171 protein-coding genes, 4 pseudogenes and 1 riboswitch are annotated in these 201326 nt (G+C 73.8%); of the genes and pseudogenes, 115 read left to right on the forward strand and 60 right to left on the reverse strand.

Annotated elements, in window-relative coordinates; genetic code table 11:
• Positions 1-6 precede the first annotated feature (6 nt).
• The 14 genes from nusA to R2737_08740 all read left to right on the forward strand — a co-directional run bounded on the left by nusA (position 7) and on the right by R2737_08740 (position 15028).
• Entirely contained in the window at positions 7-1062 is a 1056-nt protein-coding gene (gene nusA, locus R2737_08675) for a transcription termination factor NusA (protein ID MEZ5116329.1), read from the forward strand.
• The gene (locus R2737_08680; GenBank protein MEZ5116330.1) at positions 1059-1478 is read left to right on the forward strand and encodes a YlxR family protein; all 420 of its coding nucleotides are present in this window, start codon (positions 1059-1061) and stop codon (positions 1476-1478) included. Before nusA ends, R2737_08680 begins: the two co-directional genes overlap by 4 nt.
• Positions 1479-1561: 83 nt before the next feature.
• On the forward strand, positions 1562-4405 hold the full coding sequence (gene infB / locus R2737_08685) for a translation initiation factor IF-2 (protein ID MEZ5116331.1): 2844 nt from the start codon (positions 1562-1564) through the stop codon (positions 4403-4405).
• A 76-nt stretch (positions 4406-4481) separates the two neighbouring features.
• Positions 4482-4850: a DUF503 domain-containing protein gene (locus tag R2737_08690; GenBank protein ID MEZ5116332.1), complete on the forward strand. Its 369-nt coding sequence runs from the start codon at positions 4482-4484 to the stop codon at positions 4848-4850.
• 4 nt (positions 4851-4854) lie between these two features.
• Positions 4855-5352 carry a 30S ribosome-binding factor RbfA gene (gene rbfA, locus R2737_08695; GenBank protein ID MEZ5116333.1) on the forward strand — a complete coding sequence of 166 codons (498 nt, stop codon included), beginning with the start codon at positions 4855-4857 and terminating at the stop codon, positions 5350-5352.
• Positions 5349-6425, forward strand: coding sequence for a bifunctional oligoribonuclease/PAP phosphatase NrnA (locus tag R2737_08700; GenBank protein MEZ5116334.1), 1077 nt, complete (start codon positions 5349-5351; stop codon positions 6423-6425). The genes rbfA and R2737_08700 overlap by 4 nt, the downstream gene beginning before the upstream one ends.
• A complete protein-coding gene (gene truB / locus R2737_08705; protein MEZ5116335.1) occupies positions 6422-7327 on the forward strand; it encodes a tRNA pseudouridine(55) synthase TruB in 906 nt (301 codons plus the stop codon). Before R2737_08700 ends, truB begins: the two co-directional genes overlap by 4 nt.
• 25 nt (positions 7328-7352) lie before the next feature.
• Positions 7353-8321 (forward strand): bifunctional riboflavin kinase/FAD synthetase, encoded by a 969-nt coding sequence (locus tag R2737_08710; GenBank protein ID MEZ5116336.1) that lies wholly within the window; start codon positions 7353-7355, stop codon positions 8319-8321.
• Positions 8318-9502, forward strand: a complete 1185-nt coding sequence (locus tag R2737_08715) for a hypothetical protein (GenBank protein MEZ5116337.1) — start codon at positions 8318-8320, stop codon at positions 9500-9502. Before R2737_08710 ends, R2737_08715 begins: the two co-directional genes overlap by 4 nt.
• A gap of 99 nt (positions 9503-9601) precedes the next feature.
• Positions 9602-9871 carry a 30S ribosomal protein S15 gene (gene rpsO, locus R2737_08720; protein MEZ5116338.1) on the forward strand — a complete coding sequence of 90 codons (270 nt, stop codon included), beginning with the start codon at positions 9602-9604 and terminating at the stop codon, positions 9869-9871.
• Between the two features lie 225 nt (positions 9872-10096).
• Positions 10097-12319: a polyribonucleotide nucleotidyltransferase gene (locus R2737_08725; GenBank protein MEZ5116339.1), complete on the forward strand. Its 2223-nt coding sequence runs from the start codon at positions 10097-10099 to the stop codon at positions 12317-12319.
• Positions 12320-12352: 33 nt separating this feature from the next.
• Positions 12353-13717 carry a pitrilysin family protein gene (locus R2737_08730; GenBank protein ID MEZ5116340.1) on the forward strand — a complete coding sequence of 455 codons (1365 nt, stop codon included), beginning with the start codon at positions 12353-12355 and terminating at the stop codon, positions 13715-13717.
• 53 nt (positions 13718-13770) lie between these two features.
• Positions 13771-14562 (forward strand): 4-hydroxy-tetrahydrodipicolinate reductase, encoded by a 792-nt coding sequence (gene dapB, locus R2737_08735; GenBank protein ID MEZ5116341.1) that lies wholly within the window; start codon positions 13771-13773, stop codon positions 14560-14562.
• Positions 14563-14575: 13 nt separating this feature from the next.
• The gene (locus tag R2737_08740) at positions 14576-15028 is read left to right on the forward strand and encodes a hypothetical protein (protein ID MEZ5116342.1); all 453 of its coding nucleotides are present in this window, start codon (positions 14576-14578) and stop codon (positions 15026-15028) included.
• On the opposite strand, the gene R2737_08745 is transcribed toward R2737_08740, so the two are convergent.
• The 5 genes from R2737_08745 to R2737_08765 are packed head-to-tail and all read right to left on the reverse strand — an operon-like array spanning position 15025 to position 18982.
• Complete coding sequence (locus R2737_08745; GenBank protein MEZ5116343.1) at positions 15025-15615, reverse strand: hypothetical protein; 591 nt, start codon at positions 15613-15615, stop codon at positions 15025-15027. The two genes, R2737_08740 and R2737_08745, sit on opposite strands and share 4 nt — an antisense overlap.
• Positions 15612-15923, reverse strand: a complete 312-nt coding sequence (locus tag R2737_08750) for an AzlD domain-containing protein (GenBank protein MEZ5116344.1) — start codon at positions 15921-15923, stop codon at positions 15612-15614. The genes R2737_08745 and R2737_08750 overlap by 4 nt, the downstream gene beginning before the upstream one ends.
• The gene (locus R2737_08755; GenBank protein MEZ5116345.1) at positions 15920-16696 is read right to left on the reverse strand and encodes an AzlC family ABC transporter permease; all 777 of its coding nucleotides are present in this window, start codon (positions 16694-16696) and stop codon (positions 15920-15922) included. The genes R2737_08750 and R2737_08755 overlap by 4 nt, the downstream gene beginning before the upstream one ends.
• 28 nt (positions 16697-16724) lie before the next feature.
• On the reverse strand, positions 16725-18314 hold the full coding sequence (locus tag R2737_08760) for a glycerol-3-phosphate dehydrogenase/oxidase (GenBank protein ID MEZ5116346.1): 1590 nt from the start codon (positions 18312-18314) through the stop codon (positions 16725-16727).
• On the reverse strand, positions 18311-18982 hold the full coding sequence (locus R2737_08765; GenBank protein MEZ5116347.1) for a TetR/AcrR family transcriptional regulator: 672 nt from the start codon (positions 18980-18982) through the stop codon (positions 18311-18313). The genes R2737_08760 and R2737_08765 overlap by 4 nt, the downstream gene beginning before the upstream one ends.
• Positions 18983-18998: 16 nt before the next feature.
• On the opposite strand from R2737_08765, the gene R2737_08770 reads away from it, so the two are divergent.
• Complete coding sequence (locus R2737_08770) at positions 18999-20696, forward strand: FAD-binding oxidoreductase (protein ID MEZ5116348.1); 1698 nt, start codon at positions 18999-19001, stop codon at positions 20694-20696.
• Between the two features lie 72 nt (positions 20697-20768).
• A complete protein-coding gene (locus R2737_08775) occupies positions 20769-24176 on the forward strand; it encodes a fibronectin type III domain-containing protein (protein MEZ5116349.1) in 3408 nt (1135 codons plus the stop codon).
• Positions 24177-24267: 91 nt separating this feature from the next.
• On the opposite strand, the gene R2737_08780 is transcribed toward R2737_08775, so the two are convergent.
• Together R2737_08780 and R2737_08785 are read right to left on the reverse strand one after the other, a co-directional pair.
• Entirely contained in the window at positions 24268-25605 is a 1338-nt protein-coding gene (locus R2737_08780; GenBank protein MEZ5116350.1) for an MFS transporter, read from the reverse strand.
• Positions 25602-26141 carry a TetR/AcrR family transcriptional regulator gene (locus R2737_08785; GenBank protein ID MEZ5116351.1) on the reverse strand — a complete coding sequence of 180 codons (540 nt, stop codon included), beginning with the start codon at positions 26139-26141 and terminating at the stop codon, positions 25602-25604. The genes R2737_08780 and R2737_08785 overlap by 4 nt, the downstream gene beginning before the upstream one ends.
• Positions 26142-26262: 121 nt before the next feature.
• Here R2737_08785 and R2737_08790 point away from each other — a divergent pair, with 121 nt between their 5' ends.
• From R2737_08790 to R2737_08805, 4 genes are read left to right on the forward strand one after another with little or no spacing between them, the layout of a single operon-like run.
• Positions 26263-27072 carry a cupin domain-containing protein gene (locus R2737_08790; protein MEZ5116352.1) on the forward strand — a complete coding sequence of 270 codons (810 nt, stop codon included), beginning with the start codon at positions 26263-26265 and terminating at the stop codon, positions 27070-27072.
• The gene (locus R2737_08795; GenBank protein ID MEZ5116353.1) at positions 27072-27959 is read left to right on the forward strand and encodes an NAD(P)-dependent oxidoreductase; all 888 of its coding nucleotides are present in this window, start codon (positions 27072-27074) and stop codon (positions 27957-27959) included. The genes R2737_08790 and R2737_08795 overlap by 1 nt, the downstream gene beginning before the upstream one ends.
• Positions 27956-28432, forward strand: a complete 477-nt coding sequence (locus R2737_08800; GenBank protein MEZ5116354.1) for a cupin domain-containing protein — start codon at positions 27956-27958, stop codon at positions 28430-28432. The genes R2737_08795 and R2737_08800 overlap by 4 nt, the downstream gene beginning before the upstream one ends.
• Entirely contained in the window at positions 28425-29135 is a 711-nt protein-coding gene (locus R2737_08805) for a fumarylacetoacetate hydrolase family protein (GenBank protein MEZ5116355.1), read from the forward strand. Before R2737_08800 ends, R2737_08805 begins: the two co-directional genes overlap by 8 nt.
• Before the next feature lie 24 nt (positions 29136-29159).
• Here the strand turns inward: R2737_08805 and R2737_08810 are convergent, their stop codons facing one another.
• Positions 29160-29816 (reverse strand): hemerythrin domain-containing protein, encoded by a 657-nt coding sequence (locus tag R2737_08810; protein ID MEZ5116356.1) that lies wholly within the window; start codon positions 29814-29816, stop codon positions 29160-29162.
• The gene (locus R2737_08815; protein ID MEZ5116357.1) at positions 29813-30475 is read right to left on the reverse strand and encodes a DUF2461 domain-containing protein; all 663 of its coding nucleotides are present in this window, start codon (positions 30473-30475) and stop codon (positions 29813-29815) included. Before R2737_08815 ends, R2737_08810 begins: the two co-directional genes overlap by 4 nt.
• Before the next feature lie 85 nt (positions 30476-30560).
• Between R2737_08815 and R2737_08820 the strand changes: the two genes are divergently transcribed.
• Positions 30561-31472, forward strand: coding sequence for a DMT family transporter (locus R2737_08820; protein ID MEZ5116358.1), 912 nt, complete (start codon positions 30561-30563; stop codon positions 31470-31472).
• A 22-nt stretch (positions 31473-31494) separates the two neighbouring features.
• Here R2737_08820 and R2737_08825 read toward each other — a convergent pair whose 3' ends face one another.
• The 3 genes from R2737_08825 to R2737_08835 all read right to left on the reverse strand — a co-directional run bounded on the left by R2737_08825 (position 31495) and on the right by R2737_08835 (position 34131).
• Positions 31495-33021: a hypothetical protein gene (locus tag R2737_08825; GenBank protein MEZ5116359.1), complete on the reverse strand. Its 1527-nt coding sequence runs from the start codon at positions 33019-33021 to the stop codon at positions 31495-31497.
• The gene (locus tag R2737_08830) at positions 33018-33446 is read right to left on the reverse strand and encodes a hypothetical protein (GenBank protein ID MEZ5116360.1); all 429 of its coding nucleotides are present in this window, start codon (positions 33444-33446) and stop codon (positions 33018-33020) included. Before R2737_08830 ends, R2737_08825 begins: the two co-directional genes overlap by 4 nt.
• Positions 33447-33594: 148 nt before the next feature.
• Positions 33595-34131, reverse strand: coding sequence for a GNAT family N-acetyltransferase (locus R2737_08835; protein ID MEZ5116361.1), 537 nt, complete (start codon positions 34129-34131; stop codon positions 33595-33597).
• Between the two features lie 70 nt (positions 34132-34201).
• Here R2737_08835 and R2737_08840 point away from each other — a divergent pair, with 70 nt between their 5' ends.
• The 11 genes from R2737_08840 (at position 34202) to R2737_08890 (ending at position 46353) form a co-directional block, all read left to right on the forward strand.
• On the forward strand, positions 34202-35353 hold the full coding sequence (locus R2737_08840) for an FAD-dependent oxidoreductase (GenBank protein MEZ5116362.1): 1152 nt from the start codon (positions 34202-34204) through the stop codon (positions 35351-35353).
• 23 nt (positions 35354-35376) lie between these two features.
• Positions 35377-36099, forward strand: a complete 723-nt coding sequence (thyX, locus tag R2737_08845) for an FAD-dependent thymidylate synthase (protein MEZ5116363.1) — start codon at positions 35377-35379, stop codon at positions 36097-36099.
• Between the two features lie 130 nt (positions 36100-36229).
• Complete coding sequence (gene dapA / locus R2737_08850) at positions 36230-37135, forward strand: 4-hydroxy-tetrahydrodipicolinate synthase (protein MEZ5116364.1); 906 nt, start codon at positions 36230-36232, stop codon at positions 37133-37135.
• Positions 37132-38817 carry a ribonuclease J gene (locus R2737_08855; protein ID MEZ5116365.1) on the forward strand — a complete coding sequence of 562 codons (1686 nt, stop codon included), beginning with the start codon at positions 37132-37134 and terminating at the stop codon, positions 38815-38817. Before dapA ends, R2737_08855 begins: the two co-directional genes overlap by 4 nt.
• A 585-nt stretch (positions 38818-39402) precedes the next feature.
• Positions 39403-41928 carry a DNA translocase FtsK 4TM domain-containing protein gene (locus R2737_08860; protein MEZ5116366.1) on the forward strand — a complete coding sequence of 842 codons (2526 nt, stop codon included), beginning with the start codon at positions 39403-39405 and terminating at the stop codon, positions 41926-41928.
• 143 nt (positions 41929-42071) lie between these two features.
• Complete coding sequence (locus tag R2737_08865) at positions 42072-42938, forward strand: helix-turn-helix domain-containing protein (GenBank protein ID MEZ5116367.1); 867 nt, start codon at positions 42072-42074, stop codon at positions 42936-42938.
• A 51-nt stretch (positions 42939-42989) separates the two neighbouring features.
• A complete protein-coding gene (rimO, locus tag R2737_08870) occupies positions 42990-44420 on the forward strand; it encodes a 30S ribosomal protein S12 methylthiotransferase RimO (GenBank protein MEZ5116368.1) in 1431 nt (476 codons plus the stop codon).
• Entirely contained in the window at positions 44417-45025 is a 609-nt protein-coding gene (gene pgsA, locus R2737_08875) for a CDP-diacylglycerol--glycerol-3-phosphate 3-phosphatidyltransferase (GenBank protein MEZ5116369.1), read from the forward strand. The genes rimO and pgsA overlap by 4 nt, the downstream gene beginning before the upstream one ends.
• Positions 45022-45540, forward strand: coding sequence for a nicotinamide-nucleotide amidohydrolase family protein (locus R2737_08880; GenBank protein ID MEZ5116370.1), 519 nt, complete (start codon positions 45022-45024; stop codon positions 45538-45540). Before pgsA ends, R2737_08880 begins: the two co-directional genes overlap by 4 nt.
• Before the next feature lie 114 nt (positions 45541-45654).
• A complete protein-coding gene (locus R2737_08885) occupies positions 45655-45951 on the forward strand; it encodes a helix-turn-helix transcriptional regulator (GenBank protein ID MEZ5116371.1) in 297 nt (98 codons plus the stop codon).
• A 99-nt stretch (positions 45952-46050) separates the two neighbouring features.
• Positions 46051-46353 carry a helix-turn-helix domain-containing protein gene (locus tag R2737_08890; protein ID MEZ5116372.1) on the forward strand — a complete coding sequence of 101 codons (303 nt, stop codon included), beginning with the start codon at positions 46051-46053 and terminating at the stop codon, positions 46351-46353.
• 28 nt (positions 46354-46381) lie between these two features.
• On the opposite strand, the gene R2737_08895 is transcribed toward R2737_08890, so the two are convergent.
• The gene (locus R2737_08895; protein ID MEZ5116373.1) at positions 46382-47185 is read right to left on the reverse strand and encodes a DNA-formamidopyrimidine glycosylase family protein; all 804 of its coding nucleotides are present in this window, start codon (positions 47183-47185) and stop codon (positions 46382-46384) included.
• Positions 47186-47294: 109 nt separating this feature from the next.
• Between R2737_08895 and R2737_08900 the strand changes: the two genes are divergently transcribed.
• Complete coding sequence (locus R2737_08900) at positions 47295-47945, forward strand: NAD(P)-binding domain-containing protein (GenBank protein MEZ5116374.1); 651 nt, start codon at positions 47295-47297, stop codon at positions 47943-47945.
• Between the two features lie 95 nt (positions 47946-48040).
• Here the strand turns inward: R2737_08900 and R2737_08905 are convergent, their stop codons facing one another.
• Together R2737_08905 and R2737_08910 are read right to left on the reverse strand one after the other, a co-directional pair.
• Positions 48041-48958 carry a sulfite exporter TauE/SafE family protein gene (locus R2737_08905; protein MEZ5116375.1) on the reverse strand — a complete coding sequence of 306 codons (918 nt, stop codon included), beginning with the start codon at positions 48956-48958 and terminating at the stop codon, positions 48041-48043.
• A gap of 126 nt (positions 48959-49084) precedes the next feature.
• Complete coding sequence (locus R2737_08910; GenBank protein MEZ5116376.1) at positions 49085-53719, reverse strand: ATP-dependent helicase; 4635 nt, start codon at positions 53717-53719, stop codon at positions 49085-49087.
• A 123-nt stretch (positions 53720-53842) separates the two neighbouring features.
• On the opposite strand from R2737_08910, the gene R2737_08915 reads away from it, so the two are divergent.
• The 8 genes and pseudogenes from R2737_08915 (at position 53843) to R2737_08950 (ending at position 60465) form a co-directional block, all read left to right on the forward strand.
• Positions 53843-55006 carry a hypothetical protein gene (locus R2737_08915; GenBank protein MEZ5116377.1) on the forward strand — a complete coding sequence of 388 codons (1164 nt, stop codon included), beginning with the start codon at positions 53843-53845 and terminating at the stop codon, positions 55004-55006.
• A 67-nt stretch (positions 55007-55073) separates the two neighbouring features.
• Positions 55074-55268, forward strand: coding sequence for a DUF3046 domain-containing protein (locus R2737_08920; protein MEZ5116378.1), 195 nt, complete (start codon positions 55074-55076; stop codon positions 55266-55268).
• Between the two features lie 9 nt (positions 55269-55277).
• A complete protein-coding gene (locus R2737_08925; protein ID MEZ5116379.1) occupies positions 55278-56267 on the forward strand; it encodes a DUF4436 family protein in 990 nt (329 codons plus the stop codon).
• 43 nt (positions 56268-56310) lie between these two features.
• Entirely contained in the window at positions 56311-57606 is a 1296-nt protein-coding gene (locus R2737_08930; protein MEZ5116380.1) for an MFS transporter, read from the forward strand.
• 110 nt (positions 57607-57716) lie between these two features.
• Positions 57717-58331 (forward strand): annotated as a pseudogene (gene recA, locus R2737_08935) (recombinase RecA).
• Positions 58323-59417 (forward strand): annotated as a pseudogene (locus R2737_08940) (recombinase RecA). The pseudogenes recA and R2737_08940 overlap by 9 nt, the downstream one beginning before the upstream one ends.
• A gap of 3 nt (positions 59418-59420) precedes the next feature.
• A pseudogene (locus tag R2737_08945) lies at positions 59421-59855 on the forward strand (DNA recombination/repair protein RecA).
• A 4-nt stretch (positions 59856-59859) separates the two neighbouring features.
• Positions 59860-60465, forward strand: a complete 606-nt coding sequence (locus tag R2737_08950; GenBank protein ID MEZ5116381.1) for a regulatory protein RecX — start codon at positions 59860-59862, stop codon at positions 60463-60465.
• A 46-nt stretch (positions 60466-60511) separates the two neighbouring features.
• Here R2737_08950 and R2737_08955 read toward each other — a convergent pair whose 3' ends face one another.
• On the reverse strand, positions 60512-61021 hold the full coding sequence (locus R2737_08955) for a MarR family transcriptional regulator (protein ID MEZ5116382.1): 510 nt from the start codon (positions 61019-61021) through the stop codon (positions 60512-60514).
• A gap of 120 nt (positions 61022-61141) precedes the next feature.
• Between R2737_08955 and R2737_08960 the strand changes: the two genes are divergently transcribed.
• From R2737_08960 to R2737_08970, 3 genes are all read left to right on the forward strand, one after another.
• Positions 61142-63487 carry an MMPL family transporter gene (locus R2737_08960; GenBank protein ID MEZ5116383.1) on the forward strand — a complete coding sequence of 782 codons (2346 nt, stop codon included), beginning with the start codon at positions 61142-61144 and terminating at the stop codon, positions 63485-63487.
• Positions 63488-63560: 73 nt separating this feature from the next.
• Positions 63561-64313, forward strand: coding sequence for a phosphatase PAP2 family protein (locus tag R2737_08965; GenBank protein MEZ5116384.1), 753 nt, complete (start codon positions 63561-63563; stop codon positions 64311-64313).
• 24 nt (positions 64314-64337) lie between these two features.
• Complete coding sequence (locus R2737_08970; GenBank protein MEZ5116385.1) at positions 64338-66416, forward strand: FAD-dependent oxidoreductase; 2079 nt, start codon at positions 64338-64340, stop codon at positions 66414-66416.
• 108 nt (positions 66417-66524) lie between these two features.
• Here the strand turns inward: R2737_08970 and R2737_08975 are convergent, their stop codons facing one another.
• Together R2737_08975 and R2737_08980 are read right to left on the reverse strand one after the other, a co-directional pair.
• On the reverse strand, positions 66525-67355 hold the full coding sequence (locus R2737_08975) for a polysaccharide deacetylase family protein (GenBank protein MEZ5116386.1): 831 nt from the start codon (positions 67353-67355) through the stop codon (positions 66525-66527).
• 7 nt (positions 67356-67362) lie between these two features.
• Positions 67363-68247, reverse strand: a complete 885-nt coding sequence (locus R2737_08980; protein MEZ5116387.1) for a phosphotransferase — start codon at positions 68245-68247, stop codon at positions 67363-67365.
• A gap of 47 nt (positions 68248-68294) precedes the next feature.
• Between R2737_08980 and miaB the strand changes: the two genes are divergently transcribed.
• Positions 68295-69752: a tRNA (N6-isopentenyl adenosine(37)-C2)-methylthiotransferase MiaB gene (miaB, locus tag R2737_08985; protein MEZ5116388.1), complete on the forward strand. Its 1458-nt coding sequence runs from the start codon at positions 68295-68297 to the stop codon at positions 69750-69752.
• Positions 69753-69969: 217 nt separating this feature from the next.
• Here the strand turns inward: miaB and R2737_08990 are convergent, their stop codons facing one another.
• The gene (locus R2737_08990; protein ID MEZ5116389.1) at positions 69970-70881 is read right to left on the reverse strand and encodes a hypothetical protein; all 912 of its coding nucleotides are present in this window, start codon (positions 70879-70881) and stop codon (positions 69970-69972) included.
• Positions 70882-71012: 131 nt separating this feature from the next.
• On the opposite strand from R2737_08990, the gene R2737_08995 reads away from it, so the two are divergent.
• Both R2737_08995 and miaA read left to right on the forward strand, forming a co-directional pair.
• Positions 71013-71756 (forward strand): hypothetical protein, encoded by a 744-nt coding sequence (locus tag R2737_08995; GenBank protein ID MEZ5116390.1) that lies wholly within the window; start codon positions 71013-71015, stop codon positions 71754-71756.
• 26 nt (positions 71757-71782) lie between these two features.
• On the forward strand, positions 71783-72694 hold the full coding sequence (gene miaA, locus R2737_09000) for a tRNA (adenosine(37)-N6)-dimethylallyltransferase MiaA (protein MEZ5116391.1): 912 nt from the start codon (positions 71783-71785) through the stop codon (positions 72692-72694).
• Here miaA and R2737_09005 read toward each other — a convergent pair.
• Positions 72684-73454 carry a PIG-L family deacetylase gene (locus tag R2737_09005; GenBank protein MEZ5116392.1) on the reverse strand — a complete coding sequence of 257 codons (771 nt, stop codon included), beginning with the start codon at positions 73452-73454 and terminating at the stop codon, positions 72684-72686. The genes miaA and R2737_09005 overlap by 11 nt on opposite strands.
• 379 nt (positions 73455-73833) lie before the next feature.
• On the opposite strand from R2737_09005, the gene R2737_09010 reads away from it, so the two are divergent.
• From R2737_09010 to R2737_09035, 6 genes are read left to right on the forward strand one after another with little or no spacing between them, the layout of a single operon-like run.
• The gene (locus R2737_09010) at positions 73834-74973 is read left to right on the forward strand and encodes a glycosyltransferase family 4 protein (protein MEZ5116393.1); all 1140 of its coding nucleotides are present in this window, start codon (positions 73834-73836) and stop codon (positions 74971-74973) included.
• Between the two features lie 34 nt (positions 74974-75007).
• Positions 75008-75913, forward strand: a complete 906-nt coding sequence (locus R2737_09015) for a hypothetical protein (protein ID MEZ5116394.1) — start codon at positions 75008-75010, stop codon at positions 75911-75913.
• A 13-nt stretch (positions 75914-75926) separates the two neighbouring features.
• Positions 75927-76796, forward strand: coding sequence for a diaminopimelate epimerase (dapF, locus tag R2737_09020; protein ID MEZ5116395.1), 870 nt, complete (start codon positions 75927-75929; stop codon positions 76794-76796).
• Positions 76793-78379, forward strand: a complete 1587-nt coding sequence (locus R2737_09025) for a GMC family oxidoreductase N-terminal domain-containing protein (protein ID MEZ5116396.1) — start codon at positions 76793-76795, stop codon at positions 78377-78379. Before dapF ends, R2737_09025 begins: the two co-directional genes overlap by 4 nt.
• On the forward strand, positions 78346-79707 hold the full coding sequence (locus tag R2737_09030; protein ID MEZ5116397.1) for an alpha/beta fold hydrolase: 1362 nt from the start codon (positions 78346-78348) through the stop codon (positions 79705-79707). Before R2737_09025 ends, R2737_09030 begins: the two co-directional genes overlap by 34 nt.
• Before the next feature lie 37 nt (positions 79708-79744).
• Positions 79745-81370 carry an MFS transporter gene (locus R2737_09035; GenBank protein ID MEZ5116398.1) on the forward strand — a complete coding sequence of 542 codons (1626 nt, stop codon included), beginning with the start codon at positions 79745-79747 and terminating at the stop codon, positions 81368-81370.
• An 8-nt stretch (positions 81371-81378) separates the two neighbouring features.
• On the opposite strand, the gene R2737_09040 is transcribed toward R2737_09035, so the two are convergent.
• Entirely contained in the window at positions 81379-82344 is a 966-nt protein-coding gene (locus tag R2737_09040; protein ID MEZ5116399.1) for an enoyl-CoA hydratase/isomerase family protein, read from the reverse strand.
• Between the two features lie 77 nt (positions 82345-82421).
• Here R2737_09040 and hflX point away from each other — a divergent pair, with 77 nt between their 5' ends.
• From hflX to R2737_09070, 6 genes are all read left to right on the forward strand, one after another.
• Positions 82422-83879 carry a GTPase HflX gene (gene hflX, locus R2737_09045; GenBank protein ID MEZ5116400.1) on the forward strand — a complete coding sequence of 486 codons (1458 nt, stop codon included), beginning with the start codon at positions 82422-82424 and terminating at the stop codon, positions 83877-83879.
• 181 nt (positions 83880-84060) lie between these two features.
• Positions 84061-85986: a sensor domain-containing diguanylate cyclase gene (locus R2737_09050; GenBank protein ID MEZ5116401.1), complete on the forward strand. Its 1926-nt coding sequence runs from the start codon at positions 84061-84063 to the stop codon at positions 85984-85986.
• Positions 85929-86762: an EAL domain-containing protein gene (locus R2737_09055; protein MEZ5116402.1), complete on the forward strand. Its 834-nt coding sequence runs from the start codon at positions 85929-85931 to the stop codon at positions 86760-86762. The genes R2737_09050 and R2737_09055 overlap by 58 nt, the downstream gene beginning before the upstream one ends.
• 35 nt (positions 86763-86797) lie before the next feature.
• Entirely contained in the window at positions 86798-88765 is a 1968-nt protein-coding gene (locus R2737_09060; protein MEZ5116403.1) for a heparinase II/III family protein, read from the forward strand.
• Between the two features lie 10 nt (positions 88766-88775).
• Positions 88776-90857: an ATP-dependent DNA helicase gene (locus tag R2737_09065; protein ID MEZ5116404.1), complete on the forward strand. Its 2082-nt coding sequence runs from the start codon at positions 88776-88778 to the stop codon at positions 90855-90857.
• Between the two features lie 144 nt (positions 90858-91001).
• A complete protein-coding gene (locus R2737_09070; GenBank protein ID MEZ5116405.1) occupies positions 91002-91442 on the forward strand; it encodes a hypothetical protein in 441 nt (146 codons plus the stop codon).
• Positions 91443-91481: 39 nt separating this feature from the next.
• Here the strand turns inward: R2737_09070 and lexA are convergent, their stop codons facing one another.
• A complete protein-coding gene (lexA, locus tag R2737_09075; protein ID MEZ5116406.1) occupies positions 91482-92249 on the reverse strand; it encodes a transcriptional repressor LexA in 768 nt (255 codons plus the stop codon).
• A gap of 258 nt (positions 92250-92507) precedes the next feature.
• Here lexA and R2737_09080 point away from each other — a divergent pair, with 258 nt between their 5' ends.
• From R2737_09080 to R2737_09100, 5 genes are all read left to right on the forward strand, one after another.
• Complete coding sequence (locus tag R2737_09080) at positions 92508-92900, forward strand: LysM peptidoglycan-binding domain-containing protein (GenBank protein ID MEZ5116407.1); 393 nt, start codon at positions 92508-92510, stop codon at positions 92898-92900.
• 337 nt (positions 92901-93237) lie between these two features.
• Positions 93238-93741 (forward strand): transcriptional regulator NrdR, encoded by a 504-nt coding sequence (gene nrdR / locus R2737_09085; GenBank protein ID MEZ5116408.1) that lies wholly within the window; start codon positions 93238-93240, stop codon positions 93739-93741.
• 95 nt (positions 93742-93836) lie between these two features.
• Positions 93837-96737: a vitamin B12-dependent ribonucleotide reductase gene (locus tag R2737_09090; protein MEZ5116409.1), complete on the forward strand. Its 2901-nt coding sequence runs from the start codon at positions 93837-93839 to the stop codon at positions 96735-96737.
• Positions 96738-96905: 168 nt separating this feature from the next.
• Positions 96906-97319 carry a hypothetical protein gene (locus R2737_09095; protein ID MEZ5116410.1) on the forward strand — a complete coding sequence of 138 codons (414 nt, stop codon included), beginning with the start codon at positions 96906-96908 and terminating at the stop codon, positions 97317-97319.
• A 161-nt stretch (positions 97320-97480) separates the two neighbouring features.
• Positions 97481-99055, forward strand: coding sequence for an HIT domain-containing protein (locus R2737_09100; GenBank protein ID MEZ5116411.1), 1575 nt, complete (start codon positions 97481-97483; stop codon positions 99053-99055).
• 201 nt (positions 99056-99256) lie between these two features.
• On the opposite strand, the gene R2737_09105 is transcribed toward R2737_09100, so the two are convergent.
• The 3 genes from R2737_09105 to R2737_09115 all read right to left on the reverse strand — a co-directional run bounded on the left by R2737_09105 (position 99257) and on the right by R2737_09115 (position 102724).
• Positions 99257-99697, reverse strand: coding sequence for a YdeI/OmpD-associated family protein (locus R2737_09105; protein ID MEZ5116412.1), 441 nt, complete (start codon positions 99695-99697; stop codon positions 99257-99259).
• An 81-nt stretch (positions 99698-99778) separates the two neighbouring features.
• Positions 99779-101395: a DUF222 domain-containing protein gene (locus tag R2737_09110; GenBank protein ID MEZ5116413.1), complete on the reverse strand. Its 1617-nt coding sequence runs from the start codon at positions 101393-101395 to the stop codon at positions 99779-99781.
• A gap of 138 nt (positions 101396-101533) precedes the next feature.
• Entirely contained in the window at positions 101534-102724 is a 1191-nt protein-coding gene (locus tag R2737_09115) for a Bcr/CflA family efflux MFS transporter (GenBank protein ID MEZ5116414.1), read from the reverse strand.
• A gap of 64 nt (positions 102725-102788) precedes the next feature.
• Here R2737_09115 and R2737_09120 point away from each other — a divergent pair, with 64 nt between their 5' ends.
• Positions 102789-103235, forward strand: coding sequence for an extradiol dioxygenase (locus R2737_09120; GenBank protein MEZ5116415.1), 447 nt, complete (start codon positions 102789-102791; stop codon positions 103233-103235).
• Between the two features lie 34 nt (positions 103236-103269).
• Here the strand turns inward: R2737_09120 and R2737_09125 are convergent, their stop codons facing one another.
• Positions 103270-103674, reverse strand: coding sequence for an SHOCT domain-containing protein (locus tag R2737_09125; protein ID MEZ5116416.1), 405 nt, complete (start codon positions 103672-103674; stop codon positions 103270-103272).
• Positions 103675-103951: 277 nt separating this feature from the next.
• On the opposite strand from R2737_09125, the gene R2737_09130 reads away from it, so the two are divergent.
• A complete protein-coding gene (locus tag R2737_09130) occupies positions 103952-104611 on the forward strand; it encodes a hypothetical protein (protein ID MEZ5116417.1) in 660 nt (219 codons plus the stop codon).
• Positions 104612-104626: 15 nt separating this feature from the next.
• On the opposite strand, the gene R2737_09135 is transcribed toward R2737_09130, so the two are convergent.
• Both R2737_09135 and R2737_09140 read right to left on the reverse strand, forming a co-directional pair.
• A complete protein-coding gene (locus R2737_09135; GenBank protein MEZ5116418.1) occupies positions 104627-106651 on the reverse strand; it encodes an alpha/beta-hydrolase family protein in 2025 nt (674 codons plus the stop codon).
• Between the two features lie 15 nt (positions 106652-106666).
• Positions 106667-108355 (reverse strand): SulP family inorganic anion transporter, encoded by a 1689-nt coding sequence (locus R2737_09140; protein MEZ5116419.1) that lies wholly within the window; start codon positions 108353-108355, stop codon positions 106667-106669.
• 185 nt (positions 108356-108540) lie between these two features.
• On the opposite strand from R2737_09140, the gene R2737_09145 reads away from it, so the two are divergent.
• The 3 genes from R2737_09145 (at position 108541) to R2737_09155 (ending at position 111890) form a co-directional block, all read left to right on the forward strand.
• A complete protein-coding gene (locus R2737_09145; GenBank protein ID MEZ5116420.1) occupies positions 108541-109008 on the forward strand; it encodes a DUF6325 family protein in 468 nt (155 codons plus the stop codon).
• A 31-nt stretch (positions 109009-109039) separates the two neighbouring features.
• Positions 109040-109402, forward strand: a complete 363-nt coding sequence (locus R2737_09150; GenBank protein ID MEZ5116421.1) for an SHOCT domain-containing protein — start codon at positions 109040-109042, stop codon at positions 109400-109402.
• An 82-nt stretch (positions 109403-109484) separates the two neighbouring features.
• Positions 109485-111890, forward strand: coding sequence for a lysylphosphatidylglycerol synthase transmembrane domain-containing protein (locus R2737_09155; GenBank protein MEZ5116422.1), 2406 nt, complete (start codon positions 109485-109487; stop codon positions 111888-111890).
• A 17-nt stretch (positions 111891-111907) separates the two neighbouring features.
• Here the strand turns inward: R2737_09155 and R2737_09160 are convergent, their stop codons facing one another.
• Positions 111908-114157: a LuxR C-terminal-related transcriptional regulator gene (locus R2737_09160; GenBank protein MEZ5116423.1), complete on the reverse strand. Its 2250-nt coding sequence runs from the start codon at positions 114155-114157 to the stop codon at positions 111908-111910.
• 107 nt (positions 114158-114264) lie between these two features.
• Here R2737_09160 and R2737_09165 point away from each other — a divergent pair, with 107 nt between their 5' ends.
• The 4 genes from R2737_09165 to R2737_09180 all read left to right on the forward strand — a co-directional run bounded on the left by R2737_09165 (position 114265) and on the right by R2737_09180 (position 119090).
• Entirely contained in the window at positions 114265-115476 is a 1212-nt protein-coding gene (locus R2737_09165) for an anaerobic sulfatase maturase (protein MEZ5116424.1), read from the forward strand.
• Positions 115473-118373, forward strand: coding sequence for an arylsulfatase (locus tag R2737_09170; GenBank protein ID MEZ5116425.1), 2901 nt, complete (start codon positions 115473-115475; stop codon positions 118371-118373). The genes R2737_09165 and R2737_09170 overlap by 4 nt, the downstream gene beginning before the upstream one ends.
• A gap of 89 nt (positions 118374-118462) precedes the next feature.
• Positions 118463-118927, forward strand: coding sequence for a DUF6325 family protein (locus tag R2737_09175; GenBank protein MEZ5116426.1), 465 nt, complete (start codon positions 118463-118465; stop codon positions 118925-118927).
• Between the two features lies 1 nt (position 118928).
• On the forward strand, positions 118929-119090 hold the full coding sequence (locus R2737_09180) for a hypothetical protein (GenBank protein MEZ5116427.1): 162 nt from the start codon (positions 118929-118931) through the stop codon (positions 119088-119090).
• A 33-nt stretch (positions 119091-119123) separates the two neighbouring features.
• Here R2737_09180 and R2737_09185 read toward each other — a convergent pair whose 3' ends face one another.
• From R2737_09185 to R2737_09195, 3 genes are all read right to left on the reverse strand, one after another.
• On the reverse strand, positions 119124-121889 hold the full coding sequence (locus R2737_09185; protein ID MEZ5116428.1) for a PAS domain S-box protein: 2766 nt from the start codon (positions 121887-121889) through the stop codon (positions 119124-119126).
• Between the two features lie 90 nt (positions 121890-121979).
• Complete coding sequence (locus R2737_09190; GenBank protein MEZ5116429.1) at positions 121980-124361, reverse strand: excinuclease ABC subunit UvrA; 2382 nt, start codon at positions 124359-124361, stop codon at positions 121980-121982.
• 59 nt (positions 124362-124420) lie between these two features.
• Positions 124421-124648 carry a hypothetical protein gene (locus tag R2737_09195; protein ID MEZ5116430.1) on the reverse strand — a complete coding sequence of 76 codons (228 nt, stop codon included), beginning with the start codon at positions 124646-124648 and terminating at the stop codon, positions 124421-124423.
• Positions 124649-124760: 112 nt separating this feature from the next.
• Here R2737_09195 and R2737_09200 point away from each other — a divergent pair, with 112 nt between their 5' ends.
• On the forward strand, positions 124761-125321 hold the full coding sequence (locus R2737_09200) for a dihydrofolate reductase family protein (protein MEZ5116431.1): 561 nt from the start codon (positions 124761-124763) through the stop codon (positions 125319-125321).
• A 138-nt stretch (positions 125322-125459) separates the two neighbouring features.
• Here the strand turns inward: R2737_09200 and R2737_09205 are convergent, their stop codons facing one another.
• Complete coding sequence (locus R2737_09205) at positions 125460-127370, reverse strand: DUF222 domain-containing protein (protein ID MEZ5116432.1); 1911 nt, start codon at positions 127368-127370, stop codon at positions 125460-125462.
• A gap of 322 nt (positions 127371-127692) precedes the next feature.
• On the opposite strand from R2737_09205, the gene R2737_09210 reads away from it, so the two are divergent.
• From R2737_09210 to R2737_09230, 5 genes are all read left to right on the forward strand, one after another.
• Positions 127693-127884, forward strand: coding sequence for a hypothetical protein (locus R2737_09210; protein ID MEZ5116433.1), 192 nt, complete (start codon positions 127693-127695; stop codon positions 127882-127884).
• A 132-nt stretch (positions 127885-128016) separates the two neighbouring features.
• The gene (locus R2737_09215) at positions 128017-129435 is read left to right on the forward strand and encodes an aspartate aminotransferase family protein (GenBank protein ID MEZ5116434.1); all 1419 of its coding nucleotides are present in this window, start codon (positions 128017-128019) and stop codon (positions 129433-129435) included.
• Positions 129436-129477: 42 nt separating this feature from the next.
• Positions 129478-130005, forward strand: coding sequence for a hypothetical protein (locus R2737_09220; GenBank protein ID MEZ5116435.1), 528 nt, complete (start codon positions 129478-129480; stop codon positions 130003-130005).
• A 25-nt stretch (positions 130006-130030) separates the two neighbouring features.
• Positions 130031-130642: a class I SAM-dependent methyltransferase gene (locus R2737_09225; GenBank protein MEZ5116436.1), complete on the forward strand. Its 612-nt coding sequence runs from the start codon at positions 130031-130033 to the stop codon at positions 130640-130642.
• A 122-nt stretch (positions 130643-130764) separates the two neighbouring features.
• The gene (locus R2737_09230) at positions 130765-131925 is read left to right on the forward strand and encodes a radical SAM protein (protein MEZ5116437.1); all 1161 of its coding nucleotides are present in this window, start codon (positions 130765-130767) and stop codon (positions 131923-131925) included.
• Here R2737_09230 and R2737_09235 read toward each other — a convergent pair.
• Both R2737_09235 and R2737_09240 read right to left on the reverse strand, forming a co-directional pair.
• A complete protein-coding gene (locus tag R2737_09235; protein ID MEZ5116438.1) occupies positions 131914-133389 on the reverse strand; it encodes a cryptochrome/photolyase family protein in 1476 nt (491 codons plus the stop codon). The genes R2737_09230 and R2737_09235 overlap by 12 nt on opposite strands.
• A gap of 153 nt (positions 133390-133542) precedes the next feature.
• On the reverse strand, positions 133543-133911 hold the full coding sequence (locus R2737_09240; protein MEZ5116439.1) for a metalloregulator ArsR/SmtB family transcription factor: 369 nt from the start codon (positions 133909-133911) through the stop codon (positions 133543-133545).
• Positions 133912-133997: 86 nt separating this feature from the next.
• Between R2737_09240 and R2737_09245 the strand changes: the two genes are divergently transcribed.
• The 6 genes from R2737_09245 (at position 133998) to R2737_09270 (ending at position 144278) form a co-directional block, all read left to right on the forward strand.
• The gene (locus tag R2737_09245) at positions 133998-134447 is read left to right on the forward strand and encodes an arsenate reductase ArsC (GenBank protein ID MEZ5116440.1); all 450 of its coding nucleotides are present in this window, start codon (positions 133998-134000) and stop codon (positions 134445-134447) included.
• Positions 134444-135556: an ACR3 family arsenite efflux transporter gene (gene arsB / locus R2737_09250; GenBank protein ID MEZ5116441.1), complete on the forward strand. Its 1113-nt coding sequence runs from the start codon at positions 134444-134446 to the stop codon at positions 135554-135556. The genes R2737_09245 and arsB overlap by 4 nt, the downstream gene beginning before the upstream one ends.
• Before the next feature lie 46 nt (positions 135557-135602).
• Positions 135603-140039: a putative inorganic carbon transporter subunit DabA gene (locus R2737_09255; protein MEZ5116442.1), complete on the forward strand. Its 4437-nt coding sequence runs from the start codon at positions 135603-135605 to the stop codon at positions 140037-140039.
• A 67-nt stretch (positions 140040-140106) separates the two neighbouring features.
• Positions 140107-141450, forward strand: a complete 1344-nt coding sequence (locus tag R2737_09260; GenBank protein MEZ5116443.1) for a hypothetical protein — start codon at positions 140107-140109, stop codon at positions 141448-141450.
• A 3-nt stretch (positions 141451-141453) separates the two neighbouring features.
• Entirely contained in the window at positions 141454-142803 is a 1350-nt protein-coding gene (locus tag R2737_09265; protein ID MEZ5116444.1) for a phosphoribosyltransferase, read from the forward strand.
• A gap of 371 nt (positions 142804-143174) precedes the next feature.
• Positions 143175-144278, forward strand: a complete 1104-nt coding sequence (locus tag R2737_09270; protein ID MEZ5116445.1) for an endonuclease/exonuclease/phosphatase family protein — start codon at positions 143175-143177, stop codon at positions 144276-144278.
• A gap of 73 nt (positions 144279-144351) precedes the next feature.
• Here R2737_09270 and R2737_09275 read toward each other — a convergent pair whose 3' ends face one another.
• The gene (locus R2737_09275; protein ID MEZ5116446.1) at positions 144352-144930 is read right to left on the reverse strand and encodes a fibronectin type III domain-containing protein; all 579 of its coding nucleotides are present in this window, start codon (positions 144928-144930) and stop codon (positions 144352-144354) included.
• A 372-nt stretch (positions 144931-145302) separates the two neighbouring features.
• Positions 145303-145875, reverse strand: a complete 573-nt coding sequence (locus R2737_09280) for a TMEM165/GDT1 family protein (protein ID MEZ5116447.1) — start codon at positions 145873-145875, stop codon at positions 145303-145305.
• Positions 145876-145951: 76 nt separating this feature from the next.
• Here R2737_09280 and R2737_09285 point away from each other — a divergent pair, with 76 nt between their 5' ends.
• The gene (locus tag R2737_09285; protein ID MEZ5116448.1) at positions 145952-146716 is read left to right on the forward strand and encodes a sugar phosphate nucleotidyltransferase; all 765 of its coding nucleotides are present in this window, start codon (positions 145952-145954) and stop codon (positions 146714-146716) included.
• A 220-nt stretch (positions 146717-146936) separates the two neighbouring features.
• Positions 146937-149660 (forward strand): HAD-IC family P-type ATPase, encoded by a 2724-nt coding sequence (locus tag R2737_09290; protein MEZ5116449.1) that lies wholly within the window; start codon positions 146937-146939, stop codon positions 149658-149660.
• Here the strand turns inward: R2737_09290 and R2737_09295 are convergent.
• Together R2737_09295 and R2737_09300 are read right to left on the reverse strand one after the other, a co-directional pair.
• Complete coding sequence (locus R2737_09295) at positions 149643-149864, reverse strand: DUF2277 domain-containing protein (protein MEZ5116450.1); 222 nt, start codon at positions 149862-149864, stop codon at positions 149643-149645. The two genes, R2737_09290 and R2737_09295, sit on opposite strands and share 18 nt — an antisense overlap.
• Before the next feature lie 41 nt (positions 149865-149905).
• Positions 149906-151255 (reverse strand): aminotransferase class V-fold PLP-dependent enzyme, encoded by a 1350-nt coding sequence (locus R2737_09300; GenBank protein ID MEZ5116451.1) that lies wholly within the window; start codon positions 151253-151255, stop codon positions 149906-149908.
• A 75-nt stretch (positions 151256-151330) separates the two neighbouring features.
• Between R2737_09300 and R2737_09305 the strand changes: the two genes are divergently transcribed.
• Positions 151331-152083, forward strand: coding sequence for a DNA alkylation repair protein (locus tag R2737_09305; protein ID MEZ5116452.1), 753 nt, complete (start codon positions 151331-151333; stop codon positions 152081-152083).
• Here the strand turns inward: R2737_09305 and R2737_09310 are convergent.
• Positions 152080-153384, reverse strand: coding sequence for an AI-2E family transporter (locus R2737_09310; protein MEZ5116453.1), 1305 nt, complete (start codon positions 153382-153384; stop codon positions 152080-152082). The genes R2737_09305 and R2737_09310 overlap by 4 nt on opposite strands.
• A gap of 93 nt (positions 153385-153477) precedes the next feature.
• On the opposite strand from R2737_09310, the gene R2737_09315 reads away from it, so the two are divergent.
• Entirely contained in the window at positions 153478-153756 is a 279-nt protein-coding gene (locus R2737_09315; protein MEZ5116454.1) for a hypothetical protein, read from the forward strand.
• Positions 153757-153961: 205 nt separating this feature from the next.
• Here R2737_09315 and R2737_09320 read toward each other — a convergent pair whose 3' ends face one another.
• Complete coding sequence (locus R2737_09320) at positions 153962-154600, reverse strand: VOC family protein (GenBank protein MEZ5116455.1); 639 nt, start codon at positions 154598-154600, stop codon at positions 153962-153964.
• A 146-nt stretch (positions 154601-154746) separates the two neighbouring features.
• On the opposite strand from R2737_09320, the gene R2737_09325 reads away from it, so the two are divergent.
• Positions 154747-155931 carry a lysylphosphatidylglycerol synthase transmembrane domain-containing protein gene (locus R2737_09325; GenBank protein MEZ5116456.1) on the forward strand — a complete coding sequence of 395 codons (1185 nt, stop codon included), beginning with the start codon at positions 154747-154749 and terminating at the stop codon, positions 155929-155931.
• Positions 155932-155974: 43 nt separating this feature from the next.
• On the opposite strand, the gene R2737_09330 is transcribed toward R2737_09325, so the two are convergent.
• Positions 155975-156754 (reverse strand): lysophospholipid acyltransferase family protein, encoded by a 780-nt coding sequence (locus R2737_09330; GenBank protein MEZ5116457.1) that lies wholly within the window; start codon positions 156752-156754, stop codon positions 155975-155977.
• A gap of 192 nt (positions 156755-156946) precedes the next feature.
• On the opposite strand from R2737_09330, the gene rocD reads away from it, so the two are divergent.
• The 12 genes and pseudogenes from rocD to R2737_09390 all read left to right on the forward strand — a co-directional run bounded on the left by rocD (position 156947) and on the right by R2737_09390 (position 170018).
• Positions 156947-158146, forward strand: a complete 1200-nt coding sequence (gene rocD / locus R2737_09335) for an ornithine--oxo-acid transaminase (protein ID MEZ5116458.1) — start codon at positions 156947-156949, stop codon at positions 158144-158146.
• Positions 158143-158934, forward strand: a complete 792-nt coding sequence (locus R2737_09340) for an SGNH/GDSL hydrolase family protein (protein ID MEZ5116459.1) — start codon at positions 158143-158145, stop codon at positions 158932-158934. The genes rocD and R2737_09340 overlap by 4 nt, the downstream gene beginning before the upstream one ends.
• Before the next feature lie 176 nt (positions 158935-159110).
• Positions 159111-160100, forward strand: coding sequence for a TerC family protein (locus tag R2737_09345; GenBank protein ID MEZ5116460.1), 990 nt, complete (start codon positions 159111-159113; stop codon positions 160098-160100).
• 35 nt (positions 160101-160135) lie between these two features.
• A complete protein-coding gene (locus R2737_09350) occupies positions 160136-160720 on the forward strand; it encodes a GreA/GreB family elongation factor (protein MEZ5116461.1) in 585 nt (194 codons plus the stop codon).
• A gap of 63 nt (positions 160721-160783) precedes the next feature.
• Positions 160784-161077, forward strand: a complete 294-nt coding sequence (locus tag R2737_09355; protein MEZ5116462.1) for a MarR family transcriptional regulator — start codon at positions 160784-160786, stop codon at positions 161075-161077.
• 113 nt (positions 161078-161190) lie between these two features.
• Positions 161191-162483: a DUF4192 domain-containing protein gene (locus R2737_09360; GenBank protein ID MEZ5116463.1), complete on the forward strand. Its 1293-nt coding sequence runs from the start codon at positions 161191-161193 to the stop codon at positions 162481-162483.
• A gap of 399 nt (positions 162484-162882) precedes the next feature.
• Positions 162883-162999, forward strand: a riboswitch (SAM riboswitch).
• Between the two features lie 289 nt (positions 163000-163288).
• Positions 163289-164611: pseudogene (locus R2737_09365) on the forward strand (bifunctional o-acetylhomoserine/o-acetylserine sulfhydrylase).
• Between the two features lie 12 nt (positions 164612-164623).
• Complete coding sequence (locus R2737_09370; GenBank protein ID MEZ5116464.1) at positions 164624-165811, forward strand: homoserine O-acetyltransferase; 1188 nt, start codon at positions 164624-164626, stop codon at positions 165809-165811.
• 88 nt (positions 165812-165899) lie between these two features.
• Positions 165900-166901, forward strand: coding sequence for a PKD domain-containing protein (locus R2737_09375; protein ID MEZ5116465.1), 1002 nt, complete (start codon positions 165900-165902; stop codon positions 166899-166901).
• A gap of 148 nt (positions 166902-167049) precedes the next feature.
• Entirely contained in the window at positions 167050-167460 is a 411-nt protein-coding gene (locus tag R2737_09380; protein MEZ5116466.1) for a universal stress protein, read from the forward strand.
• A 201-nt stretch (positions 167461-167661) separates the two neighbouring features.
• Positions 167662-169335, forward strand: a complete 1674-nt coding sequence (locus R2737_09385) for an RNA polymerase sigma factor (GenBank protein ID MEZ5116467.1) — start codon at positions 167662-167664, stop codon at positions 169333-169335.
• 293 nt (positions 169336-169628) lie between these two features.
• Entirely contained in the window at positions 169629-170018 is a 390-nt protein-coding gene (locus tag R2737_09390; protein ID MEZ5116468.1) for a VOC family protein, read from the forward strand.
• An 84-nt stretch (positions 170019-170102) separates the two neighbouring features.
• On the opposite strand, the gene R2737_09395 is transcribed toward R2737_09390, so the two are convergent.
• A complete protein-coding gene (locus tag R2737_09395; protein MEZ5116469.1) occupies positions 170103-172736 on the reverse strand; it encodes a carboxypeptidase-like regulatory domain-containing protein in 2634 nt (877 codons plus the stop codon).
• Positions 172737-173102: 366 nt separating this feature from the next.
• Here R2737_09395 and R2737_09400 point away from each other — a divergent pair, with 366 nt between their 5' ends.
• From R2737_09400 to R2737_09410, 3 genes are all read left to right on the forward strand, one after another.
• Positions 173103-173360 (forward strand): PLD nuclease N-terminal domain-containing protein, encoded by a 258-nt coding sequence (locus R2737_09400; GenBank protein MEZ5116470.1) that lies wholly within the window; start codon positions 173103-173105, stop codon positions 173358-173360.
• Between the two features lie 117 nt (positions 173361-173477).
• Positions 173478-175235, forward strand: a complete 1758-nt coding sequence (locus tag R2737_09405) for a SulP family inorganic anion transporter (GenBank protein MEZ5116471.1) — start codon at positions 173478-173480, stop codon at positions 175233-175235.
• Positions 175236-175365: 130 nt separating this feature from the next.
• Positions 175366-176649, forward strand: coding sequence for a serine protease (locus R2737_09410; protein MEZ5116472.1), 1284 nt, complete (start codon positions 175366-175368; stop codon positions 176647-176649).
• Between the two features lie 18 nt (positions 176650-176667).
• Here R2737_09410 and R2737_09415 read toward each other — a convergent pair whose 3' ends face one another.
• A complete protein-coding gene (locus R2737_09415; GenBank protein ID MEZ5116473.1) occupies positions 176668-176925 on the reverse strand; it encodes a hypothetical protein in 258 nt (85 codons plus the stop codon).
• 320 nt (positions 176926-177245) lie between these two features.
• Between R2737_09415 and R2737_09420 the strand changes: the two genes are divergently transcribed.
• Both R2737_09420 and R2737_09425 read left to right on the forward strand, forming a co-directional pair.
• Positions 177246-178670, forward strand: a complete 1425-nt coding sequence (locus R2737_09420; protein ID MEZ5116474.1) for a pyridoxal-dependent decarboxylase — start codon at positions 177246-177248, stop codon at positions 178668-178670.
• A 64-nt stretch (positions 178671-178734) separates the two neighbouring features.
• Positions 178735-179379 (forward strand): hypothetical protein, encoded by a 645-nt coding sequence (locus tag R2737_09425; GenBank protein MEZ5116475.1) that lies wholly within the window; start codon positions 178735-178737, stop codon positions 179377-179379.
• Positions 179380-179606: 227 nt separating this feature from the next.
• Here the strand turns inward: R2737_09425 and R2737_09430 are convergent, their stop codons facing one another.
• From R2737_09430 to R2737_09445, 4 genes are read right to left on the reverse strand one after another with little or no spacing between them, the layout of a single operon-like run.
• Positions 179607-181202 carry a GNAT family N-acetyltransferase gene (locus R2737_09430; protein ID MEZ5116476.1) on the reverse strand — a complete coding sequence of 532 codons (1596 nt, stop codon included), beginning with the start codon at positions 181200-181202 and terminating at the stop codon, positions 179607-179609.
• Positions 181199-182089 (reverse strand): HAMP domain-containing protein, encoded by an 891-nt coding sequence (locus tag R2737_09435; protein MEZ5116477.1) that lies wholly within the window; start codon positions 182087-182089, stop codon positions 181199-181201. The genes R2737_09430 and R2737_09435 overlap by 4 nt, the downstream gene beginning before the upstream one ends.
• Positions 182086-182850, reverse strand: a complete 765-nt coding sequence (locus R2737_09440; protein ID MEZ5116478.1) for a MinD/ParA family protein — start codon at positions 182848-182850, stop codon at positions 182086-182088. Before R2737_09440 ends, R2737_09435 begins: the two co-directional genes overlap by 4 nt.
• Positions 182847-184247 (reverse strand): ATP-binding protein, encoded by a 1401-nt coding sequence (locus tag R2737_09445; GenBank protein MEZ5116479.1) that lies wholly within the window; start codon positions 184245-184247, stop codon positions 182847-182849. The genes R2737_09440 and R2737_09445 overlap by 4 nt, the downstream gene beginning before the upstream one ends.
• 137 nt (positions 184248-184384) lie before the next feature.
• Here R2737_09445 and R2737_09450 point away from each other — a divergent pair, with 137 nt between their 5' ends.
• On the forward strand, positions 184385-184927 hold the full coding sequence (locus R2737_09450) for a heme NO-binding domain-containing protein (GenBank protein MEZ5116480.1): 543 nt from the start codon (positions 184385-184387) through the stop codon (positions 184925-184927).
• 50 nt (positions 184928-184977) lie between these two features.
• Here the strand turns inward: R2737_09450 and R2737_09455 are convergent, their stop codons facing one another.
• A complete protein-coding gene (locus R2737_09455) occupies positions 184978-185871 on the reverse strand; it encodes a hypothetical protein (protein ID MEZ5116481.1) in 894 nt (297 codons plus the stop codon).
• Positions 185872-185929: 58 nt separating this feature from the next.
• Here R2737_09455 and R2737_09460 point away from each other — a divergent pair, with 58 nt between their 5' ends.
• From R2737_09460 to scpB, 4 genes are all read left to right on the forward strand, one after another.
• Positions 185930-187306, forward strand: a complete 1377-nt coding sequence (locus tag R2737_09460) for an AMP-binding protein (protein ID MEZ5116482.1) — start codon at positions 185930-185932, stop codon at positions 187304-187306.
• Positions 187303-188061 carry an enoyl-CoA hydratase/isomerase family protein gene (locus tag R2737_09465; protein ID MEZ5116483.1) on the forward strand — a complete coding sequence of 253 codons (759 nt, stop codon included), beginning with the start codon at positions 187303-187305 and terminating at the stop codon, positions 188059-188061. Before R2737_09460 ends, R2737_09465 begins: the two co-directional genes overlap by 4 nt.
• Before the next feature lie 92 nt (positions 188062-188153).
• Positions 188154-189353 (forward strand): chloride channel protein, encoded by a 1200-nt coding sequence (locus R2737_09470; protein MEZ5116484.1) that lies wholly within the window; start codon positions 188154-188156, stop codon positions 189351-189353.
• Positions 189350-190132, forward strand: coding sequence for a methylmalonyl-CoA decarboxylase (scpB, locus tag R2737_09475; protein ID MEZ5116485.1), 783 nt, complete (start codon positions 189350-189352; stop codon positions 190130-190132). The genes R2737_09470 and scpB overlap by 4 nt, the downstream gene beginning before the upstream one ends.
• A gap of 328 nt (positions 190133-190460) precedes the next feature.
• Here the strand turns inward: scpB and R2737_09480 are convergent, their stop codons facing one another.
• Together R2737_09480 and R2737_09485 are read right to left on the reverse strand one after the other, a co-directional pair.
• Positions 190461-190718, reverse strand: coding sequence for a hypothetical protein (locus tag R2737_09480; GenBank protein ID MEZ5116486.1), 258 nt, complete (start codon positions 190716-190718; stop codon positions 190461-190463).
• Positions 190719-190841: 123 nt separating this feature from the next.
• On the reverse strand, positions 190842-191072 hold the full coding sequence (locus R2737_09485; GenBank protein MEZ5116487.1) for a hypothetical protein: 231 nt from the start codon (positions 191070-191072) through the stop codon (positions 190842-190844).
• Between the two features lie 341 nt (positions 191073-191413).
• Here R2737_09485 and R2737_09490 point away from each other — a divergent pair, with 341 nt between their 5' ends.
• The gene (locus R2737_09490) at positions 191414-193561 is read left to right on the forward strand and encodes a DNA topoisomerase IV subunit B (GenBank protein ID MEZ5116488.1); all 2148 of its coding nucleotides are present in this window, start codon (positions 191414-191416) and stop codon (positions 193559-193561) included.
• A gap of 112 nt (positions 193562-193673) precedes the next feature.
• Here R2737_09490 and R2737_09495 read toward each other — a convergent pair whose 3' ends face one another.
• The 3 genes from R2737_09495 to R2737_09505 are packed head-to-tail and all read right to left on the reverse strand — an operon-like array spanning position 193674 to position 195228.
• Positions 193674-194057: a DCC1-like thiol-disulfide oxidoreductase family protein gene (locus R2737_09495; GenBank protein MEZ5116489.1), complete on the reverse strand. Its 384-nt coding sequence runs from the start codon at positions 194055-194057 to the stop codon at positions 193674-193676.
• Positions 194054-194773, reverse strand: a complete 720-nt coding sequence (locus tag R2737_09500) for a peroxiredoxin (GenBank protein MEZ5116490.1) — start codon at positions 194771-194773, stop codon at positions 194054-194056. Before R2737_09500 ends, R2737_09495 begins: the two co-directional genes overlap by 4 nt.
• Before the next feature lie 32 nt (positions 194774-194805).
• A complete protein-coding gene (locus tag R2737_09505; protein MEZ5116491.1) occupies positions 194806-195228 on the reverse strand; it encodes a Fur family transcriptional regulator in 423 nt (140 codons plus the stop codon).
• Positions 195229-195406: 178 nt separating this feature from the next.
• Between R2737_09505 and R2737_09510 the strand changes: the two genes are divergently transcribed.
• Positions 195407-197029 carry a TIGR03768 family metallophosphoesterase gene (locus R2737_09510; GenBank protein ID MEZ5116492.1) on the forward strand — a complete coding sequence of 541 codons (1623 nt, stop codon included), beginning with the start codon at positions 195407-195409 and terminating at the stop codon, positions 197027-197029.
• Positions 197026-197700 carry a YkgJ family cysteine cluster protein gene (locus R2737_09515; protein ID MEZ5116493.1) on the forward strand — a complete coding sequence of 225 codons (675 nt, stop codon included), beginning with the start codon at positions 197026-197028 and terminating at the stop codon, positions 197698-197700. The genes R2737_09510 and R2737_09515 overlap by 4 nt, the downstream gene beginning before the upstream one ends.
• Here the strand turns inward: R2737_09515 and R2737_09520 are convergent.
• The 6 genes from R2737_09520 to R2737_09545 all read right to left on the reverse strand — a co-directional run.
• Positions 197681-198217, reverse strand: a complete 537-nt coding sequence (locus R2737_09520) for a carbonic anhydrase (protein MEZ5116494.1) — start codon at positions 198215-198217, stop codon at positions 197681-197683. The genes R2737_09515 and R2737_09520 overlap by 20 nt on opposite strands.
• 20 nt (positions 198218-198237) lie before the next feature.
• Positions 198238-198651, reverse strand: coding sequence for a Rieske (2Fe-2S) protein (locus tag R2737_09525; GenBank protein MEZ5116495.1), 414 nt, complete (start codon positions 198649-198651; stop codon positions 198238-198240).
• The gene (locus R2737_09530) at positions 198648-198908 is read right to left on the reverse strand and encodes a 2-hydroxymuconate tautomerase family protein (protein ID MEZ5116496.1); all 261 of its coding nucleotides are present in this window, start codon (positions 198906-198908) and stop codon (positions 198648-198650) included. The genes R2737_09525 and R2737_09530 overlap by 4 nt, the downstream gene beginning before the upstream one ends.
• Positions 198909-198912: 4 nt before the next feature.
• Entirely contained in the window at positions 198913-199719 is an 807-nt protein-coding gene (locus tag R2737_09535; GenBank protein MEZ5116497.1) for a fumarylacetoacetate hydrolase family protein, read from the reverse strand.
• A gap of 1 nt (position 199720) precedes the next feature.
• Positions 199721-200821, reverse strand: coding sequence for a 4-hydroxy-2-oxovalerate aldolase (gene dmpG, locus R2737_09540; protein ID MEZ5116498.1), 1101 nt, complete (start codon positions 200819-200821; stop codon positions 199721-199723).
• Positions 200818-201326 (reverse strand): acetaldehyde dehydrogenase (acetylating) (locus R2737_09545; GenBank protein MEZ5116499.1); only part of this gene is annotated, 509 nt, incomplete at its 5' end. The genes dmpG and R2737_09545, both read right to left, overlap by 4 nt.

Raw genomic sequence — 201326 nt, forward strand, 5'->3', positions numbered from 1 at the left:
GGACCCGTGGACATCGACGTCAGCGCCCTCAAGGGACTGGTCCGCGAGAAGAACCTGTCCCTCGACCTGGTCGTGGAGAGCATCGAGCAGGCCCTGCTCATCGCCTACCACCGCACGCCCGGCGCCGCACCGCTGGCGCGGGTGGAGCTGGACCGCAAGTCCGGTCACGTCACGGTGTGGGCCACCGAGACCGACGACGACGGCACGCCGATGCGCGAGTACGACGACACCCCGGAGGGATTCGGCAGGATCGCCGCGACCACGGCCCGGCAGGTGCTGCTGCAGCGGCTGCGGGACGCGGAGGGCGACGTCACGTTCGGCGAGTTCGCCGGCCGCGAGGGCGACCTGGTGTCCGGCGTCGTGCAGCAGGGTTCCGACCCCCGGGTCGTGCTCGTCGACCTCGGCAAGGTCGAGGGCGTGCTGCCGGCCAGCGAGCAGGTGCCGGGGGAGTCCTACCAGCACGGCACCCGGCTGAAGTGCTACGTGGTGTCCGTGCGCAAGGGCCCGCGCGGCCCGCAGGTCACGCTCTCGCGCAGCCACCCGGGCCTGGTGAAGGCGCTGTTCGCCCTCGAGGTGCCGGAGATCGCTGACGGGACCGTCGAGATCGCGGCGATGGCGCGGGAGGCCGGCCACCGCACCAAGATCGCGGTGAAGTCCACCGTCCCCGGGGTCAACGCCAAGGGGGCCTGCATCGGCCCCATGGGCCAGCGGGTGCGCCAGGTGATGACCGAGCTGCACGGCGAGAAGATCGACATCGTTGACCACAGCGACGACCCGGCGGAGATGGTCGCGCACGCGCTGTCGCCGGCCCGGGTCACCCGCGTGACCGTCGTGGACCCCACGGCTCGGGCGGCGCGCGTGATCGTCCCCGACTACCAGCTGTCGCTGGCCATCGGCCGCGAGGGCCAGAACGCCCGCCTGGCCGCCCGGCTCACCGGCTGGCGCATCGACATCCGGCCCGACACCGCTCCCGGCGACGGCCCCGCCCCCGGCGACGGCCCCGCCCCCGGTGACGGCCCCGCCCCCGGCGACGGCCCCGCCCCCGGCGACGCCCCGGCGTGACCCCGGGAGACCAGCCCCCGACCGGGTCCCCGTCGGCGGGACGGCCCGCCCGTCCGGACGGGGTAGACTTTCCGGCGGCCGGTCGTCCGAGGGACCCGGCAGTTCCGACGCGCACCTGCGTCGGCTGCCGCCAGCGGGCGCCGAAGTCCGACCTCCTGCGGGTCGTGGCGGCCGAGGGCGCGTGCGTCCCCGACCTCCGCGGCCGGCTCCCGGGACGCGGGGCATACCTGCACCGTCGACCCGGGTGCCTCGACCTCGCCGAGCGACGTCGCGCGCTGCCCCGGGCCCTGCGGGTCCCCGGCACGCTCGACACCGGTGCCCTGCGCCGGCTGCTGGCGCCGGACGAGGAGGGGGCCGGCCCCGGTGAGGACCGCGCCGCACCGTCCGCCCACGTCAACGGGAGCGATCAGGAATGAGCGCCCGATGAACACGCACCGATGAGCGTGTCCACCCAGCACTGACGGTCCGCGCGGCACCGCCCGGACCAGACAGGAGAAACGTGTCCAAGGTTCGGGTCTACGAGCTCGCCAAGGAGCTCGGGGTCGAGAGCAAGGTCGTCCTGGCCAAGCTCCACGAGCTCGGTGAGTTCGTCCGCTCCGCCTCGTCCACCATCGAGGCCCCGGTCGTACGCAAGCTGCGCGAGGCCATGCCGGCCGCACCCGCGGCCGACAAGCCCCCGGCCGACAAGCCCGCGGCGGCCAAGCCCGCTGCGGCCAAGCCTGCGGCTGCGAAGCCCGCCGCGCCTGCGGCGGCCGAGCCCGCCACCCCGGCGGTGGCCGCGCCCACGCCGGCCACTCCGCCCGCGGCCGCGCCCACGGCCCCGGCGACGCCCGCGGCCCCGGTGACGCCCGCGGCCCCGGCGACGCCTGAGGCCCCGGTCGCCCCCGAGCAGCCGGTCGCCCCGGCCGCGTCGGCGGCCCCCGCCGCCCCGGCGGCAACCCAGCCGGCGACGCCCGGCAGCGCCCCGCGGCCCGCAGGCCCGCGCCCCGGCAACAACCCGTTCACCGGCAACACCGGGATGGGTCGCCCGTCCGGTCCGCGCCCGGGCAACAACCCCTACAGCGGGACCACCGGCATGGGCCGCTCCGGGACCGCGCCGGCGGGTCCGCGGCCGAGCCCCGGCTCGATGCCGCCCCGTCCGGGCGGTGGCGTGCCCGGCGCCCCCCGGCCCAACCCCGGCATGATGCCGCCGCGCCCGGCCCAGGGCCGTGGCGCACCGGGCCGGCCCGGTGCCCCCGGTCGTCCCGGCGGCGCGCCCGGTCGTCCCGGCGGTGCCCCCGGTCGTCCCGGCGGCGGTGGCGGCGGCTTCGGCGGTCGTCCCGGTGGCGGCGGCGGCGGTGGCGGCGGCGGCTTCGGCGGTCGTCCCGGTGGTGGCGGCGGCTTCGGCGGTCGTCCCGGTGGCGGCGGTCGCGGCGGGACCGCGGGCGCCTTCGGCCGTCCCGGCGGCAAGCCGACCCGGGGCCGCAAGTCGAAGCGGGCGAAGCGCCAGGAGTTCGACAACATGGAGGCGCCGACGATCGGCGGCGTCCGCGTCACCCGCGGCGGCGGCGAGGTCGTCCGGCTGCCTCGTGGCGCGTCGCTCACTGACTTCGCCGACAAGATCAACGCCAGCGCGGCCGACCTCGTGACCGTGCTGTTCAAGCTCGGCGAGATGGTCACCGCGACCCAGTCGGTCGACGACGACACGCTGCGCCTGCTCGGCTCCGAGCTGAACTACGACGTGCAGGTCGTCTCGCCGGAGGACGAGGACCGCGAGCTGCTGGAGTCGTTCGACCTCGAGTTCGGCGAGGACGAGGGCGCCGAGGGCGACCTGATCGCCCGACCGCCGGTCGTCACGGTCATGGGTCACGTCGACCACGGCAAGACCAAGCTGCTCGACGCGATCCGCCACACCAACGTGGTGGACGCGGAGGCCGGCGGCATCACCCAGCACATCGGTGCCTACCAGATCTCGGCCAAGACCGACGACGGCGAGCGACGGGTCACCTTCATCGACACCCCGGGCCACGAGGCGTTCACCGCCATGCGTGCCCGTGGTGCCCAGGTGACCGACATCGCGGTCCTCGTGGTCGCCGCCGACGACGGCGTGAAGCCGCAGACGATCGAGGCGCTCAACCACGCCCAGGCCGCCGACGTGCCGATCGTGGTGGCCGTCAACAAGGTGGACAAGGAGGGCGCGGACCCCACGAAGGTGCGCACCCAGCTCACCGAGTACGGCCTGGTCGCCGAGGAGTTCGGCGGCGAGACGATGTTCGTCGACGTGTCCGCCAAGCAGCGGCTCGGCATCGACGACCTGCTCGAGGCGATCCTGCTCACCGCCGACGCGGCGCTGGACCTGCGGGCCAACCCGACGCAGGACGCGCAGGGCATCGCGATCGAGGCGCACCTGGACCGCGGTCGCGGCCCGGTCGCGACGGTCCTGGTGCAGCGCGGCACGCTGCGGGCCGGCGACTCCATCGTCTGCGGCGACGCCTTCGGGCGGGTCCGGGCGATGATCGACGAGCACGGCGACGCGATCGAGGAGGCCGGCCCGGCCCGTCCGGTGCAGGTCCTCGGCCTCACCTCGGTCCCCGGCGCCGGCGACTCGTTCCTGGTCGTGTCCGAGGACCGGGTCGCGCGGCAGATCGCGCAGACCCGGCAGGCCCGCGAGCGCAACGCGCTGCTGGCCCGCTCCCGCAACCGGCGCACGCTGGAGGACTTCCTCAAGTCGCTGGAGCAGGGCGAGGTCCAGGAGCTCAAGCTCATCCTCAAGGGCGACGTGTCCGGCTCGGTCGAGGCCCTCGAGGACGCTCTGCTGAAGATCGACGTCGGCGAGGAGGTCTCGCTGCGGATCATCGACCGAGGGGTCGGCGCGATCACCGAGACCAACGTCATGCTGGCCGCCGCGTCCGACGCCGTGATCATCGGCTTCAACGTGCGGCCGCAGGGCAAGGCCAGCGAGGTCGCCGACCGCGAGGGCGTCGACATCCGCTACTACTCGGTCATCTACCAGGCGATCGAGGAGGTCGAGGCGGCCCTCAAGGGCATGCTCAAGCCGGAGTACGAGGAGGCCCAGCTCGGCACGGCGGAGGTCCGCGAGATCTTCAAGTCGTCCAAGTTCGGGACCATCGCCGGCTGCCTGGTCCGCAGCGGGGAGATCCGCCGCAACTCCAAGGCCCGGCTGGTCCGCGACGGCGTGGTCGTGGCGGAGAACCTGTCGGTGGAGTCGCTGCGCCGCTTCAAGGACGACGTGACCGAGGTCCGCGACGGCTACGAGTGCGGCATCGGCCTGGGGTCCTACAACGACCTCAAGGTCGACGACGTGATCGAGACGTACGAGATGCGGGAGAAGCCCCGCGCCTGACGACGCCGGTGTCCCCCGGCCCCGCAGCAGGGGCCGGGGGACACCCGCAAGACGGCCGTTCGGGGTGGAGGCGACGATGCACGTCGGGGTCCTGGAGCTCGACCTGCTGCTCGGCGACGTGCACTCGCTGAAGGGCAAGCGCGGCGTCGTCCGGCCGATCGTGTCCGAGCTGCGCCGCAGGTTCGAGGTCGCGGCCGCGGAGGCGGGGCACCGGGACCTGCACCGCCGGGCCCTGGTCGGGGTCGCGGTCGTGTCTGCCGACGCGGCGCACTGCCGGGATGTGCTGGACGCGTGCGAGCGGTGGGTGGCCGAGCTGCCGGAGGTCGAGCTGCTGTCGGCCCGGCGCCGTTGGCTGGGCGACGGCGACGACGGGGACGGGGACGACGGGGACGGCGATGAGGTGCTGGCGCCGACGGGCGCCGGCACGAGCGAGAAAGCAGGATGACGCTGTGAGCAACGACGGGCGGGCGCGCCGGCTGGGCGACCGGATCAAGGTCATCGTCGCCGAGATGCTGGAGCGGCGGGTGAAGGACCCGCGGCTGGGGTTCGTCACGGTCACCGACGCCAGGGTCACCGCGGACCTGAGGGACGCGACGGTGTTCTACACCGTGCTCGGCGACGAGGACGCGCAGCGGGACACCGCCGCGGCGCTGGAGTCGGCCAAGGGCGTCATCCGCTCCGAGGTGGGCCGCCAGACCGGGGTCCGCTTCACTCCCACCCTGACGTTCGTGCCGGACGCGGTTCCCGAGAACGCCCGGCACATCGAGGAGCTGCTGGCCGCCGCGGCCCGCTCCGACGCCGAGGTCACCGAGCGCGCGGTGGGAGCGTCGTACGCCGGCGGCGAGAACCCGTACCGCACCGCCGACGAGACCGACGAGGCCGACGAGACCGACGACACCGGCGAGGCCCAGTCCGCTGACACCGCCGAGACCGGCCCGCTCGGATGACCGAGCCCACCGGCGCACCCGCGACCACGGTGCTGCGCGACGACTCCGACGGCATCGTCGACGCGGTGCGTGGCGCCCGGGACGTGGTGCTGCTCGCCCACGTCGGCCCGGACGCGGACGCGCTCGGCTCGGCCCTGGCACTGGGCCTGGCCCTGCCGGCACGGGCCGTGCGGGTCCAGGTCTCGTTCGGGGACGACCCGTTCGCGTTGCCCGAGTCGCTGGGGTTCCTGCCCGGCCTGGACCTGCTGGTCCCTCCCGCCGAGCTGCTCGAGGCCGTCGACGCCGGCTGGCGGCCGGACCTGCTGGTGGTCCTGGACTCCTCGAGCACCGACCGGGCCGGCGTGCTCACCCCGCTGCTGGACGCGGCTCCCGTCACCGCGGTGCTGGACCACCACGTCTCCTACACCGGCTTCGGCGACCTCGCCTGGGTCGACGTCGCTTCGCCGTCGACGACCGCGCTCGTCCTGGCCTTGCTGGACCGGCTCGGTCTGGCGCTGGACGCCGACGTCGCGACCTGCCTGTACGCCGGGCTGGTCACCGACACCGGCGGCTTCCGCTTCCCGAACACCTCCCCGGACACCCACCGGATGGCCGCGCGGCTGCTGGAGCAGGGCATCCAGCACGAGGAGATCAGCCGGCGGCTGTACGACGACGTGCCGATCGCGGCGCTGCGGCTGATGGCCGAGGCGGTGCTGCGGGCCGAGGTGCACGACCACGTCGCGCCGTGCGGGACGCCGGGTCCGCGCCTGGTCACCACCACGGTGTCGGCCGAGGACCGGGCCCGCCACGGCCTGCCCCTCGACGTCGCCGAGCGGATCGTCGAGGCGCTGCGGGCCGCCCGGGAGGCCGAGGTCACGGCGGTCCTGAAGCAGGAGGACGGCGGCGCGTGGCGGGTCTCGCTGCGCAGCTCCGGCGGCATCGACGTGGGGGCGCTGGCCTCCCGGCACGACGGCGGCGGCCATCGCTTCGCCGCGGGCTGGACGTCCTGGGCTCCCCCGGAGGAGATCGTCGCGCTGTTGCGGACGGCGCTGCACGCCCACGTCGACTCGCCCCCGCCGGGCGCCCCCGCGTGACCCGGTCCGGCCCCCCGGGACCGGACGGGCTGGTGGTCGTCGACAAGCCCGCCGGCATGACGTCGCACGACGTCGTGGCCCGGATGCGTCGGATCGCCGGCACCCGCAAGGTCGGCCACGCCGGGACCCTGGACCCGATGGCTACCGGGGTCCTGCTGCTCGGCCTGGGCCGCGCCACCCGGCTGCTGGGCCACCTGGCGCTGACGGTCAAGGAGTACGACGCCACGATCCGGCTGGGCGTCGCCACCGTCACCGACGACGCCGAGGGGGAGCCGACCGCGGTCCGCTCGGCCAGCGAGGTCGACGAGGAGGCGGTGCGGGCCGGCGTCGCGGCCCTGACCGGCGACCTCCTGCAGCGCCCGAGCGCGGTGTCCGCGGTCAAGGTCGACGGGCGGCGGTCCTACGCCCGGGTCCGGGCCGGGGAGGACGTCGAGCTCCCTGCCCGCCCGGTCACGGTCGAGGCGTTCGACGTCCTCGCGTTGCGCCCCGCCGGCCACGACGGCTCGCCGGTCCTGGACGTGGACGTCCGCGTGCGCTGCTCGTCGGGCACCTACGTACGCGCCCTCGCCCGCGACCTCGGCGCCGCCCTGGGCGTCGGCGGCCACCTCACCGCGTTGCGCCGCACCCGGGTCGGGCCGTTCACGCTGGCCGACGCGCAGGGGCTGGAGGAGCTCGCCGAGCGACTGCGGCCGCTGACCCTCGAGCAGGTGGCGCGCCGCGCCCTCGCGTGCCTCGACGTCGACGCGACGACGGCCGACGCCGTCCGGCACGGCGGCCGGCTGCCGTGGCCGGCGGGGGCACCCGACCGCGGCCCGGTCGCCCTGCTCGGCCCCGACGGGATGCTGCTGGCCCTGGCCGAGCCGCGCGACGGGGCCGTCGGCTACCTGGCCGTGCTCGCGTGACCGCGCTCTGGCAGGCTCGCCCGCTGTGACCGGCTCGCCCCGACCCGCGCCCGCGCTGTGGCGCGCCCCCGCCGAGGTCCCCGCGGACCTCGCCGGCGCCGTGGTGAGCATCGGCGTCTTCGACGGGGTGCACCGCGGCCACCGGGCCCTGCTGGCCCTGGCCCGGGACCGGGCCGACGCCCGACGGCTCCCCCTGGTGGTCGTCACGTTCGACCCGCACCCGCTGGAGGTCGTCCGCCCCGGCACCCACCCGACCCTGCTGACCACCCCCAGCCACCGGGTCCAGCTGCTCGGGGAGGCAGGAGCCGACGCGGTGTTCCTGCAGGAGTTCACCCTGCCGCTGTCCCGGGAGACGCCGGCCGAGTTCGTCGACGGGCTGCTGGCCGGGGTGCTCCGCGCCCGGGAGGTCGTGGTGGGGGAGAACTTCCGCTTCGGCCACCGCGCCGCCGGCGACGTCGAGACGCTGGCCGAGCTCGGCGGGGCGGCCGGCTTCGACGTGGAGGCCGTGCGGCTGGCCGGCGACGGGGACGAGGCCTGGTCGTCGACGTACATCCGCGGGCTGGTCGCGGCCGGCGACGTCGCCGACGCGGCCCTCGCGCTGGGCCGCCCGCACCGGGTCGAGGGCGAGGTGGTCCACGGCGACCACCGCGGCCGAGCCCTGGGCTACCCCACCGCGAACCTGGCCCTGACCGGGCACGCCGCCGTCCCCGCGGACGGCGTCTACGCCGGCCGGCTGGTCCGGGACCCGTACGGCCCCGCCGCGCAGCCGCTGCCCGCGGCGGTGTCGATCGGCACCAACCCGCAGTTCGACGGCCAGGAGCGCCGCGTCGAGGCCTACGTCCTGGACCGCGACGACCTCGACCTGTACGGCGAGCACGTGGCCGTCGACCTGGTCGAGCGCATCCGCGGCCAGCTGCGGTTCCCCCGGGTCGTGGACCTGGTGGCCCGGATGGCGGTGGATGTGGGCGAGGCGCGACGTCTGCTGGGGCCGTGACCCGGGCGCCCCGGCCGGTCGACCCGCTGGTCGGCACCGAGGCCTGGTTCATCCGGCGCGGCCTGCCGTCGTTCGTGCGCGCCTACGACTCCGACCGGGACGTGTGGACCCGCACCCTGCCCTTCCTGTGGGCCACCTTCGGGCTGTACCTGCTGCTCCCGGTCCTGGCCGCCTCCGACGTGCTCGGCGCCGTGCTGGCCGCCGGCCTCGTCGTCGCCCTGGCGCTGGGCTACGTCGCGGTGAACCTGCGCCGCGGCCGTCGGCCGCTGGCGAGACCGGACCGCGTCGGCCCGCTCGTCCTGACCGCGTACGTCGCACTCCCCGCGCTGGTGCTGGTGCCTGCGTCGCGGGACTGGGCCGACGTCGTCGTCGCCCTGGTGTGGTCCGGGCTGACGCTCGCGCTGGCCTGGGTCGTCACTCGCCTCGGGGTGCTGCCTCTGCTCGGGTGGGCGGTGCGCTGGACGTTCCGGCAGGCCGGAGACCTGTACCGGCTGGCCACCCGCGCGCTGCCGCTGCTGCTCCTGGTCGTCACGTTCCTGTTCGTCAACACCGAGGTGTGGCAGGTCGCCGGCTCGATGTCGGCCGCCGTGCTGTGGGCGTCGCTGGCGGTGTTCGCCGCACTCGGGGTGCTGTTCATCGCCGGCCGGGTGCCGGAGGAGGTCCGCGGCATCGAGGCCTCCACGGACGAGGCGGCGGTGGTCCGCGCCTGCGACGGCACTCCGTTGGAGGGCCACACCGCCGGCCTGCCCGGGCTGGACCTGCCGGTCCCGCTGCAGCGGACCCAGGAGGCGAACCTGCGGATCGTCGTGGTGGTCTCCCAGCTGGTCCAGGTCGCGCTGTTCGCGGTCGTGGTGTGGGCGTTCTTCGTCGGCTTCGGCGCGCTGGCCGTCTCGGTCCCGGTGCAGCAGGCCTGGCTGGGGGACCTGGCACCGGTGGACGTGCTGTGGTCCTGGGGCCCCGACCACGGCGTCACCCGCGAGCTGTTGCGCGTGGCCACCTTCCTCGGCGGGTTCGCCGGCTTCTACGTCACCGTGTACGCCGCCACCGACCCGACCTATCGCGACCACTTCTTCCGCGGCATCGGCGACTCGCTGGCGCGGTCGCTGGCGGTCCGCCGGGTCTACCTGGCACTGGCCGGCGGGGCCGACCGTCGCGATTCGGTCCCGCCCGGCCCGCACTGATACCCTCGCTGCCGACGGCCGTGGGGCGGGCGCCCCGCGGTTCGCGACTGTTCACGCCCCTGCGACCCCGCGGGGCCCTGATGCGCCCGAGAGGAACACATGTCGCTCGACACTGCCACCAAGCAGCAGATCATCGCCGAGTACGCCACCGCCGAGGGTGACACCGGCAGCCCGGAGGTCCAGATCGCGCTGCTGACGCGCCGGATCTCCGACCTGACCGAGCACCTGAAGGAGCACAAGCACGACCACCACTCGCGTCGTGGTCTGCTGATCCTGGTCGGCCAGCGGCGCCGCCTGCTGCAGTACCTCGCCAAGACCGACATCACCCGCTACCGGTCGCTCATCGAGCGCCTCGGCCTGCGGCGGTAGTCGGCACCCGGTCAGCACCACCCAGCACGACCCGGGGCGAGGCCCTCGCCCCGGCCGAGGCACCGGGCGAACGCCCGCACCGGCGACCGCCATGGGGTCGGTCCTCGGTAGTGGCCCCCGGGTCCGCCGCGCGGCGGAGCCCGAGGACCTCGATCGAAGACCGGCACCCAGCACCACCGCCGCCCGCGGACGCGCTCGCCCCCTGCACCGAACAGGAGGGCACCCGTGGAGGGGTCCGAGATCACCACGTCCGAGGCCGTCATCGACAACGGCTCGTACGGCACCCGCACCATCCGCTTCGAGACCGGCGGCCTGGCCCGCCAGGCGGCCGGCTCCGTCGTCGCGTACCTCGACGACGACACCATGCTGCTGTCGGCCACGACCGCGTCGAAGCATCCCAAGGACCAGCTCGACTTCTTCCCGCTGACGGTGGACGTCGAGGAGCGGATGTACGCCATCGGCCGGATCCCCGGCTCGTTCTTCCGCCGAGAGGGCCGGCCCAGCGAGGACGCGATCCTCACCTGCCGGCTGATCGACCGCCCGCTGCGCCCGTCCTTCGTCAAGGGCCTGCGCAACGAGATTCAGGTCGTCGTCACGGTCATGTCGCTCAACCCCGACGACCTGTACGACGTCGTCGCCATCAACGCCGCGTCCGCATCGACCCAGCTCGCCGGGCTGCCCTTCAGCGGCCCCATCGGCGGCGTTCGGGTCGCGCTCATCGGCAGCCAGTGGGTGGCGTTCCCCACCCACACCCAGCTCGAGGAGGCCGTGTTCGACATGGTCGTCGCGGGCCGGATCGTCGGTGACGACGTCGCGATCATGATGGTCGAGGCCGAGGCCACCACCGCCACCGTGGAGCTCGTCCGCGGCGGGGCGACCGCCCCCACCGAGGAGGTCGTCGCCCAGGGCCTGGAGGCCGCCAAGCCGTTCATCCGCGCGTTGTGCGAGGCCCAGCAGCGGCTCGCCGACGTCGCGGCCAAGGAGACCCGGGAGTACCCGCTCTACCTCGACTACGACCAGGACGTCTACGACGCGGTCGCGGGCGCCGTCTCCGACGAGCTCGCCGCCGCGCTCACCATCGCCGGCAAGCAGGAGCGCGAGGCCGAGCTGGACCGGGTCAAGGACCTGGCCGCGGAGCGGCTCGCCGGGCAGTTCGAGGGCCGGGAGAAGATGGTCGGCGCCGCGCTGCGCGCCCTGACCAAGAAGCTGGTCCGCCAGCGCGTCCTGCGCGACAAGGTGCGCATCGACGGCCGCGGCCTGACCGACATCCGCACGCTCACCGCCGAGGTCGACGTGGTCCCGCGGGCGCACGGGTCGGCCCTGTTCGAGCGCGGGGAGACGCAGATCCTCGGCGTCACCACGCTGAACATGCTGCGCATGGAGCAGATGCTCGACACGCTCTCGCCGGAGACGCGCAAGCGCTACATGCACAACTACAACTTCCCGCCGTACTCCACCGGCGAGACCGGCCGCGTGGGCTCGCCCAAGCGGCGTGAGATCGGCCACGGCGCGCTCGCCGAGCGCGCCCTGCTGCCGGTGCTGCCCACTAAGGACGAGTTCCCGTACGCCATCCGGCAGGTGTCGGAGGCGCTGGGCTCCAACGGGTCCACCTCGATGGGCTCGGTGTGCGCGTCGACCATGTCGCTGCTCAACGCGGGTGTTCCGCTGAAGTCCCCGGTCGCGGGCATCGCGATGGGCCTGATCTCCGACGACGTCGACGGGCAGATGGAGTACGTCGCGCTCACCGACATCCTCGGCGCCGAGGACGCGTACGGCGACATGGACTTCAAGGTCGCCGGCACCCGTGACTTCGTCACCGCGCTGCAGCTGGACACCAAGCTCGACGGCATCCCCGCGTCGGTCCTGGCCGGGGCCCTGACCCAGGCCAAGGACGCGCGGCTGACCATCCTGGACGTCATGCAGGAGGCGATCGACGCCCCCGACGAGATGTCGCAGTTCGCGCCGCGGATCATCACGGTGCACATCCCGGTGGACAAGATCGGCGAGGTGATCGGGCCCAAGGGCAAGATCATCAACCAGATCCAGGAGGACACCGGCGCCGAGATCACCATCCAGGACGACGGCACGATCTACATCGGCGCCACCAACGGCGCGGCGGCCGAGGCGGCCCGGGACACGATCAACCAGATCGCCAACCCGACGATGCCGGCGGTCGGCGAGCGCTACCTCGGCACGGTCGTGAAGATCGCCTCGTTCGGTGCGTTCGTGTCGCTGGTGCCCGGCAAGGACGGCCTGCTGCACATCTCCGAGGTCAAGAAGCTGGTGCCCGGCAAGAAGCGCATCGACTCCGTCGAGGACGTGCTCAAGGTGGGCCAGAAGCTGCAGGTGGAGATCAAGGAGGTCGACTCCCGCGGCAAGCTGTCGCTCATCCCGGTGCTCGAGGAGACCGAGGCCGAGCCGGTGCCCGCCGGCGACGCAGCCGAGTGACGCGCCGCCGAGTGACGCGCGGCTGAGGTGCCGATGGCTCGTTCCTCCGCCGGGGGCCTGCTCCCGGCACGCGAGCAGACGCCCGGGACCACCCGCACGCTGCTGAAGGGGACCGACGGCGGGATCGTCCGCCGCACGGTCCTCCCCGGCGGCCTGCGGGTGGTCACCGAGCAGATCCCGGGCGTGCGCTCCGCGGCGTTCGGGATCTGGGTGGGCGTCGGCTCCCGCGACGAGACCCCGGCTCAGACGGGCTCCGCGCACTACCTGGAGCACCTGCTGTTCAAGGGGACCCAGCGTCGTACGGCGATGGACATCTCCGCGTCGCTGGAAGCGGTCGGCGGGGAGATGAACGCCTTCACCACGAAGGAGTACACCTGCTTCTACGCGCGGGTGCTGGGCGAGGACCTGCCGCTGGCGGTCGACGTGGTGTCCGACATGGTCACCGACTCGCTGATCCTGCCCTCCGACGTGGAGAGCGAGCGTGGCGTGATCCTGGAGGAGATCGCCATGCACGACGACGACCCCACCGACCTCGTCCACGACGAGTTCACCCAGGTGCTGTTCGGGGACACCCCGCTGGGACGGTCGATCCTCGGCACCGAGGACTCCATCCGCGGCATCGGGCGCGGGGCCATCGACCGGTTCTACCGCCGGCGTTACCGCCCCGAGTCGGTGGTCGTGTCGGCGGCCGGCCGGGTCGAGCACACCGCCGTGGTCCGGGAGGTGCGGGCGGCGTTCGGCACCGTCGGCTGGCTGGACGGCGACGGCGTCCCGGACCTGCCCCGGCGCGGCCGGGTCCGGCGGCCGTCCGCGGGGGGCACGGTGCGCGTGGTGTCGCGCCCGACCGAGCAGGCCAACGTCGTCCTCGGCGTCCCGGGGATCGTGCGCACCGACGAGCGGCGCTACGTGCTCGGCGTGCTCAACTCCGCCCTCGGTGGCGGGATGTCCAGCCGGCTGTTCCAGGAGGTCCGGGAGAAGCGCGGGCTGGCCTACTCGGTCTACTCCTTCGCGACCCAGTACGCCGACGCCGGCGTGGTCGGCGTCTACGCCGGCTGCCAGCCGCAGAAGGTGGACGAGGTCCTCTCGCTGTGCCGGGAGGAGCTGGTCAAGCTGGTCGACCACGGCATCACCGACGACGAGCTGCGCCGGGGCAAGGGGCAGCTGCGCGGGTCGCTGGTCCTCGGGCAGGAGGACACCGGGGCGCGGATGAGCCGGATCGCCAAGGCCGAGCTGATGTACGACGAGCTGCCGTCCGTCGACGAGGTGCTGCGTCGCATCGACGCGGTCACCCCGGAGGAGGTCCGGATCCTGGCGGCCGAGCTGCTGGACCGCCCGCCGGCGCTGGCGGTGATCGGGCCGTTCGACCCCGACCGCGACTTCGCGGCGTCGGTCGCCTGAGCGGCCGCGCCGGACGACAACGGAACCCCGTACGACACAGGAGGGTGGCCGGTATGGCGGAGACGCACGGCGGAGGCATCCGGGTCGGGGTGGTCGGCTCGCTGGGCCGCATGGGCGCCGAGGTGTGCCGGGCGGTCGAGGCCGTCGACGGCATGCACCTGGTGGCCACGTTGGACGCCGGTGATCCGCTGGAGGAGCTCACCCGCGCCCGCGCCGAGGTGGTCGTCGACTTCACCACCCCCGACGCCGTCATGGGCACCCTGCGGTTCCTGGTCGAGCACGGCATCCACGCCGTCGTGGGGACCACGGGGTTCGACGACGACCGGCTGGCGCAGGTGCGCGGCTGGCTGGCGGACCACCCGGACGTGGGGGTGCTCGTCGCCCCGAACTTCGGCATCGGCGCGGTGCTGATGATGCGCTTCGCGCGCGAGGCCGCCCCGTACTTCGACTCCGTCGAGATCGTCGAGCTGCACCACCCCGGCAAGGTCGACGCCCCGAGTGGCACCGCGCGGCGCACCGCCGAGCTGGTGGCCGAGGCCCGTCGCGCCGCGGGCGTCCCCGAGTCCCCGGACGCGACCGCGCAGGCGCTGGACGGGGCCCGGGGGGCCGACGTGGACGGCATCCGGGTGCATGCGGTACGGCTGCGCGGGCTGGTCGCCCACCAGGAGGTGCTGCTCGGCGGGCTGGGCGAGACGCTCACGCTGCGGCACGACTCGTTCGACCGGGTGTCGTTCATGCCCGGGGTGCTGCTGGGCGTGCGCTCGGTGGCGTCGCGCCCCGGGCTGACCGTGGGCATCGACGCGCTGCTGGACCTGGACGGCTCGTCCGCCGACCCGTCGTCGTGAGCCCGCGCCGCCGATGACCGCGCGCCGTGTCGCGTACCTGCTGGTCGGGCTGGTCACCGTCTACCTGGTGTTCGCCGGGGTGCGCGGGTGGGAGCTGATCCGCAGCGGCGAGCCGGTGGCGGTCGGGATGGGCCTTGCGGTGCTGGTGCTGCCGGTCATCGGCGCCTGGCTGGTCTGGCGGGAGGTCGCGTTCGGCCTGGGCATGCAGCAGATGGGCCGGCGGCTGGAGGAGGAGGGCGGCCTGCCCGAGGACGACCTGCCGCGGATGCCGTCGGGGCGGGTGGAGCGGGACGCGGCCGACGCGCGCTTCGCCGAGCGGCGGGCCGAGGTCGACGCGACGCCGGAGGACTGGCGGGCGTGGTACCGGTTGTCGATCGCGTACGACGACGCCCGCGACCGGCGCCGGGCCCGGGGGGCGATGCGGCACGCGCTCGCGCTGTTCCGGGCGGAGGGGTCGACCTCCTAGCGCGGCCCGCCGGTGTCGCCCTGGATCTCCTGGCGCCACCGCCGCAAGCGCGAGGACGCCATGTCGAACGCCTCCGGCCGGCCCCACAGGTCCGGCGACACGCTGGTCAGGTCGGTGCGCACCACCGCCCCGTCGTCGAGGACGAGGTCCACCCGCACCGCCTGGACGTGGAACGGCAACCCGAGGAACCGGGCCCGGCCCGGCCCGCGGTAGATCTCCAGGACGTGCTCCCACGGCACGAGCACCGCCGTGAACGTCCGGGTGATGCGGACGCCGGCGTCGTTGACGTACGTCCCCACGACCCAGGCGCGCATCACCAGCCAGATGACGGCGACGGCGATGCTGGCGGTGAGCAGCGCGGCGAACACCCGTGATCCGGTGTCGGGCTGGAACGCCGACGCGAACACCCCGAGCAGCGCCGTGACGACGACGAGCAGGGTGAAGGGGATCAGGAACGCCAGTCGCCACGGGCCCTGCCGGGTCACGCGGACCCAGCGGGTCTGCACCACGTCCCCGTCCAGCGGGCGGTGGGGGTCGGGGCGCGGCCACAGGAACCAGAAGATCGGCCGCCGCGGCTCCTGCGTCATGCCGCCCATCCCAGCGCACGCAGCACCGCCGCGGCCACCGCGGCCACCAGGACCACCGCGAGGAACGGCGCGCGCAGCAGCAGCGCCACGGCCGCGGCGGCCAGGCCCGCCAGCCGCGCGTCGATCACCAGTGCCTGGCCGGAGGCGAACGTCTGCACGGCCACCAGCGCGCCGAGCAGCGCCAGCGGGAGCAGCCCGGCGATGCGGCGCACGGCCGGGCGGTCCAGGACGCGGTCGGGGACGGACAGGCCGAGCAGCTTGAGCAGGTAGCAGCCGACCGACCCGGCCAGGACGGCGAACCAGGTCATGGCGCCTCCCGCGAGGCCCGGCCGGTGGGCGCCTCGTCGGGGCGGAGGTCGCGGAGCGTCCGGCCGCCGCGCAGCCCGGCGAGCACGGCGACGGCGGCCGCCGCGAGCACCGGCAGGCCCGGGCGCAGCACCGGGGTCAGCGCGAGGGCGACGGCCGCGCCTGCGAGGGCGACCGCCCACGCCTGCCGGCTGCGCAGCTGCGGCCAGAGCAGGGCCAGGAACCCGGCCGGGATCGCCGCGTCGAGGCCGAGGGTCCGTGGGTCGCCGAGGGCCGCCGCCCCCAGGGCCCCGACCAGGGTGGCGAGGTTCCACAGCAGGTAGATGCTCAGCCCGGTCGACCAGAAGGCCAGCCGGGCGGCCCGGCCGTCGTACGCCCGCTCGTCCTGGCCCAGCGCCATCGCGGTGGACTCGTCGATCGTCATGTGCGCGGCGACCGGCCGGCGCCAGCCGCGGGCCTGCAGCAGCGGCGACAGCCGCAGGCCGTAGAGGGTGTTGCGGGCGCCCAGCATCCAGGCGGTGAGGACCGCCGGGATGGCGCCGCCCCCGGAGCCGAGCACCCCGATCAGGGCGAACTGCGAGGCCCCGGTGAACATCACCGCCGACAGGGTCTGGGTCTGCAGGGGTGACAGGCCGCTGGCGACGGACAAGGCGCCGAACGAGACGCCGTAGGCACCGGTGGCCAGCCCGATGCCCACGGCCGTCCGCACGATCGGGCCGCGGACCCCGACCCAGGGGCGCGCGCCCTCGGGCGCCGCCGTCGGGTCCGTGGTCACGACGGGCGACGCTACCCAACCCCCCGGTTCAGGGGTGCCGGCCGGTCACGGCGGCGGCGATCTCCTCGGCCCGGGGGGTGGCGGCCGCGAGGTCGGCCGGGACGAGCGACACTCGGGTCCGCCGCTCCAGCAGGTCGGCGACGTCGAGCGCCCCCTCGCGCAGCAGTCCGTGCACCAGCTCCACGCCGAGGACGGGCACGCCCGGAGCCAGCGGCGCCAGCAGCGCCGGGTCGGCGTCGGCGTACGAGGAGACCAGGGCGGCCTCGGACCCGTACCGGCGCACCAGTCGCGCGGGCAGCCGGTCGGCGTCCGCCACCGGACCGGCTCCGACCAGCGGCTGGCCGGTGGTGCGGCACGGGACGTCGGTGATCAGGTCCACCACGTCCTGGGCCATCCGCCGGTACGTCGTCAGCTTGCCGCCGGTGACGGTGACCAGCCCGGGCGACTCGCGCCGCACCAGGTGCCGGCGGGAGATGTCGGCGGTGCCCTCGTGCTCCTGCCCGTGCTCGGGCTCGACCAGCGGCCGCAGCCCGGCGAAGGCGCCGACCACGTGGTCCGGGGTCAGCGGGCGCGCCAGCGCGGTGGACAGCACGTCCAGGATCCAGCCGACCTCCTCCGCCGAGGGCTCGGGCACGTCGGGCAGGGGGCCCTCCTGCGGCACGTCGGTCAGCCCGACCAGCACCGGGCCGTCCGGCTGCGGCAGGGTGAAGACGTACCGGCCGAACTCGCCCGGCACGGGGACGGTGAGCGACGCGGTGGGGTTGCCCAGGACCTCAGGGCGCAGGACGACGTGGGTGCCGCGGGAGGGGCGGATCCGCACCGCAGGGTCCAGGCCGCCGGCCCACACGCCGGTCGCGTTGACCACGACCCGGGACCGGATCTGGTACGGGGCGCCCGGCTCGGCGCTGTCCTCCACCAGCGCGCCGCCGTCGCCGACCGACAGCGCGCGGGTGCGCGTCAGCACCCGCGCGCCGAACGCGGCCGCGGTGCGGGCCACCGCGACCACCAGCCGGGCGTCGTCCTCGAGCTGCCCGTCGTAGTTCAGCGCGGCCCCGGTCAGCCGTCCCGTGTCGACGGTGGGGGACAGGGCGATCGCCTCGTCGGCCCCGATCCGCCGGGCGTGGGGGAGCGCACCGTGCACCGTGCGGGCGCCCACCTTCAGCGCGTCCCCGGCGAGGAAGCCGACCCGGGTGAGCAGTGCCTGCGAGCGCGGGGTGTCCGCGAACACCGGGACCACCTGCGGCAGCGCGCGGATCAGGTGCGGTGCGATGGTCCCGATCAGGTGCGCGCGTTCCTCCGCGCTCTCCCAGGCCACGCCGACGTCGCCCTTGGCCAGGTAGCGCAGGCCGCCGTGCACCAGCTTGCTGGACCATCGGGAGGTGCCGAAGGCCAGGTCGTGCGCCTCGACCAGGGCTACGGACAGCCCCCGGGTGGCCGCGTCCAGCGCCACCCCGGCCCCGGTGATGCCGCCGCCGACCACGAGCACGTCGACCGGATCACGTCGCACCGCGTCCCGGTCGAGCCTCCGTCGTTCGGGGGACAGGTCGGCGAGGGGGTCGCCGGGCGGCACGTACGGGGCGCGACCGGACGGCGAGGTCCACGCGGTCTCGGCGTTCATCGGGACTCCTCGGCGGAGGTGGGGGCGGGGGCGAGGTAGCGGTCGACCAGCACCCGCAGCTGGTCGGTGGCGCGGGGGTCGGCGGCGTTGACCACACGGCCGGAGAACACGAACGACTGGGCGGCGACGACCAGGGTGAGCGCCATCAGGTCGGCGTCGCCTCCCCGGACCGACCTGTCCCCACCGTGGCGGGACATGCCCTGGCGCAGCAGCGCGGCCAGGTGATCCCGGGCGAGTCGTTGCGACGACCCGAACCGGTCCACCACCAGCGGCAGCAGGGTCTCGGGGTCCACGTCGAGCACGCGGGTCAGTAGCGGGTGCGCCTGCAGCGCGGCCACGACCGAGACGACGGCGGTGGCCGCACGGTCCCGGGCGGTCCGGCGGCGGGCCACCCGGCGCTCGACCTCCGCGACGATGGCCCCGAGCTGCTCGGTCAGCAATGCGGACAGCAGCCGATCCAGGTCGTCGTACCGCCGGTAGACGGTCATCCGGGACACCGAGGCGCGCCGGGCCACCTCGGCCAGGGTCGTGCGCCGCATGCCCAGGTCGAGGACGGCGTCGTACGCCGCCCGCAGGACCGGGTCGTCCGGCGGGGCCACGGCGACCGCGGCCGGCCGGCCGCGGTCGGCGCCCGAGTGCGTCGAAGGCCTGTGACGTTGAGACGTCATATGTCACACTGTAACGGTGACTGACAGCGCCGTGCACCCCCCGACGTCCCCCACGCCCGAGCCGCCGAGCGCAGACCTGGAGGCGACGTTCGCCCGGTGGGGGCGACCGCCGGAGCCGGTGGACCTCACGCCCGCGGCCCGGGAGTTCCTCGCGTCCGAGGTGGGCGTCGCGGCGCCCACCCCGCCGACACCGGTGACGCAGGTCGAGCCGCCGCCCTCCCGGCTGCCCGAGGACGTGCGGAGCGACCTGGTGGCGGTGCTGGGATCGGACCACGTCCGCACGGACCGGGTGGCCCGGCTCGCCCACACGGGCGGGCTGTCGTACGTGGACCTGGTCCGGCGGCGGCGCGGCGACGTCTCCGACGCGCCCGACGCGGTCCTGCTGCCCGCCTCGCACGACGAGGTCGAGGCGCTGCTCGCGGTGTGCGTGCGGCACGGCGTCGCGGTGGTGCCCTTCGGCGGGGGGACGTCGGTGGTGGGTGGGGTGCGGCCGGTGGCGGACGGCTTCGGCGCCGTGGTGTCGGTGGCCTTCGACCGGATGGCCGCGCTGCTCGAGGTGGACGAGGAGTCGCTGCTGGCCACCGTCGGCCCGGGCATCACCGGGCCGACGCTGGAGCGGCTGCTCGCCGCGCGCGGACTGACGCTGGGGCACCTCCCGCAGTCATGGGAGCGGGCGACGATCGGCGGCTACGTCGCGACCCGGTCCGCCGGGCAGGCGTCCAGCGGCTACGGCCGCAGTGACGAGATGGTGGAGTCGCTGCGCGTGGCCACGCCCGCCGGGTCGCTGCACCTCGGCCGGGCTCCGTCCAGCGCGGCCGGTCCGGACCTGCGCCAGCTGTTCGTCGGCGGCGAGGGCGTGCTCGGGATCATCACCGAGGTCACCCTGCGGGTCCGGCACCTCCCCGCCTACAGCCGCTACGAGGGCGTGATGTTCCCCTCGTACGCCGCGGGCATCGCCGCGTTCCGGGCGCTGCTGCAGGCCGGGCTGCGCGCCGACGTGATGCGTCTGTCCGACGAGGAGGAGACCGCGGCGACACTGATGATGTCGGGGCCCAGCGGGCGGACCGGGCAGGCCTTCGGGGCGTACCTCAAGGCCCGCAAGGTCGAGCACGGAAGCCTGGTCATCCTCGGCTGGGAGGGTCTGTCGGCGCGGGCCGTCGGTGCACGGCGCACGCCGGCGTGGGCCCTCCTGCGGCAGCACGGCGCGGTGCCGCTCGGCCGGCGGGTGGGGGAGTCGTGGCGGCACGGCCGGTTCTCCGGGCCGTTCCTCCGGGACCGGCTGATGGATGACGGCTACCTGGTGGAGACATTGGAGACGGCCACCACCTGGAACCGGCTGCTGCCGCTGCACGAGACCGTGCTGACGACCCTGAAGGGGGCCCTGCGTTCCGCGGACGGCGGTCCGGGTCCGTACGTCATGTCGCACGTGTCGCACGTGTATGAGACCGGCGCCTCTCTGTACGTCACGGTCCTGGCGCGGGCGGACGCCGCGGACCCCGCGGAGCAGTGGCGGGCGGCGAAGCGGGCCGTGGGGGACGCCATCGCCGGCTCCGGCGCCACGATCACCCACCACCACGCGGTCGGCCTCGACCACGAGCCGTGGATGCGCGCCGAGGTCGGGGACCTCGGCCTGGACGTGCTGCGGGCGGTGAAGGCCACCGTGGACCCGACCGGCATCCTCAACCCGGGCAAGCTCATCCCACCTCGGGACTGAGCCCCGACACCCGTCCGTACCCCCGCCCCCCGGCTTTGTGGTGCCGGGAGACGCTGGCGGAAGGGGTGCGCGATGCGGCGGGTACGTGGGGACCGGGCCGATCGGCGACACCGGGCACTCGCGCTCGGGGTGGTGATGGCGCTGCTGGTGGCGGTCGTCCCGGCGCTGGCCGGCCTCGGCGCGGCCCAGGCGTACCCCGCGCCCGTGATGCCGGGCGACCAGGGCTGGGCGGTCAGCCTGGGGGACTCGTACATCTCCGGGGAGGGCGGTCGCTGGGCGGGCGACATCGACACCTGGGCGCCGACCTCGCTGGTCGACCGGCTCGGCCCGACCGCGTACTACGACAACCCCACGGACACCGCCGAGCTGATCCCCGGCTGCCACCGCTCGAAGTCCGCGGAGATCCACTTCGGCAACCTGCTGTCCAAGAACCTGGCGTGCTCCGGCGCCGAGCTGACGTCCCAGATCTGGAAGGGCGAGTACAAGCCCGGCATCGATTTCGTGAACCTCGGCAACGGCGTGGTCGGCCAGGCGCAGATGCTGCAGGACTTCGCCGCCGCGCACCCTTCCACCAGCGCGACGCCGATCCGGCTGGTGGCGCTGAGCATCGGGGGCAACGACTTCGGCTTCGGTGACCTCGTGGCCACCTGCGTCGAGGACTTCCTGGAGTCCACGATCTTCAAGCGCTTCTACTGCAAGGACGACTTCTCCACGACCGACCTGAACCAGCGGGCGACGACGGTGGCGACCAACGTCCCGATCGCGATCGCCAACATCCGGACCGCGATGTCCAACGCGGGCTACCTGCCGTCGCAGTGGACGCTCGTCGTCCAGAACTACCCGTCCCCGCTGCCCGAGGGTGGCACCGGCGACCACCAGTTCCGCTACGGACAGTCCGGCTACACCCGGTTCACGACCGGCGGCTGCCCGTTCTGGGACGTCGACGCGACCTGGGCCAACCAGGAGGTCCTCACCCGCGTCAACGGCGCCGTCGCCACCGGCATCCAGACGGCGCGCGACAGCGGGGTGAGCAACATGCTGACGCTGGACCTGTCCGGTGCCCTGTACGGCAACCGGCTGTGCGAGCGCAACGACGCGACCAACGTGCAGCAGGTGCAGAACCTGCCCAAGCCGTCCAGCGCCCCGTACCCCACCAACGACGTGCTGTTCTCCCGCGCCGAGTACGTGCAGGCGGTCTACACCGGTGTCAACCCGCTGCGCCCGTTCATGAAGCAGGAGTCGATGCACCCGTCGTACCTGGCGCAGATGGGCCTGCGCAGCTGCCTGCGGCAGGTGTGGGAGAACGACAGCAGCGGCCGCTGCGTCCCAGGCGCCCGGACCGGGCTGCCGGTCAGCGGCGCGGAGCCCCCGATGCTGCTGCTCGACACCAGGCCCCGCCCGGTCACATCGGTGCGGACCACTGCGCGCGACCGGTCCGTCCGGGTCGCCTGGACCCCGGATCCCGAGGGTGCGGCCGCGTCGTCGTACGGCATGTCGGTGTGTCCCCAGCCCGGAGGGGACTGCGTGACCCAGGACGTGGCCGCCCCGAGCACGCAGACCGTGGTGAGCGGACTCACCAACGGCACCACGTACGCGGTGACGGTGGCCGCGACGAACCAGGACGGAACCAGCAAGCCGACGTCCGGCCCCGACGTGACCCCGCGGATCGACCCTCCCGGCACCCCACGACAGGTGTCGGCTGCCGGCGGCGTCACCGACCTGCGGGTGTCGTGGCTGCGACCCACGGACGGCGGCCCCGTGACCACGTACACGGTGGCGCTGTACGCGTCGTCCGGTGCTACCACGCCGATCCGGACCCCGACGGTGGTGCCGGAGACGACGACCGAGTACGACGTGGTCGAGGGGTCGCTCACCGCGGGCACCGAGTACTGGGTCGAGGTGACGGCGGTCAACGCGACCGGGTCCGCGGTCGCTCCTCGCGTGCAGGCGAGCACGCTGCCAGTCGGCGCTCGCGCGCCGCGCTACGTGTCCGCCGCCCCTCGCGACCAGGCAGCGACGGTCAGCTGGGTGCAGCCGAGCTCGGATACGGACTTGATCCGCTTCGACGTTGTCCGCTCCGGTGGTGCCGGTCCAGACGTGACGACCCCGGTCGCTCCTCAAGCCGGTTCAGAGTATGAGTACGAACTGTCCTACGGACCGCCGGATGATCCGCTGTTCAACGGGACGGAGTACACGATCACGGTGCACGCGGTGTACTCGAGCGACCCACCTGACGTGTGGGCGGAGACCACGGTGACGCCCCGGGTCGACCCGCCGGGGACGCCGGACCTTGTCGCGGCACATCCCGGCGACGGCGCGCTCAGCGTCTCCTGGCGCAAGCCCGACGACGGGGGCGCGGTGGCGTCCTACCGGGTCGACGTGTTCGAGCCGCCAGCCGCGGCCACGGTGCTGCGCTCCGAGGCCGTGACCGTCAGTGATCCGGCCCAGGCCGACTACCTGATCGGCGTCCCCGGCCTGGCGAACGGCACGGCGTACGGGATCGAGGTCACGGCGGTCAACGCCACCGACGAGCAGTCCGCACCGCGCGTCACCGGGACGCCGGACGTGGACGCGCCCGCCGATCCGGTCGACGTCGTGGTGGTGTCCGGGAACCAGCAGGCGTGGGTCGGCTGGGACGCCGCGCCCACCGGGGGAGCGGTGCGGGAGTTCCGGGTCGTCGGCTACGACGAGGCGGTCGGGACGATGACCGAGTTCGCGTCCGTCCCGGGCCCGCTGCAGCGCGCGCGCAGCCCGCGCGTCGGGGGCGCGTACGGCGTCACCGTCACCGGCCTGGCCAACGGCCACGTGTACGACGTCGTTGTGGTGGCGGAGAACGACGCCGGCGCGGCGGTGTCGGAGTGGCACGAGATGACACCGCGCGAGCCTGCCCCCGGTCCGGTCCCGGTGCCGACCCCCACCGCCAGCCCGAGTCCGACCGAGACGCCGACTCCGCCGCCCCCGGGTCCGTCGGTGACCGTGGTGAGCCCCACCGACGGCTCCGCCATCTCCTCCGGCGCGTGGTTCGGCGTGTCGGCCCGGACCGGCGGCGTCCCGCCGGGCGCGACGGCGTACGTGACGATCGACGGGATCGCGGTGGCCGCGACCACCGTGACGGCCGAGGGCTCCGCCCGGTTCGAGAAGGTGCCGGCACGCACTGGCGGCTACGCGGTGCGGATCGGTCCGGCGCCGGCGACCGTGGTGTCCGCGGGCTGGGCGATGGATGTCCGGCCGTTCGCAATCACGGGTCATCGGGACCTCGGGTCGACGGTGCGCTTCACGGTGGCGACCGGGAACTTCAGCCCCGGCACCGCCGTACGGCTGACCCGCGACGGCCGCACCACCGCGATCGGCCGGGTGCCGACCTCCGGATCCAGCCTCGGCATCACGGTGCCGGACGCCCGCGGGACCTACCAGGTGAAGGTGGACTCCCGCCAGGGCTGGGTGTACGGCCTCCCTGCCGGCGTGACCCGCCTCCCCTGACCGCGCGCCCCTTCGTGTGGTGCCGGTTGCGTGCGCTGTGGCGCACGCAACCGGCACCACAACGCGGGGGCGCCCCTGATCAGTCGTCGCGTCAGCCGTCGTCGCGGAGGGAGCGCGCGACGCCCTGGGCCTCGACGATGCGGATGTCCGGGTCGAGGGCCGCGGCCACCGACGGCTCGCCGCCCACCGCCCCCGGCCGCGGCGGGTCGTCCAGGCCCCGCAGGGCCGGCAGCGCCGCGCCCACCAGGCACACGGCGAGCAGCCCCACGGACAGCACCAGGAACGCCGTCCGCGCGCCCATCGCCTCGACCATCGGCCCCGCGAGCAGGTAGCCGACCGGTCCGGCGGCGTACCCGGCGCTGCTCATCGCCCCCACGACCCGGCCGCGCAGCGGGTTCGGGGTGCGCTCCTGCATCGCGATGTTCGTGATCGGGTTGACCGGGCCGAAGAACAATCCGGTGGCGAAGCCGAGGGCGACCATCGCCGGGTACGGCGGCAGCAGGGCCAGCGCCACCAGCGGCAGCGACGTCCCGATCAGGGCCACCGAGAACGCGGTGCGCCGCTTGAGGCGACGCGCCACGGCGCCGTAGCCCAGCGCACCGACCACACCGCCGGCGCTCATCGCGGTGATGAGCAGGCCGAGCCGTCCCGGCGCCTCCTGCTCGGTGAAGTACACCGGCAGCAGTACGCCCTCCACCGGCAGCCACAGCCCGATGAGTAGCGCCGACAGGATCGCCACGGTACGCAGCACCCGGTCCCGCCACAGGAAGGCGAACCCCTCCCGGGTCGAGCGCCAGAACCCCCGTGGCCGCTCGTGCGCCGCCGGCCGCCCGCCCCCGGGGATCCGCACCACCGCGATCAGCAGTGCCGACACGGCGAAGGCAGCCGCCGTGGCCCAGAACGTCGCGATCACTCCGATCGACGCGATGAGGACTCCGCCGATGCCGGGACCGAGCAGGTACGCCAGCCCGTACGCGCCCTCGTGGATCGCGTTGGCGCGCTCGAGCGGCACCCGGCCGTGCGCGGCGGCCTCGGGCAGCATCGACTCGCGGGCGGTGAAGCCCGGGGCGTCGAACAGTGCGCCGAGGAGGGCCACGACCAGCAGCAGCCCGAAGTCCAGCCCCGTGGTGGCTGCCAGCACCGGCACCAGGATCACGCTCAGCATGGACAGCAGGTCCGCGAGCACGCTCATCGGCCGCCGGCCGACGATGTCGACCAGCGTGCCGGACACCAGCAGCGACAGCAGCAGCGGCAGCGCGGCCACCGCCGCGATCGTTGCCGCCGCGGTCGCATCCCCGGTCTCCTGCAGCACCAACCAGGGGAACGCCACCATCGTGATCCCGTTGGCCGTGCCCGAGAGCACCGTCGACGCCTCGACGGCGGTGTACGGGACCAGCCGCCGCAGTCGGCCGCCGCCGGTGCCCGTCATCGCGCGACCCCGCGCAGCAGCAGGTCGGTGAGGTGGCGCGCGGCCCGCGCCGGGGCGACGCGGCCCTCGTGGATCCCGTCGGCCACGCCCCACAGGGCGCCGACGAACGCGTCCACCACCACCTCGGTGGGCACGTCCGGGCGCAGGTCGCCGTCACGCTTGCCGCGGTCCACCAGCTCGGACAGGGACTCGGCGACCGTCCACCAGGCGTCCCGCATCTCCGGCAGGTCCCAGACCTCGGGCCCGGCGTCGAGGAAGCGCATCTCGTCCGCGATCGGCAGCACCGCCTCGGCGACCGCCTGCAGGGCCTGCGGCGCCGGCCGGTCCGGGGGAGCCGCGGCGTCGATCGCGCTGCGGACCCGGCCCAGGGCGTCCAGGGCCAGCGTCCGCAGCAGGTCCTCCCGGGTGGGGAAGGCCCGGTGCAGGGTCGTGCGACCCACACCCGCCGCGGCCGCGATCTCGCCCAGCGTCGCGGCCGGGTCCTTCGCCAGCACCCGCGCGGCGGTCTCGAGCAGCACGGCCCTGCGGTCAGTCATGTACGGATCGGAACATGGATGTTCCACGCTGGTCAAGCGGGATACCGACCCAATGCAATCGATTGCGGCGCAGGCTGCCGCTGGCCTAGGGTCGGGAGCAGTCGCCGCTGTGGGAGGTGCCATGTCCTTCGTCGTGCGCTCCGCCGACCTCGTCCCCCGGACCGTGGCCGAGGGTGTGATCGGCCGCTGGGTGATCGCCCCGGACGGCCTGCCCGACGGCCGCCTTTCGGTGGACCTGCTCACGCTCGATACCAGTGCGACGCTCGACCTCGCGGCCGGACCGGACGAGCTGCTGTGGTTCCAGGTCCTGGCCGGCGGGCTGGTGCGGGACGACGGGACAACAGTCGGCCCGGACCACATGAGCATGCTGGCCCGCGGCGCCTCCGCCACGCTGACCGCGGCCGAGCCGACCGAGCTCTTCGTCGCCCGCGTCCCGCCGGCGGCCGCGTACGACCCGTCCATCCCCGCCGGGGCGGCGTCGTTCCGGGACTGGACCACCGAGCCGGTGATGGCCTCCGAGCACGATGCCCGCAGCCGGATCTACCTGGCCAGCAAGGGGTTGTGGGGGACCGACGCGGTGGCGGGGGAGCTCATCGTCTACCCGCCGGACTGCGCCGGCGCAGCACACCACCACGAGGGCGCGGAGCACTTCCAATACGTGCTGTCCGGCTCCGGCACCGCGGTGCTCGAGGGCGAAGAAGCGCCGCTCGCCGCCGGAGACCTGCTCTACAACCTGGAGAACGAGATCCACTGGTTCCGCACCGGCGACGAGGAGATGCGCTTCGTGGAGTTCTTCGTTCCCGGTCGCAACCGCACCGTCTGGGTGCCCGGCGTCAACGCCTGTGGCTGGAAGCCGACCGGGCTGGACAGCCGGGGTCGGGAGCCCGCGCGCGAGCTGGCCTACCACCTGCACGGCCAGGGCGACGTCTGATGGCGCGGGTCGGCTTCGTCGGCCTGGGGGACATGGGCCGGGTGATCGTGCCCCGGCTGCTGGCCGCCGGGCACGACGTCGTCGGCTGGAACCGCACCCCCGGCCGCGAGGGTCCGCTGGTCGAGCAGGGCATGACGGTCGCCGCGTCGGCCGCGGAGGCGGCGGACGGCGCGAGCGCCGTGTTCTCGATCGTGACCGACGCGGCCGCCGTGCGATCGGTCGCGCTCGGTCCGGACGGGATCCTCGCCGGCCTCGGCCCGGACGGGGTCTACCTGGACATGTCCACGATCTCCCCGGCGGCGAGCCGTGCCGTGGCGGGCGAGTTCACCGCGGCCGGTCGGGCCATGCTCGACGCCCCGCTGTCGGGCAGCCCGGTCACGGTCGTGCAGGGCAAGGCCTCGGTCATGGTCGGCGGCGACCGGGCCGCGTACGACCGGGTCCGCGACATCCTGCTGGCGATCGGCCCGAAGGTCTCGTACGTGGGCGGGCAGGGCCTTGCGGTGCAGACGAAGCTGTCCATCAACCTCCTGCTGATGGTGGAGGTCATCGCGTTCGGCGAGGCGGTCGCGCTGGCGGAGAAGGGCGGCGTCGACCGGGAGGTTGCGGTCTCCGCGATCCTCGACAGCGTGGCGGCGTCCCCGGTGCTCGGCTACCGCGGGCCGTTCGTGCTCGAGGGCAACATGCCCGAGAAGCCGCTGGCCGATGTCACGTTGCAGCAGAAGGACATGACGCTGGTGCTGGAGCAGGGCCGGACGCTGGGCATGCCCCTGCCGCTGGCCTCGTCGGCCAACGAGATGATGAACGCCTGCCGCGGGTTCGGCATCGACCACAACGACTTCGTCGTCGCCCACGAGGCCTACCGGCGGATGGGCGGTCTGAGCCGGTGAGGCCGGAGCCGGGGTCCTCGCTGGACCGGTTCGTCACCAACCTCGCCGACGTCCCGAAGGTGGCCGGGCTCAAGCGCGAGGAGGGCTGGGTCGACATGCAGGTCCAGTTCCTCATCGACAAGGCGACGGCGGGTACGTCGGACCTGCTGGTCGGCTGGACCGTGCTCCCGCCCGGCGCGATGCACGACCGTCACCGGCACGTCCACGCCGACGAGTTCTGGGTCGTCATCGAGGGCTCGGGTGTCATGTACACCGACGACGGCGAGGCACCCGCGCGGCAGGGTGACGTGGTGTTCACGCCGCGCGGTCGGTGGCACGGGTTCCGCAACACCGGTGACGTCGACGCCGTGCTGGTCTGGGGCTGGAGCGGGGCCGGGTCGCTGGAGGACGCGGGGTACGAGGCCGACGTCACCGGCGGATCCGGCGGATCGGGCGGATCCGGCGCGGCGGCGGGCGGGTCGCCGGATGGCTGAGGTCCCCGCCGACCCGCGCCGGGAGCGCGGGATGCGGGCCCAGTCCGAGTTCCTGCGAACACGCCTTGCCGACGGCGCCCGGCAGGTCGGGTGGAAGGCGGGGTTCGGCTCGCCGCAGGGGCTCGCGGCCCTCGGCCTGACCGCCCCGCTGGTCGGGTTCCTCCTCGACACCGGCGCCCGGTCGTCCGGCGCCACGATCGACACCTCGAGGTGGACGAAGCCGGTCATCGAGGCAGAGGTCGCCGCGGTCCTGGCGGTCGACGTGCCGGGGGACGTGGCGCCGTCCGGCGTCGGCGCGTACGTCGCCGGGCTGGTGCCCGCCCTCGAGGTGGCCGACGTGGACCTGCCGCCGGAGGACCCCGAGGCGATCCTGGCCGGCGACATCTTCCAGCGCGCGTTCGTCGTGGGGGAGCAGCCAGGCTCAGGTCCGGTCTCCGGTGGGCTGGACTGCACCGGCTGGGTCGGCCGGGTGACCGTGGGCGACGAGCCCGAGGTCGAGGTCGTCGACCTCGCCGCGCTGACCGGTCGGTTCGAGGACGTGCTGGCGCAGGTGGCCCGGGACGCGGCGGCGTACGGCCGTGGCCTGCTGGCCGGCGACGTGGTGCTGCTCGGCTCGATCGTGCCGCCGGTGCCGGTCCGGCCCGGGGACGCCGTGCGCTATCGCCTCGCCGACCACCCGGAGTTGGCCCTCGCGTTCGCCTGACGGCCCCGTGAGATCGTGCCGAGATCAGCCCAGCAGACGTTCCCGGTAGGCGTCGTACGCCGGCTTGCCCATGGTGTTCCACGCCTCGACGGCGGGCGGGGGCATCGCGGACAGCATCCCGTCGACGACCTCCTGCGGGGCGCCGTCCAGCATCGAGCCGAGCACGATCATGATCCGGTCGGGGGAGATCTGAGCGCGGCTGTGGTCTCCCATCGCCGCCCACTCCGAGACGTTCATCGTCTCCTGCGCGAGGGGGAGGACGTCGCGCTCCTCTTCCGCCAGGTGCGCGTTCAGGACGTCCAACAGGTCGCCCAGCGCGGCGGTGAGCGCGGACGCGGTCTCGGCGTCAGCGCCGGCCCGCCAGGCGGTGGCGGCCTCCCGCGCGGCCTCGAGCCGGGCTTCCAGGTCGTGGTGCTGCCCCTGCATCCGCTCCACCAGGTCACCCGCCTGGGGTGCCCGCTCGGCCAGGACCGGCCACAGCAGCAGGTCCTCGCCCTGGTGGTGTACCTGCAGCAGGTCGTGCATCAGGTCGAAGTGGTCCGCGACCACGGCCACCCGGTCCGCCGCGCCGCCTGGGACCCCGGCCACCAGTCCGGGCAGCTCGGCGAAGTTGCGCCGGATGGTCTCGTGCACCACCAGCATGTCGTCGGTGTTGGGTCGTTCGTGAACCGCGCTCGTCATGACCCCTCCTCGATCGGTCCCACGTAGGCGGCGAGCCAGTCGACCATCGGCCGGGCCGCCCGCCACATGTCCCGGACCCTCGTCGCTGCCGCCTTGGTTCCCATCCACGCCGCCGGCTCCCAGGTGTGGCTGGCCACCAGCGAGCGGTGCCGCAGCAGTTCGATTCGCGGGTGGTCCGGGTCCACGCCGCGCGGCCGGGTCTTCATCACGTCCCCCGACACCTCGAACCCCTTGCGCCGCAACGTCTCCACGGCGGCCTCAAGCTCACCGCCCTGCGACCCGTCCACCGCCTCCCGGTAGCGGTGCACCTGCGCTCCGCCGGGGGCGTACCACCCGGCCGCGGCCATCAGCCCGTGCCCGGACAGTTGGACGTAGTAGCCGACGGCGTCCTGGACGGCGACGAAAGCGCCCTGGTGGTCCTTGTACGGGCTCTTGTCCTTGCTGAACCGGACGTCCCGGTAGGGGCGGAACAGCTTCGCGGGGCCGAACTCGTCGGCGAGCGTCGCTGTCAGCGCCTCCAGGGGCTCCCGCACGTGCTGGACGTAGTCGTCCTTGTGCGCCTCCCAGAACGACTTCGTCGGGTCCGCCGTCAGGGCGTCGTAGAAATCGAACGCCTCCGCGGGGATGCCGGTGAACCGCGGTGTCCCTCTGTCCGCCACGCGCCGATCCTGCCGCTGTGCCGCCGCCGGCACCAGCCCCTTGCGCCGTCCCGGTCGGTCTGCTCCCGCCGACTAGGGTTCCCGCGTGCCGACCGACCCGCGCGTGCGTCGCGGGCTGGTGCTGGCGTTCCTCGGCGTCCTGGCGTTCTCGTTCACGCTGCCGATGACCAAGATCGCGCTGCAGGGCTTCGACGCGGTGGTCATCGCGTTCGGCCGGGCGGCGATCGCCGGGGTGGTCGCCGCGGTGGTGCTGCTGGCGCTGCGCGTGCGACCGCCTTCCCGGTCGATGTTGCGACCGTTGCTGCTGTCCGCGCTCGGCGTCGTCGTCGGATTCCCCCTGCTGACCACCCTCGCCCTGCGGTCCACGACCTCCGCGCACGCCGCCGTCGTCATCGCCGGCCTGCCGATCGCCACCGCGGTCTTCGCGGTGCTGCGGGCCGGCGAACGCGTCAGCCGGTCCTTCTGGTGGGCGTCCACGACCGGCACCGCGGCCGTGATCGTGTTCGCGCTGACCCGAGGGGGCGCGACCGGCGCGGGGCTCGTGCCCGACCTGCTCCTGCTCGGCGCGGTCGCGGCGGCGGCGTTCGGCTACGTCGAGGGCGCGCTGCTGTCCCGCGCCATGCCCGGCTGGCAGGTGGTCTCGTGGATGCTCGTCGTCAGCCTGCCGGTGACGGTCCCGGTGACCGTGGCCCTGCAGTGGCGCAGCGCACCGGACCACAGCATCGACGCGTCGGCGCTGCTTGCGCTGCTCTACCTGGCGCTGTTCTCCATGTACGTCGGCTTCTTCTGGTGGTACGCCGGCCTCGCCGCCGCCGGCGTCGCCCGAGCCGGGCAGATGCAGCTGCTGCAGCCGCTGCTCACCCTGCTGTGGTCGGTCCTGCTGCTCGGGGAGACCGTCGGCTGGCCGACCCTGCTCGCAGCCGCCGTCGTCCTCGTCTGCGTCGGCTGGACCCAGCGGGCCAGACCCGCGCCCGCTGTCCCTCGGACGGCGACCTAGCCCCGTGACGTGGTCGCACGGGTCAGGCCACGACCTGGATCGTGCGCAGGCGCTCGTCCGCGCAACCGTGGACGTGGCCGCCGCTGGCCAGCAGGGACGCCACCACGTCGACGGTCGAGGCCTCGATGCGCTCGCCGGGGACGATCACCGGCACTCCCGGCGGGTAGGGGACGACCGGTTCGGCCGCGACGCGTCCCACGGCCCGCTCGCGGCTCACCGTCACGACGGCGCGCCGACGGGCTTCGGCGGGGGTCAGGACCTGCGCGCCCGGGGACAGCGCGGCGGCCCAGGACGGGTCGGCACCGGCGGGCCTGCTGCGCAGCCGCCCCCGGCCGTCCTGGCCCGTCGCGCGCGCCAGGGCACCGACCAGGGCGTCCTCGGAGTCGGCCGACGCCTCGGCGGGCACGGCAGGCACGACCAGGTACACCCGGTCTCGGTCCGCGCCCTCGGCGGGAGCCCCGTACCGGCGTAGGCGACGGTCGACCTGCCAGCCGGTCAGTCCGGTGCCGCGGACGTCGACGACCACCTTCAGCGGGTCGACCCGGTGGGCGGGCAGACCGAGGGCGTCGGCGTCGAGCGCGCGTACCCCGGGGATCCGCCGTAGGCGGTGGCGCAGCCGCGCCGCCTGCTCCACGGCACGGGCCACGGCGTCGGCCCCGCCGGTGGCCAGGTCACGCCGGGCGGCGTCGACCGAGGCCATCAGTGGCATCAGCGGGCTGGTGGTCTGGGTCAGGCGCACGGCCACCTCCAGCCGGGCCGCCACCTCGTCCCCGGCTCGCGCCGCCGCCAGCAGGATGGCACCCGAGGACAGCGCGGTCGCCGTCTTGTGCACGCTGACGACACAGCCGTCCGCCCCGGCGTCCAGCGCGGCCGGGGGGAGCCCCGGGTGGAACGCCAGGTGGGGGCCCCACGCCTGGTCGACGTACACGCGGTCCGCACCTGCGGCGCGGGCGGCGGCGATGACCGGGACCAGGTCCGGGCCGGTCGACGCGTATCCGGGAGAGGTCAGGACGACGTGCCGGGCCCGGGGGTTCCCCCGCAGCGCGGCGGTGACCGCGGGGGCGGTGACGCCGAGGGGCAGCCCCAGACGCGGATGGATCTCCGGCACGACCCACACCGGCCGGGCCCCGCAGAAGGCGAGCCCGGCGAGCACGCTGATGTGGGCGTCGCGGGCCACCACCACCTCGTCGCCAGGACCGAGCAGGCCGAGCAGCCAGGCGAGGTTGCCGGCGCTGGACCCGTTGCCGAGCAGCCACGCCCGCTGGGCGCGCCACGCCTCGGCGGCCAGTCCCTCGGCGGAGCGGCGGCTCCGGTCGTACGTGGTCGTGTCCAGCCACACGTCGGCGGCGAGCGCACCGCCCCCGGGTGCATCGCCGCCGAGCAGGTCGGCCATCGCGGCCGAGCTGCGGGAGCCGCCCTGGTGACCCGGGCAGTGCCAGCGGTGGCGCGCGGCGCGTGCCTCGCGGGTGACGGCATCGAGCAGCGGGGCGCGGGTCTGGTCCGCTGGGCGCGGTCCGGGCCGGGGGGCGGTCTCGGGCGAGGCGCTCATCGCGGCGCTCCCATGCCCGAGCCCGACGCCGTGGCCACGGGGCCCCCGTCGGCGACGTCCTCGACGTCCGTGGCGGGGTGCAGCACCAGGTAGGCCTGGGCCGCGATGAGGATGACCACGGCCACCCATGCGCCGGCGCCGATGTGTCGGTCGTAGTGCAGCCGGTCCAGCAGCAGCACCCCGACCTGGAGGATCACGATCCAGCCAAGCGTCACCGGGGCGAGATCCACGTACTGCAGGCTGCAGGCGTACACGTAGAAGAGAGCCAGGAACAGGCCCGCCCCGACCAGGCCCAGCAGCAGCGAGCGCCGATCGACCGCCTCCTTGGCGACGAACGCGCCGGCGAGGTCGAGGGCGGCGAGGACGACCATCGCGATCGCGGCCACCGCCGGTTGGGGCCAGGACTCGGGCAGTCGCAGCAGCATGGGATCTCCTCGGTCGCGCGGGCCGGCGGCCCGGTGTCGTGGACAAGAGGAGCCAGTCGCCGTCCTGATACATCGGCGGCGCAGGTTTCTCGGGCCGGTCGGCGCCGCCCGCCGGACGAGCCCGGGGGCGAGGTCTGGCTGGCCGGGGTCAGGCCAGCGCCGTCACGAGGCGCACCTCGCGCACGGTCAGGCCGGCGTCGGCGTCGATGTCCAGCTCTCGGAACGCTCCGTCGGGGCCCCAGCCGGCCGACTCCAGGAACGCGCGCCGCGCCTCGTCCGCCGCCGGAAACCAGGTCACGGCACCGGTGAACCCGTCACCCGCCAGGTAGTCGGCCGCGGCCGCCAGCAGCCGCGACCCGTGCCCGCGCCGCTGAGCGTCCGGCGCCACGGCGAGCGCGACCAGCTCTCCCTCGGTCGCGGGGTCAGCATCCGGGTCGCTGGTCGGCGACGTCGCGGCATAGCCGACGACTCGGTCGCCCTCGAGCGCCACGAGCACGCGGTACGCCCCCGACGGCGGGGTGAGGATCGCCCGGGCCCACTCCAGCGCCAGGTCACTGGGGTCGAGGGAGTCGAGCACCACGGAGGGCAGGACGCCGTCGTACGCGGCCCGCCAGGCCGCGACCTGGACGGCGGCCAGGTCGTCGACGTCGGGGGTCCGCGCCAGCCGTACCGACCGGTCCGCCACGCCTGCGCTCCTCGGGCTCGTTGGGTGCTCCTGCCGGTCCATCCTCGCCCGCGGCGCTACCGTCCGCGACATGCGGGACGGGCGGATGCGGGTCGTGGTCGTCGGCGCCGGCGCGTGGGGCCTGCCCGCCGGCGCGGAGCTCGCGGCGCGCGGGCACGACGTGGTGGTGCTCGACGCGCACGGCGTCGGCAACCGGGTGTCCTCGTCGTCCGGCGCCACCCGGCTGTGGCGGCTGGCGCACCCCGACGCGGCCCGGGTCCGGCTGGCACTGCGGTCGGTGGCCGCCTGGCGCCGGCTGGAGGGCGCCACGGGGACCGAGCTGCTGCTCACGCGCGGTCTGCTCTGGCGCGATGCCGGCTCGGTCCCCGCGGTGGCCGACGCGTTGGCGTCGGAGTCGGTCGAGCACGTGGCCGTGGACCCCGGCGACGTCGATCGCTTCTTCCCCGGGCTGCGCCCCAACGGGATCGCCGCGGTCTGGCAGCCCGAGGCCGGACCGGTCCTCGCCTCCGCGGCGCTGTCGGCCGCCGCCCGCCGGTTGGCCGGCGCCGGTGGCCGGCTCGAGACCGCGCGGGTCGTGGGGATCGACACCACCGGCGCCCACCCGGTCACGGTGACGACCGACCACGCGCAGGTGCTGGCCGCCGACCGCGTCGTTCTGGCACCGGGACCCTGGGCACCCGCGCTGCTCGACCTGCTCGGCATCGACCTGCCGCTCGCCCCGGTGCTGGAGCAGGTCTGCTACCTCGGCGGGACCGCGGACGAGGACCTGCCGTGCTGGTTCGAGGGCCCGCGGGACGGAGAGCCGGGGCTGTACGCGATGCCGACGCCCGGCCGCGGGTACAAGGTCGGCATCGACCAGCCGCTGCGCGCCTTCGACCCTGGCGACCCCGCGCGGGAGGCGTCGCCGCGGGCCGCGGACGCCATCGCCGCCCGGGTTGCCCGAGACCTGCCCACGGTCGCCGCCGACGTCACCGGGTGCGACGTGTGCTCGTGGACGTACTCCCCGGACGGGCGCTTCGTCGTCGACACCGTCGAGGACGAGCGGGTCGTCCTCGCCTGCGGTGACTCGGGCGAGGGCTTCAAGTTCTCCGCCCTGCTGGGGGAGGTGCTGGCCGACCTCGCCGAGGGCGTGCGAGCAGACCCGGACGTGGCCGGGTGGTCGCTGGCGCGTTTCGGCGGCGCGCCGCCCATGCCGGAGCGTCTGCCCACGCTGGGGGTGTGACGGCGCTCGCTAGGCTCGCCGCCGTGCCCCACGACGAGATCACGTACCGCAGCGACATCACCGTCGAGCTGGTGAAGTCCTCCGCCTCCGACGCCGACGTGCTGTTCGCCGCGCGGGTCTCCACCAAGGGTGAGCAGTCGCTGGAGGACGTCGGGGCCGACGCCGAGAAGTCCCGCGGGCTCATCAACTACCTGATGCGCGACCGGCACGGCTCTCCGTTCGAGCACACCTCGATGACGTTCTACGTGCAGGCGCCGATCTTCGTCTGGCGGGAGCACATGCGGCACCGGATGGCCTCGTACAACGAGGAGTCCGGCCGCTACCGCGTGCTGCAGCCGGTGTTCTACCTCCCCGGCCCCGACCGCGCCCTGGTGCAGGAGGGCAAGCCGGGCCACTACGAGTTCGTCGCCGGCACGGCGGAGCAGCACGAGGTCGTCGACCGCGAGATGCGCGCGGCATGCGCCCGCGCGTACGAGGCCTACACGGCCATGCTCGACGCGGGCGTGGCGCGCGAGGTGGCCCGGATGCCGCTTCCGGTCACCATCTACTCCTCGGCCTACGTGACCATGAACGCCCGCGCCCTGATGAACTTCCTGTCGCTGCGGCGCAAGACCGACGACTCCCGGTTCCCGTCGTTCCCGCAGCGCGAGATCGAGATGGTGGCCGAGCGGTACGAGGAGGAGTGGGCCCGGCTGATGCCGCTGACCCACGCCGCCTTCGTCGCCAACGGCCGCGTCGCCCCCTGACCCACGTCGCTCCACCCGCGACGGAATGAGTCCCCACGTCGCTTGCGGCCCCGAATTGCGGCGACAAGCAACGCCCGGACTCATTCGGCCGCGGAGGGGCGGGGCGGGCGGCGCCCGGTAGCCTCGGGGCATGCCTCCCACCACCTCGGCGGACGCGCCCTTCGGCCGCGTGCTCACGGCGATGGTCACCCCCTTCGACGCCGACGGGGAGCTGGACCTGCCCTCCGCCCAGCAACTGGCCAACGACCTGGTCGACCTGGGCAACGACGGGCTGGTCGTCAACGGCACCACCGGCGAGGCGCCCACCACCACCGACGAGGAGAGGGCGCTGCTCGTGCGCGCGGTGCTCGAGGCGGTCGGCGACCGCGCCACGGTCGTCGCCGGCGTGGGCACCAACGACACCGAGCACACCCTGGAGCTGGCCCGCGAGGCCGAGGGCGTCGGCGCGCACGCACTGCTCGTCGTCACGCCGTACTACAACAAGCCCCCGCAGGCCGGCCTTCTCCAGCACTTCACCGCCGTCGCCGACGGCGTGGGCCTGCCGCTGATGACGTACGACATCCCCGGCCGCGCGGGCGTGCCGATCCAGACGGAGACGCTGCTGCGGCTGGCCGAGCACCCGCGGATCGTGGCCAACAAGGACGCGAAGGGCGACCCGTTCGCGGCGCAGCAGGTGATGCACCGCAGCGACCTCGTCTACTACTCCGGCGACGACGCGTTGAACCTGCCGCTGCTGGCGATCGGGGCGTGCGGGTTCGTCAGCGTCACCGGGCACGTGGTCGCCGACCGGCTGCGCGCGATGCTGGAGGCGTACCTGTCCGGCGACGTGGCCGCGGCCCGCAAGATCAACGACGGGCTGGTCCCCGTGACGGAGGGGATCATGACCCGCACCCAGGGCGCCATCATGGTGAAGGCCGCGCTGGACCTGCTCGACCGGGCCGGCGGCGGAGTGCTGCGGCTTCCCCTGGTCGAGGCCGACGAGGCGCAGCGCGACGTGCTGCGCGCCGACCTTCGTGCCGGAGGGTTCGACCTGTGACGCATCCGCACCCCGAGCTCGGGCCCCCGCCGCAGCTCCCCGCGAACGGCCTGCGCATCGTCGCCCTCGGCGGCCTCGGCGAGATCGGCCGCAACATGACGGTCCTCGAGACCGGGGGCCGCCTGCTCATCGTCGACTGCGGGGTGCTCTTCCCCGAGGACAACCAGCCCGGCGTGGACCTGATCCTGCCCGACTTCGAGTACGTGGAGGACCGGCTCGACGACGTCGAGGCGATCGTGCTGACGCACGGGCACGAGGACCACATCGGCGCGGTGCCGTACCTGCTGCGGCTCAAGCGCGACATCCCGATCCTCGGCTCCCGGCTGACGCTGGCCCTGCTCGAGGCGAAGCTGCGCGAGCACCGGATCCAGGCGTACACGGCGGAGGTCAAGGAGGGTCAGACCGAGCGGCTCGGGCCCTTCTCCGTGGAGTTCCTCGCGGTCAACCACTCCATCCCGGACGCGCTGGCACTGGCGATCCGGACGGACGCCGGCACCGTGCTGCACACCGGTGACTTCAAGATGGACCAGCTGCCGCTGGACGGCCGCATCACCGACCTCAACGGGTTCGCCCGCCTCGGCGACGAGGGCGTGGACCTGCTGCTCGTCGACTCGACCAACGCCGAGGTCCCCGGCTTCGTCACCAGCGAGCGCGACATCCTGCCGGTGCTGGACGCGGTGTTCCTGCGCGCGGAGGGGCGCATCATCGTCGCCTCCTTCGCCTCCCACATCCACCGGGTGCAGCAGGTCATCGACATGGCCGTGCTGCACGACCGCAAGGTCGCGTTCGTCGGCCGGTCCATGGTCCGCAACATGAACGTGGCCCGCGAGCTGGGCTACCTCACCGTTCCCGGCGGTGTGCTCGTCTCGATCGATGACCTGTCCAACCTGCCCGACGACGAGGCGGTGCTCATCTGCACCGGGTCGCAGGGCGAGCCGATGGCGGTGCTGTCGCGGATCGCCAACCGCGACCACGCCATCCAGGTGGGGGAGGGCGACACCGTGGTGCTGGCGTCGTCCCTCATCCCCGGTAACGAGAACGCAGTCAACCGCGTCATCAACGGGCTGTCCCGACTCGGTGCCTCCGTCGTGCACAAGGGCAACGCGCTGGTCCACGTGTCCGGCCACGCCGCTGCCGGAGAGCTGCTGTACGTCTACAACGTGGTCAAGCCGCGCAACGTGATGCCGGTGCACGGGGAGTGGCGACACCTGCGCGCGAATGCCCAGCTCGCGGTCCGTACCGGGATCGAGCACGACCGGATCGTCCTCGCGGAGGACGGGATCGTCGTGGACCTCGTCGACGGCAACGCCTCGATCGTCGGCGCGGTGCCGTGCGGCTACGTCTACGTCGACGGCTCCAGCGTCGGCGACGTGAGCGAGGCCTCGCTGAAGGACCGCCGGGTCCTCGGTGAGGAGGGCTTCATCTCGATCTTCGTCGCGGTCGATGCCGTGGAGGGCAAGGTCGTCGCCGGGCCCGAGCTGCACGCCCGCGGGTTCGTGGAGGACGGTGAGGTCCTCGACCCGGTCGCGGACCGGGTCCGCGCGGCCCTGGAGGATGCGCTGCGGGACGGCATCACCGACACCCACCAGCTGCAGCAGCTGGTCCGCCGCCAGGTGGGCCGGTGGGTCAACTCCGAGCACCGCCGCCGCCCGATGATCGTCCCGATCGTCGTCGAGGCCTGACCTCCGCCTCCCCCGCGGTCGCACCCCCGGGCCGCGCGTGCCCCGCCCCGGCCCCCTTGCGTTGTGGTGCCGGTTGCGTGCGCTACAGCGCACGCAACCGGCACCACAACACGGGGGTGGGGAGTGTGTGCGACACGCGCGGGGCGCGTGTGACGGGGGTGGCCCGTGGGACCCCGCCGGTACGCTCCGTCCATGGCGACTCGTACGCCCGCAGCCGCGCGCGCCCGCGGTCGCGCGGGGGACCCCGACGCACCCGATCCCGACCGCGCGCCGTCGTCGCGGGGCAGCGGCCGCAGCCGGTCGGGCTCCGGCTCCGCCCGGTCCGGCGGGTCAGGGTCCGGCTCGTCCCGTTCGTCCGGCAGCAGGTCGTCCGGGAGCCGGTCGTCCGGGAGCCGGTCCTCGTCCGGCGGCCGGTCCTCGTCCGGGAAGCGCACGAAGACCCGCTCCGCAGGTCGTTCGTCCTCGTCCGGCAGCCGGTCCCGGTCGTCGTCCGCACGCACGGCCGCACCCCAGGCACGACGCGCCCCCACGCCCCGGCGCACCGGCCCCGGGCCGGTCGCCCGGCTGTTCCGCGCCCTGGGCCGGATGACGCGCGCGCTGTGGCTCGGGCTGGCGCACGTGCTCGGCGGCGCCACCCGCAAGCTGGGCCACGGCGCCCGCGACCTCGACCCGGCGCACCGGCGCGACGGCCTCGGCCTGCTGCTGGTCGCCGGCGCGGTCGTGGTGGCCGCGGCGGTCTGGTTCGGCGTCGACGGCTTCCTCACCGGCCCGGTCTCGGGCCTGGTGGTCGGCCTGGTCGGGGTGCTGGCCTGGGTCGTTCCGCTGGCCCTGCTCGCCGTGGCCTGGCGGGTGCTGCGCCACCCGGACGAGAGCGCCGCCACCGGCCGCATCGTGATCGGTGGGGGCGCGGTCCTGGTCGCCGCGGCCGGGCTGTGGCACGTCCTGCGCGATGCCCCCACGCCCAGCGACGGCGCGGAGGTGATGGGGTCGGCCGGTGGCGTCGTCGGCTGGATCGTCACCGCGCCCGTCGTGGCCGCCCTCGGCCGGATCGTGGCCGGACTGCTGCTGCTGATCCTGCTCGTGTTCGGGCTTCTCGTCGTCACCAAGACGCCGGTCAACGCCATCCCCGAGCGCCTGCGGCACCTGCGCGACCGGCTGCTGGGCCGCACCCCGCCGGCCGGCCACGACGCGGCCGGCCCGACTGAGGACGGCACCGCCGACGCCGAGACCGGCACGGCGGCCGACGCGGACGCGGAGACCGACGCGGACGCCGTCCCCGAGGGGCGCCGCCGGTCCCGCAAGGCCCGCCGCCGGGTCGGCAGCCTGCGCCGGGACGAGGAGGGCGCCGACGGCACTGACGACGACGTCGTCCCGGGGCTGGTCGGCGACGAGCCGTTCGTCACCCCCGTGCTCGCCGAGGGCGAGGCGTCCGCGGCGGACCTGCTGACCCCGGCCGCCGCGCCGGCCCCGGAGCACGACGCCGAACTCACCGGCCCGATCCCGGTCGTCCCCGCCGACGGCCCCAGCGACACCCACGACACCGTCATCGTCCCGCTGCCCGGCGCCGCGCCGGCCACCGCCGGCCGGGGCGTGCACCCGGCCCCTGCCGGTCCGGCCGAGCAGCTGTCCCTCACCGGTGAGGTGACGTACGAGCTGCCCGACGCCGGCCTGCTGAAGTCGGGCTCGCAGCACAAGACCGCGACCAAGGCCAACGACAAGGTGGTCGAGGCGCTCACGCAGGTGCTCGAGCAGTTCGACATCGACGCCGCGGTCACCGGGTTCCTCCGCGGCCCCACGGTCACCCGCTACGAGATCGAGCTCGGCCCGTCGGTGAAGGTCGAGCGGATCACCGCGCTGGGCAAGAACATCGCGTACGCCGTCGCCAGCGCCGACGTCCGCATTCTCAGCCCGATCCCGGGCAAGAGCGCCATCGGCATCGAGATCCCCAACACCGACCGCGAGCTGGTCGCGCTCGGGGACGTGCTGCGCAGCAAGGCGGCCACGTCGGATCACCACCCGATGCTGGCCGCACTGGGCAAGGACGTCGAGGGCGGCTTCGTCTGCGCGAACCTGGCGAAGATGCCGCACATCCTGGTCGCCGGCGCGACCGGCGCGGGCAAGTCCTCCTGCATCAACGCCCTGATCACGTCGGTGCTGCTGCGCGCCACCCCGGACGAGGTCCGGATGATCCTGGTCGACCCCAAGCGGGTCGAGCTGACCGCGTACGACGGTGTCCCGCACCTCATCACGCCGATCATCACCAGCCCGAAGAAGGCGGCCGAGGCGCTGCAGTGGGTCGTCAAGGAGATGGACCAGCGCTACGACGACCTGGCGCACTTCGGGTTCCGGCACATCGACGACTTCAACAAGGCGGTGCGCAGCGGCCGGCTGACCGCCCCTCCCGGCAGCGAGCGGGTGCTCGCGCCCTACCCGTACCTGCTCGTGATCGTCGACGAGCTCGCCGACCTGATGATGGTCGCGCCCCGTGACGTCGAGGACTCGATCGTCCGTATCACCCAGCTCGCCCGCGCCGCCGGTATCCACCTGGTGCTGGCCACGCAGCGCCCCAGCGTCGACGTGGTCACCGGGCTGATCAAGGCCAACGTGCCGAGCCGGCTGGCGTTCTCGACCTCCAGCCTCGCCGACAGCCGGGTCATCCTCGACCAGCCGGGTGCGGAGAAGCTGGTCGGCCAGGGCGACGGCCTGTTCCTGCCCATGGGCGCCAGCAAGCCGATGCGCATCCAGGGCGCGTTCGTCTCCGAGCAGGAGATCCGCGGCATCGTCTCCCACTGCAAGGCGCAGCTGGCCCCGGCCTACCGCGAGGACGTCGCGGCGGTGCAGTCCGGCAGGAAGGACGTCGACGAGGAGATCGGCGACGACCTGGACCTGCTGTGCCAGGCGGTGGAGCTCGTCGTGACCACCCAGTTCGGCTCCACCTCGATGCTGCAGCGCAAGCTGCGGGTCGGCTTCGCCAAGGCCGGCCGGCTGATGGACCTGATGGAGACCCGCGGCATCGTGGGCCCCAGCGAGGGGTCCAAGGCGCGCGAGGTGCTGGTCAAGCCCGACGACCTCGAGGGCACCCTGCTGCTGCTGCGTGGCGACGAGTCCTGACCCTCGTCACCCCCGCCGCCCCCGGAATGCCCGATGGGGTGGCGAGGCGCCCCCGAACCCCCCGTACCATGGGCGGCGCAAGATAGCGGGGTGCCCGGTCGTTGCCGTGGCGCCACGCCGGAGCGGCGGCGAGGGAGATCGACGTGTCGATCGGCTCGATGATCGCCGCTGCCCGGACCGAGGCGGGCATGTCCGTGGAGGACCTGGCTGCGGCCACCCGGATCCGGTCCACCGTGCTGCGCGCCATGGAGGTCGACGACTTCCACCTGTGCGGCGGCGACGCCTACGCCCGCGGCCAGATCCGCAGCATCGCGAACGCCCTGGGGCTGGACCCCGCGCCGTTCATCAGCGCGTACGACCACCCGGCCGGGCCGCCGCCCGAGCCCGAGCAGCGCCCGGGGCGCCGGCACGCCCGCGCCCGGGCCGAGGAGCCGGTCCCGCGGCACCCCGTACCCTCCCCGGCCGCAACCGGACCGGCGCTGGCGGGCCTGGGCCGTTCGACGCGCGAGTCCCGCGGCCTGCAGCTGAACTGGACCGCGGCGATGGTCATCGCCCTGCTGGCGATCCTGGCCGTGGGCGCCGTCTCCGTCCTCACCCGCGGTTCGGGGGAGGAGCCGGTGGCCGCCGGGTCGAGCAGTGCGGCCGCCACGCCGGCGCCCACGGTCAGCGAGGAGCCCACGCCCACCCCGCAGCCCACGACCGCCGAGCCTACGCCGAGCGACGCCGTGGCTGCGCTGCCCGACGACGAGGTCACCCTCGTGCTCACCGTCACCGGCGACAAGTCCTGGGTCTCGGTGACCGACTCCGCCGGGGACACGCTGTACGAGGGCCTGGCCACCACCGGCGACGTGGAGACGTTCACCGACCCCGAGCGGATCCGGGTCGTGATCGGCAACGCCGGTGCGGTCGAACTCACCGTGAACGGCACCGACCTCGGCAGTCCCGGCGGCACCGGAGAGGTGCGCCGGCTGGAGTTCACCCCCGGGGATCCCTCCGACGCGGTCGGCTGACCGGCCGCCGCCCGGCGGGCGCCCCGCGGTGGCCCGGCTAGGGTTTCCGCCATGCGGGCCCCCCAGCGCGTCGCCCTGGTGACGCTGGGCTGTGCCCGCAACGAGGTTGACTCCGAGGAGCTGGCCGCACGCCTCGAGGCGGACGGCTGGACCCTGGTGGCCGAGCCGGCCGACGCCGACGCGGTGGTGGTCAACACCTGCGGCTTCGTCGAGGCCGCCAAGAAGGACTCCGTCGACACCCTCCTCGCGGCCGCGGACCTCAAGGGCGACCCGGACTCCGGCCCGCGGGCCGTCATCGCGGTGGGCTGCATGGCCGAGCGCTACGGCGCCGAGCTGGCCGAGGCGCTGCCGGAGGCCGACGCGGTGCTCGGCTTCGACGACTACCCGGAGATCGGCGCCCGGCTGGCGGAGGCCGTGCGGGGGGTGCCGCACGTCCCGCACGCGCCCCGCGACCGCCGCCTGCTGCTCCCGGTCACCCCGGTCGAGCGTGCCGCCACCGTCGCGGACGGGGCGTCCACGGTGCCCGGGCACGGCGGCGCCCTGCGCCGTCGGCTCGAGGGCGGCCCGGTGGCGCCGCTGAAGCTGGCCTCCGGCTGCGACCGGCGCTGCACGTTCTGCGCCATCCCGTCGTTCCGGGGGTCGTTCGTCTCCCGCCGGCCGGTCGACGTCCTGGCCGAGGCGCGCTGGCTGGTGGGGCAGGGCGTGCGCGAGGTCGTGCTGGTCAGCGAGAACTCCACGTCGTACGGCAAGGACCTCGGCGACCTGCGGCTGCTGGAGTCGCTGCTGCCGGAGCTGGCCGCCGTCGCCGGGATCTCCCGGGTCCGGGTGTCCTACCTGCAGCCGGCCGAGACCCGGCCCGGCCTGCTCGACGCGATCGTGGGCGTGCACGGGGTGGCGGCCTACTTCGACCTGTCGTTCCAGCACGCCAGCCCGGCGGTGCTGCGCCGGATGCGCCGCTTCGGTGGCACCGACGACTTCCTCGCCCTGGTGGACGAGATCCGCCACCGCGCCCCGTCCGCGGGCATCCGCAGCAACGTGATCGTCGGGTTCCCCGGTGAGACCGAGGCAGACCTGGATGAGCTGGAGCGGTTCCTGACCGCGGCCCGGCTGGACGCCGTGGGCGTCTTCGGCTACTCCGACGAGGAGGGCACCGAGGCCGCGACGTACGACGACAAGGTGCCCGAGCACGAGGTGCGCGCCCGGGTCGAGCGGGTCACGGCGCTGGTCGAGGAACTGACCGCGCAGCGGGCCGAGGAGCGTGTCGGCGAGACCGTGCTGGTGCTGGTGGAGCAGGTCGACGGCGACGCGGTCGAGGGCAGGGCGGAGCACCAGGGCCCGGACGACGGCACGACCACCGTGACCGGCCTGGCCGAGGGATCGGTGCGCGTCGGCGACCTGGTGGCGGCCGTGGTGGTCTCCTCGGAGGGAGTCGACCTGGTCGCCGAGGCGACCGGGTCCCGCGGCGACGGGACGGCGCGGTGAGACCGGCGCCCCCGGACCCGGTGGGCGACCCGGTCACCACGTCGCGGGTCGGCAACCTGCCCAACGCGCTGACCCTGCTGCGGCTGCTGCTCGTTCCGGTCTTCGCCTGGCTGCTGCTCGCCGACGCGGGGGCCGACGCGGGGATGCGCATCGCGGCCGCGGCGGTGTTCGTGTTCGCGTCGGTCACCGACCTCGTGGACGGGGCGCTGGCCCGCCGGCTGGGCGCGGTGACGACGTTCGGCAAGGTCGCCGACCCGATCGCCGACAAGGCGCTGACCGGCGTGGCCCTGGTGGGGCTGTCCGCGCTGGGCGAGCTGCCGTGGTGGGTGACGCTGGTGATCCTCGCCCGCGAGGTCGGCGTCACTCTGCTGCGGTTCTGGGTGATCCGGCACGGCGTGATCCCCGCCAGCCGCGGGGGCAAGGCCAAGACGGTGGCCCAGATGGTGGCCATCACGCTGTACCTGCTGCCCCTGGACGGGCCGTGGCTCGTCGTGCGCGCGGTGGTCATGGGCGTGGCGGTCGTGCTCACCCTGGCGACCGGCGCCGACTACGTGGTCCGCGCCGTCCGGTTGCGCCGCCGCGCGCTGGCGACCGGGACGGCGTGAGCGGGGACGGCGGCGGGCCCTCGCCCGAGGCGGTGGCGGCGGTCGCGGCCCTGCAGTCCGCCGGCGTCACGGTCGCGGTGGCCGAGTCGCTCACCGGGGGACTGGTGTGCGCCGCACTGACCGACGTCCCCGGCGCCTCCGCCGTCGTGCGCGGCGGGGTCGTCGCGTACGCCACCGACCTCAAGGCCGGCCTGCTGGGCGTCGACCCGGCGCTGCTGGCCCGCGTCGGCCCGGTGCACCCGGACGTGGCGGTCGCGATGGCCGTCGGTGTGGCCGGACGCACGGGGGCGGACCTGGGCCTGGCCTGCACCGGGGTGGCCGGGCCGGATCCGCAGGGCGGCCGGGAGCCGGGGGTGGTGTTCGTGGCCGCGGCGCGGGCGTCCGTCGCGGCTCCGGGCGACGCGGAAGACGTCCTGGTGCGCGAGCTGGCCCTGCCGGGGGACCGGGCGGCGGTCCGGACGGGCACCGTCCGGGCGCTGCTGGAGTGGGTCCCGGCCCTGGTGGCCCGCCGCTGAGCGTCCCGGCCCGACCCACGCCGCGCGCCGGGCCGGGAATGCACCGGATGATTACACCGTTGCAGATCCGTACCCGGCGGGTGAGGATGTCGGGAACGACGAGGAGGAGCCCGGGTGATCGTCCTGCGCGAGGTGATCGGCGAGCAGCTGCGCGAGCGGCGGGTGCGGCAGGGCCGCACCCTGCGCGAGGTCGCGAAGACCGCGCGGGTGTCGCTGGGCTACCTGTCCGAGGTGGAGCGGGGCCAGAAGGAGGCCTCGTCGGAACTGCTGGCAGCCATCTGCCGGGCGCTGGACGCCCCGCTGTCCGACGTGCTGGCCGACACCAGCCGGGCCCTCGCCGGCCGCGAGTCGGCGGAGCTGGTCCCCCCGGTCGTGCCGGGGCCCTGGACCGGTCGGGTCGCCCCGGTCTGACACCCCACCCGGTCGGCCGCTGCGGCCGTCGGGACGGGGAGGTACCGTGGACGCGGCCCCGACGGGCACCGTGCCCGGGACCACCCGCAGGAGGACCCCGTGATCGTGCTGCGCCATGCGCTCGGCGACGAGCTGCGCCGTCGGCGGCTGCAGCAGGGGCGCACCCTGCGCGAGGTGTCGTCGGTGGCGCGGGTGTCGCTGGGCTACCTGTCCGAGGTCGAGCGCGGTCAGAAGGAGGCCTCGTCGGAGCTGCTGGCCGCCATCTGCGACGCGCTGGACGTCCCGCTCTCGGTCGTGCTCGCCGCGGTCAGCCTCGAGGTCGCCCGGCACGAGCTGGCGACCGGCGTCGGCCCCGCCGGACTGTCGGCGCTGGGATCCGGCCCGGTCGTGGCCGCCGCCTGACGCCACGGCGTCCTGCACGCTCCCCCGGCTACCGCTGGCAGCGTGGGCACCAGTACGTGACCCGGTCGTACGGCGCCGTCCCCTGCCGGGCGCTGCGGATCGTGCCACGGCAACGGCGGCACGGGCGTCCCGCCCGCTCGAACACCCAGTGCCGGGCTCCGCGGCGGGTGTCCACGGTGGTGATCTGCTCGGGCCGCCAGCGGTTCGCGTCCAGCAGCCGGCGGGCGAGGCCCACCAGGCCGGGCAGGTCGTCGACCTGACCCACCGGACGCCACGGTGAGACGCCGCGCAGGAACAGCACCTCGCACTTGTAGAGGTTGCCGATGCCCGCGACCGCCCGCTGGTCCAGCAGCGCCTCGGCGATCGGGCGCTGCGGGTCGGCCGTCAGCCGACGGACCGCCTCGGCCAGGTCCGGGGCCGGGTCCAGCAGGTCCGGGCCGAGATGCCCCACCGCCCTGTCTTCGTCGATGGTGGGCACCAGTTCGAGCACCGGGAGCCGGTAGCCCACGACCTCCCAGTCCTGGTTCGCCAGGACCGCGCGGACCTGGTGGTCCGGACCGCCGCGCCAGCGGGTCCCGGGTCGGTAGCGGTGCCAGGCCCCGTCCATGCGCAGGTGGCTGTGCAGCGTCCAGGCGTCCGCCGGGTCGTCGTCGGTGCCTGCGACCCGCATCAGCAGGTGCTTGCCGCGAGTAGCCACCTCGAGCACCGAGCGGCCCTGCAGCCCGACGGTCGCCAGCGCGGGGACGCGCAGGTCGGCCCGCGTCAGCGTCCGGCCGGCCAGCGCCTCGTCCAGCCGCCGGCCGGCCCGCCACACGGTGTCTCCCTCGGGCACCCGCGCATCCTGCCCCGGTCGGGGCCGCGGGAACACCGCCGGCCCGGCGGGAGTTGAGGCCGGCAGACGCGGTGGCGAGCGGTGCCCCGTACGGCGAACGGGAGGGTCGATGCGCATCGGCATGCTCGGGACGGGGATGGTCGGGACGACGGTCGGGGCCCGGCTGGTGAAACTGGGGCACGAGGTCCGGCTGGGGTCGCGCGCATCGGGGGGTGAGGCGGCGACCGCCTGGGCCGACGCGCACGGCGAGCGGGCCTCCCAGGGGACCTTCGCCGAGGCGGCCGGATTCGGCGAGCTGATCATCAACGCGACCCGCGGGGAGGCGTCCCTGGCCGCGCTGGACCTGGCCGGTGCGGAGCAGCTCGACGGCAAGGTGCTGGTCGACATCGCCAACCCGCTGGACTTCTCCCGGGGCTTCCCGCCCACGGTCGACCACCCCGGCGGGCTCTCCCTGGGGGAGCGGATCCAGGCCCGCTTCCCGCACGCGGCCGTGGTCAAGGCGCTCAACACGGTCAATGCGGACGTGATGGCGGACCCCGCCGCGCTGGCCGAGCCGACCACCGTCTTCGTCGCGGGGGACGACGAGGCGGCCAAGGCCACCGTCACCGGCCTGCTGGTGCAGCTGGGCTGGCTGCCGGACCAGGTCGTCGACGTCGGCGACATCACCGCGGCGGGCCCGCTGGAGCTGTACCTGCCGCTGTGGGTGCGCCTGATGCAGGTGCAGGGGACCGCGCGGTTCAACGTCCGCCTGGTCCGCTGACGGCTGCGGGTCGCCCAGTCCGCGAATGCTCGCGCGTGGGGGTTTCGGGACCGTCCCGAAACCCCCACGCGCGAGCACTCGACGGGGAGGGCGGGTCAGGCCGGGGCGGCCTGGACCTCGCCGACCGGCTGCAGCTCGGCCAGCTCGGCGTCGATGCGTCGCTGCCGCAGGACCAGCGCGGACACCGCTGCGGTGGCCGACACCCAGGCCAGCACGATCGCGGCGTACACCCACGCCCGCGCCTCGCCCGGGACGCCGAGAGCGTCCAGGACCGTACGGGCGTTGGTGAAGACGATCAGGCCCCCGACGACCACCCCGAGGATGCGGGTGTTGAGCCGGTGCACGACCCAGGCCGCGATGGGCGCGGCGATGACGCCGCCGATGAGCAGCGGCAGCAGGATGTCGACCCGCACCGCCTGGGTCCCCAGGCTGAGCAGGAAGCCGATCGAGGCGGCCAGTGACACCAGGAACTCGCTGGTGTTGACGGTGCCGATGACCTTGTTCGCCGGCATCCGCCCGTCGGCGAGCAGTGTCGGCGTGGTGACCGGGCCCCAGCCGCCGCCCCCGGTCGCGTCGACGAACCCGCCCACCACGCCGAGCGGCGCGAGCAGTCGCAGGCCGGGCGTCCCGGTGCGCCGCCGGGGGGCCCGTCCGCGCAGGAACCGCACCATCACGTAGATCCCCAGCACGAACAGGAACCCGCTGGCCCACGGCCGCGCCGCCTCCGTGGACAGCGAGGCCAGGACGGTCGCGCCGGCGAAGGCGCCGAGCGCTCCGGGCAGGGCGATCCGGCGCACCGTGCGCCAGTCGACGTTGCCCATCCGCCAGTGCGCCAGGCCCGATGCGGCGGTGGTGCCGAGCTCGGCCAGGTGCACCGAGGCGGACGCCACCGCGGGGGTGAGCCCGATCGCGATCATGAGCGTGGACGAGGTGACCCCGTAGCCCATCCCCAGCGAGCCGTCCACGAGCTGCGCGGCCAGACCGACCACCGCGATGAGCAGGAACCCGGGCACGGGGCGCTCCCTTCACCATCTTTCCTACCGAATAGATAGAGATTATGGGGAGAGTGCCTGCGCGACGCAAGCCCGGCCGCCGGCGTGTCGGCGCGAGGCGGGCGCGGGGCTGGCGAGTGGCGACCGCTACGGACGCAGCCGCAGGCCGCGCGGGGTGGGCCGGAAGCCGGCGGCCTCCAGTGCGGACCCCAGCGGCGTTCCGGCCACCGGGTCGCCGTCCGCGCGCTGGACGGTCAGCCGGCCCAGGGCGCCGCCGCGGGCCGCGGCCGCGAGGCCGCCGGCCGCGGCCGCGAGCACGGTCGGCTGCTCGGACCAGCTCAGCAGGGTGCGACCGCCGCGCTCGACGTAAAGCACCAGGTAACCGTCCACCAGCACCAGGACCGCGCCCGCCTTGCGCCCCGGCCGGTGTCCGCCGGCGTCGTCCGGCCGCTCCGGCCAGGGCAGGGCAGCGCCGTACGGGTTCGCCGGGTCCGTCGCGGCCAGCACCCGCACCTGCGGCTCCGGCGCGGGGTCGTCCGGGACGGTCGCGCGCGATCGGAGCAGGTCGACCGCGCCCGCCAGCGCGAACTGCGCGGCCCCCAGGCCCTCCACCGCGTAGACCCGGCGGCAGCGACCGGCATCCTCCAGGGCGCTGAGCACGCGGTAGGCGGCGGCGAATCCGCCCGGTACGCGTTCCGAGACGACCGCGCCCCGGGTCACCACACCGTGGCGCTCCAGCAGCGACTCGGCCCGGGCGGCTGCGGCGACCTCCGGGGTCACCGCAGCAAGAGGCAGCAGGGACCAGCGGCCCGAGACCGTCGGCGGTCCGGTCCGCGTCGGCATCGCCGGACGCCCCGGCCGGGCCCGGCCGCGCCGCGTCCCCAGCGGCCGCCGACCGCCCGGCCCGCCGGGACCGGTCAGGCCGCCGGGACCGGTCAGGCCGCCGGTGCCCGGCAGGCCGCCGGGCGCGGGGACGACCCCCCGGGCGCCGGCGCCGCGGCGGGACCCGGCGGCGGCCAGCGCGCGCACCGGCGCGAGCGTGTCGTTGGTGACCTCCCCGGCCCACACCAGGTCCCACAGCGCCTTGACCAGGTCCGCGTCGGGCAGCACCCCCTCGGCGGCCCCGACGGCATCGGCCAGCTGTCGGAAGAACCAGGCGCCGCCGCCGGCCAGCGCCACTCGCAGGGCAGCGTGCAGCGGGCCCTCCGGTGGCTCGGTCGGCCCGCCCCGCAACGGGTCGGCGAGGTCGGCGGGCGCCAGCGCCAGCCACCCGTCGCCCCCCGGCAACGGGCCCACGCCCCACCAGGCCACCTCGCCCGCCGCGGTGAGCTCGTCCAGCAGCGCCGGGTGGTAGTCGCGGACCCGGGCCGGCAGCACCAGCGTCTCCAGGGCGCTGGCCGGTACCGCGGCCCCGGCGAGCTGGTCGACCGCCGCCAGCACCCCGTCCACCCCGCGCAGCCTCCCGACCTGCTGCCACTCCGGCAGGAACCGCGCCAGCGCCACGGGCGGCACCGGCTCGGCCTCCCGCCGCAGGGCCGCCACCGACCGGCGTCGCACCCGCCGCAGCACCTCGGGGTCGCACCACTCCGTGCCGGCACCGCCGGGCCGGAACTCCCCGACGACCACCCGTCCGGCCGCGCCCAGCCGGTCCAGCGTGGCCCGGACCACCGCGACGCCCAGGCCGAGCCGAGTGGCCACGTCCTCGGCGGCAAACGGCCCGTGCGTGCGCGCATGGCGCGCCACCAGGTCGCCGACCGGGTCGGCGACCGGCTCCAGGAACGCGTCGGGCAGCCCGACCGGCAGGGCGGTGCCCAGCGAGTCCCGCAGCCGGGAGGCGTCCTCCACCACCGCCCACCGCTCCTCGCCGGCCACCCGTACCCGCATCACCCGCCGAGCGGCCTCGAGGGCTTCCAGCCAGTCCGGGTCGACCCCACGGGCCGCGGCTTCGTCGGTCGTGAGCGGACCGAGGTGCCGCAGCAGGTCCGCGGCCCCCTCGGCGTCGCGCACCCGCCGGTCGGGGCTCAGCCGCTGCAGCTCGGCCTCCACCTCGGCCAGGGCACCCGGGTCGAGCAGCTCGCGCAGGTCCGCCTGCCCCAGCAGCTCGGCCAGCACGGCCGAGTCCAGGCTGAGCGCCTGCGCCCGCCGCTCCGCCAGCGGCGAATCCCCCTCGTACAGGTAGGCGGCCACGTAGCCGAACAGCAGCGAGCGAGCGAACGGCGATGGCTCTGGCGTCTCGACCTCGACGACGCGCACCCGGCGCGCCTGCACGTCGCGCATGAGGCCGACCAGCGCCGGCACGTCGAACACGTCCTGCAGGCACTCCCGCACGGTCTCCAGCACCACCGGGAACGACCCGAACCGGCTCGCGACGGACAGCAGCTGCGCGGAGCGCTGCCGCTGCTGCCACAGCGGGGTACGGCGACCCGGCGTGCGGCGGGGCAGCAGCAGCGCCCGGGCCGCGCACTCCCGGAAGCGCGCCGCGAACAGCGCCGACCCGCCGACCTCGGCGGTCACCAGCGGCTCGACGTCGTCCGGCTCCAGCAGCGCCAGGTCGACGACCGCCCGTGCGGCCAGGTCGTCGTCGGTGTCCGGCAGCCGTAGCACGATCCCGTCGTCGGCATGCATCACCTGAGGGTCGACGCCGTGCGCCTCGCGCAGCCGCGCCGCCAGCGCCAGCGCCCAGGGCGCGTGCACCCGGGCGCCGTAGGGGGAGTGGATCGCCACCCGCCAGTCGCCGAGCTCGTCGCGGAAGCGCTCGACCACCAGGGTGCGGTCGTCCGGCAGGTGGCCGGTCGCGGTCCGCTGCTCGTCCAGGTAGGCCAGCAGGTTGTCCGCCGCCCAGTCGTCCAGTCCGCCGGCGCGCACGCGATCCCGCGCGGCATCACCGCGCAGCGCGCCGACCTCGCGCAGGTAGGAGCCCACCGCGCGCCCGAGCTCCGCGGGCCGGCCGACGGAGTCGCCGTGCCAGAACGGCAGCCGTCCCGGCTGCCCGGGTGCGGGGGAGACGAGCACCCGGTCGTGGGTGATCTCCTCGATCCGCCACGACGACGCGCCGAGGGCGAAGACGTCGCCGACGCGCGACTCGTAGACCATCTCCTCGTCCAGCTCGCCGACGCGTGACTGCCGCTCGCCGACGAGGAACACCCCGAACAGGCCCCGGTCGGGAATGGTGCCGCCGCTGGTCACGGCCAGCCGCTGCGCGCCCGGCCGCCCTGACAGCCGTCCGGTGTCGCGGTCCCACACCAGCCGTGGCCGCAGCTCGGCGAACTCGTCCGACGGGTAGCGGCCGCTGAGCATGTCCAGCACCGCGTCGTACGCCGACTGCGGCAGGGTCCGGAACGGCGCGGCCCGGCGGACCAGGGCGAGCAGCGCGTCGGCGTCCCAGTCCTCGACCGCCACCATCGCCACGACCTGCTGCGCCAGCACGTCCAGCGGGTTGCGCGGCGGGGACACCGCCTCGATCTCCCCGCGGCGCATCCGGTCCACCACGACCGCGGTCTGCAGCAGGTCGCCGCGGTACTTGGGGAACACCACGCCCCGGGACACCGCCCCCACCTGGTGGCCGGCGCGCCCGACGCGCTGCAGCCCGCTGGCGACCGACGGCGGCGACTCGACCTGGACCACCAGGTCGACGGCGCCCATGTCGATGCCGAGCTCCAGGCTGCTGGTGGCCACGACCGCGGGCAGCCGGCCGGTCTTGAGGTCGTCCTCGATGAGCGCGCGCTGCTCCTTGCTCACCGAGCCGTGGTGGGCCCGGGCCAGCACGGGAGCGGCCCCTCCGCTGGCCCCCGCCGCGGACATCACAGCGGCCGGGGCGGCGCCGGTCTCCAGCGACTCCCCGGTTGTCCGCTCGTGCCAGATCTCGTTGAGCCGCGCCGTCAGCCGCTCCGCCAGCCGGCGCGAGTTGGCGAACACCAGCGTGGAGCGGTGGTCGGCGACGAGGTCGACGACGCGCTCCTCGACGTGCGGCCAGATCGACGCCCGCGGGTCCGCGCCGGTCGCACTGCCCTCGAGCTCCCCGGCGGGAGCTCCCAGCGCCGCCATGTCCTCGACCGGGACCACGACCTCGAGTTCCACCGTCTTGTCGCTGGCGGGCTGCACGACCGCGACGTCACCGGTGCCGCCGAGGTAGGTCGCCACCTCGTCGACCGGCCGGACCGTCGCCGACAGGCCGATCCGCTGCGCCGGCGACTCGAGCAGCTCGTCCAGCCGTTCCAGCGACACCGCCAGGTGCGCTCCGCGCTTGCCCCCGGCGACGGCGTGCACCTCGTCGACGATCACCGTACGGACGCCCCGCAGGGTGTCACGGGCCCGCGAGGTGAGCAGCAGGAACAGCGACTCGGGTGTGGTGATGAGGATGTCCGGCGGCCGGGACAGCTGCCGTCGTCGCTCGTCGGCGGGAGTATCGCCGCTGCGCAACGCGACGCGCACGTCCGGCTCGGGCAGCCCCAGCCGCGCCGCCTCGCGGGTGATGCCGGCCAGGGGGGACCGCAGGTTGCGCTGGACGTCGACCGCCAGGGCCTTCAGCGGGGACACGTACAGGACCCGGCACCGGGCTGCGGGGTCGTCGGGCACGGGCTCGGCGGCCAGCCGGTCCAGCGCCCACAGGAATGCAGCCAGCGTCTTGCCGCTGCCGGTCGGGGCGACGACGAGGGTGTGCCGGCCCTGCCGGATCGCCTCCCAGGCCCCGTGCTGGGCGGGCGTCGGCCCGTCGAAGGCGCCCTCGAACCACGCCCGGGTCGCCGGGGAGAAGCCGACCAGCGCGTCGGGGTGGCGGGGCACGGGGTCATCCTCCCCCGGAGGTCCGACGCTCGGCGCGGGGACGCAATCGGCCGAACGACCCAGGCAACCGGGTCCTCGACACCGCTAGCGTCGGAACCGCCGGACCACCCGGAAGGAGCAGCCATGAGCCCGACGCCCGTCCGAGCCACCCGTGCCGCGCCGGACCGGGGAGGTGTGCGCCGCCGCCGGGGCGTCCTCGTCGCGCTCGTCGCCTTCGCCGCCCTGGTGCTCAGCGGCTGCATGAAGATCGACATGGACCTGCAGCTGCAGCCGGACGACACCATCAACGGCAGCGTCACGATGGCGTTCGACAAGAACCTGCTCAGCACGTTCGGCCAGGACCCCGAGGCGTTCGCGGACGAGATGGCCTCGCAGGGACCGGTGTCCGAGCAGCCGCAGTCGGGCTCGGTCACGGCCGAGCGCTACGACCAGGACGGCAAGATCGGCACCACCTGGAAGTTCACCGGCGTGCCGTTGGACGAGTTCTCCGGCGAGGACTCCAGCGACCTGAACATCGTGCGCGAGGGCGACACCTTCAAGGTCACCGGCACGATGGACATGTCCAGCGACTCGCTGACCGGGGGAGAGGGAGACACGCCGGGCCTGGACCCGACCGCGTTCGCCGACTCGTTCGAGGCGCAGATCAAGATCACGTTCCCCGGGCCGGTGCAGTCGGCCAACGGCACCATCGACGGCAACTCGGTGACCTGGGTCCCGACCATGGGCGAGACGGTGCAGATGGAGGCGGTCGGCAGCGCGATCCCGTCGTCGTCCTCCGGCATCCCGATCTGGCTGTTCATCGTCATCGGCGTCGTGGTCGCGGTCGTGCTGGTGGGCCTGGTGCTGTTCCTGGTCCTGCGCGGCCGGGGCACCCCGGCACCCGCCGTCGCCGGCGACTACCCGCCGCCGGGCGCGGTCGTTCCCGGCGCTGTCCCGGCGGCCGACGCCGCCGCCGGCTACCCGCCGCCGCCCGCTCCGCCCGCGGCACCGCCGGCCGCACCGCCGGCAGCACCGCCGATGACGGACACCCAGGTCATGCCCGACGCCGCGGCCGCGCCCCCGCCGCCGCCGCCCCCGCCGCCCGCGGCAGCCCCCCCGGCCGCACCGCCCGCGGAGACGCAGGTGATCCCGGACGCGGCACCTCCGCCGCCCCCGCCGCCCGCTGCCCCGCCCGCGGCGCCCCCCGCCGCCCCGCCCGCAGCGCCCCCCGCAGCGCCGGAGGCCGCTCCGCCGGCACCGACCGGCGAACCGGACCAGCAGGCCCCGCCACCCCCGCCGCCGGCGTAGCGGCGTCGGCACCGACCCGGAGGCCCACGGCGCCGTCCCGCCGCTCCCCGTGCGGCAGGATGGCGCCGTGCGCCTGACGGACTTCTGGGAGCGGATGGACGCCGTCTTCGGCGTCGGCTACGCCCGGTCCTGGGCGCACGACCATGTCCTCGCCGGCCTCGGCGGCCGCACCGTCACCCAGGCCCTCGCCGACGGGGAGCCGGCCAAGGACGTCTGGCGCGCGGTGTGCGAGGTCGCCGACGTGCCCGCCGTCCTGCGCTAGCGTCCGACGGTGCCCGAAGAGCCCCGTGGCGACGCGCCAGCCCGCGACGAGGTGGCCCGCGACGAGGTGGAACGGGTACGACGGCAGGACGAGCGTCGGCGCCGCACCCGATGGGGCGTGGCGGTGCTGCTCGCCCTGATCTACCTGGGCTCGTTGGTCGCCTACGGCTACAGCGTCTCCAACCGCGGTGAGGACAACGTCGACCAGCCCGAGGACGGGCTCGTGGTGCTGTTCCGCCCGCGGGACATCGACACCACCCGGGGCGTCCTCAACGGCGACCTGCAGATCGCCAGCACCTCCGACGACCTGGTGGCCGACGACGGCAGCCTTCGTGCCGACGTCCGCATCACCGTGATCCCTGCCGAGGCGCCGGAGATCTCGCTGGCTGCGGGAAGTCAGGGCATCTTCGTCTCGCGGCCGGTCGCGATCCCGTTCGACGTGCAGGTCGAGCGCTACCCCTTCGACTCGTACGAGATTCCTCTGGTGATCCTCGCCCAGGCGGCCGTCGGACCCGACGGGGAGCTGGAGGCCATCCCCGTCTTCACCGGGCTGTCCTCGGATCTGGCCGGCTGGGTCGTGCGGCGGCAAACGATCCCCGACGACGGCGAGGTGGTGACCTCCACCGGGGCCACCGTCCTCGTCGTCACCCTGCGCCGCGCCGGGTCCACCATCGCCATCTCGCTGCTCCTGCTCTCGCTGATGGTGGTGCTCGGCGTGCTCGCGCTGCTGGTGGCGCGCGCCGTCGGTCAGCGGCGCCGCAAGGTCGAGGCGACCATGGCCGGCTGGTTCGCGGCCATGCTGTTCGCGCTGATCCCGTTGCGCACCAACCTCCCCGGCGCGCCACCGCTCGGCGCATGGATCGACTACGTCGTGTTCTTCTGGGTCGAGGTGACCCTCATGCTCGCGCTGGCGTCCTTCGTCGACGCGTGGCTGCGGATGGGTCCGTCGCCCGACCCGCGGACGGAGCCGGCGACGCACGGCCCCAGCGACGCGACGTGAGCCGGTTCGTCGCGGCGCCGGGCCGGCTGGGAGGATCCGCCGGGTGACGACCGCGCGCCCGCAGACCCCGCCGGCGCTGGACCCGGTCGGCGTCGGCCGTACCGCGCAGATCCAGCGCCGGTCGCTGGGCGTGCTCTCCTCGGGTCAGGTGCTGGGCGGGCTCGCCGCCGCCGGCTCGATCCCCGCCGGCTCCCTCATCGCGGCCTCCGTCGCGGGCTCCGAGGGCGCGGCCGGCCTGGCCCAGACCTTCGGCGTGGTCGGCGCGGCGCTGATGGCGCTGCCGCTCGCCCGCATCGCCTTGACCCGCGGCCGTCGCCGTTCGCTGTCGACGGGGTACGCCCTCGGCGCGCTCGGGGCGGTGCTCGTCATCGTCGGGGCCCAGCAGCGGTGGCTGCCGCTGATCTACCTCGGCTGCCTGCTCGTCGGGGTGGCGTCCGCCGCGGGGCTGCAGGCCCGCTACGCCGCCACCGACCTGGCCCTGCCGGACCACCGCGCCCGCGCGCTCAGCCTGGTCGTGTGGGCGTCCACCGTCGGAGCCGTCCTCGGCCCCAACCTGCTCGAGGTGTCCGGCCGCCTCGGCCTCGCACTGGGCCTGCCGCAGCTGGCCGGTCCGTACGTCGTGGCCGCCGTCGCGCTGGGACTCGCCGCCCTCGTCCTGAGCGCGTTCATGCGCCCCGACCCCTACCTGGTCTCCCGCCGGCTGCGCCGCGACGCCGGACACGACGTACGCCATCCACGCCTGCGCGACGGCATCGACCACCTGCGAGGACGGCCGCGCGCCGTCCTCGGCATCACCGCTGTCGCGATCGGGCACGTCGCGATGGTCATGGTCATGGTCATGACCCCGGTGCACATGCGGCACGTCGACGTGACCCTGCAGCTGATCGGCCTGGTCATCAGCGTGCACGTGGCCGGCATGTACGCGCTGTCCCCGGTCGTCGGGTGGCTGTCCGACCGGATCGGCCGGGTCCCCGTGATCGCCGCCGGCGTGGTCATCCTGCTGGCGGCCTGTCTGCTGGCCGGGATCGCACCCGGCGACGACGTCCTGCTGCTCGGCATCGGCCTGTTCCTGCTCGGCTTGGGCTGGTCCTGCACCCTGGTGGCCGGCTCGACCCTGCTCACCGACCAGCTGGGGGAGGCCGACCGTCCGGCCGTCCAGGGCCTGTCCGACCTGGTCATGAACACCGCCGGCGCACTCGGGGGCATCGTCGCGGGCATCGTGGTGGCGACGTCCTCGTACGCGGTCCTGTGCCTGGTGGCCGCGATCCCGGTCGTGGCACTGGGAGTCGCGACCGCGCTCCCGGCGTGTCGGGCGGAGTCGAACAGGCGTTCGGGTTAGGGTGCGGACACGGCACGGCGGTCCCCAGGCCGCCTCGCCGGGTCCCGACTGTCGGAGGTCCCGCCTAGGGTCCGCGGCAACGTCCCGACGACTCCACCGAGGAGCGCTCCATGGCAGGCAGCACCGACCGCGAGAAGGCCCTCGACACGGCCCTGGCCCAGATCGAGCGCCAGTTCGGCAAGGGCGCGGTCATGCGTCTCGGCGACGAGGGGCGCGCCCCGGTCGAGGTCATCCCCACCGGCGCCATCGCGCTCGACGTGGCCCTCGGCATCGGCGGCCTGCCGCGCGGCCGGATCGTGGAGGTATACGGACCTGAGAGCTCTGGGAAGACGACCGTGGCGCTGCACGCGATCGCGTCGGTGCAGCGGTCCGGCGGGATCGCGGCGTTCGTCGACGCCGAGCACGCGCTCGACCCGGACTACGCCCAGCGCCTCGGGGTCAACATCGACGACCTGTACGTCTCCCAGCCGGACACCGGCGAGCAGGCGCTGGAGATCGCCGACACCCTCGTCCGCTCCGGGGCCATCGACCTGATCGTCATCGACTCCGTCGCGGCGCTGGTGCCCCGCGCGGAGATCGAGGGCGAGATGGGCGACAGCCACGTCGGCCTGCAGGCCCGGCTGATGAGCCAGGCGCTGCGGAAGATGGCCGGGGCGCTCTCACAGACCAACACGACCGCGATCTTCATCAACCAGCTGCGCGAGAAGATCGGGGTCATGTTCGGCTGCTTCTCCTACTCCAGCCGCGTGACGCTGGCGGACGGCACCCAGGAGAAGATCGGCACGATCGTCAACCAGAAGCTGCCGGTCGAGGTGCTGTCGTACGACCCCGAGGTCGGCCGGATCGTGCCGAAGAAGGTCGTGAACTGGTTCGACAACGGCGTGACCGACCGGTTCCTCGACATCAAGGTCGCGCGCCCGGGCGGCAACGGCCGGGCCCAGATGGGGGTCACCGCGAACCACCTGATCCGCACCCCGGGCGGGTGGCGCGAGGCCGGCGAGCTCATCCCCGGCGACCGCGTGATGATCTCCGAGACGCACCGGCTCAGCCCGCAGCAGTGGCAGGTGGTGCTCGGGTCGCTCATGGGCGACGGGGCGCTGTCCCTGGCCCGCAACGGCATCGGGACGCGCTTTCGGATGGGTCACGGGGCGCGGCAGGTGGACTACCTGGACTGGAAGGCCTCCCTGTTCGGCAACATCGCGCAGTCCCGGTCCGTCAACGCCCGCGGCGCGGCGTTCGTGGACCTGACTCCGCTGCCCGAGTTGGCCGAGCTGCGCTCGGTGGTCTACCAGGGCGACGGCTTCAAGCACCTGACCTGGGACTACCTCAAGGCGCTGACCCCGCTCTCGCTGGCGGTCTGGTTCATGGACGATGGCTCGATGGCCGTGCGCTCCGAGGGCCGGCAGCAGCGCACCGTCGGCGGTTCGGCGCGGGTCGAGTTCTGCGTGCAGGCGATGAGCCCGGGCTCCCGGGACCGGCTGCGGGACTGGCTGCGTGACACCCACGGGGTGAGCGGCCGGCTCTCCCTGCGCGGTGCGGCGCAGCGTGCCTACCTCACCTTCGACCGGGCTAACACCGACCGGTTCCTCGACCTGGTGGCGCCGTACGTGCACCCGTCGATGGCCTACAAGCTGCTGCCGCGCCACCAGGACCGCTTCTCTGTGACGCCGCAGTTCGTCGAGCCGACCCAGCACCCGGTGCCCGCACGGGTGACCTCGGTGCGGGTGAAGCCGCCGACGCGCTCCATGCACCGTTTCGACATCGAGGTGGAGGGCAGCCACAACTACCTGGTCGACGGGGTCGTCGTGCACAACAGCCCGGAGACCACGACGGGCGGTCGGGCGCTGAAATTCTACGCGTCGGTGCGGCTGGACGTGCGGCGGATCGAGACGCTCAAGGGCGGCACCGAGGCCGTGGGCAACCGGACCCGGGTCAAGGTCGTGAAGAACAAGGTCGCCCCGCCGTTCAAGCAGGCCGAGTTCGACATCCTCTACGGCGAGGGCATCTCCCGCGAGGGAGGCCTGATCGACCTCGGCGTGGAGCAGGGCATCGTGCGCAAGTCCGGTGCCTGGTACACCTACGACGGCGACCAGCTCGGCCAGGGCAAGGAGAACGCCCGCGCCTTCCTGCGTGACAACCCCGACCTCGCCGACGAGATCGAGAAGCGCATCAAGGAGAAGCTGGGCATCGGCCCGCGGGTGGACGAGCCGGCGGACGAGCCGGTCACGCCGGCGCCCATCGACCTGTGAACCCGTGGCGACCGGTCCGGTGTCCGCAGCGGTGACGTCCTCGCGTCGGGGGCGTCGGGGTCCCGGCTCGGGTCCCGACGCCCCGACGCCGGGGTCGGCGGCGGACCGGACGCCCGACGCCGACCCGGAGCAGGTCGCCCGGCTGATCCTGCTGCGCCGCCTGGAGTCCGCGCCGCGGACGCGGGCCGAGCTGCGTGGCGACCTGACCGCCCGCGGTGTCCCCGATGACGTCGCGGAACGGATGCTGGACCGGTTCACCGAGGTCGGGCTGATCGACGACGCGGCCTACGCCGAGGCGTGGGTGCGCAGCCGGCATGCCGGTCGCGGTCTGGCCCGGCGTGCACTGGCGGCCGAGCTGCACCGCAAGGGGATCGACCGGGACACCGCACAGGCCGCGCTGGAGGCCGTGGACGCCGACGACGAGCGGGCGCGCGCCGTGGAGTTGGTGCGTCGGCGGCTGCCGAGCCTGTCCCGGGTGGCCCCGGAGGCGCGGGCCCGGCGGCTGGTGGGGATGCTGGCGCGCAAGGGCTACTCGCCCGGCCTGGCCGCCGCGGTGGTACGGCAGGAGCTTGCCGCGGACCCGCTCGACGATCACGACGGCTGGGGTTGACGGGTCGTGACGCGTCCGGCGGTTCGGGCGCCCGTGCGGAAGGTGCTCAGTCGGCCGGGGGTCCGGGCCAGTCGGCAAGTCGGTCGGTGGCCGAGCGGGCCAGCCGCTCCATCAGCGTGGCCAGCGTCACGACCTCGGCGTCGCTGAACGACTCCAGCAGGTAGTCCAACAGGCAGGTGCGGGCCTTGGCCGCTCCGGCGATGGCGAGCCGGCCGGTCTCGGTGAGCTCCAGTACCACCCGGCGGCGGTCGTCGGGGTGGCTCGACCGCGCCAGCAGCCCCTCCTGCTCCGCGTCCCCGAGCAGCCGGCTGGTGGTGGACTGCTCGAGGCCGAGGGCGGTCGCGACGTCCTTCACGGTCACCGCGGCACCGTCGCGGCCGAGCTCGTCCACGGCCTCGCAGGCGACGATCTTGGCCAGGTCGACGCTGCGGTTCAGCCCGCCGATCGGCAGCGACGTGGTGGGCATCCGGGTCATCAGCCGCCGCAGCCGGAGCATGGTGTGGTCGAGGTCGGTGAGGACCTCGACCCGGGTCGGCGCGGGTGTGCCGGGGGTCACGCCGCGATCATTTGCCTGTGCCACACACATAGATTAGCGTCGGTGGCATCGGGGTGACCACCCGATCGCGTTGACCATCCGAACCTCCCCGCTCGTGGGAGCGGTGAAGGGACTCCTGACATGCGTCGGCTGTCTGGCTGGGCGGTCCGCCGTCCGGTGGTGGCACTCATCTCCTGGTTCGTGGCCGTGGCCGCGATCGCCGTCGTCGGCCTGACCCTCGGCGGCAAGTTCAACGACTCCTTCGAGCTCCCCGACACCGAGTCGACGACCGCCCAGTCGCTGCTGCAGACCCTGCCGCGCTCGGGTGCGACGGCGGCCACCGCGACGATCGTGTGGTCCCCCGAGGACCAGGCGGTCACCGTCACCGACCCGTCGGTGGTCGGCCAGATCACGCCGCTGCTGGAGACCGTCGCGGCCAACCCCTCGGTCTCCTGCGTGATCACCCCGTACGGGGCACCGCTCGGCGCCGACTGCCCGCAGCAGGAGGGCGGGCAGGGCGACACCCAGATGCCGCCGGAGATCGCCGCGGAGATCGCGGCGGCCCAGGAGGCGGCGGCGCAGGCGTCCTCGCCCATCAGCGCCGACGGCCGGGTGGCTCTCGCGACGGTCATCTTCCCCGGGGACGGCACCGACGTTTCCACGCAGGACGCGAAGGCGATCATCGACGCGGTCAAGCAGGCGAACGGCGACGGGCTGTCGGTGGGTGCCAACGGCTCCGTGCTGGAGTTCGCCGGGGTCGAGCCCCCGTCCAGCGAGGCCATCGGCCTGCTCGCGGCCATCGTGATCCTGCTCATCGCGTTCGGGTCGCTGGTGGCGGCCGGGCTGCCGATCGTCGTCGCGCTCGTCGGCCTGACCGCGGGGCAGATGCTGGTCCTGGTCGTGGCCAACTTCCTCGACGTGGCGACGTTCGCCCCGACCCTGGCCGCGATGATCGGTCTGGGCGTCGGCATCGACTACGCCCTGTTCGTCCTCAACCGCTACCGCCAGGCGATCCAGGCCGGGCACGAGCCCAAGAAGGCGGCCCAGGAGGCCGTCGACACGGCCGGCCGGGCCGTCCTCTTCGCCGGGACCACGGTGATCATCGCCCTGCTCGGCCTGTTCGTGCTGCGCATCAACTTCTTCAACGGCCTGGCCGTCGCAGCCGCGGTGACCGTGCTGATGGTGATGCTGTCCGCGCTGTGGATGCTGCCCGCGCTGCTGTCACTGCTCGGCACCAAGGCGCTGTCGCTGCGGCTGCCGTGGGCCCGTCGGCACAAGGAGTGGCACCCCGAAGGTGGCCGGTGGGCCCACTACGGGCGGCTGCTCCAGCGCCAGCCGTGGATCCCCGCCCTGCTGGCCCTCGGTGCCGTCGTACTGCTCGCGCTGCCCACCCTGTCGCTGCGCCTCGGCTTCACCGACGACAGCGGCAAGGCCGAGGGCTCCATCGCTCGGACCGCGTACGACCTGCAGGCGGAGGGCTTCGGCGCCGGGGTCAACGGCCCCTTCTACGCGGCGATCACGCTGCCGGAGCCGCGCGACTACGAGGCCTACAGTGCCGCGGTCCAGGACATCGTGGCGACCCCCGGGGTGGCCCGCACGCTGCCCACGGTCGACATGCTCCCGTTGTACAAGTACGACCCGTCGATGTTCTCCGACAACGGGATCGTCGGCTCGGTGCTGATCATCCCGGACTCCGCACCGCAGGACGAGGCCACCACCGAGCTTCTGGACCGGCTGCGCACGCAGACCGCGCCGCAGATTCAGTCCGACACCGGCGCCACCATGTACATCGGCGGCTTCCAGGCCGTGACCCAGGACTTCACCGACGTGCTGACCCGGATCCTGCCGGTGTTCCTCAGCGTCGTGGTCGGGCTCGGGTTCCTGGCCCTGGTCCTGCTGTTCCGCTCGATCGTGGTGCCGCTCACCGCGGCCATCACGTCGCTGCTGTCGTTCGGGGCGGCACTCGGCATCACCGTCGCGGTCTTCCAGTGGGGCTGGTTCGCCGACCTGCTGGGCGTCGCGAGCACCGGGCCGATCTTCCCGTTCCTCCCCGTGATGGTGTTCGCCATCCTGTTCGGCCTGTCGATGGACTACCAGGTGTTCCTGGTGTCCCGGATGCAGGAGGAGTGGTCCCGCGGCGTCGACAACCGCACCGCGGTCCGCCGCGGCCTGGCCGGCTCCGGCCGCGTCGTCGTGATCGCGGCGCTGATCATGTCCAGCGTGTTCCTCGCGTTCGTGCCCAGCACCGAGTCGACGATCAAGCTGTTCGGCGTCGCCCTGGCGTCCGCGGTCCTCATCGACGCGTTCATCGTGCGGCTGGTGCTGGTGCCGTCGGTGATGTCGATCCTGGGCCGGGTCAACTGGTGGCTGCCGGGGTGGCTGGACCGGATCCTGCCCACCGTGCAGATCGAGGGCGGGTCGGACGAGATCGCCGACGACGAGGAGCCCGACGCCACCGAGCGGGACCGGGAGCCGGTCGGCGTCTGAGCCGCGCTACGTTCGGCCCCGGGACGCGACACCACCGCGCCCCGGGGCCGACGTACGGGAGGGCGGTGCCGACATGGCCACGGACGCGCGGCCGTCCGTACGACGAGGCGACGCGGTTGCCTTCGGCATGGCCGCCCTCGTCATGGGCGTCGTGTTCGCCGGCGTCACGGCGTGGGTGGTGGCCGACCCGGACGGGGTCACCCCTGTCGACGAGAGCATCGACGCCGCGGTGCACGAGGTCGCGGTCGCGAACCCGTGGCTGGTCGATGTCTCCCTTGCCCTGCAGTGGCTCGGCAGCGTCCCGGTGACCGCGGTCGTCGTGACCGTCGTCGTGGTCGCCCTGCTCCTGGCCGGCGGCCTGGCGCGGCCGTGGGGCGCACGTGCCTACGCCGCCGCCTTCCTGGCGCTCAGCGCCGCTGGGGCCGCGGTGCTGAACACCGTGGTCAAGCACCTGGTGGAGCGTCCGAGGCCGCCGTGGAACGGGCTGTGGTCGTACGAGGAGTCCCTGTCCTACCCCTCCGGCCACGCGCAGGCGGGGATCAGCGCCTGGGTGGCGATGGGGCTGGTCGCCCTCGTGGTGCTGCGAGGGCGGTGGCGCTGGGTCGTCGCCCTGCCGCTGCTGGTCGTCGGGCCGGTCATCGGGATGAGCCGGACCGTGCTGGGCGTGCACTGGCCCACCGACGTCCTGGGCGGATGGACGCTCGGGGCGGCCTGGATGTCGCTGAGCGCGTTCCTGGTGATCCTGGTCGCGAGCCGGACCCCGCCGCAGGTCCCCGCGATCGGACCGCCGCCGACGCCGGCCGAGGACGGATCCCCCGCGGCGTGACCCGCCGGCTGCCAGGATCACGGCGTGGGTGACTACGACGTCCTGTTCGAGCCCGTCCGGATCGGCCCCAAGGTGGCGCCCAACCGCTTCTACCAGGTGCCGCACTGCAACGGCCTGGGCCACGCCCGTCCGGCCGCGCACGCCGCGATGCGGGGGATGAAGGCCGAGGGCGGCTGGGGGGTGGTGTGCACCGAGGAGGTCGAGATCCACCCCAGCGGCGACCTGTCGCCGTACGTGGAGGGCCGGTTGTGGGACGACTCCGACGTGCCCGCGCTGCGGCTGATGACCGACGCGGTTCACGAGCACGGCGCGCTGGCCGGCATCGAGCTCACCCACGCCGGCCTCGACGCCCCGAACTACTACTCCCGGATGGCGCCGATCGGCCCCCGCAGCGAGGGGCTGCTCGGGGCCAGCGGCTTCGAGCCGGTGCAGACGCGCGCGATGACCCGCCGCGACTTCGCCGACGTGCGGCGCTGGCACCGCGCCGCCGCGCTGCGCGCCCGCGATGCCGGCTTCGACATCGTCTACTGCTACGCCGGACACGGGCTGACGCTGCCGATGCAGCTGCTGTCGCGCCGGCACAACGACCGCACCGACGAGTACGGCGGGTCGCTGGAGAACCGGGTCCGCTTCCTGCGCGAGCTGATCGAGGACACCCAGGACGCGGTCGGCGGCGACTGCGCGGTGGCGGTGCGGCTCGCCGTCGACGAGCTGGTCGGGCCGGAGGGCATCACCCACGACGGCGAGGGCCGCGAGATCGTGGCGATGCTCGCGGAGCTCCCGGACCTGTGGGACGTCAACGTGTCGGACTGGTCGAACGACTCCGCGACGTCCCGGTTCTCGGCGGAGGGGCACCAGGAGCCGTACATCGACTTCGTGAAGTCGCTGACCACCAAGCCGGTCGTCGGGGTCGGGCGCTACACGTCGCCCGACGCCATGGTGTCGGCGATCCGGCGCGGGGTGCTGGACCTGATCGGCGCCGCACGCCCGTCGATCGCCGACCCGTTCCTGCCGGCGAAGGTCCGCGAGGGACGGGCGGACGAGATCCGCGAGTGCATCGGCTGCAACATCTGCGTCGCCACCGACCCCAAGTCGCTGCCGATCCGCTGCACCCAGAACCCGACGATGGGGGAGGAGTGGCGGCGCTCGTGGCACCCCGAGCGGATCCCGGTGCGGCGCACCGCGGAACCGGACCCGGTGCTGGTCGTCGGGGCCGGCCCCGCCGGGCTGGAGGCCGCGCGTGCCCTCGGCCAGCGTGGCCACCCGGTGCAGCTGGTCGAGGCGCGCCGGCGGCTCGGCGGCCGGGTGGACCGGGAGTCCCTGCTGCCCGGGTTGGCCGCCTGGCGGCGGGTCGCCGACTGGCGGCTCGGGCGGATCGCCGCGATGCCGGACCTGGTCAGCGTGTACCCGCAGTCCCCGGTCGGTGTCGACGACGTGCTCGGCTCCGGTGCGCGGCACGTGGTGGTGGCCACCGGCGCGGTGTGGCGGCGCGACGGTCGGGGCCGGACGCTCGGGCGGCCCGTCCCCGGCTGGGACGCCGGGGGCGTGCACACCCCGGACGACCTGCTGGACGAGCTGGTCGCCGACACCTGGACCCTGTCGCCGGGACGGGTCGTGGTCTACGACGACGACCACTATGTGATGGGCGGCCTGCTCGCCGAGCTGCTGGCGGCACGCGGGAACGACGTGACCCTGGTGACGCCGGCGCCGCTGGTGTCGTACTGGACCACGTACACGCTCGAGCAGGACCGGATCGAGGCCCGGCTGCGCTCCCTCGGTGTCACGGTGGTGACCCGGTCGGTGGTCGCGCGGATCGAGCCGGACGCCTGCGTGGTGGCCTCGGTGGTCGACGGCCGCGAGACGGTGGTGCCGCGGGACCACGTGGTCCTGGTCGCCGACCGCGACCCGGTGCGTGACCTCTACGACGCGCTGCAGCCCGCGCAGGCCGACGGGCGGCTGGCCTCGGTCCGGCTGGTCGGGGACGCGGAGGCCCCGAACCTGATCGCGCAGGCGGTGTTCTCCGGGCACCTGGCGGCCCGGGAACTGGGCGAGGAGCCGGCGGGCGACGCGGTGCCCTTCCGCCGTGAGCCCTGGCGCGACTAGCGGCTCCGGGGGGCGTTCGTTCCCTGTGGTGCCGGTTCCGTGCGCTACAGCGCACGGAACCGGCACCACAACCACGAGAACGGCGGGACGGCGCGGGGGCCGTGCGGGTCAGCGGCTGGTGGCGGCGGCCTTCGGGTCGACCAGGGCCTCGACGGTGGTGAACCCGTACCCGCGGGCGCGCAGCTCGGAGATGATCCGCGGCAGCGCGTCGGCGTCCAGCGTCGACCCGTCGGTCGGGTGCTGGCCGACGTGCATGAGGATGATCTCGCCGGGCTGCAGGCCGCGGAGCACCCGGGACAGCACGGTCGACACCGACTGCCCCCCGGACGTCCCCAGCCAGCCGGCGGTGTCGACGGTCCATCGCACGCACAGGTAGCCCAGGTCGTTGAGCCGCGTGATGTCGGAGCTGCGGCGGTCGCCGTAGGGGAACCGGAAGAACGGCTTGGTGCCCCGACCTGCCGCCGCGCGCACGGCCCGGTCCGTCGCCTTGACCTCGGCCTTGAGGCGTGCCGTCGACAGCTGCGGCACGTGCGGGTGGGAGTCGGTGTGGTTTCCCAGGACGAAGCCGCGCGCAGCGATCTTCTCCACCAGGTCGGGGTAGACCCGTGCCCAGCGCCCGGTGAGGAAGAAGGTCGCGGGCACCTTCTCCCGCTTGAGGGTGCGCAGGATGGAGGCCACCCCGCCGGCGCCGCCGCCGGCGTCGAACGTGAGCGCGACGAGCTTCTTCTTGGTCCCGAGCGTGGTGACGTCCTTGCCGCGCAACCGGTCCGGGAGTGGGTCGGTCGCCCGGGGGGCGGCCGGGGCGGGGACACCCGCGGTGGCGGCGGCGGGCGAGGCGACCGCCGCCCGAGGCGCGCCGGACGCGGCGGCTGGGGCCGACACGGCCACGGCGGTGAGGAGGGCGACGGCGGGTACGAGCACGCGGGGGCGAGGCTTCACCGCACCATCATGCGGGGGCGGTGTCGTCCTGTCCGGCAAGCACGCCGATCCGGTGCAGGCCGTCGCGGACCAGTGCGTCGTTGCCGTGGTCGAGGCCCCACAGCACCTCCTGGGCCGGCCAGGTGGCGAGGTAGTCGTCGTGCCGGGCCAGGTCGTCGACCAGCACGGGCTCGGCCGCCACGACCGCGTCCCACACGGATGCCGGCACCCCGGCGTGCACCGCGGCCGCGTCCACCGCGACGTCCCCGGGGATGCTGCCGTCCCAGTCCAGCACGCCGGTGATGCGCCCGTCGGCGAGGTCGACGCGTACGTTGACCCCGCCCAGGTCGCCGTGGTTGAGGCTGGCCGGGGCGTCGTGTGCCGTGGCCACCGCCCGCACCAGTGCGCGCTCGACCAGGTCCGCGCCCCCCGGGTCCACCAGGGGGAGCACCCGCTGCCGCACCCGGTCGGCCATGTCCGACCACAGCTGCGGCCACGGGGCCCACGTACCCGGCCAGGCGGTCGGGGCCAGGTCGCGCAACCGGACCAGCAGGTCGGCGAGGTCCCGGCCGAGCCGCTCCCGGCGCTCCGCCGGGAGGCCGACGACACGGGGGTCGTCCATGGCGATGCCGGGGACGTAGGTGAACACCAGATGTGCCCGACCGAGGCCACCCTCAGGGTGGGCAGCCACCAGGTGCGGGGCCGGCAGGCCCAGGTCTGCGGCTGCCTGCGCCCGCTGCCCGGCTGCGACCATCGACGGCAGGTCCTCCGGGTGGGTGGGGAACCGCCACACCAACCGACGCGGGCGGTGGACCAGGACGACGCTGCGGTTCCCGCGGACATCCAGCTCGACGGCGGGGTCCGCGGGGTCGAGGCCGGCCGCCTCGGCGTACCGGGCCCGCACGTCGTCCATCCCGGCGGACGCTAGCACCGGGCCGGGGACCGTACCCTTGTGCGGCCATGTCTGACGCGCGCACGTACGAGGTCCGCACCTTCGGGTGCCAGATGAACGTCCACGACTCCGAGCGGCTGGCCGGCCTGCTCGAGGACGCCGGTTACGTACGGGCCGAGGCCGGCACCACGCCGGACGTCGTGGTGTTCAACACCTGCGCGGTGCGCGAGAACGCGGACAACCGCCTGTACGGCAACCTCGGCCACCTCGCCCCGGTGAAGGCCGACCGGCCGGGCATGCAGATCGCCGTCGGCGGCTGCCTGGCGCAGAAGGACCGGGGGGAGATCACCCGTCGCGCTCCCTGGGTCGACGTGGTGTTCGGCACGCACAACATCGGGTCGCTGCCGGCCCTGCTGGAGCGCGCTCGGGTGCTCGACGAGGCCCAGGTCGAGATCCTGGAGTCGCTGGAGACGTTCCCGTCGACGCTGCCGACGCGGCGCGAGTCCGCCTACGCCGCATGGGTCGCGATCAGCGTGGGCTGCAACAACACCTGCACGTTCTGCATCGTGCCGAGCCTGCGCGGGCGCGAGAAGGACCGCCGCCCCGGCGACGTCCTGCGCGAGGTCGAGGCACTGGTCGCCGAGGGCGTGCTCGAGGTCACGCTGCTGGGCCAGAACGTGAACGCGTACGGCGTGGAGTTCGGCGACCGGGCGGCGTTCGCGAAGCTGCTGCGCGCCTGCGGGGACGTCGACGGCCTGGAGCGGGTGCGCTTCACCAGCCCGCACCCCAAGGACTTCACCGACGACGTCATCGCCGCCATGGCCGAGACTCCGAACGTGATGCACCAGCTGCACATGCCGCTGCAGAGCGGCTCGGACGCGGTGCTGCAGCGGATGCGGCGGTCGTACCGCCAGGAGCGCTACCTCGGGATCATCGAGCGGGTCCGCGCCGCGATGCCCGACGCTGCGATCACCACCGACATCATCGTGGGCTTCCCCGGGGAGACCGACGAGGACTTCGAGCAGACCCTGCACGTGGTGCGTGAGGCGCGGTTCGCCGGCGCGTTCACGTTCCAGTACTCCAAGCGGCCCGGCACTCCTGCCGCGGTCATGGACGAGCAGGTGCCCAAGGCCGTGGTGCAGGAGCGGTACGAGCGGCTGGTGGCCCTGGTCGACGAGATCGCCTGGGCCGAGAACACGAAGCAGGTCGGGCGGGTCCTCGACGTGCTGGTCGCCGAGGGCGAGGGGCGAAAGGACGACCGCACCGCTCGGCTGTCCGGCCGCGCCCCGGACAACCGGCTGGTCCACTTCGCGCCCGGGGACACCGCGCCGCGACCGGGGGACGTCGTGCAGGTCGAGGTCACGTACGCCGCCCCGCACCACCTGGTGTCCGACGCGGCCGTCCGCGGCCTGCGCCGCACCCGTGCCGGGGACGCCTGGGAGGCGCGCCTGCGGGCGGCCGCCGAGGAGCCGGTCGCTTCCGGCGCGGTGTCGCTCGGCATGCCCACGGTCGGCCCGCGAGGCTGAGTCCCCGCCGTCCGCGCATCCACGTTCCGCCCGACAGGGAGGGACCGCCGGGCAAGGGTGAGCCCCGGCGTGGGAGGGGATGAGGGGCTCTCACGCCGGGGCTCACCGGGAGGCGCTGAGCGCCTCCCCGACGGGCACCTGTGAGGGGATGTGCCCGTCTCGTGCATCTCGCCGGGGCGTGGAGGGGGGAGTCACGACCCCCGGCGGAGATGGCTGCTCAGTCCTCCTCGTGGTCCTCGTGGTCGGACTCGTCCTCGGACTGGTGCTCGTCGCCGTGGTCCTCGGACTCGCTGGCCGACGGCTGCGCGCTCTGCGACTCGGTGGACGGGGACTGGCTGGCGCCGTGGTGCTCGGACTCGTCCTCGGACTCGTGCTCCGTGGCGTGGTCCTCGGACTCGTGCTCCGTGCCGTGCTCGGACTCGTGCTCGTCGGCGTCGTCGTCCTCGTGGTGCGTGGGGCGCGACCCGCCCGTCGACGAGGACGACGCGGTCGACGACCCCCCACCCGGTGCGGGTGCGGTCGCCCAGTCGACGACGGCGCCGGAGGGGTCGACGGTGCCGGTGATGTACGAGCCGTCGGCGCGCTGCACCTTCACCCGGTAGTAGGTCTTGCCGTCGCGAACCGTGGTGCTGACACCGACCACCGAGACGCCCTGCTCGTTCAGTGCGGCGAGGACGGCGCTCACGGCCTGCTCGGAGGTGACCCCGCCGGCCTGGGTCTGGGCCGCCTGGGTCTGCGCGGTGCGTGCGGCCGCCGTGGACGCGGCCGTGTCGTAGGACCCGTAGTAGCCGTAGTAGCCGGCCGCGGAGTAGCCGTACGCGGTCGAGCCGGCCGCCGGGTAGGCGTAGGCCTCGCCCTGCGCTGCCTGCGCGGCGGCGGCCTGCTGCTCGCCCTGGCCGGACCCGGCCTTGGCCTTGTCCTTCGCAGAGCCCGCGGCGGCCGAGCCGGCGGTCCCCGCGGGGGCGGGGACCACGGCGGCGGTGTTCTCGGCCGAGGGGGAGCCGGCCGCGATCAGCACCGCGCCGGTGCCTGCTACTGCGAGGGCGCCGGTGGCCAGTGCCACCTTGGCGACCAGGCCCAGCGTGGCGGCCCCGTGGTCGCTCCGGATACCCGTGAGTCGGGTGCTCATGGTGATGGTGTCCTCCGCGTCGTCGGGCCGCAGCCCGTGGTCCTCACGACCGCAACTGTGCGGCAGCCCGTGCTAAGGCGGGGTGAAGGCGGGGGCAAGGCTCGGCCTCCCCGGGCCCATAGGGTCGGGCTGTGCTCACGGCCGTCGCCTTCGTGCCCGCGACGCCCCTCCTGCTCCCGGAGGTGGCGTCCGGGGCTTCCGGAGAGCTGAGTGGCCTGCGTGACGCGTGCGACCGGAGCCTGCGCACGGTGCTCGCCGGGTCCGACGAGGCGGTCCTGGTCGGGCCGGACCCGGTGGCACAGGCCCCGCGGCCCCACGGCTCCGGCGCGGTGGGCGACCTGCTGGGGTTCGGTGTGGACGTCGCGGTGCCGCTGGACCCCGGCTCGGGGGGCGCCGCCGCGGACCGCGGGCGGCTGCCGGCCGCCCTCACGGTGGGGGCCTGGCTGCTGGCCCGCACCGGCTGGCCCGGGCCACGCCGCGCGGTCGCCGTCCCCGCGTCGCTCTCGCCCCAGGACTGCCGCGATGTGGGCCGCGCGGCCGCGGCGGATGCCGCGGCCGTGCGGCGCCTGGCCCTGGTCGTCGTCGGCGACGGGTCGGCCCGCCGTACCGAGAAGGCACCCGGATCGTTCCACGCCGATGCGCAGCCGTACGACGCCGCCGTCGCGGCCGCCCTCGCGGCGGTCGACACCGCGGCCCTGGCGGCCCTCGACCCGGCCGCCGACGCCCGACTGCTGGTCGCCGGCCGGCCGGGGTGGCAGGTCGCCGCCGCGGCGGTGGACGCCGCGGGCGGGGACTGGGTCGGCGACCTCGTGGCCGACGAGGCGCCCTACGGGGTGACGTACCTGGTGGCGACCTGGCGGCGGGCGGGCGCGTGACCGGCGGGGCGGGACAGGACGGCCCCGTGGTGGCGGTGGTGGGACCGACAGGGACGGGCAAGTCCGACCTGGGGGTGGCGCTCGCGCGCGCACTCGACGGGGAGGTCGTCAACGCCGACTCGATGCAGGTCTACCAGGGGATGGACGTCGGCACCGCGAAGCTCACCGAGGCGGAGCGCGGCGGCGTCCCCCATCACCTGCTGGACGTGTGGCTGGTCCGTCATGCGGTGTCGGTGGCGGAGTACCAGGCACTGGCCCGCGCCACGGTCGATGACGTGCTCGCCCGCGGCCGGGTGCCGCTCCTCGTCGGCGGGTCCGGACTGTATGTGGGCGCGGTGGTCGACGACCTGCGCTTTCCCGGCACCGATGCGGAGGTCCGGGCCCGGTGGGAGGCCGAGCTGGACCGGCTCGGGCCGCAGGCGCTGCACGACCTGCTGGCGGAGCGGGACCCCGACGCGGCTGCGGCGATCCTGCCGACCAACGGTCGGCGGATCGTGCGGGCGCTGGAGGTGGTGGAGCTGACCGGGTCGTTCCGGGCCCGGTTGCCCGAGCCCACGCCGTGGTACCGGGCCGTCCACGTCGGCCTGACCCTGCCGCGCCCGGAGCTGGATGTCCGGCTGGCGCAGCGGGTGGACCGGATGTGGGCGGCCGGCCTGGTGGACGAGGTGCGCCGGCTGGCCGACACCGAGGGGCTGCGCGACGCGCCGACGGCGTCGCGGGCGCTGGGCTACCGGCAGGTGCTGGCGTTCCTGGCCGGTGAGTGCGACGAGGCGACCGCGCGGGAGGAGACCGTACGGGCGACCCGGGCGTTCGCTCGCCGGCAGGAGCGGTGGTTCCGCCGCGACCCGCGCGTGGTGTGGCTGCCCGCCGACGCGCCGGACCTGGTGGAGCGCGCGCTGGCGACGGTCAGGGCCCGCGGGGCACCGGTCACGGCGTGACCGGGGGCGGCGTGACGGCCACGTAGTACTCGCGGCCGAGCAGCGTCGAGGCCAGCGGGCCGGGCAGCCTGGTGAGCACCGCGAGCGTACGGGTGGTGCCGTCGGCGGTGGCCTGGCTGGCGTGCGCTGCCAGGGCGGCGCGCTTGGCGTCGAGGTGCGCGCGGACGTCCACCCGGTGGGTGATCTCCCGCCTCGGGGTCCAGGCCTGGTCGAACTCGTGCGGGTCGAACTCCGGCGGGGTCAGCCCGGTGCGCTTGGCCAGGTGCGCCGCCCGGGCGATCGGCTCGCGCGGCAGGGTCGCCTCGAACAGCCGGGCGGTCGGTCCCAGCCGCTGGGCCAGCAGCCGGGCGACCCGGTGCACCTGCAGGTGGTCCGGGTGGCCGTACCCGCCGGAGGGGTCGTACCCGACCAGGACGTCGACGGTCTCGTCGGCGAGCAGCTCGCGCAGGGTGTCGGCCACCGCCTGCGGGTCTCGGGTCGCGAAGCCGTGGGGTACCTCGCCGTGCAGCCCGGAGTCGGCGTAGCCGAGCACCTCGGTCCGGGCCACGCCCAGGATCTCGGCGGACTCCGCCAGCTCACCGCGGCGGCGCTCACCCAGGTCGCCGTCCCCGGCCAGGGCCGCGTCGGTGAGCCCGGCCTCCCCGGCGGTGGCGACGACGAGCACGACCCGGTGGCCCTCGGCCGCGGCACGCGCCATCGTCCCGGCGGTGAGCAGCGCCTCGTCGTCCGGGTGCGCGTGCAGGAACACCAGCGTCCGCATCTCCACCTCCGTCCCTCCCTCCGCCGCCCCGCCCGTGGCCCCGCCCCCGCCCCGGCCCCTCGGGGGCACACGATCCGCATAGCGGATCGTGTGCCGAACTCGCGCGGCGTGTCGCGCCCGGATCAGACCATACGGACCCGGTCTCGGTACCGGTGGGGCTGATGGTGCGTCCGTACCGTCGCGCGCCCCCGAGGGGGCCGGCTGCGCGGGCTGCCGCGCTCAGACGGCCGTAACCCGCGGACGCACCCGCCCCACGCGTCACCTCGCCCGGATCGTGTGTCAGACCACGGCCCCGACACGCCGGACAACCTCGCCACACGATCCGCTAAGCGGATCATGTGCCCGAAAGGCGGCGGGGGCGGGCACTACGGTCCCACGCGTGAGGATCGCGCACGTCAGCGACTGCTACCTGCCCCGGCTCGGGGGCATCGAGGTGCAGGTGCGCGCCCTCGCCACCCGGCAGGCGGCGGCCGGCGACGACGTGCGGGTCATCACGGCCACCCCCGGCCACGACGGGGTCCGCGCCGGCGACGACCTCGTCGACGGCATCCCGGTGCACCGGGTCGCGGCGAACATCCCGTTCGAGCTGCCGGTCCATCCCCGTACCGCCCACCACGTCACCCGGCTCCTGCGCGACCACCCGGTCGACGTCGTGCACGTGCACGCGGGCGTCGTGTCCCCGTTCGCCTGGGGCGGCATCCGGGCCGCCGTCGGCCTCGGCCTGCCGGTCCTGGTGACGGTGCACAGCGTCTGGGGCCCGGGGGCCCGGCCGGCGTTCCGGATCGCCGACGTCCTGGTGCACTGGAGCGACCGCGGGGTGCAACTGTCGGCGGTCAGCCGGATCGCCGCCGCCCGGATCGAGGCCGTGGTGGGCGAGGGTCACCCCGTCCTCGTGGTCCCCAATGGCATCGACCCCGCGCTGTGGCCCCCGCACCCGCCCCACCCGGCGCCCGGTCGGCTGCGCGTGGTGTCCGTCATGCGGCTGGCCCCCCGCAAGCGCGCGATGCCGCTGCTGCGCGTGCTGCACCAGGCATCGGTGCGGCTGGACCCCGCCGCCACGCTGACCGCGCAGCTCGTGGGCGACGGCCCCGAGCGCGGCCGCCTCGAGCGGTTCCTGCGCGACCACGACCTCGCCGGCCGGGTCACCCTGACCGGCCGCCTCGGCCACGACGAGATCCTCGACCTGTACGCCCGCTCCGACGTCTTCGTCCAGCCGTCGGTGAGGGAGTCGTTCGGGCTGGCCGCGCTGGAGGCGCGCACCGCCGGGCTGCCCGTGGTGGCCCGGTCCCAGACCGGCATCGGCGAGTTCGTCGCCGACGGTGTCGACGGCTTCCTCGCCCCCGACGACGAGGGCCTGGCCGACGCGCTGGTCCGGCTCGGGCGGGACCCCGCTCTCACCGCGGCGATCGCCGCCCACAACGCGACCCACCCGCCGGCCCAGACCTGGCCGTACGTCCTCGACGTCGTGGCCGACGCGTACGCCCAGGCGCTGGCCCGCCGCTCGGGCCACGTACGGTAGGCCAGGTCGTACGACGTCACGAAGGGGAGCCGGAATGCGCCTGCGCCGCCCGCACCGTCCCGTCCGCACCGCCGCCACCGCCGGGGGAGTGGCCCTGGTCGCGGTCGCGCTCGCGCTGCCGGCCTCCGCGGCCAGCGCCCCGCCGTGGCCGGCGGACGGCTACACCCCGTCCTGCGACGACCTCACCTGGAACGAGAACCTCGACGCGCCGCAGTTCAACTACACCGACACCACCGAGCCGGTGGCCGAGGACGTGACGCTGTCCACCGGCAACCCGACGGTGCTCGGGCCGGGGCAGCGCAACGTGTCCTTCCAGGTGAAGATGGTCGACACCTGCTCCGGCGTCGCCCAGGTGGAGGCATGGCTGCGCCGCGGCAGCGGCGTCCTCGAGCAGCTGACGATGTCCCCGGCGACCGAGAACGTGTTCGACGGCTACTGGGGCTCCGGCGGGACCGCGGACGCGGACGACGCCGGCCGCTACGAGCTGGTGCTGTTCCGCACCCGTGACCGGTACGACTCGTTCGCGCTCAACGGCGACTTCCGGATGTTGGAGAAGGCCGACGCGCTGCCGCCGACGGTGCTGCGCCAGATGTCCCCGCGCACGCCCCTGGTCATCCTGCGGCAGACCCAGCTCGCGCTGAAGCCGGTGAAGTCCCCGGTGCCCAAGGGCAAGCCGCTGAAGCTGACCGGCGTGGTGAAGTTCGCCCGTGCGTCGGGCTACGTCGCCTACCCCAACGCCACCGTGACGCTTCAGTTCCGCAACGGGACCACCGGCAACTGGTCGTCGGCCGCGCCGGTGAAGTCCAACGCCAGCGGCGTCGTCACCTTCACCGCCAAGCCGTCGACCACGGCCCAGTACAAGCTGCTCACGCCGGGGGAGCGCGGGTCCCTGTTCACCGCGCCCGGCGAGTCCCCCGTCCTCACCGTCACGGTGAAGTAGCCGGCGGGTCGTCGTGATCCACGACCTGCCCGGGGCGGTCCCGTTCCTCAAGGGGCACGGGACCGGCAACGACTTCGTCCTGCTCCCCGACCTCGAGGGCCGGCTGGACCTGACCCCGGAGCGGGTCCGCGCGGTGTGCGACCGGCGGTTCGGACTCGGGGCGGACGGGGTGCTGCGCGTGGTGCCGGCGATCGACGACCCGGACGGCGCGCCGTGGGCCGACGAGGCGCGGTTCTTCATGGACTACCGCAACGCCGACGGCTCGGTCGCGGAGATGTGCGGCAACGGCGCGCGGGTGTTCGCCCGCTACCTGGTCACCGCCGGCCTTGCGCCCGCCGGGGAGCTGCGGTTCGTCACCCGCGGCGGCGTCCGGCACGCCCACGTCGACCCGGTCGGTGACGTGGTCGTCGGGATGGGCTCGGCCGTCGCCGACGCGGGGGGTGCCGAGATCCGGGTCCGGGTGGGGGAGCGGGACTGGGCGGCGACCGGGGTGCTCGTGCCCAACCCGCACGCCGTCGCGTTCGTCGACGACCTGCGGCACGCCGGCCCGCTGGACACCCCACCCGAGGTCACGCCCGGCGCGGCGTTCCCGGATGGGGTCAACGTGGAGTTCGTAGTGGACCGCGGCCCGGCGCACGTGGCCATGCGGGTCTTCGAGCGGGGGGTCGGGGAGACCCTGTCGTGCGGCACCGGCGCCTGCGCGGTGGCGTACGCCGCCCGCCGGCGCGACGGGGCGTCCGCCGACCGCACCTGGCGGGTCGACGTACCCGGCGGCACCGTCCACGTCACCGAGCACGAGGACGGCTCGCTCGACCTGGCCGGTCCCGCGGTCCTGGTGGCCGAGGGGGAGATCCTCGCCGAGTGGTGGGAGTCCGCCGGGTGAGCCGGCTCGACCACGACGTGCTCGTCGTGGGGTCGGGGTTCGGCGGCGGCGTCGCCGCGCTGCGGGCCGCGCAGGCCGGTCGGTCCGTCGCCGTGCTCGAGCAGGGCCGCCGGTTCACCGCGGAGGACTTCCGCGTCGGCGCCCGCTCCACCACCCGGATGCTGTGGGCCCCCGCGGCCGGGCTGCGCGGCTACTTCCGGCAGGCCCTGCTGCGCCACGTGATCGTGGTGCAGGGGATCGGCGTCGGCGGCGGCTCGCTGGTCTACGCCGCCGTCCTGCTGGAGCCGGCCGAGGAGGCCTGGTCCGCCCAGGGCTGGACCGCGACCGGTGTGGACTGGCAGGCCGAGCTGGCGCCGCACTTCGCCACCGCCGCGGAGGTCCTCGGCCGCGCCCCGAACCCCTACCACTCCGAGCAGGACGCGTGGCTGCGCGCGGCCGCGGAGTCCCTGGGCGTGGGGGACACCTACGGCACCACGCTGCAGGGCATCGACTTCGACGCCTGCCAGCGCTGCGGCGGGTGCATCACCGGCTGCCCGCACGGCGCCAAGCGCACGATCGACCGCACCTACCTGGAGCAGGCGGAGGGGCTCGGCGCCGTCGTGATGCCGCGATCCAAGGCCACCAGGGTCGTGCCGCTGGACGGCGGCGGCTGGCGGGTCGACGTGGTGGACCCGGTGCGGCGCAACGCGTCCGCCGGCTCGGTCACGGCCCGGGAGGTCTACCTCGCCGCCGGCGTGCTCGGAACCACCGAGTTGTTGCTGGCGTCGCGGCACCGCCACCGGACGCTGCCCTGGCTGTCCCCGGCGACCGGTCAGCACGTGCGGACCAACTCGGAGGCCTTCGTCGCGGTCCTGCAGCCGGACCGATCGGTCGACGTGACCGACGGCGCCACCATCTCCAGCGACTTCTGGCCCGACCCGGCCACGCACGTCACCAACAACCGGTTCCCGCACTCCTACGGGTTCATGAAGTGGTACCTGTCACCGCTCGTCGACGGTGACACGCGACGTGAACGCCTGCGCCGCACCGTGTCCGGCTTCCTGACGTCCCCCGGCGCGGCCACCGCGAACCAGCGGGCCCGACGCTGGAACGAGCGGGTCACCGTCCTCACCGTGATGCAGCACGACGACAACGAGCTCGCGCTGGACTACCGCCGCGGGCCGCTGGGCTGGCGGCTGGCGTCCCGGCTCGCGGACGGGGCCGCCCCGGTGCCGACCTACCTGCCGCAGGCCAACGCCGCGGGCCGGGCGGTGGCGGCAGCGTCCGGCGGGCGGGCGTACGGCACTCTGATGGACCCGCTGCTCGGGATCGGCGCCACCGCGCACATCCTCGGCGGGGCGGTCGTCGCGGGTCGGCCGGAGGACGGCACGGTCGACACCGAGCACCGCGTGTTCGCCGGGCCGTCCGGGGAGACCTACGACGGGCTGTACGTCGTCGACGGCGCCGCCGTGCCCGCGAACGTCGGGGTCAACCCGAGCCTGACCATCACGGCCCTCGCCGAGCGCGCTCTGGCGCGCCACACGGGGGTCGATGGTGGTACTACCGGATCGTGGAACGCCGCACCCTCCTCCTTTCCGGCCTGACCGCCGGCGCCGCCTGGGCCCTGGCCCCGGCGGTCGCCGCCGCGCAGCCGACGGCCCGCTCCCCACGAGCGTCCTCGCCCAAGCTCCCGTTGCAGCTGGTGGACGACGACGACATGAACTTCATGGCCCTGTTCGCACTCGGCGCCGCCGGATACGGGTCCGGCGAGGTCGGCGAGGTCGTCACCGCGGTGGCCAAGGCCAACTCGGTCGGCCCCCAGGGCGCCACCTACCAGTCCTACAGCGACGCGTTCGCCGCGATGGCCCGGCAACTGGCGACGTATGCCGCCGCCCGGGAGCGCAGGGGCGACGCCGCGACCGCGTTCGCCGCGCACCTGCGCGCCGCCCAGTACTGGGACCAGGTGCTGTTCTTCATCCTCGCCACCCGCACGCCGGGCAGGGAGGAGGACGTCTACCTGACCATGGACCGGCAGTGGACCGCGGCCATGCGGCTGCACCGACCACGGCCCGAGCGCGTCCGGATCCCGTACGGCACGTCGTACCTGCCCGGGTGGTTCCTGCGGCCCAGCGACGACGGTCGCCGGCGGCGCACCGTGATCGTGCAGAACGGAAGCGACGCGCAGAACGTCGACGTATGGGCGTACGGCGTCGCCGAAGCACTGCGTCGCGGCTGGAACGCGCTGGTGTACGACGGCCCGGGCCAGGGGTCGACCCTGTTCGTCCGGCAGATCCCGTTCCGGCCGAAGTGGGAGAAGGTCATCACGCCGGTCGTGGACTACCTGGTCTCGCGCCCGGACGTGGACCCGCGGCGGATCGCGCTGACCGGGTGGTCGTTCTCGGGGCTGCTGGTCGGACGCGCCGCCGCGTTCGAGCACCGCCTCGCCGGGATCGTCCTCGACCCGGGCTTCGTGAACCTGGCCGTGGCGTGGCCGCCGGACATCCTCAAGCTGGGCGAGATGCCGCGCGCGCAGGCGAACTCCATCTGGCAGCGCGACATCATCCCCGGGATGTCCCCGCAGGAGCGCTTCACGCTGATGAAGCGGTCGGAGATCTTCGGTCGCTCGTTCCTGCGGGACGCGCGGGCGGGCAAGCCCCCGCAGGACGTGTGGACCCTGGCCAACACGATCCCGCGCTACCACGACGCCGACGTGCTCAAGCAGGTGTCGTGCCCGGCCCTGGTGCTGTCGTACGAGGACGACCAGTTCTTCGTGGGGCAGGGCCGCAAGGCGTACGACGCGCTGCGCCGGCCGAAGGCGTTCGTACGCATGACCGCGGCGAACGGCGCCCAGCTGCACGACGCCCCGATGGCACCGCAGTACCGCAACGAGGTGGTCTTCGACTGGCTGGACCGCGCCGTCGGCGGAGGCTGATCGGACCGACGGACGGGACCGAGTCACGGAGGCAGACATGCCGGAACCTGATGTGGCGCAACGGGTCTCCGCGAAGGCCTGGGCGATCCTGGCCGCGATGGGCTTCGGGGCACTGATCGCCCAGATGTTCTCCACGGTGATCGGGCCGGCCCTGCCGGTGATCAAGGACGACCTCGACATGTCCCTCGCGGGGCAGACGTGGACCATCACGGCGTACTCGCTGGCGTTCGGCGCCGCGCTCGTCGCCGGCGGCCGTCTCGGGGACATCCTCGGCGAGGTCAGGCTGATCGTCGCGGGCTTCGTGGTGTTCGGCGTCGGCCTGGTGATGTCGGCGGTCGCGCTCAGCGGCCTGTTGATGGTCGCGGGACGTGCCGTCCAGGGCGTCGGCATCGGCATCTCCGCGCCCGCGACCCTGTCGATCGTGGTGAACTCATTCCCCTCCGTGCGCCGCGGGTTCGCGGTGGGGGTCTGGGGGTTCGCGCACGGCTTCGGGCTGCTCATCGGGCCGCTGTTCGCCGGCTACATGCTCGACCTGCTGTCCTGGCGTTGGGTCTTCTGGATCGCCGTTCCGCTCACGGTCGCGGTGATCGTCGTGACGCTGGCCGCGACGCGCGGCTACACCTCCGTCCTGGCCGCGGGCTCCTACGACGTCCTGGGGCTGGTCCTCGGCGGGGTCGGCATCACCCTGCTGACGTTCGGCCTGCAGAACTCGTCCAACGGGTGGGAGCTGCCCGGCACGTGGGGCACCATCGTGCTCGGCGTGCTGCTGCTCGCGGCCTTCGGTGTCGTCGAGACGCGCAAGGAGTTCCCGCTGGTGGACTTCGCGCTGTGGCGGGAACGGCTGTTCTCCGGCGCGTTCTTCGCCGAGTCCGCGGTCGGGTTCGTCTACATCCCGATGCTCACGTTCGTCGGCGCGCTGTACTTCATCGAGGTCCTGGGCTTCTCACCGGTGAAGGCCAGCTGGGTCATCGTCATCACCACCGGCCTGTGCATGGTGGTCGAGCCGATCGCGGGTCGACTGGTGGACCGCTTCGGGCCGGGCATCCCGCTCACGGCCGCCCTCGCCGCCCAGGGCGTGGCGCTGCTGTGGATGGGGACCTTCACCCCGTCGACCACGCTCGCGCAGATGGTCGTCCCGCTGGGGCTCATGGGCATCGGCGTCGGCGTCTCCCTGCCGGCGTGCAACACCGCCGGCATGTCCGCGGTCAAGCCGGAGCAGGCGGGGATGGGCTCGGGCCTGATGCAGATGACGTTCAACGTCCCCGCGGCGCTCGGCGTCGCTCTGGTGACCTCCGTCGTCGGAACACTGACCGCGTCGAAGGTGGTCGACGCGACGGCGGGGACCGCGGTCGGGGACAAGGCGGCGGCCTACGCCCAGGCGCTGGAGGCCGGGGACGACGCGGGGCTGAAGGAGATCCTCGCGGGGCTGCCGCCGGACGCCGCGCAGGCGCTGAAGGAGGCGGCCATCAACGCCCAGTCGTCGACCATCGCGGCCAGCATGGTCGTGATGGGCGTGGTGGCGCTGGCTGCCGCCGTCATGGTCCTCGTCGTCATCGGCCGGCGTCGGGTCCCGTCGTTCGCCGCCGCCGAGGGCGACGTGTGGCCGGGGGAGACCCTCATGCCGACCAGCCCGGTGGAGCCGCAGCCGTCCGAAGCCTCCTGACTGCTCGGTCAGTCCACCCAGGACCGGTCCCGCCACGGGGTGACGGCGCCGTCCGGGGTGGACAGCCGGTCGAACTCCCACAGCCGGTCCCGGGCGCCGCGGGTCGTCGCCACCGACATGAAGGACGCCGCCTCGACCCGGGCGCCGTGGCCGCCGCTGGTCGCGGCGTGCAGGGAGCGCTTCGCGGCACCGACGGCCGCCCGTGGCCGGCGGGCGCACCGGCGGGCCACGTCCAGGGCGGCGTCGAGCACCGCCTCCCGGTCCACGACCCGGTCCACCAGGCCGGCCGCCAGGGCCTCGTCGGGCGTCAGCGTGCGTGACTGCAGCACCATCGCACGGGCCCGGGCCGGACCGACCGCGCGCCCCAGCCGCTGGGTGCCGCCCGCGCCCGGGGGGATGCCGGCGCTCAGCTCGGGCAGCCCGATCCGATAGGGCCCGCGGCCCATCACCCGCACGTCGCAGGCCAGCGCCACCTCGCAGCCGCCGCCCTGCGCGTCGCCGTCGATCGCGGCGACCACCGCGACCGGAAGCAGCTCCAGCCGGGTCAGGGCCTGCTGGGTACGCAGCAGCTCCACGACACCGGACGCCGGTGTCCGTGCGAGCAGCCGCGCCACTCCCGGGACCCGGGTGACTGCTCCCACGGCTGCCAGGGTCGCGCGGGCCAGCGGGTACGGCGTCGGCAGCCCGATCCGCTCGGACCCCTCCGCGATCTCGCCGAGGGCGTAGTGGGGGACGAACACCCCCGGCCGCGGGCCGGTCAGCACCAGCGCGCCGACCCGCTCGTCCGTCTGCACCCGGCGGCCCAGCACGTCGAGGTCGGCCAGCACGGCCGCGTCCAGCAACTCGTGCGCGGGATTGGTCACCCGGGCGACCAGGACCCGCACCGCTCGCCCGTCGTCGGCCACCACCTGCGGCTCGTCCCAGTGGCAGCTGAGGGTGTCCAGGTCGTCGTACCCGGCGGTGTCGTTCGTCACGGTCCGATCCTGGCGCACGGACGGCCCGCGCAGAATCGGCGTCGCCCATCCCGCGCCGGCGTGGGACCCTGGACGCGATGAGTGAGCCGCTTCCCGTGCCGTCCGCCCCTGCGGACCCCCATGCCGCCGAGATCGACGCCCGCGTCACGACCGACGACCACGACGACCCGCAGACCGGTGTCCTCGACCTCGAGGACCGCCAGGCCCTGCGCCGGGTGGCCGGGTTGTCCACCGAGCTCGAGGACATCACCGAGGTCGAGTACCGCCAGGTCCGCCTCGAGCGGGTGGTCCTCATCGGGGTGTGGACCGAGGGTACCCTCGCCGACGCCGAGCGCAGCCTGGCCGAGCTGGCCCGGCTGGCCGAGACCGCCGGGTCGGTCGTGCTCGAGGGCCTGGTGCAGCGCCGGGACAAGCCGGACGCCGCCACGTACGTCGGCTCGGGCAAGGCGCGCGAGCTGCGCGACATCGTGGTGGCCACCGGGGCGGACACGGTGATCTGCGACGGCGAGCTGACCCCGGGGCAGCTGCGCCAGCTCGAGGACATCGTCAAGGTCAAGGTCGTCGACCGGACCTGGCTGATCCTGGACATCTTCGCCCAGCACGCCCGCAGCCGGGAGGGCAAGGCCCAGGTGTCGCTGGCGCAGATGCAGTACCTGCTGCCGCGCCTGCGCGGCTGGGGCGAGTCGCTGTCCCGCCAGGCCGGCGGCCGCGCCGGCGGCGCGACCGGCGGGGTCGGCACCCGGGGTCCGGGCGAGACCAAGATCGAGACCGACCGTCGCCGGATCCGGGCGCAGATGTCGAAGCTGCGCCGGGAGCTGCGCCAGATGGAGACCGCCCGCGTCACCCAGCGCGCCCAGCGCCGCCGGACGGGCGTCCCCGCCGTCGCCATCGCCGGCTACACCAATGCCGGCAAGTCCAGCCTGCTCAATCGGCTCACCGGCGCCGGGGTGCTGGTGGAGAACGCCCTGTTCGCCACCCTCGACCCCACGGTGCGGCGCGCCCGCACCCCGGGGGGCCGCGAGTTCACCCTTGCGGACACCGTCGGCTTCGTCCGGCACCTGCCGCACCAGCTGGTCGAGGCGTTCCGCTCCACGCTGGAGGAGGTCGCGGACGCCGACCTGGTCCTGCACGTGGTGGACGGCAGCGACGACTTCCCCGAGGGCCAGATCGCGGCCGTCCGCGAGGTCCTCCACGACATCGGCGCCGGGGACGTGCCCGAGGTGGTCGTCGTCAACAAGGCCGACGCGGCGGACCCCGACGTGCTCGCCCGGCTGCTGCGCCGGGAGCCGCACGCCGTCGTCTTGTCCGCGCGCACCGGCCGCGGCATGGACGACCTGCTGGTGGCGATCGACGCCGACCTGCCCCGCCCGGACGTCGAGGTGGCGGTCCTGCTGCCGTACACCCGCGGCGACCTGGTGTCCCGCATCCATGCCGAGGGGGAGGTCCTGGCCGAGGACCACACCGCCGACGGCACGGTCCTCAGCGCGCGGGTTCCGGGGCACCTGGCCGCGGACCTGACGGACTTCACCGCCTGACGGCGCCGCCGGGGCGCAGCGGCGTCCGGACGGGTCTGCGAGTGCGCACGGTGCCCGGCAGGACACGGGCGATCACGCGGTGTATCCAGGGATCGTGCCCCAGGGCGGTGCAGTGGCGCGCGGTCGCGGTGCCACGACGGACCGGTGGCCGCCCCTGCGGCCTCTCACCCTCGTCGTCGCGGTGGCCGTCGTCGTCGGGCTCGGGGTCCGGCTGACCAGCGACGCCCCGCTCGGCGGCACCGCGGCCCGCTGGGTGGTGGTCCTCATCACCGCGCTGGCCGCGGTGCTGCAGGTCGGAGCGCTGGTATGGCGCTGGCCCCGTGACCACGGCCGCTCGCTGCTGGCGTGGACGCTGCTCACGGTGGCTGGGCTGCTGGTCTACGCCGGCGTCACCGCCTTCGCACTCAACCCGGAGCAGGGCGGCTTCTGGCTCGACGTCGGCTACTTCGCCGGGTCGCCGCTCTTCGCGGTGGCCCTGCTGATCCTCCCCGCACCACCGCTGCGGGACTCCTGGGAGGCGGCGCTGGACGCCCTGCAGGGCGTCGTCGCAGCGCTGGCCGTGACCGTGTCGGTGCTGTGGCTGCTGCCGCTGGACCTGGACGACGGCCTCAACGTGCAGGAGGCCAGCCACATCGGGGCCGTGAGCGGGACCGTGGGCGTCCTCGTCTACGTCGTCATGCGCCAGCGCCGCCCCGGGGGGATTGCGGTACGGCAGCTGGAGCTGGTCATCGCCGCTGCCGCCCAGGTGACGGCGGCCGCGATCCTGGCCTTCCGCTTCGACGTCCTGGGAACGCGTGGGCTGGCGGTGGCCGCGACGCTGTTCTTCGTCACGGGCTGCGTCACCGGTGCCCAGGCGGTGGGCCGTGACGTGGTGGAGGAGGAAGGCCCTCGTGACCTGCGGCGGCGCGAGTTCTGGGCGGTCGCGCTGCCGGGCGTCGCCCTGGCGCTCGGGCTGGGCAGCCTGGCCGCGTACGCCGTCACGCCCGACCCGGTGTCGGCCACCCTCGGCTGGCCGATGGTGGCACTCGTCCTCACCGTCGTGGTGGCCACCCTGGCGCTGTTCCTGCTGTCCGGACGCGAGGCCCGCCGGCTGCGGGAGTCCGCCGCCGAGCGGGAGCTGCAGGCCGTCGTGCAGGAGCGGTGGTTCCGGTCCCTGTCCGGGGGCTCCGGCGACGCGACCGTGCTCGTGGACCTGTCGGGGCGCGTCATCTTCGCCAGCGCGACGGCCAGCGACCTGCTCGGCGTCTCCGCACCCCTGGCGGTGGGACGGGACCTGGCCGAGCTGGTGGAGCTGGACCTGCGGGACTGGCGGTTGACCCTGGCCGACGCCGCGCGCGACCCGGACGCCGCGGCCACGTGCGCGGCCCGAACGCGGCCTCCGCATGGCAGTGAGGCCGCGGAACCGATCGACCTCCAGCTCGTCGTCTCCGTGCTGGCCGACGGCGGCGGGCTGCAGGCCTACGTGGTGGCGCTGACGGACGCGCACGGGGAGGAGCGGCTCACCGAGACGCTCAGGCTGGTCGACGGGCTCACCGGGCTGCCCAACCGGCTGGGGTTCCTGCGGGCGTGTGCGCCGACCGGGCTCGGATCTCCCGGCCGCTCCGCCGTCGTGGTCCTCGACCTCGTCCGGTTCGGACTGGTCAACGACGCGCACGGGCACCAGGCCGGCGACGAGCTGCTGCGGCGGGTCGCGGAGGTCGTCGACGCGTGCGCCGCGTGCGGTGGCCGCGTGGTGGGTCGCGTGGGCGGCGACGAGTTCGCGGTCCTGGTGGAGCCGGAGCCGACCCCGGGGGAGGACGCCTGCGCACCGGGGTGGCTGGACGGCCGGGTCGTGGACTCCGTCGCCCACCTGCTCGCCACCCTCGAGCCGCTGGCGGACCTCCGCGGCGACGGGCTGCCGATGGCCTGCCACGTGGGCTACTCCGTCCTGGAGTCCGAGGAGCAGACGGCCGACGAGCTGTTGCGGCACGCGGAGGTGGCCACCGACCGGGCCCGGGCCGGTGACCTGCAGGCCCGATCCGTTTCGACGCCGAGGTGCACGCGCTGCGGATGGCCGAGGTGGGCCTGGAGGTCGACCTCCGCCGGACCCTGCTCGCCGGGGGCCTGACGCTGTACTACCAGCCGATCGTCGACCTGGCGACGGGCCGGCCCGAGGGCGTCGAGGCGCTGGTCCGGTGGCACCACCCCACTCGCGGCCTGCTGGGCCCGGACCAGTTCGTCGGCCTGGCCGAGCGGGCCGGCCTGTCCGACGACCTCACCCGCTGGGTCCTCGGGGCGGCGCTGGACGACCAGTCGGCCTTCGAGCAGGAGGTCGGCCGCCCCCTGCACATCGCCGTCAACGTCGGTCCGCCGTCGGTGACCTCGCGGCTTCCGCTGCTGGTGGACGAGGCGCTGGCGCAGCGGTCGGTGCCGCCGGGGCGGATGACCGTGGAGGTCACCGAGACGGCCCTGTTCTCCGCCGCGGACGACCCGGCGGGTGTCCTCGCCGCGCTGCGCTCGGCCGGTGTGTCCGTGGCTCTGGACGACTTCGGGACCGGCTTCTCCTCGCTGTCCCTGCTCGCCCGGATGCCCGTGGACGTGGTCAAGGTCGACCGGTCGTTCGTCTCCCGGATCGAGGGCGCCGGCGACGAGCTCGCCCTCGTGCGGGGCCTGCTGCAGCTGTGCCGGACGCTGCGGATCCGGTCGGTGGCCGAGGGTGTGGAGACACAGTCCCAGGCCGAGCTGCTGCTGGCGATGGGCGCGGACCTGGCCCAGGGCTACCTGTACGCCCGGCCGATGCCGCGGGAGGACGTGTGCCGCTGGCTGGCCGAGCGGTCCCCGGGCCGGCCCGTCCCCGCCGCCCGCAGGTCGGGGTCCGGCGGTCCACAGCCGCCCGCCCGGTGACCGGGGCACCCCACCGCAGCGGTTACCCTCGTCCGGTGACGGACACCACGGGGGCGCCCGCGCCCACCTGCCGCGCGCACCGGCCCCGCCGCCGCCCGCTGGCGCTGCTCGCCACCGTCACCGCCGCTGCCGTCGCCGCCGGCCTGCTCCCGCTGCTCGCGGGCAGCGCGTACGCCGACGAGCCGTTCCCCGTGCCTCGCAAGCCGCTGGTGCGGCTGGTGCCCGGTGAGGCGGCCGACCAGTGCTTCGGCGCCCCCGTCACCCCGATCGACGACAGCGACCTGGAGCAGCGCGGCAAGACCGACGCCGAGCGGGCCGCGCAGATCATGGCCGGGCAGCTGCAGCTCGGCGACTTCGAGCCGTGGCCGCTGCCGCAGGACCCGACGTGGGCGGAGGACCCCTACGGCGACGCCAACTGGGTCTCGCGCTACCACCGGCTCACCTGGGTCGACGTGCTCCGTCGTGAGGGGCAGCGCACCGGCAACCAGGCGATGCTCGACCGCTACAACGCCCTGCTGCGCGACTGGGCCGTGGACAACCCCCGCGACAACCCCGCCTCGCCGTGGGCGTGGTTCCGCATCAACGCCGCGGAGCGGGCGATCGTCTACCTGTGCAAGCTCGGCCGGGTCGGTACGGAGGACTACCTGCCCGACCTGCTCGTGCAGCACGCGGTCTACCTGGCCGACCCCGCGGAGTACCCCGGGATCGGCAACCACGCGCTGTGGATGGACCAGGGCCTGATCGCGATCGGCTGCGCCACGTCCGTGCCCGAGTACGCCGACCTCGGCGAGCAGCGGCTGACCGAGCTGGTCAAGCGCAGCATCGACCCCGAGGGCGTCAGCGACGAGGGCTCGGTGACCTACCAGAAGCTCAACTGGGAGTGGTACTCCGACGCGGAGGCCCGGGTGCGCCTGTGCGGCCGTACCGCGCCGCCGGAGTTCGCGCGGATCGAGCTGATGGACGACTTCCTGGCCCACGCGCTGATGCCGGACGGGACGCCGATGATGATCGGCGACACCGTGCTGGACCTGATGAACGGCCTCAAGGGCACCCCGGCGGAGTACGTCCGCTACCAGGGCGCCTCGGGCACCCCGCCGGACACGCTGTGGAAGACCTACAGCCGCGGCTACACGTTCGGCCGGTCCGGCTGGGGCGACGCCACCCGGCCCGCTGCCGACCAGGCCGCGTTCTGGCTGAAGTTCGGCCAGGCGCCGCAGGACCAGGTGCACGGCCACCAGGACCTCGGCTCGTTCGAGCTCTACAACTACGGCTCGCGGCTGATCTGGGACGGCGGCCTGTACGCCTACCTCGGCGGCGAGGCCCGCTCGTACATGGTGTCCCGCGCCTCGCACAACGTCGTGGACGTGCCCAACGCGACGTACCGCCCGGAGAACGAGGCCCCGCTGCTGGCCGAGAGCCACGGCGACGGGTGGGACATGGTCTCGGTGCAGGTCAACTCGGTCTCCGGGGTGAACTGGAACCGCCGGTTCCTGTTCTCCCGCGCCGGCGGCTGGGTCCTGGTCGACGACCGGATCACCCAGTCCAGCAGTCGCGCCGTCGTCCAGCGCTGGAACCTCGGCGCCGACAAGACGGTGGCGACCGGGCTGTTCGGCGGCCGCGCGGTGACCTCGGGCCCCGGGGCGAACCTGGCCATCCTGTGGCTGGGCGACCGGCCGACCCGCCGGGTCTACAACGGCGTGAAGGACCCGCGCTGGGTGGGCTGGCGCAGCACCACCTACCGCGAGCTCACACCGGCGCCGGCCGTGGAGGCTGTGCTGTGGGGCAAGAAGGCGCGCTTCGTGACGCTGCTCGCCCCGCTGCGCGCGGGCGCGCCCGACGACGTCGTCGTCAAGGACCTGAGCCTCACCGACGACGCGATCAGCCTGGTGGTGTCCTCCGGCGGCGTCACCGAGCAGCTGAAGCTGGACGCCACCACCGGATACGCCGGACCGCCCCCGCCCCCGGTGGACGAGTTCGGCGACCCGGTGGCCCCGGCCCCGTGACCCGCCCCCGGTGACCGACGGGGACGACGGCGCGTCGGCGTCCGAGCCGCGCGACGACCCCGATCTGGACCGCGCGCTGGCCGCGGTGGTCGACGCCCTCGACGGGGAGCACCGCGACGGCCAGGTCCGGATGGCGCACGCGGTGGCCGACGCCCTGGAGCACCGCACCGCCCTGCTGGTGCAGGCCGGTACCGGGACCGGCAAGTCGGTGGCGTACCTCGTCCCCGCCGTCCTGCACTCCGTGCGCGCCGACACGCGAGTGGTCGTCGCCACCGCGACCCTCGCCCTGCAGCGGCAGCTGGTCGAGCGCGACCTGCCCCGCGTGGTCGACGCGGTCGCGCCGCTGCTGCCGCGTCCGGCCACGTACGCGGTACTCAAGGGCCGGCACAACTACCTGTGCCGGGAGCGACTGGAGGGCGGGCCCGCCGACGACGAGGACGCCCTGTTCGACGCGGGGGCGACCGGACCGCTGGGTCGGCAGGCGGTGGCGGTGCGGGCCTGGGCTGACCGTACGGACACCGGCGACCGCGACGACCTGGACACCCCGGTGGACCCGCGGGTGTGGCGGGCGGTCTCGGTGAGTGCACGCGAGTGCGTGGGGCGCCAGCGCTGCCGGTTCGGGGAGGAGTGCTTCGCCGAGCGGGCCCGCGACGCGGCGCGCGAGGCAGACGTGGTGGTGACCAACCACGCCCTGCTCGCCATCGGCGTACTCGAGGGCATCCCGGTGCTGCCCGAGCACGACGCCGTCGTGGTCGACGAGGGGCACGAGCTGGTCGACCGGGCGACCCAGGCGGTCACCCTGGAGCTGACCGGCCGGCTGGTCGACCGGGCCGCGACCTCGGCCCGGGCGCTGGTCGAGGCCGACGTCGTGGACCTGCTGCGCGACGCCGCCGAGGAGCTCGACGCCGCGATGCGCGCGGCGTCGGAGGGCGTGCGCGGACCGCAGCGGCTGGACCCGCCGGGCCGGGACCTCACCCTGGCCCTGGCCAGGGTCCGAGACGCCGGACACGCCGCGCTCGCGGAGGTCGCCGCGGACCGCGACACCTCCGACCCGGACGCGGTCGCGCGGCGTCAGCGCGCCCGCGGCGCACTGGAGCAGGTCCACGACACGGCGGGGCGGTTCCTGGCCCTCACCGAGCACGACGTGGCCTGGCTGGACCCCGGCGAGATCCGCGCAACGGCGCTGCGGTTGGCGCCGCTGTCGGTGGCGGGCCTGCTGCGGACCGCCCTGTTCGCCCAGGCCGGGGTCGCGGTCACCAGCGCGACGCTGACCGTCGGGGGGTCGTTCGAGGGCACCGCGGCGGCACTCGGCCTGACCGGGGTGGACGCACCCGCCTGGATCGGGCTGGACGTCGGGTCGCCCTTCGACCACCGGCGTCAGGGGATCCTGTACGTGCCCACCCGGCTGCCGGCGCCGGGCAGGGAGGGCGTGCCGGACGCTGCGTACGACGAGCTGGCCGACCTGGTGGACGCGGCCGGCGGACGGACGCTGGCGCTCTTCTCGTCCTGGCGGGGGGTGGACCGGGCAGCGGAGCGGCTGGAGCAGCGGTTCGCCGACCGGGAGGACCGCCCGCTGCTGGTGCAGCGCCGCGGTGACCCGGTGGGGGTGCTGGTGGACCGGTTCGCCGCCGACCCCCGGGCCACCCTGCTGGGGACGCTGTCGCTGTGGCAGGGCGTGGACGTGCCGGGACCGTCGTGCACGTGCGTCGTGATCGACCGGCTGCCCTTCCCGCGCCCGGACGACCCGTTGCTGGCCGCGCGGCAGCGCGCGGTGGACGAGGCAGGCGGGAGCGGGTTCCGTGCGGTGTCGGTGCCGCGGGCGGCGCTGATGCTGGCGCAGGGGGTGGGCCGGCTGATCCGGGGGCCGCGCGACCGCGGGGTGGTCGCGGTGCTGGACCCGAGGCTGGCCACGGCCGGCTACGGCCGGTCGATCCGGGACACCCTGCCGCCGTTCTGGTTCACCACCGATCCCGACGTGGTGCGAGCCGCGCTGCGGCGGCTGGACGGGGAGCTCACCGCCGCGCTCGCCGGCGGCCCCGTCGTGGCTTCTCCGTCTCCCTCCGACGACACAAGAATGCAGATTCCGGAATAAGCCATAGACTGTCTAGGAGGGGAGTATCCCGCTCGCTGGTGGTCGTCAGTACGGCGTTCCCGCGCCCGGTCACCAGGACGGCCCACGCCGTCGGGAGAGACCTGTCCACGGCGGCGCCCGCCGCCCTGACGACAGGAGAACGTGATGCATCGTCGCTGGATCGCCCCGTCCGTCCTCGCCGCAGCGCTGGTGGCGCCGCTGGCACCGGTGTCGCCCGCCGTGGCGGCACCGATCGTCCCCGGAGCAGCGTCCGTCCCCGCGGCCCAGCCGTCCGCGGGGCCCACCGCGCGGATCCTCGACCGGGAGCTCGTCAGCTGCAGCCGGTCCGCGCGGATGATGGGCGTCCTGGAGCGTGACGGGCGGCAGCTGGAGGTCGACGCCGAGATCGTCGGACCGCGCCGCACGTCGTGGACGTTCACCGTGCGGCACAACGGAAGTCTGACGCACGCGATCACCAAGCGCGCCGACGGCGACGGAGAGGTCGACGTCTGGCGCTACCTGCGCGACCGCCCCGGCACGGACCGGGTGACGGTCAGCGCTCGCGCCTCGAGCGGGGAGCGCTGCGTCTTGACCCTGCGCGGCTGACCGGCCCGGACCGGACCGTCTTCCGGGTCGTGGCCGTGCTCAGACCTTGCGCAGCACGGCCCCGACCCGGCCGAGGATGCGCGCGTCGTCGCCGAGGATGGGCGCATAGGCCGGGTTGTGCGGCATCAGCCACACGTGCCCGTCGCGCCGCTTGAACGTCTTCACCGTGGCCTCGTCGTCGAGCAGCGCCGCGACGATGTCGCCGTTGTCCGCGGTCTGCTGCCGGCGAACCGCCACCCAGTCGCCGTCGCAGATCGCGGCGTCGACCATCGAGTCGCCGACGACCTTGAGCAGGAACAGCTCGCCCTCGCCGACCAGGTCGCGGGGCAGCGGGAAGACCGCCTCCACCGACTCCTCGGCCAGGATCGGGCCGCCGGCGGCGATCCGACCGACCAGCGGCACGTAGGCCGGGTGCGGCCGGTGGTCGCCGCTGCCGGTCGCGTCGACGGTCTCCCCGAGGCTCTCGGCCACGGAGTCGGACACGACCAGGGCGCGCGGACGACGCGGATCCTTGCGCAGCAGCCCCTTGCGCTCCAGCACGCGCAGCTGGTGGGCGACGCTGGACGGGGAGGTCAGCCCCACCTGCTCGCCGATCTCGCGCACGCTCGGCGGGTAGCCGCGGTGCTCCACGCTGTCGCGGATCACCTCGAGCACCCGGCGCTGGCGGGCGGTCAGGCCGTCCGGATCGGCGGGTCCGTCGGGCAGCTCGTGCAGGTCGGCCCCGTCGGAAGCCGTGCCGTCCGCGGCCGTGCTCGGGGCGGGCGGGTCGGCCGCAGGGGTCTTCGAGCGGGTGCGTCGCGTGGCCACGGTCGTCACCTTTCGTCGGGCCGGGTCGGGGGCCGGGTCGAACTGTCGGACCCCCGGGGCAGTGTGGGCGGCATGCCGAACCACGATCCCGAGGCTAGTGCCGGGCCCGGCGGAATTCACACACGTGTTCGACGCGTGTCTGGACTCCGTCGGCGGAACGTGGTAGGAATCGCACAGACGTACGATAGCACGTATGTTCGATCAGCGGGAAACGGCCGAGCGGTCGCGTCGCGGTCGACCCGGCGGAGGGAGAACCCCATGAGCGTCCTGGCTGCGGCCCCGGTGACGGCACCCCGTGCCCCCCGCACCGCCCCCACCCCGCGCACCGCCCGCACCCCCCGGCCGGCCCCGGTCCGGCTGACCCGGCGCGGTCGGCTGGTGGCGCTGGCGGTGCTCACCCTGCTGGCGGTCACCTCGGTACTGCTGCTCGGCCGGGTGGGCGCGGTCGCCGAGGCGCCCACCGGGGCGGTGCCCCCGGCCGCGACCGAGCTGGTCGTGGTGCAGCCGGGGGAGACGCTGTGGAGCATCGCCGAGGCGGTGGACCCGCAGGCCGACCCACGGGAGACGGTGGAGCGGCTGCGGTCGCTGAACGGCCTGGAGGGGTCCCTGGTGGTGCCCGGCCAGCCGATCGTGGTCCCGGCTCGCGGCTGATCGACTCGCGGCTGATCGAGGGCCCGGCGCGGCACCTTCGGGCGGCCGGTCGCGCCCGATTCGCCCGCGATGTCCCGGCCTGTCCGGGGGCGCTGGCGGTGTCGGTGACGCGACACGCCGACGATCTCCGCGACATGCCGCGAGGGTCTTGCGCCCGTCGGTTCCGACGTCTACGGTTCCCCCACATCTTGTAGTTACACCCGTGTAAGTCATCCACAGGTTGTGGTTCGTGGGCCACAGGTTGTCCCCAAGGGATCCCCAGGTCGGTCCCCAGGAGCAGCCGACCGGCCGGCGCCGCCGGTGACCCGGATGACCCGGACGAGGGAGGGGAGGCCCGATGCACTGCCCGTTCTGCCGGCACGACGACTCCCGGGTCATCGACTCCCGCACCGCCGACGACGGCGCCGCGATCCGGCGTCGCCGGCAGTGCCCGGAGTGCGGCCGCCGCTTCACCACGGTGGAGACCGCGACCCTGCACGTGGTGAAGCGCTCCGGCGTCCTCGAGCCGTTCAGTCGCGCCAAGGTCGTGGCGGGGGCCCGCAAGGCCTGCCAGGGCCGCCCGGTCGACGACGACGACCTCGCGCTGCTGGCCCAGCGGGTGGAGGAGGCGGTCCGCGCCACCGGGTCGGCCGAGGTGCCGTCCCAGGAGGTCGGCCTGGCCATCCTCGGCCCGCTGCGCGAGCTGGACGAGGTCGCCTACCTGCGGTTCGCCTCGGTCTACCGCTCGTTCGACACCCTCGACGACTTCGAGGCCGAGATCGCCCTGCTCCGAGCCGAGCACGAGCCCACCGGCGAGGAGCCGCCCGCCCCGGTCCCGGTGTCCACCGACCCCGCTCCGTAGCCCCTGCAGCACCCCGCACCGTCCCCACCGACCCGCCCGCGCCGGCATACCGGCCCCCCGCACGACGTTCACCCCGATGAGGAAGGCGAGAACGCATGACCGAGACCGCCAGCGGCCCGCACGGCACGCCCGAGGCCCCCGCACCACAGGCGACCGGCAGCGGTGACCTGTCGGTGCACCGCACCGGGCTGACCATCGAGCGGCTGTACACCACGCCCGGCGTGCACCCGTACGACGAGGTCACCTGGGAGCGCCGCGACGTCGTCCAGACCAACTGGAAGACCGGCGACATCGTCTTCGAGCAGCGCGGTGTGGAGTACCCCGACTTCTGGTCGGTCAACGCGTCGACGATCGTCACGACGAAGTACTTCCGCGGCGCGGTCGGCACCGAGCAGCGTGAGTGGAGCCTGCGCCAGCTCATCGACCGCGTGGTGCTCACCTATGTCAAGGCGGGCCGCGAGCACGGCTACTTCGGCACCGAGGCCGATGCCGAGGTGTTCGAGCACGAGTTGACCTGGATGCTGCTGCACCAGGTGTTCTCCTTCAACTCCCCGGTGTGGTTCAACGTCGGAACCACTGCGCCGCAACAGGTCTCGGCGTGCTTCATTCTGTCGGTCGACGACACGATGGACTCGATCCTGAACTGGTACCGCGAGGAGGGGCTGATCTTCAAGGGCGGCTCCGGCGCCGGCCTGAACCTCTCGCGGATCCGCTCGTCCAAGGAGCTGCTGTCCTCCGGCGGCACCGCGTCCGGCCCGGTGTCGTTCATGCGCGGGGCGGACGCGTCCGCGGGGACGATCAAGTCCGGCGGCGCCACCCGGCGCGCGGCGAAGATGGTCGTCCTCGACGTGGACCACCCCGACATCGAGGAGTTCATCGAGACCAAGGTGTCGGAGGAGGAGAAGATCCGCGTCCTGCGCGACGCCGGGTTCGACATGGACCTCGGCGGCCGGGACATCACCTCGGTGCAGTACCAGAACGCCAACAACTCGGTCCGGGTGTCCGACCTGTTCATGCGGTCGGTGGAGAACGAGGAGCCGTTCGGCCTGACCGCGCGCAAGACCGGCGAGGTCATCGAGTCCGTCGACGCGAAGGCGCTGTTCCGCCGGATGTGCGAGGCGGCGTGGGCCTGCGCCGACCCGGGCATCCAGTACGACGACACCATCAACGACTGGCACACCAACCCCGAGACCGGCCGGATCACCGCGTCCAACCCGTGCTCGGAGTACATGAGCCTGGACAACTCCTCCTGCAACCTGGCGTCGTTGAACCTGCTGAAGTTCCTCAAGGACGACGACACCTTCGACGCGGAGCGGTTCGCCCGGGCGGTCGAGCTTGTCATCACCGCGATGGACATCTCGATCTGCTTCGCGGACTTCCCGACCGAGCCGATCGGTGACACGACCCGCAAGTACCGCCAGCTCGGCATCGGCTACGCCAACCTCGGTGCCCTGCTGATGGCGACCGGCCTGCCCTACGACTCCGACGGCGGCCGCGCGTTCGCGGCGGCGATCACGTCGCTGATGACGGGGACGGCCTACAAGCGCTCCGCGGAGCTGGCCGGCGTGGTCGGTCCGTACGAGGGCTACGCGCGCAACGCCGAGGCGCACGCCCGGGTGATGCGCAAGCACGCCGCGGCCACCGACTCGGTGCGCACGGTGTCCAGCCTGGACGGCGACGTGCTGCGGCTGGCGGTCAAGGCGTGGGCCGACGGCAACGCGATCGGGGCGACCAACGGCTGGCGCAACGCGCAGGCGTCGGTGCTCGCCCCGACCGGGACCATCGGCTTCATGATGGACTGCGACACCACGGGGATCGAGCCGGACTTCTCGCTGGTGAAGTTCAAGAAGCTCGTGGGCGGTGGCTCGATGCAGATCGTCAACCAGACGATCCCGCGGGCGCTTCGGAAGCTCGGCTACGCGGAGGAGACGATCGAGGCGATCGTCGAGTACATCTCCGAGCACGGCCACGTGGTCGACGCCCCCGGTCTGAAGCTCGAGCACTACCCGGTGTTCGACACGGCGATGGGCGAGCGGTCGATCTCCCCGATGGGGCACGTGCGGATGATGGCGGCGGTGCAGCCGTTCATCTCCGGTGCCATCTCCAAGACGGTGAACATGCCGGAGACGGCGACCGTCGAGGAGGTCGAGGAGATCTACTTCCAGGGCTGGAAGCTCGGCCTCAAGGCGCTGGCGATCTACCGCGACAACTGCAAGGTGGGGCAGCCGCTGTCGGACGCGAAGGCGAAGAAGGCCGACGCGACCGTGGAGGCAGCCGAGCCGGCGACCGTGGTGGAGTACCGTCCGACCCGCAAGCGGCTGCCGAAGTCGCGCCCGTCGCGCACCACGTCGTTCTCCGTGGCCGGTGCCGAGGGTTACATGACCGCCGGCTCCTACCCCGACGACGGTCTCGGTGAGGTGTTCCTCAAGCTCGGCAAGCAGGGCTCCACGCTGGCCGGTGTGATGGATGCCTTCTCCATCGCCGTGTCGATCGCGCTGCAGTACGGCGTCCCGCTGGAGGCGTTCGTCTCGAAGTTCGTCAACATGCGCTTCGAGCCGGCCGGAATGACCGACGACCCGGACGTCCGGATGGCGCAGTCGATCATGGACTACATCTTCCGGCGGCTGGCACTGGACTACCTGCCGTACGACGACCGGGCGGCGCTGAGCATCTTCACCGCCGAGGAGCGGGCCGCCACGGTGGCCGCGACGTACGGCGGCGACTCGACGGCCCCGGCGGTCGACGACGAGTCGGATGTCGACGTCCAGGCGCTGCAGCAGTCGGCTCCGGTGGAGAAGCCGATGCCGTCCGCGGATGCGACCCCGGCCGGCGCCCACCCGGCGCCGCGCGAGGCGCACTCGTCGGCGGAACTGCTGGAGGTCCTCACCGGGACCGCGTCCGACGCCCCGCTGTGCCTGACCTGCGGGATCAAGATGCGCCCGGCCGGCTCCTGCTACGTGTGCGAGGGCTGCGGCAGCACCAGCGGCTGCTCGTAAGTAAGTAGGGCTGGTAGAGCGAGTGAGGCCCGGACCCGAGTGGTCCGGGCCTCAGTCGTGCTGCGGTGCTGCATGGTCCCGTCGTCGCCGCATCGTCCTGTCGTCTCGAGCGTTTCCCGCGGGTGAGAGGGGAGTGGCGTGGCCCGATCACAGGCACTGTGGAGAAGGGTGGCGCTCCTGGCTGGCGCGGGAGGCCTGGCCTTCTGGCTCGCCAATCTGGCGATCTCGCTGACTCCGCTGGCCGCGCAGTATCGGGAGGCCCTCTCGATCGACTACGTCCCCATGCTCTTGGAAGCGCTGGCCGGCGGCCTGGCGATCGGCGTGTTCGTGAGCTTCTTCCTCGTCCGCTTCATCGACCGGATCCCGTCGAGCACACCGATGGTGAAGTCCCTCCTGCTGAGCGGCGTTGCACTGGTGGTGGTCACGCTGGTGGTCGAGGTCCCCGCCAAGTTCGCGACGGCAACGAGCAATGCGTGGTGGTACTTCCTCATCGCGACGCTGTTCAACGCGGTGCGCATCCTGGCCCTGGCGGTGGCCATCGGCCTTCTCTACGGCAGGCTCGAGCAGCCTTCACGAACGTGAAGCAACCGAACGGTGCAGCGGACTCAGCAGGGCGAGCGACCACCATCTGCTCCCGGCATAGGTCCCGCACCCCTGCGGGCACGGCGAGCGGCACGGAACCCCCGAGCTGATCTGCGCTGCATGTCGCCCCTGTGTGACGTTCGGGTCCTACTCTCGGACGCATGGGGGACCCTGGCTGTCCGTTCTGCGACCGAGCGGACCCGGTTTCGCAGAACGAGTATGCGCTGGCGCTGGCCGACGCCTTCCCGGTCAGTCCCGGACACACACTCGTGGTGACACGGCGACATGCTCATGACTGGTGGGCCGCAACACCGCAGGAGCGGCTCGCGATGCTGGCCCTCATCGACCGCGTGAAGGAGAGGCTGGACCAGCAGGATCCCCGGCCGGACGGCTACAACGTGGGCTTCAACGCCGGGTGGGCGGCAGGTCAAACCGTCGATCACGCCCACGTGCACGTGGTGCCCCGCTACCACGGGGATGTGGAGGATCCGCGCGGTGGCGTCCGCAATGTGATTCCCGGGCGGGGCAACTACCTGCGCTGGTCCGACGCCGCTCCGGAGCGTGTGCTGTCCGAGCCGGCCCACGGAGTGTCGGCCCCAGGACATCCGGATGCGGCTTTCCTTCGCCGGGTGCTGGCCCTGGTGGAGGAGGGCGCCAAGGTGGCGACCTACAAGCCGGCGCTGCTGATGGCCCTCGTTGACCTCTCGGTCGAGGCGTCCATCGGAGCGGATGCTGATGCCGAGGTCGACATCGCGGTTGTCGACCTCGCTGATCGGGTCATGGAGCTCTACTGGCCGCAGGTTCGTCCGCGACTGGCTGAGTACTACCGGCTGCCGGACGGGTTCCACCGGCTGCGGCAGTCGACGAACGACCGAGTCGGCGGCACGGGCCCGGGCCGCCAGCCCAACGAGGCGCGCATTCCGCGGACGGTCTCGCGCCTCCAGCAGGCGGTGGGGGGACTGTCACCACTGCAGGTCAGAGCGCTCCGCGCCGCCGACTGGGACCAGGCTCGACGAGAGGTCGCGACCGCGCTGGCGCGGCAGCCGATTCCCCGGCTGCAGCGCCCCGGGACTGCCGTGCATGACGAGTTCGAGCGGTTCCTGTACTACGACTCTGGCTTCGGAGAGTCGGTCAGCATGAGAGCCGCGGGGGAGTTGCACCTGCGGCTGAAGCCTGGCGTAGCACAACGGCTCGCCGACGCCGCACCGCTGCTCCGTCCAGCGATTGAGGTCGTGTGGACCCGGCAGGTGGCGCAGATCAACCGCCTGTCCGTCCTGGAGGAGAACCTGCGCGAGCAGTTGTTCGGGGTCGTGCGTGCGACACTGGCGCCCGTCCGCGACGCACTGACCGATGCCGGCGTTCGTGACTGCTTCTGGTGCGAGCGACGCCTGACCACGAACGTCCAGGTCGACCACGTGCTGCCGTGGGCCCACTACCCGCTGGACAGCCTGTACAACCTCGTGCTCACTGACGGTGCGTGCAACCTGGACAAGGTGGACCGGCCGGTCTCGTCACGGCTGGTCCAGCGATGGTTCGAGCGCGACGTCGACCAGTTGGAGGGCATCTCCGCACACCTCGGCTGGCCTGTCGGCCGAGCGCGGACGGTTCGACTGGCGGCGACCGCATACTCAGACGTCCCGCTGGGGTTCCCGCTCTGGGACGGCCGCAACCGGCCCCGCACGGTGATGACGACGGCAGAACGGGAGGCGACCCTCCAGATCGTCCTCGCTTCCTGACGCCCCCTGCGCCCCACCGACGTCGCCCCGGCGTGGTCCACGCGACGGGCGGAGGTCCACCACGACGGGGCCGGCCTGCTGGTTCACCAGGATCGGATCTCGAGGCAGTTGTCTTCCGCGCGGTTGGGCCCCGGAGCAACGCGATCCGTCCGCAGGTCGACCTGTCGAGTCGATCGGCCTCGAGGAGGGGTCGTAGCGCTCTCACCCCCCGAGCTTGGCGATGGCGGCGTCGATGCGCCGCTGGCGCGTCTCCGGCTTCTTGGCGTCCTCGATGGCGCGGACGTGCTCCTTGCGATGGGTGTAGGCGAGCGCGTCGAAGGCCTTGCGGACCCCGGCCTTGCGCATCGCGGCGGCGAAGTCGGCGGGCACCTCGACGGTGCGTTCCTCGGTGTCCACCGCGACGTCGACGCTGTAGTCCTGGCCGGGTGCGAGACCGCCGTCGCGCATCTCCTTGTTGACCACCATCATCCACTCGCCCCGGTAGACCGAGACGCTGGAGCGGAAGACCTTCCCGTCGTAGGTGATGCGGAGCGGCACGCGTGCCTTGCCCGGGGTGCCGCGGATCGCGTCCACCTGCTCCTGGCTGAGGATGATCGTCGCGGTGGTCCGGCCGGTGGCGAGCACGTGAGCGGTGAGACGCATGGCCGCAGGCTAGAGCCGCCGGCACCACGTGGCACCAGCATCCGGACAGGCGGGGGTCGACGAGGGCGGTCGTGATGCTCGTCAGGCGGCGACGTACCGGAGGGTCCAGGGGGTGTCCGGTGTGTTGGCGGGGGGTCCGGTGTCCCACAGCGGGTCGGGGGGTTGGAGGTAGGTGTGGCCGGTGGGGCTGGTCCAGCGGATCCGCCCGGTGCCGCCGGGATCCACGGCTGCCGTCCAGGTGCCGTGGGTCTTGATCCGGTGATGCCGCCGGCAGGCGGGGTGCAGGTTCGCGGCGGTGGTGTTCGCGCCGTCGAAGTTCGCCACGTGGTCCAGGTCGGTGGCGGTGGAGGGGATGGTGCAGCCGGGGAAGGTGCACACGGTGTCCCGGGCGGTCACGAGCTCGCGGAGCCGGTCGCTGGGCCGGTAGCCGGTGCTGCCGGTGGCGACCAGGCGGCCGTGGTCGGTGACGAACCGGCGCCAACTGTCGGCGTTGGCGGCCAGCTGCCGGGCGATCGGGGCGGGGACCCAGCCGTATCCGGGCACCCAGCCGGGTTCGTCGGCCAGCCCGACCAGGGTCGGGGCGTCGATGACGACGACGGCCTGCGACCAGGACCGGCCCCGCGTCGAGGTCGCCGGGACCGCGTCCGCGTCGGCACCGGCCTCGGCACCCGTCTCCGGGAGACCGTGCTCGTCGCGGAGGGCGGCGGCCAGCAGCCGGGCGGCTTCGATGACGGCGTCGGCGCGCAGCGCCTCGAGCGAGGTGTCCACGTGCTGCGGGCACACCGGGTCATGCTCGCCGCTGCGGTGCCCGCCGGCGCCGCGCCGGTCCGTGACGCCGTCGCCCACGCCGGCACCGCTGGCCCCGGACCGTCCGCCGCTGCGCCGCCCACCGAGGGTGGGACGCGAACCGCAGGTGCACCGGCCCAGGATGTGGTCGCGGTCCGCGGGGCTGGCCCCCTTCAGCAGGGTCTGGCGGTGCCGGGCCCAGGCGTCGAACTGGGCGAACGCCCACCGGATCATCGGATGCGGACCGTCGACGGTCAGCCGGGACCGGAAGTCCGCCTCCGCGCCGATGCGGCACGACCGCTCCCGCCGCCGGGACTCGATCCGCGCCGTGGCCGCGGCGGGGTCCCGGCGCAGCGCGGTGCGCCGGACCCGCTGCCGCAGCCGGCCCGGGGTCTCGCCGTCCAGCCGTGACGGCGTCCCGTCCGCGCCGGGCATCGACGCCGCGGCGACCTCGGCGATGACCGCGGCGGCCAGACGAGCGGGCAGGCCGGCGGTCTCGCACTGCACCACCCGCAGATGCGAGAACGACCACACCCCGGCGCCCAGCAGCGCAGCGACCGGGGCACCAGGCCCGGCCAGGAACCGCGCGGTCACCACCCGATCCGTCGCCGCGGACGTGGACAGCCGACACGCCGCGGCGACCTCGGCGACCACCGACTCCTCGCACACCACCTCCGGCGAACCGGTCGACTCCGCGCTGGGCAGCTCCCGGGGACCGACCACCGGAACCATCGCCGCGTACGACCGCGCCGTGGCCCACGCCGAGACCGCCTGCCACGCGGTCATGAACGACACCCGGTCGCCCTCGTCCAACACCGAGGGGTCGATCCGCTCCAGCAGCCCCACCGCCACCGCACCCGGACCCGCCGCCACCGCGTCGGCCAGCAGCGCCGCGTCCGAGGCGCGCGACACCGACGGAGCGGGTACCAGAGAGGCGGTCGAACATACGTACGAGTCTAGTCGACCAGCACCGGCAACACAAGAGGTCGTCAGGAGAAAATCGCTGTCCCCCAACAAGAAGCGGCGCCGGGGGCAGACGCCGGAGACGGGTCAGCGGGGATCGGGGGCGAACCGCGCGGCGACTGCGGCCAGGACCAGGAAGCCGGCCATCGCCCCCGCCATCACCGGCAGCGCGGCACCGGGAGCGAGGCCGGTCAGCGGGGTGACGAGCGCCCCGCACGTGAAGGAGATGCCGCCCTGGAGCGCGGCCGCGGTCCCACGGGCCCAGTGGCCGGCCTCCTGGGCGATCGTGATCGACGCCGGGATCACCAGGCCCATGCCCGCGGTCACGAGCGGCAGGCACGCGAGGACCTTCCAGAGCGGCGGCAGGCGGTCTGGGGCCGCCACCACGGCCACGAGCAGCACCACGGCACCGAGTGAAGCGAGCACGAGCCCGGCATCACGCAGCCGCACGACGCGGAACCGCACGACCAGTCGCGTCATGGCGGCACTGGACGCGGCCATGAACACGGCGTTGCCGGCGAACACCAGCCCGTACGTCGAGGCGTCCATCCCGTACCCGTCCTGCAGGGCGAACGCCGACCCGCCGATGTAGCTGAAGAAGCCCATGATGGCCAGGCTCTGCACGAGGACGTGACCGCTGAAGTTCCAGTCCCGCAACAGCTTCCCCATCCGCGCGACCGTGGCGGGAAGCGACGCCGGGTGCCGCTCCGCGCGAGGGAGCGTCTCCGGCACCCGGGTCAGCACGCCGACCACCTGGGCCACGCCGACCGCGGCCAGCAGCGCGAACATGGTCCGCCAGGTGCCCACGAGGAGGATCGCCGCGCCCAGGATCGGCGCCACGATCGGCGCGAGCAGGATGATCGACGAGAGCATCCCGAACCGGCGCGCCGCCTCCGTCCCGCGGTACTGGTCGCTCACCACAGCGCGTGCCGCGACCATCCCCGCCGCCGCGGCCAGGCCCTGCACGCCCCGGGCGGTGAGGAACACGCCAACGGAAGCGGTGACCGCGCACACCGCTGAGGACGCGGCGAACACGGCCGGACCTGCCAGGGCGAACGCCCGGCGGCCGGTCGCGTCGATGAAGGGCCCCAGCAGCACCTGCCCTGCGGCCATCCCGATGATGAACGCCGTCAGCGTGAGCTGTGCCCCGGCCGCCGACGTGCCCAGGTCCGACCCGAGCACCGGGAGCGTCGGCAGGTACATGTCGGTGGCCAGCGGACCCACACCCGCCAGCAGCGCGACAACCGCGAAGGACGGCGACGACCGGCGGGCGGGCACAACGGAACGCTAGCCGCGCAGGGTGGCCCTCCCGCCGCGGGACGACCGGGGCTACGGTGGGGCCGTGATTACGGGCGCCCACGTACTTCTGTACAGCAACGACGCACAGGCCGACCGCGCGTTCCTCCGGGACGTCCTCGGCTGGCCGCACGTCCCCGCCGCAGGCGGCGAGGACTCCTGGCTCATCTTCCGGCTGCCGCCGAGCGAGATGGCCGCCCATCCCACCGAGCACGACCCGTCGATCGCGCTGTACTTCATGTGCGACGACCTCACCGACGCGGTCAACCAGCTGTCCGCCCGCGGCGCCGTGTTCGAGGGCCCCCCGGAGGACAAGGACTGGGGCCTGGTCACCTCGCTGGTACTCCCCAGCGGCGCCCGGATGGGTCTGTACGAGCCGCGCCACGACACCGCGGTGGCCGCCTACGACGACGTCCGCCGGCACGTGGGCGAGCTGGCGGACCGGTTCGCGGGTTACGAGTCGCTGCCGGGTGACGAGCACGACCACGCGTAGGGAGCCGTAGCCGGCTCCCCACGCGCCGGTCCGGTCAGGCCGACAGGGCCTTCGCCTTCAGCGAGTCGAACTCCTCCTGCGTGATCGCGCCGGAGTCGAGCAGCGACTTCGCCGAGGCGATCTGGTCCGTCGCCGATGTCGCGCTGCCGCCGTCCTGAGCCGCCACGACCGCGCGGGCGTACTCGATCTGGTGCTGCTGCATCTCCTTCTGTGCGTCCACGGCGCGCTGCTGCATGCCGCCGCCCCGTGCAATCAGGTAGACCAGCATGCCCAGGATCGGGACGACGATGATGAACAGCGTCCAGAGGAACTTCCCCCAGCCGCCCACGTCCCTGCTGCGGAACAGGTCGCCGAAGATCCAGAACAGGCACATCAGGTAGGCGAAGAACACGAAGAACTCGAACAGCGCGAGCAGGAACGAGCCGTTGTCGTCGAACATGGTCTTCCTTCTCTCGAGGCGCCGTCGGCAGACGGTCGGGCTTCCCGTCCAGCAGTCTCAGCCGGGCACTGGCTCCGGCGGATCATCCGGTCCGGGTGACCTGCGCCCCGGTCGCGCCATCGGGAGGATCTGGCGCCGGCACGGCCGCCGATCACGCCGCGCTCTCCCGCAGCGTGGGCGGACGGCCGGGGTCACGGCGGAGTCCGGCGTCGAAGCGCGCCGGTGTCCCTCGTGTCGGGACCCTCCCGTCGGTGCTCGGAGCCCTAGCGTGAAGGCCGTGACCGGTCCAGCCGCCCGCCAGGGCGAGCGACGCCTCCCGATGGCGCTCGCGGTGGCGGTGGCCGCCGGCCTGTATCTGGTGCTCCCGCCGGACTTCCGGCTGACCGAGGCCGCGGTGTGGGCCTACCCCGCGTTCCTGCTGGGGCTGCTCGTGGTGCTCATCCTGGGCGACCCCGGCCGCATCGACCGGGAGCGTCGGTGGCTGCGGGTGACCACCGGGGTCATGGTCGCCGCCATCACCGTGGCCGCGGCCGTGTCCGCCGTCCGTCTCGTGGTCGGCATCCTCACCGACGCGGACTTCACCGACGCCGCCGAGCTCCTGACGATCGGGGCGGTGGTCTGGGTGACGATGGTCATCGCGTACGCCCTGTGGTACTGGCAGTTGGACTCCGGCGGCCCCGCCGCCCGGGCGAACGGCACCCTGCGCGGACTGCCCGCCTTCCGCTTCCCCGAGCACTCCCTGGACGACCCCGCGTACGCGGAGTGGTACCCGCAGTTCGTGGACTACCTGGCTCTGTCGTTCTCCACCGGGACCGCGTTCGGTCCCACCGACGTGTCGGCGGTGCGCCACTGGTCGAAGCTGTGGCTGATCAGTGAGTCCGCACTGTCCCTGGCGATCATCGGGCTCGTGGTGGCGCGCGCGATCAACGAGTTGTAGCGGCGCCGCCGGTGGTCACGCGGTGATCCGCCGGATCTCCTCCCGGTCCACCGGTCGGCCGACCCACTGCGACACGTCCCGCAGCACCTTGTCCTCCGCCGCCGCCCGGTGGGTCGTCGCGGTCGCCTCGGCCGCCGCCCAGCGTCGGCGCACCTCCCACCGCAGCTCGCGTTCCCTCAGCGCCTGCTGCACCCGGTCCATCTGCTCGTCGGTCGCGGTGAGCCCGAGCACCTGGCGCATCGCCTCGGGGATCTCCCGCCGGTAGTCGTGGCCTCCTTCCTGGAAGATGCCGGGGGTCGGCACCAGGGCGTTCTGCAGGTCGATGAACGTGGTGACGAACGTGACGACGGGCAGCCAGCGGGTGCCGCGGGGTGCGCCCGGCGGGCGCAGGTCGTCCGGGCCGAGCCAGTCCGGCCGCCGCCAGACCAGCGGCGGCTCGAACTTCGGCACCGGGTCGTCTCCGTTCTGCAGCAGGAGGAACCGCACCCGGGCGCGATCCTCGTCCGGGAGCGCCCGCCAGTCGCGGACGGCGCGTGGGAGGTACGTCCGCCCCGGCCCCACTTCCGGCGGCTCCGCGACCGTCCGCGTGCCCCACAGCTCCTTGCGCCACACCGTGGACGCCGGCGTACCGATCCACAGGGCCGCGTCGAGCGCCACCCCCTCGAGCCCGGTGACGCCGGTGCCGCGGAACATCTCCTCGCTCACCTGGGACCCGAGGCTCTCGCCGAACATCACCAGCCGGGGTCGTCGTTCGGGGGAGCGCTCCAGCAGGCGCGCGACGAGCCCGTTCATCACCATCCGGGTCTGGTGCGTCGCGAGCTCGACCTTCGTCAGCGACAGCGCCGACGGCAGCACGGAGTACTGGATGGCGGCGGACGCGCAGGCCCCGCGGGTCAGGTACTCCAGCGTCTCGGTGGCGACGTAGTTGACGTAGCCGGACCCGGTCGGGGAGAACAACGCGAACACCGGACGGTCCAGGGCCCCGGTGCGGTCGATCTCGGCCAGCAGCAGCTCGGCGCGCTCCTCCGCGGAGGTCCCCGCCTCGAGCGGCGCGTAGACCCGCACCGGCTGCCGGGCCGGTTCGCCCATGACCTCCTCGATGGCCCCGGGGGCCAGGGTCATGGTCAGCCAGCGACGGGACTCCCGGGTCTGGTCGGCCCACCGGACCAGCGAACCCGGGCCGCCGGTGACCTCGGGCACCGTCGGCGGGTCCTCGTGGGCGGCCTCCAGCCCGGTCCCGGCCCGGGTCAGCAGGGTGGACGCGGCAGCGACCGCACCCCAGCCGACGGCACCCAGGGCCGCGGCCGCGGCCAGGCGCCCGACCGCGCGATGGTCGTCGGGCGACCCGCCCAGGACCACGGCGGCACCGCGCGCCACCGCGGACGACACGGCGGACTCCGCTCGTGCCACCCCGAACAGGATGCCCGTCACCGCCAGCCCGGACGCGAGAGCCTTCGGGCCGGACACCGAGCGCACCACGTCCTCGTGTGCGTCGGTTCCGTCCGGGCCGACCGACCCGGCGGTCGAGCGGCCGGGCTTCGTCAGCAGGTAGCCACCGACCGTGGCGCCCGCGGCGGCCAGCAGCCCGACCGCGTGGAAGCCGGCCCGGCCGCGGGTCGGTTCGAGCAGGTCGGCGCCCAGCCCGGCGGCCCCGGCGGCCGTCAGCCCGACCGCTCCGAGGCGGACCAGGGCGCGGCGGGACGACTCGTGCTCCCGCGGCGGGACCGCCCGCTGGATCCCGGTCCCGACGAGGACCGCGAGCGCGTCGATGGTCGCCCCCGCGGCCACCCGGGCCGCGGGGGAGCGGCCCGCGGCGGGCAGGCGGTCGGCCGTCGAGCGCAGGAAGGAGTGCGCGGTGGTGCCCCACGCGTACCCGGCCCCCGCGGCCACCCCGTTGATGATCGCCTGGTCGCGGGTTCCGCGTGAGAGCAGGTTGGGCTGGAACGACAGCCCGGTGAGGAACGACCCGAGCAGGAACCCGGCGCGGCTGGAGACGTCCAGGCCGGCGGAGTAGAAGCGGTGGCGGTCGACGGTGGACACGGACCCTCCCAGTTCTCAGGTCGCCCGCTGTCGGGATGCGAAGGCGGCCACGGCATCACCCAGGTTGCCGAACATCCGGTCCTCCGGCACCCATTGCTCGAACTCGTAGGTCCGCAGCGACTCGAGCAGGCTGGGATCGACGTGCGCCAGCACCGGCGTGATGCCGCGCGCGGTGAGGTACTCCATCAGCCCCTGCAGGGACATGGCGGCGGAGTAGTCGACGCTGTCGATGGACCCGGCGTCCAGCACCAGCCACTCGACCTGGTCCGGCGCCGAGTCGATCAGTCGCTGTACGTCGTCGACGAAGCGGTTGGCGTTGGCGTAGAACAGCTCCGCGTCGTAGCGGAAGACGATGAGCCCGGGGGCGCTCTGGGCTCCGGGCGTGGCCGGCTCGTACGTCGGCTCGCCCTCGCCGGTGACACCCACGACGAACTTCCGCGGCGAGTACTGCCGTCGGATGATCTCCAGGATCGACACGACGATCGCCAGGATGATGCCCTGCTCGACCCCGACGGCGCAGACGACGACGGCGGTGATCAGCGCGATCCAGAACTCGATCCGGGCGTCGTGGCGGACCCGCTTCATGCCGGCGATGTCGACCAGGTCGAGTCCGATGACGAACACGATCGCGCCGAGCACGGCCTTCGGCATGTCGGTCAGCAGGCCGGTCAGGAACAGCGTGAAGAGCAGGACGATGAGCGACATCGTCAGGTTGGCCAGCTGGGTGCGGCCCTTGTACTCGTCCAGGATCTGGGTCTTGGTCGGGGAGCCGTTGACCACGAAGGTGCCGGACAGCCCTGCCGCCGCGTTCGCTCCGGACAACCCGACGATGTCGCGGTTCACGTCGACCGACTGGCCGTGCTTCATCGCGAACGAGCGGGACGTGGCGGCGGACTGGGCGATGATGAGGACGAAGCAGGAGAACGCGATCCCGAGCATGGCCCCGAAGTTGTCCAAAGAGATGCCCTGCGGGAGTCCGATCGGCGGGAAGCCGCCCTGCACGGACCCGACCACGGCCACGTCATAGGTGGACGATGCCGAGATCGCCGCGGAGACCGCGATGGACAGGACCACGGCGATGATGGCGCCCGGGACCCGCGGCGCGAACCGCTTGAAGCCGAAGATCAGGGCCAGCGTGCCGACCGCGAAGGCCAGCGTCACCCAGTTCGTGTCCGGCAGCGAGGTGATCGTGGACCACTGCTGCTGGAACCAGTTCCCGCTGCCCTTGGGCACGCCGAGCATGTCCGGGATCTGCCCGGTGAAGACCTGCACCCCGACCCCCGTCAGGAACCCGATCAGGACCGACGAGGACAGGAAGTCGCCCAGGAAGCCCAGTCGCAACAGCCTGGCGATGATGAGCAGCCCGGCACACAGCAGCGCGACGAACGACGTATAGGCGAGCCACTCCTGCGACCCGGGGGTCACGCCGTTGATCGCCGCCGCGGTCAGCCCGGCGGACAGCAGTGCGGCGGTCGCCGAGTCCGCTCCCACGACGAGCAGCCGGGAGGAGCCGAGCAAAGCGAAGACCATCGTGGGGAAGATGACCGTGTAGAGGCCCGTCACGATCGGGGTCTGGGCGATGGACGTGTAGCCCATGACCTCGGGGATCGCGACCGCCGCCAGCGTGGCACCGGCGACCAGGTCCCCGGACAGCCAGGACCGCTGGTAGCCCCTCATCCAGCCGGGCACGACCCGTGCACCCAAGCTCGCCACCGCACCACCCCGATCCGGTCGGCCCCACGGCCCACCCCGGCGGACAGCCAACCGGGCCGGCCGGGGGCGCGCGTCACCCCATCCGGGCGAGATCACGGGGCTCATCCGAACCAGGTGATGCGGCCCGCTGCGGTCCCGGCTTCGCTAGCGTGCGGGAGAGCGGCGAAGGGAGTGCCATGTCCGAGGACGGTGTGTCGCTGGACGCGATGGGACCGATCGACTACCTGATCCTGCAGTGGCCGACCGGGCGGGCCTCAGGTGAGGGATTCCCGGTCCTGGTGGACCTGGTGGATCGGGGCCTCATCCGGATCCTCGATCTCGCCTTCGTGCGCAAGGAGACCGACGGGTCGGTGACCCGGCTGGACTTCGACTCGCTCCCGGTCGACGGCGACGTCGACGCCTCGGTGTTCGACGGCGTGTCCAGCGGGATCCTCACCGCGGACGACTTCGCCGACGCCGCGGCCGTGGTCGACACCGGGGCGGTGGTGGGGATCCTGGTGTACGAGAACTCGTGGGCCGCCCCGTTCGCCGTCGCCGTGCGTCGCGGCGGCGGTCAGCTCCTCGCCGACGGCCGGATCCCGGTCCAGGCCGTGCTCGCCGCGCTCGACGCCACCGACCCCGACGCCACCGACCCCTCGGCCTGAGCGCCGAGCCGTCCGACGGAGGTTCTTCAGGATGCCTGGACTGCTTCGCGGGGTCGCCCGCACCGCCGCCGTGGCCGGCACCGCCACGGTGGTCTCGAACCGCGTGTCGCGCCGCCAGGCCCAGCGCTGGGCGCGCAAGGACGCCGAGCAGCAGATGGAGCAGGAGCAGTACGCCCCGCCGCCGCAGCAGTACGCGGCGCCCCCGCCGCAGCAGTACGCGGCGCCCCCGCCGCCGCCGCCCGCGCCGCCCCCGCCGCCGCCCCCGCCGGCACCGGCCGCGCCCTCGATGGACGACACGATCGAGCAGCTCACGAAGCTCGGCCAGCTGCACGACTCCGGCGTCCTCACCGACGAGGAGTTCGCGGCGCAGAAGGCGCGGATCCTCGGCCAGTGAGCGCCGGGTGCCGCAGCGGGCACCCGGTGGAGGGGACCGGCCCCCGTTGAGCGGCGACGGGCCGCCCCGCAGCCGCCGGCGGGTGCCGTGGCCGCAGTGGTTCTCCTCGCCGGTCGGCGCTCCCGTGCGCCGCCGCCCGACCGACGTCCTGCTGCTGGCGGCGGCCCTCGTCGCGCTGGTGCTCGTGGCACTGGCGGCTCCCGGCCCGACCCAGGTCGACAGCGGGCTGGCGGAGGCCGCTGCCGGACTGCCCGACGTCGTCGCGTGGGTGTTCCACCTCGCCTACACGCTGGCCGTCCTGTGGGCGGTGACGCTGCTGGCGGTGTCGCTCCTCGCCCGTGGCCGCCGCGGCGTGGCGGCCGGCATGCTGCTGGCATCCGGGGTTGCGCTGGGCCTGGCCGGGGTGGTGGGCGCACTGGCGGGCACCGGCTGGGACCGCTCGTTCGCCGCCCTGTGGAGCGTCGACCCCCCACCCGTCTACACCGCGGTGCGTGTCGCCGTGGTCACCGCCGTCCTGGTCACCGCGTCGCCGCACCTGGCCCGTCCGGTCCGCACCGTCGGCCGGCTGCTGCTCACCGCCATGGCGACCGCTGCGGTGCTGCTGGGTGTCTCGTACCCGATCGGCGCGGTCGCGGGGTTCCTCGTCGGTGTGATCGCCGGGTCGGCCACCCATCTGCTCGTCGGCTCACCGGGCGGGCGCCCGACGGTCGAACGGGTCCGAGCCGCGCTGGCCGACCTCGGTCTCGACGCCCGGGTGTCCGACGCCCAGCAGTACGCAGGGGCGACGCTGTTCGAGGCCACCGTCGCCGGGCGCCCGCCGCTGCAGGTGACGGTGCTGGGACGCGACGAGTGGGATGCGCAGACCCTCGGGGCCGCCTGGACCGCGGCCACACGCCGGGGTACCCGGGTCCGGCTGGGCGTCACCCGGCAGGCCCGGGTCGAGCACGCCGCGATGGTCTCGCTGCTCGCCGAGCGGGCCGGGGTGCGCGTGCCCGGGGTCGTGGTCGCGGGCCGGTCCGACGAGGGGGATGCGCTGCTGGTGACCCAGCGTGCCGGCCGCGCGCTGGCGGGTCTCGACGACGTCGACGACGCCTGGCTGGACGACGCCTGGGGGCAGCTGGGGACGCTGGCCGACGCCGGGATCGCGCTCGGCGCGGTCGACGGCCAGCACCTCGCCGTCGACGAGCACGGGCGCGCGGTGCTCGTTCCCACCGGGGACGCCGTCGTCGGGGCGGACGATGCCGCGATGCGCAGCGACGAGGTGCGGATGCTGACCGCCACCGCGCTGGTGGCGGGGCCCGACCGGGCGGTCGCCGCGGTGCGTCGCGCCCGGGGCGACGAGGGCCTCGTCCCGCTGCTGCCCTACCTCCAGCCCGCCGTCCTCGACACGGGCACGCGCCGGCGGCTGCGCGGCCTCGACTGGGACGTCGCCTCCCTGCGGGACCGGGTGGTGGCAGACACCGGCGTCGAGCCACCACCGCTGGAGCAGGTCTCGCGGGTGTCCCGCGGCGCGCTGCTGCGGGTGGCGCTCATCGCGGTGCTCGCGTACGTCCTCATCAGCTCGCTGGCCGGGGTCGACCTCTCCAGCATCTGGCAGGAGCTGTCGTCGGCGGACTGGGCGTGGCTCGCCGCAGCCCTGGTGGTATCGCCCGTGGCGCAGGTCTTCTACGCCTTCTCCACCCTCGGGGCGACCACGGTGTCGCTGCGGTACCTGCCGGTGCTCATGCTGCAGTACGCGGTGCAGTTCCTTGCCCTGGTGGTTCCCTCGACCGGGGCGCGGATCGCGCTGGACGTCCGCTTCTACCAGAGCTTCGGCATCGCGGGCGGGGCCGCGGTGGCGATGGGAATGATCGACAGCTTCAGCGGCTTCGTCGTCCAGATCCTGTTGCTGGCGGTGATCCTGCTGTCCGGCCTGCCGGGGTTCACCTCGCCGGTCGTGGGGTCGTCGACCAGCGACACCGCCGGCTCGACCGGGGGCTCGTCGTCCCCCTCCCTGCTGGCACTCACCCTCGCGCTCGCCCTGGCGTCCCTCGTGGTCGCCGTGGTCGTGCCACGGCTGCGGCACCGCCTCGCGGGTGCGGTGCGACGGGGCATGACCGCGCTGCGCGAGCAGGCCCGCGCCGGCCGCGGCGCCCTGCAGGTCCTGCGCCGTCCGGGGAAGGCCGCGCAGATGCTCATGGGCAACCTGGGGGCCCAGGTGGTGCAGGCCGTGGTCCTCGGCCTGTGCCTGCACGCCTTCGGGTCGACGGCACACCTGTCCCAGCTCATCCTCATCAACACCGCGGTCAGCCTGTTCGCCGGGCTGATGCCGGTGCCGGGCGGCATGGGGGTGGCCGAGGCGGGCTACACCGCGGGACTGCAGGCGATCGGCGTCCCCAGCGCGGTCGCCATCTCGACCGCGATCGCATTCCGCCTGGTGACCTTCTACCTGCCACCGCTGTGGGGGTCGCTGGCGATGCGCTGGCTGCGCCGGCACTCGTATGTCTGAGGGAACGCGTCCCGCCGTCAGGTGCGGGGCGGCAGCGGCAGCAGGCCCAGTGTCTGCGCGCGGGTGACTGCTTCGTCCCGGGAGGACACGTGCAGCTTGCGGTAGACCGCTAGGGCGTGCGTCTTCACCGTGTTCTGCGAGAGGAAGAGGTGCTCGCCGATCTGGCGGAAGGTCAGGTGGCTGGGCAGGTAGTGCAGAACCCGAAGCTCCGCCGGGGTGAGGACGTCCGCAGGCACGCCGTCCACCGCGACCGTACGCAGGTCCCTCTCCGCTGCGACCAGGAGGTCGGTGCACATCGTCCCGGTCAGGTCGGGGGTGAGGTGGGCGCGCGCGTCACCGAGCAGCGCGCGGGCGGTGGGGATCTCGCCGAGCAGCGCGGCCGCCCGGGCCTGCACGATCGGGCCGCACACGGCGAACCAGGGGGCGATGGCGGTGGTGAGCGCGCTCATCCGCCGGGCCTCGGCCAGGGTCGCGAGCGCGCGATCCCGGGGGCCGCGTAGGGCCAGGACGAGGCACTGGGCCGTGACGCAGTGCGCGGCGTACGCGACTCGTTCCAGGTGGTGGTCGTGGATGAGGTCTCCGGCTTCGGCGATGAGGTCGGCACCTCGTTCCCGGTCGCCCTGGAGGATGGCGAGCATGCCGCGCCACGACAGCGAGTCGGCCACGATGATCGGGACGTCCAGGGCCCGGCCGAGCTGCTCGGCCCGTAGCAGCGACTCTTGCGCCCGCCCGTCCTCGCGCAGGGTCAGGGCCACCCCCTTGAGGAAGGCGGCCGCAGCCTGCAGGCCCCGGTCCGCAGGCAGGCCCTGCTCCACGGCCGCCGACGCGGTCAGGATGCCGTCCAGCCCCCCGGCGCCCACGACCAGGTGGATCGCGGCCAGCTGGGCGAGGTAGTGGTCCGAGGCCGCTCGCTGCAGCCAGCCCGACCCCGCGAACGCCTCGCAGGTCAGCAGCCAGTGGGTCATGCGGTCGGCGTCACCCACCTGCATCGCCGCCCACGCCGCCGCCAGCGCCAGGTTGCGGTCGGTGGCCAGCTTGGCATCGTCGAGGCCGGACAACCACTGCCGGAGCAGGTCCGGTCGTCCGGTCCCCGCGCAGGCCTCGATGCTGGCCATGATGAGCTCCCCCGCGAGGGGGAGGTCCCCCGCGGCCTTCGCGTGCCGGACCGCCTCGCCGACCTCGTCCTGCTCGGCCAACCACTCGGCTGCTCGCCGGTGGAGCTCCGAGACCAGTTCCGGCTCGCGCTCGTCCAGCTGCTGGCGCAGTGCTGCCTGCAGCAGGTGGTGGTAGCGCAGCCGCGAGTCATCGCCGTCGACCGGGATCACCAGCTGCAGGCTTGCCCGCAGCAGGGCGAGCCTGCCCGCGGAGTCGGTCCGGTCGAGCAGCGCGTCGCAGAGCGCCGGACTCAGCCAGTCCAGGACCGAGGTGCGCCGCAGGAACGCCGCGGTGTCCTCGTCGAGCGTCCCCAGGACTTCGCTGGTCAGGTAGTCGGCGATGTAGTCCGCGGACCGGTCGATGCGCGGCGGTGAGCCGACCGCGCCGAGCCCGCGCTCCCGTGCCGACAGCACGGTGAGGTACAGCCCGACGGCCCAGCCGTCCGTCCGGCGCGCAAGCTCCGACGCCTCCTGCGGGGTCGCCGTCAGGCCGTGCTCGCGCAGCAGCTCGGCCACCTCGTCGGCGTCGAAGGCCAGGTCCTCGGGGTGCAGCTCGAGCAGCCTGCCCCGGGCGCGGGCCTGGGAGAGCCAGGTCGGTGGGCGCCGTCGGCTGATGAGCGCCACCTGGGAGCCGTGGGGGACGCCGTCGCACACGGCGCGCACGATGGCATGGCAGGCCGGGTCCTCCAGCAGGTGGACATCGTCCAGTACCAGGACGTAGGCCCGATCCCGGGACCCGGCCAGCGACGTGAGGGCGGGAAGCAGTCCGGCGGACAGGTCCGGCTCCTGCCCGGTGGCCACACTGCGAGCCTCGACGACGGGAGGGCCTACGCGGCCGAGTCCGTCGAGGAGGAGTTCCGCAAGGGCGGCGGGGTCGTCGACGGACGGGCCTGCCACGAGCAGGACATGGGGCCGGTCGTCCTGCTCGGCCCACTGACGCACCAGGGTGGACTTGCCCGCGCCCGCTGGAGCGCTGATCGCGACGACGGGGGTGGTGTCCTGCGTGAGCCGCCGGAGCAGGCGGGTGCGCGGGACGAACGCCTGGCGTGACACCGACGGTGTGGTCGGAGGCTGTCCGGGGACGACGCGCAGCGGCGCGTCGCCCGCCGACATCACGCCCACGCGGGTTCCTCCCCAGGTCCCGAGGCTCACCGCGAGTCTATTCCCGTTCACCCCATCCGGAGGATCCCGGGCTCGGTGGCCCCACCCAGCATGGGGGTGTGCCGGCCCGCCCGTTCCACGTCATGGCCAAGCCCACCGGCGCGGTGTGCAACCTGGACTGTTCGTACTGCTTCTACCTGGCCAAGGAGGAGCTCTACCCGGGCAGCGGGTTCCGGATGCCCGACCCGGTGCTGGAGTCGTACGTCAAGGGGCTGCTCGCTGCGCACGAGGGGTCACCCGAGGTGACGGTCGCCTTCCAGGGCGGCGAGCCCACCCTGATGGGGATCGAGTTCTTCGAGCGGGTCCTCCAGCTCGAGCGCGAGCACGCCCGGCCCGGTCAGGCGGTCCTCAACACGCTGCAGACGAACGCCACGCTGATCGACGACGAGTGGGCCGAGTTCCTCGCGAGACACGGATTCCTGGTGGGGGTGTCGATCGACGGGCCCCGCGAGCTGCACGACGCCTACCGGGTGGACAAGGGCGGCAAGCCGACGTTCGACCGGGTCCTGCGCGGACTGGACGCGCTGCGTCGACACGGCGTGGAGTGGAACGCACTCACCGTCGTCAACGCGGCGAACGCGGAGCACGGTACCGAGGTCTACCGCTTCCTCCGCGACGACCTGGGGGCCACGTTCATCCAGCTCATCCCGATCGTCGAGCCCCGCGCCGACGGCAGCGTGTCCGAGCGGAGCGTGCCGGCCGAGGCATACGGCCGCTTCCTGATCGACGTCTTCGACGAGTGGGTGCGCCGTGACGTGGGGACCGTCTTCGTCCAGAGCTTCGACACCGCGCTGGCGCACTGGCTCGGACTCACCGGGGTCGGGGTGTGCGTGCACGAGGACACCTGCGGGCGGGCGGTCGCGCTGGAGCACAACGGTGACGTGTACTCGTGCGACCACTTCGTCTCCCCCGAGCACCGGGTCGGGAACCTGGCGGACGGGCGGACGCTGCTGCAGATCGTGGACAGCCCGCAGCAGGTCGCCTTCGGGCGGGCCAAGCGTGACACGCTGCCGCGGCAGTGCCGCGTCTGCGACGTGCGGTTCGCCTGCAACGGCGGCTGCCCCAAGGACCGCATCCTGTCGACCCCCGACGGAGAGCCGGGCCTGAACCACCTCTGTGCCGGCTACCTGGCCTTCTTCCGGCACGTGGACACGCCGATGCGACTCATGGCCGACCGGCTGCGGCAGGGCCGGGACGCCGCCGAGGTCATGGACTGGTACGCCCGCCACGACGCGGTGCGGGCGGGTGCCGAGATGGGAGCGAGCACGTGAGCGACAACCTGATCCTGGTGGCGGCGGCATACCCGGACCCGGCTGCGGCGCAGGAGGACTTCGACGCTGTCGTGGCCCGCGTCAAGGACCGCTCGGTGCGGTCCCAGGGCGTGGTCCTGGTGAGCAAGGACGACGCCGGCAACGCGGTGGTGCGCGACACCGGCGACCACCTCGGGCGACGGGGCGCCGGCTGGGGCGGGGGAGTGGGGGTCCTGGTCGGGCTGTTCGCCCCACCGCTGCTGGCGTCGGTGGCGGTCGGTGCGGCCGCGGGCGCGGTCGTGGGGAAGTTCGCCGGGCACAAGGTCCGATCGCAGATCGAGGACCGGCTCGGCGACGGGCTGCCGCCCGGATCGGCACTCGTGCTGGGCGTGTTCGCCGCCGACGACCGGCTCGCCGCCGAGCAGGCGCTGGCCGGGTCCCCCGCCAAGTCCGTCGCGGAGATGGACTCGCGGGGTCTGTCCGACCTCAAGGAGGCGCTGGCCGAGGCCATGGGCAAGTTCGTGCCCGACCGCACGGTGCTGCCCATCCCGGACCGGGCGTTCGGGGGGACGGCCGGTCGGACCGTGGGTGACTCGGTCGCCGACTGGTCGATGATCCCGGGGCCGAAGGCCCCCGACGGCGCCCCGAACGTGCTGATCGTCCTGATCGACGACGCCGGCTTCGGCGGACCGGACACGTTCGGCGGCGGCATCTCCACCCCGACGCTGACCCGGGTGCAGCAGATGGGGGCCACGTACAACCGGTTCCACGTGACGGCGGTCTGCTCGCCGACGCGGGCGGCCCTCCTCACCGGCCGCAACCACCACCGGGTCGGCTTCGGCTCCATCGCCGAGTACCCCGGGCCGTTCCCCGGCTACACCGCGGCTCGCCCCCGGTCGTGCACCGCGCTGCCGCGCATCCTCACCGAGAACGGCTATGTCACAGCAGGTTTCGGGAAGTGGCACCTCACCCCGGACACCGTGCAGGGCGCGGCCGGCCCGTTCGACCACTGGCCCAAGGCGTGGGGGTTCGACCACTGGTGGGGCTTCCTGTCCGGTGCCGCCGGTCAGTACGACCCGATCCTCACCCTCGACGACTGGACCATCGGCATCCCCGAGGGCAAGGACGGCGCGCCGTACTACTTCCCGGACGACATCACCGACAAGGCGGTCGAGTGGCTGCACGCGGTGCGCGCGCAGGACGCGACCAAGCCCTGGTTCATGTACTACTCGACCGGCTGCTCGCACGCGCCGCACCACGTGGCGAAGGAGTGGGCGGACAGGTACGCGGGGAAGTTCGACGAGGGCTGGGACGTCTACCGGGAGCGGACGCTCGAGCGGCAGAAGCAGCTCGGCGTCGTACCGCCGGACACCGAGCTCACCGAGCGCCCGGACCTGTTCCCCGCGTGGGACTCGCTGAACGACCTGGAGCGGAAGCTGTACGCGCGGCAGATGGAGGTGTTCGCCGGGTACTCGGAGAACGCGGACTGGAACGTGGGTCGGCTGCTCGACGCGATCGAGGAGATGGGGGATCTGGACAACACGCTGGTCTTCTACATCTGGGGCGACAACGGCGCCTCGATGGAGGGGACGATCACCGGCTCGTTCAACGAGATGACCTTCCTCAACGGCGTCGTGCTCGAGCCGGCGGAGCAGATGCGCCTGATCGACGAGTACGGCGGCATCGAGGAGTGGGGCGGCGACCACACCGCGCCGCACTTCGCATCCGCCTGGGCGCACGCGAACAACACGCCGTTCCAGTGGGGCAAGCAGATGGCCAGCCACCTGGGCGGCGACCGGGACCCGATGGTGGTGTCGTGGCCGGGGCACATCCCTGCCGGTGGCTCGCTGCGCGACCAGTTCACGCACTGCATCGACATCGTGCCCACGGTGCTGGAGGCGGTCGGCCTGCCGGTGCCGGAGGTCGTGGATGGGATCGCGCAGGAGCCGTTGGACGGCACCAGCTTCCTGCACACGTTCGACGACCCGGACGCCGAGGAGCGGCACACCGTCCAGTACTTCGAGATGTTCGGCAGCCGGGCGATCTACCAGGACGGCTGGTGGGCCTGCACCCGGCTGGACAAGGCGCCGTGGGACTTCTCGCCGGAGACCATCGCGCGGTTCGCGCCGGGGGTGTACGACCCGGACGACGACGTGTGGGAGCTGTACTACCTGCCCGACGACTTCTCCCAGGCGCACGACCTGGCGGCCGAGCACCCGGAGAAGCTCGCGGAGCTGCAGGAGCTGTGGTGGGCCGAGGCGGAGCGCAACCGGGTGCTGCCCCTGCTGGGCGGGATGTCCATCTTCTTCGGGATCCAGCCGCCGTTGCCGACGATCGCCCGGTACGAGTTCGCCGGAGACGTCCAGAACATCCAGCGCGGCATGGTGCCGCGCATCGCCGGCCGGTCGTACTCCATCGAGGCGGACCTGCACGTGCCGGACGGCGGGGCCGAGGGGGTGATCATGGCCAACGCCGACTTCATCGGCGGCTACGGCCTGTGGGTGGACGGCGACGGGTTCTTGCACCACACCTACTCCTTCCTCGGGGTGGAGACCTACCGGCAGGTGTCCGACCGGCCGATCCCGGCCGGGGACGTGCACGTCCGGATGCTGTTCGAGTCCGACGAGCCCAGGCCCGGGTCGGGGGGACACGTGACCCTGTTCACCAATGGGGAGAAGGTGGGCGAGGGCGACATGCCGCGCACCGTCCCCATCACGGTCACCTCGTACGCCGGGATGGACATCTCGCGGGACAACGGCCTCGTCGTGGACCTGGCGTACGAGGACAAGGCGCCGTACGAGTTCACCGGCACGGTCCGCAAGGTGGTCTTCGACCTCCAGCCGGAGACGCACGAGACCCACCGCGACCTGCACGCCGCCGCGGCCAAGGCCAACCTCGGACACGGCGCGGCCGGCTGACCGGAACCACCAGTGCCGCGGTCACCGACCGCGAGCAGCACATCGATCGAACGACGCCCGTCACCGCGGTGGCGGGGAGAGGAGTCCCCATGAGTGTGGCCGAGGACGTCCAGCTCGACGAGCTGGGTCCGGTCGACTACCTGGTCGTGGAGTTCCCCGCGGACCGGCAGGACTTCAGCGGGGAGATGGCCGACGAGCTGCTGCGACTGGCCGACGTCGGCCTGATCCGGGTGCTGGACCTGATGGTCATCCGCAAGGGCGAGGACGGGTCGGTCGAGGCGTTCGAGGTTGACGACCTCGAAGGCGCGGACCAGATCCGGCGGCTGGAGTCGTACGTGGCCGAGGTGCTGGCGGCGGACGATGTCGTCATGCTGGCCGAGGCGATGGAGCCCGGCAGCGTGGCCGGGGTCCTGGTGTGGGAGAACAGCTGGGCCGCACCGTTTGCCAGCGCTGCCCGTCGGGCCGGCGGGCAGCTCATCGCGACCGGGCGCATCCCGATCCAGGCCCTGCTCGCGTCGATCGAGGCCGAGATGGCCGATGAGGAAGGGGAGTGACATGCCGCTGCGACCCGCGCGAGCAGCGCGTCGAGGAGTGATCGGTGCCCCGGTGGCGCGTACCGCCGCCGTCGTGGGGACGGCCGCGGTCGTGAGCCACGGCGTCAACCGCCGGCAGGACCGGCGCGACGACCGGCGCGACGACCGGCGCGACCGCCGCTGAGGGGAGGGCGCACCGAAGGGGACGCAGCCGACGTCAGCGCGTCTCGGTCCGGTTGCCACCGCGCTGCTTGGCCGCGTACATGGCCATGTCGGCGCGAGCGATCAGCGAGTCCACGTCGTCTCCCGGGTGCGCGAGCGCGACGCCGATGCTGGCCGTGCTCGTGATGGGGCCAGCGTCGGGGGTCGGGATGGGCTCGGCGATGGCGCGGCGGAGCTTCTCGGCGACGTTCGTGGCGTCGGTGCTGACGCTGACGCCCGGGAGCAGGACGAGTACCTCGTCGCCGCCCACGCGGGCGACGAGGTCGCCGTCGCGCACGAGTGCTGCGATGCGAGCGGCGGTGGTGGTCAGCAGGAGGTCGCCGGCAGCGTGCCCGCGGGTGTCGTTGACGGTCTTGAGGCCGTCGAGATCGACGAACAGGATGCCGATGCGCTGACCGACGCGGGGCGGGTGGGAGAGGATGGCCGCCAGTCGCGTCATGACCTCGGCACGGTTGAGCAGGCCGGTCAGATCATCGGTGCGTGCCTGCCTGGCCAGCGCCTGCTGTGCGTGGACTTCGCTGTCGATGTCCCGGAGCACGGCGACGGCCGCGATCGGGGCGCCATCGTCGTCACGGACCTCACGGACGACGCCTCCGATCCACCGGTAGGTGCCGTCGCGTTGCCGCAGGCGGGCGTGCGCGCTGGCGACTCCGTCGGAGCGCTCGTGGCTCAGTGCCTGTCCGGCGGTGACGGTGGCGACGTCGTCGGGATGCACCAGGTCCAGCAGCGCGGTGCCGACCAGTTCGCGTGGTTCCCAGCCGAGCAGGGTGGTGACGGAGGGGGACAGGAACGTCAGAGTGCCCCGCAGGTCGAGCTCGACGACGATGTCGCCCATGTTGGACGTCAGCAGCCGGTAGCGCCGCTCGGACAGGGCCAGCGCCTCGAGGGCGGCGAGGTCGTCCGTGACGTCGCGGACGATGGAGAATAGCAGCGTACGGTCGCCGTCGTCGATCGGTGACGAGTGCACCTCGACGGTGCGCACGGTTCCGTCGGCTAGGCGGTGAGGGAAGACGAATGCGTTGACCCTGCCCGCGAGTGCCTCCTCTCGATCGTGGGCGACCTCGTCGTCCGAGAGCGTGTTCAGGTCGGTGACCCTCATGGTGCGCAAGGTGGCCACGTCGTAGCCGTAGAACCGGGCCGCGGCTTGGTTCGCATCCACGATGTCGCCGGACGTGGGTTCGATGAGCAGCATGATCGCCTCGTGCTCGGCGAACATGTGAGAGAACCTGCGGTGGCTCGCGGTCAGCCGCTCCTCCACGTCGACCTGCGCCTGGATATCGCGCCAGGCGGCGATCGCCCCGACCGGGGAGCCGTCAGGGGCGCGGACCTCCCGAGCGATGCTGCCGATCCAGCGGAATGACCCGTCCTTGCACAGGACGCGAGCCCGGCCCGTGGCGAGCCCGTCAGCGGCGGTGGACGTCCGTGCCCGCACGGCGGTCACGGTCGGCACGTCGTCGGGGTGGATGAGGTCCATCAGGGGAGTGCCGACCAGGTCCAGTGGATCCCAGCCCAGCACGGCCGTCACCGAGGGGGACGCGTAGGTCAGGGTGCGGTCGAGGCTGGAGGTGAGCACGACGTCACCGGAGTTCTCGGCCAGCAACCGGTAGCGCGCCTCGGACTCGAGCAGGGCTTCGCGTGCAGCCATCTCCGCGTCGATGTCCTGCCAGCCGGAGACCGTTCCGGTCACGTGCCCGTCCCGGTCGATGACGGGGCTCATGCGTACTCGGAACCAGTGCCATGCCGCGGGGTCGTTGTTCCCCGCCGCGCGCCATTCCACGTGCGCGGTCTGGCCGCGTCCTGTCGTCTCCGCCACCTGGTGCCACAGGTGCCGGTCGTCGGGATGCAACAACTCGGAGGCGTGCCTCCCCACCATCTCGGTGGGTCGCCAGCCGTAGCCCCGGATGGACTCCGAGATCCAGGTGATGGTCCCGTCCAGGTCAGTGCGAGCCACGAGGTCGGAGGCGTTCTCGGCCAGCACTCGGAACTCGTCGCGCGACCGTTCCAGGGCCGCCTCCGCGTCGACCTCCGCCTGGACGTCGCGCCAGGTCCCGACCTGCCGGACCACGTGTCCGCTCTCGTCGAGCACGGGCGTCAGAGCCACGTCCAGCCAGCGGTAGGAGTCCTCGCTCGTGCGGTAGCGGGCCCGGAACGACACGGAGGTCCCGGCACGCACCGTGGCGCCGAACGCCCGCCGGCGTGCCAGGTCGTCGGGGTGCACCAGGTCGGTCGGGACCCTGCCGACGATGTCCTGCGGCCGCAGGCCCAGCAGCGGCTCGACCGATGGGGACACCCACTCGAACACGCCGTCCGCCGACGCCGAGAACACCACTCCAGGGACGTTCTCCGCGAGCAGCTGGAACTCCGCGCGGGTCCTCTCCAGGGCCTCGCGGTCACGCACCTGGTCGGTCACGTCCCGGGCCGACCCGACGAGCACCAGTGACCCGTCCTCGCGGCGTCGCGTCACGCAGCGGTGCTGGGTCCACACCACTCGGCCGTCCCGCGCGCACCAGCGGAGCGTGACCTCGACCGGGTCCCCCACGGGGGTCGCCGCCAGCGCCGCCAGCAGGGGCAGGTCCTCCTCGACGACCAGGCGGCCACCCAGGTCCGGGTCTGCGTAGTGCTCCGCCGGGGTGTATCCGACCAGGTCGGTCACCGCGTCCGACACGAACTCGAACGCGCGGTCTGGCTCAAGGCGCAGCACGTAGACCACGTCCCGGAGCGCGGCCAACCACTCCTCGGGACCGGTCGCCCTGCCCGTCACATGCCCACGGTAGGGGCCCGCCACCGGGGAAGCACGGCGGCCGAGGACCGGGGGCCACGCGCGGCCCGCCCGCCTCGGCTCGGGAGCCCGTCAGCGCCCCACGTACTCCGCAAGGTGCTGGCCGGTGAGGGTGCTGCGGTCGGCGACGAGGGCCGCGGGCGGACCCTCGAAGACGACGCGACCGCCATCGTGGCCAGCACCGGGGCCGAGGTCGATGATCCAGTCCGCGTGCGCCATGACGGCGGGGTGGTGCTCGATCACGACGACCGAGGTACCGGAGTCGACCAGCCGGTCCAGCAGCCCGAGCAGTTGCTCGACGTCGGCCAGGTGGAGTCCGGTGGTCGGCTCGTCGAGCAGGTAGACCCCACCGGGGCCGGCCATGTTGACCGCGAGCTTGAGCCGCTGCCGCTCGCCACCGGACAGGGTCGTCAGGGGCTGGCCGATGGTGAGGTAGCCGAGGCCGACGTCAGCGAGCGCCTGCAGGATCCGCTGCGCCGCAGGGGTTCTCGCATCGCCGGATGAGAAGAAGCTCTCGGCCTCGGACACGGACATGGCGAGGACCTCGCTGATGTCGCGGCCACCGAGCCGGTAGTCCAGCACGGACGCGTCGAAGCGCTTCCCCTCGCAGTCCTCGCAGGTGGAGGCGACCCCGGCCATCATCGCCAGGTCGGTGTAGATGACGCCGGCTCCGTTGCAGGTGGGGCAGGCGCCCTCGGAGTTGGGGCTGAACAGCGCGGCCTTCACGCCGTTGGCCTTGGCGAACGCCTTGCGGATGGGCTCGAGCAGCCCGGTGTAGGTGGCGGGGTTGCTGCGCCGGGAGCCGCGGATGGGGGACTGGTCGACCGTGACCACAGCGTCCCGGCCGGACAGGTACCCGTCGACGAGTGAGCTCTTGCCGGAGCCTGCGACGCCGGTGACGACGACGAGGACGCCGAGCGGGATGTCGACGTCGACGTCTCGCAGGTTGTGCAGGTCGGCGCCACGCACCTGCAGGGCGCCGGACGGTGTGCGCAGCGTCGGCTTCAGGGATGCGCGGTCGTCCAGGTGGCGACCGGTCAGGGTGCCGCTAGCCCGGAGCCCCGTGACGGTGCCCTCGAAGACCACCTCGCCGCCTGCGCTGCCGGCGCCGGGCCCGAGGTCGACGACGTGGTCCGCGATGGCGATGGCCTGCGGTTTGTGCTCGACGACGAGCACGGTGTTCCCCTTGTCCCGCAGCCGGATCAGCAGGTCGTTCATGCGGGAGATGTCGTGTGGGTGGAGGCCCACCGTGGGCTCGTCGAACACGTAGGTGACATCCGTCAGGGACGAACCCAGGTGCCGGATCATCTTGGTGCGCTGCGCCTCGCCGCCGGACAGGGTCCCTGCGGAGCGGTCCAGGGACAGGTAGCCCAAGCCGATCTCCACGAACGAGTCGAGCGTGTGGCGCAGCTTCTCCAGCAGCGGAGCGACGGACGGCTCGTCCAGTCCGCGCACCCAGTCCGCCAGGTCGCTGATCTGCATGGCGCAGGCGTCGGCGATGTTGATGCCGTCGATCCGCGACGACCGCGCGGCCTCGCTCAGCCGGGTGCCGCCGCACTCGGGGCAGGGGCTGAGTGCGACGGCGCGCTCGACGAAGGCGCGGATGTGCGGCTGCAGCGCGTCGACGTCCTTGGACAGGAACGACTTCTGGATCCGCGGGACCAGTCCCTCGTAGGTCACGTTGATGTTGTCGACCCGGATCTTCGTGGGCTCGCGGTAGAGCAGGTCGTGCATCTCCTGCTCGGTGAACTCGCCCAGCGGCTTGTCCGGGTCGTAGAAGCCGGAGCCGGCGTAGGTGCGTACGTACCAGCCGTCGGCGGTGTAGCCGGGGACGGTCAGTGCGCCTTCGCGAAGCGACTTCGCAGGGTCGTACAGCTGGGTGACGTCGACGTCGGACACCGTGCCCAAGCCGTCGCACCGCGGGCACATGCCCCCGGTGACGGTGAAGGAGCGGCGCACGGTCGTGCCGCCGCCACGCTCGACGGTCATGGCGCCGCCGCCTCGTACGGACGGGACGTTGAAGGAGAACGCGTTCGACGGCCCGATGTGCGGCGTGCCGAGCCGGCTGAACAGGATGCGCAGCATCGCGTTGGCGTCGGTCGCGGTGCCGACGGTCGAGCGCACGTTGGCGCCCATCCGCTCCTGGTCGACGATGATCGCCGTGGTCAGCCCGTCCAGGAGGTCGACGTCCGGTCGGGCCAGAGAGGGCATGAAGCCCTGCACGAACGCGCTGTAGGTCTCGTTGATCATCCGCTGGGACTCGGCGGCGATCGTGGCGAAGACCAGCGAGCTCTTGCCGGAGCCCGAAACGCCCGTGAACACGGTGAGGCGACGCTTCGGCAGGTCGACGCTGACGTCCTTGAGGTTGTTCTCACGGGCACCTCGGACCCGGATCAGGTCGTGGCTGTCCGCGGGATGACGTGGCTCGGGGCCCGGCTGCTCGCGCGCGGTCATGCTCCGGCATCTCCGTCCCGGGTGGCTCGGTGGTTTCCAGCCCGAGACGGAACGGTATGTCAGGTTCCGGTCTGCTCGGTGGGACCCGCCGATCCGACACCGTGGACGACGGACCGGACCAGCGGGGCGGTCGTCACCAGTCCGACGGCCAGCAGGATCACGCCGACGATGCGCCGGGTACGTGGCGAGAGCCGGTCGGCGACGAGCAGGGCTACTCCCGCACCCAGCATGGCCCGCGTCCCGGCGAGGGCGCCGACCTGGTAGATGGGCAGGCGTGTCTCGGGCATGGTGGGCTCCTCTCGGCCGGGCTGCTTCCACGAACCACGTTCCCGGGGCGGGGCTCTGTGGGCCAGTGGCGTAGGACCGGGGGAGGGGTAGCGTCGCGGCCGGAGGTGGGTCATGGGTCGGCTTCGGTACGGCGCGATCGCGTCGCTGGACGGGTACATCGCGGACGCCGACGGCGACTTCTCGTGGGCGACTCCGGACGTGGAGGTGCACCAGCACGTCAACGACATCGAGCGCTCCACCGGTACCTACCTGTACGGGCGGGGCATGTACGAGGTCATGCGCTACTGGGCGGACCCCCCGGGGCTCGCGGACGAGCCTGTCGTGGTCCAGGACTACGCCCGGATCTGGCAGGGCGCGGAGAAGGTCGTGTACTCCGCGACGCTGGACCGCGTCGATACCCCGGCGACCCGGTTGGCGCGGGTCTTCGATGCGGACTCGGTGCGCACGATTGTCGCGGGCGCTGAGCGGGACGTCAGCATCGCCGGACCGACGCTGGCCGCCCACGCGCTGCGGGCCGGTGTCGTGGACGAGGTCGTGCTGTACGTGTGCCCCGTCGTGGTCGGTTCCGGGACGCGGTGGCTCCCGGCGGACCTGACGGTCGAGCTGGCGCTGCGCGACGTGCATCGGTTCACGTCCGGCACGGTCTTCCTGCGCTACGACGTCCGTCACTGACCGATCAGCAGAACCGCCGGTCCGCCATCGATGCAGATCACGCGCTGAGCCGTGTTCTGGGCGCGCCCGCTCAGGCAGCCGCGGGTGCGAGGTTCGGGACCGGCCGCGTTGCAGGCGGGTGCCGGCCGGTACAGGTGATCAGGCGGCGAGGTGTGCGGCGAGCCAGGTCTCGAGTGCGCTGACCGTCGGGTCAGTGGAGTTCGCAGCGTCACTACTGTCCCGCGGATCCGTGCTGACCGGCGGGTCGGTGCGGGAGGGGTCGCCGCCGTCGGCCCACGCGGGGTCGGGACTCCTCAGGTCGATGCCCGCGTGGTCGGGCGGGGGTCCGGTGTCCCAGATCGGGTCGGGGGGTGTGGGGTAGGTGTGTCCGGTGGGGCTGGTCCATCTGATCTGCCCGCTGCCGGGGTCGGGGGTTGCGTCCCAGCTGGTGTGGGTCTTGATCCGGTGATGCCGCCGGCAGGCCGGATGCAGGTTGCCCGCCGTGGTGTTCGCCCCGTCGTAGGTGGCCGCGTGGTCGAGGTCGGTGTGGACCGAGGGGATGGTGCAGCCGGGGAAGGTGCAGGTGGTGTCCCTGGCGGTGACGAGCTCGCGCAGCCGGTCGCTGGGCCGGTAGCGGGTGGCGCCGGTGGCGAGCAGGCGGCCGTGGTCGGTGAGGAAGGCCCGCCACGCGTCCGCGCCGGCCGCGAGCTCACGGGCCAGGGGTGCGGGGACCCAGCCGTGGCCGGGGACCCAGTCGGGGTTGTCGGCCAGCCCGAGCAGGGTGGCGGCGTCGACGATGACGACCGCGGACGACCACGACCGCCCCCGCCCCGCTCCCGATGTGGTGCCCGCGCCTGCACCCGCGCCTGCACCCGGGCTCCCACTGGCACTGGCGTTCGCGTCCGGGTCGGCTGCCGTCTCGGTCGCTGCGCTGCCGCCGATGCCGGAGCTGGTGGTGGTCGGGGTGTCGTCGGTGTCCAGGCCGAGGTGCCGGGCGAGCAGGCGGGCGGCTTCGACGACGGCGTCGGCGCGTAGGGCTTCCAGGGTGGTGTCGGGGTGGTGCGGGCAGCCGAGTTGATGCGTCCGGTCCAGCGTCGGGCCGGTCGTCACGTCGCTGCCCCGGTCCCCGGTCCCGGACTCGGCGGGCCGGTGGTGGCGGCGCAGGGCGGCCAGGGTGCCGACTATGCCCGTGGCGCTGGTGGTGTCGTCCGGGCAGGTGCAGGGTCCGAGCAGTCCGGTCAGGTCCGCCGCGGGGTCCTTCAGGGTGGCTTGCCGTGCGCGGGCCCAGGTGTCGAACTGCCGCCACGCCCATGACGCCATCGGCTGGGAGGCCTCCAGGGTGATCTTGGCGCGGAAGTCCGGCAGCGCGGAGATCCGCAGCGACCGTTCCCGCTTCCGCTTCGTCGCACGCTCGGCCGCAGCAGCGGCATCGAGGCGCAGGATGGTGCGGCGGACCCGGTGCCGCAGCCGACCCGGGGTCTCCTCCACGTACCGGGAGGGCTGCCCCTCCGCGTTCGGCAGGGCCTCCGCGACGACGGTCTGCACGACCTTCTCGATCAGGTCCGGGGACAGTTCGGCGGTCTCGGACTCGACCGCGCGCAGCTGCCCGTACCCCCACGCCCCCGTCTCCAGCATCCCGGCGACGGGGGCACCCGGACCTGCCAGGAAGCGGGCGGTGGCGATCCGGTCCGACGCCGCGACGGTGGACAGTCGGCAGGCCGCGGCGACCTCGGCGTGCCGGGCCTCCTCGGCGCACTCGAACGGACCGAACGGCATCGGCCCGCCCGCTCCGCCCTCGCCGCCACCGTCGTCGTCGGGGTCGGGATCCGCGGTCGGCTCGGGCCCGACGACGGGGATGATCGCCGCGTACGACCGGGCGGTCACCCACGCGGCCTGGGCCTGCCACGCGGTGAGGAACCGGACCCGGTCATGGCCGCACAACGCGTCGGGATCGACCTGCTCCAGCAGACCGATCGCCACCGGTCCCGGGCCCACCGTCACCGCCTGCGCGAGCAGGGCGGCGTCCCACGCGCGGGAGGTCCGCGGACCGGGAACCAGGGGATCGAACACGTGTACGAGTGTACTCGCCTGGTCCGACACCGCGCAAGACCCTCGGCACACGAAATCCGTTACGCCGCAGGAGAAATAGCGAGAGGACCCGACGCCTCCTTCCCCTTGACCGGACTGCGCAGGGTCCCGTCCGAGCGCCCCAGCCGAGTCGTCTCCGTAGCGATGGCGCGGCGTGAGACCGGCGACACCCGCGCCCCCCGAAGCCCACAGCCCCGGACCTCGCCGGTGGAACGCCTGACCTCCGTGCCGCCGAAGCGGAGCCTGGTCCCACGTTCCACCGCTCCGAGCGGCCGAGGTCGACCGGCTGTTGTAGCGTCCGCGCATGGCTCTCTACACCTGCTCCACCTGCGGCATGTCCGTCAACACCACCTGCGGTCACTGCGGCGCCGACCTCGTCGACGCGTCCCTCAGCAAGGACGACGGCAGCAGCGTGCAGATCTCGGAGTGCCCCAATGGGCACGGGAAGATCAAGTCGCCGATGTGCTGCGGCAGCGACATGAGCTGCTCGGTCTGATCCGTCCCGCTCGTCGGTCGCTGTGATCCGACCCGCTCGTCGGTCGCAGTCTGGGTAGGGTCGGGCCGGGCCCCGCGCCCCCTCGTCCCCGCTCCAGGGGCGAGGTCCAGACCGAGACGAGGTACGCGACCCATGACCGTCGCCGTGGACAACCCGGCCACCTGGCCCGCCAACGACCCGCAGACCTGGCGGCACGTGCCGACCTCGTACGTCCCCCTCGACCCGGACCGCATCGCCTCGCTGCTGCAGGGGGAGTGGGACCGGTTCCGCGCGACCACCACCGGCTCGGCCTCGCACCACGCACGGGCCAGCGTCCCTCTCCCGCTGGGCGTTCCGTCGTCCTTCCAGCACTGGGACCCGCACCCCATCGCCATCACCGCGGCGAAGGGCGCCTACCTCACCGACGTCGACGGCCGCCAGCTGCTCGACCTGTCCATGGGCTTCGGCGCCATGCTGGTCGGCCACCTGAACCCGGCGATCGTCGCCGCCGTCCAGGAGGCGCTGGAGACGGGCACCCTGTTCGTGACCCCGTCGCCCACCGCGACCGAGGTGGCCGAGCGGTTCCGCGAGCGGTTCCAGCTCGGCCAGATCCGCTTCGCCAACTCGGGCACCGAGGCCACGATGTACGCCGTCCGCACGGCGCGCGCCTTCACCGGTCGGCACGCCATCATCAAGATCGAGGGCGGCTACCACGGCGGCTACGACGCGCTCTCGGTCTCGGTGAAGCCGGACCTCGCGGACGCCGGACCTGAGGACGCACCGGTCCCGGTCACCCCGTTCGAGGTCGAGGCCGGCACCGTGCACGTCGTCCCCTACAACGACCTGGACCGGCTCGAGGCGCTCCTGGCCGAGCACGGCGACGAGGTCGCCGCCGTCGTCATGGAGCCGGTGCTGGAGAACATCTCCATCGTCCTTCCCGACGAGGGCTACCTGGCCGGGGTCCGGGCCGCCTGCGACCGCCACGGCGTCCTGCTCGTCTTCGACGAGGTCAAGACCGGCCTCACCGCCGGCTACGCCGGTGCCTCGCAGCGGCTGGGCGTCACCCCCGACCTGATCGCGCTGGCCAAGAGCATCGGTGGCGGACTGCCGCTGGCCGCGTTCGGCGGCAAGGCCGAGGTCATGGCGACCGTCACCGACGGCCGGATGCCGCACTTCGGCACCTACAACGGCAACCCGCTGGTCATGGCCGCGGCCAAGGCCGTGGACGAGATCTGCACCCCCGAGGCGCTCGACCGCGCCGAGACCGTGAACGACAACGCGCTCAAGGCGATCGACAGTCTCATCCGGCAGTACGAGCTCCCCGCGCACACCATCGCCTTCGGCGTGAAGGGTGCGGTCACCTGGTCCCCGACCCCGGTCCGCAACTACCGCGACTACAAGCGGACCGACTTCGGGGCCGCCGAGCTGAGCTGGCTGTGGGGCGTCAACCGCGGCATCCTCACCCCGCCCGGCCTCGACGAGCAGTGGCTGGTGTCGCTGGCGCACACCGACGCCGACATGGGCCTGCTGGTCAACGAGTTCGAGGAGCTGGCCCAGGCCCTGCGGGCCTGATGGGGTCTTGCCAGTCGCCGGGGCCCCTGCCACGGTGACGCCATGGGACCCATCCAGATCTTCCTGCTGGCCTTCGAGGACTTCGCCGCCACCGGCGGCATCGTCCGTGAGTTGGAGGCACTGTCGGACGCGGGCACCATCCGCATCGTCGATGCGCGGTTCCTGCTGAAGGCCGACGACGACCAGGTGCTCACCGTACGTGCCAGCGACCTGACCGTGTCCGAGCGCGAGGACCTGCGGGCGGCAGCCGGTGCCCTCATCGGTCTGGGAGCCGGTGCGGTCCTGGGCGGTGAGGAGGGGGCGCTCGAAGGCGCCGTTCTCGGCGCCGACGCCGCCTTCGGCGGACCGGGTCTTGGCCTGAGCGAGGACGAGGTCATGGCGCTCGGGGCCGAGCTGGAGATCGGCGACGCCCTGCTGCTCCTCGTCATCGAGAACGTCTGGGCCGCAGGCCTGCGCGACGCACTGCGCGAGGCCGGGCTGGTGTCGATGCGGCAGGAGTACCTCACGCCCGAGGGACTCATGGCGCTGGGGGCGATGCTCGGCCTCGGCGTGGCTGCGGAGGCCGACTGACACCACCGACCCCTCGTCCGCGGTCTTGGTCGGTGTCCCTCGGCGACGACCTCCGGGCCCGCCGTGGGGATGGCTGGCCCCGGTCTACCCGTGGGCGGTCGGACTCGTCGGATGGCAGCGCCACCAGCGGATGCTGGTGGCCGACGTCACCGAGGGGACGGTGCTGGACGTGGGCTGCGGCCCGGCTCCTCCCGTGCGCGACCTCCTCGCACGCGGAGTCGGGTACGTCGGTGTGGACCTCAGCGCCACGGTCGTGCACCTGGCCGCTCGCCGCCTGGACGGAGCCGGGCCGGGGCGCTGTCACCTGCTCGTCGCCGACGCGCGGGCGCTTCCGTTCGCGGACCGTTCGTTCGACCTGGTGGTATGCACCGCTGTGCTGGGACTCCTCACCGCGCGGGCGCGCCGCGCGGCCCTGTTCGAGATGGCGCGGGTGTGCCGTGGTGAGGTGCGGCTCCTGGAGCCGGTGGCCCGCCACGACCGTCGCACTCCCCGGGTGCGGAACCGGCTGGTGGGCCTCGCCGTCGACGGTCCTCTCATCCGGGCCGACTTCGAATCGGCCGGCCTCGTGGCGGGTGTGACCGGACCCCCGTGCGTGGTGGGCGTGTACTCGCCGGTCCGCGCCGCACCGCCGGCGTGACCTTCGCCCCTGAGGTCGAGGGGCGGACAGGCGCGACCGTGGACTCGTCGGGGGTGCTCCGCATGCGCCTGCTGGGAGTCAGGTTCGGGCCTCCGGGTTACGGGCTCACGGCCGAGCACGTCATGGCCGAGCTCCGTGGGCGGCCCGTGGGGCTGTACGTGCACGTCCCGTTCTGCGGATCGCTGTGTCCTTTCTGCCCGTACAACAAGGTCCGTTACCAGCCAGGTCCTGCCGGTCGCTACCTGGACTCCCTGAGGGCCGAGGCGGAGGTCTACCAGGCTGCTGCTCCCGGGCTGACGTTCACCTCCCTGTACGTCGGGGGCGGGACACCGACCTTGTGCCTGGCCGGCCTGGGCTGGCTGGCCGACCTCCCGGTGTCAGGGGAGCGGGCGATCGAGGTCCTGCCGACACACATGACCGGCCTGCGGGCGGACACGCTGTGCCGCAGCGGCTTCGATGCCGTGAGCGTGGGCGTCCAGTCGTTCGACCCGCGGGTGCTGCGCCACCTGCGTCGACCAACGACGGTCGAGGGCAACCGTCGGGCGGTCGCGCTCGCTCGCGATCGTTTTCGCTGCGTGGACGTCGACCTGATCTTCGACGTGGGATACGACGAGCCGGACACACTGCTGCGGGACCTCGCTGAGGCGTTCTCGTACGGGGTCGATCAGGTGTCGACCTACCCGCTGATGCGCTTCGGCTACACCCCTTTCGGCAAGGCGCAGCACGACCGGCACGCCGAGCACCGCCTGCTGCGGCGGGCCACCGAGCTGGCGGAGCTGCACGGGTACCACCGGGACTCGGTGTGGACCTTCCGGCGTGAGGGCGCGCCCGGCTACACCTCGATCACCCGCCCCTACTACCTCGGTCTCGGTGCCGGGGCTGCGACCTTCACCGGGGAGTCGTTCCTGCTCAACCACTTCGGCCTCGCCCAGTACGACGCCGACGTCACCCGTGGAGAACTGCCGGTCGCCCTCGCCGCCCACCTCACTGGGGCGAGGGCGGCCTTGTTCCGCGCCTTCTGGCAGGCGTACACCGGGGTCTTGCCGCTGGCAGCCAGAGAAGACCCGCTGCTGGGCCATCCCGCGGCGGGTGCGGTCGCCGCGGTGGCCCAGTGGCTGGGATGGGTGGGCGGGTCCGGACGCGTGACGGCCGTGGGCTACGACCGGTTCCACGACCTGGAGCGGTGGGTGACCTACCACCTGATCGAGCCGCTGTGGGCAGAGCTCATGGCCGAGCACCGGGTCGCCGACGCCGGGGCGGCCGAAGCCGCGCTAGGGGGGTGACAACCCCCGGCCGACCTCCTGCTCCAGCAGCGCGTCAAGGTCGACGAGCCGGTCCAGCCCGCGCAGGGGCTGCGTCATGCGGTGGTTGCCGGACAGTGCCTCGCGGTTGCGGTGCAGGAACGCCCAGTACCCGGCCGTGAACGGGCACGCGTCCGGTCCCACCCGGACCCGCGGGTCGAACGCGCAGCCGCGGCAGTGGTCGCTCATCCGGGACAGGTAGGCGCCGCCCGCGGCGTACGGCTTGGTGGCCATCACGCCCCCGTCGGCGTGCTGGCTCATCCCCACGACATTGGGGACCATCACCCAGTCGTAGCCGTCGACGAACGCCCGGTGGAACCAGTCGGTGAGCGCCGCCGGGTCGATGCCGCGCTGGAGCGCGTAGTTGCCCAGGACCATCAGCCGCGGGATGTGATGGGTCCAGCCCCACTCCCGGACGTCGCGCAGCGCGGCGGACAGGCAGCGGGCGGTGACGGCATCGGCGTCGAGGTCCTCCCACCAGGCGGGGACCGGCTCGCGCGCATCCAGCGCATTGCGGTCCCGGTAGTCGGCCGGGGTCCACCAGTACACGTGCCAGACGTACTCCCGCCAGCCCAGCAGCTGGCGGACGAACCCTTCCACGCTCTGCAGCGGCGCGGTTCCGTCGCGCCAGGCCCGCTCGGCCCGGCCGACGACCTCGTACGGGTCCAGGAGCCCGAGGTTGAGAGGCACGGACAGCAGCGAGTGAGCCATGGTCCGGTCGCCGGCCATGATCGCGTCCTCGTACGGTCCGAACAGGGGCAGCCGCTCGGTCGCGAACCGCTCCAGCGCGGCCAGCGCCTCGTCCCGGGTGACCGCGAAGCGGCGCGGGCCGTCCGCGCCGAGGAAGCGGACGCCGTCGTCCTCGCTGGGCCACCAGGGCTCCGGCGCGCCCAGGGTCGTGCGCCCGCGCGGCGGCGGCAGTCGGTTGTCCGCGTCGAAGTTCCACCGGCCGCCGCAGGGTTCGTCGCCGTCCATCAGTACCCCGGTTCGCGACCGCACGGTGCGGTAGAAGTCCTCCAGCAGCAGGCGACGACCGCCGCGCGAGGCCGCCCAAGCCGCGAAGTCCTCGCGGGACACCACGAAGCCGCGGGCGGGCAGCACCGCGACCCCGGCGAGCCCACGCACGAACGCGTCGGCGGCCCGTGAGGTGGGTGCGCACACCGACAGCGGCTCGGCGACCTCAGCCAGCGCCTCCGCGTACGTGTCGGCCCGGACGTACCGTACGTCGACTCCGGCAGCGCGCGCCTCGGCCGCCCGGTGCCGCATCGCGGACAGCACCAGGTGGGCCTTCTGTCGGTGGAACCGCCTGCGCCGCAGCACGTCCCGCGACTCGACGAGCAGCAGCGGCTGGTCCGGGGCGTCGGTGAAGTGCGGGCCGAGCTGGTCCCCGAACAGCCAACACCGCGTCGGCGCGGACTCCCTCCCGGCTCCGGCGCCACCCGTCACCGAGCCCCACCTCCTCCCCACTGGTGCCACGTACGGCCAGCAACACGCCCCTGGCGGGCGGCGGAAGGTTCCACTGGTGGTGGCGAGAGGGGCAGGTGCGACGCGCGGGGGAGGGGTGGCGACACGGATCAGGTGCGGGCGGTCGGGCCGGGGTCAGCGGAGCACGGCGGACAGCTCCGCCAGCCGCTCGGGGGCCACGGCGTACCAGACCCAGGTGCCGCGGCGCTCCCGGGTCAGCAGCCCCGCGTCGGCGAGCACCTTGAGGTGGTGGCTGACCGTGGGCTGGGACAGCTCCAGCGGCTCCACCAGGTCGCACACGCAGGACTCCCCGCCGGGGCTGGACTTGATCAGCGCGAGCAGCTGCAGCCGGGCGGGGTCGGCGACCGCCTTGAGCAGCCGGGCCAGGTCCTCGGCGGTCTCCCGGTCGATCGGGGCGGCGAGCCCGGTCGGGCAGCACGCCGGACCGTCCACGGGGTCCAGCACCTGCAGTACCGGCGTCGCCGGCGCGGGCTTGGCCGCCATCGGGTCCCCACCACCTAGCCGCTAGATTGACGTACGTCGATCAGTGTGCCACGGTCGGAGCATATCGACATCTGTCGATGGACTGCGTGGAGGCGTACCCGGAGGTCCGGATGGAGAACACCCGCCCGTCGGTGCTGTTCGTCTGCGTGCACAACGCCGGTCGCTCGCAGATGGCCGCGGCGTACCTGACCCACCTGGCCGGCGACCGGGTCGAGGTGCGTTCGGCCGGGTCCGCGCCGGCCGACACCGTGAACCCCGCCGTCGTCGAGGCCCTCGCGGAGGAGGGGATCGACATCTCCGCCGAGGTGCCCAAGGTGCTGACCACCGACGCGGTGCGCGAGTCCGACGTGGTCATCACGATGGGCTGCGGCGACGTGTGCCCGGTGTTCCCCGGGAAGCGGTACGAGGACTGGGTGCTGGCCGACCCGGCGGGCAAGGGCGTGGCCGAGGTACGACCGGTCCGCGACGAGATCCGGCGCCGGATCGAGGCGCTGATCGACGAGATCGCGCCGGCCCCGGCCGGACCTGCCGCGTGACAGCGAACCCGACCCCCTCGCCCGCGCCGCCGGATCCCGACGAGCAGGCGGTCCTGCAGCGGCTGTCCCTCCTCGACCGGTTCCTGCCGGTCTGGATCCTCGCGGCGATGGCCCTCGGGCTGCTGCTCGGCCGGCTGGTGCCCTCCGTGCAGACGGCCCTCGACGCGGTGAAGGTCGACCAGACGTCGCTGCCGATCGCGCTGGGTCTGCTGCTCATGATGTACCCGGTGCTGGCCAAGGTCCGCTACGAGGACATGGGTCACGTCACCGGTGACCGTCGGCTGCTGTGGCTGTCCCTGGTGCTCAACTGGCTGATCGGGCCGCTGCTCATGTTCACCCTGGCGTGGGTGTTCCTGGCCGACTACCCGGAGTTCCGCACCGGCCTGATCGTGATCGGCCTGGCCCGGTGCATCGCGATGGTGCTGATCTGGAACGACCTGGCCTGCGGGGACCGGGAGGCCGCCGCTCTGCTGGTGGCCATCAACTCGGTGTTCCAGATCGTGGCGTACGCGCTGCTCGGCACGTTCTACCTGAAGGTGCTGCCCGGCTGGCTCGGGCTGGACACCCAGGACGTGCAGTTCTCCACCTGGGACATCACCAAGGCGGTCCTGATCTTCCTCGGCATCCCGCTGCTGGCCGGCTACCTGACCCGGCGGATCGGGCTGCGTACCAGGGGGGAGCGCTGGTACGACGAGCGCTTCGTCCCCTTCATCAGCCCGTTCGCGCTGTACGGCCTGCTGTTCACCATCGTCGTGATGTTCGCGCTGCAGGGTGACGCGATCACCTCCGACCCGTGGTCTGTCGCGCTGATCGCGGTGCCACTGCTGGTCTACTTCGCGCTCATGTGGGGGGTGTCGTTCCTGCTCGGCTGGCGGGCGCGGCTGGGCTACCCCAAGACGGCGACGGTCGCGTTCACCGCGGCGGGGAACAACTTCGAGCTGGCCATCGCCGTCAGCATCGGGGTCTGGGGGGTCACCTCCGGCCAGGCGCTGGCCGGCGTCGTCGGCCCGCTGATCGAGGTGCCGGCCCTGGTGGCGCTGGTCTACGTCTCGCTGTGGCTGCGTCGACGGCTCTTCGCCGGGAGCGGGGCCGGCACGACACGCCGGTGATACGTACCACTTGCAATACCGGAAATAGAGTTCCTATATTTCCCCCGTGATCCTGCGCCTGGCTCGTGCCGTCCTCGTCCTCGCGGCCCTGGCCGCGCTCGTCCTGCTGGCGGTCGCGGTCACCGGGACCGCGCCCGCTCTGACGCTGGGGACGGTGGACCTCGGGCCCCTGGGCCCGGCGACCGTCGGGGTGTCGGTGGGGCTCGTCCCCGCGTTCCTCCTGGTCCTGGTGACCGGCCTCGGCGCCGTCGTGGCGTCGTACGCCGTGCGCAACCTGGCGGGTCAGCGCCGGCTGGGGCGGTTCGCGGCCTTGGAGGTGCTCGCCATCGGTGCCCTGGCGCTGGCCGTCACTGCGCAGAGCCTGCCCCTCCTCGCGCTGGGCTGGACCACTGCCGGGCTGGCGCTCGCGGCCCTGGTCGCGCACGCCGGCACCCCGTCTGCCCGGGCGGCGGCCGGCCGGGTCCGCACCCGACTGCTGGTCGGGGACGCGGCCCTGTGGGCCGCGGTGGCCACGGCCGGGGTCGGCCTGGGCGCGCTGGACCTGGCGACCCTGCCCGCCGCGGTGGCCGACGGACCGGGCCCTGTGGTCGCTGCCGCGGCGCTGCTCGTCGTGGTCGCGGGCCTGGTGCGCAGCGCGCTGGTCCCCGCCCACCGCTGGCTGCCGGAGACGGCCGAGGCTCCCTCCCCGGTCAGCGCCCTGCTGCACGCCGGCCTGGTCAACGGCGTCGGCGTCCTGGCACTCCTGCTGTGGCCCCTGCTGTCCACCTCCGCCCCCGCGCGCGCGGCGCTGCTGGTGGCCGGAGTGGCCACGGTGCTGCTGGCCACCGGCCAGCAGCGCACCCGCCCGGACGTGAAGGGCCGGCTGGCGGCGTCGACGTCGGCTCAGATGGGCTACCTGTCGGTCACCGCGGCCCTCGGCCTGCCCGTCGCAGTCCTGGCCCACGTCCTGGGTCACGGGGCCTGGAAGGCGGGGCTCTTCCTCGGTGCGGGCGGCACGGTCGAGCGCGTCCGGGCCACCGCGCCGCACGGCGGTGGGTCCGGTCGGTCCGGTGGGTCCGGTCAGGCGGGGTCGCGCGCGCGGGCGACCACGGTCGCCATCGTGCTCGCGACCGTTGCCGTCGTCGGCGCCGCCGTCGTGCCGGGGCCCTGGGGCGACGCGCTGGTGGCCGGGCCGGCCGAGCTGCTCCCGCTCGCGGTCGCGGTCGCGGCCGGCGCCCTGGGCGTCCGCGCGGCGCTGGCCTCGCCCGCGGGCGGCCGGGTCGCTGCCGGCCTGGCGGTGTCCGCCACCCTGGCGGCGGTGGCCGGCTACGTGCTGGGGCTGCGGGCCCTGGGGCGGCTGCTCCACGACGTCGCCGGGTGGACTCCTGCGGGCTGGGGCGCCGCGGAGGCGCCCGCCCTGGCGGCCGCGGTGGCCGGGCTGCTCGCCCTGGCCGTCGGCGCCTGGTGGGTCGACCGCCGGCTGCGCGCCGGGGCCTGGCCCGGACTGGCCGCCGCAGTGGCCCGCACCTCGCTCCCCGCTCCCCGGTCGGCCCGCGTCAGCGTGACCGGAGCCGCGCAGGCCGACGCCTCGTCGGCACCACCGCAGTGCGACCCGGCGCGGGTGCGCCGCGAGATCCGCCGGGCCGCGGCGGTGGTGGCCCCCTCGTGGCCGCTGACCTCGTTCGTGGCGAGCAACCCGCTTGCGGGGCTGGAGGACCGGCCGTTCGACGAGGCGGTCGCCGAGGCCGCGGCCGCGTGGGGGGCCCGGACCGGTCCCGGTGCGGCGAGCCTGCGCGCCGCCGTGCGGGACGGCCGGGTCGACCCGGACCTGGCCGCGCAGGTCCTGGCCGGCGCCGGTCTCGACCTCGATCCGGACCTCTCCGCGGTACCCGGCACGGACCGGCCGGACGCGACCGAGGTCGTGCTCGCGCTGCTCTCGGGCGAGGAGTGCGGACCCGCGCCGCTCCAGGCGGCCCGGCAGAGACTGCATCGTGGGCCGGACGCAGACCCGGCGGCCGGGAGCGTCCTGGCCGACGCCCTGGCTGCTCTTCCGCGACCCGCCGCCCCGGTCACCGCCCCACTGGACCGCCTGGCCGGCTCGGATGCCGCAGCCCGGGCCCGGGTGGTCGCGTCGTGGTGCGCCGCCCAGGCGCTCGGCCGGACCGGCTGGCCGGTCGCCGGTGGGCCCTGGCGGGTGCTGCGGGCCTCCACCACACGGCTGGACCGCGCGCTGGGCGTACGGGGCGCGGGGGCGCTGGTCGGCCGGCTGCCGGCCGAGCCCGAGTCGGCCGTGGCGGTGCTGCTGGACCGCCTCGCCGGCCCGACGGACGACGACGCCCGGGTGACGCTCGTGGCCCGCGTCCTGGCGCGGGACCCCGGCTGGCCGGCGCACCTGGCCTGGCGCCGCCGCCAGCGACTGGCCCCGACCCCCGACCGCACCGACGCCGACGCCACCGGGGACCCGCTGGGTGCGCCGGACGTCCTGGGACCGCTGGCCCCCGACCTGGCCGAGCCGATCGGCCCCGCGGACGCCGGCGCCGACCCCGACCTGGCCGGGCTGCTCGCCGTCCGGCTCGCGCTCGAGGCGGCCGTGGGGGAGGCGTACGGCGTGGTCTCCACGGCCCCTGCGGCACCCCTGCCGGCGGCTGCGGTGTCGCCCGGCGCCGACGGTGCCGCCCGGGCGCTCGCCGACGGGTGCGGGGCACTGGGACTCGCGCCGAACGAGCTCGACGACCGGGGCGTGGCCGCGGTGCTGGGCCTGGTCGGCGCGGTCGACCGGGTCGGGCGCGAGCGGCTGCGGCTGCTGCTGCTCGAGCAGGCGGTCCGCCGCGACCTGCTGCCGGCGCTGGCCGACCGTGCGCGCGATCTGCGGGCCGGGGGAGGCTCCGCGCTGGTCCACCCGCTGGGGTCTGATGCGGGCCCCGCCGGGCCGGACGCCCAGGTGGTCACCTGCATCGACGTCCGCTCCGAGCGGCTGCGCCGCCAGCTGGAGTGGCTGGGGCCGTGGGAGACGCTGGGGATCGCCGGCTTCTTCGGCCTGCCGATGCGGCACGTGGGGCCCGGCGGTACCACCGGCGACCGCGCACCCGCGCTGCTGCGTCCCGGCTGGCTGGTCGCCGAGGACCGGGCACCCGCCCCTGCCGCGGCGGGTGCGCTGGACCGGCTGCGCGCCGCGGTGCACGACGTCGAGGCCCGTCCCTTCGTCCCCTTCGCGCTGGCCGAGGCGTCGGGCTGGCTGATCGCGCCGGCCGCGCTGCTGCGCACCTGGGCTGCCGGCTGGTGGGCGCGCCTGACGGCCCGCAGCGCGCGCCGCTGGTCCCTGCCGCGGCGGGGCCAGCTCCGGCTGCTCGCGGACCCGGAGCACCCCGGCACCGGCTTCGCCCCCGACGAACTGGTCGCCGCCTGTGCGGGCTTCCTGCGTACCGTCGGCCTGCACCGGCCGGCCCCGCTCGTCGTCCTGTGCGGACACGGCGGATCCGCCGCGAACCACCCGCACGTGGCGGCGTACGACTGCGGGGCGTGCGGCGGATGGGCCGGCGACGTGAGCGCGCGGGCGCTGGCGCAGGCGCTGAACCTGGAGTGGGTGCGGGACCGGCTGTGGCAGCACGGGTTCGAGATCGACGCGGGTACCCGGTTCGTCGCAGCGGTGCACGACACCACCCGCGACCGCGTGGAGCTGCTCGAGCCCGAGGCCGGCAGCGACCCTGCGCTGGCCCGGCTGGCCGCGGACCTGGACCGGGCCGCCGAGGCGGCCGCGCGGGAGCGCGCCGGTGAGCTGGCCGGCGCCCGCCCCACGGCGGGGACGTCCTCCGTACGGCGGCTGCGTCGCCAGCTGGACGCGCGCGCCGCGGACTGGTCGCAGGCGTTCCCGGAGTGGGGCCTGGCGGGCAACGCGGCGCTGGTCGTCGGACCGCGCGCCCTCACCGCCGGCCTGGACCTGCGGGGGCGGGTGTTCCTGCACTCCTACCGCCCGGACCTCGACGCGGACGGAGCGGTCCTGGAGACCCTGCTGACCGCGCCGCTGGTCGTCGCGCAGTGGATCAACGCGCAGTACTGGTGCGCCACGGTCGATCCGGCCCGGTTCGGGGCCGGCGACAAGACGACCCACAACGTGCTGGCCTCGCCCGACGGCGCCCCCGCCCCGCTCAGCGGCGTCCTCACCGGTGCGGCCGGGGACCTGCGGATCGGGCTGCCGTGGCAGGCCGTGTCGGACCGTGCCCCGGGCACCGACGGGTTCGACGCGGCGGCCCCGGTGCACGAGCCGGTCCGGCTGCTCGCCGTGGTCTGCGCCGGGACGGACGCCATCGACGCGGTGCTGGCCCGGCACGAGGGCCCGGGCCGCCTGGTCGAGGGCCGGTGGCTGACCCTGGTGTCGCTCGGGCCCGAGGACGGGAGGCTCCGGCGACGGCTGCCGGGCGGCCGCTGGGTGCCGGCGGCGACCGACCCGCGCACGGCAGGCGAGCCCCGGTGGGGTGACGACCTGGTCGGGTCCCCGGCCGGGTAGCCGGCCCTGCCGACGCGGGGGACCGACGGCCCTGGGGGCACGGCGGTCGGCCGACGAGGCTGGAGGCATGGCGCCGCGGACCCGCGGTCGGTCCGGCGCGGCGTCGCGCTGCGCGGCGTCGCTGCCCGTACTGCTCGTCGCCCTGCTCGTGGTCGCGCTCGGGCTGGTGCTGCCCGCGGGGCCGGTGGCCGCCGTACCCGCGGCGGATCCAGACGCGCCGGTCACGCTGGTGCTCTTCCACGGCGAGGGGTGCCCGCACTGCGCCGCGGAGCAGGAGTGGCTGGCGGGCCTGGCCGAGCGCCACCCCGAGCTGGTCGTCGAGTTGTACGAGGTCTGGTACGACGAAGGCAACCGCGCGCTGCTCGAGGAAACCGCGCAGCGGCTGGGGTTCGACCCGGTCGGCGTCCCCGTCACGGTGGTCGGGGACCGGGTGTGGATCGGGTTCGACGACGCCCGCGCGGCGGAGATCGAGGCCGTGGTCTCGGCCGCGCTGGAGGGGGCGACCGCGTCACCCGGGACCGCCGTCCCGGAGCAGCCGGAGCAGTCCGCGATGGTGGTCGAGGTCCCGCTGCTCGGCGAGACCGACCTGTCCTCCTCCTCGCTGCTGGTCAGCACGCTGGTCATCGGCTTCGTCGACGGCGTGAACCCGTGCTCGCTGTGGGTGCTGTCCGTGCTGCTCGCGATCGTGCTGCACAGCGGGTCGCGCCGCCGGGTCCTGCTGGTGGGCACGACGTTCCTGACCGTCACGGCGGCGATGTACGCGCTCTACGTGGTGGGGATGTACAGCGCCTTGGACTACGTCGGCGAGCTGGGCTGGATCCGGGTCGTGGTGGCCGCCGTCGCGGCGGTCTTCGGCCTGCTCCAGCTCAAGGACGGCATCGCGCCCGGCACCGGGCCGTCCCTGTCGCTGTCGACGGAGCGGCGGCCCGAGCTGTTCCGCCGGATGCGTGGAGTCGCCCTGTCCGACCGCGGGCTCGCGGGGACGGTGGCGGGCACGGTCGTCCTCGCCGTCGGGGTCTCGCTGCTCGAGACGCCGTGCACCGCCGGCCTGCCGCTGATGTGGACGTCGATGCTGGCGCGCGCCGACGTCTCCCTGGCCGCCGCGGTCCTGCTGTTCGCGGCGTACATGGCGGTGTTCCTGCTCGACGAGCTGGTGGTGTTCGTCGCCGCCGTGGTGACCCTGCGGGCGGCCAAGGTGCAGGAGCGGCACGGCCGGCTGCTCAAGCTGGTGGCCGGGTCGGTCCTGCTGGCGCTGGCCGTCACGATGCTGGTCGCGCCGGCCGCGCTGGAGTCGCTCGTCGGTGCCGCGGCGGTCTTCGGCGCGGCCGCCGCCCTCACCGCGGTCCTGTGGCTGGTCGTCCGCGCCCGCACGCCCGAGACCACGCACCCGTCCGCAGCTTCCCGGAGGTGAGCCGTGTTCCGTGACCGCACCGAGGCCGGGCGCCGGCTGGCGCCGCTGCTGGCGCACTGCGCCGGGCCGGACACCGTGGTCGTGGGCCTGCCGCGGGGCGGCGTCCCCGTCGCCGCGGAGGTCGCGCGGGCGCTGGGTGCCCCGCTGGACGTCATCGTCGTACGCAAGCTCGGCGTGCCGGGGCGGCCCGAGCTGGGGATGGGCGCGATCGGGGAGGACGACGTGCGCGTCGTCGACCCGTTCATCGTGCGGATGGCCGGGGTGAGCGACGCCGACCTCGCGGAGGTGGAGGCGAGGGAGCGGGTCGAACTGGCCCGGCGGGCCGAGCGGTTCCGGGGCGGGCGCCGGCGCATCCCGCTCGCCGGCCGGACGGTGGTGGTGGTCGACGACGGCATCGCGACCGGGTCGACCGCGCGCGCCGCCTGCGCGGTCGCGCGCGCGGAGGGCGCCCGTCGCGTCGTGCTCGCCGTGCCAGTGGCCCCGCACGACTGGACCCGCCGGCTCGAGGGGGCGGCCGACGAACTGGTGTGCGTGGCGACGCCGGACCCGTTCTATGCCGTGGGCGAGTTCTACGACGACTTCCGGCAGACCTCGGACGACGAGGTCCTGGCGCTGCTGCACGCGGCCGACGCGCGCGGCGGTCCCGGTGCTGACGGTCCCGGGGATGGTGACCGGGGGGAGCGGCGGCCGCGGGACGAGGAGGTCGAGGTCGACGTCGGTGACGCCCTGGTCGGCGGCCACCTCGGCGTGCCCCCCGCGGGGCGGGGGCTGGTCGTGTTCGCGCACGGGAGCGGGAGCAGCCGTTTCAGCCCGCGCAACCGCTACGTCGCCGAGCGCCTGCAGGGCGCCGGGCTGGCCACGCTGCTGTTCGACCTGCTCACGCCGCGGGAGGAGTCGGACCGGGGGAACGTGTTCGACATCGACCTGCTGGGCCGCCGGCTGCGCGCGGTCGAGTCATGGGCGCGCGGGGTCCCCGGGCTGGGGAGCGAGCCCGTCGGGTTCTTCGGCGCGAGCACCGGTGCGGGAGCGGCGCTGTGGGCGGCGGCGGACCCCGGCTGCGGGGTGCGGGCCGTCGTGTCCCGTGGCGGTCGGCCCGACCTCGCGGGTCCCCGGCTGCACCTGGTCCGCGCCCCGACCCTGCTGATCGTGGGCGGCCACGACGTCGCGGTCCTGGGGATGAACCGGGAGGCGCAGGCGCGGATGCGCTGCGAGACCGACCTCGCGGTGGTGCCCGGAGCGACCCACCTGTTCGAGGAGCCCGGGACGCTGACATCGGCCGCCGACCTGGCCCGGGACTGGTTCCTGCGCTACCTGGCCGACGGGTCCCCGGTGGCCCCGGCGGGGGACGGCTGACCGGTCGCCGCCCCGGAACCGATTGGACCGACGCGACGGGGACCCCGTACCCTGGTCGGCAGCAGTCCACCCCGTGACTGCCCGCAGGTGCGAAGACGCCCGCGGATCCGTCAGCCGGCCGCTTGGTTCGGACCGGTTCCACGTGTCGCAGGTCTCCGTGTTCTGACGCGTTGAGACCGACCGCGTGTGGTTGGTGAAGGGAGATGCCTCATGCATGAGGTCGACTACGGTCCCTGGGACGACTGAGTCCCGGGCTCGAGCCTGATCGGCGCCGCGGCCGGCAGCGACCATCTGGTCGCTTTGCCGGTCGCGGCGTCGCCGTTGGTGGCACATTGTGCGCGGCATCCCCTCGGTGCGAAGGAGCCCTGCAGATGCGCAACCCCTGGCGAAACACAGGCCGGCTCGTGCTGGCCGCGGCCGTGGCCGGCTCGGTGCTGGTCGCGGTCCCCCAAGCCGGACAGGCGGCCACGCCGCCCAAGCTGAAGGTGATGACGCAGAACCTCTACCTCGGGTCCAGCCTCGACCCGGCGATCGAGGCCACCGGCGGTGCCGAGTTCCTGGCCGCCGTCGCCACCATCTACAGCACGGCCATCAAGACCGACTTCCCCGCCCGGGCCAAGGCCATCGCGGCCAGCATCAAGGCTCAGCGTCCGGCCCTGGTCGGCCTGCAGGAGGTCTCCAAGTGGACCTTCGCGCGGACCAACGAGGGGCCGGCGCTGCCGTCGTACGACTTCCTCACGATCCTGCTCGGCGAGCTCAAGGCTCAGGGCCTGAACTACAAGGTCGGCGGGTCGGTGAACAACGCGCTCATCTCGGCCCCGCTGGTGTCGCCGGTGGCCGAGCAGGCCTGCCCGCCTCCGCCGGAGGGCAGCCTGGTCTTCAGCTGCTCGGTCACGCTGCAGGACCGCGACGTGATCCTCTACAACGCGTCCGCCGAGACGCTGCGCGTCTCCGGCAAGCGGACCGGGCGCTACCGGGCGCAGGCCTCCCTGCCGACCCCGCTCGGCGCGGTGTCGTTCGACCGCGGCTGGGTGTCGGTCGAGGTCCGCTACCAGGGCAAGCGGTTCCGGTTCGTCAACACGCACCTGGAGGTTGAGGGCTTCGCCAAGATCCAGGAGGCCCAGGCCGCGGAGTTCCTGGCCGGACCGGCCAAGTCCCGCGGGACCGTGGTCGCCACCGGTGACTTCAACTCCGCGTCCGACGGCTCGACGTCCCGGTCGTACCGGATCCTGACCAGGAAGTACTTCTCGGACGCGTGGGTCGTGAAGCGCGACGGCAAGGGCCTGACCTGCTGCCAGAACAGCGACCTGTCCAACACCTCGTCGCAGTACAAGACCCGCATCGACCTGGTGCTCACGCACGGCAACGCGGTGTCCACCAAGGCGGTGCGCGTGAACGACCGGACGTTCCAGTCCACGGTGCCGCTGTGGCCCTCGGACCACGCGGGTGTCGTGGCCACGGTGAAGCTGACCTGACGCGAGGCCTCCCTCTCGAGAGGCGGCTGGGCGGCACCCCGTGGTGGGGGTGCCGCCCAGCCGGCGTTCGGGGTCAGCGGGTGCGCACCCACGTCGTGTTGGTGGGGCCGACGTCCGCCCCGTTCACGGCCCGCACCTGGCACAGGTAGTCCGCACGTCGCACGAGCCCGGTGATGACGACCGACCGCGCGGTCACCGGCAGCCTGATCCAGCGGGTGAAGGTGCCGAATCCCTTGCGATAGCGGTAGTCGTAGCGGGTCGGCCTGGGGCCGCTGCTCGGCGGCTTCCAGGTGAGCTTGATGGTGCCCGCGCGCGGTGACGTCCCGCTGAAGGCCGCCAGCTTGCCCGGCGGCCGGGAGGACGGCCGGACCGTCGAGGAGGGGGCCGACCACGGGCCGACGCCGGCCTCGCTCTCCGCCGCGACCCGGAACCGGTAGGTGCGGTTGTTGCTGAGCTTCAGCACGACCAGCTTCGTACGCGGCGCTGCGACGGGGGAGCCGACGACGGAGGTCCACCGGGTGCCGCCGTCGGTCGACTTCTGCACCCGGTACTGCAGCACGCCGTCCGTGTCGGCGCCCGGCGGCGCGGTCCAGGTAACGGTGGCCCGGTTGCTCCCCGCAAGCGCCTTCACGTTGGTCGGTGCCGCAGGCACGGCCGATCGCGGCACTGCGACGGCGGTGGTCGCCCGGGTCGTCGCCGCGTCCGGCGCTGGGGCGGCTGTCGCCGGTACGGCGACAGCCATCACCGTCGCCACGGTGAGTGCTGCGGTTAGGCCTCGATGCCGTACTCCGACGATTGCGGTGCGCCCTACCTCACGAGACGTCTGGCTCATGACGATCCCCTCCTCGTTCCCGGTCGAGTGTCCCGCGACGGCGACCACGTGCGCCACCACCCGGCCCACGCCCCTCCACCGCCCCCTCCCGCTCCCGCTCCCCGAGGGCACACGATCCGCTTTGCGGATCGTGTTGCCAGGCCGACCGGCGTGTCGGGTTTGAGGAGCGGGCGGAGCGGGCCGATCGGCACGTCAGCCGCCGCGGAGGGCCTCGACCAGCAGCAGTACGCCGAAGGCCACGAACGCCACGACCGCGACGATGCGCACCGTCCGCTCCGGCAGGTTCGTCCCGAGGAGCCGCCCGAGCAGGATCGCCAGCGCGTCCGCGGCGACCATGCCGACGGTCGAGCCGAGCCAGACGCCGAACACGTCGTTGTCCGCGGCCAGGGTGACCGTCGCGAGCATCGTCTTGTCGCCGAGCTCAGCGAGGAAGAAGGTTCCCGCGACGGCGAGCAGTGCCGACCGGGCCGGGCGGGCGGCTCGGGCCTCGTCCTCCGCGGTGAGCTCGTCCCCGCGCCAGGTCCACCAGGCGAAGCCGAAGAACGCCAGTGCCGCAGCGACCTGGATCGCCCGGGTGGGCAGGGCCAGGCCGGCGAGGCCGCCGAGCAGCACCGAGAAGGCGTGTACGACGGCGGTCGCCACCGTGATCCCGGTCAGCACGATCCACGCGCGGTACCGGGTGGCGAAGGCCAGCGCCATCAGCTGGCTCTTGTCCCCGAGCTCCGCGATGAAGATCACGACCGTGGACAGCCAGAACGCCTCCACGGGCGGTCACCGTACCGGCAGCCCGGCACCGGCCCCGTGCTGCCTGGGGCGACGGCGCGCTCCCTAGGGTGGTCGTGTGCCGAGCGACTCCCGACCCGTGGCCGTGGTGCTCGCGGGAGGGCTCGGCACCCGGCTGCGCCCGCTCACCGAGATCCGGCCCAAGGCGCTCTGCCCGGTCGCGAACGTACCGCTGCTGGACCTGGCGCTGGCCTCCGTGCGCCCGCACGTGTCCGGGGTCGCCGCCAACGCGCACCACCTGGCCGACCAGGTCGTGGCGCACCTGGCGGGCACCGGCGTCGTCGTCTCGGTGGAGCACCCGGACCTGCTCGGGACGGCGGGGGCGTTGGTCAGGCTGCGGGACTGGATCGACGGCCGGCCGGTCCTCGTACGCAACGCCGACTCGTTCCTCACCGACGACCTGAGCGGACTGGTCGCGGGGTGGGACGGGGAGCGGCCGCGGCTGCTGGTCCACGAGGAGGGCCGGGCTAGCGACTTCGGGACCGCGCGCTACGTCGGCGCCTGCCTGCTGCCTGCGGCCGCCGTGGCCGCGCTGCCCCCCGGCGTCAGCGGGCTGTACGAGACCGTGTTCGCGCCGGCCCGGGACGCGGGCACGCTCGAGCTGGTGGAGACGCTGGGTTCCGCGATCGACTGCGGGACGCCGCGCGGCTATCTCGAGGCCAACCTGCGGGCCGCCGGTGCCGACCGCGTCGTGGCCCCCGGCGCGACGGTGCTCGGCCGGCTGCACCGGGTGGTGGTGTGGCCGGGCGGGTACGTCGGGCCGGACGAGGACCTGCACGACTGCATCCGGGTGGGCGCGGACCTGACCGTCGACGCCCGCTGACCCACCACGCGTACGACCCCCCAACTGGTGGAACGCAGGACCACCGCGCACGGGGTCCGCGGCGGTCGTACGTGGCACCGGGGGTGACGGACGTGACACCCGAGGCGGCTGCGGCCCAGGGGACCGGGGCCCTTCGCCCGTGGTGGGGCCGATCCCCGCCCGGCATGCTGGAGGCACGCGCCCCGGCGCGTGGCCGGGGCCCTCGGAGGGGGGTGCCTCGATGCCCGCGACCGTGCACGCCGACCTGCCCTCGCAGCACCACGCCCTCCCTGTGCACGAGGTCGTGCTCCTGCTCGAGGCCGACACCAGCAGCGGGCTGACCGGGTCCGAGGCCGCCGAGCGGCTGGAGCGCTTCGGCCCCAACGTGCTGCCAAGGCTGGAGCGGCACGGTCCGGTGGTGCGGTTCCTGCAGCAGCTGCACAACCCGCTGATCTACGTGCTCCTGGGTGCCGCCGCCGTCGCGCTCGCGCTCGGGGACACCGTCGACGCCAGCGTGATCCTGGGCGTGGTGCTGGTGAACGCGGTGATCGGCTTCGTCCAGGAGGAGCGGGCCACCCAGGCGCTGGAGTCCCTGGTCGCGATGACCCGGACGCGCGCGACGGTGGTACGCGACGGCCAGGTCCGCGAGATCGGGTCCGACCAGGTCGTCCCCGGCGACCTGGTGGTGCTGGAGGCCGGGGACAAGGTGCCGGCGGACCTCCGTCTGAGCTCCGTCGTGGAGCTGCGGATCGACGAGTCCGCGCTGACCGGCGAGTCAGCGCCGGTGGCGAAGCACGCCGACGTCGTCGACGCCCGGTCGGGGATCGGTGACCGGCTCGACATGGCCTTCTCCGGGACCCTGGTCGTCGCTGGGCAGGGCCGCGGGGTGGTGGTGGATACCGGTGCCGACACCGAGATCGGCGAGATCCACCGGCTGGTCGGCAGCGCCGGTGGCCTGGCCACCCCGCTGACCAGGACGCTGGCCCGGTTCAGCCGGTGGCTGACGCTGGTGATCCTGGTCCTCGCCGCGGGCACCTTCGCGCTCGGCGTCGTCCGGGGGGAGTCGGCGGCGTCGATGGTCACCGCCGCGGTCGCCCTGGCGGTGGGCGCCATTCCCGAGGGGCTGCCGGCCGCGGTCACGATCACGCTGGCGATCGGTGTCGCCCGGATGGCCAGGCGCCGGGCGATCATCCGCAAGCTGCCCGCCGCGGAGACGTTGGGCAGCACCAGCGTCATCTGCACCGACAAGACCGGCACGCTGACCGAGAACCGGATGGCCGTGCAGGCGCTGGTCGTGGGGCGGCGGACGTACGCCATTGCCGATGACGATGCGGTCGAGGACCGCACCGGCGCCCGAACCGAGCCCGGACCGCGCTGGCTGCTGTACGCGGGCCTGCTGTGCAACGACGCTCCCGGCGCGGACGGTCGGCCGGGGTCCGGCCGGGTCGGTGACCCGACCGAGGTGGCCCTGGTCCGGGCGGCGACCGACTGCGGCTTGGACCCTGCGGCGGTGGCATCCGGGTGGTCGCGCGTGGACTCCCTCCCGTTCAGCTCCGAGCGCCGGTGCATGGTGACCGAGCACCGAGCGACGGCGGAGGCCGAGCCCCTGCCGGGAGGGGCCGGAGCCGACGCACTTCTGGTCGTGAAGGGCGCGGTCGAGGTGGTGCTCCCGGCCTGTACGGACGCCCTCGAGGTCGACGGCAGCCGTCGGCCGGTCGACGCGGACGCGGTGGGCGACGCTGTCGAGCGGCTGTCGGGCCGGGCCCTGCGGGTGCTGGCCGTCGCGGCGGCGGAGGCACCGCAAGACTGGGCCGGGCTGGACGACGAGATCCCCGACCTGGACTGGACCCTGCTCGGCCTGCAGGCGATGAGTGACCGGCTGCGCCCGGATGCCGTTCGCGCGGTCGCCACCTGCCGGACCGCGGGCATCGGGGTCAAGATGGTCACCGGCGACCACGTCGGGACGGCCCGGGCGGTGGCCGCGGAGGCCGGGCTGGGCGCGACTCCCGGGGACCCCGTCGTCGTGTCGGGCCGCGAGCTCGAGGACAGCGCGCCGGGGGACCTGCCCGACCTGGTCGTCGGCGCCGACGTGTTCGCCCGGGTGTCGCCCGAGCAGAAGCTCAGGATCGTCGAAGCCCTCCAGCGCCGCGGACAGGTCGTCGCCGTGACCGGGGACGGCGTCAACGACGCTCCGGCCCTCAAGCAGGCCGACATCGGCGTCGCGATGGGCGAGGGGGGTACGGAGGTCGCCAAGGAGGCGGCCGACATGGTGCTGACCGACGACGACTTCGCCACCATCGAGGCCGCGGTGGAGGAGGGTCGCGGGGTCTTCGACAACCTGACCAAGTTCATCACCTGGACGCTGCCCACGAACCTGGGCGAGGGCCTCGTCATCCTCGCGGCGATCGTGATGGGGACGGCGCTGCCGATCCTGCCGGTCCAGATCCTGTGGATCAACATGACCACGGCGGTTGCGCTGGGCCTGATGCTCGCCTTCGAGCCGAAGGAGCCGGGCATCATGCGCCGGCCGCCTCGCGACCAGAGCCGCCCACTGCTGGACTCCGTGCTGGTGTGGCGGATCCTGTTGGTGTCCGCGCTGATGCTGGGCGGGGCGTTCGGCATGTTCGCCTGGGCCCGCGACCAGGGCTGGTCGCTGGAGCTGGCTCGCACGCTGGCCGTCAACACGTTCGTGATGGTCGAGATCGGCTACCTGTTCAACTGCCGCTCGCTGCGCCGCTCGGTGTGGTCGGTCGGGCTGCTCAGCAACCGGTGGGTCCTCGTGGGTGTCGCGCTCACGGTGGTGCTGCAGTTGCTGCTCACCTACGCGCCGTTCATGAACAGCCTGTTCGGGACCGAGCCGATGACGGCAGACCAGTGGTTGCCGGTGATCGTCATCGGGGTGGCAGCGACCCTCGTCGTGGGCATCGAGAAGTGGGTGCGCGCGCGGCTACCCGCGGCCCACTGAGCCCCGCACCTGCAGCGACGCCAGCAGCATCTCGGTGGCGGCCTCCACCTCGTGGACCGCCCGGTCGAAGGCGGCGCGGTTGTGAGGCGCCGGCTGGCGGAAGCCGGACACCTTGCGCACGTACTGCAGCGCCGCCGCGCGCACGTCGTCGGCGGTGACGTCGTCGGTGAACGGGGGGCGCAGGGTCTTGATGCTCCGGCACATGCGCTGCACGGTACGTCCGCGGGGCGACCGCGCGCAGGCCCCTACGCCATGGTGTCCAGGATCGCCCGGATGTCGCTCTTCTTCGTCCGCGGGTTGACGATCGCGAACCGCGTCACCATCTCCCCGTCGTGCCGGGTGGGGGTGACGAACGCGAAGTTCGCGGCCAGCAGCCGGTCGCTCCAGTCCTGGTACTGCTGCTCGGTCCATCCGATCCGACGGAACACCACGACCGACAGCATCGGCTCGCGCGCGAGCTCCACGTACTTGCGCTGCCGGATCTCGTCAGCGGCGTCGCGCGCGACCTCCAGCGTGCGCTCGACGGCCTCCCGGTAGGCCCGGGTTCCGTGCGTGGCCAGCGAGTACCACAGCGGCAGACCCCGCGCCCGGCGCGACAGGTGGACCGCGTAGTCGCTGGGATTCCACTCGGTGGAGTCGGTCAGCACGTCGAGGTAGCCGGCGGACTGGGTGTGGGCCGCGCGGGCAAGGCGGGGGTCGCGGTAGACCAGCGCACAGGCGTCGAACGGGGCGAACAGCCACTTGTGCGGGTCGACGATGAAGGAGTCGGCCCGCTCGATCCCGTCGAAGCGCGGTCGTACGCTCGGGGCGGCCAGTCCGGCGAGCCCGTACGCGCCGTCCACGTGCATCCACAGACCGAAGTCCGCGCACACGTCGGCGATGCCGGCGAGGTCGTCGACGATGCCGTAGTTGGTGGTGCCGCCGGTCGCGACCACGGCGAACACGTCGTCGGCGTCGTGCTGCTCCAGCGCCTCGCGCAGCGCGGGACCGGTGAGGCGGCCGAGCTCGTCGACCGGGACGGCCAGGACGTCGATGTCCATGACCCGGGCCGCCGATGCGATGGAGGAGTGCGCCTCCGAGCTGCACGCGACCACCCACCGGGACGGGCGGTCCTCGCGGTGCGACGCAGCGGTGTGGCGGGCTGCGACCAGCGCGGACAGGTTGCCCAGCGTGCCGCCCTGGACGAACACGCCACCTGCGCTGGTCGGCATGCCGGCGAGGTCCGCGATCCACCGCAGTGCCTGGTTCTCCGCGTACACCGCGCCCGCTCCCTCGAGCCACGAGCCGCCGTAGATGCTGGACGCGCCGACGACCACGTCGAACAGCGTCGACGCCTCGGTCGGGGCGGCCGGGATGAACGACAGGTACCGCGGGTGGTCCACCGAGATGCATGCGCGCGACAGCACGTCGTCGAACAGCTCCAGCGCGCGGTCGCCGCCGATGCCGTCCTCGGTCACGGTCTGGCCGACCGTCTGCCACAGCTCGTCGTACGACTTGGGGCCGTCGAGCGGCACGGGGTCGAGCCGCAGGCGGTGGCGGGCGTAGTCGATGACCGCCTGCGCGAGGCGGTCGGTGTCGTCGTCGTAGCGGTGCACGCAGCAAGGGTAGGGCCGCTGCGGGGATGCTCCCGCCGCGTTGACCGCGGGCCGGGGGCGGGCCACAGTGGCGGCGTGCTCGACACCGCCGCGTGGGCGCTCGGCGTGCGCGACCGCCTGGCCGAGCAGGGGGACCGGCACCGGGCCGAGTTCGAGCGCGCCTACCTCAAGAGCAGCCGCCCGCACCTGGGCGTTCGGGTGCCACTGGTCCGGGCGACTGTGCGGGAAGCGTTGCGCGACAGCGGACCTCGTGGGGTCCCGGAGCGTGACCTGGCGCTTCGGCTGGCGGCCGCACTGTGGTCGCTGCCCGAGTACGAGTGCCACCTCGCCGCGGTCGAGGTGCTGGTGCGGGGGCGCCGACGGCTGTCCCTCGACGACCTGCCCGCGGTAGAGGGGTATCTGCGGGAGGCCGGGACCTGGGCGCTGGTGGACCCGCTTGCCGTGGAAGTCGTCGGCGACGTCGTCGCGCGCGCGGACGCCTCCGGCGACGCGGGGACGGCGACGCAGGTGCTCGACTCGTGGGCCGTCGACCGGGACTTCTGGGTCCGCCGGACCGCGCTGCTGGCGCATCTGCGTCCACTGCGCCAGGGCGGGGGAGACCCGGACCGGTTCCTGCGGTATGCCGACGCGATGCTGGAGGAGCGAGAGTTCTTCGTGCGCAAGGCGATCGGCTGGGTGCTGAGGGAGACAGGCCGGCGGCGTCCGGAGCTCGTCGCGGACTGGCTGCGGCCGCGGGCGGCCCGCTGCTCGGGGGTGACCATGCGCGAGGCGGTCAAGCCGCTGCCGCCGGAGGTGCGGGAGGAGCTGCTGGCCGTACGGCGCCGTTAGGTCGCGGGAGCCTCCTGCGTCGCGTCCGAGTCGGTGTCCAGCGCTGGCCCTTCGATGGCCGGTGGCGGTGCGTTGGCCGGAGGGAACGGGTGGTCGGGGTCGCGCCCGGACAGGTACTTGGCCACCCCGTAGGCAGCGGCAACGAGGGGGACGCCGATCAGGGCGCCGACGATCCCGAACCCGATGGCTCCGGCAGCGATCACCGTCACGATGGCCAAGGGGTGCAGGTTGACGGCCTTGCCCATGACCAGCGGCTGCAGGATGTCGCCGTCGAAGGACCCGACCACGACGGTGAGCGCCACCACCAGGATCGCCGTGACGGGACCCTTGGTGGCCAGGGCGACGACCGCTGCCAGCAGGGTCGCGATGGGTGCGCCGATCACCGGGATGAACGCCCCCAGGAACACGACGGCCGCCAGGGCGGGTGCCAACGGCACCTGCAGGATCAGCAGTCCGATCAGCACGAGGAAGCCGTCGGCCAGCGCGACCAGGACGATGCCCCGGGTGTATCCCGCGATCGAGGTCCAGGCCAGGTTGCCGGAGACGTCGATCGCCGCCCTGGCGCGCCGGGGCATCCAGCCGACGATGAACGCCCAGATGCCCCGTCCGTTGGCCATGAAGAAGAAGGTCCCGAACAGGAACACCGATCCGGCCGTGATCAGCGTGCCCACGGCACCGAGCTCGCTGACCAGGGCGCCGGCCGCGCTCTCGGCGGCGGACTTCGCCCAGTTGCCGACGTCGGTGTCGAGCTCGGTGAGCTGGTCCCCGGTGAGCTGGAGCGGGCCGTGCTGCAGCCAGTCGTTGATCTGGTCGATGCCGTCCTGGATCGCGGTGGTCAGGTTGCTGGCCTCGCTGACGATCGAGCGCACCACCAGTCCGACGATCGTGAGCGTCGCCACCGCGATGAGCAGCAGCGCGATGACGATGGACAGCACCTTCGGCAGCACCCGGCCGATGAAGCGCGCGACGGGTCCGGCGAGGGCGGTCATCAGCATCGCGAAGAAGATGGCGAGGACCACGGGGAAGGCCAGGCCGAGGAACTGCAGCACGACCCAGACGAGCGCCCCGACGACGAGCAGGCGCCAGGACACCCCGGCGGTGGCCCGCAGCGCGGGCGGGATCTCCCCGGCGCGGATCGCCGCGAGGGAGCCCTGCGGCGCGGTGTCCTGCGGGGCGGTGTCCTGCGGGGCGGTGTCCTGCGGTGCGGTGTCCTGCGGTGCGGTGTCCTGCGGGGCGGTGTCCTGCGGTGCGGTGTCCTGCGGGGCGGTGTCCTGCGGCACGGGGTCGGCCGGCTCGCTCATACCGGGCATCCTGGCACCGCGGCGCCGGTGAGGGCGGCCGGGCACGCGGTCCGCTCGTCGGGGGGCCGGCGCGGGCGTGCGAGACTGCGCCGCATGCACCGGGACGAGGCCGAGCGCATCGTGGCGAAGCTGCGTGAGCGTCGGGTGTTCGCGTACGTGAAGCCGGTCGGCCTGGACCGGGCCGGCATCCGCATCGTCCTGCCCGACGGCCGCGAGGCGCTGTGGGACGTCGACGGTGCGGCCGGCCTGGAGGCCCAGGTCATGGCCAACGGCATGCTGGTCGGCTTCGTGCCGCGGATCCCCGGGTCGGCCTCGTTCTCCGAGGACGAGGCGGTCGAGGCGATCGCCGCCGCCGACTACGACGGCCGCTGACCGCCCTCGCGTCCCGTACCGCTGCGCCACCCCGGACGGCCCGCGGCGCCGCCCCACCCCGCGGCCGAATGAGTCTGGGCGTTGCTTGTGGGCCCGAACCGGGCCCACAAGCAACGCCCAGACTCATTCCGTCGACGAGGCAGCGGTCCGACGAGGGTCGGACCGCGAGGGGGTGGGCTGGTCTCGCGTGACCTGGTGGAGCGAGCTAGTCCAGTCGGACGGATCCGTGCGCGGTGGCGAGGTGCACCGCCACCACGCCGGGCTCGTCCCCGGCGACCCAGTCCACCGCGATGCCGTCCAGTGGGTGGTCCTCGGGCTCGCCGAGGTAGGCGGCCACGGCCGCCGGGTCGCCGCAGATCTCGATCCGCTCCAGCCGGACCCCGTCGGTGGCGGGGGAGGACGGATGCTCCGACGCGGGCACGTCCCAACGGATGAAGAACGGCAGCTGCGGGTCCGCGATGAGGTCGAGCACGCCGAGCTGGTGCCAGCGCAGGTCGTACCCGTCCGGCCGCACCCGGTGCCCCTCGACGGAGCGGCGGCCGAGGCGGAACTCGACCGGCCCGAGGTCGTCCACCGCGACGACCCAGCCCAGCCAACCACCGCCCATCTCGGCCCGGCGGCGCACCGCGCGGCAGAAGGGGACCTCGTCGGTGGCCGGGTGCTCCAGCGGCGCGACGATCTCGAGGTAGGTGCCACCCTCCAGCGGCAGCACGAAGTTGCGGGTGCCGAACCGCGGGTGCCGGCCGCCGTCCACGAACGCGGCGCCGACCCGGGAGCCGAGCAGCTGGACGACGTCGACGAGCTCACCGGGGGTGCAGGCGTACGACACGTGGTCCAGGCGCATGCCTGCATCCTGCCCGCGGACCGGACCCCACCATGCACCGCCCCCCGCGGGGCGCCGGTCCGGGTGTCGCGGGCGTGTCGCGCCCGCGCGTCGGACATGATGGCCGCGCGGCGTGCGACCCGGCGCGTACCGAGCGGAGGAGAGTCATGACCGACGAGACGGCCGACGTCCCGGCGACGCCGCCGGACCAGAAGGCGCCGCAAGAGAAGTCGCCGGACCAGAAGGCGCCGGGGGCCACCCTCGACAAGAAGAAGTCGATCATCCTCGGCCTCATCGGCCTGGTCGTCATCGTCATCATCTTCGTCAAGGTGATCCCGCAGGTCGGCTCGTACTCGGCGGCGCTCGACGCGCTGGAGAACATGTCGTTCCTGGCCCTGGTGCTGGTCGGGCTGTCGGTGCTGCTCTACCTCGGCGTGTACGGGCTGACGTTCATGGCCGCGGCCCCCGGCCTGGGCTACTGGCGCGGCCAGCAGGTCAACCAGGCGGCCTTCACCATCAGCAACGGCGTCCCGGCCGGTGGTGCGTTCGGTCTCGGCGTCCAGTACGGGATGCTCACGTCGTTCGGCATCACCCCGACCGCGACGACGGCCGCGATCTCCGCGGTCGGCGTGTGGAGCATCTTCGTCACCCTCGGGTTCCCGATCCTGGGCGTCGCCGCGCTCGTCGTGTCGGGCGAGAACGGCGGCCCGTACGTGCTGACCGCCCTGATCGGCCTGGGGATCCTGCTCGCGATGATCGTCGTGTTCGCGCTGATCATGCGCAGCGAGTCGTTCGCGGCGTGGCTGGGCCGGCTCGGCAACAAGCTGGTGCAGCCGCTGATGCGGCGCTTCCGCCACGACGACGAGTTCGACCTGGTCCCGATGACCCTGAAGTTCCGCCACGACATCGTGGACCTGGTCCGGCGCCGGTGGGCGGGCATCACCGCGGCGCAGCTGTCCATCGCGCTGACCCAGTTCCTGATCCTCTACTTCGCGCTGCGGGGCGTGGAGGGCTGGGACAACGCGGGGACGGCCATCGGGGTGGCGTTCGCGGCGTTCGGCATCAGCCAGCTCGGCCTGATGATCCCGATCACGCCGGGCGGCCTGGGCACCGTCGACGCCGCGATGATCGCGCTGATGGTCTCGTTCGGCGTGGACGAGGGCACCGCGACTGCGGCGGACCTGATCTGGCGCGCGGTGTCCTACGTGCCGCAGATCATCATCGGCCTGGTGGCGCTGATCGCGTGGTACCGCGGCTTCGCCAAGAAACTTGCGTCCGGCGAGTCGGTGAGCGGGTCCTCCGCCACCGGGTCGTCGGACGGGTCATCGAACGGCGCACAGACCGCCTCCTGAGGTCGGACGGCGGGCGACGCCGGACCGGGCGGCCGCGGGACGGTCAGGCCGGAGCGGCTCCCGGGTCGCGCTGCTCGCGAGCGCGCTGCCGCTCGGCGGCCTCCTCGGCGTCCATCGCCGCGGCCTCCTCGAGCGTCGGCGCGCCACCGCCGAGCCGCTGCGGCCACCACCACGCGCCGGGCTCGGTCGGCTTCTGCGGGTAGCGCTCGAGCGTCTGGTCCAGCAGCACCGACATCCGCCGGTGCAGCAGGGCCGTCACCTCGGTTGGGTCGTCGTCGGGGGCCACGGACATCGGCTCCCCGACCGTCAGCGCGATGCAGGTGCCGCGTCCGTGACGGCGCTGGTGGCCCTTGGTCCACATCCGCTGGCCGCCGAACGTGATCATCGGGATCAGCGGGACTCCGGCCTCCGCCGCCATCCGCGCGGCGCCCGACTTGAAGTCCTTCAGTTCGAAGGAGCGCGAGATGGTCGCCTCCGGGAACACCCCGACGATCTCGCCGGCCCGCAGCGCGTCCACGGCCAGCCGGTAGGCGTCCGCGCCCGCGGAACGGTCCACCGGGATGTGCTTCATCCCGCGCATCAGCGGCCCGGAGATCCGGTGCCGGAACACCGAGTCCTTCGCCATGAACCGCACTAGCCGCTTCGAGGGGTGCGCCGCGTAGCCGCAGAAGATGAAGTCGTAGTACGACACGTGGTTGCTCGCCAGGACCGCGCCGCCGCGGGCGGGGACCAGGTCGGTCCCGACCCGGTCGAAGCGCAGCCCGAGGGCGGCGAACATCACCTTGGCGGACGTGATGACGGGGGTGTAGACGGCCTCGGCCACGACGACGACCCTAGTGGCACCTCGGTCCCGCGGCCCGTGGACGGCGTGCCGGTGCGGGCGGACCCACCCGGGTGCCCTAGGGTTCGGCCAGGCCCGGTCGCACGGGGGAGGGGAAGCCTCCGCGCGACCGGGCCATGCCATCTGCGGGCGGAGCCCTCATGTCACCGGCGGGCGGAGCCCTAGGGTGAGGCCATGACGTCGGCGGAGCTGCGGGACCTGGAGGAGCGGTACGGCGCGCACAACTACCACCCGCTGCCGGTGGTGGTGTCGCACGCCGAGGGGTCGTGGGTCGAGGACGTCGAGGGCCGGCGCTACCTGGACCTGCTGTCGGCCTACAGCGCCCTGAACTTCGGGCACCGCCATCCGGTCCTCGTCGCCGCGGCCAAGGAGCAGCTGGACCGGGTCACGCTCACCAGTCGCGCCTTCCACAACGACCAGCTCGGACCCTTCTGCGAGGAGCTGGCGGCGCTCGCGGGCACCGACATGGTGCTGCCGATGAACACCGGGGCCGAGGCGGTCGAGACCGGGATCAAGGTGGCCCGCGCCTGGGGCTACCGCGTCAAGGGGGTCCCCGCGGACGAGGCTCGGATCGTCGTCTGCGACAACAACTTCCACGGCCGTACGACCACCATCGTGTCGTTCTCGACCGACCCGGTGGCGAGGGCCGACTTCGGGCCGTTCACGCCGGGCTTCGTACACGTGCCGTTCGGGGACGTCGCCGCGCTCGAGGAGGCCCTGGCCGACCCGCGGGTCGTGGCGTTCCTGGTCGAGCCGGTGCAGGGCGAGGCCGGCGTGATCATCCCCCCGGAGGGCTACCTGCGCGCCGCCCGCGAGCTCACCGAGCGCCACGGGGTGCTGCTGGTGGCCGACGAGGTGCAGTCGGGGCTGGGCCGCACCGGGACCACGTTCGCCGTCGACCATGAGGGCGTCGCACCGGACCTCTACCTCCTGGGCAAGGCCCTCGGCGGCGGCATCCTGCCGGTGTCCGCGGTGGTCGGGCGCCGGGAGGTGCTCGGGGTGCTGCGCCCCGGGGAGCACGGCAGCACGTTCGGCGGCAACCCGCTGGCCGCCGCGGTCGGCCGGGCCGCCGTGGCCCTGATGGCCACCGGCGAGCTGCAGCAGCGATCCGCCACGCTGGGCCGGCACCTGGCCGAACGGCTGCGGGCGGAGGCACCCGACACGGTCAAGGAGGTCCGCGCGCTGGGCCTGTGGGCCGGGATCGAACTGCTCCCGCACGCCGGCCCGGCCCGCCCCCGCTGCGAGGCGCTCATGGCGGACGGCGTCCTGGCGAAGGACACCCACGAGTCGACGATCCGGCTGGCCCCGCCGCTGGTGGTCTCCCAGGAGGACCTCGACTGGGGCATCGACCGGGTGCTGGCGGCGCTGGCGTGACGGACCGAGCTTCGGCGCCTCCGTGGCGCCGCTACGTCGCCCTGGGCGACAGCTTCACGGAGGGGCTGCAGGACGAGGTCGGTCCCGACGGCCGGCACCGCGGCTGGGCGGACCGGCTCGCCGGCGAGCTCGACGCGCGGTCCCCGGGGCTGACGTACGCGAACCTCGCGGTCCGGGGGCGCCTGCTGCCGCAGGTCGTGGACGAGCAGGTCCCGGCGGCGCTCGCACTCGACCCGGACCTGGTGACGTTCGCCGCGGGCGTCAACGACGCGCTGCGCCGCCACTTCGACCTCGACGCCAGCGCGACGTTGCTGGAGGACGCGGTGCGGCGGCTGCGGGCGGGCGGCGCCGACGTGCTGCTGGTGGCGTTCGGTGACCCATCCCGGCGCTCCCGCGCGATCGGCTCGGTGACCGGGCGCATCGCCGCCTACGACTCCGTGGTTCGAGCGGTCGCCGAGCGCTACGGCTGCTACCTGATGGACTTCTGGGGGCTGGCCGCGTTCGACGACGACGTGCTGTGGGACGAGGACCGGCTGCACCTCGCGCCGGAGGGGCATCGCGTGGTGGCGGCGGCCGCGCTGGACGCGCTCGGGTTCGGTGACGACCGGTGGCGTACGCCGCGGGCTCCGTCACCGCACCGGCCGCTGCCGGCCCGGGTCGCCGCGGATGCGGCCTGGGCCCGCGGTCACCTGCTGCCGTGGCTGGGCCGACGGCTGCGCGGCATCAGCAGCGGGGACGGGGTCGACCCGAAGCGCCCCACGCTCGCTCCGGTTGACATACGAATCTGAGTTCGCCATTCTGGGCGCGTACGTGAAGGGGAGTACCCCCTCGCCGCCGCGTCGTCAGGACGGCGCCGGCCCTCCGGGGCCGGGGCCCGGCGCGGTGGGTCGGTCCGGTGGGACCGGCGGCGGGAGACCTTCGCCAGTGGGGCGCGCACGCGCCCCGTGCTGACGAAGGGATGCACGTGTCCGTACCGCTGTGGGCGTGGGGGGCCGTACTCGCGGTCATCCTCGCCATGCTCGCCGTCGACCTGGTCGCGCACCGCCGCGCCCACGTCGTCTCGCTGCGGGAGGCGGCCTCCTGGAGCGCGGTGTGGGTCGCGCTGGGGGTGTCGTTCGGCGCCCTGCTGTGGTGGCTCTACGGCGCCGAGATCGGGGCGCAGTACTTCGCCGGCTACGTGATCGAGAAGTCGCTCGCGGTCGACAACGTCTTCGTCTTCGCGATCATCTTCACCTACTTCGCGGTGCCCCGTGAGTACCAGCACCGGGTGCTGTTCTACGGCGTGATCGGCGCCCTGGCCTTCCGCGCGGTCTTCATCGCCGCCGGCTCGGTCCTTATCGCGACCATGGCCTGGATCCTGTACGTGTTCGGCGCGTTCCTGGTCTTCACCGGCATCCGGATGGCGCGGATGCGCAACGAGCACATCGACCCCGGGAGCAGCAAGGTCCTGCGGGCCTTCCGCCGCTTCGTGCCGACCACCGACGAGTACCACGGCTCGAAGTTCTGGGTGCGCCAGGGGGGCCGGTGGGTGGCCACCCCGCTGCTCGCGGTGCTGGTGCTGGTCGAGGTGACCGACATCGTCTTCGCGGTCGACTCGATCCCGGCCGTCTTCGCCGTCACCCAGGAGCCGTTCCTGGTGTTCACCAGCAACGCGTTCGCGATCCTCGGCCTACGCGCCATGTACTTCCTGCTCGCCGACCTGATCCCTCGCTTCGTGTACCTCAAGCTCGGGCTCGCCGTCGTCCTCGTCTGGGTCGGCGTCAAGATGCTGCTGCTCGAGGTCGTGAAGATTCCGACCCTGGTCTCGTTGGGCGTCGTCGCGGCGATCCTCACCGTTGCCGTCGCGGCCAGCCTGCGCGCGACCCGTCGTCGCCCCGCTGCGGCGGACCCGGATCCGGCCGACCCGGATCCGGCCGACCCGCAGCCCCCCGTCCTGTCCACGTCCGAATCCTGACCGCCGTTACCCCCGTCACCCCAGGAGGAGCACCGATGCCCGCCCGTACCGCCCCGCCCGCCCCCGTGCCCGACGCTCGCGTCCCCCGTTCGACCCGCGGCCGCCGGCGGTCCTCCGCCGCCGTCGTGGTGCCGGCTCCCCGGCCCAGCCGGCCGGCCGCGGGCGCCCCCTGGCCGGACGGTCCGGTGCTCACCGTCGACGGCCGGAACCGGCTGCAGGAGCGGGCCGAGCGGCTGCGCGGGGAGACCCTGCCCGAGCTGCGTCCGCTGCTGTCGGAATGGCAGCGCGACGAGCGGGCGGTCGCGGAGTTCGAGCGCGCCCAGGCCGAGCTGGACCGGCTGGAGGGGCTGCTGGCCGAGGCGGGGACGCTGTCCGGCGACCCGGAGCGCTTCGACGGCCGGGTGGAGCTCGGTGCGCGCGTCGTGGTGGAGACGCCCGACGGCGAGCGGACCACGGTCCGGCTGGTGCACCCGGAGGAGGCGTTCCTCGACGACGAGCGGGTGTCGATGACCTCGCCGCTGGCCCGCGCGCTGCTCGGCGCCCGCATCGGGCACACCGTGTGGGTCGCCGCTCCCGCCGGGCCCTGGCCGTGCCGGGTGGTCGACGTCCTGCCGGACTGACACGTCGGTCCGGACGGGGCCGTGAGGCGAACCCGGATGCGGGAACCCGGGTACGTTGGCCCCGTGGCGAGCGACGAGGGCCGGGACGGGCGGAGCTGGACGTTCCTGTCGAACCACGGGCACGTGCTGCTGTCCATCCACGACGACCCGGACGCGCGGCTGCGCGACATCGCCACGCGGGTCGGCATCACCGAGCGCGCCGCCCAGCTGATCGTGCAGGACCTGGAGCGGGCGGGGTACGTGCGCAAGGAGCGCGTCGGCCGACGCAACCACTACACCGTGGTCAAGGGCCGGTCCTTCCGGCACCCGGCCGAGGCCGACCGCTCGGTGGACGACCTGCTGCGCATCTTCTCCTGACCGGAGGCGCCCGCCGCCCCGTCGTCCCCAGGCTGCGCGGCCGCGCAGCGGTCGTCCACAGGCTCGCGGTCCGGTCTTCCGTCGGGTCCGGCGAGGCGGCGAGCGTGTCGGGCATGACCGAGCCCGTACCCGCCCTGCCCGACCCCTTCGAGGACCTGCCGACGACGGGAGGCGGCCCCGACCCCGGGACGGCGGCGATCCGCGTCACCGGTCCGAGCGCGCTGATCGCCAGCGTGCCCCACCTGCTCGGGTTCCGGCCCACGGCCAGCCTCGTCGTGGTCGTCCTGTCGGGGGAGCGCAACCAGGTGCGCGTCACCGCCCGGATCGACCTGCCCACCGCCCCGGCGCCCGGCTACGCGGCGGGGGTGGCCGGGCGACTCACCCGCGCGCGCGGCGACCAGGCCGTGGTCGTGGTCTACCCCCCGGACACCGACACCGGGACCGAGCCCGGGCGAGCCGCGCCGCCGACGGACCCGGCGGCGTACGCCGACCTGGTCGACGAGGTCGCCGCCGCGCTCACCGACCGCGACCTGGCGCTGCGGGACGCGCTGTGGGTCCAGGCGGGCAGATGGGGCAGCTACCTGTGCTCCGACCCCGGCTGCTGCCCGGCGGAGGGTCGTCCGCTCGACGACGCCGATGCGCTGCGGGCCCGGTCGTCGCTGGTACTGGCCGGTCTCGGCGTGATGCCCGACCGTCAGGCGCTGGTCGAGTCCCTCGCACCCGAGGCGGACGCCTCTGACGAGGCGGCCGTCCGGGCCGCGCTGCACCGGGTCACGACCGGCCAGGTCGTGCTGCCGCTGACCCCGCGCGCCGTCGTCGACGAGGTCGCGGCCGTGCTGGCCCGGCCGCGCGTCCGAGCGGCTCGACACCTCCTCACCGCCCACGAGGTGGCCCTCGTCCTGGGCGCCCTGGCCGGGATCCGGGTGCGAGACGGTCTGATGCACCGGCTCACCGATCACGCCCGGAACCGCGGTCCGGGGGCCGGGGCCGGGCCGGACCTGCTGGTGCGGGCGGAGCAGGCCTTGAGCGAGTGCACCCGCCGAGCCGTCGGTGGCGCCGTCGCGCCGGTGGCCACCGTCCTGGCGGCCGTCGCGTGGCTGACGGGGAGCGGGGCGCGGGCGCTGGTGGCCCTCGACCGGGCCCTCGACGACGACCCCGGCTACACCCTCGCGCACCTGCTGCGGGCTGCGATCGACGGCGGTCTGCCGCCGCAGCAGTGGGCGACCTGGATCGACGAGGTGAGCCTGGCGCAGTGCCTGGGGGAGGAGTCCGGACCGGAGCAGGCCGCGACCGACCCCACCCGGGTGGCCTGGGGGTCGACCTCGGTCACCGGGCGTGGGAGCCGTCGCCGGTCCCGCCGGAGGCGCGGGCCGGATCCCAGCGCCGGCGACCCCTCGGTCGCCTGAGCCTCCGGCACGTCCCGGGCGGGCACCCGCGCGGCGCCCCGGACCCGGACCCGGGACCCCGGGACCGGGGACCCGGGGCCCGGGGCCCGGACCCGGGACCCGGACCCGCATCCACCCCCGCAACTGGTGGAACGTAGGGCCACCTGCGGAACCCGAGCTGCCGGTCGTGGGTTCCCCCTGTGGTGGCGGAGGGGGTGTACGGGGCGCAGGGGGTGCATGGGGTGCCCGGTCGTGGGGCGATCGCGACCCGGCGCGGCGCAAGGGTGGCCGCCCAGGGGCGGCGGCGTTCCGGTCCCGGAGGCCTCGCGGCCACCGGCCCCCGGCGCCTGTGTCCGGAATGCGAGACGGGACCGCGTCGACGATGGACCGACCGGAGACCCTCGGCTACAGTTCCGGCCAGGTCATGAGCGCCAGCGTCAAGCCCCGGCTCGCTGGCCGGCAACCCTCCGACCGCGGTGGGGTGCCCCGGGTGAACGACCGGGCCGTGCGTCGACAGGCGGGCGGCAAGCGCGGGTCTTGCGCAGGCAGGACCCCGGAACGATCGAGGTCACCGATGCGCAGCTGTTGTCGAATGCACCGTCCCGCCGAGGTCTGAGCCACGCCCCGCGTGCCTCGGCGCCGGACCGGGGAGCCCGGTCACACCCCCGTCTGACCACGGGTCGTCCCACCACCTCGGCAGGGACCGACCCGGCAGACACCCCACCCGCTCGCAGCCGTCCCGTGCCCGGCACGGCGCGGCCGGCGGGTGACCCACCGACCATCACCCTGACGCGACCGCACCCCTGCGGACACCACGAGGAGAACCCCCACCATGAGCAACGCCTGGTCGTTCGAGACGAAGCAGATCCACGCCGGCCAGTCGCCCGACGAGGCGACCAACGCCCGCGCGCTGCCGATCTACCAGACGACGTCGTACACCTTCAACGACACCACGCACGCCGCGAACCTGTTCGCGCTCAAGGAGCTCGGCAACATCTACACCCGGATCATGAACCCGACCCAGGCGGTCGTGGAGGACCGGCTGGCCGCCCTCGAGGGCGGCGTCGGCGCGCTCCTGGTCTCCTCGGGGCAGGCCGCCGAGACGCTGGCGATCCTGAACGTCGCCGAGGCCGGGGACCACATCGTGTCCAGCCCGAGCCTGTACGGCGGCACGTACAACCTCTTCCACTACACGCTGCCCAAGCTGGGCATCGAGGTGTCGTTCGTCGAGGACCCGGACGACCTGGACTCCTGGCGTGCCGCCGTACGCCCCAACACCAAGGCGTTCTTCGGCGAGTCGATCGCCAACCCGAAGAACGACATCCTCGACATCGAGGGCGTCGCCGGCGTCGCGCACGAGGTGGGCGTCCCCCTGATCGTGGACAACACCGTCGCCACCCCCTACCTGATCCGGCCGATCGAGTGGGGCGCCGACATCGTCGTGCACTCCGCGACCAAGTACATCGGCGGCCACGGCACCGCGGTCGCCGGCGTCATCGTCGACAGCGGCAACTTCGACTACGCCCGCTACCCCGACCGGTTCCCGAACTACAACACCCCGGACCCCAGTTACCACGGCCTGGTCTACGCCCGGGACCTGGGCGTCGGGTCCGCGTTCGGCGCGAACCTGTCGTTCATCCTCAAGGCCCGGGTGCAGCTGCTGCGTGACCTCGGGACGGCCGTCGCCCCGTTCAACGCCTGGCTGCTGTCCCAGGGGCTGGAGACGCTGAGCCTGCGGATCGAGCGGCACGTCGAGAACGCCCAGAAAGTCGCGGAGTGGCTGACCGGCCGACCGGAGGTGCTGTCGGTCAACTACGCCGGGCTGCCGTCCAGCCCGTGGTACGCCCTGGGCCAGAAGTACGCCCCGAAGGGCAGCGGCGCGGTGCTGGCCTTCGAGATCGACGGCGGGGTGGAGGCCGGCAAGGCGTTCGTGGAGGCCCTGGAGCTGCACAGCCACGTCGCCAACATCGGGGACGTCCGCAGCCTGGTGATCCACCCGGCGTCCACCACGCACTCCCAGCTCAGCGAGGAGGAGCAGCTGCGGGCCGGGGTCACCCCGGGCCTGATCCGGCTGGCCGTCGGGATCGAGAACATCACCGACATCCTCGCCGACCTCGAGGCCGGCTTCCGGTCGGCCAAGCAGGCCTGAGCGGGGGCTGCGATGAGTCCCCGTCCGGAGGGTCCCCCTCCCGCCACCGGTGCGTGGCGGGAGGGGGACCACCCCGGCGAGCGCCGCTTCGCCGACCTCGGTCCGATCACGCTGGAGCTCGGCGGCGCGCTGCCGCAGGTGCGGGTCGCGTACGAGACCTGGGGCACGCTGTCGCCCGCCGGCGACAACGCCGTGCTGGTGCTGCACGCCCTCACCGGTGACGCCCACGCCGCCGGCGACGCCGGCCCCGGGCAGCCGACCCCCGGGTGGTGGGACGCGCTGATCGGTCCGGGGCGGGCGCTGGACACCGACCGGCTCTTCGTCCTGTCGGCCAACGTCCTCGGCGGCTGCCAGGGGACCACCGGGCCGTCGTCTCCGGCCCCGGACGGCCGGCCGTGGGGGTCGCGCTGGCCGCGGGTGACCATCCGCGACCAGGTCGAGGTCGAGCGCCGGCTGGCCGACCACCTCGGGATCGCGTCGTTCGCCGCGATCGTCGGCGGGTCCATGGGCGGCATGCGCGGGCTGGAATGGGTGGTCCAGCACCCCGACCGAGTGCGCTCGGCCCTGCTGCTGGCCACCTGCGCCGCCGCGACCGCCGACCAGATCGGCACCCAGACCGCCCAGATCCACGCCATCACGTCCGACCCACGGTGGCACGGAGGCGACTACCACGGCGCCCGTGACGGCGAGGGCCCGCACGTCGGGATGGGCATCGCCCGGCGGTTCGCCCACCTGACCTACCGCACCGAGGACGAGCTGGACCTGCGCTTCGGCCGCGACCCGCAGGACGGGGAGGACCCGCTGACGCCGTCCACCCCGGGCCGGCACGCCCCCGCGGGGCGGTTCGCCGTGCAGTCCTACCTCGACCACCACGCCGACAAGCTGGCCCGCCGCTTCGACGCGGGCACGTACGTGTGCCTGTCCGACGCGATGAACACCCACGACGTGGGTCGCGGTCGCGGCGGGGTGGCCGCGGCGCTGGGGACGGTCCGGGTCCCGGTGGTCGTCGGCGGGATCGACTCCGACCGGCTGTACCCGATCCGGCTGCAGCAGGAGATGGCGGACGCGATCCCGACCGTAGACGGGCTGCAGGTGATCGACACGCCGTACGGGCACGACGGCTTCCTGATCGAGTCCGAGGCGGTGTCGCGCCTGGTCGAGCGGACCCTGCGGCACGCCCGGGTGCCCGTCGAGGACTAGCCCCCTGATCCGGCTCGCGGACGAATGTTGTCCACGGGTCGGACGGTGGGGGTGACGCCTGCGTACCCGGCGTGCCTACCCTGGTGGCATGACCCGACCGCGCCGCGGCGCGGGGGTCGACGGGGGATCCACCAGGCGCCACGACCGTGCGGTCGCGCGCGCCCGGACACGCGTCGACCGCCGCCGGCCGCTTCCCAGCCCGCCGCCCCTCCTGTCGATCCGGCCTCTCGCCCGCCTGCTGGCGCTGGCGGCCGCCGCCGCGTTCCTCGTCCCGGCCGCCGCCCTGCCCGCCGCCGCTGCCGGGTTCGGCGCTGCCGGGTTCACGAGCGGGGCGGGGTTCGTCGCCGCGGAGGACCCGGTCGTCGTGGGCGACGACGAGCGGGACGTCTTCGTCGGGCACGGCGGCCTGCTGCTTCCCCCGACGTTCCACGGTTCCGCGGGCGGGCGCGGCGCCGCCGCCACCTGCGCGGGGTGCTCGTGGCGGCTCACCGAGGCCTGCCTACGTGATGCCGGGGGGTCCTGCACCGGATTCGTGTCGATGTGCCCGCCCGGGGAGCTGTACCTGCGCGTGTGGCTGCTCGATCCCGCGTCGGGTGGAGGGTGGACCCGCATCGGCGCGGTCTGCCTGGGGCCCCGCGGCCCCGTGACGGTCGCCGATATGGGGGCGGCGGCTCGGGACGCGTTCGTTCGCGACCTGCCTGCGCTGGCGCCCGCCGCGCAGCCGGCCCGCACCGCGGTCACCCAGATCCCGGTGGTGCTCCGCTCGGGCCAGCCCGCGACCTGGCCGGACCGCAGCTACGACCTGCTCGGCTTCCGGGTGACCGTCCATGCGACCCCCCGCTGGACCTGGTGGTTCGGCGACGGCGCGGCGCTGACCACCGAGGACCCGGGCGGCAGCTGGCCGGACGACGGGGTGGCCCACACCTACCGCCAGGTGGGGCGGTGGCAGGTCCGGGTCGCGACGGTGTGGTCAGCGACCTGGACCACGGACGGGCTCGGCCCGTTCGACGTCGCCGGCCCGGTCCGGCAGGACGCCGTGCTTCCGGTCCCGGTGGGGCAGGGCCGCGCCGTGCTGGTCGGCGGCGGCTGACCGACGCGCCCGTGGTGACGGCGTCGCTCCCGCGGTCGGCGCTGCCGTCGCGACCTTCCGCGACCGGCCCACAACCGGGGCCGCGGAGGGATAGGTTCGCCTCGTCCGTCCGGGCAGCCGGAGCGCACGCTGCGTTTGGGGAGGTTGGGTGTCGACCATCGTCGTGGGCTTCGTCGCCAAGCCCGAGGGCCGGGCGGCCGTCCGGCGGGGGATCGAGGAGGCCCGGCTGCGCGGTTCGCGCATCGTCGTCGTCAGCTCGGCCCGGGGCGGGTCGTCCCTGGACTCCGAGACGGCCATCGAGCTCGACAAGGACATGGAGGCCGTTCACAACCTCCTGCACGAGTCCGGCATCGAGCACGAGGTGCGTCAGCTCATCCGCGGTCAGTCGCCGGCCGAGGACCTCATCTCCGTCGCGGAGGACGAGGGTGCCGAGCTGATCGTGATCGGGCTGCGCCGGCGCACCCCGGTGGGCAAGCTGATCATGGGGTCGAACGCCCAGCAGGTCCTGCTCGACGCGAACTGCCCCGTCCTCGCCGTCAAGGCCGGGTCGGACGACTAGGCGCCCCCGGATCGGACTCCTGTCGGACCGGGGCGGGAACAATCCCGCCGCTCCGGCCGTTCCCCCTGGTCGGGACACCGGTCGTGCCGTGACACAATGGGCCGCGGGTACGCCGGTCGTGCCCGTCCGCCCGTCCGGGCCCGGGACCTCCCGGGCTTGACACGGGCCCTCTTCATTGGTCCGGCCGTCGAGAGGTCCTTCGTGTCGCAGTCCCGCGCCGCCACGTCCACCGCGTCCTCGGGCGCCACGACGAGGACGTCCTCGGCGTCGAAGAAGCCCCCCGCGAAGACCGCATCCGCCCGGGCGGCCGCGAAGCCGCCCGCGAAGAAGGCGCCGGCCAAGGCCGCGGCCAAGCCGGCCGCGAAGAAGACGCCCGCGACGAAGGCCCCGGCGACGAAGACCTCCGCGAAGCCGGCGTCGAAGCCGGCCGCGAAGAAGGCACCGGCCAAGGCCGCCCCCGCCACCGCGCCGGCCAAGGCGTCCGCGACGAAGGCACCGGCCAAGGCCGCCGGCTCGAAGGCCGCCGGGACGAAGGCCGCCGCGTCGGCCGCGCCCAAGGCGGCGGCGAAGAAGGCGGCCGCGTCGGCGGCCCCCAAGGCGGCGGCGAAGAAGGCGGCTGCCCCGGCGAAGGGCAAGACCGCCCAGGGCCGGGCCGCCAGCAAGACCGCCGAGGGCGACGAGGGCGTCGAGCCCACCGCGGGCGCCGAGGACGGCGGTGCCGGCGAGGACGGCGGTGCCGGCGACGAGGTCGACGCGGCAGAGCTGGCGGAGGCCGGCGAGCTCGAGGCCGAGCTCGAGGCCGAGCTGGCGGAGGACCTCGCAGAGATCGACGAGGGCGACGGCAAGTCCGCCAAGGGCAAGGGCGCTGAGGAGGGCAAGGGTGGCGACGAGAAGTCCGCCGAGGCCTTCGTCATCTCCGACGTCGACGACACCGACGAGCCGGTCCAGCAGGTCACCGTCGCCGGCGCGACGGCGGACCCGGTCAAGGACTACCTCAAGCAGATCGGCAAGGTCCCGCTGCTCAACGCCGAGCAGGAGGTGGAGCTGGCCAAGCGGATCGAGGCCGGGCTGTTCGCGGAGGAGAAGCTGAACTCCGGGGTCAAGCTGGACCCCAAGTTGCGCCGCGACCTGGAGTGGATCGCCGAGGACGGCCGCCGGGCGAAGAACCACCTGCTGGAGGCGAACCTGCGGCTAGTGGTCTCGCTGGCCAAGCGCTACACCGGCCGCGGCATGCTGTTCCTGGACCTGATCCAGGAGGGCAACCTGGGCCTGATCCGCGCGGTGGAGAAGTTCGACTACACCAAGGGCTACAAGTTCTCCACGTACGCCACTTGGTGGATCCGGCAGGCGATCACCCGCGCGATGGCCGACCAGGCGCGCACCATCCGCATCCCGGTGCACATGGTGGAGGTCATCAACAAGCTGGCCCGGGTGCAGCGGCAGATGCTGCAGGACCTCGGGCGCGAGCCCACCCCCGAGGAGCTGGCCCGCGAGCTCGACATGACCCCGGAGAAGGTCGTCGAGGTGCAGAAGTACGGCCGCGAGCCGATCTCCCTGCACACCCCGCTCGGTGAGGACGGCGACAGCGAGTTCGGCGACCTGATCGAGGACTCCGAGGCCATCGTGCCCTCGGATGCGGTGTCGTTCACGCTGCTGCAGGAGCAGCTGGAGTCGGTGCTGGACACGCTGTCCGACCGCGAGGCTGGAGTGGTCCGGATGCGGTTCGGCCTGACCGACGGGCAGCCGAAGACGCTCGACGAGATCGGCAAGGTCTACGGCGTCACCCGCGAGCGGATCCGGCAGATCGAGTCCAAGACCATGTCCAAGCTGCGCCACCCGTCCCGCTCGCAGGTCTTGCGCGACTACCTGGACTGATCCACCGCACGGTTCGAGAGGCGGGGACGCGACCTCGAGTCACTCCCTGCGCGGGGTGCTCCGAGTGCGCAGCAGGGTGTTGATCTTCCGCGGAAGATCAACACCCTGCTGGGCCGATCTTCGGCCGACCCCGTTCCCCACCGCGACTACCCGGACTGGTGGCTGGACCGGCCCGGCCGCCCGAGACCGACGGCGTGCGACGTGGTGCGCGGGCCCACGACGGACGGCGGCTTCGGGGTTACCGTGGACCGGCGCTGGCATCGACCGGTGCCGGTGAGCGCCGGGGAGACGACATGCTGTCCGACTTCACACCGTTCACGACCGTCCCGACGGCGGACCTGGGCCGCGCCCGGGCCTTCTACGAGGACATCCTCGGCTTCGCCGCCGGGGATGAGGAGATGGGGGGAGGGGTCCGCTACGCCGCGGGCTCCGGCGGCCTCCTGCTGTACCCGTCGCAGTTCGCCGGGACCAACCAGGCGACCGCGATGGCCTTCCGGGTCGACGTCGACGAGTTCGACGCGGAGGTGGCCCGGCTCCGCAACAACGGCGTCACCTTCGACACCTTCGAGTGGGACCAGGTGGACTGGGTCGACGGCGTGGCCACCATGGAGGGCGGCAAGGCGGCGTGGTTCCGTGACCCGGACGGCAACATCATCAACCTGATGACCGCGGAGAACGGCTAGCCGCACGCCGCCCGACGAGGCGGGGGCCTTGTGGTCGATCTTCCGCGGAGGGTTGACCACAAGGGCCCCGCGGCAACCGGGCGCTCAGCGCCGCGCGCGGACCCGGACGATCTGCTGGGCGCCGGTGTACCCGGGCAGCGCGGCGCGAACCTGCAGGCGACCCTTGCGCGTGGGAGTGACCGTGAGCGTCACCCGCCCGCGCCCGTCGGTCTCCGCCCGGACCGCCACGCCCAGGCCGTTGACGGTGACCAGCGCTCCGTCGACCGGACGCCGGAACTGGTCGGTCACCCGCAGCGCCAGCCGCAGCGCCCGTCCGGCCGTGCCCGTCCGGGGCGCACCGCTGAGCGAGAGGCGCACCCCCTGCTGGGCCCGCACCACCGTGCCGGCGAAGCGCAGCGTGCCGGCGGCCCCCTCCCCGGTGAGGCGGAGGGTCCCGGTGGCTCCCCGGCGGACCCGTAGGCCGAAGACGTGGGTGGAGTCCCCGGTGCGCTCGACCAGGGTGGCGGTGCCGGCTCCGGTCCCGGTGAGCCGTACCGAGAGGGCGCCGGAGGGGACCACGTAGGTGGCCGCCTGAGCGCCGGACGCGGGGACGTAGTAGCCGCCCAGGGTGTTCACCAGAGCTCCGGACCCAGTGTGCCCGAATCGGTGACCGGCTGAGTCGGTCACCAGGAGCCGCAGCGGCGAGTGCACCTCGAGCCGTGTGACCTGCGGTGCGGCTCCCGGTGCGCAGTGGTCGAACTGTGCGCGGCCCTCCACGTCGGTGGCGGCCGGCGGGTAGGGGCCGGCGAACCAGGCGATGTCGGCGCTGGCCGGGCGGCCGACGAAGCCGGACCGGGCGGTCCCGTGCTCCGCCTCCCAGGAGTCCAGGGTCTTCAGGCCACCGGCCTGGCCGAAGTCGACGTACCAGGTGTCCAGGCCGACGAGGACGACCCGCTTGATCGGGATGACGAGTGTGCGGTAGCCGTCGGGGAGGGGTGAGCCGGCGGCGAGGTGTGCCCGCAGCGGGCCCCCTGCGCCGGACGGGTACAGCACCACGGCGGCCGCGCCGGCGGCGGAGCGGATCGGCCCGAACTCGCCCCACGGCGACATGGCCCTCGCGGTGGCGAGCCGGTACTCCAGCAGCCAGTCGATGAGGCCCTCCTGGACCGCGCTCTGGGTGGCGCCCTTCAGCGGCGGAGCCGGCAGGCCGAGCCGCGTGGCGTTCTGCAGCGTCGAGACGATGTCCTGGGTCGGGCCGGTGGCGCTGCCGGTCTGCCCGAAGCGCTCGACGTCGAGGACGGTGTTGTCCGCGGTCTCACGGGAGTGCAGGAAGAAGTTGCCGATGACCCCGCCGAGGAACAGGTGGAAGCGGACCTCGCCGCGGTCGTCGGTCGTGCGGGAGAAGCCGCCCCCGGGGTACACCTTCCGCCACTGGTCGTCGCAGACCAGCACCTCGGGCGCGGTCGAGCCCGGCGGTTCGACGTCCCAGTAGGGCGCGTCGATCGTGACGGTCTCGTCCGACACCGGGTCACCGCGACCGTTCTCGACGGAGATCGTCGCGTCGGCGCGGCCGGTGCCGTTGGCGGGCCAGGTGGTCCACCACAGGCCGGCGATCAGGCGGCTCAGCGAGGTCTCCAGGTCGAGCTCGTCTGCCGGGGTGAGGGTGAAGTCGACGACGACGTTCTCGCGGGCCTGCTCGAGGTACTTCGACTCAGGCTGGTACGACTCGCGGTCGGTGTTGCCGCTCGGGACCGGTCGCACGTTGTAGGCGCCGGCCCTGAGCTCCATCCGATAGGCGCCCGAGGCGTCGGTGCGGTCGGTGGTGCGGCTCCCGGACGGGGCCGCCGCTGCCACGATCTGGACGCTCGAGAGGCCCTTTCCGCGATGGTCGCGCACGTGCCCGGTCAGGACGACCGAGGAGGGCGGACCCCAGTCCAGCTGCTTGTCCGCGATCACCCGGACCTCGATCGGGTTCTCGCACTCGGTGCCCTTGCTGGGGCAGTAGCGGCCGGCTGCGCGGACGCTGTAGGTCCCCTTCTTCAGCACCGCGCCGTAGGTCCCGTCCGTCCGGGTGACGGCGTACGAGCTGCTGCCACTCCTGGTGAACGTGATGCGCACGCCCGGGACGCCCTTGTCCTCCGCGTTCGTGACGGTGCCGTGCACCAGGTAGGTGTCCTCGTCGAGGACCGCGAAGTAGTCCTCCTCGCAGTACACCTGGCCCAGCGGGTTGATGCAGGCGCTGGCCGCCTGCCATCCGCCGGTCGGCCGGACCGCCGTGACGACGCACGACCCGCTGGAGGGGCCGGTGAGCCACACGCCGGGCTTGGGCTGGCAGGTGACCGCGTTGCCGGGCAGCGTCCCCCAGTTCCAGGAGTGGCCGTAGTTGGCGGTGCCGTCCTTGACGGTCAGGCGGAACCGCTCGCCGACCCGTGCGACGTGCGGTGACACGGTGAAGGCGAAGTCCCCGCCCCAGATCGTGCTCACGCAGGTGCGGGAGGTCCCGTACCGGCCCCACTCGCCGCAGGCGTAGCCGTCGAGCACAGCCGGGGCGGGCCCGAGCGAGCTCGCGCGCGACGCGTCGGCCGGCACGGCCGCGGTCGCGGGCCCGGCCGTGGCCGCCGGGACGGCGGAGAAGACCGGCGGCGCCAGCGCGAGAGGGACAATCACGGCCAGCGCTGCGGCGCCGGTGCTGAGGAACGTGCGGCGGCCCGGTCGGCGGGCCCGAGTCAGCGTGAGCATCTCGTCACCCCCAGCGAGCCAGCGGCTCGCAGGATGCGGCCACGGCTCTGCGACACCTCCACGCTCGCACCGTGTCGCCCCTAGGGACATGGACCAACGACTCGACGATGCGTGACCGCCTCGGCACAGACACCCGACGGCAGCCCGACGGCACGTCATCCACCTGGGGGCGGCGGGGGGAGCCTGTCGATCCTCCGCGGAAGATCGACGGTCGTTATCCGCGCATGCTGCCCCGCGAGAACACGATCCCCAGGACGGCTCCGATGCCCAGGAACGCGGATCCCGGCCGCCGTGGTGGGGCTCCGGCTCACCGGAGAGCTGTCGCCGAGCGGGTCGACCGGCCTGCCAGCGCTACCGTGACCTGCGTTGTCCGACGCCGAAGACGAGAGGGCTGCCGACATGGCGCGCAAGCGGTGGGAGGACCTGACACCCGTACAGCAGAGCGCCGTCGTCGTGGCCGGAGCCGTCGAGCTGGCGCTGACGACGGTCGCACTGGTGGACCTGGCGCGGCGCCCGGCCGACCGGGTGCGGGGCAGCAAGGCCCTGTGGACGGTCGGGGTCTTCGTCCAGCCGATAGGTCCGCTCGCCTACCTGCTGTGGGGCCGCCGGCCGGCGAACGGCTGACGCCGCCAGCTCCCCGGAGGATTCCCCGGAACGTCCGCTCGCGCGGGTGGGACCGGGTACGTTCCCACCCCGACGCGTCACGTTCACGCGGCGTTCACTTCCGGGGGTGTCGGCAGCATGAACCAGACGGCAGTCGCGCTCCGCGAGCGGATGGGCGGCCGCAACCTCATTGCCGGCATCGTCGTCGGCGCCTACCTGGTGCCGCAGGCGATGGCGTACGGCGAGCTCGCCGGGGTGGGGCCGAGCGTCGGTCTCACCGTCGCGATCATCCCGCTGGTGATCTACCCGCTGATCGGGCGCAGCCGGTGGCTGAGCATGGGACCGGAGTCCGCGGTGGCCCTGATGGCCGGGGCCACGGTCGCCCCGATCGCCGCCGCCAACGACCTCCCGGTGGCGACCCTGCTCGGGGTGGTCAGCGTCCTCACCGGCCTGATCCTGCTCGGTGCCCGGCTGGCCAAGCTCGGCTTCGTCACCGACCTGCTGTCCAAGCCGGTACTGGTCGGCTACCTGACCGGCATCGCGGTCACGATGGCCGTGTCGCAGCTGGGTCGGGTCCTCGGGACCGACGTGGACACCGAGACGCTGGTCACAGCGGTGCGAGACCTCGCCGACGGGATCACCGGGGTCAACGGCTGGGCGGTCGCGGTCGCCCTCGGCACCTTCGTGGTGATCGTGGGGTTCCAGCGCTGGCTGCCCCGCATCCCGGGGACCCTGGTCGCGCTCGCCCTCGGCGTGCTCGCCGGCTACGTCCTCCCGGTGGCGACCATCGGGGAGTTCAGCATCTCGGTGCCGAACATGGAGCTCACCTGGATCCCGCTGGAGGTCCTCGGCGACCTCGTGCTGGCGGCCGGTGCCATCGCGGTGGTGTCGCTCACCGACGTCGTCGTGACGGCCCGCGCGTTCGCCGGCAAGGACCGGGTCGACGCCAACCGGGAGCTGACCGCCCTGGGCACGGTGGACCTGGTCGGCGGGGTGTTCGGCGGCTACCCGATGTCCGCGTCGTCCTCCCGCACCGCGATCGCCCGGATGAACGGGGCCACCAGCCGGTGGTACTCCTGGGTCGTCGCGGTCGTCCTGGTGCTGACCGCCGTGCTCCTCGCCGGCGTGCTGTCCCACCTGCCGCAGGCGAGCCTGGCGGGCATCATCCTGTTCGCGGCCTGGAGCCTGGTGGACAAGGCCGCCTGGATCGCCCTGCGGCGGATGCGCTGGGGCGAGGTCCTCGTCGCCCTCGCCTGCGCCCTGGGCGTGGTGCTGCTCGGCATCCTGCCCGGCATCGGCGTCGCCATCGCCCTGTCCATCGCGGAGCTGCTGGTGCGGCTGTCCCGGCCGCACGAGGGGGTCCTCGGCTTCGTCCCGGGCATGGCCGGGATGCACGACGTCGACGACTACCCCGAGGCCGAGCAGCTGCCCGGTCTCGTCGTCTACCGGTACGACGCCCCGCTGTTCTTCGCCAACGCCAACGACTTCTTCAGCCAGTGCGAGGACGCCGCCGACACCCCCGGGTGCCGGTGGTTCGTGCTCAACGTGGAGGCCAACGTCGAGGTCGACAGCACCGGGCTCGACGCCCTGGTGCAGCTGCACTCCGAGCTCGGGAAGCGAGGAATCGCACTGAAGCTCGCCCGCGTGAAGAACGACCTGATCGGGCCCATGCGGCGCTACGGCGTGGCCGACATCATCGGGGAGGAGAACATGTATGCGACGCTCCCGACCGTGGTCGAGGCCTTCCGCGCCTGGGAGCTGGAGCACCCCGCGCCGCCGGTGGTCGTCGAGGAGCCGGAGCCGGAGGACGCCGAGATCTCCCGGTCGCCGATGGACCTGATCCGCAACCACCCGTTCGCCCGCAGTATCCGGCCCCCACGGCGGCAGGACCCCTGACCGGCGGGCGCGGGCGAGGGTCCTGCCACCGAGACGGCGGGACCCTGGCCCCTGCCGCCCGGCCGTCGCCTTCGGCAGGCTGTCGAGTGGGCCGGTCGCTCCCGGCGCCGGCCGCGGTGGAGGTGGCGGCGTGCACGCGCGGAACGGGTCCCGGCGGCGTACTCGGTTCCTCTCGCGGGCGGTGGTCCTGCCCGGCGTCCTGCTGATGGCAATCCCCGGGGCCGTGGGCGCGGTCGCGGCCGACGCCACGACGCAGCTCGACGACCGCGAGGGCGTGGCGCGCGACGTCCGCGTGGTCCATGGCAGGGATCCCGGATCGGCCGAGTTGGGGTTCGTCGTCTTCGTCACGGACCGCGCCACGCGGTCGTGGACCTGCGGCGGAGCGCTGGTCACGCCCACGCTGGTGCTCACGGCCGCGCACTGCGTCGTTGGCGGCGACGCCCCCGGCACCGCCGCGCGGATGCTGGTCCAGTCGGCGGTGGACCGCTTCGCGCCCAACGCCCGCACGGTCGGGGTGTCCTCGGCGCGGATCCACCCGGACTACGACCCGGTCACCCAACGGGCCGATCTCGCCGTGCTGCGGCTCGAGCGGGCCTTCACCGGGGTGGGGACGGCCTCGATCGCCACCCCGCAGCAGGCCTCGACCACCCTCAGCGCGGGCAGCCCGGTCACGTCGGCCGGGTGGGGGAAGCGGTCCGACTCCGACACCACCGGACCGCGGCTGATGCAGGTGGCCGACATGGTGGCCTTCCCCGACGCCTCCTGCGGCGGGGGACAGCGGTACCAGGTCGGCAGGAGGGCCTTCTGGCCGGCGACCGCTCCGGCGGATCCCGCCATCCACGTGTGCGCCGCCGGCGTGACCACCGAGGGCGCACAGGTCGGGATGTGCAACGGCGACTCCGGTGGCCCGCTGGTGACCGGCGCCGGGGCGGCGGCCAGGATCGTGGGGGTCGTGGCGTTCGGCACCCGGGAGACCCCGGACGGCCCCATGTGCGAGATCTGGCGCCCGCTGGTCTTCACCCGGACGACGGCCTACCAGGGCTGGCTCACCGCGCAGGGCGTCCCCGTGGACAAGGCCGCCACCACCTCCGCTCCGCTCCCGCCGATCGACCGGACCAGGCCGAAGGTGGCCACCGTGTCGACCCGGGTGCGCCCGGGGGCGAAGGCCACGCTGCGCTACCGCGTCTGGGAGGCCACCAAGGCCACCCGGGAACAGGTCCTGGTGCGGACGTACACCGGGAAGGTCGTCGTGAAGAAGGCCACCGCCATGGCGGCCGCCCCCTGGGGCGGGTGGCAGTCGGTCACGGTCCGCATCCCCCGCGGCTACCGCGGCGGGGACTACTGCGTGCAGGCGCGTGACCGCGCGGGCAACTACAGCACGTACTCGTGCTCACGACTGCTGCTGCGGCGGTGACGGGGCGGCGGAGAGCGATCACGCGCCCGCGCAGGTGCGAGCGGCCAGCAGCCGTACGGCCGAGTGCTGCTGGGGGAGTGCTGCTGCGGCGGTGAGACCACCCAGCTCCGAGCGGGACGTCGTCCACCAGTGCTCGCGCGCCTCGTCGCAGAGCCGTTCCACGAGAACCAGGTCCACCTGCAGCCGCCAGGCGTCGAGGGTGGCGACATCGGGGAGGTGGCCACCGTCGGCACTGCGGGTGAGCCGCTGCCCTGTGTTCCCGAAAACCCTTGTCACATCATGGTTATCGGCACATGAGGGCCGAAACTGGACCGCGCCCGGCTGGTGGGGGCCGTCACACGCGTGCTTGCGCTGCAACGCGTGAACGTCCGAGGCGCGATGATCGCCGCCGGCAGCCGCATCACCCGTGCGGGGGACCCTCACCATCCGGGCCCGGCGAGGGCGGACCGACACCTCTGCACACGACTCTCCCTGCCGCAGTGACGCCCGTCGCCACCCAGCGCCAGGGCACGGCGTTTGCCCGGCGGGGGCGCGGGCGTGTAGCACTGACGGGTCGGTCCGGCGGTCGGGCCGCCGGACCGGACCCGGAGGTGGCGATGGACGACGCCGGTGCGATGCGGCTGGGACCCCGGCGCGACGAGGTGCTCGAGCGCGCCACGGACATGGTGCGCGCCGCCTGGGCGTCGTTCGACGCTGCCCGCGAGGTGGAGCCCGCCGTCGACGACGAGGTCCGCGCGCTGATGGCCGAGCCGCTTCCCCGGTCGGGGCGCGACCCGCTGGACGCGCTGGCCGACGCGGCCCTGGTCCTGGACCGGTCGCTGGCCCAGGCCCGCCCCCGCTACCTGGCGTACGTCGGATCCAGCGGGCTGGAGGTGGGGGCGGTCGCGGACCTGCTCGCCCACTCGTACGACATCAACCTCGCGGTCGACGCGGGTGCCGCGACGCTGCTGGAGCACCAGACCGTCGCGTGGCTGGCGCAGTTCCTCGGCTTCCCGGCGGCCGCCGGCTCGTTCACCAGCGGCGGCACGCTGTCCAACCTGACCGCCCTCGCCGCCGCGCGCGAGCGGGCGGTGCCGTCCTCGCGCCGGGACGGCCTCGTCGGCGTCCGGCCGGCGCTGTACTGCTCGGTGGAGGCCCACTACTCGGTCATGCGGGCCGCCGAGCTGCTCGGCCTCGGGTCGGCGTCGGTCCGCGACATCCCGATCGACCCGGTGACCCGGGGCATGCGTCCGGACCTGCTCGCCGAGCAGATCGCGGCCGACGTCGCGGACGGCGTCGTGCCGATCGCGGTGGTCGCCACGGCGGGGACGACCCTCACCGGGGCTGTCGACCCGATGCTCGAGATCGCCGACGTCTGCGCGCGGTTCGGCGGCGTGTGGATGCACGTCGACGGCGCGTACGGGCTGCCCGCCGCGGCCACCTCGCGGGCGCCGCTGTTCGCCGGGCTGGACCGCGCCGACTCGGTGTCGGTCGACGCGCACAAGTGGATGTTCGTGCCGAAGGCGTGCAGCGCAGTCCTCGTCCGTGACCCGGTGACGCTGACCGACACGTTCTCGCACGACGAGGCCTACATGCCGCACGAGGGCGTGATCCCCAACTCCGTGGACATGACGCTGGAGTACTCCCGGCCGCTTCGGGCCCTGAAGCTGTGGCTGGCGTTCCGGGTGCACGGCGCCGAGGAGTTCCGCGAGGCGTTGGAGCGCAACCTGACCCAGGCGCGGATGCTCTACCGGCTCGCCGCGGCCGCCCCGGACTTCGAGGTGCTGCCGACCCCGCCGGCGCTGTCGATCGTGCCGCTGAGGCACCGGGTCGAGGGCTGCCCGGACCCCGACGCGCACAACCTCGCGCTGACCGCGGCGCTGCAGGACGACGGCCGGGTGTACGTGTCACCGGCCGTGATCGACGGCGGCCAGTGGCTGCGCCCCTGCTTCACCAACGTGCGCACCACCGCGGGCGACGTCGAGGTGTTCCTCTCGGTGGCGCGCGAGCTCGGTGGCCGGCTGTGCCCCGATCACGTGTGACACTGGACGGACCGACACTGGAACGACTCACCCCCCGCCGTCCCGCGTGAGGAGCGCACACCTCGTGGATCCCGCCAGCACCCCGCAGTCCGCCGCCCACCCGACCCGGCGTCGCCGGGTCGCCGCCGCCTCCACCGCAGGTGGTCTGGCCCTGGCGCTGTCGCTGTCGACGATGGGCGCGCTGGCCTGGGCCGGGGCCGCCCAGGCCTCCGGACCCGTCCCGCGCGCCGACGGCTCCACCAGCACCACGGGGTCGGGGGAGCCGGCCGGGGTGACGACGTCCGGGACCGCGTCCGGCGACACCTCGTCCGGAACTCCGATCGACGGCACCACCGGGACGCCGACGGACACCGCCTCGCCGTCCGGGACCTCGGCGAGCCCCACCCCCACCTCGACGCCGACCCGGCGCTACACCCTGACGCTGTCGGTCAGCAGCAACACCGCTCGCGTCGGCAGCCCCGTACGCCTGCGCCTGGTGGTGAAGCCCGCGGCCGCCGCCGTCGGCAAGCGGGCCCTGCTGCAGCAGCGCACGGCCAAGGGGAGGTGGCAGGACGCCGGGACGATCAAGATCGGCGCCAAGGGCGTCGGCACCCGCAAGCTGCGGTCCGGCGCGCCCGCGCTGGTCTACTTCCGGGCCCTGATGCCCCGCGACGACCAGGCGCTCAAGGGGGCGTCGAAGCTGACCTGGGTGGTCTGGTACCGCGGCTGACCCGCGACGGGTCGGCGTGTCGGCGGGGTGGTGGGTCGGCGGGGTTCTGGCCGGCGGCCCGTTACCGGTGCCCGCGGTGACCCGTACGCACCTGCAGCCCCACCACCCCCCACCGGTGCCACGTACGGCCACGCGCGCGGCGGGTGTGGCTGGTCCTGCGTTCCACCAGCGGTGGGGAGGGCTGGTGGGCTGGTGGGCTGGTGGGCCGGTGGGTGGGGCGGGTCGGGTCAGGAGAGGGACTCGTAGATCCGGGCCAGCCGGGCCCGGGACCGCTGGCGCTCCTCGCCGAGGCGCAGCGTCGAGCGGTAGTCGGCCAGCACGTCCTGCAGCAGTTGCGCGCCGAAGTCCGACGCGGTCTGGATCTCGTCCGGGTCGACCTGCTGGTCGTTGAGGTACTGCAGCACCAGCGCGTCGCCGTCGGGCAGGAACTCGGGGAACACCCCGCAGAACGAGAAGCCCAGCTCGCGCAGCCCCGAGCCGTACGCCGCGGTCCCCGGGTCGGCCAGCGGCAGGTGCAGCCGGATCACGTCGAACCGGTGCAGGCACAGCTCCCGCACCTGGTTCTGGACCGCGGAGATGAAGTCGCGTCCGTAGGTGACGACCCGGACCAGCCCCGTCCGTGCCTCGGCCTTCAGCTGCAGGTCCAGCTCGGAGCGCTCCGGGGCGTCGGCCGGCGTGCGGGCGCCGGGGTCGACCAGGACGCGCGGGAGGTTCGCGTTCTGGTAGATCGTCTCGACCCGCTCCCGGTAGTGCGGTGGCACGTGCACCGACCGCTCCGGCTCCTGCCCGGCACCCGCGTAGACCCACACGACGGCCTTGCGGCCGCGGGTCTCGTCGTCGATGTCGCGGAAGGACAGCGACGGCAGCTGCGCGGCCAGCAGCACCCCGACCTCGTGGCCGCCGTACTTCAGGGCGATCTTCTGGCTCGCCGGGTGCACGGTCACACAGGCGCTGTACTGGCCGATCATCCCTTGGGCCAGCAGCCGCATCCCGTGCTGCAGCGTCAGCTGCCCGGCGATGTGGAAGCGGCGGTAGGCGGGGTCGACGACCAGCTCGCCGATGACGCCGACCTTCGCGTCCGGCCGGTCGACCGAGGAGCTGACGTGGCCGATCAGCCGGTCGTCCACGGTCGCCACGGTGCCGATGTGCAGTCCGGCCCGGACCAGCTCGGCCAGCCGGTCCGGCTCGTACATCTCCTCCGCGTAGTAGGCCGTGAACCCGTAGCACCGGTGGAACAGCCGGGCGACCTCCAGGGTGTCCTCCGGCTCCAGCGGCCGGTAGGCGATGCGCTCGGCGACGTCGTCGGGCACCTCCTCGACCGGGGCCTCGCCGGCCTCGTCCAGCTCGGCCCGGACGTTGGCGTAGTGCAGCCGCTTGACCAGCTCGGCCCGGTTGCCCTGGCGGCCGAGCGCCGCGAAGGACAGCTCGTCGGCGAAGCCCAGGCGCACCAGTTCGGTCAGCCGCGGCGGCTGGGCCCCCGGCCGGGTCAGGTGCGACGGGGCACCGGCGTCGGTGACCACGACCGCGACCGCGCCCGCGCGACGCTCCAGCGCCACGTCGATGTCGAGGACGGACTCGTCGGGGAAGCCCTCCGCCGCCACCGACAGGCACAGCTCCTGGGTGAGCGCCCGCAGCCGGGCCGCGTCGTCGAGACCGAGGCCGAGGACGAGTGCGGCGTCGCCGACGACACCCCCGGCGAGGGGGAGCGCAGCCCGGTCGGACAGGTGCAGCCGGCACCACTGGGCCGGCTGGGCCTCGGCCGGTGGCCCGGAACCGTCCGGACCCGGTGCGCCCCCGGCCACCTCGCGCGGTGCGTCCGTCATGACCGACTCCCTCCATCGTCGGGTCGGGACCCGCCCGCCCCACGACCGTTCCTCTCGGCGCGACGCTCGCGCATCCGGCGCGCCCGGTCCTCCAGGTCCGCGAAGCCCTCGGAGCCGACGATCTCGTCGACCCGCTGCCGACGGGCCCCCTCGTCGATGCGCACCTGCAGTGCGGCGACCTGGTCGCGCAGGGTCGCCTCCCGCGCCTGCACCTCGACCGCCATCGCGTCGAAGCGGCGGGCCATCCGGCCCAGCTCGTCGGAGCGCCTCGTCACCGGCTCGAGCCGTTCGGCGTCGTACTCCCCGCGCTGCAAGTCGTCCGCGGCCGCGTCCAGCCGGGAGATCGGGTCGGCCAGCCGCCGCGCCGTGACCCAGGCGACCAGCGCCGCGCCCAGGGCCACCAGCGCGGCCAGCCCCAGGCTGACCGCCACGTTGCGGGCGATGAACTCGGTGGCATTCGCGATGGACGTCCGGATCACCACCAGCCGGGTTTCGGGGCGGGACACCGTCGCGATGGTGGTGAGCGTGGTCCCCTCGACCATCACCGGCTGGGGGTTCTCCGGTGTGGCCTGCGCGAGCAGCTCCTCCAACGTGTCCACGTCGGGTGGCTCCACCCCCCGGTCCCCCTGCTGCACCACCACGTTGCGGTCCTCGTCGAAGACCGTGATCGCCTCGATCTCCCCGTCCTGGCGGACCAGCTGGTCGACCACCTCCCCTGTGGTGTCGTCGGCGATGTGTGCCACGAGCCGGGCGGCGTCGCGGGCGTCGTCCACGACCAGGTCGATCTGCCGCGCCCGGCTCATCAGCGTCGTGCTGACCGCCAGGACCGCGCTGGCCAGCAGGGTCAGCAGGACCAGGCGGAGCACGTACCGCTGGCGGATCGTCATCGGGTGGCGGTCAGCCTCGCCGCGAGCGCGGCGACGCCGCGGGACCAGGGGTGGTCGGGGTGGGAGAGCGAGAACAGCCCCGACGACGCGTTGCCGGCCACGTCCTCGCTGAGCGGCAGCGCGGCGACCACCGGCAGGCCGTACGCCGTACGCACCCGCTCCACGACGATCTCGGGGTCGATGCCGGCGTAGATCTTGTTCACGATGAGGACCCGGTCCGGTACGCCCAGGCGGGCCGCGACGTCGAGGGTGACGGCCGTGCCCTGGTAGTCCTGGTTGTCCGGGCGCAGGATGACCACGAGCACGTCGCAGATCGCGCTGGTCAGCAGGGTCTCCTCGTTCAGTCCCGGGTGCGTGTCGATGAGAAGCACGTCCAGGTCGTACGCGGAGCCCAGCTCCAGCAGCGCGTCGTTGAGCCGCTCGACGTCGTAGCCGCTCTGCAGGATCGCGGTGATGTCCTGCGGCTTCACCGAGGACGGCACCAGCAGCAGCCGCCCCTTCGGGTCCCCCGGCAGCCGGTCGGTCACGTCGGTCGCGACGTCGGTGATGGCGGCTGTCCCGTCCAGGAACTCGTTGAGCGTGTGGTCCGGCCGGGCCTCGTCCCCGAACCCGAACAGCACGTGGATTCCCGGCGACTGGATGTCGGTGTCGATCACCCCCACGCGACGGCCGGCCTCGGCCAGCTGGCCGGCGACGTTCGCGGTGATGTTGCTCTTGCCGGTGCCCCCGCGGAACGAGTGGACCGCCACGATCATCGTCATGCGTCGCTCCCGTGGGTGGCCGTGGTGTCGGGGTCCTTGACCAGGCAGCGGGCGCAGAGCATCGCCCGCAGGTCGTCGATCCGGAACGGTTTGGCGAGAAAGGCGTCCATCCCTGCCTCGCGGCAGGCCTCCTCGTCGGCAGCGTACGCGCCCGCGGTCAGGGCGATGACGTACGCGCGGTGGCCGGACTCGTGGGCGCGGATCTGCCGGGTGGCGGACAGGCCGTCCAGGTCGGGCATCCGCACGTCCATCAGGACCACGTCGTAGTCCCGGGAGGTCGCCTGCCGCACGCCGTCGAGCCCGCCCTCGGCCAGGTCCACCTCGTGGCCCAGCCGCTCGACCTGCCGGGAGGCGACCAGGCGGTTCACCTCGACGTCGTCGACGACGAGGACGCGCAGCCGGTTGGGGAGCAGGCAGGACTCGCAGGACATCGGGGTGGCGACCGGGACCGGAGGGTCGGTCAGGCGCAGCGGCACGGTGAGGGTGAAGGTGGTCCCCGCGCCCGGCGCGCTGGACCAGGCCACCGTCCCTCCCATCAGCTCGACCAGCTGGCGGACGATCGCCAGCCCGAGCCCGGTGCCCCCGTAGACCCGGCTCGTCCCCTCGTCCGCCTGACCGAACGGCTGGAACAGGAAGTCACCGGCGTGGTCGGGCAGCCCGATCCCGGTGTCGGAGACCTGCAGCCGGACCGATGCCGTCAGCGGCGAGGGGGCCGGGTCGTTCGGCCCCGACTCCGGCACCCACGCGCGGACCCGAACCCCGCCCTCCGGGGTGAACTTCAGGGCGTTCGACACCAGGTTCCACAGCACCTGGCGCAGTCGGGCGGAGTCGCCCACCACCCACTGCGGGACCCCGGGCGCCAGGTCGAGGGACAGCTCCAGCCCGCGTTGCTCGGCGGAGGTGGCGAACGACCCCACGGCGGTCGTCAGCTCCGCGTGCAGGTCGAACGTCCGGACCTCGAGGGTGAGCTGGCCGGCCTCGACCTTGCTGAGGTCCAGGATGTCGTTGACCAGGGTGAGCAGGTGACTGCCGCTGCTGCGGATCAGGTCGACGTACTCCCGCTGGTGCGGGTCGAGCGGGGACTGCCCGAGCATGTCGGCGACCCCCAGGACCCCGTGCAGGGGTGTGCGGATCTCGTGACTCATCATCGCCAGGAACCGGGACTTCGCCTGGCTGAGCTCCTCGGCCCGGTCCAGCGCCCTGCGCAGCTCCTCGGTCCGCTCGGCCACCTCGCGCTCGAGCCCGTCGGCCTGGGCGGCCAGCCGGCGGTTGGCCTCCCACAGCTCGCGGCTCTTGTCCTCCAGCAGCCGCTCCGCCTCCTGGCGGGCCACCCGCTCCCGCTCGGCTCGACGTCGCAGCCGGTCCGCGAGCGCGGCGGAGTCCGGCGACTCGCTCACGCGCGCACCTCCGAGCGCTCGGCTGGCCTGCGTACCGGACGCTACCCGTCGCGGCACCCGCGTGTCCCGGAGCGGGGAGTGCCCGAGCCGCGGCAGGGCGCGCGGCTACAGTGCGGCCTCGTGGAGGGGGTGGTCGTGTGAAGGGTGTCATCTTCACCGAGTTCCTGCAGATGGTGGAGACGGTGCAGTCCCCCGACCTGGTGGACGAGCTGATCGACTCCGTCGACCTGCCCTCCGGTGGCGCGTACACGGCCGTGGGCACGTACGACCACGCCGAGATCGTGGCCCTGGTGACGGAGCTGTCGCAGCGCACCGGGATCCCCGTGCCCGACCTGCTGTCGGCCTTCGGGGAGTTCCTGTTCGGCCGCTTCGTCGAGCTCTACCCCTCGTTCTTCGAGGGCCAGGACGACCCGATGGACTTCCTGTCGTCCATCGAGGACGTCATCCACGCCGAGGTGCTCAAGCTCTACCCCGACGCCCAGCTTCCCCGGATCGACGCGGAGCGGCACGGCGACGACGAGCTGGAGCTGGTCTACCGCTCGCCGCGCCGGATGGGGGACGTCGCGGAGGGCCTGTGCCGGGGGGCGCTGACCCACTTCGGGGTGACGGACACGATGACCATGCGACGCGAGGACGTCGAGGGCGACGACCCGCACGTCCGGTTCACGCTGACCCGGTGACCCCGCTGACCCGGTGACCCCGCTGACCCGGTGACCCCGCGATCGGGTGGCTAGCCGAGGATGCCGGCATCCTCGTCGAGCGCGCCGCTGGGATCGTCGTACGGCGGCACGTCCGGCGGCAGCGCGAACAGCGCGGGATCGCGCTGGTAGGCGCGGAAGAAGCACAGGATGTAGCCCATCCGCTCCCGGAACTCCTGCCAGCTCGGCGCGTCGGAGCGGCTGGTGTCGGACAGGGCCTGGTCGTACGCCTGGGCAAGGTCCCGGATCCGCTCGTCGGGCAGGTCGTCGAGGACGTCGGGCCACTGGCGGCCGCCCAGGTAGCGCGGCCGGGGTACGTCGCGGCACACGTCGAGCTCGCCATCGGGGATCCCCAGGGAGACGAACCTGGTCGCCACGATGGCCGCGAGTCCGCCGAGCGGGATGGCTGAGTCCACGAAGTCGTCGGCGAACCACTGCTCGTGGTGGGCCACCAGCACGTTGGCCCGCAGCATGAGCAGCGCCTGCCGCCGGTCCTGCTCCGGGCTCTCGTCCGGGTCGATCGCGGCGACCTGGGCATAGCAGTCGAAGGCCTCCGCGACCTCCGGGGTGCCGGTGAGCAGCGGGTCGGCCGCGACCCGGGCCCGCAGGTCGGCCGCGGGCACCTCGCCCGCGAGGTCGAGGAACCGGACGAAGCGGGGCCCGATGTCGGCGATGATCGCGCGGTTGCCGTCCGCGACGGCACCGGCGCCCCACCGGACCGGGACCGCGTCGCCGCGGATGAAGCGCCCGGCGGTGGCGCTGGCCCAGGTGCCGAACGTGAGCCAGTTGGCGTCGCGCCGGCCCACCACGTCGGCGACGCCCTCGGACAGCGCGAAGTAGGTGCGCGTGATCGCGAAGTTGCGGCGCACCGGGTCCTCGTCCGCGACGATCCGGGCCAGCCGGTCGCGGGACAACGGGGCGGACACCCGGCCAAGGTAGCCGAGACCCCGCTCGCGCCGGGCGCGGTGACGGCAGACTGGCGGGGTGCGCACAGAGCCTGCCGTCGACCGGCTGCCCGGCGCCCTGGGTACGTCGCCGCCGGGCACCGGGCTGCTCCCCGGTGCCGACTTCGTCCCGGCCGCCGAGCTCGCGACGCACCGGCAGGAACTGTGGGGCCGCCAGCGGGAGAAGGTGGCGGCGACGTCGCCGTTCCTGCGGGAGGCCTGGGCCGGGGTGGACCCGCCCGAGCGGCTGGACGACCTGCCGCTGCTGCCGATGGTGGACAAGTCCGCGCTGCGGGCGGACCAGCGCGAGCACGGCCCGTTCGGCCGCTACCTCGCCGCCGAGCCCACCGTGGTGGCCCGGGTGCACCGCACCGGCGGCACGACCGGCGAGGCCATGAACCTCGCCCTGTCCGCGGCGGACGCCGCCCAGACCGCGATCGTCGGCGGCCGGGCGCAGCACGCGTCCGGCCTCGGCCCCGGTCACCGGGTCGTGCACTGCCTCAACTACATGCTCTGGATGGGCGGCTACACCGACCATGCGTCGCTGGAGGCGACGGGGGCCACCGTGGTCCCCTTCGGCGTCGGGGGCACCGAGCTGCTGGTCCGCACCATCCGCGAGCTCGCCATCACCGCGATCTCCTGCACGCCGTCGTACCCCGCGGTCCTCGAGCAGGTCGTGCACGACGCGTTCCCCGGGCTGCGGCCGCGGGACCTCGGCCTGCGGCTGGGGCTCTTCGGCGGAGAGGCCGGGCTGGACGACTCCGCGTTCCGTGCCCGGCTCGAGCGGACCTGGGGCTTCGCCGTGCGCAACTCCAACTACGGAGTCACCGACGTCATCTGCAACACGGCCGGGCAGTGCACCCACCAGGACGACCTGCACCTGGTCGGGCTGGACGTGCTGCACGCCGAGCTGGTCGACCCCGACGACGGCGCGGTGCTGCCGTGGGAGGCCGGAACGACGGGGGAGCTGGTGCTGACCCACCTGGCCCGCGAGTGCCAGCCGCTGGTGCGATTCCGGACCGGCGACGTCGTCGTGCTCACGTCGACCGAGCCCTGCGCGTGCGGGCGCACGGCGCCGCGGCTGCGGGTCGTCGGGCGCAGCGACGACATGGTGGTGATCCGGGGGGTGAACGTGTTCCCGAGCTCCGTGACCGCGGTCGTCAACGCGGTGGCGCACACGTCGGGGGAGTACCGGATCCGGCTGGTGGGTCCGCCGCCATACGACCGGCTCCCGCTGGAGGTCGAGCTGTCACGTGACGCCGGCGCGGGCACGGCGGACCTGGCGGCGGCCATCGCCGCCGAGGTGGGGGAGCTGGCCAAGCGGGACCTGCGGGTCACCGCGGCCGTGACGGTGGTGGCGCACGGGACGCTGCCGCGCAGCGAGGGCAAGACCCGACGGGTGGTGCGTGAGCCATGACGGAATCCCCGGCCCCGGTGGTGCTGTCGGAGCGGAGCGGCGCGGTGCGGACCATCACGCTCAACCGTCCGGAGCGGCTCAACGCCATCACCCCGCAGCTGGTCGACGCGCTCGTTGCCGCGCTGACCGAGGCGGACGGCGACCCGGAGACCCGCGCCGTCGTGCTCACCGGCGCCGGGCGAGCGTTCTGCGCGGGTGACGACCTGAAGGACCTCGACGCCCAGGTGGGCGACGAGGAGCAGGTGCGGGCCTACGTCGAGACGATCCAGGACGTCACCCGGGCACTGCTGGGGTCCCGGCTGGTGGTGGTGGCGGCGGTCCGCGGCTGGGCCGTCGGCGGCGGCCTGGAGTGGGTGCTCAACTGCGACCTGGTGGTCTGGGGCGACCGGGCCCGGGGGTTCTTCCCCGAGCTGGGGCTCGGGCTGTTCCCGACCGGCGCTGCCACGCTGCTGCTGCCGCGGCTGGTCGGCCTGCCCCGGGCGGCCCGGCTGCTCCTGCTCGGCGAGCGGATCGACGCGGAGCGGGCGGAGCGGTGGGGGCTGGCCAGCGAGGTCGTGCCCGAGGACGAGGTGCCGGCCCGCGCCGCGCGGATCGCCGAGGCGGTCGCCGGGCTGCCGCCGGGCCGGGTGGCGGACCTCAAGCACGCGCTGGTGCGTGCCCCGTACGCCGACCCCGCGGCGGCGATGGCGTGGGAGACCGAGGCGACGGTGCGCGGGTTCCTCGACCCGGACACGCCCGGCCGCGCCGCTCGCTGAGACACGACCCGCCAGCAGCACGTGGGCGGGACACGCCGTGGTAGTTCGCACAATGATCCGCAGAGCGGATCGTCTGCCCGAGGATGGGGGACGTGGTGACTGAGTCTGCGTCGACAGCCCGGCCGGGGCTGGTCCCGGTCGCAGTGACGGCCGTGCTGTCGCTGCCGCTGGGGCTGGGCGTGCTGTTCCTGGTCCAGGGCGGCATCGCCGCGGTCTGGGAGCGTTCCGAGGACCAGCCCCTCCCGGCCTGGTACGTCCTGGCCGTCCCCGTGGTGGCGGCGCTGCTCGTCTACGCCGTCCGCCGGCTACTGGGTGACGACGGGCACTCGCCGCTGGGGGGCATCAAGGTCGCGGCGCTGACGCCCCAGCAGTACGTCAACGTGATCCTGGCCATCCTGCTCACCCTCCTCGGCGGCCTCGTCCTGGGCCCCGAGGTCGCGATGGTCTCCACGGGCGGGGTGACCGGGGTCGTGGTCGCGCGGCTGGCCCACAGCGAGGCCACCGAGAAGCTGGCCATGGTGGGCGCGCTCGCCGCCCTGCTCGCGCTGTTCGTCGCCCCCGTGCTGACCGGGTCGGTGGCCGTGGAGCCCGCCCAGCAGACCCTGACCTGGTCCGGCCTGCTGGTGGCCGTACCGGCGGCGGCCGCCGCGACCCTCGCGGTCCAGCTGTCCCGCGCGGGCGGCTGGCTGCTGCTGCGGGCCGCCGGGGCCGGGCCGAGCCTGTGGGCGCTGGTCCTGACCGCGCTCGTCGTCGGCGGCGCCGCGCTGGCGATGCGGGCCGCCACCGGGGCCGACGTGATGTTCGTGGTCACCTCCGGGGAGGGCCAGATCCGCGCGCTCGCGCAGGAGACGTCGGTGGCGACCGTGCTCGCCGTGCTCGTCGCCAAGGTCGTGGCGTACGGCTTCTCGCTGGGTGCGGGGTTCCGCGGCGGCCCCTTCTTCCCGGCCATGTTCGTGGGGGCGGCGGCCGGGATCGCCACCGCGCTGGCGATCCCCGGCGGCCTGCCCGTGGGCGCCGCCGCGGTGACCGGCGTCGTGGCGGCCACGGTCGCGACCGCCCCGATGGGGTGGCGCACCGTGGTGATCCTGGGCGCGGTGATCGGCTTCGCGTTCGGCTCGTGGCCGCTGGTGCCGGTCGCGCTGGTCGGGGCGGTGATCGCCCGGCTTCTGCCCCGGTGGGGCGACCTCCCAGCGACGTCCGACGCGCCGGCCTCACCGGGCGGCACCGACGACCCCGGCTCCGGGTCCCCGGCGGGACCGGCCGGGCCGACCACCGCGAAGGGCACCGGATGAGCCTGGTCCGTACCGAGCGCGACGGGGCCGTCGCCGTCCTCACGATGACGAACGGGGCCCGGCTCAACGCGCTCGGCTCCGCGCTGATCGCCGACCTCCTCGCCGCCCTCGACGGCGCCGAGGAGGACGGCGTGCGGGCCCTCGTCCTTCGTGCCGAGCCGGGCGTGACGACCTGGTCGGCCGGTCATGACATCGAGGAGCTGCCCACCGACGGCCGCGACCCGCTGATGTGGACCAACCCGCTGGAGATGCTGCTGCGCCGGGTGCGGGACGTCCCGTACGCCGTGATCGCCGCCGTCGAGGGCGGCGTGTGGGGCGGCGCGTGCGATCTGGCCATCACCTGCGACCTGGTCGTGGCCGTGCGTACCGCCACCTTCGCGATCACCCCGGCCAAGCTCGGGGTCCCGTACAACACCGCCGGCGTCGCCCACTTCCTCGGCGCGCTTCCGCTGCACCGGGTGAAGGAGATGTTCTTCACCGGGAACCCGATCACGGCGGACACCGCGTACCAGTTCGGGCTGGTCAACCGCCTCGTCGGGGACGAGGTGGAGATGGCGGGGGAGGCGCTCGCGCTCGCGCGGGTGGTCGCCGAGCGGGCGCCGCTGGTCATTCGCAGCACGAAGGCGGAGTTCACGGCCCTGACCGACGCCAGCCCGATGACGGCGGAGATCTTCGAGCGGCTGACGTCGCTGCGGCGGGACGCCTGGCGCAGCGAGGACTTCCAGGAGGGGATCCGCGCGTTCCACGAGCGCCGCGCCCCCCGCTTCACCGGCCGCTGACCCCCGGCGCCGATACCTCGCGCCGCAGCCCTGCTCGACCCACTGGTGGAACCTTGGACCGGCCCTGCGGCCGGGATGGCGGGACGAGCGTTCCACCTGGGGTGACGGGTGGGGTGGGTGTGTCGGGAGGGGGCGCGCGGGTCCGCGGAGGGGGCGCGCGGGGTCCGCGGAGGGGGTTCAGGAGTGTCGCGCGAGCCCCGGCTCGACGCACTGGTGGAACCGTGTGCCAGTCCGTCGGGCGGAATGGCGGGACCTGCGTTCCACCGGGGGTGACGGGTGGGGCGGGTGCGTCACGTGGCCCGAGGGGGCGGTCCTGGGGCGGGGGCCGTCAGGTGCTCGACTCGTCGTCCACGGTCAGCTCGGTCTCCCCGGTCGTCAGCTCCGCGTCGTCGGTGTCGTCGAGCTGGCCACCGAGGCGCTCCAGCGGCGGCAGGTCGTCCACCGCCATCGCGGAGTCCGGGACCGGCACGCCGTCCGCGTCGGTCTCCGTGGCCTCGTACTCGCGGTCCTGCTCGGCGTCGAGCCGCCGGCGCGCGGCGGCCGCCTGCTCCTCGGTCAGCCCCGGGGGCGGGTCCTGCAGCGACATGGTGCGCTCCTCGGTCGGGGGCGTACGGGCCGGGGAACGACGCGGCCCGGGGCCGATGCTACGGACCCGGGCCGCAGGAGTCGCTGCGTCAGCGCCGGCCGATCGCCCGACGGACGACCTCGCTCAGCGCTCGCCCTCGGGGGCGGTGGCCGGGGTCTCCCGCAGCCGGTGCGTCTCGTCGATGATCTCCGCCGCGCGGTCGCGCAGCGCGCCGGAGTGGGCCTCGAAGTGGTGGGCGCAGAAGAGGAGTTCCGAGCCACTCACCAGGACGACGCGGACGTAGGCCTGGGCGCCGCAGCGGTCGCAGCGGTCGGCGGCGGTGAGTGACGTGGCGGGCGCCAGCGTCGCGGCCATCGGGCACCTCCTCATGTGCTCTCGACTCGGGTCAACAGTCTGGCACCCGTCCGGGCTTCCCGCCCTCGCGCATTCGGTCGGTTCGCCCACGGCGGACAGCCCGTCCTGCCCGGGTCTGACGGCCCTGACCTGCGGATACGTTCCGCGCCGACACGACGTACGGGAACGTGACGCCCGTCACACCCCGGGCGTGTCGGCCCGCGCGACCATCCCCCGCGCGCCCTCGACGGCGGCGTCGGACCGCGGCGTTAGCCTGTCCGCGCACGCCCCGTCGGGTGCCGCCCGCGCCCCACGTCCCCCGCCGAGCCCCGGCTCGCGCCGACCCACCGGAGCCCCGCACCGTGACCGCCGAGCCGACCGAGCCGCCCGCCCCCACGCCGGCACCCCGCCGGTCCCGCGCCGGCTCCTCCGGACGGGGCCGGTCGGCCGACGCCTCCGGCTACTCCGCCCGGCACCTGGCCGTGCTCGAGGGGCTCGAGGCGGTCCGCAAGCGCCCGGGTATGTACATCGGGTCCAACGACGGCCGCGGGCTGATGCACTGCCTGTGGGAGATCCTCGACAACGGCGTCGACGAGGCGCTGGCCGGGCACTGCACTCGGATCGAGGTGGACCTGTTCGCGGACGGGTCGGTCCAGGTGTCCGACAACGGCCGGGGGATCCCGGTCGACGTGGAGCCCAAGACCCGGTTGACCGGGGTCGAGGTCGTCATGACCAAGCTGCACGCGGGAGGCAAGTTCGGGGGCGGCTCCTACACCGCCTCGGGTGGCCTGCACGGCGTGGGCGCGAGCGTGGTCAACGCGCTGTCTGCGCGGCTCGACGTCGAGGTCGACCGCGGCGGCAAGGTCCACACGATGTCCTTCCGCCGCGGCGTGCCGGGGCTGTTCGACGGCGACGGGCCCGATGCGGGCTTCTCCCGCAAGGGCGGTCTGCAGGTGGTCGGCCGGTGCTCGCGGACCAAGACCGGCACCCGGGTGCGCTGGTGGGCCGACCGTCAGGTGTTCACCCCCGACGCGGGCTACGACGTGCAGGCCCTGCGCGAGCGGGCCCGGCAGACGACGTTCCTCGTCCCCGGTCTGCTCATCGTCATCCGCGACGCGCGCGACCCCGGTGACGTGGTGGAGGAGTCGTTCCGGCACACCGGCGGCATCACCGAGTACGTCGAGCACCTCGCCGACGGCGAGCCGGTCACCGGCGTGATCCGGCTGCAGGGCCAGGGCCACTTCCGCGAGACGGTCCCGGTGCTCGACGACAAGGGCCACATGAGCGCGCAGGAGGTCGAGCGCGACCTCGGCGTCGACGTGGCGCTGCGCTGGACGTCCGGCTACGACACCGACGTCCGCTCGTTCGTCAACATCATCGCCACGCCCAAGGGGGGCACCCACGTGGCGGGGTTCGAGCGCGCGATCGTCAAGGTGTTCAACGACCAGTTGCGCGCCGCCAAGGTGCTCAAGGCCAGCGAGGACAACGTCGGCAAGGACGACGTGCTCGAGGGCCTGACCGGCGTGGTCACCGTACGGGTGGCCGAGCCGCAGTTCGAGGGGCAGACCAAGGAGGTCCTCGGCACCCCGGCGGCCTCGCGGATCGTCGCCCACGTGGTCACGAAGGAGCTGACCTCCTGGCTCACCTCGCCGCCCCGGGGCGAGAAGGCGAGCGCCCGCGGGGTGCTGGAGAAGGTCGCCAACGCGATGCGGGCCCGGGTCGCGGCGCGGCACCACCGCGACGTGCAACGGCGCAAGACCGCGCTGGAGTCGTCGTCCCTGCCGGCCAAGCTGGTGGACTGCCGCAGCGACGACGTGGAGCGCACCGAGCTGTTCATCGTGGAGGGCGACAGTGCGCTCGGCACCGCGAAGCTGGCGCGCAACGCCGAGTTCCAGGCGCTGCTGCCCATTCGCGGGAAGATCCTCAACGTGCAGAAGGCCTCCGTGGCCGACATGCTCAAGAACGCCGAGTGTGCCTCGATCATCCAGGTGATCGGCGCCGGTTCGGGCCGCACGTTCGACCTCGACCAGGTGCGCTACCAGAAGATCATCCTGATGAGCGACGCCGACGTGGACGGCGCGCACATCCGGACCCTGCTGCTCACGCTGATCCACCGCTACATGCGGCCCCTGCTCGACGACGGCCGGGTGTTCGCCGCCGTGCCGCCGCTGCACCGGATCGAGGTCGTCACCGGGGGCGGCAAGAAGAACGACGTCCGCTACACCTACTCCGATGCCGAGATGCGGGCGGTGACCGCGGACCTGGCCAAGCGGGGCAAGCGGGTCAAGGAGCCGGTCCAGCGCTACAAGGGGCTCGGCGAGATGGACGCGGTCCAGCTGCGCGAGACCACCATGGACCCGGCCCACCGCACCTTGCGCCGGATCCGGGTGAGCGACGCCGAGGCCGCGGCCGAGGTCTTCGACCTGCTCATGGGCACCGACGTGGCTCCCCGCAAGGAGTTCATCGTCGACGGCGCCTCCGGACTGGACCGCTCCCGCATCGACGTGTGACACGCCGAGAGCCCCGCCGCCGGCTGGGTCCGGGCAGCGGGGCTCTCGGCGCGCGTTCCTTGGGGTCAGCGTTCCTTGGGGTCGCGGTCCTTGAGGTCAGCGTTCCTTGAGGTCAGCGTGCGCCTGGTGCGGGGCAGGAGGCGGCGGCACCGGGCAGCCGGTGGCGCTGGCGGTAGACCGTCGGCCCGACGGCCCGCAGCACCGACCGCACCCCGGGAGCGAGCATCAGCCGGCCGACCGCGGATGCCGGTCCCCGTGCGGAGCGGAACACCTCCGCCATCGCCAGCGGGCCGACCACGTGGCTGCCGTCGGTCCGGACCAGGACCGGGCCCTCAGCCAGCTCGGCGTCGCTGACCCCGAGAGCGGCGGCGTCGACCTGCTGGAACGGCCGCAGGTCGACCGGCGGGTCGAGGCGCCGGCGGATCCGGGCCACCCCGTGGTCGCAGACGCCGCAGTCGCCGTCGTACAGCAGCGTCGGGCGGCGGGGTGTCGTCACGCGCGGCCGATCGCGGCGTAGACGTCGTCCTCGCTGACCTGCTTGGTGCAGAAGAACCAGTCCTCGCAGGTGACGCCCTCCTCCTTGCCATCCACCCGGTCCTTCGCGGTGCCGCAGGAGCCGGCAGGAGGCACGATGACCGGGTCACCGGGACGCCAGTCGGCGGGCGTCGCGACGGACAGGGCGTCCGCGGCCTGCAGGGCGACGATGACGCGCTTGAGCTCGTCGAAGTTGCGGCCCAGGCTCAGCGGGTAGTAGATGATCGTGCGGATCGTTCCCTGGGGGTCGATGACGAACACCGCGCGCACGGCCTTGGTGGAGTCCTCGCCGGGCATGATCATCCCGTACAGCCGAGCGACGTCCATCGTGATGTCCTCGATCAGCGGGAACGTCACCTCGACGTCCTTCATCCCGTTGAACTCGATCTTCTCCTTGATCGTGCGCAGCCAGGCGATGTGGCTGTAGAGGCCGTCGACCGACAGCCCGACCAGCTTGGTGTTGAGCTCGGCGAACTCGTCCTGCATGGTCGCGAACGTCATGAACTCGGTCGTGCAGACCGGGGTGAAGTCCGCGGGGTGGCTGAAGAGGATGACCCAGCTGCCGGCGAAGTCGGACGGGAAGCTGATCTGGCCCTGAGTCGTGACCGCGGTGAACGCGGGGGCGGGGTCACCGATGCGGGGCATGCTGGTGACGACGGGGGCGGCGGTCTCACTCACGGTGTTCTCCTCCGGGGTTGGGTAGCGGTCGGTCAGGGGGTGCCGCGGTGGCACTCGGGGCAGGTGCCCCAGAAGACGATCTCCGCCTCGATCCCGGTGAAGCCGTGCAGGCGCGGCGGGACGAGGCACTCCTCGCGGTCGTGGTCGCAGATGACGTCGAGCACCACTCCGCAGGAGCGGCAGATCAGGTGGTGGTGGTTCTCGATGCGGGCCAGCTCGTACAGCGCGGGGTGCCCGGCGGGCTCGATGCGGTGGACCAGACCCGCCGCCACGAGGTCCGCCAGCACGTTGTAGACGCCCTGCAGGGACGCCGTGCCGGTGCGGTCGCGGACAGCGCCGAGCACCTCCTCGGTCGACAGGTGACTGCCGGCCTGCAGCGAGCTCAGCACCGCCACCCGCGGCCCGGTGACGCGCAACCCGCTCTCGCGCAGGCGTTCGGCGGGGTCGGGGATCACGGCCCTGACACTAGCACATATTGGAATGACTCAAAACAAGGAAATACTCCATGCTGACCGCTCGGTCAGCCGGCAGTGGGATGCGTCACGGCAGGGTCCGCCGACCGGCATCGCGGGTCTGCCCGGCCTAGCGTGGACACGGCCGGCACCGGCTGGCCCGGTTCGACCGGAGGAAGGCATGCCCGACAGCCCAGCTCACGAGGGACGTCCTGCACCCACCTACCCGATCGCGGACGCGGTGACCACCCAGGCCCGGACCGTCGTCCCCGACGGGGAGCCCAGCGAGAAGCCGTTCCCCTACGAGGTCTCCCGCTACGACGAGCTCGGCCTCGGCCGGTGGGTGTACGGCCCGGGGATCCCGGTCGAGACCCGCGACGACCTCGCGCCCTCCGGACGTCGCTCCGTCGTGGGTCGGCTGCTCAGTTTCTTCACCATGACCGACGTGCACATCACCGACGAGGAGACGCCGATCCAGGCCGTCGTCTTCGGCTACCGCGGCGGAGCCTCGTCCGCGTACTCCCCGGTGATGATGTACACGACCCAGGTGCTCGACGCTGCGGTGCAGACGATCAATGCGCTGCACGCCGACGAACCGTTCGACTTCGGGATCTGCCTCGGTGATGCCGCGAACAACACGCAGCTCAACGAGCTGCGCTGGTTCATCGACGTCCTGGACGGGCACCCGATCGATCCGACCTCCGGCGACCACCCGGACGGCGAGCAGCGCCCCGACTACCAGGTGCCGTTCCAGCCGGCCGGGCTCGACCCCGAGATCCCCTGGTACCAGTCGATGGGCAACCACGACCATCTGTGGATCGGGACGCTGCCCGTGACCGACTACCTCCGGTCGTTCTACGAGGGCACGGCCATCCTCGATCTGGGGGACATCTTCACCGACCCGCGCGGGGTCGACAGCCGCGGGTTCTACACCGGTGCACTGGACGGACGAACACCCCTCGGAGACGTGGTCGGAGCCGGTCCGGTGAGCGCGTTCCCGGAGCACCCGCAGGTGCCCTCCGCGGACCCACGCCGTCGATCCCTGCGGTCGCGCGAGTGGATGCGTGAGTTCTTCACCACCACCTCGCAGCCGGTGGGGCACGGCTTCAGCCAGCAGAACATCGACGATGACGAGGCGTGCTACTCCTTCCAGCCCAGGGCCGACGTCCCTCTCACCGTTCTCGTGCTCGACGACACCCAGAGGGGCACCGAGCCCGACCGCGGTGGATTCGGGCACGGATACCTCGACCAGGCCCGGCTGGACTGGCTGGTCGGTGAGCTGGACCGCACCCGCGATGCCGGCGACGCGGTCGTGATCTGCTGTCACGTGCCGATCGGCGTGGAGAAGCCCGGGTCGTACATCGGCTGGTCGAGCGACGCCATCGTCTCCGAGGATGAGCTGGTGGCGACCTTGCACCGCTACCCGCACCTGCTCGCGTGGGTCGCGGGACACCGGCACGTCAACGCGGTGACGCCGTTCCCCTCGCCCGACCCGACGCGACCCGAGCTGGGGTTCTGGCAGGTGGAGACCTCGTCGCTGCGGGATTTCCCCCAGCAGGTCCGGCGGATCAGCATCGAGGTCAACGACGACAGCACCGTGTCGGTCGTGGCGGTCGACATCGACCCCGCCGTCTGCGAGGGGACCCCGGCGCACCGGTCGCGCGGGTACGCGGTGGCGGCGCAGCAGATCTTCGACAACCCCATCGGCCTGCTGCCCAGCGGCTCGACGAACGTGGAGCTCGTGACGCCCGTCCCGCCCCGGGTCGCCGACCGACTACGGGCCTGCCTGGCGGTCACCCGGTGACGCGCCCGGACCCGGGGCCGTCGCTCCCGGGGGGCGAGATCGATGACACCGGGCCCTTCGGGGCATGGCTCGAGGGCGTCCGCTCGGCGTTGCGGGGGGATTCCGAAGCCGACGTCCCGTGCGGCACCTGCACGGCCTGCTGCCGGGCCGGGCAGTTCGTCCACATCGGGCCGGACGAGGCCGACGCCCTGGCCCGCATCCCGGGCGAGCTGTTGTTCCCGGCGCCCGGGCTGCCCCCCGGCCACGTGCTCCTCGGGTACGACGAGCAGGGCCGCTGCCCGATGCTGGCCGAGGACGGCTGCAGCATCTACGCCGACCGGCCGCGCACGTGCCGCAGCTACGACTGCCGAGTGCTCGTGGCGGCAGGCCCGAGAGCCAGTCGCGATGCGCCCGCACCGGTGGCCGAGCGGATCCGCCGGTGGCGGTTCGACGTCACCGACGACGAGGACCGGGTCCGGTTCGCGGCGGTGCGGTCAGCCGCGGAGTTCCTGGCGTCAGCGGACGCGCCCGACGACGTGGCCGTGCCGACGACGGGCCTGGGGCTGGCGCTCATGGCCCTCGCCGTGCACGAGGCGTTCCTGCAGGCCGGTCCCGACATGCGGCTCGTCCCGAGAACGCCGGCAGCTCATCAGGTGTGGCAGCTCGCGCGCCTCACACGTCGACCGGGTTGAGCCGGCCGGTGCGCACGTCGTAGACCGCCCCGGCGACCGTGACGTCGGGTGCCAGCAGCGGGAACGAGCGGACCCGGACGACGTCGGTGACCAGGGCGGACTCCTGGTCGTCGACGGTACGGAACTCGATGCTGCGCGTCTCCACGCCGTAGCGCTCGCGGATCGTCGCGTGGATCTCCGCCTCGGGCGCCGACGCCATCTTGCAGTCGGTGTGCGGGAGGATGAGAATCCGCCGGACGCCGAGCAGGAACGTGGCGAGGGCGAGCGTGCGCAGGACGTCGTCCGTCACCCGGGCTCCTGCGTTGCGCACGATCTTCACGTCCCCCGCGGACATGCCGAGCAGGCCGAGCGGGTCGATCCGGGAGTCGATGCAGGTGACGACGGCGAGGCCGCGAGCGGCCCGGCCACCGAGCTCGGAGGCCTGGAACGCGTCCGCGTAGGCGGCGTTGGCCGCCAGCACGTCGCGGAACTCGTCGGCGGGGAACGGATGGCGTTCTGCGGTCCTCGACAGCGGCACCCGCGCAGGCTATCCGGGTGCTAGCCGCCCGCCGCCGAGGGGGACGGCCTGCCCTCGCGCGCGTGCTCCAGCAGCAGCTCCCGCCAGGACCGCGCGGGAGGCGCCGGGGGTACGTCCACCTCGACCCAGCCGTCCTCACTCACCCGGCACTCGTAGGTCGCCAGGCCCGCGGACTCGCTGCCGTGCAGCGCCCCGGTCCGCAGGTCGTAGCGCCACCAGTGCAGCGGGCAGGTGACGCTGCCGTCCCGCACCACGCCGCCCGACAGCGACCCGGCCTTGTGCAGGCAGGCGTCGTCGACGGCGTACGGATGGCCGTCCACGATGGTGACCAGGACCGCGCGGCCACCGGACTCGACCTGGCGGCAGGTGCCCTCGGGCAGGTCTGCCGCGGGTGCGACCCGGACGCGCTGCGACTCGGGAGCCGGATCGGTCACGTGACGTCCGCCTGCCGGCCACCCGAGGGCGGCACCGGTCCGCGGACCTCCGCGTAGGAACGGCCGCCGATGCCCCAGTCGTCGGCCGACACCTCGTAGATCGCCACCCGGACCCGGTCCAGGGGGACGTCCAGGGCGGACACGACGGCGTCGCTGAGCTCACGGATCAGCGCGTGCTTCTGCTCCACGGTGCGGCCCTCCACCATGGTCACGGTGACCAGGGGCATCGCGTACCTCCTCGCGTGGTCGAGCGGGATCCGTTCAGCGGCAGGCGAACTCGACGGTGCCCAGCCGGTCGAACCGGGCCACCACGGTGTCCCCGGGGGCGACCGCCACGGCCTCGGTGAGCGCGCCTGCCATGACGACCATGCCGGCTGACAGGCCCCGGCCACGGGTCGCCAGGCGGCGGACCAGCCAGGCCACGGCGGCCGCCGGGTGCCCCATCACCGCGGCGCCCGCGGCGGTGGCGACCAGCCGCCCGTTGTGCTCCAGGGTGCAGCCGACCAGCCGCAGGTCGATGCCCGCCGGCTCGGTGGCCTGGCCGCCGAGGGTGAATCCGGCCGAGGACGAGTTGTCCGCGACCACGTCGGTGAGCGTGAACTTGTAGCCGGAGAACCTCGAGTCCAGCACGTCCACCGCCGGGAAGACCGCCGACGTGGCTGCGAGCACCTGGGCCGCGTTGACCTGCGGCCCGGCGAGGTCGCGGCCGAGCAGGAACGCGATCTCCGGCTCGACCCGCGGCTGGATGAACCGGTCGCACACCAGCGCCTCGCCGGTGTCGATCTGCATGTCGTCGGTGAGCCAGCCGTACAGCGGCTCGTCGACGTTCATCTGCCGCTGCTTCGCGACGCTGGTGAGTCCCAGCTTCGCCCCGACCACGACCGCGCCGTCGGCCACGCGGGCCGCCACGACGGAGTCTTGGATGCCGTAGGCCGTCGGCACGTCGAGCCCGGGGACGGCGTCGGTGATGGGGGCGATGCCCCGCCGGTCACGTGCTGCGGCCACCAGGGTCTGGGTGATCCCAGCGACGTCGATGCTGTCGGTGCCGATGTCGTCGGTGCCCGCCATGTCAGCCTCCCGCCTCGGACTCGACCGGCTCCACGTGGCCCAGCCACGCGGCCGGGCCCATCCGGTCCAGCGTCTCCGCGTCGTTGGCCGACTCGGCGTGCTTGCGCGCCAGCTCGACCGCGACGTCGATGATCATGTCCTCCTGGCCGCCGACCACCTTGCGGCGGCCGAGCTCCAGCAGGATCTCCGACTGCGGGACGCCGTAGCGCTGCGCTGCGCGCTCGGCGTGCAGCAGGAACGACCCGTAGACGCCGGCGTAGCCGAGGAGCAGGCCGGCCCGGTCGATCACCTGCTGGCGCGGCATGATCGGCCGGACCACCTCCTCGGCCACGTCCATCAGTCGCAGCGCGTCCACGCCGCTGTCGATGCCGTACTTGTCGCACACCGCGGCGAGGATCTCGGTGGGACAGTTGCCGGCACCAGCGCCGAGTCCGGCACTGGTGCCGTCCAGGTTGGCGGCGCCCTCCTCGTACGCGGCGATCGAGTTGGCCACCGCCATCGACAGGTTGTTGTGCGCGTGCACCCCGACGGGCACCTCCAGCCCGGCGGTGAGCGTGCCCACCCGACGACGGAAGTCCTCGGTGGTCATGGCCCCGGCGGAGTCGGCGATGTAGATCGCGTCCGCGCCGTACGACTGCATGAGCAGCGCCTGCTCCAGCAGCCCCTCGGGGGTGTTCATGTGGGCCATCATCAGGAAGCCGATGGCCTCCATCCCGAGCTTCTTCGCCAGCTTGATGTGCTGCTCGGTGATGTCGGCCTCGGTGCAGTGCACGGCGATCCGGGCCACCTGCACGCCGATCTCGTGCACGTCCTTGAGGTCCTCGGCGATGCCGATGCCCGGGAGCAGCAGACAGGCGATCTTGGCGTTCTTGGCCTCCTCGACCGCGCGGGCGATGAGCACCTTCTCGTCGACGGCGGAGAAGCCGTAGTTGAACGAGGAGCCGCCCAGCCCGTCGCCGTGCGCGATCTCGATGACGGGGACACCGGCGGCGTCGAGGCCGTGGACGATCGCGATGACCTCGTCCTCGGTGTACTGGTGGGAGATCGCGTGCGACCCGTCGCGCAGCGTGGAGTCGATGAGTCGGAAGTCGGCGGTGCTCATGCGGGGACTCCAGCCTTGTGCTCGGCGATGGCCTCGCCGACGCGCTGTGCGGCGGCGGTCATGATGTCGAGGTTCCCGGCGAACGGCGGCAGGTAGTCGCCGGCCCCCTCGACCTCCAGCAGGACGACGACGCGGTGGGGGACCACCCCGCCGGGCGTGCGGTAGGGGCCCTCCTCGATGACCGGGGGGTTCTTCAGCCGGTAGCCGGGGACGTACTTGGCGACGTCCGCGGCCATGTCGAGGATCGACTGCACCACGGCGTCGTGGTCGGTGCCCTCCGGCAGCCCGGCGAACACGGTGTTGCGCATCAGGATCGGCGGTTCGGCCGGGTTGAGGATGATGATCGCCTTGCCGTGCCGGGCGCCTCCGATCTCCTCCAGCGCCTTCGACGTGGTCCGGGTGAACTCGTCGATGTTCTGCCGGGTGCCGGGTCCGGCCGACCGGGACGACACCGTCGACACCATCTCCGCGTACGGCACGTCGGTCACCCTCGACACGGCCGCGA

It is taken from the genome of Candidatus Nanopelagicales bacterium, from assembly GCA_041393815.1.
Taxonomy (GTDB): Bacteria; Actinomycetota; Actinomycetes; order S36-B12; family JAWKJK01; genus JAWKJK01.

Bases quoted from the DNA above. Each gene is read 5' to 3' on its own strand.
- R2737_08690 (MEZ5116332.1), top strand. From the start codon at position 4,482: ATGCACGTCGGGGTCCTGGAGCTCGACCTGCTGCTCGGCGACGTGCAC.
- R2737_08700 (MEZ5116334.1), top strand. From the start codon at position 5,349: ATGACCGAGCCCACCGGCGCACCCGCGACCACGGTGCTGCGCGACGAC.
- rpsO (MEZ5116338.1), top strand. From the start codon at position 9,602: ATGTCGCTCGACACTGCCACCAAGCAGCAGATCATCGCCGAGTACGCC.
- R2737_08730 (MEZ5116340.1), top strand. From the start codon at position 12,353: ATGGCTCGTTCCTCCGCCGGGGGCCTGCTCCCGGCACGCGAGCAGACG.
- dapB (MEZ5116341.1), top strand. From the start codon at position 13,771: ATGGCGGAGACGCACGGCGGAGGCATCCGGGTCGGGGTGGTCGGCTCG.
- R2737_08740 (MEZ5116342.1), top strand. From the start codon at position 14,576: ATGACCGCGCGCCGTGTCGCGTACCTGCTGGTCGGGCTGGTCACCGTC.
- R2737_08745 (MEZ5116343.1), bottom strand. From the start codon at position 15,615: ATGACGCAGGAGCCGCGGCGGCCGATCTTCTGGTTCCTGTGGCCGCGC.
- R2737_08750 (MEZ5116344.1), bottom strand. From the start codon at position 15,923: ATGACCTGGTTCGCCGTCCTGGCCGGGTCGGTCGGCTGCTACCTGCTC.
- R2737_08760 (MEZ5116346.1), bottom strand. From the start codon at position 18,314: ATGAACGCCGAGACCGCGTGGACCTCGCCGTCCGGTCGCGCCCCGTAC.
- R2737_08765 (MEZ5116347.1), bottom strand. From the start codon at position 18,982: ATGACGTCTCAACGTCACAGGCCTTCGACGCACTCGGGCGCCGACCGC.
- R2737_08775 (MEZ5116349.1), top strand. From the start codon at position 20,769: ATGCGGCGGGTACGTGGGGACCGGGCCGATCGGCGACACCGGGCACTC.
- R2737_08780 (MEZ5116350.1), bottom strand. From the start codon at position 25,605: ATGACGGGCACCGGCGGCGGCCGACTGCGGCGGCTGGTCCCGTACACC.
- R2737_08785 (MEZ5116351.1), bottom strand. From the start codon at position 26,141: ATGACTGACCGCAGGGCCGTGCTGCTCGAGACCGCCGCGCGGGTGCTG.
- R2737_08790 (MEZ5116352.1), top strand. From the start codon at position 26,263: ATGTCCTTCGTCGTGCGCTCCGCCGACCTCGTCCCCCGGACCGTGGCC.
- R2737_08795 (MEZ5116353.1), top strand. From the start codon at position 27,072: ATGGCGCGGGTCGGCTTCGTCGGCCTGGGGGACATGGGCCGGGTGATC.
- R2737_08805 (MEZ5116355.1), top strand. From the start codon at position 28,425: ATGGCTGAGGTCCCCGCCGACCCGCGCCGGGAGCGCGGGATGCGGGCC.
- R2737_08810 (MEZ5116356.1), bottom strand. From the start codon at position 29,816: ATGACGAGCGCGGTTCACGAACGACCCAACACCGACGACATGCTGGTG.
- R2737_08825 (MEZ5116359.1), bottom strand. From the start codon at position 33,021: ATGAGCGCCTCGCCCGAGACCGCCCCCCGGCCCGGACCGCGCCCAGCG.
- R2737_08830 (MEZ5116360.1), bottom strand. From the start codon at position 33,446: ATGCTGCTGCGACTGCCCGAGTCCTGGCCCCAACCGGCGGTGGCCGCG.
- R2737_08840 (MEZ5116362.1), top strand. From the start codon at position 34,202: ATGCGGGACGGGCGGATGCGGGTCGTGGTCGTCGGCGCCGGCGCGTGG.
- dapA (MEZ5116364.1), top strand. From the start codon at position 36,230: ATGCCTCCCACCACCTCGGCGGACGCGCCCTTCGGCCGCGTGCTCACG.
- R2737_08860 (MEZ5116366.1), top strand. From the start codon at position 39,403: ATGACGCGCGCGCTGTGGCTCGGGCTGGCGCACGTGCTCGGCGGCGCC.
- rimO (MEZ5116368.1), top strand. From the start codon at position 42,990: ATGCGGGCCCCCCAGCGCGTCGCCCTGGTGACGCTGGGCTGTGCCCGC.
- R2737_08900 (MEZ5116374.1), top strand. From the start codon at position 47,295: ATGCGCATCGGCATGCTCGGGACGGGGATGGTCGGGACGACGGTCGGG.
- R2737_08915 (MEZ5116377.1), top strand. From the start codon at position 53,843: ATGAGCCCGACGCCCGTCCGAGCCACCCGTGCCGCGCCGGACCGGGGA.
- R2737_08960 (MEZ5116383.1), top strand. From the start codon at position 61,142: ATGCGTCGGCTGTCTGGCTGGGCGGTCCGCCGTCCGGTGGTGGCACTC.
- R2737_08965 (MEZ5116384.1), top strand. From the start codon at position 63,561: ATGGCCACGGACGCGCGGCCGTCCGTACGACGAGGCGACGCGGTTGCC.
- R2737_08980 (MEZ5116387.1), bottom strand. From the start codon at position 68,247: ATGGACGACGTGCGGGCCCGGTACGCCGAGGCGGCCGGCCTCGACCCC.
- miaB (MEZ5116388.1), top strand. From the start codon at position 68,295: ATGTCTGACGCGCGCACGTACGAGGTCCGCACCTTCGGGTGCCAGATG.
- R2737_08990 (MEZ5116389.1), bottom strand. From the start codon at position 70,881: ATGAGCACCCGACTCACGGGTATCCGGAGCGACCACGGGGCCGCCACG.
- R2737_09005 (MEZ5116392.1), bottom strand. From the start codon at position 73,454: ATGCGGACGCTGGTGTTCCTGCACGCGCACCCGGACGACGAGGCGCTG.
- R2737_09015 (MEZ5116394.1), top strand. From the start codon at position 75,008: ATGCGCCTGCGCCGCCCGCACCGTCCCGTCCGCACCGCCGCCACCGCC.
- R2737_09035 (MEZ5116398.1), top strand. From the start codon at position 79,745: ATGCCGGAACCTGATGTGGCGCAACGGGTCTCCGCGAAGGCCTGGGCG.
- hflX (MEZ5116400.1), top strand. From the start codon at position 82,422: ATGAGTGAGCCGCTTCCCGTGCCGTCCGCCCCTGCGGACCCCCATGCC.
- R2737_09055 (MEZ5116402.1), top strand. From the start codon at position 85,929: ATGGCCGAGGTGGGCCTGGAGGTCGACCTCCGCCGGACCCTGCTCGCC.
- R2737_09070 (MEZ5116405.1), top strand. From the start codon at position 91,002: ATGCATCGTCGCTGGATCGCCCCGTCCGTCCTCGCCGCAGCGCTGGTG.
- R2737_09080 (MEZ5116407.1), top strand. From the start codon at position 92,508: ATGAGCGTCCTGGCTGCGGCCCCGGTGACGGCACCCCGTGCCCCCCGC.
- nrdR (MEZ5116408.1), top strand. From the start codon at position 93,238: ATGCACTGCCCGTTCTGCCGGCACGACGACTCCCGGGTCATCGACTCC.
- R2737_09090 (MEZ5116409.1), top strand. From the start codon at position 93,837: ATGACCGAGACCGCCAGCGGCCCGCACGGCACGCCCGAGGCCCCCGCA.
- R2737_09100 (MEZ5116411.1), top strand. From the start codon at position 97,481: ATGGGGGACCCTGGCTGTCCGTTCTGCGACCGAGCGGACCCGGTTTCG.
- R2737_09105 (MEZ5116412.1), bottom strand. From the start codon at position 99,697: ATGCGTCTCACCGCTCACGTGCTCGCCACCGGCCGGACCACCGCGACG.
- R2737_09125 (MEZ5116416.1), bottom strand. From the start codon at position 103,674: ATGTTCGACGACAACGGCTCGTTCCTGCTCGCGCTGTTCGAGTTCTTC.
- R2737_09145 (MEZ5116420.1), top strand. From the start codon at position 108,541: ATGTCCGAGGACGGTGTGTCGCTGGACGCGATGGGACCGATCGACTAC.
- R2737_09150 (MEZ5116421.1), top strand. From the start codon at position 109,040: ATGCCTGGACTGCTTCGCGGGGTCGCCCGCACCGCCGCCGTGGCCGGC.
- R2737_09160 (MEZ5116423.1), bottom strand. From the start codon at position 114,157: ATGTCGGCGGGCGACGCGCCGCTGCGCGTCGTCCCCGGACAGCCTCCG.
- R2737_09175 (MEZ5116426.1), top strand. From the start codon at position 118,463: ATGAGTGTGGCCGAGGACGTCCAGCTCGACGAGCTGGGTCCGGTCGAC.
- R2737_09180 (MEZ5116427.1), top strand. From the start codon at position 118,929: ATGCCGCTGCGACCCGCGCGAGCAGCGCGTCGAGGAGTGATCGGTGCC.
- R2737_09190 (MEZ5116429.1), bottom strand. From the start codon at position 124,361: ATGACCGCGCGCGAGCAGCCGGGCCCCGAGCCACGTCATCCCGCGGAC.
- R2737_09195 (MEZ5116430.1), bottom strand. From the start codon at position 124,648: ATGCCCGAGACACGCCTGCCCATCTACCAGGTCGGCGCCCTCGCCGGG.
- R2737_09200 (MEZ5116431.1), top strand. From the start codon at position 124,761: ATGGGTCGGCTTCGGTACGGCGCGATCGCGTCGCTGGACGGGTACATC.
- R2737_09210 (MEZ5116433.1), top strand. From the start codon at position 127,693: ATGGCTCTCTACACCTGCTCCACCTGCGGCATGTCCGTCAACACCACC.
- R2737_09215 (MEZ5116434.1), top strand. From the start codon at position 128,017: ATGACCGTCGCCGTGGACAACCCGGCCACCTGGCCCGCCAACGACCCG.
- R2737_09220 (MEZ5116435.1), top strand. From the start codon at position 129,478: ATGGGACCCATCCAGATCTTCCTGCTGGCCTTCGAGGACTTCGCCGCC.
- R2737_09230 (MEZ5116437.1), top strand. From the start codon at position 130,765: ATGGCCGAGCTCCGTGGGCGGCCCGTGGGGCTGTACGTGCACGTCCCG.
- R2737_09240 (MEZ5116439.1), bottom strand. From the start codon at position 133,911: ATGGCGGCCAAGCCCGCGCCGGCGACGCCGGTACTGCAGGTGCTGGAC.
- R2737_09260 (MEZ5116443.1), top strand. From the start codon at position 140,107: ATGGCGCCGCGGACCCGCGGTCGGTCCGGCGCGGCGTCGCGCTGCGCG.
- R2737_09270 (MEZ5116445.1), top strand. From the start codon at position 143,175: ATGCGCAACCCCTGGCGAAACACAGGCCGGCTCGTGCTGGCCGCGGCC.
- R2737_09290 (MEZ5116449.1), top strand. From the start codon at position 146,937: ATGCCCGCGACCGTGCACGCCGACCTGCCCTCGCAGCACCACGCCCTC.
- R2737_09295 (MEZ5116450.1), bottom strand. From the start codon at position 149,864: ATGTGCCGGAGCATCAAGACCCTGCGCCCCCCGTTCACCGACGACGTC.
- R2737_09310 (MEZ5116453.1), bottom strand. From the start codon at position 153,384: ATGAGCGAGCCGGCCGACCCCGTGCCGCAGGACACCGCCCCGCAGGAC.
- R2737_09315 (MEZ5116454.1), top strand. From the start codon at position 153,478: ATGCACCGGGACGAGGCCGAGCGCATCGTGGCGAAGCTGCGTGAGCGT.
- R2737_09320 (MEZ5116455.1), bottom strand. From the start codon at position 154,600: ATGCGCCTGGACCACGTGTCGTACGCCTGCACCCCCGGTGAGCTCGTC.
- R2737_09325 (MEZ5116456.1), top strand. From the start codon at position 154,747: ATGACCGACGAGACGGCCGACGTCCCGGCGACGCCGCCGGACCAGAAG.
- rocD (MEZ5116458.1), top strand. From the start codon at position 156,947: ATGACGTCGGCGGAGCTGCGGGACCTGGAGGAGCGGTACGGCGCGCAC.
- R2737_09350 (MEZ5116461.1), top strand. From the start codon at position 160,136: ATGCCCGCCCGTACCGCCCCGCCCGCCCCCGTGCCCGACGCTCGCGTC.
- R2737_09360 (MEZ5116463.1), top strand. From the start codon at position 161,191: ATGACCGAGCCCGTACCCGCCCTGCCCGACCCCTTCGAGGACCTGCCG.
- R2737_09370 (MEZ5116464.1), top strand. From the start codon at position 164,624: ATGAGTCCCCGTCCGGAGGGTCCCCCTCCCGCCACCGGTGCGTGGCGG.
- R2737_09375 (MEZ5116465.1), top strand. From the start codon at position 165,900: ATGACCCGACCGCGCCGCGGCGCGGGGGTCGACGGGGGATCCACCAGG.
- R2737_09390 (MEZ5116468.1), top strand. From the start codon at position 169,629: ATGCTGTCCGACTTCACACCGTTCACGACCGTCCCGACGGCGGACCTG.
- R2737_09395 (MEZ5116469.1), bottom strand. From the start codon at position 172,736: ATGCTCACGCTGACTCGGGCCCGCCGACCGGGCCGCCGCACGTTCCTC.
- R2737_09405 (MEZ5116471.1), top strand. From the start codon at position 173,478: ATGAACCAGACGGCAGTCGCGCTCCGCGAGCGGATGGGCGGCCGCAAC.
- R2737_09420 (MEZ5116474.1), top strand. From the start codon at position 177,246: ATGGACGACGCCGGTGCGATGCGGCTGGGACCCCGGCGCGACGAGGTG.
- R2737_09430 (MEZ5116476.1), bottom strand. From the start codon at position 181,202: ATGACGGACGCACCGCGCGAGGTGGCCGGGGGCGCACCGGGTCCGGAC.
- R2737_09435 (MEZ5116477.1), bottom strand. From the start codon at position 182,089: ATGACGATCCGCCAGCGGTACGTGCTCCGCCTGGTCCTGCTGACCCTG.
- R2737_09440 (MEZ5116478.1), bottom strand. From the start codon at position 182,850: ATGACGATGATCGTGGCGGTCCACTCGTTCCGCGGGGGCACCGGCAAG.
- R2737_09465 (MEZ5116483.1), top strand. From the start codon at position 187,303: ATGACGGAATCCCCGGCCCCGGTGGTGCTGTCGGAGCGGAGCGGCGCG.
- scpB (MEZ5116485.1), top strand. From the start codon at position 189,350: ATGAGCCTGGTCCGTACCGAGCGCGACGGGGCCGTCGCCGTCCTCACG.
- R2737_09480 (MEZ5116486.1), bottom strand. From the start codon at position 190,718: ATGTCGCTGCAGGACCCGCCCCCGGGGCTGACCGAGGAGCAGGCGGCC.
- R2737_09485 (MEZ5116487.1), bottom strand. From the start codon at position 191,072: ATGGCCGCGACGCTGGCGCCCGCCACGTCACTCACCGCCGCCGACCGC.
- R2737_09510 (MEZ5116492.1), top strand. From the start codon at position 195,407: ATGCCCGACAGCCCAGCTCACGAGGGACGTCCTGCACCCACCTACCCG.
- R2737_09535 (MEZ5116497.1), bottom strand. From the start codon at position 199,719: ATGGCGGGCACCGACGACATCGGCACCGACAGCATCGACGTCGCTGGG.
- dmpG (MEZ5116498.1), bottom strand. From the start codon at position 200,821: ATGAGCACCGCCGACTTCCGACTCATCGACTCCACGCTGCGCGACGGG.